The organism is Litchfieldia alkalitelluris, from assembly GCF_002153425.1.
Lineage (GTDB): Bacteria > Bacillota > Bacilli > Bacillales > Salisediminibacteriaceae > Evansella > Evansella alkalicola.
On record NZ_KZ119600.1, the window covers coordinates 1,400,446 to 1,631,131 of the forward strand.

Genomic DNA, 230,686 nt, shown 5'->3' on the forward strand with positions numbered 1-230,686 from the left:
AGTTTTTTTAGGTTGAATTTGATTGCATAATTTTTTCATCAATTAGCAAAATAATAAAAATGTAATGGTTAATCTAACAAGATCGGGGTTAGTTTAATGAAATATAATGAATACTTGGATAAGATCTATCAAACAAATGAGGAATGGAACGAACTCATATCATCCTATTGGCATGATTTTTCTAGTTTTGATGCGTGGCAATTTTGGATGGTTTTTCTCATTTTGATACTGCCGCTTCTACTTCTCATCATGATAGTTGATCGGAAGCGGCTCTTTGAATTATTTTTTTTCGGATACACCGTTCACATACTTTGGACGTACGCAGCAAATTTCCTAGAAAGTCATAATTACTTAGTTCATAATTATTTTTTAACTCCATTTTTGCCGACCTCTCTTAATATGACGGCATCAGCACTACCTGTAGGTTTCCTTCTAGTTTACCAGTACTGTACAAATCGTCAGAAGAACTTTTATATTTATGCTGTCATTTTGTCTGCCGTATTTGGAATTGGATTTGCAACCGTGTCTGATTGGATTGACTTAATTAATTTTAATAAAGGGATGAATCAAATTTATCTCTTTATGATCGATGTAGTTATCGCATTTACTGCCTACTGGTTTACGAGGCTTGTTAAGCGTGTATGGAAAAAGGCAGGGGGCAGGAGTGTTTACTAATTCACTACTTTTTTGCCTAATTTAAAAATGAAGACGAGCGTAGAAAATGAAATAGACTGTATTCTGTATTTGTGCCAACAACTTTATTTTTTAAGAGAGAATTATATAAAAAAGACAATTATGCCTTTATGGGTAATTGTCTTTTTAGTCTAGCTAATAGAAGTTAACTCCGTTTGTTGACCTCTTAGCTTATATTTGGTGTACGGTAGTAATATTGTATTGAGGGGCGAGTGTATTATATAATTCGACGTTGGTGGCGAAGTTCGATTTGATTTCTGTATTCGTTTAAATGTTTTGTCACCTGATACTCTCTTTCTACATTAGGTCTAAACTTTCTTTTTATGATAGCTAAGATCATTTTTAACACCTCACTTGTTTGTTTTTCTTACTTATATTCTAGCTATAATCTAGAAAAGCCAAAACGTACTGGAGGTTGGTTTTCTCTCAATCTAAAGTCTGATATACATCTCAACCTAGGGTGAGATTAGTTAGTCCAATTTACTAGGTAAGGCGAGAATCGATATAGTTGAGAGTAGCTTAAAAGGAGGGGAAGAATTAAAAATCTCATATCGGATCAAAGGCTGATCAGGTATGAAAACATGAAATAAAGAAATCTCATACCAGATCAAGGGCTGATCAGGTATGAAAATAAGAAATTTAGAGATCTCATACCATATCAAAGGCTGATCAGGTATGAAAACAAGAAATAAAGAAATCTCATACCAGATCAAGGGCTGATCAGGTATGAAAATAAGAAATTTAGAGATCTCATACCATATCAAAGGCTGATCAGGTATGAAAACAAGAAATAAAGAAATCTCATACCAGATCAAAGGCCGATCAGGTATGAGAAACGAATAAATGAAAATCTCATACCGGATCAAGGGATGATCAGGTATGAAAACAAGAAATTAAGAAATCTCATACCAGATCAAGGGCCGATCAGGTATGAGAACATGAAATTAAGAAATCTCATACCAGATCAAGGGCTGATTAGGTATGAGAAAGGAGGAAATGAAAATCTCATACCGGATCAAGGGCTGATCAGGTATGAAAATAAGAAATTTAGAGATCTCATACCAGATCAAGGGCTGATCAGGTATGAGAACATGAAATTAAGAAATCTCATACAAGATCATAAGGAAATAAGTACCACCTACTTTACAAAATCACTTATATAATTGGGAACAAGAACTTTACTGTGATATGCCTAAAAAAGGTAGCTTTACAGGTGTAACTTTGCTAAATTTGTATAGTTGATCATTTTATCAATACTCATAACAAAAATTGGTTAATGTATTTATATATGGTGATCACTTTTGATTTATATCGAGGAAATCAGAAATCGCAAGTGATGAGCCGCTAATCGAACGCGAAAAACGCTGAAAGCCAAGAACTCGCGTGAGATAAGAAGCTAATCGAACGTGAAAAACGCGAAAATCTTGCTAAGGAACTCGCGTGGGATATCCCATCTGCATAACATATTACATATTAAAAGCGTGACATTGAAGTAACGTCACATAGAAGGGACACAAGTACAAATTATGACAAGATCACTTCCATTTACGATTGCAAAAACTGAAAAATTCTTTGATCGTCTCGGAGATTTCGTTGGAGATGTCTTTTATGACATCTTGCCTGAACAAGGCTACGAACTTCGTGATGAACAGATTTATATGGCATTTCAATTGGAAAAAGCGTTTCAAAACAAATCTACCATTTTTTCCGAAGCTGGCGTAGGTACTGGTAAGACGTTTGTTTACTTGCTGTATGCGATATGCTATGCGCGCTACAAAGGGAAACCGGCCATTATTTCCTGTGCAGATGAAACCCTCATTGAACAGCTTGTCAAAGAGGTCGGGGACATAAAAAAACTAGAAAAAGCTCTCGGAATAAACATTGATGTTCGACTTGCAAAGGCGAGAGAACAATATGTCTGCATGAAAAAATTGGAGGATATCGTCCACAAAACTGATAATAGGGATATTCACCGCGTTCATGATAGCATTCCAAGTTTTGTGCATCAGAAAGGTGCATCGATGCAAGCCTTCCAGCGCTACGGAGACCGAAAGGAGTATCCTTGGGTATCGGATGAGACATGGGAAAAAATCGCATGGGATCCTCTGCAACAATGTTCCACTTGTGAATGGCTGCACCGAAGCGGTTTGACATTGAATCGAGAGTATTATCGCCACGCAAGTGATTTAATTATTTGTTCACATGATTTTTACATGGAGCATATTTGGACGATGGAATCTCGAAAGAGGGAGGGACAACTCCCACTACTGCCAGAGACAAGCTGCGTTATTTTTGATGAAGGTCATTTATTAGAGTTTGCTGCACAAAAAGCGCTGACGTATCGCTTTCAATCGCAAACGTTAACGACGGTCCTGACAGGATACATGAATCAGGAAGTACGTGAAGAGTCTTTGTACTTAATTGAAGATATTTTGGCACTACATGATGAATGGTTTGACGTATTATTAGAGACCTCGCGCTATGTAGAGGGCTCAAACCGAAAAGAAGTACCACGTTCTAATGTGATGCTGGAACTTGCGGCTAAATTGAGCCAAAAGGTAGAACAATTGTTAGATCAACTTGTTTTTGATTCAGAGCTATTCACCATCGATGAGTATCATGTGAAGATTATTGAAGAATATTTAGAGTTTTTTTCCTATGGACTAGCTATTTTGCTGAAGGATAATCAGGGAATATTTTGGTTAGAAGAAACGGATTCTGAAACAATCTTTGTGATCATGCCACGTTTGGTAGAGGATGTGTTGAAAAAAGAAGTGTTTTCTCAAGAAATACCCTTTATTTTTTCCTCTGCAACGATGTCTCAAGCTGGGGATTTCCGTTACATTGCTGATAGTTTAGGAATTGAACAATATGATTCCTTTGTGGTAGACTCTCCATTTGATTATGACGAGCAAATGACAGTTGCTGGCCATATGGCAGAATCTGAGCTGGAAAAATGGAAGGGGATTGCTGAAAAGTTAGTGGATAATGGTGGACATTCATTAATTTTATTTTCTTCTAAAGAAGAGATGGAGAAGTTTCGAATCTGGTTTGCTAATAATAAACAGGTACCATTTTCTGTCCTTTTTGAAGGTGATAAGGAAATTAGTGAATTGGTCCAGGAGTTTCAGAATGATTCGTCATCGGTGCTGTGTTCATATAATTTGTGGGAAGGTTTAGATGTGCCAGGACAAGCATTATCACAGGTGATTATCTCGTCATTGCCATTTCCGCCGCGAGATCCAGTATTTGAGGCCAAACGTAAATATGCAAAAAATGCAGTGGAGGAAGTGGACAATCCATACATGCTCCTTCGACTGAGGCAAGGAATTGGTCGCTTAATTCGAACGAGTAAAGATAAGGGAAGCGTACACCTTTGGATGGACAGGGAGCAAAGGAAATCGTACGAACCTATTATCAAGAAAGTGTTGCCAGTTGAATTAGAGTGGTAAACGCAGGGACGGTTCTCATGTTTACGAAACATGAGAACCGTTTGGAACCAATGAATAAGTCGTAGCACAACTACAACTATTAAGTATATTTATATTTGAATACAATTCTTGATGAGACTGGCGCAACTCCCTTTCCACGGGCGGAAGGGGTGCCCCCTCTACTCTCGCAGTATACAGCTAGCGACAGTCCTCCTCCCCCCTTTTGAAGAAGTATTTTGTTTTTTTACAAAAGATCTGCACAAAAAACAATATGCGACAAAGAATGCAGTTGACACTAATGTATTACAGGAATAGAATGAAATAAATAATTACAACGTCCAATTTCACACCTTTTTTTTGCACATGATATTCGTTATTAAGAACCTATAGTATGCATTAAAGAGCAATTAGTAATTTGATACACCTATTATATTCTTTATTAAGAACTGGTTGTTCTTAGATAGCTAAGGAAACGGCTCGAGTTTTCACCAACATAAAAGCTGCCATGTAATGCCCAGAATTATATTAATGTAGCAAGGGGTGGGTTTATATGAACAAAAAAGTAATGGTTGTATTTGGGACGAGGCCAGAAGCGATAAAAATGTGCCCACTTGTCAAAGAACTAAAAGCTCGAGCAACATTGGATACATTTGTTTGTGTGACTGGTCAACACAGAGAAATGTTAGACCAGGTCTTACACGCGTTTCAAGTTGAACCTGACTTTGATTTATCCATTATGAAGGCAAAGCAAACCCTATTTGATGTCACAGTTAATATTCTAGAAAAAATGAAAGTTGTTTTAGAAACAGTAAGGCCTGATGTTGTTCTAGTCCATGGTGATACTTCTACAACTTTTGTAACTGCTTTGGCATGTTTTTACCTTCAAATACCTGTTGGTCATGTGGAAGCGGGCTTAAGAACTTATAATATTTTTTCACCATATCCAGAAGAATTTAATCGTCAAGCTGTGGGGGTTGTAGCCGCTTATAACTTTGCTCCAACGGAAATGGCAAAAGCAAATCTACTAAAGGAAGGAAAAGATCCTAACACAATCTATGTTACTGGTAATACTGCGATTGATGCCTTACAAACAACCGTTCGAAATAATTACTGTCATGAACAGCTAGAATGGGCGTCTGATAGTAGATTAATCATGATAACAGCTCACCGAAGGGAAAATCTAGGTATACCAATGAGAAACATGTTTAGGGCTATTAAGAGAATTGTTGATGAAAAGCCAGATATCAAGGTGATATATCCGATTCATCTGAATCCTGTGGTTAGGGAAGCAGCTAATGATATATTGGGAAATTGTACTCGAGTAAGAATCATTGAGCCTTTGGATGTATTAGATTTTCATAACTTTCTTTCAAGATCTTACTTAATTTTAACAGATAGTGGTGGGATACAAGAGGAAGCTCCAAGTTTAGGGAAGCCAGTGTTGGTGATGCGAGACACGACAGAACGACCTGAGGGAATTGCAGCTGGAACATTAAAGTTAGTTGGGACAGAAGAAAATAATATTTACAATACCTTTAAATTACTCCTAGAAGTTGAGAAGGAATATACAAGAATGAGCCAATCTAGTAACCCGTATGGGGATGGTTATGCAAGTAAAAGAATTGCGGGTATTTTGGAAAGTGTGCTAGGAGGACGAGAGGATAGGTCTCCTGCTTTGGATATGATAGACCACCCTTCTAGGCCAGCTGAATTCGTACCATAATACGTAAGTTTTTCCTCAATCACATGGATTGTTGTTCTATGAATAGTCTTCAGCAGAAAAAGGAGAGAATCGAGTGCCTAGAATAATTCTTATCATCGGTATCATGATAGTTATACCTATCATTTTGCTGTTGTTTATAAGGGAAGAGGAAATTTCGCCTAGTAATGAAAGTGCTGAGGAACGTGAGGAAGCAGATGAAGTAACCAATGACTTAAAGGTAGGGACAGGAGAGACTGAAGGGGAGGAAGATAAAAATACTTTGAAATCAAATAATACAATAAATGTGGAGACGGAGGAACTGAATATGGAGAAACATAGGGAAGAGATTGAAGCAGTGAATCAGCCAAAATATAAAGCAAGTGAATTTCAAGCTGGAATGAATTTATTAATATATGGTCATCCTGACAGGGGAGAAGCTCGAAAGATTCTTACTGACCTAAAAAATCTAGGTGTTAATAGTATTGCTATTACGTTTCCTTTTGTCCAAGCGGATCTCCATTCGAATCAAGTGGAAGAAGACCTTGTGATAACCCCTACCATGAAAGAATTAGATGGCATCATACAGGAAGCGCAGGCCTTGAATTTAAGCGTAATGCTCCGACCAATTCTTGATGAAGAAAACTTAATGGCATCAGGATATTGGAGGGGAGACCTCGCCCCATCAGATCCAGAGGCATGGTTTAAAAGTTATCGTTCTCTCTTACTTCCCTATGCCAAGTTAGCGGAATCAAGAAACGTGAAGGTTTTTAATATCGGTACAGAGTTCAATTCTCTTCAAAATCAGTATAGTAAAGAGTGGATAATTTTGATTGAATCATTACGGGAAATCTACAATGGTGATTTGATATATTCATTTAACTGGAACACAGTTAATGAGATACCAACAATTGAATTCGTTCCTTTGCTGGATCATGTTGGAATAGATGCTTACTTCCCGTTGGAAGCAGAGGATGGTGCCAGTATCACTAAGTTAGAAGAAGAATGGCATAAATGGACAAGTGAAGTGAAGGATATAATCAATCATGATTCTGTCATAATCACCGAATCTGGAATGGTTCCAGTTGCAGGAGCATATCGCCATCCGTACGCATGGGATTTACCTGATGGCAAGCTCGACTGGCAGGCGCAAGCAAACTATTATGAAGCAACATATAAGGTTTGGAGACCTCTGATTGATGGCATTTACTGGTGGTGTGTTACTTTAGATCAGGAACCAGGGGTTATTGATTATTCCCCACTCGGTTCCATTACGGAATCAGTAATTGAAAATATATTTCTGAAAACACCTTAGATACTCATGAAAAAAACGGGATCACTATCATAGGAAAATCTACGGCTAACATAAATATAAGATTAATATTCTGAATATTCAAATAAAATGACACGGTCATTGGAGTTTTATAAGGAATGGTTTCAAGAGGGGGACTTATGAATGTACAATTATAGGTTTGGATATAAATATATTCTCATGGTGATGATTTGTATCTTACTAGTGTTGTTCGGTTCAATCGATTTGTTTGGATCATATGGCACTACCAATGTTGTTGCGAATGATGAAATATCAAATGAAGAATGGCCAAATGTACTGGTTATTTTCTCCTCGAGAGATGACGAAATGGATGAACACCAACGAATGTTGGATATGTTACTAGGCCACTTCACAGCAAACGTGACCTTTATCTCTAGTTCGCTAGTAGAGGAACAGGACTTGGATCTAGTAGACTACTTATTCTATTATGGCCATGTTAAGGAGGTTCTTCCTAGACAGGTAATAGACATGGTTAACCAATTTGATGGAACGATTGTTACCATAGGAGAAAATGCTGATCAGTTTGGAGAACGATTTTCCTTTATAGAACGCTCTCCTACGAATGCGGTTATTGATGAGATTGAACTGGTGGAAGATCCCGATAAACAACTATCCTTTGTTCCACAATATATTTTTAACATTAGCGTTGTAGAGGATCACCATTTAGAAACACTATTGTTTGGAAAAAAAGATAATGTACGATATCCACTTTTTGTGAAGAAACAATTCCACTACTATTTTGCCTCAAACATATTAAAACCGCCGTTTTCCATATTATTTGCAGAAGTCCTTTATGATGTTTTTAAAGAGGATTATAGGGAAGTTTCAGAAGTAAATCCAGGTTATATTCGTCTGGAGGACATTCATCCATTAGTCGATCCTGACCATATGATGGATATTGCCCATATTTTAGCGGAGAAAAATATTCCTTATATGATTGCTGTCATTCCAGTTTATACAAATCCTGAAACAAAAAAACAATATCACTTTTCTGATTCACCCAAATTATTAAAGGCACTGAAGTTTATGCAAGACAATGGGGGAAGCATCGTCCTCCATGGATATACGCATCAATTCCGATTAAGTGAGACTGGGGAGGGTTTTGAATTTTGGGATGTAGAAAACAACATGCCTATCTACCACGGTCAGGATGATGAGGTCGTTGTGAAAACGGAAGAAGACTTTAGTAGTATTGGGGAATATGAGGAATATCTTAGTGACCAAAAAGCATATGAACGGGATTATATAGAAGAAAGGATAACAAGGGGGATAGAAGAATTAGCAAACTATGGTTTATACGCTTTAGCATTTGAAGCTCCACATTATACCATGTCCCAACATGGTTATCAGGTAGTCTCAGAATACTTCACAACTTATGTAGGACAGTTACAACTAAGTGATAACGACTGGGAGATAATGACGACCTCACCGTATATTACTGAGCCCAATTTTTTACACGGAATGAAGTTGCTACCAGAAACGATGGGTTATGTTTTACCGGAAGATCCTGATGGGTCAATAGAAACGATGATCAGGAATGCAGAGAATTATCGTTTTGTTAGAGAAGGAATGGTGGCAGGATTTTACCATCCTTACCTTGGTCCCGAGTTGTTTATTGAATTAATTGAGCAGATGGAAAAAATTCCGAATGTATCCTGGATCGATTTGAAAAAGATGGATAATCATGTCCAAACGAAGCATGTTGACATAAGGTCTGGACAGGGAGAAATTAACGCCAACGTCAACTATATGGGACTCTTTTTATCTTCTACAAGCTACATTGATTTTCATGTGAAAAATGTAATTGTAGTACTCCTATGGTGTTTTGGTGCAATAGGTGCAATAGCAGTCGTATCATTTATTTTATATATTCTTTCAAATAGTATCAGCTCGAACCAAGTAGAAAGGAGGAAAGCAGTTGGCTGATTACTTCTTATATATATCTATATTTCTAATTTGGCTGATGTTGTTCTATCATTTGTTCTTAATGCAGGGGGGGTATTTCTTCTCCTTAAAGGTTGAGAGAATAAAAGAATTATGGTGGAGTAATATACCTGAACAGCCGATGGTCAGTATTCTCATTCCTGCTCACAATGAAGAAGTTGTTATCGAAGAGACCATTAAATCAATGATTCGTTTAAATTATCCTAAGAACAAACTGGAAGTCATTGTAATTAATGATAATTCTTCAGATTTAACAGGAAAAGATTGCTGATTCCTACGCAAGGGATCATTCGTTTATAAAAGTCATCCATAATAAACCGCCATTTGCAGGAAAGGGGAAATCAGGTGCTTTGAATACTGGATTCAAGCAGTCCTCAGGAGAGATAATAGTTGTTTATGATGCGGATAATACACCTGAACCTGATGCTGTTCAGAATCTAGTACTCCCTTTACAGAAGGACAAAAAGGCTGGTGCTGCAGTAGGTAAGTTTCGCGTTGTAAATGCACAAAAAAATTTACTTACTCGATTTATTAATATCGAAACGATTACTTTTCAATGGCTTGCACAAGCGGGAAGATGGTTCTGGTTTAAAATGGCAACTATTCCAGGTACCAATTTTTCAATTAGAAGGTCTATATTGGAGGAACTTGGAGGTTGGGATGAAAAAGCTTTGTCGGAAGATACGGAATTAAGCATCAGGGTCTATAACTTAGGTTATTATATTCGTTTTTTCCCAGCAGCAATTACATGGGAACAAGAGCCTGAAACTTGGAGAGTCTGGTGGAAGCAAAGAACGAGATGGGCATGTGGTAATATATATGTCATTGGCAAATATTTAGTTCGATTTAATCAATTGAAGAAAAAGAAGATACTTATTGATTTAGTATATTTTTTATTTACCTACTTTTTGTTTTTTGGCGGCATATTCGTTTCCCACGGTATTTTTGTGACAAACTTATTTGTTGATTTGGATCTTTCTATCGGCATTATTTCATATATTCTATTAATTGTAGGCTTCCTGTTATTTATAACAGAGATAATGCTGGCATTAACGATGGAAAAACATCAATTCAACTTCAAAAACTATTTTACCGTACTTCTGATGTATTTTACGTATTCACAACTGTGGTTGTTTTTAATTCTTTATTCTGGAGGCTTGGAGTTGAAACGGAGCATTTTAAAGCAGGAAATGAAATGGTATAAAACCCAACGATTTAAAGAAGATGAAATAAAACAGAAGGTTTCTTAGATATATTAATTGGCTCCCCTAGAGGAGACAGATTTTCGGATTTCATCTGTCTACCTTTTGGGGAGCAGGAAATTTTTGTTTGGTTTTCTTAATTGTCCTCTAAAAGCTTCGCCCCGAAGTTCGGGTCTCGTTAATTAATCTCTTTAATGACACTCTCTAGGAAATCACCCATTCGTTTAACTGCAGATTCTGAAAAGTCAAAGCTTACTCCAGTTTCTTCATAGATAGCTGCGATAGATTGATTGTAGTCCGCACCTGCACCCTTTTTGAATGATTCAACAGCCAGCTCTGGGTTGCTACGATAATTTTCAAGTAATTGTAGTGCACCAAGCATGGAGATGGAGTATTCAATATTATAGAAAGGCACTTGGAAATAATGAAGAGTGCCAGCCCAACTCATACCAATTTGCTCTTCAAGTCCAGTAGTATCAACAGGATTTAAGCCATAACGTTTAGAAATTTCAAAGAATTTTTCATCGCGCTCTTTAGCAGTATGGTTAGGATTCGTATACATCCAATGTTGGAAGAGGTCCCCTGACAATGGTCCGAATAACATTGTAAATGCCCGTCTTAACTCTTCGCGCTGTGCACTCTTAAAATCTTCTTCATCTGGATAAAATCGATCAAGTTTATCTAATAAAAGCAGTTCCATTCCGTGAGAATAGAGTTCAGCTACTTCCATTCTATGTTGATAGTCTTCTATCGGACCGTGCTCGGCTAACTCGAGGTACCCATTCACTGCATGGCCCATTTCATGTATTAATGCGATCAAAGAGAAAAAGGAAGGACTAAAGTTTGCAAAAACAAAGGTATCACCTGAAACAGGTAAGGAAGTACAGAATCCCCCTGGACTTTTCCCTTTGCGGTCCCCAAGATCTAATAATCCATTCTCTCTCATGTAATCAAAACGCTCTGCAAAATATGGATCGGTTTTTCCTAACATATCAGAAACGCCATCCATAAGGGCAGATACCTCAGTGTAAGGTGGTTTTTTCATTAATTTTGCAGTGTTATCCCAAGGGCGATATGTATCAACACCAAGCTTGGACTTAAAAACTTCTGCGAGACGATTCCAAGCTGGAATAATATGTTTCTCCACATTTTCATGAAAATCATAACAATCTTGTACAGTATACTCACGATTTTTTACAACAAACATATAATCACGGTAATTGTCAAATCCAGCATTTAAAGCGATTTGATGGCGTAATTGAACGAGCTCGTCCATGATAGCATCCATATCGGCCTTAATGTGACTAAAGGCTGACCCCATCGCGTAATAAGCTTTTTCTCGCACAGCCCTATCTAGATGGTCCAGTTGAGATTGGATAAATGGAAAAGGCTTTTCCTCACCGTCCCACTCAACGGTTAATCCTCCCATAATTTCACTATACTTCGTATTTAGCTCTTGTTCTTTTACCATTAATGGAATATTTTCTTCTCTGAACAGTTTCACTTTAGACCCGCGAACACGTCTCATTAATCCGTAACGCTCTTCATCTAATTGATTGAAATATGGAGATTCGCAGCACTTCTCATTCAGTTTTGCTTCATATTTCATTAAGAGTGGTTGGATAACTTGCTGGTCATGAAGATATGTCGCCTTTATATCTTCATCTTCAGTATTTCGGTAAAAATCTACTTGGTGCCCTGTCATTGCCTCTGCAATCTTATTCATTAAACTTTTTTCATCCTCTAACCATTTTTCAAGATCAGAAACGGACTCAATCTGAATATCAAGTAAACTTTTAATTTGAGATTCTACCCCATTTACATCTTGTAAATCGATTAATTCCTTATAATATTTATCTTGTTTTATAGACAACTTTCTTCCCCCTTTTGTAAGTGCCTTACTACTTAATATTATCGAATTCTAGTTCTTAAATCTAGTTTTTTACTATAAGAGCAGGGGTAAATGTTGGGCGGGTTCTCATGTTTTTGATTATTAATAAGTACAAATGGGGAATGCAAACCTTCTCTGGGCTTATCAACCTAATTTTCTATTACACATTAAAGGGACGAACAGCACACATTAATCTATTTTGTGTAGTTTATACTGAGATTTTTTTTGTGGTATTGAAAAGTCATGATGATTGCATATTAACTACGAAGTCATTAGTATTACATATTACATACAGATTCAACTAGGAGGTTCATAATGAATTCAACATATAAATCATTGTTTGAAGAGTTTACATTCAAAAGTGGAGTTCAATTAAAGAATCGCATTTTAATGGCGCCAATGACTAATTTTTCATCAAAAGAGAACGGTGTTGTTAGTGATGAGGAATTGTCATATTATCAAATCCGCGCTGGAGGTGTAGGTGCGGTCATCACGGCTGTTGCTTATGTGACGAGAGACGGTAAAGGTTTCGTAAATGAAATCAGTGCCGACTCTGATGAGATGATTCCTGGACTAAAGCGTCTTGCAGATACGATTAAAGGAGAAGGGGCAAAAGCAATCCTTCAGATTTTCCACGCTGGAAGAATGGCTCCGCCTGAGTTATTGGAGGGCGGTCAATCTGTCAGTGCTAGCGCTGTTGCTGCGTTAAGACCTGGGCTAGTAACTCCAAGAGAATTAACTGAATCAGAAATTGAAACAATCATTCAAGGCTTTGGTGATGCAACGAGGCGTGCAATGGAGGCAGGTTTCGATGGTGTCGAGATTCACGGTGCAAATACGTATTTAATTCAACAGTTTTTCTCACCTCATTCTAATCGTAGAACAGATAAGTGGGGTGGGGCGATTGAAAAAAGAATGACGTTTCCTTTAGCTGTGATTGATATAGTAAAGGCTACAGTGAAGGAGCATTCAAAAACGCCATTTGTTGTGGGTTATCGAATCTCCCCAGAAGAGACGGAAACACCAGGGATTACCATGGAGGATACTTTAACATTCGTGGATACGCTAGCTGAGCAAGATCTTGACTATTTACATATCTCGGTTCAAGATTTCTGGCAAGGCTCCATGAGAGATGAGAATGATAAAAAATCTAGAGTATTAATGATTCATGAACGAGTAGGAGATAAAATACCAGTGATTGGAGTAGGGTCCTTACATACGCCGGATGATGTGAACGAAGCACTTGATACTGGTGTGCCTCTCCTGGCATTAGGACGCGAAATGATTGTAGAACCGAAGTGGGTTGAAAAAGTTGAGGCTGGGGAAGAAGAAACGATTGCCACGACGTTAACAAAAGATGACCAAGAACGTCTCGTTGTCCCAGATGGTTTATGGTCTCCTATTATGAATACACCAGGTTGGTTCCCTGTTGTGGAGAAAGATTAGCTGAGAAGCGGGAGCAGTGCAGACTGCTCCCTTTTGCGGACTATGACTCAGTTTTTCTTATATCGAGCGTTTTACTAGAGCTGAAATTAAAAATGCATTATGATGAACGAAACTAACTTGTACTTAAAAGTGAAGGAAGGAGATATCCATTTTGAAGTTGTGGAAAGGAATCATCTTATTGGGTTGTATGTTGTTATTTCTAGCTGCCTGTTCAGGAAATGATCAAGGTAATGCTGGTGATACAACGCCATATGACCCTGCAACCTTTGAATTTGCCATGCCTAATACGACTGGTGAAGCTGTATCATTAGTACCTAATGGAAAAACATTATATTTATATTTTACAGGAGTTGGCTGAGGAACTTGCATTCAACAGCTGGTTCAGCTGAATAGCCAAATAGAATTGTTTGAAGGAATGGAGGTCGTGGCAGTCAGCCCGTCCACACCTCAGGATCATCAACAATTGCAGGAAGAATATAATATCCAATTTGAAATTTTAACTGATATTGACTATTTATTTGCCATTGAGCACGGATTTGTCGATGAGGAAGAAGGTGCTATCTACCGGGGCTATCTTGGAGTCAACCCAGATACTGGAGCACAGAGTAAAGAAATCGATTATTTGGTCGGTCAAAACACAGAAACCATTGCAGAGTTGATGGAAGATTTGTAAGAGGTGTAAAAAGAGGTGCTTGATCACTAGTGCAGCTATGTTCGCTGTATTGGGGGCAGGTACCTTTTTTAGTTCTTATGGACAGGTTTACGGTTTGGAGCTGGAAAACTGTCGATAAAGCGGGCTCTAATGGACAGATTTGTGTTTTCAAACTGAAAAACTGTCGATAACCCGAGCTCTAATGGACAGATTTAAGTTTTCAAACTGAAAAACTGTCGATAAAGTGGGCTCTAATGGACAGATTTGCGTTTTCAAACTGAAAAACTGTCGATAACCCGAGCTCTAATGGACAGATTTAAGTTTTCAAACTGAAAAACTGTCGATAAAGTGGGCTCTAATGGACAGATTTGCGTTTTCAAACTGAAAAACTGTCGATAATCCAAGCTGTAATGGCCAGATTTGCGTTTTCAAACTGAAAAACTGTCGATAATCCCAGCAGCTCATCTTAACTCCAAGACAACAATACCTCATTAGTACAACTCAACCATGATTTTTATCATCTTCACTTATGCTTTCCTACTAACCTGAATATCTACGCCATTTCCACATCTTCCACATCATTTTCATATAAACTATAATAGAGTATATAAATGAACAGTATTCTAGAAAAATGATAATTTGATGGGAATGGCATACCTCTTTCTAGAAGAGGTGGAGTATCAAAAAACGTTGCTAAAAAGGATGATAACGATGACGATGAGGGAAAAGTTAACTACTACATTTAAAACAGCTTTTCATGATAGGGAAAATAGCGATTTAGGATCCACTAGACTATTTTTTGCACCAGGACGTGTCAATTTAATAGGTGAACACATAGATTACAACGGCGGCTTTGTTTTTCCAGTAGCCTTAAGCTTGGGAACTTATGCTTTAATCCTTCCGAGACAGGATAATCAAGTGAGAGTGTATTCCATGAATTTTCCTGACCAGGGGGTCCAGTCGTTTCTACTAGATGACCTTGTCTATGATGAAAAACATGATTGGGCCAACTATCCAAAGGGCGTCCTATCAGTATTTGCAGATAAAGGTTATGTGTCAGAACGGGGATTTGATGCTGTCTTTTATGGCACGATTCCAAACGGTGCAGGTTTATCATCCTCTGCATCTATCGAAGTACTTACAGCAACGATTTGGAATACTTTAAACGATTTTCAAGTAGACCCGATCAACCTTGTTAAGCTTTGTCAGCAAGCAGAAAATAGTTTTATCGGGATAAACTGTGGTATCATGGATCAATTTTCAATTGGGCTTGGTAAAAAAGACTATGCGATTCTCTTAGACTGTGAATCCTTGAATTATGAATACCACCCGTTAAAGTTAGATGAGTTTGCTATTGTCATTGCCAACACGAATAAGCGCCGTGGTTTAGCTGATTCCAAGTATAATGAACGGCGTGGTGAATGTGAGACGGCTTTAGGAAAGCTTCAAGAAAAACATCAGATTACATCATTATGTGAGCTAGATTCTGCAACCTTTGAAAAGGATCAGGAAATTATTACCGATGAGATTCATCGAAAGCGAGCAAGGCATGCCATTTTTGAAAATGAACGGACGATCCAAGCAGCAAAATCACTAACTGAAGGAGACTTGAAAAAGTTCGGGCAGCTTTTAAATGAGTCTCATCTTTCTCTAAGAGATGATTATGAAGTCACAGGTAAGGAGCTCGATTCCCTTGTAAAAGCTGCGTGGGACGAAGAAACTGTGATTGGTGCACGGATGACGGGAGCAGGATTTGGTGGTTGTACGGTGAACATTATTCACAAGGATCAGCTTGATGAAGTGATGAAGAGGATAGGGGATAAATATCAAAAGGAAACAGGACTTGAAGCTATGTTTTATGTGGCAGAAAGTGGCCAAGGACCACATGAGATTACATGATGACCACATGTAATTAATATTTGTACCCTGTAAGACATTTTAAGATAGATTTTTAATAAGGAGGGGCTGGTGAAATGTCTGTATTGGTTTGTGGTGGAGCAGGTTATATCGGGAGTCATGCTGTTTATGAATTGCTCCAAAGAGGAGAAGATGTCGTGGTTGTTGACAATCTGCAAACAGGTCATATCTCAGCTGTTTCAAAAGGAGCTAAATTTTATCAAGGCAATATAAGAGATAAAAATTTTCTGGATCTAGTTTTCCAAGAAAATAAGATAGATTCCGTTATTCATTTTGCTGCTGAGTCCCTTGTTGGTGTCAGTGTTGAAGAACCTTTACAATATTACAATAACAATGTATACGGAACGTTGTGTCTTTTAGAAACGATGGAAAAATATCGTGTTAAACGAATCGTATTTTCCTCCACTGCAGCAACGTATGGTGAACCAGCAAGGATTCCAATCGTTGAAGCAGCCCCAACTGTTCCGACAAACCCTTATGGGGAGACGAAACTAGCTATCGAAAGAATGCTGAAGTGGTGTGATGAAGCCTACGGTATCCGGTCGATTTCTTTACGCTATTTTAATGTGGCAGGTGCCCATCCAACGGGGCATATAGGGGAAGATCATAAACCTGAAACACATTTGATTCCTCTCGTTTTACAAGTGGCCTTGGGACAGCGGGAAAAAATCATGATTTTTGGTGATGACTACCCTACACAAGATGGCACGTGTATTCGTGATTATATTCATGTAAATGACTTGATTGATGCCCATTTACTGGCGCTGGAAAAACTACGTGAGGGTTCTGGGAGTAACATTTATAATCTTGGGAACGGGAATGGATTTAGTGTAAAAGAAGTGGTAGAGACGGCTAGAATGGTTACTGGACATGACATTCCTGATGACGTAGCACCACGACGTGCTGGAGATCCTGCTGTCCTTGTGGCTTCATCTGAAAAAGCGGTACAAGAACTTGGTTGGAAACCGAATAATCCTGCACTAGAACAAATCATTGAAAGCGCTTGGAGATGGCATGTAAAAAGACCGAATGGATATGAGGATGAATGTTTGAAGTCATGAACGAAAAAATAATTGCAAAGGAAGTGCTAGGACATGTCAATCTATCAATCCATTGAACAGCTATTAAAGTACGGTCTGGAGAAAAATTTTTTTGAAGAGATGGATCGTGGCTATGTAAGAAACAGGGTGTTTGAAGTACTTCAACTAGAAGGTATTGAGCTCGCGTCTAGCGCAGAATATAAGTCTGTTTTGGAAAATAAACCTGAACCTGAACAGATGGTACAAGTGGAAGGAAATCTGGAATCCCCTGTCCCTATTCTAGAAGCAATTCTTGATTGGGCTGTTGCTAACGGACGGCTAAAGGAAAATACAGTTACAGAGCGGGATCTCTTTGATACAGCTGTGATGGGATGTCTTTTGGGACGTCCTTCAGATATATACAAGGAATTTAAGGAGCAAGCAAGGGAATATGGAATGGAAACTGCCACGAAGGAGTTCTATCAATTTAGTCAAGACGCTCACTATATTCGAACTGATCGGATTGCGAAAAATGAAAGCTGGTTTACAGAAACTGCGTACGGGCCACTTGAAGTTACGATTAATCTATCTAAGCCAGAGAAGGATCCAAAAGAGATTGAAGCGGCGAAAAAAGCGAAAGCAACATCATACCCGAAATGTGTTCTTTGTAAAGAAAATGTAGGATACTCTGGACGTGTAAATCATCCTGCACGGCAAAACTTACGTACCATTCCTATACAACTAGGGGACGAACGTTGGCATTTTCAGTTTTCCCCTTATGTTTACTATAACGAGCATGCCATTGTATTCAAGGACGAACATGAGCCGATGAAAATTAGTAAGAGAACATTCGAAAGGCTGCTACAGTTTGTGGAGCAGTTCCCTCACTATTTCCTAGGATCAAATGCTGACCTACCGATAGTTGGGGGCTCTATCTTAAGCCATGACCATTTCCAAGGTGGGAACTATGTTTTTCCGATGGCTACTGCGAAAGTCGAAACGCCATTTTCAATGCAAGGTTTTCCAGAAGTGAAAGCAGGGATTGTAAAATGGCCGATGTCTGTTATCCGTCTTCAAGGTAAAGGGGTGGAGGATATGGTAGAAGCGGCGGAGTATATTCGTTCCGTATGGGCAACTTATTCAGATGAAGAGGTAGATATTCTTGCTTTCACTGAGGATACTCCTCATAATACGGTCACCCCAATTGCACGAATGAATGATGGGATGTTTGAACTGGATCTTGTTTTAAGAAACAACCGCACAAACGAAAAGTACCCTTTTGGCATTTTTCATCCCCATGAGGGGGTTCATCACATCAAGAAGGAGAATATCGGCTTAATTGAGGTGATGGGACTTGCCGTTTTACCAGGGAGGCTGAAAAAAGAGTTAGTTGAGCTGGCTAATGCTATTAGTAGCTCTCGGTCAGAGGTAGAGATTCTAGAAAATCCAACAATTTCAAAACATTATAGTTGGGCAAAGAAAGTACTCCCAAATAAAGAGTGGGAAGCGGATGAGTGTCTTGGGAAATTGAAGGATGAAGTGAGTCTTGTATTTGTGCAGATATTAGAGCACGCAGGAGTTTATAAAAGGGATGAACAAGGAAAACGAACTTTTAGAAGATTAGTGGAAAAGTTATCTAAGGGAAAATAAATGATGCAAAGGTGTTCCGTTGTGGAATGCCTTTAATCTGTTTTGAGTTGGAGGAACTTTTATTGGAACTCGTAAATATTAGGGATATTTCTTCTAATTGGGGAATTGAAGTTAAAGAAGCTAAAAGATTGTCGGATCGGGCAACTCTTATTGTTTCTATGAATGATGAAAAGTATATTCTGAAGAAGAAGGAAAGTTTAGGACAACTTAAAAGGGAAGCGAAACTTCTAGATCATCTTAAAGACAATAGATTGTTAACGCAAAAACTAGTGTACAATAAATTTGATAGTTTATTTGTTTATTATGGTAATGAAATTTATTGTATATACAATTATCTTTATGGTGAAACGGCTAGTGCTAGGGAGGCTCTGCAATATCCCATGATTCCTAAACTTCTCGGAAAAACGATTGCTGAACAAAATAAAGCAATGGCCTCTATTAAATTTGCTGATGATTTTCCACAAAAAGACTTATACCATATGGTTTACGGACATGCAATAAATAATATTGTAAAAGTTGATAATTGTAAAAAGCTCATAAAAATCTTTCACTTGTTGAGAGAAGATATAAATGAGGTAGTTCAATCTCTAAATAAACAACTAATTCATAGGGATAGCCATATGCATAATATAGTCTTTAAAGATGGCTTGTTAGTCGGTGTAATTGATTTCGATATATCAGAGGTAAATGTTAAGTTATTTGATATTTGTTATTGCTCGACCAGTGTGTTGAGTGAAGTGTTCCTAGAGGAGAATTTAAGGTCAAGTTGGGTTAGGTTCGTTGGGGATTTAGTAACGGAATATCACTTACATAACCCATTATCAATTAGTGAAAGGAATTCTATCTGGTATGTGATGTTGTGTATTCAAACTATTTTCATGTCCTATTTCATTAATCATAAGGATTTATATCAAATTAATAAGGAAATGTTTCTCTGGATATATGAAAATAGAAGTAATATAGATAACATGGTTCTCCAAAATTTGAAATAAATTCCCCCCAGGTATAATCAAGTATATTAACAAAAAGCACAGACTTATATTATAGAGTCTGTGCTTTTTATACGTTAGATTATGATATTACTTTTGGACGCCCTCTGTTATTATTAGTAATCTGCTTACTCAAACGCTTTAATTCCTAAACCGTAATGTATAAACAGGAAAGCGATAATCATCAAGCATAATCCTATGAGTAATCCTCTAATTGCTTCATTCTTTTTTAGTTCTTGCAATACTTCTTTCACTATTTCTCCTCCTTTCAGTCAATAATTAATGGGTGAGAGGAGAAATAAGTGTACTTCCGTATTTAATCGTCATTAACAATGCATTGATTTTAACAGTCGCAACGAAAGATTCAATGTAGTCTGTAAAAGTTAGTTCATATTCAGGTGTATAATAGAAAAATTCTGAGTTGAATTTATTCGTTTTATCAGTGTTTGAAAAAGGAAGCAGTCCAGATTCATAGGAATGATTGTCATACTGGGTAATACTTATATCAGCAGCAATCTCGACCTTTGAATGAAATAATTCAAGAACAACAACGTTCAAGAGTAATAGGAGGCATAGGACAATGTTTCTCATGTTCATTCCTTCTTATCGTTAAATTATTTTGGAGTACTGTAAGTGGTTCTATTATATCACTAATTAAAAGTAGAGAAGTAGCACGATTTTTTATGTGTCAGACAGCTTAGACCTATACTACAGAGGTATTTAGGAACGGGGTGAAGTACTTCCAATTATAAAAAGGGCCATTACTAATACAACTATTTATTATATCGCAATTGGTTAAACTTGGATTATAATAAGTATAGTGATGGAACGGCTAAAATGTGAGACAAGGGGGGAGGTCTGTTCCCCGAGACGGCGTTTCCACGTGGAGGGCTATATGGATAAAGAAACTCAAGAAACCTTTGGAAATAAAAACAATAGCTTAAATGGGGTAACTGTAGCAGGGATGCTTTCATTAGGCGTGATTTTATTTATAGTGGGTACCTTTATTTATAGTGTGTATTATAAAGAGAACGCCTTATTAATTAGTGATTCACCAAACAATTCTAATACGATAGAGATTGTTGAGATAGGAAAACCAGCAGATTTTAGAGGGCATCAAATAAGATTAAAACATAAGTGGTCACATTTCGACCTTCGTTTTGACTATAGAGGAAAGCAAATTACTGAAAGAGACATTCAGGTTAGTTGGGAAACTGACGGCAAAGCTAATATTTACATAGATACTAGCGAACTTCTCCCAATTGTTATCCATTTCAACAGCGGAACCTCCCCAATTTTTCAAGTAGGTGAAGTAGAACCTTCCTTCTTTCCCTTTATGAGAGAAGAATCACCGAATCATCAAAATATAATTGAGTTTAGAGAAACAGGATTCAGAAACTTCAGCGTACTAAGGATTTATTACGGTGATATTGGTAGTAACCTCGAAAGTTTTGTGGAACACATTCCAAGTGATTTCTACACTCTGGACAATTTTAAGGTTGAATGGGTACACGATGAACTCGTACTAATAGATGTCATGAGGAAAAGTGATGAGGACGAATGGTATATAGAAGAGACACTAAAGATTGATTTTTCGAAAGAGTAATATATTTAATCAATTTATCGTAAAAAAGAGGTGGGGTTAGTTGAAACAGTTCTATTGGCCACTCATTGCATTTGTTAATTTTGTATTAGGGATACTTTTTTATTTTCCAAGTATAACTGGCTACATGTCGGTACTTTACGCATTAAACTATCTTTTCGGGTGGGGAATAGACCCTCATCTTGAACCTAATTTTTTTATAGGCTCTTTACTGATGACGGTTGCGGCTTGTCTTTTTTATTTTCCCCTTCTTATTTTTCCAAATCTCTTATTTTACAAACAGCTGCAACCAAATAAACTTTTATATATGAGTTTTACTATCGTATTTTTGTTAATAGGGTTTGCCACAAACATGCATTTCAGATTTGATAGACTACTATATTATTAGGGGACGACGTGCAGTGTCCTAAGTCAACATTCTTTCTATTGCTGCGCTTATTTTCTATAATGAACATTACAATAAACTAATTTTTCACAAAAAAAGAAGGTTATAATGATGTCCACATGGTTTTTACTCGCGGTTGCAAGTGCAATTGTATTTGGATTTTCTACATTTTTTTTCAAAATAAATTCATTTAAAGACTGGCCATTGCTCCCATTCTTCGTTGGGGTCTATGGAAGCGGTACATTGGCTTTTGTTGTCACTGCGTATTGGGAGGGTGTCCTCTTTCTCACCACCGCTGTTATCCTCAGTGGGGTCGTTGTGGGAATAGGTTCCACGTTTGGAAATCTATTATTTATGAAAGCACTGGAGCACGGACCAGTAAGTCTCACTTCACCAATTGTTAATACCAACATCCTATTGATCGTGCTCATGTCCGTGTTTCTTTACGGCGAGCGACTTGGTGTATTTGAATATACTGGGATTCTCTTGATTATTGCAGCTATCACGATTCTCCCCCTTGATCCAAAGGAAAAACTGAGTATCCCAAATCGAATTTGGTATGTGTATGCTTTAGCAGCGACCGTTTTATTCTTCTTGCGCAACGGGGGATTGAAGGTTACAGAGGAAATGGCCTTGCCAAACACCACGATTTTGATGGTCGGCTATTTCGTGGGAACAGTGTGGTCTATTTACGCTTATATTTTAGATCGGGGGAAAAAGAAGGTGCCGCAGTCCAAGCAAGTGAAGGCAGTAGTTTTTGGATTGATCACGGGGCTGTTTTCTTATGGAGGTATGCAGTTATATGCCGTGGCACTACAAACAGGACCTGCAAGTATCATTTCGCCCATTTTTGCCACGAACAGTTTAGTGGTGGCATTGTTATCAATTCTTTACTTAAAGGAAAAACTAACGGGCTTGCAAGTAGCAACGTTAGTATGTGTTTTTGTTGGGATTGTTTTACTTCGAGTTGGTTAAGAATGTGGGTCAGGATAATTTCCCGGGCAAGTTCCAGAACTAAATTTTGTTACTAGAACAGGCACCATTTTTTTCGGGAAAAATTAGTTAAATATAATCAAGAAGGGTGAGACGAATGGATAAAAATCAGATTGAAGAAGCGATTGTGGAATTAAAGGATGAATACATACAGCTTCAAAACAACTTGGAAAAGCTAGAATCTATTAATGGAAACTTAGCTCCACTCGAAAAGCGATTAACTGAAATTGAGGGGGAATTGAAGGTCCTTCATGAAAAGCGAAGAAGATAACCTGTTTATATAGTAATAATGTGAAAGCACTACGAACATGTTTTTACAGAACGATTCCAATATCATATTTTCATAGATTGTAGGTGGATTCAATGATTTCAGTAAAGGAACCAGAACTACGTTTGGCAAAAGATTCAGTAAAGGTTTGGATGATTAGTGAGACGATTGGAAACATTATATGGTTTGCAATCTTAGGTATATTGTTTTTATTAAATCATGTTTTCGCGTGGGCCAATTGGATAAATTGGTTTTTATTAAGTGGGTTAATCGTTTCCGTTGTTTTTTCGATTTGGGCATACATCAGTGCTTATTTGAAATATAAACATTGGCGATATTCGGTGGATGACGAATTTTTGCAGCTAAAGTCAGGTGCCCTTGTTGATGAGTATCAACTCATTCCGATGACAAAAATTCAAGCAGTATCAACGAAACAAGGACCAATCTTAAGGAAGTATGGACTCTGTTCTTTATCCGTGCAAACAATGGGTTCTCAACATTCTATTCCAGCTTTGTCGAAGTCGGTAGCACAGGACCTCCGTAACCTAATCGCTCATTATGCGAATGTGGAGGAAGAAGATTAATGGATACAGAGAAGCGATATCATCCAGTAATAATACTCATTGATTTCCTTAGTTTTATTAAGGGGATGTTATTTCCAATCGTATTCTTGTTTTTATTAAATAGGGGCTCTGATTCGGTGCTTCTTATGGTAGGGAAATATGCATTTTGGATTCTGTTAGTACTCTCTATACCGTATATCTTGTTGAAATGGTTTACATATACCTATCGCGTCGATACTAATGCTTTCCACGTATCAAAAGGTATTTTTGTGAAATCTAAACGATCGATTCCTTTTTATAAAATAGAGAACATGAATCGAAAGACTGGTGTAATACACCGTCTGTTTAGGGTGACATCACTCCGTTTTGAAACAGGAATCACAGGAGAAGAATCAACTGTTGAGTTTAAAGCAGTTTCCTTGGAGGAAGCGGCGGAAATGGAGAGACTCGTAGAATCTGAGCGAGAAGTAGATGGTTTTGATTTTTCACGTACCGTAATAGGAGGAGAAGAAAAGGAACAACAAGATCAAGATCATACGTTAGGAAAAAACAAGGAAAGACATATCCACTATACCCCGACGAAGAGGGACACTGTGAAAGCAGCGTTCACGTCACTTAGTTTTCTCATTATTTTCCCTGTTGTAATGACAATATACTCCAATACAAATGACATACTACAATTGGAAGAGAGGACAAAGGGATTGCTAGGGTTTTTCACAGGATCTGTCTTGTTGAGTGTGCTTGGAATCGTAGTTTTACTTATGTTATCGATAGGTATGGGAATGATCTTTACATTTATCAAATATGGAAAGTATGAAATTTCCTCAGACGATGACCGGATATATATTAAAAAAGGTGTTATGAGTGAAACCACCTTTACCATCGTAAAGGAGCGTGTACAGGCTATTGAAATGAAGCAGACGCTATTAAAACGAATATTAGGATTGGCGGAAGTGAAGTTGATAAGCGCTGGGGAAATAAGTTTAGGAACAGAAGATGCAGAAGTTAACTCGCTCTACCCATTTTTGCCTGTGAAAAGGGCGTATCAAATAGTATCTGAGATTCTACCTGAATATGAAGTTTTGGAAAAAATGGATAAATTACCACGTGTTTCCTTGCTGATTCGTTTAGTGAAGCCGTATTGGGTTTGGGCGATTGCGACTGGAATCTTATATTTTGTTCAACCAACTATTTTTGGACTGGAGATAGCATGGTGGTTGTTGTCGTTGAGCCTATTTCTTTATATTGTATTCCTGAGGTTATTGAACTTTTATCATACTCGCTATACTTTGCACGGAAGTTTCGTTCAGTTTCAAAGTGGCAGCTTAACCACCTCACTTTTTGTGTCTAGGCGGGAAAAAATCGTTGAAGTATCTGTTTCTCGAAGAATATTGCAGAAAAAATTTGGGCTGGCTTCGATAGGAACTATGAATCGTGGGAATCCCATCCATATGAATGGGGTTGAAGATGTTCCTGTAGGAATGGCTAAACAGTTTTATTCTTGGTATTACAACAGGAGGAAAAATGAAACCTAATCACTCCTCGCTACGTAAATTGTAAGAACATGTTAAAAGGTAGGAGTTCATATGCAAACACTTAAGAATATCGATTCCGATACGTTATTTCCATATCTCATGACGAGTGGACTTATATTACTCATTTCAGCTTTTTTCATGCCATTTGCGGCGATTATGTTGGTTCAGGACTTGCTTTTCTATTCACCTGATCACTGGTCTTTTATTCGTCCAACAGAAGCATACCTCGCCTTCTTTATAGGGATGATTTGGATAGCTCTTATTGTGTTTTCTTTTTTGTTTACTAAAATGCATATTGAAAAAAAAGGTAGGGAGTATAAACTAACTTGGATACATATTATTAACTTTGTTTTTGCTATCGGGTTGCTGATTCTGTCTATCTATCACTATGCGTATCTTGATGAGGAAGGGGCACATGCGAATTCCTTCTGGACCTTCACGGAGAAGAGCATTGCGTGGAACGATGTTCATGAAGTAACGAGATTGGTGGAGGAAGGCTCTCTTGGGGTCATATCCTATACCTTTTCGAACGATGATACGTCCATTACCATTCCTTTTGATTATCAAGATTACCATACAAATCGGGCAATTAAACGGATAAGAGAGTTATACGATTGGGAAATCGTGGACATTGTAAACTAGGTTAAACTAAGGGGCGGTTCTCACGTTTTGTAAACGTGAGAACCGCCCCTGCGTTTTTGTGTGGCAAACAGTGCTAGAATCAACACTAATTCGGACACGTTTCCTATTGCTTTACTATCGAAAGGAATAGTGAGTCCACCGACAACCCCCATAAGGACGAGCCCAATGAACAACCATTTCCACCCTGTTTTTCGCCAAAGGATGATCGAGGCAATGAGAATAGCTACTGTAACTCCTAAAATCATGAGTCCGCCACCTGAACCACCTACACGAGTGTAACTTAATACGCCTTGCTGCCAAATCGGTTTCAAAGAGAGTCGAAACAAGGGTATTACTTCGATGACAATAATTGCTCCTGTAACGATGAAAACGCCGTATTTTACTAATGGCTTGGTTACCCAGCTCACATCAGCATCTCTTAAGGTTTGCCAAGTAAAGGGAATGAGTAATGGAGTAAAAAGGGCGTGCAACCAAAATCGTGCGGCATTGAGTAACTCCAATAGTTCACTTTCACCAATATAACGGCCAATAGCCAAGATACCATTGTCATAAAACAAAGCTGCAGTGACAATTAACAAGAAAATAGAACAAATAGCCCAGGGATTCCTAGCGGCAGAGATTATTCCATAAATTAGTAAGAGTGCATAAATAATAGTTAATATAAAGTAAATGACTGTATCCAAACGAATCACTCGCTTATCCATCATTTGTAATGTTAATAGGGTAACCTCTAGGGGATCTGTTTATGTGGTGATTGGTGAGTTCTCTATAAATTAAATAGGGTTAAGATCAATGTATTTTCAAGCAATATAATAGAAGTGAGGAGATTTATTTTTTGATAGGGCTCTGTAAATTTTGATGTTGATTTTGGCTACAAACAACTTAGGTATCTAAAATAAACACTAGTCATTAACAGAGCCTTTATTAAAGTGAAATGGAGGTAATCATGTCTACTTTTCATCCTTCCAAGCTATCAGTAACTGTCCAACCGCCAGCTACATTTTTCCAACCGATTGTAGCTAGAAAGTACACCCTCACTCATTCTGATGATACTGGAGAATTGTTTTTAGATATTGGATTACTTTACAACGATAAGGCAATCGATATTACGATGCGTGATGAGGTGCTGGCAGAATGGCGAAGAGATGCAATTGGAACTTATCAATTAGTAGGAAAAGTCCTTGTTGACATTGGGGAAAATGATGAAAAAAAATCTAGATACAGATTTCAAATCTTCCGAAAGGAAATGGAGACGGCCATCAAAGGGATTGTAGTTGGAGACCGAAAATTATACAATTATTTTCCTTTCTTGTTGGACGCCCCGATTTTCATTCACTATGAATCTATATTTCCTCAGTATAATCAAGTGCTATACCATGGCACACCAAGACAGTATTTATAAACAAATAAGATAGGGTTCTCGAAATTATAGACGCGAGAACCCTATCCTGTTAAATTATTCCCTGACGTATTGCCCTTGCGACTGCTTCTGTTCGATTTCTGGCTTCCATCTTTTGCATGACTGTTGAAATATAATCTCTGACTGTATACTCGCTCAAGCTAAGTTCATGTGCAGCTTCAGTCGTAGACGCACCCTCGGCCATTAGTTTAAGCACTTCAATTTCCCGTCGAGAGAGATGGAAGGATTGCTTTTCATAACTATTATTTTGCTCCTTTTTATGAAACTTTGCTAATAATTCACCAGCAGATTTCCCGAATTTTGTTAGGGCAGTAAAGGTTTCCTGAGTTACTTTAAAATACTTATCGGGTCCTTGATCTAGGATGGCTGCCCCTAATAATCTATTATTTACTGATGTGTAAATAGGGGCTACTACTAGGGAACGCAGTTGGAATTGTTCAATATATTGCTTAGGAAAACTTAAATTTGCGTCCTCAATATAGAATGGCTGTATATAATTTAAGCTTTTCTTGAAAAGTCTTAAAATATTTAAGTTGTTAGCGATGATTGGTAAATTACTAATTTCTTCTGAAATACTTTGAACAGCTTGGTTATCAAATCTGTGTCCAAACAGCCCCACTCCCATCTCTTCACTCATGGAGTATGAAAAGAGGGCGCATCTTTCAAAGGGAAGATAATTAACATAACCGGCTGTAATATGTTCCATAGCTTCATGATAATTGTTGGAATGAAGGAGGGTTTCATTAAACATAATGACAGAATCCTTCCAATGCTGTTCATCTTTTGTTTTTGTAAGTGTATCTTTTCCATTCTCAAAAATTTGAAGTGCATATGTAACAAACGGGATTACTCTAGATGCATCATCATCAGTAACACAAATTAAAATGGTTATATCCTGATAAGGTATTGGCAAAACAGTATATATCTTTCTATCTTGATCCTCCATTTGGCGCAGCATTAATTCAGATAAGGCAAAAATTGAATTCGCTTTCAAAACATCGTTTTCTAGTAATAAATCTTGATCTGTATGATTAAACCATTTCTCTACGAAATAATACTTTTCCTTTTCGTGCTTTATGACGATAGCTCCCCATTCTATTTGTAACTGTCTCGAAGTTACAAGGTTCCTTAAGAAGTAATCAATTGAGAAAAAATGATGATACGGTAACTCCGTAATATCCTCACTGAGCTTTGTAAACAAATAGTGTACAGCTTGATGATTTTGATAATAATGAGCTACTCGCTCTTGTAAAACTTTGTGGGCTGCATTCTCCAATAAGGTAATAACAAATCTATTGGTCTGAATAGAAATGTTATGTTGAGGCTTTTGCTGTAAATAGGTTATATTGTTTCCTATATCTTTCTCACTCTTTTCATCTGAAAAAAGAAATGCTGAAAAAAAGTTCATGGTTTCCTCTACATTTCTAGCTGACTTTCGACCTGTTTCCTGAAGATGGGATAGTATATTCTGCCACTCTTTTATTATCGCTTTTTCGTGGCCCTTCATAGTCTTTAATCCCTTCTGAAAGACCGTATACATTTGATTAGTTAATGTTAGAGAAATAACCCGTCACCCCTTCCATTACATGTGAATACATCATTTCTAGTTAATTATATAATATATGTCTTAATATTCAAACAATACTCAATATTCAGCATACACTAATTGCATTTAAGTATAGCTTTTTACATCTAGATTCTCTCTATCAGGTTCAAATAGATTAATGAACACAATTGGTTAATAAGAACCTCCCACTTTAACTGCCACTGTAGATGCAACAACAGTTTGACCCTCAATTAGAAGTTTAATTTCTAACTCGCTTGAAGATTTTACTAGTGATGTTGACATCATCATAGATACGTAGAGGGTACCGTCTTTGGTAGGCCTAAATTCTAAGTCACCAACTCTTTCGCCTACTCGAACATAAACATTTTTTTCTGAGTCAGAATATGCAATAGGAGACCCATTCTGATAGAGCACAACTCTATAAGATTCCTGTGGATTTAGATTTCTGATGATGATTCCTGCGTCAAGAAATGCTTCTTCTTTTAGGATATAGGCTTGTCCGTCTCCTTTTTCAAACGGTATCATTAAAGTTTTCCCAAGGGACAATTCACGCGGTGGTGCTGTCCATGTAAATGGTTCGAGCATTGTACAATCCCCTTGAACTGTTGCTGTGTTATCGTCATTAACTGTCATCGTATCCTCACAATCTAACTCTACAGAAAAGACATCCCTGTACTGTGTACCATATGTAGCGGATAGGGATCGCATCAGCTGATTGAACTGCGCTGGGGAAAAGTCTCGATTCTCTGAGTAATATTGCTCTCTAGACTCCATCATTTCTTCTCTAATATACGTAATGTATTCTTTCACCTCTACAAGGTATGCAAGTTCTTGATCATTTAGGGGCGTACTGTACTCTATTGGCCGGAATTGAAGTGATTCACTATCAACGCCAGCAGTGATAAAGGTGATAGAATCACGAAATGGCGTGGCTGACGGGCCTAGTGCTGGATCAATATCATCCAAATAATATGGAACCCAACTCGTCATTTTATCAATTAGTTGGAGTTCTTGTAGTAACCTAATCAGCTCTCGTTTCTCCTCTTCTTCATTAAGATTTCCCTCAAGCAAACTATCAAGCAAATGGTCAGTTTCTATTATGATTGAGTATAAGTGATTTCGATATAAACTATACTGTCGTTCAGTTTCTTGATTTGCATTCTTGTTTTGAAAAAACCAAGTAGAAACGACTGAGACCAGGACAATGGCAAGAATAATCGTAAACTTTTTATATATGTTGACGTTTGAATTACTTTCCATATTCACTCCTCCTTACTTCTAAACATGATAAGTATTAATGTTGATTAACTTGAATACACAGAAAATTCTATCATAACTTGTGTAGTTTTAATCATGATCTATTATAATTGAGGCCTGTTACATGTAGGTAAAGTTTCTATGTGTTATTAAAATAGGAAAATAATACTAGTGAAAAATGGGTCTAACTCATACTGTAATATTTTGTAATTAGTAATATGATAGTTATATTATGTAAAAATAAATCATTAAAGCTTATCGAGATAAGACAAAGGTATTCTATGATAATAGGAAAGGTGTTTTAAAAATGAATAAAATAAAATGTGGTTTATTATGTATTGTTACAGTTTTAATTTTTTCAGGTTGTAGTTTATTGACATCAATCATTGACTCCGAAAACACATTGGAAATTAATAACCTAATTGATGAAGGGAACTTTACGGAAGCGTTAGTTTTAGTAGATGAATACATAGATAAAAAACCCAATGATTCTTGGGGGTATGGTCAAAAAGGATATATTCTAAATGAACAAGATAATTTTGAAGAGGGCATTATTTTTCTAGACAAAGCCCTTGACTTAGATCCAGAAGATTACATATCTTTAAGTAATAAAAGTTGGGCTTTAAATGAATTAGGTAGATATCCAGAGTCGTTAGAAATTATTAATCAAGCACTTGAAATTGAACCAGACGATTCGATACTACTGGTTAATAAAGGGAATGCGCTTATTGGTTTAGATAGGGATGAAGAGGCAATCGATATTTATAATCAGGCGATTGACTTAAATCCTGAGGAAGAAGTTGCGTACTATGGAAGGGGCATGGCAAATTTTTATTTAGAGCAGTTTTTATATGCGGCACAAGATTTCTCTAAATACAATGAATTCGTTTCTGATGACCCCCTAAGTTATTGGTTTTTAGGTGAATCACACTATTATTTGAACAATTTTCAAGAGGCAATTGATGCATATGAACAAGTGATAGAATTAGATGTGGATTTTGAATTCGAAACAGTATATATAGATAAAGCATATGCACATTTTTATTTAGAAGACTACGAAGGAGCAATTGTTGATTTTGAAAGCATGTTAGATCTATATGCAAATGATGTTTCCTCATATTATGGACTAAGTATGTCATACTCTTCATTAAATAATGTGGATGAAGCGATTGCATATCTAAAAAAAGCAATTGAAGTAGATCCAGTAGTTTTAGAGCATGCTTTTTATGAAGAAGCTTTTACGAATCTACACGAAGTAGATGAATTTATTGAATTATTTCAATAATAAAAACGGGGACGGTTCTAGCGTTTACAGACTGTAAACGCCAGAACCGTCCCTACGTTTTTTTGTATCAAGCATATTGTTTGTACGTACAAGTTGTAGTATTGTAGATAATATATGGTGTTAATAAATATTCGAACAAAAGATACGTAAAAATTTTAGTTAAGATTACCATAAGTGGATACAACAATTACATATTATCGGAGGGGAATTTTGATGAGTCTTGATGTAAATGTAAAAAACATGATTGTAGAAGGTAAAACAGCACTTGGAATTGAATTTGGGTCAACAAGAATTAAAGCGGTACTCATTGGTGAAGATAACACACCAATCGCATCTGGGAGCCATGATTGGGAAAACCGTCTTGAAAATAATATGTGGACCTATCACGTGGAGGACATTTGGAAGGGTTTACAAGACAGCTATCAAAAATTGGCTGCTGATGTAAAACAACAATATGATGTCACTTTAACGACAGTTGGTTCAATCGGATTTAGTGCCATGATGCACGGTTATATGGTTTTTGATAAAAATGATGAACTACTCGTTCCATTCCGTACTTGGCGAAACAATTTGCAAGAGCAATCATCTAAAGCATTAACGGAGCTTTTCAATTACAATATCCCACAAAGGTGGAGCATAGCTCACCTGTATCAAGCTATCTTGAATCAAGAAGAGCATATTGCTAATATCAATTTTCAAACAACACTAGCTGGTTATGTTCATTGGAAGCTCACTGGTGAGAAGGTACTTGGTGTTGGTGAAGCTTCTGGCGTTTTTCCAATTGACTTAAGCACGAAAGATTATAACAAAACAATGATTCAGCAGTTTAATGAATTGGTTGAACCAAAGAACCTCCCTTGGAAGCTAGAAGATATTTTACCTGGCGTTTTAGTAGCAGGAGAAAAAGCTGGTAAGCTAACTGAAGAAGGGGCAAAGCTGTTAGATGTATCTGGAACACTTCAACCAGGCATTCCTTTATGTCCTCCAGAAGGTGATGCAGGTACTGGGATGGTTGCAACAAACAGTGTTGCACAACGTACTGGTAATGTTTCTGCAGGGACTTCGGCATTTGCTATGGTTGTTTTGGAAAAAGATTTGTCGAAAGTACATCCTGAAATTGACCTTGTCACAACACCGACTGGTAATCTCGTAGCGATGGCTCATTCCAACAACTGTTCTTCAGATTTGAACGCATGGGTAGGCTTATTTGAAGAGTTCACGGATGCAATGGGCTTTGAAGTAGATAAAAATAAATTGTTCGAAACACTATTTAAAAAGGCACTAGAAGGGGACGCTGATGGTGGTGGCCTATTATCATACGGCTACTTATCAGGTGAGCACATGACTCATTTCGAAGAAGGGCGTCCATTGTTTGCAAGATCGTCTGGAAGTAATTTCAACCTAGCGAATTTCATGCGTACTCATTTATTTACGGCATTTGGTGCGATGAAAATTGGCATGGATATTCTTTTGAAAGAAGAAAAAGTGAAACTGGATGAAATCCTTGGCCACGGTGGTTTATTTAAAACAGAAGGTGTGGGACAAAGCATTTTAGCCGCAGCCTTCAACGCTCCTGTTTCCGTCATGGAAACGGCTGGAGAAGGTGGTGCTTGGGGAATTGCCCTCCTTGCTTCTTATAGTGTAAATGGGGAAGAAGGGCAAACACTTGAGGATTACTTAAACAGCAAAGTATTTGCAGGGCAACAAGGGAAGAAAGTGGAGCCAGACCCTAAAGATGTGGCAGGGTTCGAGCAGTTTATGGAACGATACAAAAAAGGCTTAGCCATCGAAAGAGCAGCAGTAGAAAACCTGTAAACATAGGGACGGTTCTTGCGTTCACGTACGTGAACACAAGAATCGTCTATTTTTTTTAGCGAAATTATAAAGTATTGTAAGAATATAGCTTGGTATCTCACGCGAGATTCTTAATTTAGTTCATTTTCGCGTTCGATAAGCAGTCTATCTCACGCGAGTTTCTTAATTTAGTTCATTTTCGCGTTCGATTAGCGGCCAATCTCACGTGAGATTCATACTTTAGCTCTTTTTCGCGTTCGATTAGCAGCCTATCTCACGTGAGATTCTAGATTTTGCACATTTTCGCGTTCGATTAGCAGCCTATCTCACGTGAGATTCTAGATTTTGCACATTTTCGCGTTCGATAAGCAGTCTATCTCACGCGAGATTCTTACTTTTACTCATTTTCGCGTTCGATAAGCAGTCTATCTCACGCGAGATTCTTACTTTTACTCATTTTCGCGTTCGATTAGCGGTCTATCTCACGCGAGATTCAAGATTTTGCACATTTTCGCGTTCGATTAGCGGTCTATCTCACGCAAGATTCTTAATTTAGCTCATTTTCGCGTTCGATTAGCAGCCTATCTCACGCGAGATTCTAGATTTTGCACATTTTCGCGTTCGATAAGCAGTCAATCTCACGCGAGATTCTAGATTTTGCACATTTTCGCGTTCGATAAGCGGCCTAACTCACGCGAGATTCTTACTTTTGCTCTATTTCGCGTTCGATAAGCAGCCTATCTCACGCGAGATTCTAGATTTTGCACATTTTCGCGTTCGATAAGCGGCCTAACTCACGCGAGATTCTTACTTTTGCTCTATTTCGCGTTCGATTAGCACCTTATCTCACGCGAGTTTTTCACTTTTGCTCTATTTCGCGTTCGATAAGCAGCCTATCTCACGCGAGATTCTCCCTTTTGCACATTTTCGCGTTCGATTAGCAGTCAATCTCACGCGAGTTTCTCATCTCACTATATAAAACAAGTGGTTATACTCCCTCCCCTTTACGTAAAGAATATTTAGAATATTATAAAAACTAATTGACATGTTTCCAGGGACTGTGGAATAATATGTCTTAACTGGTTCGGACGTCATGATGAGTTGGGAGGTGTTGTATGAAGATACATCATTCCAATCCGCTCCCCCTCCATGTGCAGCTCAAGAATTGCTTGGAGGAACGCATTAAAGTTGGAGAATATAAAGAAAAAATTCCAAGTGAACGGGAGCTGATGGATCATTTTAAAGTGAGTAGAGCTACTGTCAGGGAGGCGGTCTCCAATCTGGTAACGGAAGGGGTTTTAGAAAAAATACGTGGGAAGGGAACCTATATTAGGAATGCTCCACCAATACAGGATTGGATTAATCGGTTGAATAGCTTAACAGATACGGTAAAAGAAACAGGACACATTCCTGGAGCAAAACTATTAGCAAATGAAATCATCATACCTGGGGAGAAACCTGTATCTGTTTTTCAGGAGAATCAATTATGTTTTATCGAAAGACTCCGTTATGCATCAGATCAGCCACTTGCTATTGAAAAGCATTACTATCCAATAGAAATTGGGGAACGACTGCAAGCATTTAATTTAAACGAGGCAGTGATTTATGATTTGTTGGAAAACGAGTTAGGAATTCGACTGTACGAAACGGACGAAGTCATTACGTGTAAGTCTGCTTCCCGAAAGGAATCGTCACTGTTGGAAGTTTCCGAAGGTACTAGTTTACTAGTGATGGAGAGAGTCCTTTACGACCAGTTTGGTAAAAAAATTGAGTTTTTAAGAAGTGTATATCGTCCTGATCTGTTTACCTTTAGAATTCATCGGAATAGATACTAAAAAAGAGAGGATTGTGATGGAAATATGAAACCAGAAGCTCCAATGGGAGAGCGAACATCATCGTCAATTAGAAAGAAGCTGAGAATGACCCCAAGTGAAGCTATCGTAGAAACTTTACTAGCAGAAGGTGTAGATCATGTTACGGGAATTCTTGGATCCGCTTTCATGGATATGCTCGATTTATTTCCAGCAGCAGGCATTCGATTTCTTCCCGTTCGCCACGAACAAAGTGCTGCTCATATGGAAGATGCTTACACACGGATTACAGGAAAAGCAGGCGTTGTCATTGGTCAAAACGGACCTGGGATTACGAATATGGTAACTTCTGTTGCAGCTGCAAATATGGCTCACACTCCGATGGTTGTCATTTCCCCTTCAGCTGGAACGAAAACAATTGGTTGGGATGGGTTCCAAGAATGTGACCAAGTTTCCGTATTTGAAAGTATAACAAAAGAGACTGTAAAGGTGACTCACCCTGAGCGAGTAGCTGATTGTTTGCGGACTGCCTTTAGAATTGCTTATGCAGAGCGTGGTCCTGTTTTGTATGACATTCCTCGAGATTATTTTTATGGAGAACTGGAGGATTACATACTTGAACCACATCAGTATCGTGTAGATCAGCGTGGCTATGGTTCTTCAGAACATATTGATGAAGCAGTGCAACTATTAGAGTCGGCGAAAAATCCAGTGATTCTCTCTGGAAGAGGGGTTGTTGATGCAGAGGCCATTCCAGTTGTAACAGACCTGGCTGAATTTTTAACAGCACCAGTAGCTGTTTCTTATATGCACAACGATGCCTTCCCGGCAGACCATTCGTTAGCTGTTGGGCCAATCGGTTATATGGGAGCGAAATCGGCAATGTATTCCTTAAAGGAAGCGGATGTGATTTTAGCAGTAGGAACGAGGTTGTCCGTATTTGGAACGTTACCAAGTTATGATATCGACTATTTTCCAAAGGATGCAAAGATCATTCAAATTGATATTAACCCTAGACATATTGGTAGAACACACCCTGTGGAAGTAGGAATCATTGGGGATGCGAAAGCCTCCACAATGGAGATTTTCAATAGACTCAAAAGTAAATCAGCAAACACTTTATCTAAGGAAAATCAGGAAAAGCTTAATCAAATCACTGAAAGAAAAGCTGATTGGGCAAGTGAATTAGAAGAGTTGGCAATGACGCCAGGGGATCCTATGAATCCTCGGAGAGCGCTCTATGAGATTGCCAATCTACTTACGCCCGAAACAGTTGTTACTTCAGATATTGGCAATGTGTCTTCCACATCAAATGCTTATTTAAAATTTACAAAATCCCGTAAACATCTTGCCGCTTTAACTTTTGGTAACTGTGGTTTTGCATATCCAGCTGCCTTAGGGGCGAAGATTGCGAATCCAAACAATCCAGTGGTAGCAATAATTGGTGACGGTGCGTGGGGGATGAGCCTTCATGAGGTAAGTACAGCTGTAGAACAGAAGCTTCCAGTAGTAGCATGTGTATTTAATAACGGAGCTTGGTGTGCGGAAAAGAAAAACCAAGTGGATTTCTATAATAATAGATTTGTAGGAGCTGACATTGAAGGACCAAACTTTGCTGAAGTAGCAAAATCAATGGGGGCAAAGGGAGTACGAGTAGATAATCCTGAACAATTGCGTACAGAATTTATGAAAGCGCTTCAATCAGATGAGCCAACCGTATTGGATATTATGGTAGACGGTAGCCAACTGGCACCTCCATTTAGGAAGGACGCCTTGAAGATGCCTACAAGATTACTAGAAAAATATGCACATTTAGACTATCGAAACTGGTGAAGGGGAGGGGTTTAGAATGCCCGAAATGAGTGGAGGAGAAGTAATAGCAAAAATGCTAAGCAAGGAAAACGTAGAAAAAGTGTTTGGAATCATAGATGGAACGTATTTTGGTTTCTATTCCAATCTTGAAAAAAATGGGATTGACCTTGTTACACCGAGGCATGAAACAAGTGCTGCCCACATGGCTGGGGCTTATGCTAGGCTAACAGGGAAGTTAGGTGTTTGTATGGCAAGTAATGGACCTGGTGTTGCCAATATACTTCCTGGTCTGGTTGTTGAAGAGGCGGAAGGAAATAGAGTGTTAGTTATTACAAGTGCCCGAAGAACGGGAATTATGTACCCAGATAGGGGGGGAACCTATCAATGTTTTGACCAGACGGGTGTGATCTCGAAGATGGCCAAATGGAGTGCAGCGGTCCCTTCTTTCGATCGAATTCCTGAAATGATGAGAAAGGCACTTAGGATGTGCTATGAGGGTAGACCTGGAGTGGTACACCTTGATATTCCAGAGAATATCATCAACAGTAAAGTAAAAACGGATGTTACCTTTTGGGAACCTCATCAATATCGTATAGTTGACCCTATTACACCGACAGAAACGCAGCTTAACAAAGTAGTAGATATGCTTCTTGAGGCAGATGCGCCAATGATTCATGCAGGTAGCGGAGTTATTCATGCCCAAGCCTATGAGGAGTTAGAACTAGTAGCTGAGCTCTTGTCCACCCCTGTTACGACAAGTTGGGCGGCCAGGGGTGTCATGAATGAGAATCTTGATTTAGCTATTCCAATGGTTCACATTGAACTAAACAATAAAGTAAGAAATGAAGCTGACATCGTGTTAGTACTAGGATCTCGTCTTGGTGAAACGGATTGGTGGGGGAAGGCACCATACTGGAAACATCCTTCTAAGCAAAAAATGATTCAGGTGGATATCGACCCAGAGATTATGGGTGCCAATAAACCTGCTGATATAACCGTTCAAGGGGACATAAAAGTATTTTTAACACAGCTGTATAAAAAGCTATTTGAACGCAGAGCAGATATTTCAACAGAAACACGGAAAGACAGGGTGAAGAAATATACGGAAGAGAAACGGGAACACCGAGCTAAGCTAGATCAAGAGCTAGGAGATCTTTCTGTTCCAATGAATTCATCCCATGTAGCCAATACGTGTCAAAAGATTTTTCCTGAGGAGTCAGCTGTAGTGGTGGATGGTGGAAATGCAGCAATATGGGCCAACTTCTATTATAAGTTCGTGAAACCAGGTAAAGTACTTTCCACTTATAAATTTGGAATGTTAGGTGCAGGTGTGGCACAAGCGTTAGGTGCCGCTGTTGCAAATCCTGATTATCCAGTCTGCTGCATTATCGGTGATGGTGCCATGGGCTTTCAGCCACAGGAAATAGAGACAGCTGTGAGAAATAATATGAAAATCATTTATTTAGTTGTTTGTGATAAACAGTGGGGAATGGTGAAAATGAATCAGCAATTCTCCTTAAAGCCAATTAAGACGTTAGTTAAAAAATCGTTATCCCGGGAAGAAACAATTAATGCAGACTTAGAAGAAATTCAGTTTGATAAGCTAGCAGAAAGTATGGGGGCACATGGTGAACGAGTAAGTGATCCTGCAGAATTGGAAGAGGCTATTCAACGGTCCATGGAAAGTGGGAAATGTGCAGTGATTCATGTAGATGTGAATCCAGTAAAACATATGTGGGCACCAGGATTAAAATATTTCAAAGATATGCATGCGGAGCCGAAGGGTAAATGATGGATATCGATCAAGTCTTATTGAATTTCAATCCTACTTCCTTAATGATTCTAAACATTTTTATCGGATTTGTCATGTTTGGCGTCGCCTTGGATCTGAAAGTGCAGGATTTTAAAAATGCTTTTTCTACACCGAAGCCCATGCTTATTGGGTTATTCTCACAATTTGTGCTTTTACCAGCATTCACGTTTTTACTCGTGTTGGCAATTCAACCGAGACCAAGCATTGCCCTTGGACTGTTGCTCATTGCAGCTTGTCCTGGGGGCAATCTATCTAACTTCATGACCCATTTGGCGAAAGGAAATACAGCACTATCTATTAATATGTCAGCAGTGGCTACAGTGGCAGCAATTGTTATGACCCCAATGAATGTCATGTTTTGGGGCTCGTTGCTTCCTGAAACGAATGCTATATTAAGGAGCTTTACAATAAATCCGTGGGATATGCTGGAATTAATTGTTCTTATTCTAGCACTGCCATTGGCTATAGGAATGTTCGTGAAATATCGAAAGCCCGACTTTGCTTCGAGGGCATCTAAACCGATGAAATACTTTTCCATCATCGTTTTTATCGGATTTGTCGTTGTGGCATTGATAAATAACTGGCAGTATTTCTTAGAATTCGTGGGTCTCGTTATTTTGGCTGTATTCCTGCACAATTTAGTAGCACTATTAAGCGGTTATTTTGCTGCAAAACTATTTAAGCTAAGGGAGCCATCTAGACGGGCCATCGCCATAGAAGTAGGGATCCAAAACTCTGCCTTAGGGCTCATCTTGATTTTTAACTTTTTTGACGGTCTTGGAGGCATGGCCGTCGTTGCAGCTTGGTGGGGAGTTTGGCACATCGTCTCTGGCTTGACTGTTGCTTTTTTCTGGTCGAAGCGACCTCCAAATAACCAAGACTTTGCAGTGAACGGAGGGCTAAAGATATGACCATTTCTGGGAAAAAAATATTAGTTACTGGTGCAACTGGGTATGTCGGAACCCTGTTTTTAAATCGACTATTGAAGGGAATAGAAGTTCATGGATGTCAAGGTAGCGCCGAAGGGACCGCCTCCCAATTCCAAGACTCTCCCCCAAAATCCACTGGCTCCAAGGTTTCTGAAGAAGAGGTCATTGTTGCCTTAGATATAAAGGAGATTCCGATCGAACGGAGAAATCCTGGAGTTATCTATGAAGTGGGAGATGTGCGATCTGAAGCTATAGGAGAGATGATAAAGAAACATGAAATTGATACAGTTGTCCATTTGGCTTCTATCGTTACGCCAGGGAAAAACAGCAATCGAGAACTGGAATATTCCGTGGACGTGCTCGGAACGAAAAATGTTCTCGAAGCCTGTGTTGAGCACGGTGTCTCGCAAATCGTAGTCACTTCCAGTGGGGCTGCTTATGGTTATTATCCAGATAATCCTCAATGGATAACAGAGAGGGTTCAAATCAGGGGGAACGAAGAGTTTGCCTATTCCTACCACAAGCGTTTAGTAGAGGAAATGCTTGCGACGTATCGAGAGAGTCATCCACAGCTAAAGCAGACAATTTTTCGAGTTGGGACCATTTTAGGTGCATCGGTTAAAAATCAAATTACTGATTTATTTGAAAAGAAAGTGCTACTCGGTATAAAAGGTTCAGACAGCCCTTTCGTATTCATTTGGGATGAAGATGTAGCGGAAGCGTTGTATCAGGCTGTTATGTTTGAGAAGAAAGGAATATACAATCTGGCTGGAAGTGGAAAGTTGACTATCCATGAACTAGGCAACTTGTTGAACAAGCGAGTCATCTTTTTTCCACCGGCTGTTTTGAAGCATTCATTGTCAGTGTTGAAAAAATTAAGGTTGACGCAATATGGACCAGAACAAATCAATTTTTTACGCTACAGACCTGTGCTGGACAACAGGAAGTTAAGAGAGGAATTTGGATTCAACCCTACGTATACATCAGAAGAAGTTTTTCACCTGTTTTTAAAGGGGAGAGGCTATAAAAGTAATGATAGCAGGATAACTCCACAGAAGGATCAGGTGAAGGGTCATGTCCAAACTAAAGGGTAAATATGTCCTTATCACTGGTGCGGCAGGTGGCTTAGGACGGGATCTAAGCCTGTCCTTTGGCAAGAGAGGGGCACACATTTTAGCTGTGGATATTCAGGGGGATCCCCTTCTTTCTTTAAAAGAAGAGTTAGAGACTAATGGCGTGGCAGTTTCCACCTATGTATGTGACATTGGTGATAATGAGAAGGTAAAAGCGATTGTGGAGGAGATCTCCCTAAATCACGCGAGCTTGGACGTGGTAATCCATAATGCCGGCATATCCCACCGTTGTGGCTTTCAAGGAATGTCTCCGAAAGTAATGGGCAGCATTCTTAACGTCAACATCAATGGTTCCCTTTATATGACACATCATACGTTACCAATAATCACCCGAAGCAAAGGTGCGTATGTGGTTATTTCCAGCGTAGCAGGATTTGCGCCTTTATTGGGTAGGAGTATATATGCAGCGAGTAAGCATGCTTTACATGGATTTTTCGAAACACTTCGAGGGGAAGTGGAGGATGAGGGCGTTAATGTGATGATCGTTTGCCCTTCATTTATCAAGACCCCACTAGAGAAAAATGCAATGCAAGGGGATGGAAAGCCAGTTCAGCATGAAAAGCAAATCGTCGGTAACGTATTGCTTCCAGAGTACGTAGCAGAATGTGTTTATAAAGGAGTAGTAGTTGGAAAAAGAAGGCTGAATATCAGTCCAGTGGCAAAGCTTTCGTGGTGGTTGAATAGGATTTCACCAAGATTATATGCTAGGGTGATGAAAAGAAAAATGAGGTTGGAGTTAGAATCGACGAGGGATATCCAGCATTGAAAAGTAAATTCGAATAGAATACGCATTAGTTTATCTATAAACCTACTATAAGAATTTCAATATAGTAGGTTTTTTGTTATATTATCTCAAAGTGCCGTAATTAACTGTAAGAGTACTTGGGGGAAGATGGCTAAGAGCATCCTTTTAAGTAACATAATTAAGGAGTGTGTTAGACACATGACATTGATCAACGAGACGCAAGAGAAAATTGAGGAGATATTTAGTAGAATAGAAATTCTGCCAGAATACGCTCCAACACCGATTAAAATTACTACATTTAATTGGAACCAAGATGTAGCTGATTTTGCAGTAGAGTATTTAATCGGACGAAAAAAATATTTGTTTCATTATAATGCTGAACTGGCTTCAGAATTAGGAACCGAATACTTGAATCTGGATCCTATCGAACAACTTGAGAAGGAATTGCAGTATATAAAGAGAATGTATGAGAGAGGAATTGGCTCAAAGGAATACTATCCGTTTACTCATGAGGAGACGAATGGGCAGTAATGTGAAATGTAGGCAAGGGCATTCTTTGCGTTGGCTATGGTGTTAACAGTGTAAACGCAAGAACCGTCCCTGCGTTTAGGGAGGAGTGAGTTGGTGAAAATAGCAATAGTTGATTTTGATGGAACTTTATATCCGAATGAAACATTTGCCTTAATGATGAGGCATTTAAAAGAACACCCTGTACATAGCAAAAGATATCGTTTTTTTATGGCACGAATGCTTCCTGTCTATACTGCTTATAAATGTAAGCTGTATCCTGAAGCAAAAATGAGGGAATATTCCATGCGAACGTTCATCGCTTCGTTTGGTGATACAGCAGAAGAGGAAGTGAGACTATTTTTTTCTGAACTCGGGAAAACAATGCGTGACCAACTAAACACGAAAATGATAGAACGTATCGTTAAGCATATGCAGGATGGTTATACTATTATGATCGTTTCTGGGGCGTATGACCTGCTACTGCATGCAGTAACAGAAGATCTAGAGATAGATACCATTGTTGGGACTAACATTCCGTTTAAAAATGAGAAGGTAGACAACTCAACACCAGTCATTCATATTAATGGACTAAAAAAGCAAGAAAAAATTTATGAATGTATAGATAAAGATAGTGTAGATTGGGAAAATAGCTATGCATACGGTGATAGCTACTCGGATCTTCCTGTATTAGAGTTAGTGGGAAACCCTGTGGCGGTTAACCCAGATTCTCGATTGCAAGAGGTTGCTCAGGATAAAAAATGGGACATACTGTGAACATAGGGACGGTTCTTGCGTTTATAATTGTCAGATAACTGTGAACGCAAGAACCGTCCCCTAGTTTTTAAATCACGAGGCCCTTTTTCTTTGCATCAGCATCTAAACCTGCACCAATAGCTAATCCAACTGAAAATCCTATTGGTATTCCAAGTGCGATATTATCAAATAATGTTAACCCAAATACAACTCCGAAACTCATTCCAATGGACATGTAGATACTTAAATAATAACCATCAGAAATGACTTTATGTTTCTTCTCCAGGTGAGATAGTAGACTTTTCAACTTTATTGTATATTCCTTTATCTTAGATGGTTCTACTATGTTTCCCCCGCTATTAAGTTGATTTAAATGGTTTTCCAGTACGGTAAATTGCTGGCGGCATTCCTCACACTCTTTACCAAAGAAGTTTAATTTATTTGCTACACGCCTCCATTTTTCTAGCTGAAGCTTCTTAGTTGTTGTTTTATCAAAGCGTCTTTCCATTTGACTAATTATCCCCATTACCACATCCAACCGCTCTTTATTCATTTAAACTCCTCCAAAAAAGACTTCGTTTAGTGTATTACGATTACTACGAGTGATAAGTTTCATTGATGGCAATTAAAAAAAGAGCGAAACAGTAGAAAATGCAAGACTAAAACATAGACATGTTGTTAACTCTGTATTTAAATGAAGGACATCCACTCAATTTGTCGAAAGGAATGTTATATAATTCCAATATGGACGATTGAAATTTAGAACATAGATCCAAAAAGATTATTGTACTTACAGCTATTATTAGAAATATTATATACCAGGCGATTGAGATCATTCCCTATTCTCCAATTCGCCCCCCATTTTTGTAAGAAGGAGAGGATTAGCTTGGCGCAAGTTTCAAAAATAAGTGGAAAGTTGGATGTTGCACGGAAGGAGTTACTTGATTTAGGCCTTCGTAACCCACTTCTTAACTACCGTACTTTAAAAGCACGGGGTCTTGAAGTGGTAGATAAAAACCCAATGGAAGTATATCAAACTCTTGTTAAAGATAAGAAGAAAATGAGTTTCCAAGAGGTTGGGAATCTCCATTTATTTTCTCAAGAGGAACACCGAAAATTAGAAAACCCGACGATGGAATCTACTACAGTAACCAACTCAGACAGTGAATCCACCACCACCATCCTAGACCCAGAAACAAGCCTAGATGTAGATTTAGACAATGCTGAAGAGGGAAATCCAAAGCTCAGTACGAAGCTTCAAACAAACTACACGGAAAAACAGTTGGAAAAGAGACTTCTGAATACATATTATTTCGCCCGCACCTACATTGAAGAACAAGGTGTGAATATCCTATACATGGCACTCGGTATGATTCATTGGTATGAGTCTAGCAGCAGCCAGGAATTGAGGAAAGCTCCACTGATTTTAATTCCAGTTCAACTTGACAGGGTAAGTGCAAAAGAGCGATTCACTATGTCTTTTACGGAAGATGAAATCGGTCATAACATTTCCTTAGTGGCCAAGATGAAAGCTGAATTTGGTATTGATATACCTGCATTGTCAACAGAAGATGAAGTTGAAATTGATATCACCTCTTATTTTTCAGAAGTCTTAAAGGCAATTGAGGGGCAAAAAAACTGGTTGGTTGATACGAAATCGATTGTCGTTGGTTTCTTCTCCTTTGGTAAATTCTTAATGTACCGAGATTTGGATCCAAATATTTGGCCAGATCACCAAAGACCTGAAGAACATGACATCATTACGGCGTTGCTCGAAGAAGGATTCAGGGAAGAACCATCAGAAATAGGTGAAGAAGACCATATTGATCAGTTTGTAGATCTAAAGAACGCAAATCACATCATGGATGCAGATAGTTCGCAAATTCTAGCAATCCTTGATGCGAATAATGGGAGGAACCTCGTTATACAAGGACCTCCTGGAACGGGAAAATCCCAAACCATCACGAATCTAATTGCTGAAGCTATTGGGCATGGAAAAAAAGTGCTTTTCGTTTCTGAAAAGATGGCAGCCTTAGAGGTGGTAAAAAGAAGGTTAGATAATGTTGGATTAGGAGTGGCTTGTTTGGAACTTCATAGCCATAAATCCAACAAAAAGTCCCTATTAAATGAATTGGCTTCCACATTAGATCTGGGTAAACCAACGTACAAAGATGAAGATATAGACATTCTGGAGGATTTGCGAACACGATTAAATGATTACTGCGATGCAGTGAACTTACCTGTTGATGAAACAGGTGTTTCACCATATAACGCGTTAGGAACGTTAGCGCTCTATCAATTAGAGTTTTCAGAGAAAGATTTGAGATTTCCTGAATTAAAGATAGAGGCTATGGAAACCTGGAGTGCAGAAGCGTTTCGCAAGAAAAATGCTGTGGTGGAGGAGCTGGAGCAGGTTGTTCACTCGATTGGGCTTCCTATTGAACACCCTTTTTGGGGCAGCAAAAAGAAAGTCGTTTTACCAACAGATATTGATAAATTAGTAGAAAAAGTGGAAGAGTCGCTGAATCATTTAAGAACAACAGAAGGGAAGCTTCAGCAATATACAAGTGACTTGCAATATGAAGCAGTGAACAGTCTTCCTGAATCTAAAGTATTTATTAATTCCTTTCAAAAAGTGATTGATGCACCAAACCTTCAAGGGATTTCCTTTGAAACGAGTGAGTGGTCAAACAAAGGGAAGCATATCGTTGAGGTTTTAGAAGCAGTAGGTGCTTTAACAAATTTAAAGGAAAAATATAAAGAGGTGCTTCTCCCTGAAGCTTGGAAACAAGATGTACTAGAAACGAGGCAGCATCTCATTCAGTACGAGGATAAGTGGTGGAAATTTTTAGTCAAAGATTATCGTTCAGCTAAAAATAGGGTAAAGGGATTCCTTCATAATCCAAAAGAGAAACAAGTGAATGACGTAGAATTGGTAGATTCCATTATGGAAGTGCGCCGCCTTGAGGACTTCATCAACGAAAAGGGTGCGACACCAAAGGAACTATTCAGTGATAGATGGGATACTGTTCACTCCGATTGGGAGGAATTACTACAAACCACCAAGTGGCTGATGCAGTTTCATGAAGATTTAAGTCATGCCTCCATTTCTAAGTGGACAGTAGATTATATAAAATCAGGTGGGGATAAATCTATTGTTCAAGAGATAAAGACTGATTTAGATAGTGTGGTTAGGGAAACAGAAAAATCTCTTGATGCCTTAGAAGGTTGGTTAGAATTTGACTCTAATCAGCGCTTCCAGACGAATGGGAAACTGGCAGATCAAGCGTTTAAGAGCTTAACTGATTTGTTGCATACATGGGAAACAAAAGCATCTGATTTACATGAAATGAGCTCTTACAATAACTTATTAGAAGTAATCAAGGAGCAAAACCTTACAGCCGTTTCGAAACTAGCAGAGTCCTGGGAATATGCTGGCGAACGATTAGTGGACTGCTTTGAATGGAACTGGAACCAGAGGATCTTGATGAAAGCTTTTAAGGAACGACCATCCCTATCCAATTTTGAAGTTAGTAGGCATGAACATGCAGTGAAAAAGTTTCAGGAATTAGATAAAATTATGGTGGAAATCAATCGCTATAAACTTGCAGAAAAACATTGGAACATGCTCCCACACCATGAAGGTGGAGGTCAATTAGGAGTACTTCGTCGGGAATTTGAAAAAAAGTCGAGACATTTACCTATTAGACAATTGATCATTCGTGCAGGTAATGCCATTCAAGCGATTAAACCGATTTTCATGATGGGACCCTTATCGATATCCACCTATATCGAACCTGGTAGCTTAGAATTTGACCTCGTTATTTTTGATGAGGCGAGTCAAGTAAAGCCAGTGGACGCTTTTGGTGCGATCATTCGGGCAAAACAGGCAGTGGTTGTTGGGGACAGTAAACAAATGCCACCAACGAATTTCTTTGATTCCATAACGAAGGAAGAAGAGGAAAGTGACGGTGAGGAGCACTATGTTGCGGATATGGAAAGTATTTTAGGATTATTCCTTGGTCAGAACGCACCACAACGAATGTTGAAGTGGCATTACAGAAGTCGTCACGAGTCCCTAATAACAGTATCGAATCATGAGTTTTACGAAGACAAATTAGTGACTTTTCCTAGTCCAGACGGAGATAGAAACGCTTCTGGCCTGATCTATAACTATAATCCTGATACGTATTATGATCGTGGGCGAAGTCGTACGAATCGTGATGAAGCGAAAAAAGTAGCCCAAGCGGTGATGGCGCATGCGAAGGATCACCCGAATCTAACCCTAGGTGTTGCGGCTTTTAGTATGGCGCAAATGCAAGCCATTTTAGACGAATTGGAATTGCTGCGTCGCTCGAACCCAAGTTTAGAATCCTTTTTCTCAGCCCATGAACATGAACCTTTCTTTGTGAAAAACTTAGAGAATGTACAAGGAGACGAGAGGGACGTCATTTTTATCAGTATTGGTTATGGAAAAACAATAGATGGATACTTGTCCATGGGCTTTGGGGCTCTCAACCGAGAGGGTGGAGAACGCAGACTCAATGTATTGATTACGAGAGCGCGATTACGATGTGAGGTTTTCACCAATCTTAAGGCAGAAGATATTGATCTAAACCGGTCAAACGCTCGTGGAATTAAAGCGTTGAAAACATTTCTGAAGTACGCTGAAACAGGTCATCTAGATGTCCCGACAGCAACGGGCAAAGACTTTGATTCTCCGTTTGAAGAAGCAGTGTATAGATCATTAGTGAATTTAGGATACGAAGTAGAAGCGCAAGTTGGCTCCGCTGGATTTTTCATCGATCTCGCTGTAGTTGATCCTGAATCTCCGGGACGCTATTTACTTGGTATAGAATGTGACGGTGCAGCCTATCACAGTGCCCGCTCAGCACGCGATCGAGATAGACTTCGTCAAGAAGTACTAGAAGGATTAGGCTGGACGATCCATCGTATTTGGAGTACTGACTGGTTTCGCCATCAAGACAGGGAGTTAAAGCGAGTAGTGGAAGCAATTGAAAAAGCTAAAATATATGCAAAAGCAAATGCTGTCCCTGTAAAGAAAACGAAGCCTACCAATAAAGGGGTTCAAGAAATAAGTAGGGATGAAACAGCAGAAAAAGCAACTAGTTCTGTGGTTCCATATGAAATGGCAGACTTAGATATCAGTTTGAACGGGGAAGAGATTCACAATATCCCAGCGACCATACTTGCTGAATGGGTGTTGGAAGTCGTAAAAGTAGAGAGTCCAATCCATGTAAATGAACTCATGAAACGGATTTGTCATGCTGTTGGTATTAGAAGGGTTGGAACGCGCATTCAGCAACGATTCGAAGACGTTTTAAATGATTGTGAAGAAGTAGTTAGGAAAGACGACTTCATCTGGGCCAGAACCATGAGTGTACCACCAGTTAGAACAAGGACAGGAGCCATTAGAAAACTAGAGTTAATTTGTCGGGAAGAATTTGAGGAAGCTATTGCTGAAGCTGTAAGTCTATCATTTGGAGTACATGGTGATAACGTAGCACCGCTAGTTTATGCAAAGTTAGGTTTTTCAAGAGTAACGGAAGAAATGAGAAAACACTTAGATGAAATTGTGGAGGGTATGGTAGAGAAGGAGATTCTTGTTGATAAAGGCGGGGAATTGATTATAAAATAAAGGACTACATGCGAGACACTGCAGGCCGAAGCATAAAGGGCTTGCAGTTTCTTCATTGAAAATACTTTTAGTTTTGAAAGAAGGTTAAATATGGGGTTTGAAAAATCAGTTATTGAGACGATGAAGAAACGTAAATCAATCAGAACTTACGATACAAAAGAAATAACAGAGACGGATTATAAGCTTATAAATGATTTCCTAAGTGGTAAGGATAATATCTTTCGTCCTTTTGGAAAAACAGGTGATATTCAACTTGTTCCAGTAACTAATAATGTAACAGATAAAGGGATCAAGCTAGGAACCTATGGCTTTATTAAAAACCCAAGGGCGTATTTAGTTGGTAGTACGGAAAACAATAAATACTCACTTGTAGAGTATGGATATGCCTTTCATAAGGTAGTCTTATTTTTAACGGAGTTAGGGATTGGCACTTGTTGGATGGGTGGAACATTCAATCGGAAATCGTTTGAACAGGAGATTCACCTTAAAGATGGGCAATTTATTCCTTGTGCTACACCAATTGGTTATGAGAAAGGCAAGCAGCGCATTTTTGATAAAACACTACGAAAGGTCGTAAAAGCTGATAATAAAAAGACATGGGATAAGCTGTTTTATAATGGAGGCTTTGCTGAAACGTTAACAAAGGATGAAGCTGATCATTTAGAAGTACCCATTGAAATGGTGAGAATCGGACCATCTGCATCAAATAAACAGCCTTGGAGATTAGTTTTATCAGAAGATCAGAACACTTGTCATTTTTACATAGAACATACTCCTAACTACAATAAACTAGGTTATAACATGCAGTTGCTAGACATGGGTATCGCCATGTGTCAGTTTGATCTAGCTTCTAAAGAGATAGGTGTTGAAGGGAAGTGGGAAATAAATGATCCCAAAATCGAGCTTCTTAATGAACATACGGAGTATATTTATAGTTGGAATAAGGTGCATGGATAGGAAAAGACAGCCGATTTTTGCAAAACATTATTTATACTCATTCTAGAAGGGTTTCTCTATTCCCTGCAGAACTATAACTTATATAAGCTAGGTGAAACGGGGGATTGGGGATGTTATCTATTGAAAACTATGATGGGTTGGAGTTAGGAAGGCTTATCAGGACAAAAGAGGTACAACGAAAGGAACTGGTGGAGGCAGTTATTCAAAGAATTGAAGATAAGAACCCGGCCATCAACGCAGTTGTAAATAAAATGTATGAGAAGGCCCTTAAAACTGCGGAAGAACCATTAACTTATGGAGGGAAATTTGCAGGTGTCCCAACGTTAATGAAGGATATTACACAGGAAATCGCAGGAGAACCAATTACATCTGGATCAAAGGCGTTCTCCAGTTATATTTCGGAGCGTGACTCTGAATATGTAAAAAGGGTCAAAGAGACTGGTGCGATTATTGTTGGCCAGACAAATGTTCCGGAGCTGGCACTGATGGGAGTCACAGAGCCACAGCATCATGGGGCAACGAGAAATCCATGGAATGTGAATCATACTCCTGGTGGTTCGAGTGGAGGAGCAGCTGCAGTAGTGGCTGCGGGTATTGTTCCTTTTGCAGGGGCGAATGATGGTGGTGGCTCCATTCGGATTCCAGCAGCATACTGCGGACTCTTTGGTCTAAAGCCCACAAGGGGAAGAACTCCCGTTGGTCCGTTGTATGGGAGACACTGGCAGGGCGCTTCTGTGGATCACTTCATCACTAGATCGGTAAGGGACAGTGCTGCGATGCTGGACGAATTGAATGTTTTTGAAAAAACAGCAGCCTTCCATGCTCCGCCATATGAAGGCAGTTACTTACAATGTGCAGAATCACCTACTGAACAAAAACTGAGAATTGCATTTACCGTGGAATCGCCCCTTGGCACAGAGGTTCATGACGATTGCAAAGAGGCTGTTCTTTCGACTGTGAAGCTGTTGGAAGAGATGGGGCATTCTGTTGAAGAGAAGACGCCTGATGTTAATGGAAAGACAATTGCAAAAAGCTATTTAACGATGTATTTTGGTGAGGTGTCAGCAACCTTATCTAGCGCGGAGTCTGTACTTGGGAGAAAAATTAGTATGTCTGATGTGGAGCCAACGACATGGTTGCTCCGTTCACTGGGGAAAGTAACGTCTGCGGAGGAATTCGTCTTGAGCCTCAGGGAGTGGGATAAGGCCGCCTTCGTAATGGAAAGCTTTCATGAAACATATGATTTGTATATCACGCCTACAACTGCATTTCCACCAGCGAAAATTGGTGAACTAGATCCAAGTGGTTTTGAAAAAGTCATGGTCAAAACCATTGGTAGACTAGGACTTAGTGGTTTATTGAAAAAAACAGGTTTTGTCGATGAGTTGGCAGAAAAAAGCCTCATGAGGACGCCATTCACACAGTTAGCCAACTTCACGGGACAACCAGCTATGTCGTTGCCATTATATTTATCTGAGGAAGGATTACCTTGCGGAGTACAGGTGATGGCAGCGAGGGGCAGAGAGGATCTTTTAATTGAATTTGCAGCTGGTCTGGAAAAAACGGATCGATGGATTGACATCAAGAAAAGTCCACTCATCTGATTTTCATTTAATGGGTTGGTGAATAAATGCAGGAGGAGACTTGGCGAGATCAGGTATGAGAACGAAGAAATGCAGAATCTCGTACCTGATCAAGGCGAGATCAGGTATGAGAACGAAGAAATGCAGAATCTCGTACCTGATCGATCTTATCAAGAAAAGATCAGGTACGAGATTCAAAGATTCTATTTAAGATACCTCTGAAGAAACCAAAACCATTTTTAATTCATCTTCAATCGATCCATGGCTGACTAATCCATAATCAGCATAGATATCGGGTGTCTGATCTAACTCTTTACCTTCTTCATTCACATATTTCTGGGTAACGATATCCCAAAAACCATAATTTAATTCTAATTCCTCATTCGTGATCTCTTGTATACCTACTGACTGAAAATATCCTTTTTCCCACCCCTTATTATCAATGATTTGAGGTGGAATGATTAAGTTATTAGGGTGTAAAAGTTCTGGTATATCAAGAGGATTATTAGTTTGTTGGTAAATATAAACCAAATGTCCCCCATGCATTGTGGGATCATTGATTGGAATTTGTTTTCTAATTACCTTTCCATAGAAATAAGTATTTTTCGTTGGTTCGATGATAAAAATCTCTCCTTCCTGCCTCTTTTTCTTAGAGGGCAGTTTAGGTTCAATAAATAATATGTCTATTAAAATCCAAGCAAGTGCGAGTATGATTATCATGATGAAGTTTTGCAAAATAATCATTGGAATGACCACTATAAATGGACCGAATGTCCTTAGCATTTTTAATCTTTTATACTTTTTCATAACTATTTCTCCTCGTTTGGTAATAGATACAAAGTTTTATGTAAAACTGCTTTACTAATAATCTTTACTAGTCTATAACCTGCTAACATAATTTTTCTCTCAGTATACCATGTTTTCCCAGACTGGTTACATGTATAGGAAAGGCCACTACCTCCCAAGTAACTATTTTAAATTAATATATTATAATTGCCGTTCTAATAGGTTAGAATGAGAGAAAGAAAGCTATTAATGATAGTAGGTGAATGGTATGAGTAAGCATAATCCGGAATTAGAAAGAGCTCTAATGAATGCGATGGCAGGATTAAAGGATATGAAAAGAAAAAAGGAGATTGATAGAGATAAGAAATTGTGGAGTCCAATTTCGCTCCCAATAAGACTTCAAGAAGTTTTAACTCAACAAACTAAATATGAACTAGATGAGACAAGAAAGGCATTAGCCTTAAAAGGCGTAAGCACGCTTAAAAAAGCAGAGTTGATTGAATTATTGTTGGAAAAAATTCCTCAGCATTTAGTACATATGTTTCGTTTATTTGATGAAAGACGTTTTAGCTTATTATCATTAATTGTGAATAAGGGTGGGCATATGAAAGCACCTACCTTAGAAAAAGAGCAAATCGATTACTTACGAAAACTAGGCTTAATTTTTACAGGAACGATAGATGGGAAAAAGATAGTAGGGGTGCCGGAAGATTTGCACGATACTATCCTGAAACTACAAAAAGATGACAAAATAAATGCACTTGTTAAAAGAAATACAGAATGGATTACCTTAAGCTTCGGTTTATTATATTACTATGGAACGTTAAGCACCTCCCAACTATTAGAAATGTTAGAATCTTATACAAAAGCACCTGTTGATTATAACGAATTTATTAAGGTGATCTTAAACGCAAATGAGTTTTACAAAGAGCTTACGATAGATAAGTTTGGACTTTCGAATTGGCGTGTCTTTGATCCTGAGAGGGTAAAGAGGGAGCACGAGATGAGAAAGAAAGTTCCATACTATCCCTTTACGAAAAGCCAACTCCTTAAAGCAGGGGAACCTGGGTATGTGGAGCGCAACGATAGTTATAGGGAATTAGTTAAATTCTTGGTGAAAAACTTTGATGTGAGTAGGGAAAATGCTGACACTTATGCGGAAGAATGTGTCTACGCTACGAGAATTGGGGAAAGCCCAAATTCTGTAATAGAATATCTAGGAGGAAATATAGAATTTCCTAGCTTTGAGAGCGTTCAAGCTCTGTTAGAAAAAGTGATCGAGTTAATGAATAGCACAAGGGAATGGTTCCTTAAGGGGTATACTTCAGCTGAGTTAGTAGTAGAAGAAAAGAAGCATTTACAACAGTTACCAGGTGGAAAAAATAAGATAGATCCTTCTATTAGTAAGAGTAAGTCCATAAAGCAAGAAATAAAAGTTGGAAGAAATGAACCATGTCCTTGTGGTAGCGGGAAAAAGTATAAAAAATGCTGTGGATAATTGTGTTGACGCATTAAATATGAATAGTAAACGCATGTGATTTCTTGTATGAATGAAATCCATGCGTTTTCTTTTACTAATTAGTATGTTGGACCCTGTTATAAACTTTAGTTTTCCCCATTATCTTCTTTTCTTAAGTAGGACAAACACTCCTATAACCACTAAAACTAGTGAGATTAAAATAGCATTCGCAAGCCCAATAGGTGTGAATAAGCCAAAAAGTAATACGATGAAAGCAATGACAAATAGTATGAAGCCAATAATCATTTAGTTTCCCTCCCAGTGCCTGAGTTAAGTTTAGTTGTAAAAAACTACCCTTCGTATATATTGCTTATTTTCCAACCCTCTTCTTCTACTAAAACGAAGTGGGTAGATGTGAATGTTTCTGCATCACTATATTGGATCAAATAATATAGATGGACCCTTTCATTTTCCTCCATATAAAAACCATTTAGCTCTACTGTTTCAGCATTTAAATAGGCTTCAAAATCGACACTATAATCTCCATCAAAAATAACTTCCTTTTTCTCTTCATCAATTAAGGTAGACTCACTAAAAAACATTTGGATATCACTACCAGATGAACTTTCTAGGAATTTATTTGTCGTGTTAATTGCGTGGACAATGGCGTTTTTGTCTCTGTTTATATCTAGCTGAGATTGATTAAGTTCATCCAGTTGTAGTTGCAAATCGTTGTTTTCCTCTTGTAAATGTTTGTTACTAGACGCTAGCTTACTATTTTCATTCTTTAATGTCTCTATTTTATCTTTGTAGATTTCCACCTCGTTTGCCAAGTTTATTTCTTTGTAGGTTGGATCCGAGTCATTAAAGAAGATTAACAATAAAAACACTAGTGAACCAATGACTGCTAATCCAATATATTGTTGAAGTTTCATTGTAAAAACCATCACTCCTAACAACCAGTGATATTTTGATCTATGGCTACGAATTTAATCGTAATTGAATGACTATTCTGTATTCAAGTTTATCATAAATCTACATACAGCAATGACTTTTCCTAGAGCTTAAACTTTGTAGTGATATATGATTTCCTTGATAACCTTTACGACTGATGTTTTCGCGAAAAAATATAGTAATTCCATCTTGAATTGGGAAATGTATGATTTAGGAGAAATAATAGCACTGTGGTAAAGGAGAATTGTTGTAATGATCATAAATGGATTTTGTAAAATGATAGTAATAGTCATCTTTTTCATAGCGCTGCACACGATTTTTCCAGTAGTGGGGGCTGCGGAGGAATCAATGCTTCCAGAGGCGCCTGTTTATGTCGACGGCCAGCCGATTAACACAAAATATATGCTAAAGGACGGGCATTTCATGGTACCTGCCTTATTCTTAAAGCACACAGGGGCAAGGGTTGACTGGAATGAAGAATACAATTCCGTTACCTTCCGCTTAGATGATAAGTACTTTGCCGTTCCAATCGGTACAAGATACACAGATACATTGTTGCCTGGCACTGAGAAGTGGGTGAGAGACACCCTTTCCACTTCTACAGTGGAGGTACACCAAGACATTTTTGTCCCATTAAATGATATCGCTAAAAAGCTTGGGATGGAGGTTGTTTACCGCCAACAAACGAGAAAAACTTACATTAACACGCAAAGAGAATTAGGTAAGGGACCGATCAGGTCGGGAAGGTCAAATGCAGATAGAAAGCTTGTGGCGTTAACCTTTGATGATGGGCCAGAAAATCATTATACATCACAGATACTGGACATATTAAAGGAAAAAAGAGTACCAGCCACCTTTTTTGTGATGGGAAAACAAGTTCGGCAGTATCCTACTATGATGAAAAGAATGGTAGAAGAAGGACACGGGATTGGTAATCATACTTTTAACCACCCTTCATTACCACAGTTAAGTACTTCTGAGGTAATGCGGGAGGTAGAAACTACACAGCAAACATTACAATGGATAACAGGTAGACAACCAGATCTGTTTCGTCCCCCATATGGTGCAATAACTCGTGCAGATCAAGAAGTCCTCAATGAAATGGGATTCAGAACAATAATGTGGACGGTGGACACACTCGATTGGACAGGAATTTCAGGGCAGGAAATATTGGATATTGTGAGGCGTGATATTACCCCTGGTGGAATCATTTTACAGCACAATATTGAAGTGAATCCTGATTTACTTAGGGGGACAGTGGAAGCCCTTCCGATGATTATTGATGAGCTGCGGGATAGGGGCTATCAGTTTGTGACAGTCCAGACAATGTTAGAGGCTCAGTAAAAAGAGGATAACTGCTTTGCTTAACCAGGCCATTTCATTAAGTGAAATGGCCTGGTTTTATAGAGGAAATTATCATAGGTCCATTTTTTTGCATTCTATCTATGTATTTTGCCTTCTGGAAAGAGTATTGAGGATAAATTTGTTATACTTATAGTAAGTAAACGATTTTATTGTAAAGATCTGTTAAAGGATAATGTTGATATTTAACACTTTTGATTTTTTGTGGAAGGTATGAGACTCCGGCGGGATTAAAGGCAGGGGTAAGACCCCGCAGATGCAAAGCATCGAGGAGGCTTACCAGCCGCCCGCGGAAAGCGAGTACCTGTAACAAAAAATCAACATCTAAGTTTAACAGAGCCTATTGTAAAAGAAGTCAATTGGTATACCAAAAAAATAAAGGTTGTGATGGTATGACAATAAAAAAACTAAGAAATTTTATCATAGTTTTGATGTTGATCGCTACTTTATCTGTTGTTGCTGCTTTGAACTATAACGGCTATTCAAGCTCCATTGAAGATTGTATTGAAAACAACGGAAATGTAACCGAAGATCGTTTAGGCTTTCTAGGTTTTTCATGGACTGTAGCTTGTGAAAAGTAGCTTTATAAAAAAATTTAGTGTTCCTCTCCATTTGTGTTCCCGCTCTTCATCCTCTCTTGTGAATATGAAAAAGTTTTAGGGATTTAGACCTTTTTTACTTGTCACTGATTATCCAACAATCCCCTTTAATCAGACTTTAGGCATGTTTTTATAAAAATAGGTAGATGATTTTGAATCTTATGATAAAATCACATAGGTAAGTAACGCGAACGTGGTGTTAAACACCTTAAAAACAAAAAGGAGGTCGTGAACTTTTTTTGAAATTGTAAGGAGCAGTTCTATATATAAAAATAAAATAACATAAGGGGAAAGTTGCTAATGATAAAGATGATTATTAGTTTATTTGCTGTGATTACTTTATTGACGATTACTGGCTGTCAAGCAGGAAATCCAGAAGAGGAAGCTTCAGTAGACGCTGATCAATCGATTGAAAGTGAAGAAGACAACGGAGAAGAAGTAACTGATGATACTTTAGAAGATACAGATACGGAAGTTAATGGTGGAGCTAATGAGGAAGATAACACCGAAGATTCGAGTGGTCGTGAAGATGTGGACGTTACGGTCGTTGATTCAGTAAGTGCGGATGCACCTGAGGACCAAGGAGACCTCCATGTGAGATGGGATATTCACGTTGAGGAGCAAGAGGACACGTTCATTTTTACTGGTGAAACGAACCTCCTACCAGAAACAAGAGTGAGGGCTATGATAAAGTCTGATGATTATACTTTTATTGGATATCATGAATATGCACGTATAGAGAATGATGGGACATTTTATGTTGAAGTTCCTCACCCACAAAAATATGATACGGAGTTAGAGTTATACGTGGAGATGACCACCTTCCAAGATCCTGAAATAAGCGAACATTATGGTGAGTTTCTAGAAAACGTCGAAGGGCCTTTAGTATATATCGACCATAACAGTGCTCGCGAAGATATCCATCATATTGTGAAAACCCACATGTTTTTTGTACCTGTTGAGGGAGAGTATGTGACATTGCAGTCTGAAACACCAGAATGGGATTTTCCAGAAGACCAAGGTAATCTCGAAGTCCGTATTAGTGATGTGAAAGTGGAACGAGATGAAGATCGTTTCTACATATCTGGAAAAACTAATTTGATTGAACCTGCATTGGTAAATATAAAACTAGATCTGCCTGAATATATTTCGTTTGGATATCAGAATTCTTTTGTTGTAAATCCTGATGGATCCTTTGAAACGAGACTTAGATATCCTGATGATATACGTGAAGATGCAGAGATGAATATTCTTATTGAATTTAAACCAGCTAATATAGGACAGATGGATATGATTACTGAGCATTACGGTGAGGAGGGGGAAAATCTCCAAGGAGATTTAGTCGAAAAAGAGTCTAGTGGAGATAGTTACTATGTAAAACTGAAGCTTAATGTTAATTAATAAGTCAATGTTCTTAGAGGGCAGATATCTTAGGTAAGGTTATCTGCCTCGTTTCTTAAATAATGATTTTCATATCATTGCTAAATAAGAAAGAAACTGATAAACTATTATCCGGCTAGGAATGCAATGGCTACAAACTGTGAAGTTTAGTGTAAAAATGGAGCCTAGATTCCAAGTGGATCGATAGAAAAGGGAGTGTAAAGGATGGCTAAATCAAAAGCAAAGAAAAAACGCGATCACGTTGTAAGAAACGGTGGTAGGAATGCAACAAAGTCTCGAGGCATGGCAGTAAGTTTTAGTACACACGAAAGAAGAACAAAGTCAAAGAAGGATACCATTTATAAGTTGCATAACAAACATAAAAAGAGGTCTCTTCATCAAAACACCACTGATGACGGGACCATTTTTTATGGAGAAATAACTTATCTTATGATAAATCGTTTCTTCATGAGAAAAGGGATATTTCCTAAAACTAACCTGATTTCAGCCTGACTCGATCTCCCACTAAAATCACGATTAGATATGCTTATACTTTTCTTATTCTATAGCTAGGTCTGATTTGTTTAATATTTCAAATAAATGTTGTAATGTAGTGATATAAATCACTTAAGTAAGTAGTGAATTGCGTTTATACTATTAGTATGTTTGTAAAGTTATCAATTGGTGTTGTTATGACTGATATATAAAGGTGGGGAAATGAATGGATATTAATTTGACACCATATTTAATCTTAACGGTTATTATCTGTATTTTTGCTTTGGTTGTCACTGTAATGATTGGCTTAAATCCAAAAGGGGAAGAATATAGCAAAAATCAAAGAAGGCATTTTACTAATCTTACTGTAATATACATAGTTGTCTTTGTTCCAGCATTGATTTTAACAGTGCTTTATTTTGTGTATTTCTGATGCTTTTTATTTCTTTATTTCTTATCAAAGAAAACCCTCATGCAATTTTTTGAAGAATGGTTGGATGGCAGAACCACCACAAACTGAGGATAGACGGATATTATCAGATATTTAATTAACGGAGTATGTAGCTACTGAGTTTTTTTCTTCAGTAGCTATTTTTTGTTTAATGTCAAATACACCCACATAAAAAAAGTCATTACTACTGTTGCTTTTTTACACATAGCATAGAGTAAAGTATATTGTTATCGGAGTGGGGCATGTGGACAAAGAAAACGGAGTTAGCAGCTTCAACAACGGAAACAGTAAGTATAGATGGGTGGTTTTTGCTTCAGTTGTAGTGACATACCTTTTTATGGCGAGTCAACGGACGGCACCAGGGTTGATCACAGACCAACTAATGGTAGATTTCCAAGTGTCAGCGGCAACGATTGGACTACTGACAAGCATGCAGTTTTTGATATATACAGCTTTACAAGTTCCGATGGGGATTTTAGTAGATCGTTATGGACCGAACTTATTTTTAATTACTGGCGCACTTTTAACAGGTATCGGTACAATTATTTATAGTCTTGGTACCCATGAATTTGTCTTGTTTGTTGCCCGAATATTGACAGGGACTGGGGATGCGACTATTTGGGTCAGTATGGTGTTAATCTTGGGGTCCTGGTTCAGTAAAAAAGAATTTGTGCGTTTGATTGGTGTGGCAGGAATGACTGGGAGTCTTGGATTCTTGATGGCAACCGTTCCTTTTGCTTCTTTAATTAGTTTACTGGGGTGGCGTGGCTCTTTTTTTGCAGGAGGTCTTCTTTTATGTTTTTGTTCCATTATGTTGTATTTAGTACTTATAAAGAAACCTAATCAAAAATTTGTTAAGATGACACCAGTTGCGGAACAGGAGAAAACCTTTGTAATTGTAAAACGAATTTTTTCAAACCGGCAAGCATGGGCTTTATTCTTCTGTCACTTTGGGCTTGTAGGAGGATATATTGGGTTTATCAGTTCTTGGGCGGTACCTTATGGAATGGATATTTATGAGATGACTAGGGAGCGTGCGAGCCAATTAATGATGATTGGGCTCATTGGGGCATTAATTGGTGCTCCCCTCACTAGCTGGTTGGCAGGGAAGTTAGAGACCATAAAGCGACCTTATGTTGTCGTTCACATGATCATTTTGATCAGTTGGTCCGCCTTCCTTGTATTTCAAGGAAGTCCTCCAGTTTGGTTACTAGTGACATTGTTTTTCATTATTGGCTATGGTTTTGGGGCAAGTGCTTTAACATTTTCTATTGTACGTCATACTTTTCCGATGAAGGACTCAGGTATTGTCTCTGGGGTTGCCAATACAGGTGGATTTCTCAGTGCGGTTCTATTGCCGAGTATTTTTGGGATTGTATTGAATTACTTTCAACAGACAACAGGGAGTTTAAGTGGCGGTTATTACTTCGGTTTTATAACGCCTGTGATATTTTCTCTGATTGGTTTATTTGGAGTCCTATCGATTAAGGAAACGGAGGGACGGTTCGGGCGTTCACGTGATCAGCTGGAAAAGGGAACTGGGGATTAAATGATGAGCGATTTTGGGGCTGTACTCCCGTTTGTGAACGGGAGAACCGTCCCTTATGTTTATTTTTCTTGCAAATGCAAATGCTATAGCTAAACGTCACAAGTTGTTGGGGGTTTATGATGGGGAAAAAGTACAAACTCTTGAATAAGAATTCAACGCCATTTTTAGTCCTAGCAGTAGCTCACATCGTCGCAGTTGTCATACTACTTAGACGCTCCAATCAAGGGGAGGTTTGGACTTTACTATTAACTAACATCGGTCTTACTTATTTGTTTGAACTTCCAACATTAAATTTATTCCATGGCTATAGGTACAAGCCACGGCTTTTTAAACAAAGCATATTTGATACTATATTGGGGGCTATCTATTCACAAGCGGTGTATGTTCCGATTACTGGAACAATATTATCAATTCTTAAGAAAAACTGGATATGGAAGTTAAGTATGGCTATTATTTATTATTTTATTGAAGTGCTATTTAAAAGAATCCATATTTATAAAGTGTTTTGGTATAAGTCTTCATTTACACCTGTGTTAATTTTTCTTTTCTTTCATATCAGTGATTGGGTTGCTAAAGCATTGATACAAAACAAAGCTTGGGCACTGAAACTTGCACATTACTTTTCCATTGAAGTAGTATGGATTACATTCATGTATGTATTTGGTGTATTCCGTAAGATTAGGTTCGGCCGTAAGTATTATCACACTTGGACAGAGCATTTTCAACTAGCTCCATGGTATAGCTTAGTCTTATCCTATACAGCGTTGGTAACCTCAAGGTGGGCGAAGCATCGATGGTTGTATCCATCATTCATGATTATCATTCACATGGTTATTGATAAAGTTCTTATGAGCATGGGGATCTTAAAATCTAGGTTTAAGGCTTTTTATGTGAAGTCCCTGTGGTATTTATGTTTGCCGATTACATCGAGACTGCTTTATAAACTGATCTATCACTATCGGAGAAGGGATTATGCTTCCATGGAAGCATAATTCCTTCTTTATTGTAGGCAATGATCATGGGTTAGTGATTTTTTAGGAAAACTTGGCTCAACACCGAGTCCATGTACTACGTTCAGGAACTTTTTTTGTTTGGTTTCGTATATGTAGTTGAAATGTTCATTCGTTTTGGAGGAGGAGAAAGAGCATGATTGAAGTCATCGTTATTGTGGTATTCCTATCGGCTGCTTTGTACTTATCTACTGGTAAAGGTTCGTGGTTGATTGCTGGATTTAACATGTACCCAAAAGAAGTTAAAGCAAAGTATAATACTGTTGCATTATGTAAATTTATTGGGAAGGTGATGTTTGCCATCACCGCCACTATAGTGATAAGGATGCTTGCCGATGCGAATGGAATCGAGTGGTTATCTGCATTTGGTTTAGTCATGTTTTTTGTAATTATTGTGTTCACACTCATATATGCGAATACGGGGAAACGCTTTTACAAGAAACAAGAATGATTGGAATAAATATGAAAGGAAAAGAATGAATACCCATTCATTTTGTGGTATGATGTTTTTAATTAATGGCTGGGGGGAAGTCACGGTGTTATTTAAGAAAAGTTTTACAAAGAAGACTGTGAATGGGGTTCAAATGGGGAACGGAACAATTGCTTCCCGTTTTTTCAAACTAAATGTATATAGTTTTTTCATAGATGGCGTATTACTTGATACTGGTGCGAAATCATTGGAGAAATTCTTTAAACTCTATTTTAATGCATTGGATATAGAGAAAGTTATGCTAACTCATTTTCATGAAGACCATACTGGTGGGGTTGCTTATTTACAGAAGAAGAGAGGTCTTCCAATTTTTATGAATGAAACAATGATTGAACCATGCAGGAAAATGGCGGATTATCCGTTATATAGGCAAGTATTTTGGGGGAGAAGAAGACCTTTCCAGGCGACACCTATTCGTGACAGCTTTGAATCACAGAATGCTACATGGCTTGTCCTTCATACGCCAGGTCACGCCGTTGATCATCATGCCTATTTGAATCAAGAGACAGGGCAATTATTTACAGGAGATCTGTATTGCCAAGATAGGACGAAAGTTGCTCTTCGGGAGGAAAGCATTCCTGATATAATCGCCTCTTTGGAAAAAGTGTTATCTTATGATTTTGAAGATGTATTCTGTTGTCATGCGGGCTTCGTTAAAAATGGTCGTGTAGCACTAAATAGGAAGCTGAATTATTTACAGGACCTGCAAGGGAAAATCGTCAAGCTTCATGAAGAAGGAAAAAGCCCTAGAGAAATTAACACTATATTGTTTCCGAAAAAGTACCCTGTTACGTTCTTTTCAGGGGGAGATTGGGATTCCTTGAACATTGTTCATTCTATACTAAACGAAACATAACAAACACTGAACTGGAATAGGTTTCCGACAAGGACGGGAGGTTCATTCCCATTAAAGAGGTGATATAAATGATGAATAAAAGTGGCATCTACGGGGGGATTTTATTACCTGTTATCACTGGTGGTTTTGCAATCGCTGTTAATGAGCCATATTATTTTAGTGGTGTTGGGATAATTATTATTATAATTATTTCCTTATTAAGCCTTGTTTCTGCTTACGGTTCATTAACTTTGAAGCATGAAGATCAAAAGTGGAGTGTGCTTTTTGTTGCTATGTATGGTGATGCTACAGCATTATTTCTGCTAATGATCGGCTGGATAGTTACGGGTAAAAGTATGATTGTTGGAATGGTTTATTTATTTATATTTTTAGCTATGCTTATTTGGATTCACATAAACAGTGAAAGAGTGGCGAATGCACTTCATCGGGGGACAGAAAATTTATTCCGAATTTTGAAACCGATAGGTGTATTATTTTTGCTATCATCTATCAGCTTTAGCTCAGGACAATTAGGTTTTGATCTAGCTAGTCAGGAAATATTAACAATTTTATATGCAAGCACGTTTCTAGCTATAGCTTTATTTTTTCTTGCGTGGTTCCATAGCATCACTGTCAAAATAAAGAATCCAGACTGGACTGCAGCTGAAAAGTTGGAGGATATTGATTTGCTAGATTAATAGGCCAACAATTGAACAACTTGTGTGCGCCCCTTTAACAAAGTTAATAGATTAATTGAAAGGAGTGGAATTGTATTGAGCTTTTTAAAAAGACTTTTTGGCAATCCAAAAGTAAAAGAAGAAGTTTGGGAACCTGTAGATTATAAAAAAAAGCTGAACGATACGATGGATGCTGATGAGGATCCTCAATGGATACGTGATATTCTAATGAAGTATATTGAGCATGAAGAGAAGCATCGGACAAATGAAGAGATGGTTATGCTACTAGTGAATTGGTTAGAGGCAGAGAACCTTCCGGAGGCATTCTTAGATGAAGAGTTTTTAATTCGTGTATATAATCAGGATTCTAAGTTCATAACTGATTTTTTTCAACTCCAATGCAGTGTCATATTTAATGGTTCACCTACAAGAGAAATGGTAAAGGAGTATTATGGTGAGCGTGTTGCCTCTATGGCGAATGAGGCAGTCAAAGCGTATCTTGGTTTACTGTGCTACATGCACAATGTATTGGCTCATTCCGAGATAAGAAAGAATACAAAGAGATAATGTAGGTAGGTCTCCTATTTTGTAAAGGAGTACCGCCTTTTTTTGTTTAAGAATATGTGCCTTTTGAACTATCCTCATTAGAAAAAATAAAGGTATTCTCTTAGATTGGGAGAATTTAATAATAATAGAAGTGCCTACTTTTTATAGCGGGGGTGATGCAAGTGCCGTTAACTAAAGAGATTTTAGATCGGATATCAGATGCTTTTTTTGCTGTAGATAATGAATGGAACGTTACATATTTTAATAAAGAAGCTATTAGAGTACTAGGACGACAAAAAGAAGAAGTTTTAGGGGAAAACTTGTGGGAAAAGTTTCCTGAAGCTGTTAATCAAGAAGTATACATACAATACCATAAAGCGGTTCGAGAGCAAGAAGCTGTTTTTTTTGAAATGTACTGGCCTCCTAGAGATATGTGGTATAACGTGAGAGCTTATCCTTCTTCTAACGGTCTTACTGTGTTTTTTCAAGATATCACTTTACAAAAGGAACTAGCAAATAAACAGGAAGACCACTATCTCTCTTTGTTTCAAAATAATCCAGAAGCGGTATTTTCCTTTGATTTAAATGGAAATTATTTAAGTGTAAATCCAGCTATGGAAAAGCTCCTTGGATACACGGAAGAGGAATATATCAAAATGGATTGGATTCCCCTCGTAATCGAAAAAGAGATTGCCACTGTAATTTATCACTTTCAGAAAGCTATAAATGGAGAGACGACTCATTATGAAACGATAGCCTTACACAAAGATGGACATCGAATCAATGTAAAAGTAACGAATATGCCAATTACTGTCGGGGGAAAAATAGTAGGTGTCTACGGCACGGCAAGGGATGTGACGAAAGAGAGGGAAACGGAAAAGCGATTAGTTGATTCGGAAAAACTCACTGCTGTAGGGCAACTTGCAGCATCAATCGCTCATGAAATAAGAAATCCACTCACGTCTATTAAAGGTTTCTTGCAGCTAATGAAACAAATGAAGGGGGAAGCCAAGGAGGAATATTTAAATATTCTATCTGATGAAGTTTCAAGAATTGAACTAATTACAGGCGAATTATTGGTATTGGCAAAACCTCAGGCATACGATTTTCAGTTAATTAATGTAGGTAAGATTATGGAAGATGTCGTAACATTGTTAAGCTCTCAAGCGTTAATGAGCGGAGTTGATATACATAGTAATATTGAAGCTCTCCCAGAAATGAAAGGAATTGAAAGTCAATTGAAACAAGCATTGATTAACGTGGTCAAAAATGCCATTGAAGCCATGCCTAATGGAGGGAACCTTTATATAACTGTTCGGAATAAAGGTGGGGCCATCGTGATCGTTGTGAAGGATGAAGGGGTTGGAATACCAAAGGAAATTCTGAATAAAATTGGCTCCCCGTTTTATACGACAAAGGAGAAGGGAACAGGTCTTGGGATGATGACAACTGCAAAAATCATTCAGACACATCAAGGGGGATTTGAGATTACAAGTATACCGAATCAAGGGACAAAAGTGAAAATTACCTTGTGAGCAAGGGGCGGTTCTATCGTATTCTTCGTTGAGCAAACGAAGAAAACAATAGAAGCGTCCCTACGTTTTTTTGTGGAAGAATTGGTGAGGCTAATAGAAAAGGTATAGGTGGTAGGTATAATGAAGGTATTATCCATGATTCAGCCATGGGCCAGTCTATTTGTTTTACAGGAAGTTAAATATGAGACGCGAAGCTGGAAAACAAACTATCGCGGTTCCCTTGCCATACATACGAGCAAGAAAATAGATAAAGCCGTATGTGCCCATCCTGCTATTAGAGGATTGCTAGGGAAACATGGATATTCTGTAGAAGACCTTCCAACGGGTCAAATCATTGGGACTTGTCAGCTAATAAATTGCTTAAAAGTGGTTGAGAAAAATAGTAAATCGGCACTCTTGGAAGACGGAAGACTAGTATCAGGTAATGATTTTTTTGCTGGAGACTATCAAGAAGGTGGTTATGTCTGGGTGGTTGAGGATATGCAAATGCTAGATACATTTATCCCAGCTAAAGGACAGCTTGGATTGTGGGAGTATGATTTATGAGTGAGCATATTCATTCAATGAAGGAGGTTAAGTAAAATGAAAGAACTTGAAAGTCATTTTATCAAAACAAATGAGATGGTTCTTCATACAAAGGTTGGTGGTCCGGAAAATGGACCGTTACTCATTTTGCTCCATGGTTTTCCTGAGTTTTGGTATGGGTGGAAAAATCAGATTCACATTTTTGCAGAAGCGGGGTATCGAGTTGTTGTCCCTGATCAAAGAGGGTACAATTTAAGCGACAAACCTAAAGGATTGGGTCATTACACAATGAATGTACTTAGAGATGATATCATCGGACTAATAGATCATTTTCAAAGAGAAAAGGCAACGATTGTTGGCCATGACTGGGGAGCGTTAATGGCATGGCATATTGCTGCAACTAGGCCTGACAGAGTAAAGGAAATAATCCCAATCAATGCCCCTCACCCTGCCGTTTTTATGGAAAAAGCAGTGAGGTACCCGATACAGATCGTTAGGAGCTCTTACATACTTTTTTTCCAACTACCGACTCTTCCAGAGAAAACACTTCAGGATAATGGATATGGATTGGTAAAAAAGATGATGCAGTTTACTTCAAATAAAGGGACGTTTTCTCATGGTGTCTTGAGGACATATGAAGTTGCTTGGTCTCAAGAAGGTGCTCTTACTAGCATGCTAAATTGGTATCGGGCGTTGCGTGCAGGGAGCTTGGATCAGTTAAGTAAGGAAAAGATTAAGGTGCCTGTTCACTTAATATGGGGTAAGGGAGATGCATTTCTATCTTTTGCCATGGCTAAGGAAAGCATGAGTAAGTGTATTGAAGGTAGGTTCACCATGGTGGAGGAAGCGACCCATTGGATCCATCACGAACAGCCCTACATTTTGAATCGTTTAATCATGGAGTAAACGGAGGAGCGGTTCTTATATAAATATGAAAGGATCGAAAAATGAATGGATAACAAAAACGAACTAGAGCTAGCCACTTTTGCTGGTGGTTGTTTTTGGTTTATGGTTCCTCCTTTTGCAGAGCTTCCTGGTATTCACAGTGTGGAATCAGGATATTCAGGTGGAAGTGAAGAAGAACCATCACATGAGGAAGTGGTATCTGGTAGGACAGGACATCGACTCGTCTTACAGATTAGCTTTGATCCTCTCATCATTTCTTATGAAAAACTACTTGAGATCTATTGGAAAAACATTGATCCTACTGATGACGGTGGCCAATTTGACGAACGTGGGGAGATGTTTAAAACTGCCATCTATTATCACCATGAAGAACAGAGACAAGTTGCTGAACAGTCTAGAAGTTTGCTAGAAAAAAGTTGTAGATTTAAAAAGAGTGTCGTTACGGAGATCTTGAAGGTTAGTATGTTTTGTCCAGCAGAAGAGAAGCATCAATATTATTATAAAAAAATCCCATATCACTTTCGTTTTAAGTATAAGAAGTCAGGTCGTAAGGAATTTTTAGAAAAGCTTTGGCAAGTGGAAAAAGATCAGATGCAATTAAAGACTGTGTTGACACCTCTACAATATGAAGTAACACAACAAAATGGGACAGAGTTGCCATATGAAAACGAGTTTTTTAACAATAAGGCAGATGGTATATATGTAGACATAGTGTCTGGGGAGCCATTGTTTAGTACTACTGACCAGTATGATGCAGGTTGTGGTTGGCCGAGTTTCACAAAACCTATTAATCATTATCATATTAATGACAAATTGGATAAGAGTCACGGAATGCTTCGGACAGAGGTGCGTAGTAAATATGGAGATTCCCACCTTGGTCATCTTTTTTATGATGGCCCTAAGGAGGAAGGTGGACTCAGGTATTGCATCAATTCAGCTGCACTTCGGTTTATACCGAAGGAACGGTTGATAACAGAGGGATATGGGGAGTTTCTATCATTATTTGAATGATGGATTGTGATTTAAAGGGAATAAATATGAACGTAGCAAATGAAATACGTATATTTAATAGACCGCTATAAAAAACGGAATTTTTCACTGACACCACAACCTCGTCCCTTTTCCTTTGCTTTTAAAACTTTTATGACCAAAACCTATTGTCAATATTAGTAAAATGGGCTATAATCATACCATACTAGTTGGTAAATAGTTGTAGTTTATTAATAATCTGTAAAACTATAATAATTATTTTTGTAGCTTTAGATATAACAATTTCTATTATTTTTGTATTCAAACCTTCGTAATACCCTCTAACCTAACTAATCAATGAATCTACTGTTAAAACAATTTTCCTAATGTTTTATTCTTAATTCTTTGTATTCAACTCTAAGTACTTTTTTATACAGTGATTGCAGAACGTGTTTCTTTGTTCTGACTGGATTTATAGGATATATAACAGCAGATCAGTTATAAACTATCCGTTCTATAGTAGCGACTAATTACACATATTATTAACTGAATATTCTGTCATTGAAAATTATCATAAAACAAATAATAGAGACCAATGTTATTTGTTAGTTTCTAAAATGTAAGCGCTTTTTTAATGTAAGTGCTTATTGAAAGGGGTGATGCCATCGCGTAAGTATGATTTGTAGATTTTCCACCGCTTTGTCGAAGATTTCTTGTAGTTAATAAAGAAAGGGGAAGTCAAATGTTTACAAAAAAGAAATGGTTGTTACTAATAGGGTTATCTCTATTGTTAGTTTTTGCGGCTTGTACTTCCGATGAAGATGCAGGAACTGATGAAGTAGAGGACGAGGATGAACCGCAAACAGAAGAGGTTGACGATGAAGAGGATGCAGAGGAGACAGATGATGAAGTTGCAGCTCCAGAGATTGATACGACTCCAATTACGTATCATTACTTCAACGCTGGACGAGGAGGTAATGATATTGAGTTAAATCAAACTAGAATCGGTGCAGAACTAGAAGAACTTACAGGTGTAAACTTTAGGGTAGAACATCTTGTTGGTGAAATGAATCAAAAGATAGGTGTAATGATTGCTAGTGGTGATTACCCAGATGTCATAGTTCCAGATGATGCAATAGACGATTTGCTTGATGCAGAAGCATTTATACCTCTAGATAATCTCTTAGAAGAATATGGGCCAAATTTACTTGATGTGTATGGAGATTATCTTGAAATGTTCCGAATGGATGATGGAAACATTTATTTCCTTCCATTTGGTCCAACTGTAAACGAATTTGTTCCAAATCCGGAAATTGATCAAGGAGCATGGTGGATTCAGCGAGCAGTACTCAAAGAGGCTGGATATCCTGAAATTCATACAATAGATGAGTTTTTTGAACTTATCCTTGATTATGCAGCAGAAAATCCAGAAATTGATGGAATGACAACTATCCCTTATACAGGTTTAACATATGACTGGAGATTTTTTGCATTCTCTAATATCCCTAACCATCTTGCAGGGTATCCAAACGATGGTGGAGTCATGATAGATTTGGATACACATGAAGCGAGTGTATATGCTGATTCAGAGCACGCCTATAACTTTTTAAAGAAATTAAATGAATTAAATGCAAATGGGCATTTAGATCAGGAAATGTTCGTTATGAATTATGATGAGTATTTAGCGAAGCTCTCATCTGGTCGTGTGTTAGGATTCTTTGATTATGGGTGGCAGATTGGTAATGCAAGAACTGCATTAGAAGATGCTGGTGATCCTGATCGAGAATTCGTTCCAATTCCAGTTGTATTTGACGGTGTCGAGTATGATCAATATTTGGATCCTCCTGCATTTACAATAAACCGTGGAATAGGTATTTCAGTGAATGCAGAAAGTCCTGAGAGAATTATTCAATACTGGGATTATCTTGTTACTGAAGAATTCCAAAAGAAAGTTCACTATGGATATGAAGGAGAAACATACGAAGTAGATGAAAATGGGAGATTCTATCGTACTGATGAACAAATTGCCTCACTGACTACTAGTCTTAGAGAAGAACTTGGAATGTGGTACTTTGATTGGTACTGGCCTGTATTAAATGGTTCCTTTAGTGATGGTAATGCAATTCAGTCTAATAGACAGACAGAAATTTTTGAGAGAGGCCTTACTGATGAAGATAGAGAGTTTTTAGATGCATATGGAGCTGAGACTTTTGCTGACCTCTTTGCTGAGCCAGATGAGCGTATTTGGTTCCCAGCATGGAGTGCTCATATCGAATCAGGTTCAGACCCTGACATTTTTGAGGCGCGTTCAGAGGAAATTTTAAAACGGCACTATCCTCAAATTGTATTAGAAGATCCTGATAACTTCGATGCTGCATGGGAAGCTTTTGTAGATGATTACAGGGAGCTTGACGTTGATGCCTATGAAGCATTCTTTACAGATGTAGTAAGATATCGTGTGGATAATTGGTAAAATGTTAGTAGAGTTAATAGAGTAAATGTTGACTATGGCAATACACTGAGGTTGTGTTGCCATAGTCATCTATACATATAGAATATGTATGTTAGGTGTGATTGATATGCCTAGAAAAGATGGGGGCTGTTAAAGATGAATGCTAGAATAGAACCGAAGGAATCTATCAGGGAGTTTGTTTACCGAAAGATTCGAAATCAAATTATAAATTGGGAACTCAAGCCGGGACAGAAGCTATCAGAAAAGGAAATATCTGATACATTAAGTGTCAGTAGAACACCTGTTAGAGAAGCATTTATTCATTTATCGCAAGAAGAGTTACTGCATATTTATCCCCAAATTGGAACAGTAGTTTCCAAGATTAATATTAGTCAAGTGGAGGAAGCTAGATTTATAAGAGTACATATTGAACGTGCGATTGTAAAAAACTTATGCAAAGGTGTAAGTGAAGACTTTATTTTTAATATGGAGTCCAATCTTATGATGCAATCTTTGTGTGTGGAAAAAAATTCAAATAGACGTATTTTTGAGCTTGATGAAGAGTATCATAAACTGTTCTATCAAGAGGATAAGAAACTCCGTACATGGTTATTTGTTCGAAAAATGAATGGTAACTTTGACCGATTAAGAGCCCTGCGCCTTGCTTCAGATACTAACTGGGAACAAATTGTACAACATCATCAAGAAATATTTAAGCGTATATTAGCAAAAGATCCTATAGGTGCCGATAAGATTATGACGGAACATTTGGAACTAGTCAATTTAGAAAAAGGAGATATTGCTAGTAAGTTTCCTGAGTACTTCATTTAATTAACAAACACTTTACAAGGGGCGGTTCTAATGTTTTACTTCGTTTCTAAGTAAACATCGGAACCGTCCCTTTGTTTACACTTTTCCAATTATTTTGAAACTTTCATGTTTCTTGCCCGTATTACATATTAAGTTTATTAAAGGAGGGTTTTGATGTTAGCTTCACTAGGTATTTTAGCAATTTTAATTCCATTGTTGATTTTGGCAATGATTTTAGGTTTAGCCTACTTCTTCTGGTACAAAATCAGGTACAAAACGGCGAGATCCAACGAGGCACTCATTATTGCAGGTCCCAAGCTTGGTGACCCAGAGAAGGAAACGAATATCTTCACGGATAATGAAGGTCGATCCATAAAAATAATCCGTGGTGGTGGGCATTTATTAAAAATGCATCAAACTGCTACGCCTGTGGATTTAACTTCATTTCAATTAAAGCTTAGGACACCGCGAGTTTTCACACATGGTGGGGTGCCTATCGTTGCAGATGCAGTGGCCATGGTTACTGTTTCTGATACGTTAAAGGGAATTGCAATTTATGCAGAGCAATTCCTTGGGAAAAAACAGAAGGAAATTGAAAGTGAAATTGGAGAAGTTCTAAACGCAAATCTTCGTGCAATTCTATCTAAAATGACAGTGGAAGAAATTAATGCTGACAGGGAAAAGTTTAACGAGGATGTTCGTACTGTCGCTCAGGCCCAATTAGATTCCATGGGCTTTAAGATTACATCATTAGGTTTAACAGACCTCTCAGATGCTGATGAAGAAAATGGATATCTTGAGAATTTAGGAAGACCACAGATTGCGAAGGTTCGTAAAGAAGCGGAGCTTGCAGAATCTGATAGTGAACGGGAAACACGAATCCATAGGGCAACAAATGATAAGGAAGCAAAGGAACAGGAGTATCAACGCCAAATCGAGATTGCAGAAGCCTTGAAAGAAAAGGATTTAAAGGATGCCCAAATTAAAGAAGAAACAGAGCGGGCGCGGGCGAAATCTGAGCAATCTTATGAGTTGGAAAGGGCAAAATTAAATAAAGAAGTCCAGGAAGCAGAGCTTAAGCTTCAAGCACAAAAAACGGAAGAAGAATTACGAATTAAGTTTCTAGAGCGGGAACGTGCTGTTAAATTAGAAGAAGAGGAAGCCAAAGTTCGTAAGCAAAAAGCTGATGTAGCATACTATGAGACTACTAGAAAAGCTGAAGCAGAAGCGGAAAAAGCTCGCATTGATGGGGAAACGCAAGCGAAGATTGAAAGAGACCGTGGTATTGCGGAAGCAGAGGTTATCCGTGAGAAAGGGCAAGCAGAAGCGGAAGCGAAACGACTTCTTGCAGAAGCTATTTCCAAGCATGGAGAAGTTGTTATTGCAGAGAAGTTAATTGAAATGCTACCACAATATGCTAGAGAAATTGCGGCACCATTAGGCAATATTGATTCTATCAAAATTATTGATACAGGAAGTGGAAATGGAGCCGCTTCCTACAGCCAATCTATTACAAATACTATGACGCAAATTCAAGAGCCCCTAAAAGAGTTAACTGGCTTGGATGTATCTCAATTACTTTCGGACTTAGTGAATCGTGGCAACACGCATACAGTAGTTCGTCCAGAAGTACAACAGCAAGCTGCTACAAAGGAAGATACAGCAAGTGAAGACAGTGTGTATGAAACTGAATCAGCGAAGAAAACTGAGTCAGAATAAAAGCCAAGGTAAAACGAAGGGACGGTACTCATGTTCACGACATGGGACCGTCTTTTTTCTGTTATAAAAAAGTTGTCACATTTTATACTATTTTAAGAAAATTCAAGGGTTATTCTAGTACCTAGTTTATTTATCTACTTCCCTTATAGTGATATACTATAATTTAATCCATGTAAGCGCTTTTTTAGGAGTTTCCATTATTTTAACTAGAAATAGCATGGTACTATTTTTGATTTGGCCTATAAAAGCTAACTAAAAGCACTACGAAACAATGAAAGGGGTATACATACAGCATGAATCAAATAGGAATTCCACTAGAAGGATTTGCAGAATTTAGTAGAAAAGTAGCAGCAGAAGGAGCCGTATTACTTAAAAATGAAAAAGAGGTACTACCATTACAAAAAGGAGATCAAATTTCAATATTCGGTAGAACACAAATAAATTATTACCGAAGTGGAACAGGCTCTGGAGGAAGTGTGAATGTCACCTATACAACAAACCTGTTAGACTCTATGCGAAATAAAGATAAAGTTATCATTAATGAAGAATTAGCCAAAGTTTATGAAACGTGGATTGAAAAGAATCCGTTTGACAATGGTGGTGGTGGATGGGCAGCTGAGCCTTGGCACCAAAAGGAGATGCCTTTAACAGAGGAGATCGTTTCTAGTGCTAGTAAAAAGTCCGATAAGGCGATCGTAGTGATTGGACGTACTGCTGGTGAGGATCAAGACAATGCAAATGAACCAGGTAGCTACCAACTGACGGAAGATGAATTATTGATGTTACGATTAGTGACTAATTTTTTCAATAAAGTAGTGGTCGTTCTTAATGTTTCTAACATTATTGATATGAGTTGGATGAATGACTTTCCAATTCAAAGTGTCATATACGCTTGGCACGGTGGTATGGAAGGTGGGAACGCCATATCAGATGTATTGGTTGGAGAAGTGACACCGAGTGGGAAACTAACAGATACCATTGCCTTTTCTATCAATGATTACCCGTCCACTCGTAATTATGGTAATGAGCTGAGAAATTTTTACGAAGAAGATATTTATGTAGGGTACAGATATTTTGAGACCTTTGCTCCAAAGAAGGTTCAATATCCGTTTGGGTTTGGTATGTCGTATACAAACTTCTCCATTGATCCTGAAGGAGCTTCTATTGTTGAAAAAAATGGTGTAAAATACTTTGAAGTTTATGTATTTGTTAAGAATACAGGGTCGAGTTTTTCAGGTAAAGAAGTTGTTCAAGTCTATGTCGAAGCCCCTCAAGGTAAGTTAGGAAAGCCAGCGAAAGAGTTGGTGGCCTTTAAAAAAACGCAAGAGCTACAAGTTGGGGAAACAGAAGATCTAACGATTAGTTTTCCATTAAAATCGTTAGCATCTTATGATGATGCAGGGATAACAGGACAACCTTCAGCATACGTGTTAGAAGCTGGAGAGTATCGATTCTTGGTTGGGAATAGTGTGAGAAATCTAGCCAAAGTAGAAGTTGATGGACGTAGTAGTTACAAACTCGAAGATTTACAAGTGGTGGCTCAGCTAGAAGAGGTGTTGGCACCAACAGAATCATTTAAAAGAATGATGCCTGGTAGTAAAAAAGAAGATGGATCCTATGAACTTACTTATGTGGAAGTACCAAAGCAGCAGGTGTCCTTAGCTGAGAGAATAGAGACGAACCTCCCTCGAACATTGGAACAGACTGGGGATAAAGGGTATAAGCTACGAGACGTCTATGATGGCAAAGTGAGTATGGAGGATTTCATTGCACAGCTAGATGATAATGACTTGGCAACAATCGTGAGAGGGGAAGGAATGAGTAGCCCACTCGTAACCCCAGGTACTGCCTCTGCTTTCGGTGGAGTGAGTGATGGATTGTTGAATTATGGCATACCATTAGGTTGTACTGCTGATGGACCATCAGGAATTCGAATGGATAGTGGTCATAAAGCAACGCAAGTGTCCATTGGAACTTTACTTGCTGCGACGTGGGATCCTGAATTAGTAGAGGAATTGTATGTGATGGAAGGACAGGAGCTCTTGCAAAACAATATTGATGTTCTACTTGGGCCTGGAATGAATATTAGGAGAAGCCCTTTGAACGGACGTAACTTTGAATATTTCTCTGAAGATCCCCTTGTGACTGGTCAGTTTGGTATCGCTTGCACTCGTGGTGTTGTAAGAGGAGGAGCGAATGCAACATTAAAGCACTTTGCATGTAATAGTCAGGAACAATATAGAACAAAGGTAGATGCAGCAGTTTCTGAGCGAGCGCTGCGGGAGATATATTTAAAAGGATTTGAAATGGTTGTAAAAGAAGGTAGTGCAAATTCCATTATGACCTCCTACAATCCAATCAATGGCCATTGGGCTGCTTCAAATTACGACTTAAATACAACCGTTCTTCGTAAAGAGTGGGGATTTAAAGGGATCGTAATGACTGATTGGTGGGCACATATGAATGATACGGTGAACGGAGGACCTGCTGATCGAACATCTACAAACTTTATGGTTCGAGCACAAAATGACTTGTATATGGTAGTGAATAACTATGGAGCAGAGGTCAATTCCTCAAATGATAATACGCTAGCATCACTTGAAGATGGTACCCTAACGAGGGGAGAATTGCAGCGTTCTGCAATAAATATATGTGAATTTTTAATGCAGGCCCCTGTGTTTTTTAGAGATCAGGTCATTGAGGAAAATGTGAACAGCTTTGAAGGGACTAATTCTGTGTCGCCTAAGGAGTTTACATTACTTTTGGAAAAAACAAAGGTTAATCCATCAGAAAATGAGTCTACCTACTTGAAAGTAGATGAAGCAGGGACCTATCGTTTGTTTGTGAAGGTTATGTCGCCTCACTCAAGTTTAGCTCAGAGTGTATGCAATGTACTGTTAAACGGGGAGCCATTAACAACTATTCAAACTAGTGGTACTGAAGGGCACTGGGTCGAACAGAAATTAGTGAAAGCAGTACTTCAAGAAGGCTTTCATGAATTAACTTTAGATTTTATTAAACCTGGCTTAATTATTGATTGGATTCAATTTAAGAAAGTGTGAACAGATGGGAAATTTTAGGGTAGTTACGATTTGGGCAGTATCTGCATATGATTATATTTGATAAATTGTTTCATTAATTATCTAAGAAGGGTGTGTTGTTGATAATGAGCGACGAAAAGGTAACTATTAAAGTAAATGATCATGGTTCTATTAGAATTACTGGTGATGTAGAGTTAATAGATGGTGAGGGAAATGAATTTAAAGTAGGAAAAAGCTTTTCGTTATGCAGGTGTGGAGAGTCTAGTAAGAAGCCATTCTGTGATGGTACACATAAGAAGATAGATTTTGATAGTGCACCAAGGGCCAAATAAGAAAAGCGAAAGCGCCTTGGTCATCAGCCACAATATACACTTCTTTACCTATTAACCAAAAGGACGGTTCGAGCGTTTTGTAAACGCAAGAACCGTCCCTTTGTTTACAATTAGGACTAAAGGTAGTTGAGTTACATTATTAAAGTAGTAATTTAGATATAATTTACTTGAAAACAAAATAAACATATTGTGGAATTATTGTCCGAAAATTATAATAATTTAGAGTTAGTCTGGAATTAATATCCATAAGGTGGTGCTGCTATTATTTACATACTTTCTTAACAGCACCTTGTCATTATTATAAATTAGGAGATGGTGAAAACAAATGGAAACCTACCTTGGACGAAGAATGAAAATATGTTTATACTTAACTACTATATTTTTCGCTGTAGTGGTAGTTGTGGCTTGTTCTAACGAAGAAGATGCTTCAACTGGTGCAGAAGAAGTAGCAGACGAAACGGAAGTGGACGACACAGTTAATGATGAGCCAATTGAGGTGAATGGAGACGAAGATGTGATCGATGAGAATAAAACACAAGTGGCTACGGAATCAGAAGATATAGCTGTCAGTTCAGATGACGCTGAAGAAGATAGTAGTGTTGAGGATTTATCCACTGAAGTTAGTGCAAGTAGTTTACCAGAAACATTGGAGCTTGATGAAACACAATATCATGAAAATGGAACCATTTTAACATTGGAAAGCATTCATTTTAACGAGGAGTATATCACGGTTAATATTACGGTTCTAAATGCATCTGGAAAGGACATCAGCATAACAGCAGCTGGAAGAACTGGTGCTGAACTAGAAGACGATACAGGGGAGACAATGTATTATTATCAACCACCAAAGGAAAATGAGTCTTTAGATATACCAGAAGGGGATAGGATGACAGCATCACTCATCTTTGTTGGTATGCTCCCTGAAGAAGCTACAAGCCTACACCTAACATTAAATAGTATTTTTGGTGGGAGTTCTCGAATTACACATAATCCTATGTTTGAGTTTGAAGATATTAGTTTAGGTCGATAGGGAAGGTGGTTGAAGTGAATGGAAAAGTTACGATAACCAAGATGGATAAGTCGCAATTTGGGATAATTATAGGTTGTATAATTCTTTTGCTCTTCGTAATGACAGCTTGTATTGGACAATCGGATAGGAATAATGATCATGAAGTAGAAGGCGAAACGGTTAGCTCAATAACAGGAGAGGATAGTCTTATAGAGGGTGAAGCGGTGTCAACCGTTGATGCGGAGGATAAAGAGAACACTTCTTTACCATCGTCCACGTATATTATTGAACCTTTTATTAGTGAAGTAGAGAGAATTATTGGTGTTCCTGTTATCACTGGGAAGATTCCGACTAGTCGGGCTGTTGTTTATGAAGGAGTTACTTCTTCGCAAGCAGAGGTTGATATGATGGAGACTTTAAGTGAATATAATGCCGTTGAGATGGATTTAGGTACATTATTAACATTACCAGGAAATATATTATTTGATTATGATGATGATGAGCTGCGCCATGAATCGGAGGCTGTAGTAGATCAAATTGTGCAGATTATCGAAGCGACTGAAGGAACTGTTTATATAGCAGGTCATACAGATAATCACGGAACTCCAGAATACAATCAAGACCTTTCAGAGCGAAGAGCGTATTCTGTATTGGAAACCCTCGTAGAAAGGGGGATTGATGAAGGGCGTTTGATTGCAGAAGGTTTTGGTGAAAGTAAGCCCATTGCCCGGAATAATCATGCAGATGGGACTGACAACCCCGATGGACGGCAAAAAAATAGACGAGTGGAGATAACAATTGAAGGCTTACAATAAAAAATGGAGGCGTATATAATAATGACAAAATATCGAGTTTTAACGAAACCTGCATACCGTGCAGTAGGCATGAAGTGGGAAGGAAGTTGGGCAGAAGTAAGTGGTCTGAAAGAGGTTATTCATCAAATGGAGAAACGAGTAGAGGAATTGGACGGTGCTGTTGAAGCTACTATTCAACTCGGTCTTTCTTATCATACAAGGAAAGATGGTTTTACACATTATTCAGCATTTGAAGTAACAAAGGATCAACATGTTCCGACTGGGATGGAGGAAATTAATATTCCAGAAATGATGTACTTGGTGACGACTCATGAAAAGGGTGAAAACATAGGTCAGACCTATGTTGACATCACTAATTATTTGAAGAATAGTGACTACCTTCCATATAGTGATGAAACAGTGCCTTATGACTTTTTGCCGATAAAACATGAGAGGTATCCTTTGGATAGGAACAAGGAAGACCCTCATTTTGAAATTTTAATTCCTATTGTAAAAAAATAGGTGAAACAAACTATCATGAAAAATAATTTCTCACGATGCTAAATTCCTTTCATACTCTGTTATTTTGCAAGTAATTAATAGTTTTTGTTTCATAAGTCTGACATTAGTCCCTATACAATTTTTGAAATATTATGTATAATGGGCTCGACATAAAAAAATACATATGAATAAGAAGTAAGGTGCTAGCCTTCGTAGAATGCTAGCTTAAAAGGGAAGTTTGGTGTAATGCCAACGCGGTCCCGCCACTGTAATTGGGAGTAACCTGCAACATGCCACTGTCTAAGATGGGAAGGCGCAGGAAACTATGACCATAAGCCAGGAGACCTGCCTACTTCATTTTCACCGTACTACGAGGATAGGAGGGTGTTAAGTGGTAAAGTCTGCGATTTTTACTGTCTTAATTTCACTTCTCCTTCACAGGGGATTTTTTTTATGCCAAAAAACACTATTTATTGGAGGAGAAAAGAAGATGAAGAAGACAACAAGCATTTTTATGAGCATTCTATTAGTTTTTGGAATGTTGTTTGGAAGCATTACAACGGTACTTGCTGAAGCTGCAAGTTACCAAGGGGAATTGACTGTTTATAATGGCAGTGACGTTTTAGTTGAAACAGTAGATTTCACTTTTGACCAAGGAGATACTGCTTATGATGTCCTAACTAGTGAAACACTAGAATCAGTATTAGATGTAGGAATTACCTATCATGCTGACTTTGGAGCATTTATTGATAGTTTTAACGGAGTAGAGCAATATGATGATAAATATTGGTCATTTTATGTAAATGGAATTCAAACACAAACAGGTATTACTGGTTACCCTGTTAGAGATGGTGATCACTTAACTTTCCATTTACTAGATTTCGATTCTACACAGGTAAATACAGCCACTTTATCAGCATTAAAGGATGATGAGAATCTTGTAACTATAGATTATCCTATCTCTTTTATTCCTGAGTTGGAGCCCACTGCTTTTGACTTACTATTAACTACTTTAGGGGAAGAGAATGTTGATTATACTTACTTCGATGGTGTTGGATACTTTGTTGATAGTATTCTAGGAAACACTGCAGAGGGAACTTATTTTTGGGCCTTTTATGTAGGGGAAACGTCACAAGATGTTGGAGCAAGTAGTTACGTTTTACAAAATAATGATGATATTAATTTTAAATATGTATCTTGGGCTAATGAGGATTCTGATGATGACACTTCAACGGATGATGGTGACGGTGAAACAGAATACTCTGATGACACACATTCAACACAATTAGATAAAGCGTTGATAGATAGTTCAATAGAGTCGGCAAAAAATTATGTGATGGCCAATTACATTGGAGATTGGGAAGCTATTGCATTAAGTAAACTAGGATATACAGATCTAGGTGAGTATTTAGAAAGAGTAAAGCAAGAAATTCTTGAAGTAGATGGAGAGTATCGTAATATTACGGATACCGCTCGACGAAGTTTAGGAATTTTAGCTGCTGGTGGTGATCCAACAAATGTTGAAGGATATAATTTGATTGAAAAAATTTATAACGGAACAAACATTACAAGACAAGGACATGTTGGTACAGCATTTAGCTTAATTGCATTGGATAGTGGGGATTTCAACGTGCCGGAAGATGCTGAATGGACGAGAGAGAGGATCCTCCATCATTTATTGGAAAACCAACAAAGTGACGGAGGGTGGACTTGGGCTTCTACACCACCTAGCGATCTTGATTTTACTGCGATGATTTTAACAGCACTTGCTCCATATGAGAGTGATCCAGAAGTTCAGGGGGCAATTGATGCAGCGGTAGATTTTCTTTCTGAAAGTTTTCTTGATGGAAAAATTAATAATAGCTCTACTGCTGCCCAAATGGTAATTGCATTCTCGACATTAGGACTAGATTCTCATACTTTCTATAATCAAAATGGTGATAGTTTAATAGAGTATTTATTAACTTTTCAAGATGAAGATGGAGGATTTGGGTGGCAAGACAATGAAAGTGACGGCTTTTCTACAGACCAAGCATTCCGTGGTGTCGTAGCTTACTATCTCTTTACTGAAGGTAAATCGTCACTTTATGCCTTCAACTTTGAAGAAGACGATGAAGAAACTGAGCAACCAGATGATCCGTCGAATGATGAGGATTCAGAAAATGGAGAAGATCCAACCAATGGAGAGGACCCAATAATTGAGGATGATCCATCAAACGGTGATGACGAAACAGAAGATCCAAAAAATGAAGAAGACCAAAAAAATGAGGTTGAAACGCCAAACAGAGAAGACACAACAGATGAAGATGAGCTAACAAATGGTGAAAAACCAACGACAGGCGGAAACTCTTCAAATGATGATAATGCTTCAAATGAGGAGAAACTATCAAATGAAGAAGCGAAAGATGCTGAAGAATCCGAAGAAGAAGCTGCTGAAAAAACAAATGAAAATGGAGACCTACTTCCAAACACAGCAACAATAAGCTATAACCTTCTTGCTATTGGATTAGTAATCCTACTTATTGGTGCTGCTAGTTTAGTTGTTACGAGAAAGAAAAGGTTTATATAAAAAATATTAGTTTTGAGGCTGGGACATTCGTAATAGCACTTTAAAATCCCAGCCTCATTCAATTAGCTTAGAAGATTGGGGAGGAAAACTGTGATAAAAAAGAAGACTATTAAAATAGTAACGGTTTTGTTTTCCTTTTTATTTATTATGGCGGTGTCCCTATTTGGTTGTGGTACAGCAACGGATCAAGAAGCAACAATAGGACCAGTACATGATGCAGTAAAACTTGAGAAAGGTCCGTTTGAAAGAAGCCAACCTCAAGTAGCTATTGCTTTTAAAAATGAGTTAGGGGAAAAAGATGAAGGAACAGATGAACCTAATGAAGGTACGACAGAGTCAAAAACTGAGGAAGAACAGTTAGGATCTGAGCCGCGTGATGAATCTACGTCAGTGGCTAAATCAGAACAATCGGAAACTAACACTTCTGCTTCCTCCACAGATAAATCGAAGAAAACTGATGAGAAAGGTAGTGGAGAAGAATCTCGTACCGAATCGAAGGATACAGCAAATAACAAAAAGAGCGACTCTGCCACTTCCACTTCTTCTTCCAAATCAAATTCTTCTAAGAACAAAGAGGGGAAGAAGGAGGGGAGTAAGGGGAATGATAATGATTCAGACTCATCAAATGACGGAACTGAGCCAAAGGCTGAAACAGTTAGCATTACCGTTACAGGTCCACCAGATATTGGGTCGATACTAAGTAATACACAAATTCCTTTCGAGGGTGGGGATACGGTATTAGATATTTTATTAAAAACCTCCCTACGTGTAGATTATACAGGTCGTGGAGCAACAGCTTATGTCCAAGGGATCGATCATATATATGAATTCGATTACGGTGTTAATAGTGGATGGGTGGCAAGTGTAAATGGCGTTGACTTAAGTAGAAGTGCAGGCGCAACAAGTGTAAAAGCAGGGGACTCCATAACTTGGTTATACCTTGAAGATTATACGGATGGAAGCTAATGATACAACGATTTGAAGACTTCCATCCAGCATTCACTTTTTTCTACTATATGGGTGTGATCCTTCTACTTATGATGTTTCAGCACCCAACGATACTAGTTATTGCTCTGCTTATTATTTTGATGATTCATTTTGTAGAAGATCGCTTTCAAAACTTGAAACGCTGGAGCCTCCTAATTATTTTAAGTGGCGTTCTAATTATCCTTTTGAATCCTGTTTTTAACCAGAGGGGAAGGATTGTGTTATTTATTATCGGCGATCACTATATCACGCTAGAGGCTGTTTTGAATGGAAGTGTGACCGCACTGTCAATCATGGCGATCATCTCTATATTTGTTTCATATAACGAGGTCATGACGCCGAATAAATTATTATTCCTATTTTCAAAGTTATTACCGCAATTTGCAGTCCTTCTCATGCTTACCCTCCGATTCATTCCACTCATGAGGCGAAGGTTGGAGGAGATTTCAGCTGTCCAGTATAGCAAAGGAATTGCGGTGACAGATGGCAATTGGAGAAAAAAAGTGAAGAACGGACTTCTATATATTCAAGTACTTGTCACCTATTCTTTGGAAGAAGCGATTCAAACAGCTGATTCTATGAATGCTAGGGAATATGGTAAGGGTGAACGAACGACCTATGACCATTTTAGGTTCAAAAAAATAGATGCTGTAGCATTTTTATGGGTAGGATTTCTACTTATCTATTGTGTCATTGGTAGACTATACGGTTTTGGGGTGCTGACCATTTATCCTATGATGGACCCGATTCCATTGACAGGAATGGAATGGTGCCTTGCTATAGGTATGTTCATTTTTATCGCATTTCCACTAGTTGTAAAGGGAGGAGGTCGTTTGAAATGGCGTATATTAATTTCAAAAATGTAACTTTTTCTTATCCAGAAAATCCTGCTATGCCAGCATTACAAGACCTCAGCCTGCAAGTAGAGAAAGGACAGTTTGTTGTATTGTGTGGTCATTCTGGTTGTGGAAAAAGCACACTTCTACGACTGCTAAAGCAAGAAATTAAGCCACATGGGGCGATTTTAGGGGACATTCAGTTAGAAGGCCAGAGTCTTCTTGTGGAAAATTCCTCTTCCAAAGGGATAGGCTATGTTTTTCAAGACCCAGAGAATCAAGTCGTGGCTGACGAAGTTCTTCATGAGCTTGCCTTTGGCCTGGAAAACGTAGGTCTGTCCACAAATGAAATGAGAAACCGCATCGCAGAGATGGTGAATTTTATGGGGGCGGAAAATCTCCTTCACCGGAAAACACACACGTTGTCAGGTGGACAAAAACAGCAGTTGAACTTAGCTTCCGTCCTCCTCATGCAACCTAATGTCCTTTTGCTTGATGAACCAACTGCGCAGCTTGATCCAGTCAGTGCGCGGGAGTTTCTCGATATGATCGTCCGCCTAAATGGAGAGTTCGGACTCACTGTAATCATGGCAGAGCATCGTCTCGAGGAGGTGTTGGCAGTTGCTGATAAGATTGTCATGATGGAAAAGGGGCAAATAAGATTGGAGGGACGCCCGAAGGAAATATTGCCAAAAGTGTGGGATTCATCAGAGAAACCGTATGTACCCACTATCCCGTCATTTTACTTGAAGGTGTTCGATCAGGGACAAGAGGGTTGCGGTGTTGGAGCAAGTTCAGAAGTCCCCCTTACAGTTAAGGAAGGGCGCAGTTGGCTCCGTGAACGGAGGGACGGTTCTCCCGTTTACGGATATGAATCAACTGAATCAACCCAACTTATATCCGAGCATAAACTAGATAAGCCAGAACTTCCCCCCTCGGAACCAATCATTGAAGTGAAGAATCTATTTTTTCAATATGACGCTAGAAAGCCGAGTGAGGCCATCTTAAAGGGTTTGAGTTTAAACCTTCATAAAGGAGAATTTTACACTCTTTTAGGAGGCAATGGATCTGGTAAATCAACATTAATGAAACTGATTTGTGGAGTGTCCAAGCCTCAGCGGGGAAAAGTTATCATTAACAAAAGAGACTTGAAACGTTGGGGCCGTCAAGAGCTTGCAAAAATGATTGGCTATTTGCCACAAAATCCAAAATTATATTTTATTCAAGATACGGTTGGAAAAGAGCTACAGGATACCCTTGAGCAGTGGGGATTGGCAACGGAGTCTGGGGAGAAAAGGACTTCTGATTTGTTAAATTCACTTGGAATACCTCATCTAACAAATAAGCACCCTTATGATTTAAGTGGTGGAGAGATTCAAAAGGTAGCTCTTGCTTGTCTTCTTGTACGTCAGCCTCAAATTCTTTTACTAGATGAACCAACGAAAGGATTAGACCCAGTTTCTAAGGGGCAACTGGCGGATATTCTATTGGAGCTACAGTCTCAAGGATTGACAATTATGATGACGTCCCATGATGTGGAGTTTGCAGCAAAGTATGCAGACCGTTGTGGGATGATGTTCGAAGGGCGGATAACATCAGAATCATCTCCGGCTTCATTTTTTAAAGGAAATTTCTTTTACACAACGATGATACAACGATTGTTCCGTGGTTATACGGAGGATGTAGTCACAATGGAGGAGGCAATCCGAATATGGGGGGCGCGGTAGGGAAGAGTTTGAAAATGAGAGTACTTCAGTTACTGCTGCTCCTCGGTGTTGTGGGGATCCTAGCTAGCACCCTTGTTTGGAGCGAGCATTATTTGTGGTTGAGCTTTGGTATAGTCATCTTAGCAATCATTATATTTTTGTTACACTTCGAACGTAGAAAGATTGTTGCCCGGGAAATCGTACTCCTTGCAGTGATGGCAGCCATTGCATCAGTAAGCCGCATCCCCTTTGCAGCTATTCCAAGCGTTCAGCCCACCACCTTCGTTATTATGATGGCAGGCTTTGTTTTTGGAAAAGAGAGTGGATTTATTATAGGCGTTGTATCTGCCCTCGCCTCCAACATGATTTTAGGTCAAGGTCCATGGACACCGTGGCAGATGATTGCCTGGGGGCTCGTTGGGTTTTCTGCAGGACTCCTGAGAAATTGGAGTGTAATGAAGGGGACTATTGGAAAAGTTGGCTTTGCAATCATTTGGGGATTTCTATTTGGTTGGATCATGAATATTTGGGGGCTATTGGCCCTAACGGGTGGAGGAACAGGTGAGGGAGGATTACTTGATCCGCAAGTCCTCATCCCATACTTTATCAGTAGTGCGTTGTTTGATTCCATGCATGCAGTTTCCAATGTGGTCTTTTTATTATTATTTGGTGGTGTGTGGGTGAAATTATTAGAGCGGTTTAAGATGAAGTACGGCTTGCTTGAATACAAGTAACAACTTTTTAAAGTAGAAGTTATGTAGCCATGAAACTTTCTTCACTTCCTCTTCGAAAAGTCAACATTAGTTCATTATGTTTGTTGTGATTCCTTGACCTAACCATGTATGTAAATGTATATAAATGGAGAATTTAGTAATAGGAATTATAGAAAGGATGGACTAAGATTGAAGAAATTTTCTCTTTCTATCTCTATTACAGCTTTGATTCTCTTTCCTTTGATTGGCTGTGGAGACAATATGGATAATAATGACGAAATGGAAGGTCAAAACTTTGGGGAGCATGGCTTTATGGAAACAGAGGATGGCGACCTTAACGCCGGCACTAATCCAGGTGCTAACCTAAATTCAAAGAATAGGACTAAGACTGAATCCTATCATGGGGCTACATACAATACTAATGACGGAAAGCTAGTTCAGCAGATTGTTGATCAAGTAGAAGGGATAGACGGTGTTAGAGAAGCCCATGTTGTCCTAAACGAAGATGACCTTATTATTGCTGTAGAAGCTACAAGGAACATCACGGAAGTAAGATGGGAAGTGGAACAGTATACGAATAATTTATCAAATGACAAGAATGTGATAGTAGTAACGAATGAGGAAGTGGTTGGACAAGTTCGGGCCCTTGATAATGAATTACGTCAGAGGGAACAACATGATGGTTTCGATGATAATATTGATCGTATGATTGATGATATTGATCGTGCTGTACGAGAATCTCTGGATAGAAATCAATAAAATAATGATTTGGAAATAACTTGATATGTTAAACAAGAAGTGTTCCCCTGAGCTATTGGGAAACACTTCTTTTCTTTTTGCGGTCGTGATCAAGGCGCTTCCGCTTTTTTATATAAATGTAATATATCGTAATGTTTTTGTAAAAAAATGAAGGAAATCGCCAAGTTTATTTAGAATACAGAAAGAAAGTGCTTATAGTTATCCAAGCAATTAAGGAGTGAGGCTAACCAATTATGAATCATAACGACGGAGATAAATTTAATATATTAGATAAAATCACAGATGGTTTTTATATTCTTGATGATAAATGGAACTACATCTATTTAAATAATACTGCTGAAAAAATCTTAAACCGTACTAAAGAAGAATTATTGGGAAAGTGTATATGGAATGTATTTGAAGATGCAGTTTATTTGCCTTTATATAACAAATACATGGTAGCGGTGCAAGAGAATAAGTCAGTTGAATTTGATTTCTATTATCCCTCAATGAAATCTTGGTTTGAAGTTCGGGCATATCCTACGGACGAAGGGCTATCTGTTTTATTTTTAGACATAACAAATAAAAAAAATATTAGTATTACTAAGGAGCAGTATTATCAATCCTTGTTTGCTAACAATCCAGATGCAGTTTATATCATGGATTTAAATGGCCATTTTACTAGTATAAATGACGCTGTAGATACTTTAGCTGGTTATAAAAAACAAGAGCTAATAGGAAAAAATTATGGTTCATTAGTTGTAGATGAGGACTATAAAAAAGTAAGAACTTTTTTTGAACAGGCAAAGGAAGGCAAACCACAACATTTCGAAACTAGAATTATACATAAAACAAGAAGAATTGTATATTGTAGCATAACAAATATCCCAATTATTATCGATGGAAAACTAATTGGGATATACGGAATTGCAAAGGATATTACGCTACAGAAGGTGGCAGAAGATAATTTAGAAAAAGCGGAAAAGTTATCTATCGTTGGACAATTGTCAGCTTCCATCGCCCATGAAATTAGGAATCCTTTGACAACACTGAAAGGGTTTCTTCAACTTCTTGAAGGGGAAGAGGGCAATGTAGGAAATGAAGGAAATTATTTTAAGATTATGTTGGAGGAAATGGACCGAATTGACTTGATAACCAGTGAGTTATTATTTTTGGCAAAGCCCCAAGCAGTGGAATATTACTATGAGGATATTAATGCTATTTTAAAGGATGTGATCCTACTTCTTCAATCTGAGGCGTTAATGAATGACATTGATATTCAATTTGAGTATCAATCTGTTAAACCTATTTATTGTGTCAAAAATCAGATCAAACAAGTTTTTATTAATATTATTAAAAATGCGATGGAATCCATGTCCCATAAAGGCGTAATAAAAGTAAAGCTAATAGATTATGATCATGATACGATTATAATTGAGGTGGATGATCAAGGGTGTGGTATATCAGAAGAATTGGCTCCTCAGATAGGTCTTCCCTTTTATTCTACGAAAGAGAGGGGTACTGGTCTAGGAATGGTAACAACTTATAAAATTATCCAAGAGCATGGTGGAAAAATAAACTTTGAAAGTGAAAAAGGAGTAGGTACTACTTTTCGAATCTATCTTCCAAAAGATTAACTTAAAAGGTTGTCTCCAATTTATCATTGGGACAACCTTTTTGTAATTCTTATTTATTCAGTTTATCTTTAAGGATACCTTCCCCAGTAAAGAATTTTTCTATATTTTTTTCCACATCTTGATCTGGAATTAATGGTGGTGCGTGATGTGGCTTTAGACGCACATCAATAATCACGTTATCGCAACCCCAATGCTTGTTATCATAAAAACTATTCACCCCATAAATATCATGGGAAGGGTTGCTTCTTGTAAAGGTAGCCCATAGGAAGTTGCTCATGTTGGCGCTAAGGAATTCACTATCATCAGCAACGATAATAATTGGACAATTAGTAACTTCTCCCTTCGCTTCGATAGCGTTGGAGAGGGTATTCATTTCCTCTTGTGCCACTTCATAAGACGTAAACTTTGGACCGTTTAATGCAACGACACCAGGCATAACAAGCTTAGCCTGTCCAAAATTATCTAGGGCTTTCAGTTCACCTGGAACATCTGTACATAACTCTCTCTTTTTATCCCCACAAGCTGCAAAGATTACTTTACTTCCTGTATTAAGGCCAGTCCCGGAATAGTCTAGTGTATCAATCGTAGTATTTGTTTGGAAGTGAATATCCCTCCGAAAATCCATCCGTTCAAAAATGTAAGCTAGGAATTCTGCTTCCTTATGTGTATCCAACTCCACGTCTTCTTCTGCTGCAATGAAAAGATATTTGGCCAAACTAAGTTGACCTGTTCCAAGTATTCTATTTGCAATGGTGAGTAGTTCAGCAGGCTGCTTCACTTTTTGAAACGGCGTATATCGCTCACTTCCGATAGCAAAGAGGAGTGGGTGTACCCCAGCAGCATCTACGGCATGTACTTCTTTCACACCAGGAATTTCCTGTTTAATGGCACCACCAGTAAGTTCATGGATAAGGTCCCCAAAGGAAGTGTCCTCTTGAGGAGGACGTCCCACAACAGTAAATGGCCAAATTGCATTTTTTCTAGCATAGACTTTGTGCACTCTCATTAATGGAAAATCATGTACTAAGCTGTAGTATCCTAAATGATCACCGAATGGCCCCTCTGGCTTTGTTTCATTAGGGTGTATTTCTCCAGTAATAACGAAATCGGCATCATGGCTTATACAGTAGCCATCCACATAGCTATATTGAAAACGACGGTTGTTTAACATTCCTGCAACCGTCATCTCCGTTAACCCTTCTGGTAATGGCATAACTGCGGCTAGCGTGTGAGATGGAGGACCTCCAACAAATATACTAACTTTCAATGGCTCCCCTTTCTTCACAGCTTTATGTTGATGAACGCCGATTCCACGGTGAATTTGATAGTGAAGTCCCACTTCTTTATCCACTTCATAATCGTTTCCAGTCAGTTGTACACGGTACATACCAAGATTAGCGTTCATGATTCCAGGCTTATCTGGATCTTCAGAGTAGACTTGGGGTAAAGTGACAAAAGCGCCACCATCATCAGGCCAATGTTTAATGAGAGGAAGGTCTGAGATCTTAATTTCTTCCATGTGTGACGGTAGTTTATCTGATTTTTTTGATGGTAAAGCTTTTAAGCCAGTGAGCCCACTACTGACATGCTTAAAGGGACTTTTTAAAGCCTTCATTGGATCGTTTCTAAGTCCAATTACACTTTGTGTTTTTTCCCACGTATCTTTAAAAATAAATTTACTTCTTTCCATCGTGCCAAATAAGTTAGACACGGCTGGATAGTCGGAGCCTTTTACATTTTCAAATAATATAGCTGGTCCACCTGCTTCGTAAACCTTCAAATGAATGGCAGCCATTTCAAGATGAGGATCCACCTCTTCTTTAATACGTATAAGGTGTCCGTGTTTTTCTAAATCAATAATACATTCTTCTAAATTACGATACATAGTACTATCTCCCATATTTAGTAGTCTTATATAAAATAAATTATACCTGTTTTCTAATCTTGTGTCTTATGATAGCTGTGAGAAAAGTATGATATATTTATTATATAATAATGTTCTAATCTATTAAAAATGGTAATGTTTAGTTAGTATTTAGTATTTAGTATTTTTAGGAGGGCTCTATATGAATATTCTTGTAACAGGTGCGAATCGTGGTCTAGGCTTATCCTTTATAAAACTTGGTGTTGAAAAGGGTTATAAGATGATTGCAGGAATTAGGGGAGATAAAGGTAAGCACGAGGATTTACTTAAAGTACAGGCTGAATACCCAGACCTAGTCGAGATTGTTAACATTGATGTGTCTGATGAGGAGAGTATCCGTCAGGCGAAGCGGGTATTGGAGAAGCTTGACTTGGAGCTTGATGGCCTAATCAACAATGCTGGAGTTCTTGTTGACCGTGGGAAAAAATTTGATGAATTAGATTTGGACGAAGGTCTACTAACTTTTGACATTAACACGTTTGGACCAATTCGTGTCGTAAAGCATATGCATGCTTTATTAAAGGGAGAAGATAGTTTCATCGTTAATATTTCATCTGATGCAGGGAGTATTGCAAATACATACGATGGAGACTATTTTTACGGCATGTCCAAATCGGCATTAAATATGTTTTCTGAAAAGCTGAATCGTGCCTTAAAAGGTGTTCGTGTTTATTCCGTCCATCCTGGTTGGCTTCATACGGATATGGGTGGGGGACAGGCCCCAATGAGTCCTGATGAGTCTGCTACGTGTATCTATCATTTAGTTGAAGGGAAAGTGGAAACTGATCCAAGTCATACTTATATGAATTATAAAGGTGAGAAATTCGATTTTTAAGCTCTGTAATCTGCATATTAGGGAGGTAGCTAGCTCAGAGCAAAGCTAGCTACCTCCTTTTCGCACAAATAGTAAATACTATTATGATTGTTGGTATTGGTCCGACGAGAGATATGATAAATAGTCAAAATAAGAACGGAGTAGTTCATCAGCAATCATTTGATGTCCTTTTCCGTTAGGGTGGATTCCACCAAAGGAGAACAACCCTTTTCCGTTTTGCTGGAACACAGGATAAACATCTATATACACAGTGTTTTTGTAAGAGGTAGCCAGTTGGTAAAGACTCTCATTTGTTTTACCTATCCAATGGTCACTATAAGGAAGTTTAGGATAGGGGTTATATATGCCGATGAGCTGAATGAGATAGTTTTGTGGCTCGTTAGCTTTGATTTCGTGGATCACAGATAAGATTTGCTTTACGTTATTGTACAAATAGTAATGTGACTGCTCGAGTACTTGGGGGTCTCCAATCTCTTTATATCGCTTATTTGCCTGAATCAGATCATTTCCACCAATATTAATTGTAATAATGTGGGCTCTTGCAATATCCCTTCTTACATTTGGATCATACAAGAAGGTTAAAAGCTGGTATGATGTGATGCGGGGTTGTGCATACAAATGTAGATACACAGGGAGGCGCAAATGGTGTTCAAGCTTATGGTGATACGCTTTTACAAAGCCATCACGGAGATATGCACCAACTCCAGCTGATATGGAATCCCCGAGAGCTGTATAATATAACCACCTACTGTACATACTATCCCCCCTTATTACGATCTTTCTAATAAGCTATGAAGGAATGTACATAGTTGTTCTAGGCTGTGGTTGAAGTAGGTGTTTGTTTGTAAGAAATATTTTATCTATATACTCTAGAAACCCCTAGGGCATGGTTTGTCCATAGGATTTCTTCTATTTTTTCGTCAATTTCATCTTCACACTCTACAATCAATACCACTTCGGTGACGTTAATAACAAATTCCCAAGTGAATAAAATGAATCCTTTCACATATGAACCAAGCATGATATGTCCCATTCCTGGAAAAGCGGCTGACCACCATGCAGGAACCCAGGGATTCTTCATTTGAAGAATGTTTGTATTAAATGAGGTAATATTAGCGCGATAATATCTGCTATATTTTGTGGACGAAGTGCTATCCATTACTTGCTTCACCTTTTTGCTTGTGGACAATTGGCTCTATTTTGAAAAACCAACGGTAGTAAAGTCTAGATAAATAATATGTTCCCCAAATTGTTATAAAGCTCCAATACCAGCGCCATTTCGGATAACGAATTAAATCTGTAAACTTCACAGCATAATACTCAAATCCAACAATGATAGATGTGTGGAAAAAGTAATATAAACCTTTTATTAAAGGTTTCCTTTTTTCGGGATAGTGAACATTAAAAATGGAACAGAGTATTGGATACACAAAGTATTCAAAGGTGAAGCTTGCTTTGTTTGACTTTTTAAAAATTCTAACAGGATATTTTATAAGACCATATTCCACTACAATGAGTCCGAATAACCAGGTCATCACTTGTTTAAATAAAAAACTCACATGTGCTTCACGTGTATGGTTCTTTGGGACAAAAATTAAATATAACAAGATACTGAAAATCCAAGAAGCTGCTAATATCTTCTTTTCCTTCTTATTTTTGACCAAATGGTTCCCCTCCTTTATAATGTGGCAACCTTAGTTTGTGCATCTCCTTTTTAAAATATAAAAGAAAAACCTCCGCGTTGTACGGAGGCTTCCTTTAATGTAAAAGTTAAGTATTCAATTAGTTGTTGTTATTGTTGTTGTTGTTGCTGTTATTACGGTTGTTGCGGTTGTTACGGTTATTCGCATTGTTGTCATTAGCGAATTCCGTATTTACATTGTCCACGTTTAATTCTTGATTGTTATTGTTGTTATTGTTGTTATTGTTGTTATTGTTGCTATTGTTACGGTTGTTTCGATTTCTAGCCATCTTTATCACCTCCATACTATTAAGGTGTCCAAGTAGACAAAAAATAATACCTCTTTTTTCGACAAAAAACAACAGATTTCTTCCTTATTTACCCATTTATGATATCTCCGCCATTTACATGAATGACTTGACCGGAGACATAGGAAGAATCATCTGATGCAAGGTATACATAACTTGGAGCAAGTTCAGCAGGCTGTCCTGGTCTGCCCATTGGACTAGTTGTACCGAACTCTGCTACTTGATCAGAAGGGAAAGATGCAGGGATTAATGGTGTCCAAATCGGTCCTGGTGCAACTGCATTCACTCGGATACCTTTGCTCACCAGATTCTCAGATAAGGATCTTGTTAAAGCAATCATAGCACCTTTCGTTGATGCATAATCCATTAATACAGGATTTCCTTTATATGCAACAATGGAAGCTGTATTAATAATGGTGCTTCCTCCTTTTAAATGAGGCATGGCGGCTTTAATTAAATAGAAGCAAGAAAAAATATTAGTTTTAAAAGTGCGCTCTAGCTGCTGAGCACTAATATCTTCTATTTTTTCTTGATAATGCTGTTCTGCAGCATTGTTAATCAAGCAGTCAAGTTGTCCAAATTCTTTCGTAACAGTTGTAACGGCAGTTTGACAGAAGGTTTCATCACCTATATCCCCAGGGATAAGTAAACACTTACTACCGTAGCTTTCCACTTTTGCCTTCGTTTCCTCCGCATCTTTATGTTCATCTAAGTAGACGATTGCGATTTTTGCCCCTTCTTTTGCAAAGGCAATGGAGACCGCTCGCCCAATTCCACTGTCCCCGCCAGTAATAATAGCGACTTTATCCTTTAACTTACCACTACCTTTATAAGCAGGATCATCGAAAACAGGCAGTGGGTTCATTTCCCTTTCCATCCCAGGCTGGCGAGATTGCTCTTGTGCAGGCTGACCATTCTTTTGTTTGCTACTAACTTCTTCAAATTTCATACACAGAACCCCCTATTATTAAAACTTACTTATAGATTGGCTATTAACGTTCAATCTTACTCATAAACAAATACTAAAACAGGGTTTGACATTTATAAAACGAAATAGTAAAATACAGGCTACATAGAAATAGTTAGCATAACTCCTCAGAATAAACTGCGAGTTGTCTCGACGGATAAAGCACCAGAGCATAGCTAGCAGAGGAAGAGACATGTTCAAGGCGAGTGGATGAAAACGGGAATAAAGTAGTAATATAAGAAAAAAAGTTAGGATTAACATGCGGGTGTAGTTTAGTGGTAAAACCTCAGCCACGAGCATAACTCCTCAGAATAAGCTGCGAGTTGTCTCGACGGATCAAACGTCAGAGCACGGCTAGTAGAGGAAGAGACATGTTCAAGGCGAGTGGATGAAAACGGGAATAAAGTAGTAATATAAGAAAAAAAGTTAGGATTAACATGCGGGTGTAGTTTAGTGGTAAAACCTCAGCCACGAGCATAACTCCTCAGAATAAGCTGCGAGTTGTCTCGACGGATCAAACGTCAGAGCACGGCTAGTAGAGGAAGAGACATGTTCAAGGCGAGTGGATGAAAACGGGAATAAAGTAGTAATATAAGAAAAAAAGTTAGGATTAACATGCGGGTGTAGTTTAGTGGTAAAACCTCAGCCTTCCAAGCTGATGATGTGAGTTCGATTCTCATCACCCGCTCCAATTTAATTCATAACAAAGTAGTGTTTCAACATGGGACGCTACTTTTTTCATGCTTATAGATAGTGATAAATGGATTGTGACTTGTATATTTATAAACCTTTAACTACTATTAAAAAAAGAATTCTTTCATTATTTCGTCAATATATAACGAATTTTTGCAGAAAAAAGTAACTATATATAGAAAGTGGGTGAATTCATGTCAAATGCCCAATTGAAACAGGAAATCATTGCATATAGTAAGTGTATAGGTATAGATAAGATAGGCTTTGCCTCAGCTGACCCATTCGTAACACTTAAATCACGGTTAAAAGCACAGGAGGAGTTAGGGTATCAATCTGGTTTTGAAAAAGGAACAATTGAAGAACGTACGGAGCCAGAGTTACTATTACCAGAAGCAAAAACAATCATTGCGATTGCCTTAGCCTATCCATCTAAAATGAAAAACTCACCGAAATCAACACGTGATGAACGAAGGGGGTTGTTCTGTAGAGCCTCTTGGGGGGAGGACTATCATCATATTTTAAGGCGTAAGCTAGAAGCATTAGAAAATTTCATTTTGGAGAAAATGCCAGATTCAAAATGTTTGTCAATGGTGGATACGGGAGAATTGTCTGATAGGGCAGTAGCCGAACGTGCTGGAATTGGGTGGAGTGGAAAAAACTGTTCTATTATTACTCCTGAATTTGGCTCCTATGTTTACTTAGGGGAAATGATTACAACCATTGATATGCCTGAGGATACACCTATTGAGGATCAATGTGGTTCTTGTAATCGTTGTGTGGAAGCATGTCCAACGGAGGCTCTGATTCAGGGGGGGCAGCTGGATTCCAACAAATGTATTGCCTTTTTAACACAGACAAAGGATTTTTTACCTGAAAAATATCGTCAAAAGCTTGGGAATCGGCTTTATGGCTGTGATACATGTCAAGTTGTCTGTCCAGAAAATAAGGGGAAGGATAGCCATATTCACTTGGAAATGGAGCCTGACCCACATGTAGTGAAGCCTCTTCTAAAACCTCTTCTGTCGATCAGTAATCGCGATTTTAAAGAATCCTATGGACATCTGTCTGGTGCATGGAGAGGAAAGAAACCTATTCAAAGGAATGCTATCATTGCATTAGCCCATTTTAAAGATGAAAGTGCATTGCCCACACTGTGGGAGCTCTTAAGAAAAGATCCTCGACCAGTTATTCGTGGGACGGCAGCTTGGGCGATTGGTAAGATTGGAAGTTCTAGCGGGAAGAAAATTTTGCTGGAAGCGAAAGAGCATGAAACAGACCAGGACGTTTTAAATGAGATCGAATTAAGTGTCAAATCAATGGAATTTGAGACTATTTAAGGATGGAAATCCATCTTAATGTCCAGTAAGATAGAGACATTAAATTTTACTAGAAAAGCTTTGGGAGAATGGGCTTGAAAGTGGGGGTATATATGTCACAGAGACCGTTCATTTATTATGATGAAATGGATAGTCCAATAGGTATGTTGACAGTGGGGAAAACGAAGAAGGGAATTTGCTTCATAGAGTTTGGTTCTATGAAGGATACAATCTCTTGTATTGAAACGTGGTTGAAGAAAAAGTTTATGAATGTTTCCCTGGAGAGAAACGAGGAAGAACTCAAGCAGGCTTTTGAGCAACTGAACGAATACTTTAGGGGACAAAGAACTAATTTTGACTTGCCACTTGATTTAATTGGAACACGTTTTCAAACCCTTGTCTGGAATAAAGTGAGAGAAATTCCTTACGGCGTAACCAAGTCTTATAAACAGATTGCGTTAGAAATCGGTGCACCTAAAGCCGTAAGGGCTATTGGTGGTGCTAATAACAGAAACCCAATCCCAGTCATCATACCATGTCATCGTGTGATCGGAAGTAATGGATCGATGGTAGGGTATGGCGGTGGTCTTGATAAAAAAGAGCAATTGCTAAGATTAGAAGGAGCAATTGAGAAAATATCATAAATGATTTTCTGAGTCTCCATCTGGGGGCTCTTTTTTGAGCAGATATCGTACTTGTACTTAGACCTAGAGTGAAATCGAGTTTGCGAAGGACTAATCAAACATGCTTTTTAAAAATTATCATCTCCATTCACTCATTTATTCCTTCTTACATTGAATACATATAGTAAGGATAGGAGGGGAAATGGGATGTTAGAAAAAATTAAAAACCATGTGGAAAACTGTATGGAGTGTTATTTAAATGGGCCTGAGGTGAGAAGTTTATTAAGAAATGATGAAATGGATGCGATTGAACGAAAGCATGAATCATTGGAAAAGCGAAATGCAAAAATTGTAAAAAATATCGTTGATGGCAAGATAATTAACGAAGAACAATATGAAAACAGGGCGTTAGTGGACTATGTTGTAACTATTCAACATGTAATTAAACATAAAGAGCAGTTTTATATAGAAGAAAATATGCAAACTAGACGTATTGTGATGGAAGATGAAGATATCATTGATGACTATTTATTAAACCGTGATGGGCTTGGTAACTTGAAGGCAAAAAATATTACCCAAGAGTTTCAAAGGGACACACGACAAGGCCCCGACTATATATATGATCGAATGGAAGCGGTTAGGTATGCTGAAAGATGGTGGAATGATTTTAATCCTGCTTATCAAAAATTTGAGAATGACTGTACAAATTACATTTCCCAATGTTTACATGCAGGGGGCGCTCCAATGACAGGTCAGCCGAACCGTTCGAACGGGTGGTGGTACCAAAATGATCAGTGGAGTTATAGCTGGACTGTTGCCCATGCATTAAGATGGTACTTTAGTGGTACGAAATCTGGTCTTCTGGCAAGGGAAGTATCTAGTGCCGACCAACTAATGAAGGGTGACATCATTTGTTATGATTTTAATGGTGATGATAATTGGCAGCATACAACCATTGTAACTGGAAGAGATGGGGAAGGGGAGCCCCTAGTAAATGCCCATACGACAAATAGCAGAATGCGATATTGGAAATATGATGATTCAACAGCATGGACACCAAACATTAAGTATAAATTCTTTCATATCATTGATAAAAATTCCTAAGTTTTAACTATTAACACCTTTTTTTATAAGCAACATGTTTTATTCCGGCGAAGGTAGTATAATGGATAGTGACTCATTAGATGAAGTCAAATAAATTCCTTCACGGAAAACAATAGGTGTCTGTTTATGAGAAAAATAATAAAGTACCTTATGCTTAGCTTTGTCATCGTTATTTCCATAGGGTGTAGTAAATCAGATATGACCGTTTATCAGGCGGCGAGGGAGCTCCCATTTCCTGTATTGTTACCTGATCCTCTTCCTGAGGGGTGGGAGATTAACGAAACGGTGTTTGATGATGATCTACTTGTCTTAAGTTACAAGACTGAAAATGATGGCCGGGTTGATTTAGTACAAGATTTAAATATTCAAGGGCTCGATATACTCGCTCTCCAAACGCATGTGATTGTTGAGGGTTTGAATACTACTTCAAGTTTTCCTGATGAGTCGTATACAGAAATAGGGGGCTTCATAGGTGAGTTAAACCGTTTTGTTGAACCTGTGCCAATTGTTCAATACACATTCGTGAACAAGGACGATTTATTTAATGCTAACGATAATATCCCATTGTATCAGGCAATTGGAAAACAAGCATCGGAAGTAGAAGTGCGGAAATTAGTGGAGTCATTGGAACTAATTGAAGAATAGTGTTTTATATCAAGTAAGAGGTGAAATCATGGGACTACACGTAGTACTACACGAACCAGAAATACCAGCAAATACAGGGAATATTGCCAGAACTTGTGCAGGCACGAATACATCTTTACATTTGATCCATCCTTTAGGATTTTCAACTGATGACAGAATGCTGAAACGAGCTGGCTGTGATTATTGGCCAAATGTCAAAGTCAATCATTATGATGCTATTGAAGAACTATTTGAGAAGTATCCTGATGGAGAGTTTTTCTATATTGAAACCATAGGGGAAAAATATTATCACGAATTTGATTATAGTAACCTGGAGAATGATTACTTTTTTGTGTTTGGAAAGGAAACGAAAGGCCTACCCAAAGCATTGACTGAGCATAATGCAGAACGTTGTTTCCGTATTCCGCAGACAGAGCATATCCGCTCCTTAAATCTTTCAAATACTGCAGCTATAGTTGTGTATGAGGCATTAAGACAACAGCAGTTTCCAAATATTAAATAGAAAAGGGCAAGTGCCTCGGTCATCGGTCACAAAAACAACTTATAAAGGGATTCCATTATAGCTCACTTGTATGTGAACTGTGGAATCCCTTTTTAATGCCTATGACTAAGGTATTTGTGCTTTTCAGAATTTATATTTGGACTGAATAGGTTTCTAATGGTATTTGTGCTGGAGGAAAATGATCATGAAGGAACTTGAGTGTACCTTCCCAAGCTTTTTTACCAGAAACAACGTTGTCTAGTGGATCTCCTCCCAATGCTAAGGTGAGTGCCTTACTTGGTGCTGGCATGTAAGGGTGTGGAAGGTGGTGACCTGCCTCCAAATACTCCAGATGCTCCATTTCATATTGGAATTTATTTTGGGATAGACGATACATTATTTTTTCAGCCATCCACCTAGAAGGCCAATAAGCATCTTGTCCCCCACTAAGTAAGAGAATGGGTCCATGAATATTTTCCACTTTAATAATTGCGTCTGTTTTTCCCTTTTTATCATATTTCTCTATGCTTTGTTTGATCGTGTTTGCATTATGGATAGATGACTTGAAAACCTTTTTTACTAGCCTATCCAAACCAGAACTTAATGGGACGTATGGGACTGATTGCCCTTTTTCAGTCCAAGGAGATGCTTGTTTCTGATTGTCTGATCCTTCCAAAACGTGACTAGTAGGTGACATGGCAATAACACCTTTGATATCTTTGTTTTTAGATGCGGTAAGCAATGCGAGCTCTGCTCCTTTTGACATGCCATATAAAATAATATTCTTGTTGCCTTTTACATTTTCTTTTACCCAATCTACTGCCTGATGCACTTGTTCAACGGTTCTTTTTCTTGTAGTTGGGCCGTCCATTTTTCCAGCACAATAGGATAATTGAAGGGCGCCATATCCATTAGATGCCAAGAGCGCAGCTGTATGGTGTGATTGTAAATCATCAAAACCCAACACAATGATTACAGGGAATTGTTCTGTATTATTCGGATAAAAGAAACTTCCTTCAAAATCAGTTTTTATAATATTTTTGCGGTTAACGTGATCTTCTTGAAAAAGCCTTGTGAGAGTTCTGGATTCTGTCCAGCCTGATTCCGTTGCCTCAATGTCAATATGATAAACGAATGGTTCTATCTCAGATGTAGTTGATTTTCCAAAGTCATCATTGTTTTCAGGACGAAGCTTCCAAATTAAATTGGCTAAAACTTCTTTACTTTGTGTCGTAACTTTTCCATTCTCATCAGCGTTCATGCTGAGTGCTGATGTCCATCGACCTGCTGGTGCTTCCCACCTAAGCTTTAGATTAACTTTTTCTTTTGGTTTTAACCCATTCATATGGAGTTGTAGGGGTTCGTCCACTCGACCGATATCAGGATATAGAAAGCATTTCATTTGAATCCCACCTCGTCTATTATTCCATACTATCGTATTCAGACGAGCCAGAAAAAAGAATAGATTTTTTATAGTAAAAAAAATGTCTGCAATGGCTCCCGACCATTGCAGACTGTGTACTAATTTTTATGTGGATTATCGTCATAACCAGCTGTGAAAATTGCTACTAAGAACGCCACACAAACCCCTAAAATTAATAAAGTACCCATAAATAAGCCCCCTTAGACTATATCTATCATTCAATATACCATGTTTATTTTCGAATGAAAAGAGAAGAGCTATCTTTGCTTCTTTTAATTTGGCTACCGAGAAAATATACATGATGTAATTAAACTCGCTTATGCTACTCGCTTTCTGCGGGTGGAAAAGTATATGTTTCCAATCATTGTCTACCAGCGCTTTTCTATTTAATATTCGTATCGTATAATATTAGCATCAACTAAATGAATTCATATATGAACATTTATTTTATCCATATTTTATAGATCTCTAGTAGACATAGGAGCACTATGATGAAAAATACATATTTGACAAGCCACTTTCCGCTCATTTCAATCATCTTATTTAGTTTGTCCTATTCCATTTTTTTTGAAAACATAACGATAAACTACCTTGTGGATATTGGACTCTTTGAAGGGATGATTGAATTCTTCTCTGAAAGGGGTATCCACCTTACATTACTATTTTTACTTTGGTTATTCTTTTTTATGCTGTTTTCAGCTTTAAAGCTTATTGCAAACACAATCAATGAGCTATCCCTCTTGTTTTTTTCAAAGGATGAGGAAGGGACGGACCTGAAGAATGTCCGTGGTGGCGCTTGGATATTTCTAATCACGAGCCTATTATCAATTGCTGCCACGTTCAACCTTTATCTTTTAACAGGTTTAATTATTCTTTCATGCTTTACGTATTTCATTTACTTTATTTATAAGCTTGGAGATTCCCTTACATTCTTGTCGTTAATTGGAATTATCTTTTTCCATATGTTCTTTTGGTTCTCCTTTATATTGGCGATTGTGTATGCTTTATTAAAGCTTTATAACAGTTTAATTGCTAGTCTACCGATCTAATGGTCTAGCTTCATCATTATCTCTCGCCAAGTTTTTGTGTGTAGATGCTGACTGCTGGCAGATGTAATGGAAGCTGGCTGATCCTTTCCTAACCAGAGTCCAGTAGTATATCGATTAGAAGCACCGACGAACCATAGGTCATGGACTTTGTTCGTCGTACCTGTTTTTCCCCCAAGATAACCAGATGTAGAGAATGCTGCGTTTCGCCCTGTACCTTCTGTTATGGCGAGGGACAACATTTGTTGCATGATTTGATTTGTTTCTTCACTCCACATTCTTTTTTCTTTATCAGGCCAACGATACAGTAAATTACCCTCTTTGTCTGTAACTTGTCTAATCCCTCTTGGGAAAGTATATTTCCCTTCATTGGAAAACGTAGTGTAAGCCAACGTCATTTCTAGTACAGTCACACCATGAGTAAGACCGCCTAGTGCTGCTGGGAGATTTAAATCTTGCTCGACCAATCTGTCAAATTCAAATTCATTTAAGTAAGAAAAGCCAGTTGGAGGTGACATCGTATCGAGTAAACGAACTGCTGCTGTATTATAAGAATGTTTAAAGGCTGTTTCCATTGGCACATTTCCGTAAACACCGCCACCTGCATTTCTTGGGTTATACCCATTTCTACTAAACGGTGATGCATCAATGACAGTTCTTGAATTTGTCCCAGTCTCTTCAATGTATGGGGCAAATACAAGTAACGGTTTTATGGCAGACCCTGGCTGTCTATAGGCTTGATATCCTCTATGAAAGTCAAATTTTTGGTAATTTCGACCTCCTGTAATGGCAATGATTTCATTTTTTGCATGGTCTATAACTACTGACGCTCCTTGTAAACCTTGAATGTTCGATCCTTTTATTGCATTTACAGCATCAACTGTAGACTTCTGAGCAGTTGGCTGTAGGGCTGTTTCAATTACGATACCTGACGTTAATAATTCTTCTACTCGCTCCTTCAAATCTCTCTGATGAGTTTTCTTTTCCTCAGCATCACGAGCGTGTTCAATGCGCTTTGTGTAGCCTTCTCTTAACCCTATGAGTTGTTCGAATTCCGTATGGATATAAGTAACATAATCAGGATATATATCAACTCTACTTCCTAGATTTAATTCAATATGCTCTTCTAAAGCGATCGAATAATCATCTTCGTCGATGCTTCCTGTTTCAAGCATTTTATCAAGTATCCATTCTTTTCGTTTATGAGTTAACTCTTCGTTTTTTAATGGATTATATAGCGTTGGGTTATTTGGTATGGCAGCTAAAAATGCTGTTTCTGCAACGTTTAATTCTTTAGCGAATTTATTAAAATAGAATAAACTCGCTGCTTCAAATCCGTAAACGCCGTTTTGAAAGTAGATAATATTAATATATAACTCTAGAATTTCTTCTTTTGTAAGCTCCCTTTCTAACTGGTAAGCATAAAGAATTTCCGATAGCTTTCTTTCATAGGACTGATCATGCGTTAAATAAAGGTTTCGAATCAGCTGCTGTGTGACTGTGCTTCCTCCCTGCTCAATTGATTGGCTCTCTAAGTTAATGAGCAGTGCCCGTGATATTCCCTTTATATCAAATCCTTTATGATCAAAAAACGATTGATCCTCTGCAGACAGAAGGGCGTCAATAACTGTCTGTGGTATCTCTTCATAGGAAAGGTTGATTCTGTTTTCCACAGCATATATTTCAGAAACTACGTTTCCATTTGAATCAGTGATAATGCTTTTTTCAGGGAGCTGAATTGTTGAAACCTCCACAGCTTCATCTAAAACCTCATGGAGTGTTTTTAATTGATAAAACTCCTCTGTTGTTTCCATAAAAATGAATGAAAATAATCCTATTAATATCAAGGTAAATGAAAATCCTAAAAAACCTCGCATACACTCACGTCTCTCCCATCGTAATACTTCTAGTTTACAGAAATTTTCACAAGATAGGGAGATTTTTATTTAAATAAAAACATTTCGTTCATTGTTTTTTATATCGCAGTATAGAAGGGATTGGGAGTTATCTGAATAATATGAAAGCATCATATTCTAGGTAGACGCATAAGATGAACCATGGGATGTCTAATAGTATTACTGGTGTTGAGAGGAGGAGAGCATGGACATATTAAATCAGATTCAACAGCACCGGGAGGAAGAAGGACGCCTGAAGTGGGAAGGGACATTCGCAGAGTATTTGGATATCCTACGGGAGCGGCCTGAGGTGGCCCAGACAGCTCACTCCCGAGTTTATAACATGATTAAAGATGCGGGAGTAGTTGAAAAGGATGGAAAAAAGCACTACAAGTTTTTTGAAAATGAGATTTATGGCCTTGAGGATTCTATTGAACGTCTTGTGGAAGAGTATTTTCACTCAGCAGCTCGAAGGTTAGATGTGAAAAAGCGAATACTATTGTTAATGGGACCTGTAAGTGGTGGTAAATCAACGCTAGTTACCATGCTGAAACGGGGATTGGAGGAATACTCACGTACTGATCGAGGGGCGGTATATGCCATTAAAGGATGCCCAATGCACGAGGATCCTTTGCATTTAATTCCTCATCATCTACGTGATGATTTCTATAAGGAATATGGTATTAGGATTGAAGGGAATTTATCCCCCCTAAACCTCATGCGTTTGGAAAAAGAATACGGGGGTAAAATTGAAGATGTAATAGTGGAGCGGATTTTCTTTGATGAAGATAAACGTGTAGGTGTTGGTACCTTTAGTCCTTCTGATCCAAAATCTCAGGATATAGCTGATTTAACTGGAAGTATTGATTTCTCCACGATTGCAGAGTATGGATCTGAGTCTGATCCAAGGGCATACAGATTTGATGGAGAACTAAACAAAGCAAACCGCGGACTGATGGAGTTTCAGGAAATGTTGAAATGTGATGAAAAGTTTTTATGGCATTTATTATCGTTATCGCAAGAAGGGAACTTTAAGGCTGGTAGATTTGCTTTGATCTCTGCTGATGAAATGATTGTTGCCCATACAAATGAGGCAGAATATAAGTCATTTATCTCCAATAAAAAGAACGAAGCCCTTCATTCGAGAATTATCGTTATGCCAATTCCCTATAACTTAAGGGTGACAGAGGAAGAGCGAATATATAAGAAAATGATTAAAGAAAGTGATATTTCTGATGTTCATATTGCACCGCATGCCCTAAGAATAGCGGCAATCTTTACAATCCTTACGAGATTAAAGGATTCGAAAAAGAATGGTGTAGATATTATGAAGAAACTGAAGCTGTACGATGGGCAAAGTGTGGAAGGCTTCAATTCACAGGACGTAGATGAGTTGATGACAGAGTTTAATGACGAAGGCATGGACGGAATTGATCCAAGGTACGTCATTAACCGAATATCTTCAGCAATTATCAGAAAGGATTTAAAAGCAATTAATGCACTTGATGTTCTCCGTTCTATAAAGGATGGGCTTGATCAACATGCTTCCATCTCTGAAGAGGATAAAGAGCGTTATTTAAATTTCATTTCAATGGCTCGTAAAGAATATGATGATATTGCAAAGAAAGAAGTGCAGAAGGCATTCGTGTATTCCTATGAAGAGTCGGCAAAAACTTTGATGGATAACTATTTAGATAATGTGGAGGCGTACTGCAATAAGAATAAGCTCCGCGATCCACTTACTGGGGAAGAAATGAATCCAGACGAAAAACTTATGAGATCGATTGAGGAGCAAATAGGTATCTCGGAAAATGCAAAAAAAGCATTCCGCGAAGAAATATTAATTAGGATATCTGCCTACGCTCGTAAAGGGAAAAAGTTTGATTATAATTCCCATGAGAGGTTACGAGAAGCGATTCAGAAGAAGTTGTTTGCAGACTTGAAGGATGTTGTTAAGATAACCACATCAACGAAGACACCTGATGAAAATCAGTTAAAGAAAGTGAACGAGGTCATTGCAAGGCTTGTGGACGAATATGGCTATAACTCCACATCAGCTAACGATCTCTTGAGGTATGTTGGAAGTCTCCTTAATCGTTAATAAATGAATACACTTCATATCACTCTGGTAAATAACCAGGGTCTTTTTTTGTTTTTTTTGAAAAATGGACAAGGAGAATGACTAATCTATTAATCACCAATCAAAAAGTTTAAGCATAAATGTTTATTAATACCCATTTTTAGCATATAATAATTTAAAAAGAGTGAAAAGTTTGAATAGTTAGATAAAAGAAGATAGAAAATTTATTAAAAATATTATATTAACTGGTATAACTTCTTGAGAATGTCACCATAGCTTTTGGCCTAAAAAACCGTTGTTATGTGGAGGAGAAGGGTATGGAATTACAAGAGGTTCGTGAGAGGGATCAGAAAACAGCTCACTGGAAAAAGGAAATCATAACATGGATTAGAACGATAGCTGTTATCTTAATATTAGTTGGACTGGTGAGGGGCTTTTTGTTCACAAATTATATTGTACATGGGCAGTCTATGATGCCTACCATTCACGATGGGGAAAGAATTATCGTAAATAAGATAGGTTATGAGATTGGTGTACCAGAGAGGTTTGATTTAATCATATTCCATGCCACGGAGGAATCAGACTATATCAAGAGAATTATTGGTGTTCCAGGAGATCATGTTATGTACAAAGGTGATACGTTATTTGTAAATGGAGAGCCGTATGAAGAAGATTTTTTAAAGCATAACAGAGAAAATTATGAGCACGGATTGTTTACAGAAGACTTCTCACTCGAATCTATTACAGGATATGAACAAGTTCCTGAAGGGTATGTCTTTGTTTTAGGAGATAATCGTCGCAATAGCCTGGATAGTAGACATATTGGTTTTGTAAAGGTAGAGGATATCGTTGGAAAAGCGAACCTTGCCTATTGGCCACCCAAAAATTTTAGGTTTTACTCAACAACGAAACACTGAGAATAGGAACTCAGTGTTTTTCTTTTTGTTGTATTAATAATGACCTCTAAAAATAACATGTTCTATTTATCAGATTTTTTTGTCAACTGAATCTGGTTTCTGCATAGTATAAAGTAAACTCTTTTTTAAAGGGAAAGAGTGGGCATGTTATTCTCAGCAGTGTCGTCAAATTTATTGTATGTGAGATGGTGCAGAGTTGTGTATGTATTTTAATATTTAGAGGAGGGAAAGTGATGAAAGGCAGTGTAGGTAAGAATTTTGTTGTCTCTCAGGATAATTGGTCCCTCCACCGAAAAGGATACCAAGACCAGCAGCGTCACCAAGAAAAGGTCAAGGAAGCAATTAATAAGAACTTACCAGACCTTGTAAGCGAAGAAAACATCATCATGTCTAATGGCCGAGAGGTAGTCAAGATCCCTATAAGATCGTTAGATGAATATAAGATTAGGTATAACTATGATAAAAACAAGCACGTAGGCCAAGGGAATGGTGATAGTGAGGTTGGTGACGTGGTTGCGCAAGACGGTACACCTGATAAGAAAGGTGCAGGGAAAGGAGAAGGAGCGGGAGAACAGCCAGGTGAGGACTATTATGAGGCGGAGGTTTCCATAGCAGAATTAGAGAACCTTCTTTTCCAGGAACTAGAACTGCCTTATTTAAAACAAAAGGAACAGGACAATATCGTTGTAGAAGATATTGAATTTAATGACATTCGTAAAAAAGGGTTAATGGGTAATATTGATAAGCGAAGAACAATTCTTGAAGCAGTAAAACGTAATGCTATGAATGGAAAACCAGGGGTTGCTCCAATTTATAACGATGATCTTCGTTTTAAGACGTGGGAAGAGAAAGTGAAACCAGAATCTAAAGCAGTAGTTCTTGCAATGATGGATACGTCAGGCAGTATGGGACGTTGGGAAAAATTCATGGCAAGAAGCTACTTTTTTTGGATGACGAGGTTTCTAAGGACAAAGTACGAGACAGTAGAAATTGAATTTATTGCTCATCATACAGAAGCGAAAGTGGTATCAGAAGAAGACTTCTTTATGAAAGGGGAAAGTGGTGGAACCATTTGTTCCTCTGCTTATCGTAAGGCATTGGAGCTTATTGAAGAAAAGTATCCCCCAACTCGTTACAATATTTATCCATTTCACTTCTCGGACGGGGATAATTTAACTTCGGATAATAAGCGTTGTTTAGGACTTGTGGAGGAGCTGATGGATCTTTCTAGTATGTTTGGATATGGTGAAGTAAATCAATATAACCGACCGTCCACTTTAATGAGTGCATATAAAAATATTGAGGATGAAAGATTCCGTCATTACGTATTACGAGATAAAGCAGATGTTTATCGGGCACTAAAGTGGTTTTTTAAGAAAGAAGAAGCTACAGTTCAGTAGTTCTGTAATCCAATAATATATGGATAACAAAAGTAAATAAAATATTCTGGCATGAGTGAGGTAGTTAGAACCGAATTCATGCCTTTTCTTATATTAATTGGAGGAAATACTAACTTTTTACAGAATTAATTATAAAATCTCTATTGACTATAGGAATAGGTAGGAAAGGAGTGAGATATGGCAACATTTATTATGTGTCTGGACTACTTCATATACTTTTTTGTTTAATATACGACTTCCGTGGAATTATAAGAGTAGTCTACTTTATAACATTTTAATATTTGAAAAAGAGGTGAGGAATATTGGTTGAAGTGAAGCAAGGTAGATTTGGAAGTGAAATCATTATTGGTGAGAATCCTGTTTCAAGGTTTTTATTTACAAATACGAGGTCTGCATGGATCTGGTTAATTTTAAGATTATACTTAGGTTGGGCCTGGCTAACTGCTGGTTGGGGGAAAGTTGGGGCAGAAGGCTGGACAGGGGCAAATGCAGGTGCTGCAGTGGAAGGTTATATGGGAGGAGCCTTGGCAAGGGCTGGCGAAGGTGATGTTGCTGTCTGGTATGCATGGTTTTTAGAGACTGTGGTTATTCCAAACGCAACCCCGTTTGCCTATATGGTCGCATGGGGTGAAGTGCTAGTTGGACTTGGACTTATCGCTGGGTTATTAACAGGAATTGCTGCGTTTTTTGGAGCTCTAATGAACATGTCCTTCCTACTTGCAGGAACAGTTAGTTCAAATCCAGTGATGTTTATGATAGCAATTTTATTAATCCTCGCTTGGAAAGTAGCCGGGTGGTATGGATTAGACCGTTGGGCATTACCGAAATTCGGAACCCCATGGCAACGGATAAGTAAATAAGATAGAATGGAAGAACCGTGCGGTAAATATTTCCGTACGGTTTTCTAAAATGTAGTGCGAACTAGGGAGGGTGAGGTTGTGTCACAGCATGCTGATCTTGATTGGAGACAAGAAAAACAACGAGTAGAAACAGTCGAACATTTAATCAACAAAAAAATAGAGGAAATCAAAGAAAACACAGGTGGATTGAAAGAAGGGGTCATAGAATTAAGAAAAAGCTTTTGGGAAGATGTGACTGTCAATTTAGATGATGCACATGAAATTGGTGAAACCTTCACGAGTATAAAACAACAAGCAGAATTGCTTTCAGAAAGGGAAAGGACACATAAACAGTTTTATAAAAAGCTGGTAAATCTTATTAAACTAAAGGATAATCCGTATTTTGGACGTGTAGATTTTAAGGAAAAGGGTGAAAGTGATCCCGAGGAAGTGTATATCGGTATTACTTCCCTAATGGATGAAAATGATGAGGATTTTCTGATTTATGATTGGCGTGCCCCTATATCAAGTCTGTACTATAATTTTTCCCCAGGTCCCGCTCACTATGAAGTTCCTGAAGAAAAGGTAGATGGGGAGATTAGCCTGAAGCGTCAATATATTATTAGGAATGGTCAGTTGAAAAGCATGTTTGATACTGGCGTAACCATTGGTGATGAGTTATTACAGGAGGTTCTTAGCAATAGCGCAAATACTCAAATGAAGAGTATTGTAGCTACAATACAAAAGGAGCAGAATCAGATTATTCGTAATGAGACGAGTAAGTACTTAATTGTCCAAGGGGCTGCAGGAAGTGGGAAAACATCTGCAGCGCTTCAACGGGTTGCATACTTACTCTATCGTTACCGAGGAAAAATTACGTCAGATAATATTATGCTCTTTTCACCTAACTATCTTTTTAATAGCTATGTGTCAACAGTACTGCCTGAATTAGGGGAAGAAAACATGAGGCAGTCCACTTTCTTCGAGTATATTCAGCAACGGGTGGGTAAGGCTTACGAGGTGGAGGATCCATTCACTCAAATGGAATTTGTCTATGGAGAGCTGGATAGATCAGATTATGATTTGAGACTTGAAGGGATCAGGTTAAAGTCGAGCAAACAGTTTAAGGATCTATTAGATAAGTATATTACTCATTTATCTCAAGCAAATATGAGCTTTAAAGATATAGTATTTCGGGATAAAACATTAGTTACCCGTGCTGAAATTGAGGAATACTTCTATTCTCTTGATAAAGCACTTCCTATTCCAAATCGAATTAATCTTGTGATGGAATGGTTGATTGTTACGATTAAAAAAGCAGAGCATCGAGAACGGAAGAAAGATTGGGTCCTTGAGGAAATTGAGTTATTACATAAAGAGGACTATTTAGAGGTTTATCGGGAGGTCCAAAGTAATATGAAAGGGGAGGATTCTTTCGATGATTTTGAAAAGGAACAGGAATTACTAAGGAAGAAATATGTGAAGACGAAATTTAACCCTGTTTATGGAATGGTAAAAAAGTTCCGTTTTATCAACATGAAGGATATGTATGAACAATTCATTCAGGAGGGTTTAGTTGAAGAAAGTAGCGATGTGAAACTAGCGTATAATTGGAAGGAAATTGTTGAATATACAACAGAGAATCTCCGTAGTGGTATTCTTCTATATGAGGATGCTACCCCATTTTTATATCTTACTGATAAGATTGAAGGGAGAAAGGGGAATTCTGGAATTCGACATCTCTTTATAGATGAAGGGCAGGATTATTCCATCTTCCAATTTAATTACTTAAAATATATTTTCCCAAATAGCAAAATGACAATTTTAGGGGACTTTAATCAGGGAATTTATGCACACTCCATTGACTCCCCATCATTCTTACCGACTGAAACCTTAGTCGAGGAGAATGAAACAAGTGAACAGATTATTCTGTCGAGAAGTTACCGGTCAACAAAGGAGATAGTGGAGTTTACAAGTGGATTAATTCCTGGAGGAGATAAAATTGAGCCATTCAACAGACCTGGGAAGAAGCCAACATTAACCTTAATAGGTGAGGGAGATAAGGTACAGCATCATCAGGCTATTTTGAAGAGAGTAAAGGAATTACGCTCTCAATTTGATTCGGTTGCAATTATTTGTAAAACTGGGGATCAAAGTGAAAAAGTATATGAAGAGTTGAGAGATGACTTGGAAGGTTTACGTCTCATCAAAAAGGATACCACCTCCTTTGAAAAAGGAACGCTAGTTTTACCAAGTTATCTAGCAAAAGGAATTGAGTTTGATGCAGTGGTTGTGTACGATGCTTCAGGAAATGATTATGGTAGGGAAATGGAAAGGAAGTTATTTTACACTGTCTGTACACGGGCGATGCATGAGCTACATTTATTTTCAAATGGGGAGAAATCACCATTTATTAATGATGCCACAATGGGAACTTACGAGACGAATACTGTATAAAGGATGTTCACAAAAAATTGCGGGACCAGGTCCCGCAATTTTTTGTGTCTTTCATTAGACAACCATACCTTTCAATAAGTAAAGGAGATACATATTATAAATTGCATAATACTCTATAATTTGCTCTACAAAATTCCTGCTGTCTGTGGGGTGATTTATATTAAATGAAAAAAAGTACCGCATCTTAATCAAATTCGAGGAGGAGATGTGTTAATGGAATTTCAAAATCTAGCTAATCTTGAGGATGTAAAAGATCAATTGACGACCCATCCAAATAGGACTTACAGTTCTCATCGCATAGAGGAAATTTCATATATAACTATTCATCATAGTGCAACACCGAGTGGCAATGCAGAGTCGTTTGCGAACTATCATGTAAATAATAATAACTGGCCTGGAATTGGGTATCATTTTGTCATTCTGAGGAATGGTGATGTCCAATGGACAAACCGATTAGAAGTAACAAGTTTTCATACAGGTGGGCATAATACTGGAAATATTGGTATTTGTCTTGTAGGTGATGGTGAGTTTACGGATATTCAGATTGACCGTGTAGTTGAATTAGTTGCAGCATTAAGGGAAGATTTGTATGTTCCAGTTCGAAGAGTTCTTGGACATAATGAACATCCAGAACAATCAACTGCTTGTCCGAGCTTGGATATGGATATGCTTAGGGGGCGTATTGATTCAATAGATGGTAGGGAGGAAGAACCAGGAGGAAATGGGGGAGAAGATATGAATTTACCAACCCAAACATTAAGACGTGGAGACCGTGGAGAACAAGTTAGACGATTACAAGAGTCTTTAATGGAGGCAGGCCAATCTTTACCAAGATATGGTGCCGATGGGATTTTTGGAAGTGAAACTGAGAATGGCGTATTGGAGTTTCAGAGAAAACATGGCTTAGCAGTGGACGGTATTGCTGGACCAGAAACATTACAGAAACTTCGTGAAGTATTAACTAAGGCGTCAGATGTTATCCATCGAGTCCAGGTTGGCGCATTCACTGATCGTGATAACGCAGAAGAACTTGCCAGAGAACTTCGTGAGCAAGGCTATGACGTTTACATTAGAACAAGTTAAACTTTGTTAATTGAAGGAATAAATGATATTACGAAGCAGTGTGTATGGTAGGAGCGTTCTTTTAGATTCGCCCTATCTTAGAAAATCTTTTTTTAAGGCCTTTTTTTTCATAGTAAAAAATGAGGCTTTTCTCTTTTTATACATTAACTTCCCATTTATAGAGAAAAATAAATTTCATAGGGTACGTTACATTTGATTAATTTGTGATATAATAGTACAGTTGCAAAAAAAGACCGTGTAAGGAGAGAAAATTATAGAATGAAAATTCGTGAAGATATAAGGAATATCGCAATCATCGCACACGTTGACCATGGTAAAACGACTTTAGTTGATAAGTTGCTGCATCAATCTGGAACATTTCGTTCCAACGAGCAGGTTGAGGAACGTGCAATGGATTCAAATGCTATTGAAAAAGAACGCGGAATTACAATCTTAGCAAAAAATACTGCAATAAACTATGATGATAAGCGTATTAATATTATGGATACACCAGGACACGCAGATTTTGGTGGAGAAGTAGAGCGAATCATGAAGATGGTAGACGGTGTACTTCTTGTTGTAGATGCTTATGAAGGCTGTATGCCCCAGACAAGATTCGTGTTAAAAAAAGCGTTAGAACAGAAACTAACTCCAATTGTTGTTGTAAATAAAATTGACCGTGACTTTGCCCGTCCAGTAGAAGTAGTGGATGAGGTTGTTGATTTATTTATTGATTTAGGTGCTGATGAAGATCAATTGGATTTCCCTGTCGTATATGCATCTGCTATTAATGGAACTGCAAGTACGGATCCTGAAAAACAAGATGATGATATGAAAGCATTATTTGATATGATCATTGAGTCCATTCCAGCCCCTGTAGATAATAGTGATGAACCACTTCAATTCCAGGTTGCACTTCTTGACTACAATGATTATGTAGGAAGAATTGGTGTTGGTAGGGTATTTCGTGGAAAGATTAAAGTGGGTGATTCAATTGCACTCATGAAATTGGACGGTAGCGTCAAACAATACCGTGTAACTAAGCTTTTCGGCTTTTTAGGCCTAAAACGAATTGAGATTGAAGAAGCGAAAGCTGGTGACCTAGTAGCTGTTTCTGGAATGGAAGAGATTAATGTTGGTGAGACTGTTTGTCCAGTGGACCATCAAGATCCACTGCCAATTTTACGAATTGATGAGCCAACACTACAAATGACATTTTTAGTTAATAACAGTCCTTTTGCAGGGCGTGAAGGAAAATATTTAACGAGTCGTAAGATTGAAGAGCGTCTTCGTGCTCAGTTAGAAACAGATGTAAGTCTAAGAGTTGAAAATACAGAATCCCCAGATGTATGGATCGTATCTGGACGTGGTGAACTTCACTTGTCTATCTTGATTGAAAACATGAGACGAGAAGGTTATGAACTTCAAGTTTCTAAACCAGAAGTTATTGTTCGTGAAATAGATGGTGTACGATGTGAACCAGTTGAACGTGTCCAAATAGATGTTCCTGAAGAATACACTGGTGCAGTCATGGAGTCCCTTGGTGCACGTAAAGGTGACATGCAAAATATGACTAATAACGGTAGTGGCCAAGTTCGTCTTGAATTCATGGTACCAGCCCGCGGATTAATCGGTTACTCAACTGAATTTTTAACACAGACAAGGGGTTATGGGATTATTAACCATACTTTTGATAGTTATCAACCAATGGTAGAAGGACAAGTTGGAGGAAGACGTCAAGGGGTTATGGTTTCTATGGAAAATGGAAAAGTTTCTCAGTACGGAATTATGCAAGTAGAAGACAGGGGAACTATTTTTGTTGAACCAGGTACTGATATTTACGGTGGTATGATTGTTGGTGAGCACACACGTGAAAATGATATTACAGTAAATATTACGAAGATGAAACAAATGACGAATATGAGATCGGCTAACAAAGATCAAACAGTGACGATGAAAAAACCACGTATTATGAGCTTAGAAGAAGCGTTAGAATATTTAAATGATGACGAGTTTTGTGAAGTTACACCTGAATCTATCCGCTTGCGGAAAAAGATTCTTGATAAAAATGAAAGAGAGCGTATTGCAAAGAAAAAGAAATACGCGAACCAAGTATAATAAAATAAAAAACAAGCACCGGTTCTACCGAGTGCTTGTTTTTTATTAATTCGATTCATTGCTTGCTTCGTTAGTACCTGTACGCCTTTCACGGAAGTAACTAACCGTCTGATAAATAGAGAATAATAAAAGACAAGACATGAGGGATCCAGCCATATACCCAGCATTTGAAAATGCAGGCCTAAACCATTCTGTATTTGCGCCCACAAGTATACCGATGATGATAGAAATAATGAAAATACTGTAAACAATATATGTTTCTTTTGAGAGGTTTTTGAAGTAATTCATAACATCCCCCTTCCTCTAGGCATTTAAGTACTTTTATTATACTTTTTTTATTGTAACCATGCAATTGAACTTATAATTATAGTATTTTTATGAAAACTAAGTATATTGGTTGCTCTCGTTTTGAAACTAATTTGACTTTCTAACCGTAAATAAAATGGAGTAAATAAAATCTATTATAATGAGAGAGGGCGATTTTTAATGATCATGGTAAATACAGAAACAATCCCTGGTGTTGAGATTGAAAAGGCCTTAGGAATTGTATCAGGAAACACAGTACAGGCAAAACATGTTGGGAAAGACATTGTTGGCGGTTTAAGAAACCTTGTTGGGGGTAAAATGACTGAGTATGAGGAAATGTTCCGAGAGTCAAGGGATATTGCTGAAAAGGAAATGGTAGAAGAGGCAAAGAAGCTAGGTGCTGATGCAATTGTTAATATTCGATACTCTTCATCTTCAATTATGCAAGGTTCATCTGAAGTATTAGTATATGGTACAGCAGTGAAGATTAAGTAGATCATAGCCTTCTAAGCGTCCTTTGCCTTTGGCCTTCCACTCAAATCGAGAGGTGCTTGTATATGAGACAGTTTCTGTATAGCTTTATTGTAATCATAATAATGATGGTTGGTTGTAGTTCGGAAGAGGAACACCTATATTCTTCAGAGGGAAGGGATCCAATCATATCAGAAACAGAAGCTGGAGATTTTATTATAAGATTACAGTCTTCTAAAGGGATTTATAAGGAAGACGAGTCTGTAAAAATTGTTGCGAAGTTAAAGTATGTAGGTGAAGAAGATAGCATAACGATTTTTTATGGAGAATCGCCTTTTTTATATGATATAACTGAAACAGAACTTGGTATTCATGCAACTAATATACATCAAAGGCTAGAAAATCCTACAAACGAGCAATTGTTAGATAGGGGAGAGTGGCTTGAGAAAGAGTTTAATAAAACCTTTTTAAGTGCGAGCGATGAAGAGTATCTAGAGTCATTTGAATGGTTTTTAGATGGGGAAGGATTTCCAGCTGGCAATTATGAAATAGAATTACGTACTGATTTTTTAACATTGAACGTCGATGATGATGAGTTTCAACAACATAACTATTCTACGAATATCATGTTAAAAAGTGAATAAAAAGGCGGCTAGTTTTATGAAGAAAGATCATAAGAAGGAGAGATTTATTAGCTTTCCTCCGAATTTACTTCCTGCTATTTTTGTTGAGCGACCAAACCGTTTTATTGTAAAATGCAGACTAGAAAAAACAGGAGAAATGGTGGAGGCACATTTAGCTGACTCAGGACGGCTACTGGAATTACTAATACCAGGAAAGCTAATATATTTGAGGAAGGTAGAGGACCCAAAGAGGAAAACGAAATACTCTTCTGTCATTGTGGAGCGTGAAGACGGAAATGGGTGGGTCTCCCTAAATGCGCAGCTTCCAAATAAGTTAGCTGTCATGGCAGTTCAAGGGAAGCTAATTGATAGTTTGAAGGAATGGGAGTACGTCCGTTCAGAATATACGAAAGGGCACTCGCGTTGGGATCTACTCTTGGCTCATAAAGATGGGCGGAACATGTTAGTAGAGGTCAAAGGCGCTACGTTAGTAAAAGAAGGTCTAGGTACCTTTCCTGATGCTGTTACAGCAAGGGGGACAAAGCATGTCCTTGAGCTTGCACAGATACAAAAAGAAGATGGTTGGGAAACTGCAATTCTCTTCATTGCCCAACGTAATGATATCATGTCATTAAAGCCGGCTTATCATATTGATCCAGCTTTTGGTGAAGCAATGCAGAAAGCAGAAAAAGCTGGGGTAAAATTATTAGGATGCCGAGCTGACGTAACTTTAGAAGGAATTGAAGTAACAGATGAAATTGAGGTTGGCACATAAGGACCTGGTCCCCGAATTAACGTTCGGGGACCAGGTCCTTGACATTTTTGTGTCCATATAATAAAGGGAAAAAACATAGTTATGTAGAAGAATGGTCGAAAGGAACATAATTTTGAAAGTAGGATGAGAGAGTATGAGGCGGGAATTGGGCTATGTACATATTGCAGTCTTGTTATTTGGGTTATCAGGATTATTTGCTAAGTGGTTAACTATCTCGGCTTACGTCATTGTTTTAGGACGAGTTTTTTTTGCTGCAATTTTTTTATGGTTAGTTTTAATTATCATAAGTAAGCCTGTGTTACTACCAAATTATAAAAATTATCTCCCTTTCATTTTTATTGGGGGGGTATTGGCAATACATTGGGGGAGTTTTTTTCATTCTATCCAAATATCTACTGTAGCCATAGGACTTGTTACCTTCGCTACATTCCCTGTTTTTGCAAGTCTTCTAGAACCAATTATTTTTAATGAGAAATATGATAAAAGGACTTTTGTGTTAGCAACAATGACAGTAGTCGGTGTCATTTTTATCGTTCCAGTAGATCTTTCTAGCGAAGTAACACAAGGGGTAATATGGGGTCTTGTCTCCGCAGTAACCTTTACTATACTTTCAATACTCAATCGCAAGTATGTACGCAATTATTCAAGTATTACTGTCGGGTTTTACCAAAACTTATTTGCATTTTTCTGGCTAATTCCTTTCACCCTTTTCATACCATTCACCATAACTAGCTCAGATTTTTCATTATTATTATTGCTAGGCGTATTATTTACAGGTGTTGCCCATGTCGTTTATATCCAAGGTTTGTCAAAGGTGAATGTAAGATCTGCCAGTATCATTGCTTCTTTAGAGCCAGTTTATGGTATTTTAGCTGCTATTATTCTGTTAAGGGAAATGCCTATATGGAATGAATGGGTGGGAATGGGAGTTATCCTGTTTTCAGCCATGTACATCTCTTTAAAAAAACAAACTTAAACGAAAGTGATTGGACTGTAACGAACACTAACACAAGATTAGTATTTCACTTTAGCCTAAAGATAAATCTTCCTGTTTTAAGACAAACGTTCTGAATCATATGAATAAAAAGGAATGCCTTCTTCTGATATAGCATGTTTTTCACATTGGTATTAGGAATGTGCACTTTGAAACTCGGGAAGAAGAGTACTCTATCATATGAAACGGAGGGGCGCAGATTGTTTACTAGGATTGATAAGCTTCAAATCGAGTTGCCAAAACCAAAGAGTCCAGATGCCAATGCAGCTGCAGCGGTTCAAGAATTATTAGGTGGAAAATATGGCGAAATGTCCACATTAAATAATTATATGTTTCAGTCTTTTAACTTTAGAAATAAGAAAAAGCATAAACCTTTCTATGATCTTATTGCAAGTATCACAGCAGAAGAATTTGGTCATGTGGAACTAGTATCGAATACGATTAATTTAATGCTTGAAGGAACGACTTTCCCAGGTGATCCCGACATTGCTCCAATGCAAAATGCAAAGGATAAAAGAAATTCTCACCATTTTATTGCGTCAGCACAAACGGCCTTACCTGCTGATTCCATGGGAAATCCGTGGACTGGGGACAATGTTTTTACTAGTGGTAATTTAGTATTGGATCTATTGCATAATTTTTTCCTTGAGTGTGGAGCAAGAACACATAAAATGAGAGTGTATGAGATGACAGACAACCCTGTTGCAAGAGAAATGATAGGTTACCTGTTAGTTCGAGGTGGGGTTCATGTTGTGGCTTACGCAAAAGCTCTGGAAGTAATGACAGGTGCAGATGTGACAAAAATGCTACCGATTCCAGACTTAGATAATAAGCGTTTTGAAACTGCACGGAAGTTTGAAGCAGAGGGAAAACATAGAAAGCTATATACATTCAGTGCAAGAGATTACCAGGATGTAAATAAGATTTGGAAAGGAGAGCATCCAACTGAAGGAGGAGAACTTGAAGTAATCCAAGGTACACCTCAAGGTGGTCCAATCCCAGATTTAGAGGAGATACCTGAGGAGTTTGCCCCTGGAGTATCCTATGAAGATTTTCAGGAAATAGGAAAGAAACTACAGCGGAAAGCTGGTCTATAACGATAAAGCGACATAATATAACACCGGTAGACATAATTATCGGTGTTTCTCTTTACTTTTAAAAATAATATCGATAAATTATGATGGGAAAAATGTGCAGAAAGCACGAATTGTTTATCATTTTTTGTTAGTATTATATTAATTGGGTTAATTGTATAAGGATGAGGTGTATAATGGTGACGAATAAGGCTGAGATGTCATGGATGAAGAATGCGGATTCCATTGTAAATAATCAACAAGAACAACAAGATAACTTTGAATTAATGTCTCAAACTTTTGATTTTATTAGCGATGCAATCCTAATCGTTGATAAGGCCTGGAAACTCATATATACAAACGAAGCAGCAGCTAAACTATTAAGAAGTTCGAAGAGGGATCTACTGGGAGTCCATTTGTGGGACAAGTTTTCGGACAATGTTCGTACGACATTTTTTGATTCCTATCAAAAGTCTCTTTTAGAAGACAAGCCTGTGGAATTTAATGAGTATTATACTCCTTTAAAGATGTGGCTTCACTTTAAAGTTATTCCATCTAAAGGTAGGGTGACCATTCTACTAAATAAACTAAATGATAACCTCACGATGGAAGTAACTGAGGAAGTATACCGAACCATGTTTCGGGACTACCCAGATGCTGTCTGCTCTACTGATTTAAGAGGTTATTTCTTAACGGTTAATAAGTCGTTTAAAGAAATGTTTAGTGTAGATGATGAAAATATTAAAGGGAAACATTTCTTAGATTATTTAGTAGGAAATCGGAATGGCAGAATAAAAGATATATTTGAAACAGCAATTAATGGTAATCCACAAACTGTGGAAATTAACTTATCTAATGAAGTTGGAAGACCTTTTGTAGTCATGCTAAGTCTTATCCCAATTATCGTAAACTCTGAAATCATTGGTGCTTATGCCATTTTTAAGAACATAACGAAGTATTATTTAAATGTCGATGAAATAAGGCGATTATATGATATGAACCAATCTATCATGGAAGCAGTAGAGGACGGTATTCTTGGACTTGATAAAGACTTTAATGTTGTTATGTGGAATGAAGCGGCAGAAAAAATCACTGGTTATGACCGTGAAGAACTAACACCAGAAACAATACATAAATTATTACATCATATCCAACCATCTATTGATCATTTTTTCAATAAAGATTTTAATAGTTTAAATTTATTCGAGGAAATTGTAATAGAGAAGTCAGGGATTACCTTTTATAAAAAGGACGGAACACCGTTTATTACAGAATTTACTGTGACACCCATGATTTCAGGTGAAACCGTTATCGGCAGCGTACTAACTTTTAGGGATATTACTCAGAAGAAGAAGTCAGAAGAATTGATTCATCAGTCAGAAAAATTGTCAGCTGTAGGGCAATTGGCAGCTGGAATCGCTCATGAGATTCGGAATCCTCTAACTTCCTTAAAAGGTTTTTTACAGCTAATTGAATTTAATCAAGGGGGTAAACAGGAGTATTATGACATCATGAAGTCAGAGTTCAGTAGAATTGAACAGATATTAAATGAACTCTTAATTTTATCTAAACCGCAAAAAATGGATAAGGTACCAACCTCTATTGTGAACCTTATGGATCATACAGTTACTTTGTTACAAACACAAGCGATTATTAAAAATATCCAAATTAAAAAGGATATTCAAGCGGAAGATGCAATGGTAGAGTGCGCAGAGCATCAAATAAAACAAGTTTTTGTAAACCTCATTAAGAATGCCATTGAAGCGACAGATGATGGTGGTGAAATTAATGTTCTCATCCGTGCAATAAATCAGGAAGTAACTGTTGAAGTGGTTGATACTGGTTGTGGAATACCTAAAGAAAAGTTAAAGAGAATTGGTGAACCATTCTTTACTACGAAAAATAAAGGTACTGGCCTTGGGCTTATGGTGACTTTCCAGATAATTGAAGAGCACGGTGGAACAGTAGAAGTAGATAGTATTGAGGGAGAAGGGACGACCTTTAAAATTAAATTGCCTCTTTACGAAAGCTAAAACAATGGTTGCACTCTAAAAAGGTGGTTAAACGTACTTCATGTGGATGAATGAACTCATAATTTGGATTTTGGTCTTATTTATGTGTATTGGCGGAATAGATCGTATCCTAGGAAACCGTTACGGATATGGAAAAGCTTTTGAGGAAGGTTTCTTGGCAATGGGGCCCATAGCGTTAGCGATGGTTGGCATTATTTCCATCTCTCCAATTCTAGCTGAGGTCATGCGCCCTATCATTACGCCATTGTTTCTAGCGATAGGTGCAGATCCAGCTATTTTTCCAGGTATGATATTGGCCATTGATATGGGAGGTTACCCCCTCGCAATGGAACTGGCTGAAACTGAAATGGCTGGGATGTTTTCTGGTATTATTTTGGCCACGTTACTCGGTCCAACCTTTGTTTTTACCATTCCAGTGGCCCTTGGTATCTTAAAAAAAGAGGATCACCCAATTTTTGCGAAAGGTATTTTGATTGGTCTCATTCCTATACCAGTTGGGGCTTTGGTAGGTGGAGCTGTGGCAGGCATACCTGTTTTATTTCTAATCCATCAGCTAATGCCAGTTATCCTATTTTCACTTGGAATTGCAGCAGGCCTTTTATGGAAACAACAATTGATGATAAGAGGCTTTTTTGTGTTTGGAAAAATCGTTACAGTGGTCATTACTATTGGATTAGTTCTAGCTATTGTTGAAGCCTTAACTGGATCAGTGATCGTTCCGGGGCTTTTACCGCTGTCCGAGGGGGTACAAATCGTTGGGATTATAGCTATTACCCTAGCTGGTGCATTCCCTTTAGTCCATTTCTTGAAGACGGCTTTAAAGCCAGTCTTGATACCTTTAAAAAAAAAAGTGAATACGTCTGAGATGACATTTATAGGACTTGTATCTAGCCTTGCCCACAGTATTCCAATGTTTAAATACTTACATCAAATGGACGATAAAGGGAAGCTAATGAATGTGGCATTTGCAGTTAGTGGCGCATTTGTCTTAGGAGGACATTTAGGCTTCACAGCTTCTGTAGAGGCAGACTATATCTTTCCGATGATGATAGGAAAAATCATTGCAGGCTCTTTATCAGTTTTGATTGCATACATTTATTATTCAAAAACTACTGACTAAACATCAGTTTGATTCACCCATCTTAAGATGACGTAAATCCATTTTTTCATGATCATGTTCATTTGAATTCTCAACTATAGGATCTCCTTCTACATTTGCTTCTTGTGGAGGAGATTCTATTTGTTTTTCATTCAATTTATCGAGTTTCTTGAAATGCTTATTCATTGCTTTTTCATGTCGATAGCTTCCGTAATAATACATTTTAACTAAATGCCAATTGTGCCAAAATTCATGCCATTTTCTGTACAATTTATCTTTTTTAGACATATCTTTCCCTCCAGTTTTTGCGACCGATGACCAAGACGCTTACGCTTTTCTAATATTTCATTTATATTATCCCTCTTTGATTCGTATTCAATAAAAGTATTAATTTCCTTAAATATTTCACGAAAAGTAAGTTGAAAAACGTGAATACCAACAAGTTTTCATTTAAAGAGTATAAAAAAAGTACTGTTCCATTATTGGAATCAGTACTTTTTTATACTCTAGAAGGATAATCGGCTCCATTTAATAACTTTTTAATAATCTCCTTTAAAATACTCTCTTCAATTGGTTTTTGAATAAAACCATAAGCACCAAGATGAATGGAGTTCTTTAAGTGTGCCTGTCCGCTCGTGGATGATGCCATGATAATTTTTATTTCTGGGTATGCTTGATGGATTTCCTTTAGGGCAGCAATTCCATCTTTCTTAGGCATAATAATATCCATAAAAACAAGGTTTGGTCGGACGGCATGACATATATCCACTGCTTCAACACCATCTTTAGCTTCCGATATATCTGTAATACCAATCTTTTTTAAACAATCAACCATTTGATTCCTTACAGTTTCTGAATCGTCACAAACCAAAATTGATAATTTGTCCATTATTTAGCCTCCCAGATATCAGCTTTCTGATTGACCACAAGTTTCATTTATTTCTAAATTTTTTTACTCTTAACCCTATTCTACCATATGCACATTCGTATCTAAGTGTCATATTTCATTTGTCATCTTTTTTTAATAATGTCGGTATGTCGTGTTTCTTAGAGTATCGTGTGAATTGAATCGATGAGTTGTGTCGAAAAAAAGAGAATTCAAGCGAAATGGGGAGTGTCGAAAAAAAGAATGAGAATCTTAAACTTATCTATTTATTCCTCTATCATTTAGTGGTATTATAAATGCGATTCAAGAAACCGAAATATGGGTAGATAGTAAAATATATGATGATTGTTTGGTTTGAGTTGTCAGACATCTTACTTATAAAAAATTACCCAAAAAGAAAAAAGGTTGTATGAAAGGTGATAATTTATATTACCTTTAGCCATAATAAAGGCACAGAAGTCATGTACCGGTAACGTGAACAAGGGCATTATTCTTGTTCTTTTTGGTGAGTACGATGACAAAAAAACGAGATCTTAAGGGGGATCAGTAAGATGAAAAAAGGTTTATTAATGTTTCTTTTTAGTATCTTTGCATTAGGTACAATTTTAGCAGCATGTGGACAAGCAGATGACAATGAGGTAGAAACACCAGCAGACACTGGTGATACTGGTGAAGAAGTGGAAGACGGCGAAGGTACTGCAGAAGACACTGGTGATTTTGTAGCTAAAATGGTAACGGACGAAGGCGGTGTGGATGATTTATCATTCAACCAGTCAGCATGGGAAGGTTTAAAACAATTCGGAGAAGATTTTGGTGTAGAGGTTGATTATCAACAATCTAGTGATGCATCAGACTATGCTCCAAACTTAAATCGTTTAGCACGTGACCCTGAAACGTCTATTGCTTTTGCAATTGGCTTCTTAATGGAAGATGATATTCGTTCTGTGGCACAACAACATACAGATAAACAATTTGCGATCGTAGATACTGTTGTAACAGATGATGATGACAATACAATCCCTAATATTGCTAACATTACTTTTGCTGAGCATCAAGGTTCTTTCTTAGTGGGAGTTGTCGCTGGATTACAAACTGAAACTGACCACGTTGGATTCATTGGTGGTGTAGAAAGTGGTTTAATTAAGAAATTTGAAAATGGATTTAAAGCTGGGGTTAAAGCAGTAAATCCTGATGCAACTGTGTCAGTTCAATATGCACAATCTTTTAACGATGCTGCAACAGGTCAGAGCATTGCAAATACTTTCTATTCAAATGGAGCAGATATCATTTATCATGCTTCAGGTGGTACTGGTAATGGTGTTTTCTCTGAAGCCATTAACAGAGCAAGAAATGGAGAAAACGTTTGGGTTATTGGTGTAGATAGGGACCAACATGAAGAAGGAGAATGGGCAGACGGTAACGTAACCCTTACTTCTATGGTAAAACGTGTTGACCAAGCTGTTTATCAAGTGTCTCAAATGACAATGGAAGGTAACTTCCCTGGTGGAGAAATCCTTGAGTTTGAACTTGCTGATCATGGTGTTGGGATTGCTGAATCAACGGAAAATGTATCAGAAGAAATATTAAGTGCCGTTGATGAGTGGACACAACGTATTTTAGATGGTGAGTTTGAAGTACCACAAACGGATGAAGAATTTGAGGAGTTTGAAATTTAAATAAAGATTTAACAAAGGCTAGTGCTCCACTAGCCTTTGTTTATAGAATTAGACACAAGGCTTTTATGCTTTACTGTCAGGAGTGATGATATTGGATTATGTGATAGAGATGAATAATATTCGAAAAGAGTTTCCTGGCATTGTTGCAAATGACAATATTACTTTGCAAGTCAAACAAGGGGAAATTCATGCTCTTTTAGGGGAAAATGGTGCTGGGAAATCTACATTAATGAACGTACTTTTTGGTCTTTACCAACCTGAAAAGGGTGAGATTAAGGTGCGTGGTGAAAAAGTGGAAATCACTGATCCTAATGTGGCAAATGACCTTGGTATTGGGATGGTTCACCAGCATTTTATGTTAATTGATAAATTTACAGTAACTGAAAACATAATTTTAGGTAATGAACCCACTAAATTTGGTAACATCGATTTGAGAAAAGCAGAAAAGGACGTTGCAGAGATTTCAGAAATGTATGGACTACAAGTTGATCCGAGAGCAAAAATTGAAGATATTTCTGTAGGAATGCAACAAAGGGTTGAAATACTGAAAACGCTTTATCGTGGTGCTGAAATTCTTATTTTTGATGAACCAACTGCTGTATTGACCCCTCAAGAAATAAATGAATTAATGGAAATTATGAAAAAGCTTATTAATGAAGGAAAATCCATCATTTTAATTACACATAAATTAAAAGAGATTTTAGCTGTTTGTGATCAATGTACAGTCATTCGCAGAGGAAAAGGAATCGGTACTGTAAATGTAAAAGAAACGAATCAAAATGAATTAGCAGCCATGATGGTTGGTCGTGAAATTAGTTTTGCAGTGGAGAAAACAGTGGCGAAGCCAAAAGATCCTGTCCTTAAAATAGAAAATTTAGTCGTGAGAGACGCACGAGACGTGAAGGCTGTAAATGACTTAAATCTTGAAATAAGGGCTGGAGAAATTCTAGGGATTGCTGGTGTTGATGGAAATGGGCAGACAGAACTTATTGAATCTATAGTTGGTCTTCAAAAATCCGAAAGTGGCAAAATCACCATTGATGGAAAAGACATTACGAATCTTTCACCTCGAAAGGTAACGGAGTCAGGGTTAGGACATATCCCTCAAGACCGTCATAAGCATGGACTAGTGTTAGATTTTTCTGTAGGAGAAAATATTTTACTACAAACGTATTATCGTCAACCGTATTCTAAAAATGGTGTTTTGTTTTACCCAAAGATGTACGAGAAAGCAAAAGAGTTAATTGAAGAATATGATGTTCGCACTCCTAGTGAACGAACGTTAGCAAGGGCTTTATCAGGAGGGAATCAGCAAAAAGCTATTATTGCAAGAGAGGTAGATAGATCACCTAACTTATTAATAGCCGCTCAGCCTACCCGTGGTCTTGATGTAGGTGCAATTGAATTTATACACAAAAAGCTCGTGGAAGAGCGGGATAAAGGTCGAGCTGTCCTATTAATTTCCTTCGAATTAGATGAAATACGAAATGTTAGTGACCGTATAGCAGTAATCTATGAAGGGAAGATAGTGGCCATTGTTGATCCGAAAGATACAACTGAGCAGGAGCTTGGCTTATTGATGGCTGGCGGAAAGCAAGAGAAAGCAGGTGAATCCAATTGAAACTAATTAAAGATACAGCTGTTAAATTGGCAATTCCCCTGATAGCAATATTCTTCGGCTTCTTTGCAGGAGCAATTATCATGCTTGCAAGTGGTAACAATCCTATTGCAGGCTATGCTGCCCTTATAGATGGTGTAATCGGTGACGCGTATGTATTCGGTGAGACACTTCGTATGATGACGCCACTTATTTTTTCAGGTATAGCAGTGGCCTTTGCCTTTCGAACGGGTCTATTAAATATAGGGGTAGAGGGACAGTTAATCGTTGGTTGGCTTGCATCTGTAGTGGTTGGTATCGTATTTGACCTTCCGATGGTTATACACCTTCCATTGGCTATCTTAGCAGGTGCTATAGCTGGTGGAATATGGGGATTTCTTCCTGGGATTTTAAAGGCGAGATTCCAAGTTCACGAGGTTATTGTCACGATTATGTTAAATTACGTTGCACTTCATGTAAGCAACCATGTAATACGTAATTATATGCTAGCATCAGGGCAACGTACTGATTTTATCTCTCCAACTGCATCGTTAACATCAGATTTTTTAGCTGGATTAACTGATTTTTCAAGAATGCACTGGGGATTTTTCCTGGCTATAGCTGCATGTGTCATTATGTGGTTTATCCTTTGGAAAACAACGAAAGGATATGAATTACGGGCTGCTGGGTTTAATCCAAATGCCTCATCATATGCAGGTATGAATGTAAAAACAAATATCGTACTATCTATGGTTATCTCTGGCGCATTTGCAGGTATCGGTGGGGCAATGGAAGGTCTAGGAACATATGGCTTTATTCAAATTCTATCAAGCTTTACAAACTTAGGATTCGACGGAATAGCTGTGGCTTTACTCGGTGGAAGTACATCTATTGGGATCTTTCTTGCAGCATTTTTATTCGGTGGTTTAAAAATTGGAGCTGCAAATATGCAAGCAGGTGCAAATGTCGCACCAGAGCTTGTTGAAATCGTAATAGCCCTGATCATTTTCTTTGTGGCATCTAGTTACTTAATTCGTTTAATTTTAAACCGTCTCCAAAGTAAGAAGGAGGGGAAATAAAATGGATATTATCTCAATATTAAATTTAATTATCCCAACTGCAATTTTTGCAGCAACTCCTTTAATATTTACTGCTTTGGGCGGCCTGTTTAGTGAACGTGCAGGGGTTGTTAACATTGGTCTTGAAGGTCTCATGGTAATGGGAGCTTTTAGTGGGATTGTATTTACACTACTGTTTGAAAGTCTAGGATTTGGAGCCGCATCTCCTTGGGTCGCATTAGTAATGGCAATGCTTATAGGTGCAATTTTTTCTCTTTTCCACGCGGTTGCTTCTATAACTTTTCGCGCTGATCAAATCGTCAGTGGTGTTGCCTTAAACTTTCTAGCTGTTGGACTTACAGTCTTTTTAACGAGAGAAATTTTCGGAAGAGGTCAAACAGATTATATTAGTGAAAGAATTTTCCGTGAGAATATCCTATTTCTAAGTGATATACCAGTGGTAGGTAACTGGTTTTTCAGCAATATTTACCCTACCTCGATCGTTTCGTTAGTTTTTGTATTGGTCGTTTGGTACGTTGTATTTAAAACGCCTTTCGGACTCCGACTTCGTTCTGTTGGAGAACACCCAATGGCAGCCGATACAATGGGAATCAAAGTGAATAGAATGAAGTATATTGCTGTTATGTTAAGTGGGGCTCTAGGTGGAATTGGTGGAGCTGTCTATGCAATAACTACCTCTGCAAACTTTAGTGGTGGCACAATTGCAGGGCAAGGATTTATGGCATTAGCTGCATTAATTTTTGGTAAATGGAATCCACTTGGTGTATTAGGAGCAGCATTGTTCTTTGGCTTTGCGCAATCACTGAGTCTTTCTGCTCAGCAGATTCCTGCATTAGCAAATGTCCCTCAAGTATATTTGCTCATTGCACCATACGTCCTGACGATTCTAGCTCTTGCTGGTTTTGTTGGAAAAGCAGAAGGTCCTAAAGCGATTGGTAAGGCTTACGAGAAGGGTAGCCGATAAAATAATTAAAAAATATATGTATTAGAAGACCACTTTGCAAAGCGAAGTGGTCCTTCTTCTTCGTAGATTATTATTAAGTGAAAGAGATATGTGAAAAAATCTAGTAAATAATATATTTTTGCAAAGGTAAAGCTATCCTTATAAGCGAGAATCGTTGCAAATATTAACCTTTCATATTAGATTAGAGTTTGACTGATATAATTGAAAGAGAGAGGATGGAAAGTCCCATGAATCCGTTAGATATGTCCAAGTTCGAAAAGAAAGTAATTATTAGAAACATACGACATGATGATATAGATAAAATCATTCAGCTTTCAAAAATTTGTTTTCCAAAGATGGAGCCTTGGAAAAGGGAGCATCTAGAAAGTCATCTTCAAGTGTTTCCTGAAGGACAGTTTTGTGTGGAACTAGAAGGAGAAATTATAGGTTCCTGTGCTAGTCTCATAATAAATTTTGATGAATATGATGATCAGCATACGTGGGATGAAATAACAGACGAAGGTTATATTACAAACCATGATTCAGAAGGTTACAACTTATATGGGATTGAAGTTGCCGTCCACCCTGAATATCGTAGAATGAAAATCGGACGCCGATTGTATGAGGCACGCAAAGATTTGGCTCGTAGAATGAATCTAAAAAGTATCATCATTGGTGGAAGAATTCCAAATTATAATAAATATGCGAAGGAAATGTCACCAAGGGAATATGTAGAAGAAGTCATGCATCATAATTTATTTGATCCAGTTCTAACATTTCAGGTAATGAACGGTTTTACATTAAAGCGTGTTAATAAAGATTATTTGGATGACGATAATGCTTCCATGAAATATGCAACGTTAATGGAATGGAACAATGTAGAATATCAACCAACTACAAAACGGCACTTTAAAACATCTTTTCCTGTTCGAATTTGTGCGATTCAATATATGATGAAAAAGATTGATTCATTTGAAGAATTTGCTCAGCAATGTGAATACTACGCAGATGTTGGTGCTAGCTACCACTCCGATTTTGTTGTTTTCCCTGAGATTTTCACCACTCAGCTTTTATCTTTTATAGAAGAAAAAAGACCAGCTCAAGCCATACGTCGCTTAACCGAATTTACAGAAGTGTATATAAATTTATTTACGGAGCTTGCTATTAAATATAACGTTAATATTATTGGCGGCTCACACTTCGTTGAAGAGGACGGAAAGATTTTTAACATAGCTTATTTGTTCCGTAGAGACGGGACGATAGAAAAGCAATATAAAATCCACATTACTCCAAATGAGCGAAAGTTCTGGGGGATTCACGGTGGAGATAAGGTGGAAGTATTCGATACAGACTGTGGTAAAATCGCGATTCAGATTTGTTATGATATCCAGTTCCCTGAACTTTCAAGAATAGCAACTGAAAAGGGAGCAAACATTATTTTCTCCCCATTCTGTACGGATGAGCGACAAGGTTACCTGCGAGTAAGGTATTGTGCACAAGCAAGGGCAATCGAAAATCAAGTATATACGATGATAACAGGTACAGTAGGGAACTTGACTCATGTAGAAAATATGGATATTCAATATGCTCAGTCAGGAATATTTACTCCGTCAGACTTTCCATTTCCACGGGATGGTATTGTAGGGGAGTGTAATCCTAATATTGAAGCTGTTGTTGTTGGAGATGTTGATCTAGAGTTATTAAGAAGGAATCGTAAGTCAGGAACTGTAACTCAGTGGAAGGATCGACGAAAGGACCTGTTTGAACTTAAATATGATTGCTAAATACAACAACCGATCACTGTCATTTATTGGCAGTGATTATTTTGGCTGTCTTCTTTGCCTCGGGAGCTTGGGGAGTTTTTTGAAAACGTCTCTTTATGAAGTTTACTCTTCCTTAATCATGACTAACATGTGAATGGAAGGGTGATTAGGAATGAAAACAGAATCAAGTGCAAAAACAGTTAATTATAAAAAACATTTGCGGATTGTGATAACATTATTTTGTTTAAGTATTGTAGCTATGCTTTATATGCTACCAATGGATACTGTAGTGGAGGAGGAAGGGGATTTATCTTGGACAATTCAATGGGCCGCAAAGGATTATCCTATCCGTACTGAGAATCAAACTACCATACAAGTAATTGTAATGGAGGACCCATACACTTGGTTAGAGGGGGCAGACGTAAAAGGGGAATTCCATGCAGGCACAGCTAAAGCTGAAGTGGAGCTTGTTCATGTTGATGGTGGACTGTATGAGGGGCGAACTACATTTTCACAGCCAGGTAACTGGACAGGAGTAGTAACGGTTAAGGAGGGGGATCGCAAGAATTCACAAGAAGTGAATATAATGGTACACGGATAATGAAACATGCCTTTAGTTTTTACGAATTTGTTGGTAAAATTAAGCATAAAGTATATAACTAAACGCCCTAAGTCAAACGCCGTGGAAACGAACGGTACTTAGTGAACAAGCCAGTTAGATAATATGTTGGTGGGGGGAGTACTGGTGGAAAAAAAGTATGTTTTATCACTCGATCAAGGTACAACAAGTTCTCGAGCAATCATTTTTAACAAAGAAGGGGAAATCGTACAAGTTGCGCAAAAGGAGTTCACACAGGTTTTTCCTAAGCCAGGTTGGGTAGAGCATAATGCAAACGAGATATGGTCATCCATCCTTGCAGTGATGGCGGAGGTATTGAATAAAGCTGAAATATCAGCCAAGGAAATTGCTTCAATTGGTATTACGAATCAGCGTGAAACAACGGTGATTTGGGATAAGGAAACGGGGAAACCAATCTATAATGCAGTTGTCTGGCAATCTCGTCAGACAGAGGACATTTGTGAATCCTTGAGAAAACAAGGATATAATGACTTGTTCCGTGAAAAAACAGGGTTATTAATTGATGCCTATTTTTCTGGGACAAAAGTAAAGTGGTTGTTGGATAACGTGGAAGGAGCTAGGGAAAAGGCGGAAGAAGGAAAACTCCTATTTGGGACAATCGATACTTGGCTTATTTGGAAGTTGTCAGGTGGAAAGGTTCATGTAACGGATTATTCCAACGCTTCTAGAACGTTAATGTTTAATATATATCATTTAAGTTGGGATGAGGAATTGCTACAAATTCTGGGGGTTCCGAAAAGTATGCTCCCGGAAGTTCGTCCATCTTCGGAGGTATATAGTAAGACAATAGATTATCATTTCTTCGGGGAAGAAATACCAATAGCTGGCGTGGCAGGGGATCAACAAGCTGCTTTATTTGGTCAAGCATGCTTTGAGAGTGGAATGGCTAAAAATACATATGGTACAGGGTGCTTTATGCTGATGCAAACAGGAGAAAAACCCGTTAGTTCAAAGCACGGTCTATTAACGACAATTGCCTGGGGAATAGACGGTAAGGTCAACTATGCCCTAGAGGGAAGTATCTTCGTGGCAGGTTCAGCTATTCAATGGCTTCGCGATAGTATGAGAATGCTTAAAACAGCATCAGCTAGTGAAGAATATGCCCAACGAGTAGAGTCAACGGACGGGGTGTACGTTGTGCCAGCATTTGTGGGACTCGGAACTCCATATTGGGATAGTGATGTACGTGGTGCTGTTTTTGGGATCACACGGGGAACGGAAAAGGAACACTTTATTAGGGCTACTTTAGAATCGTTGGCTTACCAATCGAAGGATGTTCTTCATGCGATGGAAGCAGATGCTGGTGTACCTTTAAAACGATTACGTGTAGATGGTGGAGCGGTTTCGAATAATTTCTTGATGCAGTTTCAAAGTGATATATTAGGTGTCCCTGTACAACGTCCAGTGATCCAGGAAACTACAGCCCTTGGTGCAGCTTATTTAGCCGGTTTGGCAGTAGGATTTTGGAGAAACAAAGAAGAGATTGGAAACCAGTGGAGGATAGATTACAATTTTAGACCAGTCATGGATCAGGAAGAAAGAAGTCGTTTATATGATGGATGGAAAAAAGCAGTAAAAGCAGCGACAGCATATAAATAAATCTTGATTATTGTTCAAATAAATGAAAGTTAGTACTTTATTCTCTCCACAAAAATAGATGATAATAGGTCTTTTATTGTTATTTGACAAAAGTATTGCGATAATTGTCGTAATAAAACTAAAATATTCCTTTCACTTTTTGAAAGTTTTATATTAAAATATATTTAAGTACTATATTGATAAACAATTATATGATAGATATAATAATAGAAAGATTTTTTAATTTAGGAAAGCGAGTACCTGTAACAAAAAAACGTAAAAGTTTAACATCGCTTTAATTTAATGAGGAAAGTGAAAGTAATCTTTGGGGAAACGAGTGAAACAAATGGGGATTCAATATTATCTAAAACGACAAATGGAAGAAAAAAGATCACAAATGATCCAGTCCGCTCAAGAAAACGGATTTACGTCCAATCAGACGGTCCGTTATAGTCAAGAATTGGATCATTTAATGAACATGTATCTTCGTTTGTGTGTAAAAAAAAGTGATGATGAGGATTCTTTGCGACAAGCTTTTGGTTAATACAAAAAACACCAAATCGTATTCACGAGTGGTGTTTTTTTGTTTATTACGCTTCTTTTTTGAACTGTATTTGTTTCTGTCTCTGTCTGCTTTTCATTCCTGTTGATAAGTACACACCTATTAGTACAATGATTCCACCGAATAAATGATGGTAGGTAAAGACTTCTCCTAAAAAAGTAATAGCCAACACAGTAGTAAACACAGGCACTAAGTTGAAAAAAACGGAAGCTTTTGCTGGTCCAATTTCTGCTACTCCTTTATACCATGCTAACAAGGCGATGGCAGAAGGAAAGAGACCGATATACATGATCCCAAGTATTGTATTCCAATCAAATAAAGAAGGAAAACCATATGTAATCCATTCATAGAGTGCTAATGGAAAAAGAATGATAGCTCCAATTATCATTGTCATTACAAGACCTGCAATATTAGGAAATTTATAGCTATGTTTTTTTATGATAATCGAATAGATGGCCCAACAGACTATACCAAAAAGCATAATGATATCTCCAATATTAAAGGAAAGACTCCTAATAACAGCAAATGAGCCTTCTGTAATAATCCACAGTATCCCTCCAAAGGATAAAATGATTCCCCCTAGTTGAATTTTATTTAAGGTTTCCCTTAACAAAATAAAGCCTAAAATAGCAGCTACAGCTGGCGTTAAAGCGTCTACAATTGCAGCATTTATAGAACTTGTATAGTTTACAGCAGAATAAAGGGCAACGTTAAACAGGACAACCCCTGTTAAAGAAATCCCTAATAAAGGCTTCCATTCCTTTTTCCATAACGAATGATTTAACCGTAAAGTTTTGTAACAAAGGGGCAACAGAAAAATACTTGCTGCCACTACCCTAAATAGAGCCAAAGTAAATGGTGGGATAACCCCTTCAAATGCTTTACCTACAATAAAGTTTCCAGAGAAAAATAACATGGCTGAAGTTAGTATAATGTATGGATGAATTCGCATAGCCTAGCCCTCCTAAGTGACTAGTATAACATGGAGGCAACTTCTACTGGGGATAAATGCACCTTCATTAAATATAATGTGCGTCACATTAGAAAGAAAATTCAGATTTTTAGTTGTGGACATGTTACAAACAAGGGAAAGTGAGTTATAATGAAGAAAAGACTAAGGAGCGGGTGAACTTTCATGTCCATTGTGTACATTTGTAACCAATGTAAAGGGTCTGGTTCTATTGAGAAGAGAGTTTGGATTTTGACGAAAAAAGCTTCATGCCGCTTGTGCAACGGTACAGGAAAACGAAAGTATAAGAAGGAAAGATTAGTTAAGTGATCATTAATGTGCAGTGTTATAAAAAGAAGACGAGGCTGTGACATTGGTTCATAGCCTCGTCTTTTGATATTATTCGAGAATTTCCCACCCTGTAGATAAACCAAGGTCTGGAAACTTATCTTGGAAATAACGTAGGGCAAATTCATTTTCAAATAATAGGACAGGACGACCTTGTTGATCATTAACAAGCATTTTTCTGCTGTCTGTCATCTTATCAGTAATTTCACCTTTTGTTACCCAACGTGCCAGTTCATGAGTCATATGCTGGAAATCGACATCTACGTTGTATTCATTTTTCATTCTATATTCGAAAACTTGGAACTGGAGTTCTCCAACAGCACCGATAATATAATCTTCAAAATACGGTGTTTTGTACAATTGGATCGTACCTTCCTGCACCAATTGTTCAATCCCCTTATGGTACTGCTTATGCTTTAAGGCATTCTTTGCAGTTACTTTAGCAAATTTCTCTGGTGGGAATTGCGGCATTTCCTCATACATTAGCCTTTCATTGCCAGTAACGAGTGTATCCCCAACTTGGAAGTTGCCAGAGTCATACAGCCCGATAATATCACCAGGCATGGCACTATCAACCGTCTCCCTATCTGAAGCAAAAAAGGAGTGGGATTGGTTTAACTTCATTTTCTTGCCCGTACGTGAAAGCATGACTTCCATCCCACGATCAAATTGTCCAGAACATACTCGTAAAAAGGCAATTCTGTCTCTATGATTCGGGTTCATGTTCGCTTGAATTTTAAAGATAAATCCTGAAAAAGTGTTGCTTTCAGGGTCAACAAGTTCTCCAGAAGCCTTTCTTGGTTGTGGTTCTGCAGCAAGCTTAACAAATTGATCTAAGAAAGACTGCACTCCAAAGCTTGAAAGGGCGCTACCAAAGAATACAGGTGTTAACTGACCGTTTTGTACTTTCTCCATCGTAAAGTCATTTCCTGCCTCTTCTAGAAGCATAATATCTTCTTCGAGCTTTTCCACCTCGTAATCTTGCAGAACTGATTGATCCTTGAACGGGACAATCTCTCTTTCATGGGAGTCATTATAAACTTCAATTTTCTCATCAGGTATGCTGTAAATACCTCGCAATGTTTTTCCCATTCCAATAGGCCAGTTCATAGGATAGGTTTCCATCTCTAGAACTTCTTCAATCTCTGAAAGAAGATCAAGTGGCTCTTTTCCTTCTCGATCGAGCTTATTAATAAACGTAAGAATAGGAATTCCACGCATTTTACATACTTTAAATAACTTGAGTGTCTGTGCTTCAATCCCTTTTACACTATCTATTACCATTACAGCCGTATCCACAGCAGTTAAAGTACGATAAGTGTCCTCACTGAAGTCTTGGTGACCAGGTGTATCCAATATGTTAATCTGAACATCGTTGTAAATTAGCTGCATCACACTAGATGTAACGGAGATACCCCGTTGCTTTTCAATTTCCATCCAGTCAGATGTAGCGAATTTACCTGATTTTTTCCCCTTCACAGTACCAGCACTGCGAATTCCACCCCCAAGTAGTAGGAGCTTTTCCGTTAAAGTAGTTTTCCCGGCGTCAGGGTGAGATATAATCGCAAACGTGCGACGTGGTGTTGTTGTCATAAACATTACCCTTTCTATATAAAAATAGTGCATTACTCTTTATCATGTAGGAGCTTAGCTACATTGCTTATGTGTTCCAATATGTGTTCCAATTCTTCATTATAAACAATCTGAAGACATAAAGCACATTTTTTTTGAAAAATAAAGTAGTTTCCAGTATTTCATGTGAGACCGGAAGTGGGAGCAAGGGAATCTTTACCTCCCTTTCTTTGGGAAACACATTTATTGGTTATCTGCATAGTATAGGAGTGAACCCAAGATAAGGAGGCGTTAAATGATGTCTCATACACACGGAAAACACAATCTAGCTTCTGGCTTTGCGTTTATATTGGTGATCTTCATTCTGTTGGTCATTATTGGTGCAGCCATCGTCTAAGCTTCTCTTAAATAGGTCAGAAAAAAATACTCGTAGGGAATCGGTTCCCTACGAGTATTTAATGTTTTTAAACATTATTAAGTGAGGGGCTATGTTGCTGTTTCTACATCACCAGGTAAAAATTTTGTGAAATATGCCCCTAAAATTGTTAAAACGGTGGCTCCAGTCCAAAATACAACGCCGTACAATGATAGGCCAATTAATCCAATCATTACATAAAAAACAGGGATCATTAAAAAGCAAATAGGTGTTAGCCAAGCCTTCAAATCAAATCCTCCTTTCACTATTGTACTCGTATGTTGCTTTAGTTATTGAGTTGTCGAATTTAGCTATTCAAAGAATGTTATTATTTATGGGGAGTTTGTAATATCATTTGAATTCTAGGTTTTTATTATTTGTATGGTGCAAATGTTGTTTTGATGTTTATCTATTCTACATAAAAATGAGGAAGTCCTTCTAATACGCAAAAAAAACTGTCTTCTATTCTGTAAAGGGTTTACTGCAGAGGTGGAAAACTAGCTATTCATAAACGCTTCCTTAATTGGGTGGATGAAGATACATCAAATTAGGGGAGTTTTTCCCTCTAAACTCAAGAATATAGCTAGGTAAGGCATAAATAAGGGTAGGTTTTCCCGTTAAACATACACAGATCTCAAATTTTCATGGTTATCAAGTAAATAGCGGTATTTTCTCCGCTTATTTTAACTATTTTCGGTGCTAATTCTTAATTAAGGGTAGTTTCTCCTCATATTATATAAAGTCATGTGGTTCTGATACTCTCATTGCTCTGAGTCGAGTGGGTTCCCCTTTTAAGTAAACCTAAAAAAGGCACGAAGATCACACCATTTGGGTTCTTCGTGCCTTTTCAATATGAGAATGGTTTTATCTGCTTGTAGCAGCTTCAAACTCACTTATTTTGTCTTCGTGAGTTAAAGTGACGGAAATCTCGTCCCAACCATTAAGAAGCATTTCTCGTTGATAAGCTGAAAGGGAAAAGGAGGCATTAAAGCCTTCAGAATCATACACTTTTTCTTGTTCCAGATCAACAGTCAACTTGTACTCTTTTGCTTCTGCATTTGCTATTAATACTTCCGTTTCTTTTGTTGTTAATTGTACTGGCAGGATCCCAGTTTTTACACAGTTGTTAAAGAAAATGTCTGCAAAGCTAGGGGCAACAATTACTTTAAAACCATAATCTTGAAGGGACCAAGGGGCGTGCTCACGGGAGGAGCCGCAACCAAAGTTTTCTCCTGCAACTAAAATGGACGCATCCTTATATTTAGGATCATTTAAACTAAAGTTACTTCGGACATTACCATCATCATCATAGCGCCAATTATAAAACAAGAATTGTCCGAATCCTTGACGTTCGATGCGCTTCAAAAACTGCTTTGGGATGATTTGGTCAGTGTCAATGTTTGCACGATTGATTGGGTAAACGAGTCCTTGATGTTGTCGAATTGGTTCCATATGATCTCACTCCTTTAATAAAAACTGTCATGCATTTATGATGAAAAGCTTGGAACTGTATATTTTCTTACATCGATAAAGTGTCCTTCGATTGCAGCAGCTGCTGCCATTTCTGGGCTGACTAAGTGAGTACGTGCTCCGTTCCCTTGTCGTCCTTCAAAATTTCGGTTAGAGGTGGAAGCGCAGCGCTCCCCATATGGGATCACGTCATCATTCATTGCAAGGCACATACTGCACCCAGCTTCACGCCATTCAAAGCCTGCATCAAGGAAAACTTTATCTAAGCCCTCTGCTTCAGCCAGTAGCTTAATAGTTTGAGAGCCTGGTACAACGATGGCGGTTACATGGTCACTTACTTTTTTACCAATCACAATATCTGCTGCCCTACGTAAATCACTAAGTCGAGAGTTTGTGCAAGAACCGATGAAGACATGGTCTACATTAACAGATGTAATTGGCTGGCCTGCTTCAAGTCCCATGTACTCAAGGGCACGTTCAATTTCTTCTTTTTCACTTGCCGAATTTGCATCTTCAGGTGAAGGGATCGTTTCATTTACAGGGATACACATGCCCGGATTTGTTCCCCATGATACTTGAGGTTCGATTTCATCACCATTGATTTCAACAGTGGCATCATAGGTTGCATCTGGATCAGTTGCAAGAGCTTTCCATTCTTGCACAGCTTTATCAAAAGCCTCCCCATCAGGTACGTGGCGCTTACCTTGTAGGAACTCAAAGGTCGTTTCATCTGGACTGATTAAGCCTGCACGGGCTCCAGCTTCGATGGACATGTTACAAACTGTCATACGTTCTTCCATCGTAAGGGATTTTACTGCATCACCAGTGTATTCAATGACATATCCAGTACCAAAACGGACACCGAACTTAGCGATGATAGCAAGAATTAAATCTTTTGCAGTAACCCCTTTTCCTAGCTCTCCATTAACTTTTACATTTAATGTTTTTGGAGGAGCTTGCCACAAAGTTTGTGTAGCTAATACATGCTCTACTTCACTTGTACCGATACCAAAGGCAAGGGCACCGAAGGCACCGTGAGTCGATGTATGGCTATCTCCACAAACAATTGTTTTTCCTGGTTGCGTAAGTCCTAGCTCAGGACCAATAACGTGAACAATCCCTTGATCTGGGTGATCAATGTCAGCTAAAGTAATGCCAAATTCCTCACAGTTATCTTTCAATGTATCCATTTGTTTTTTAGAGACAGGATCTTTAATAAAATATCTGTCTAGAGTAGGCACATTGTGATCCATTGTTGCATATGTTAAGTCTGGTCTACGTACTTTCCGTCCTTTCATGCGTAACCCTTCGAATGCTTGGGGAGAGGTTACTTCATGAACGAGGTGGAGGTCAATATATAGAAGATCCGGTTTGTCTTTTTCTTGATGGACAACATGCTTATCCCATATTTTTTCTACTATTGTTTTTGGTTGCATCCTCATTCTCCTTTCAATACATAGATAGAGTCTCGTTTAAGATGGAGAAGTGACTTCTACTTGCCACTCCTCCAGTTTTTGTGGCCGATGACCAAGGCGCTTGCGCTTTTCTTAGGAATAACAGCTTTGGATGCTGTTTGTTGCATTTTTGCATTTTATAAATTCAATGATTTTATTAGTCAGTTCTTCTGTTCCGACTTTATGGCCGTCGATAATGTGAAGGTCACCCGTATGATAGCCGTCTTCTAGTACGGAATGAACAGCTTCTTCTAGCACAGCAGCTTCTTTTTCCATATGGAAGGAGTACTTCAGCATAAGAGAAGCTGATAAGATCATTGCTAATGGATTGGCGATTCCTTGACCAGCAATGTCAGGTGCGGAGCCGTGGACTGGTTCATAGAGCCCGAATCCATCTTCCCTTAGACTAGCAGATGGCAACATACCAAGTGATCCAGTTAATACAGAAGCTTCGTCGCTTAAAATGTCTCCAAACATGTTTTCTGTCACAATGACATCAAAGGAGGCAGGATTTGTAATGAGCTTCATGGCTGCTGAGTCTACTAATTGATGAACAACTGTTACATCAGGGTATTCGGCTTTCTTCTCTTCTACGACCTCACGCCATAGCTTACTAGATTCTAAGACATTTGCCTTATCTACGGATGTTAAGTGCTTCCGGCGAATTTGAGCATACTTAAATGCATTATCTACGATTCTTTCAATCTCATGGCGAGTATAAGCAAGCGTATCAACGACGGCATCTCCGTTATCACGACGCTCGCTAGGAGTACCGAAATATAGACCACCAGTTAATTCCCTGACAATAAGAAGGTCACTGTCTTTTACAACCTCCTCTTTTAGGGGAGAAGCGTGAAGGAGTTTTTTAAATCCCTTCACTGGACGTAAGTTTGCAAATAAGCCTAATTCTTTTCTAATGGCAAGTAATCCTTTTTCAGGGCGAAGGTGGGAAGGATAATTATCCCATTTTGGTCCCCCGACAGCCCCAAGGAGGACTGCATCTGCATTTTTACAAGCTTCCAAAGTGGAAGGGGGGAGAGGCGTTTCGTGCAGGTCAACTGCCGTACCCCCAATATCATGTGTTTCAAATGTGAATGTGTGGTTATATTCTTCCGCAAGTGCGGTTAATGCGCCTTGGGCTGAATGGATGACTTCTTGACCAATGCCATCCCCAGGAAGCAATACAATATGCTTCTTCATATGCTGAGACCTCCTTGTAATTTAAAAAACTATTAGATTGGAGCAGACTCCATCTCAAGACTTCTATTATTATAAAAAACACGATTAACCGCATTTAAAAATGCTTTTGCCGACGCTTCAAGCACGTCTTGTGCCGAACCACGACCACTAACTTCGACATCATTGACTGTCATTTTTACATGAACTTGTGCCAATGCGTCTCTTCCTTGGCCTACAGAATTTAGTTTGAAATCTGTTAAATGAATTTTTTCCTCTACTAATGCTTCTAATGTGTTATAGATGGCCTCTACACTTCCTTTTCCAGTACATGCTGTTTCGGCACGATTCCCTTCAGGAGTTGTTAAGGCAACGGTTGCTGTTGGGAGGTTGGAAGTTCCATATTGTACTTGAAAAGCGATTAGTTCATATTTCTTAATATCAGACATATCCGTTTGGATGTCCGTTAAGATTGTAAATAGGTCCTCATCAGTCACTTCTTTTTTACTATCTGTTAATAGCTTAAAAGCTTTAAAAGCTTCTAATATTTTTTCATCAGATAAGTGATAGCCAAGGTGTTCAACCTTTTCTTTAAATGCGTGACGACCAGAGTGCTTACCAAGGACGAGGTTATTAGAGTTTACACCAACTAGTTCTGGGGTAATGATTTCGTAAGTAGAAGCATTTTTTAGGACACCATCTTGATGGATACCAGATTCATGGGCGAAGGCGTTGCGGCCGACGACTGCTTTGTTTCCTGGTACAACCATTCCTGAAAGCTTGCTCACTAGGTCACTTGTCCGCTTAATCTCATTTAATACGAGATTCGTAGTGTACGGGTATTTATCATGTCTAATATTTAATGCCACTGCGATCTCTTCAAGTGCAGCGTTACCTGCACGTTCACCAATGCCGTTAATGGTTCCTTCTACTTGAGTAGCACCATTTTCAATAGCTGCAATGGAGTTGGCAACCGCCATTCCTAAGTCGTCGTGACAGTGTGCAGATAGTAATACTTTATCAATATTTCGAACATTTTCTTTTACATATCGGAAGAGAGCACCGTATTCCTCTGGTGTCGTATAGCCAACTGTATCTGGAAGGTTAATTACTGTTGCACCAGCATCAATGACTTTCTCAATTATTTTTACTAGAAATTCTTTATCAGAACGGGAAGCATCCTCTGCTGACCATTCCACCTGAGGAAATTTCTCACGGGCATAACTAACCATGTTTACAGCTGTTTGTAGGACTTCTTCAGGAGTTTTCTTCAGCTTATAAGTCATATGAATAGGTGAAGTTGCTAGGAAAATATGCAATCTAGGCTCCGCAGCATCTTTCAGGGCATCCCAAGCTATATCAATATCAGATTTCGTAGCTCTTGCCAAACCAGTTACAGATGAATTCTTTATCGTTCGGGCGATATTTCTTACACCTTCAAAATCTCCTTGGGAGGAGGCAGGGAATCCCGCCTCCATCACATCTACACCGAATCGCTCTAGTTGTTTGGCAATTTCAAGCTTTTCCAACTGATTAAGGTTGACCCCTGGAGACTGCTCACCATCTCTGAGTGTTGTATCAAAGATGTTAATTTGAGGCATTAGATACCACTTCCTTTTTAGGCTTTGCCTGTTTTTTTACGAACGGCATTAATTCACGAAGCTCTCGACCTACCTTTTCAATTTGATGATTGTTTTCATTTTGGTTAATTGCATTAAATTGTGGACGGTTCGCTTGGTTTTCAAGAATCCATTCTTTCGCAAACTTACCTGTTTGGATGTCCGTAAGAACATCTTTCATGCGAGCTTTTGTATCTTCATTTACAACACGTGGACCTGATACGAAGTCACCCCATTGAGCTGTGTCAGAGATGGAGTAACGCATTCCTTCTAATCCACCTTCATACATTAAGTCGACGATTAGTTTCAACTCGTGTAAACATTCGAAGTAGGCAACTTCTGGTTGATAACCAGCTTCCGTTAATGTTTCGAAACCTGCTTTTACAAGACTAGTTAATCCACCACAAAGGACTGCCTGCTCTCCGAATAGATCTGTTTCAGTTTCTTCTTGGAATGATGTTTCAAGAATTCCTGCACGACCTGCTCCAACACCTTTTGCATAAGCTAAGGCTAAAGCTGTTGCTTCACCAGTGTAGTCTTGATAAATACCGTATAGTGCAGGAACACCAGCGCCTTCTTCAAATGTACGGCGAACAAGATGTCCTGGGCCTTTTGGTGCTACTAGGAATACGTCTACTTCTTCTGGTGGAACGATTTGGCTAAAGTGAATGTTAAACCCATGGGCAAATGCTAGTGCATTTCCAGGCTGTAAATTAGGTTTAATGCTTTCTTCATAAACTGTTGGTTGAAGCTCATCTGGAAGAAGTACCATAACTACATCTGCTTGAGCCGTTGCTTCTGCAACTGTAACTACATTCACGCCATCTTCCACTGCTTTATCCCAAGACTTCCCTGGTCTTAAACCAACTACAACATCAAAACCACTTTCTTTTAAGTTAAGTGCGTGGGCGTGACCTTGAGAACCATATCCGATAATTGCGATTTTTTTAGCTTTTAAAACCTCTTCGTTAACGTTGTTATTGTAAAGTACTTTTGTCATTTGGAAACTTCCTCTCTTTTTTTAAATTATTTTAGTAATGAATAAGAATTTATTTCAGTAACAGAAGGCTGATGGCCTCTTAAGAAGGCTGTTACCCCTGTTCTAGAAAGCTCTTTAATTCCATAAGGGCGCAGTAGATCAATTAAAGCCTCGATTTTTTCTGGCTTACCAGTCACTTGAACTGTGAGGCTGTCTTTACTTATATCGATGATGGTTGCGCGAAATGGTTCTATAATTCCTTGAATCTCTTGTCTTAGTTGACCGCTGCTAACTACTTTAATTAGGGCGAGTTCTCTAGCTACGATTGCTTTATCTGTAATATCAGAAACTTTGATAACATCAATTTGTTTATTTAACTGCTTCGTCAGCTGTTCAAGTTTGGCGTTATCTTCAACCTCTACAACGAGGGTCATTTTTGATATGCCTTCAGATTCTGTGTGTCCTACGGAAATACTTTCAATATTAAATTGACGCTTTTGAAGCAAGCCTGTAACGCGATTCAACACACCACTTCGATTTTGAACAACTGCAGTAATTATTCGCTTCATGGTTTCACCCCTATCATTTCATGAATCCCTTTTCCTGGGGCAATCATTGGATATACGTTTTCTTGTTGTAGTACGCGACAATCCATTACTACGGGACCGTCGTACTCAAAAACTTCTGGTAATACCTTTAAAAGATCTTCTTGATTATCAACTTTATAGCCTCGAATACTATAACTTTCAGCTAGTTTTACAAAATCAGGCTGAACATCTAATAATGACTCTGAGTAGCGACCTTCATAAAAGGTTTCTTGCCATTGTCTAACCATTCCTAGTGCACCGTTATTTACGATGATGACCTTTACTGGCAGTCTTCTTTCTTGTAAAACTGACAGCTCTTGAAGCGTCATTTGAAAACCACCATCTCCAACGACTGCTACAACAGTTTCGTCAGGTGCAGCAAGCTGTGCCCCAATGGCTGCTGGGAAACCAAATCCCATCGTTCCAAGTCCTCCAGAAGTGATCCAACGATTTGGCTTTGCAAACGTGTAGTATTGTGCGGCCCACATTTGGTGTTGCCCAACATCGGTAGAAATAATTGCTTCTCCATTCGTCACTTGATGAAGCTCCTTCATTAGCCATTGTGGCAGAAGGGCTGATTTTGAATCATTGTGCCAAAGAGGGTAGTTAGCTTTACTATCTTGTAAGTGTTCCAACCATTCGTCATGATCACCTGCATCTGTAACAGCAACAATGAGCTGATCGATGGCGGCGTATGAATCAGACACGATTGGAATTTGTGTTGGTACATTTTTTCCAATTTCAGCAGGGTCAATGTCTATATGTGATACAACTGCATTTGGTGCAAAGTGTGCCAAGTTACCAGTTAATCGATCATCGAATCTAGCACCAATATTAATTAATAGGTCACAATCATACATGGCCATATTTGCTGTAAATGTTCCATGCATGCCAGCCATTCCAAGGGAAAGGGGATTTGATGCAGGGAAAGTGCCAAGACCAAGTAACGTTGTGGTAACTGGGATTTGTGTTTTTTCAGCGAATTCAGTTAATTTATCAGACGCCTTTCCATGTAGTACACCAGCACCGGATAAAATTAATGGTCTCTTTGCCTTAGAGATTGCATCTGCTAATTTCCTTATTTGTAGTGGATTTGGCTTCATTGTTGGGTGATATCCAGGCAGATGGAAATCACTGTCATATGAACCTTTACAAGGAGATGCTGAAATATCCTTTGGTATATCCACCACTACTGGTCCTGGTCTTCCAGTTGAAGCGATATGGAATGCTTCCCTTACTATACGTGGTAAATCGCTAATATCTTGAACTTGATAATTTTGTTTTGTGATTGGCGTTGTAATACCAATAACATCAGCTTCCTGAAAAGCGTCTGTTCCAATGACACCACGTGCTACTTGACCTGTAAAAACGACGAGTGGTAAGGAGTCCATCATGGCGTCTGCTATACCTGTAATTAAGTTAGTTGCTCCTGGACCAGATGTGGCAATGACTACACCTGGCTTTCCTAAAACTCTTGCGTATCCTTCTGCAGCGTGAATAGCTCCTTGCTCATGTCTTGTTAAAATATGTTGGAATGAGTCCCTAGCCTTAAACAATGCATCGTAAATAGGTAAAACGGCCCCTCCTGGGTAACCAAAAATAGTATCTACGTCTTCTGCAATCAGTGATTCCACAAGCAGGTCAGCACCTGTTTTTTGCTCTTCCTTACTGTTCGGTTCTTTCCCAGTCTGCACCTTACTGTCAAATACCGGCTTTGCTTCAACTTTCACTTTTTAATCCCTCCTGTTCATTAAAAAAAGGCCAACTTCTTCCCAAATAAACTGCACTTTTGCAGAATAAACGGGGAGAAAAGACCTTAGCTTTTCACGGTACCACCCGGATTCACAGCATCCTCACGAATACTGCCTCTCGGAGCTCCCCATTGGTGGGGTGTTGCTCCTTTTTGGTAACAGGTATAAGATACCTGGCTAAGCCTACTGGGATATCCGTTCAGCTTAACACTCAGGGATGATGTCAGAATAAGATGTATTTCCGGGCTTCCAGCAACCCCGGCTCTCTGTGAATACATGGACTTATTCCTTTTTTCCCGTCATCGATTTATATATTTATTGTTATTGTTAAAACTTCATTACGCCGCCTGTATTTGCGGATGTTACTAATTTTGCATACTTTGCTAAATAACCAGTTTTAATTTTAGGTTCAGGTTTCTTCCATTCAGATTTCCTAGCTTCTAATTCTTCATGACTAACTTCAAGTTCAATTGATCTGTTTTCCAAATCAATTGCTATCTTATCACCATTCTTAACATAGGCGATTGGGCCACCTTCAGCAGCCTCTGGCGAAATGTGTCCAATGGATATACCACGACTTGCACCTGAGAATCGACCATCTGTAATTAAGGCAACATCTTTATCTAAGCCGCGTCCGGCAATGGCAGAGGTAGGGGCCAACATTTCTGGCATTCCTGGACCACCTTTAGGACCTTCGTATCGAATGACAACGACGTGACCTGCTTTTACAGTTCCATTATTGATTCCTGCCTGTGCATCATCTTGAGATTCAAAGACGATAGCTTCTCCGTGGAACGTCTTGATAGAAGAATCAACAGCACCTACTTTGATTACACCACCATCTGGAGCAAGGTTTCCGTGGAGGATAGAAAGACCTCCGACAGGGCTGTATGGATTCTCTTTTGTACGAATAACTTTGTCATCAATTATTTCAGCATCTTTCACATTTTCATAAATTGTTTTTCCCGTGACGGTGATGCGTTCTTTATGAATAAGGCCTTCCACCTGACACAACTCATTTATGATGGCACTCACGCCGCCAGCTTTATGAACATCATGCATCGAAAAATCAGATGCTGGACTAATCTTCGATAAATAAGGGACTTTCTCTGCAATTCGGTTAATATCATGTAAGTCGTAGTCAATTCCTGCTTCATGGGCTAAAGCTAAGGTATGAAGAACTGTATTGGTTGAACCACCCATTGCCATATCTAAAGCAAAAGCATTGTCAAAGGTTTCCTTTGTCAAAATGTCACGAGGCTTAACATCGTTTTTAACTAAATCCATTAGATGATTTGCTGCTTCTTTAATTAATCTGTGTCGCTCATCAGATGTCGCTACAATTGTTCCGTTTCCTGGAACTGTCAATCCGAGCATTTCCATTAATGAATTCATGGAGTTTGCTGTGAACATCCCTGAACATGAACCACATGTAGGACATGCGAGAGATTCTAATTCGATTAATTCTTCCTCTGTCATACCACCTTGATGATAAGATCCAACACCTTCGAATACTGAAACGAGGGAGAGGTTTTTACCTTCCTTTGAAAGGCCAGCTTCCATCGGACCCCCTGATACAAAGACAGAAGGGACGTTCGTTCTAGCTGCTGCCATTAACATTCCAGGAGTGATTTTGTCACAGTTTGGAATGTAAAACACACCGTCAAACCAATGGGCGTTTATAACTGTTTCTGCACTATCTGCGATGATTTCCCGACTAGGAAGGGAGTATCTCATCCCGATGTGGCCCATTGCAATCCCGTCGTCTACACCGATCGTGTTGAATTCAAATGGAATTCCACCTGCTTCACGAATAGCTTCTTTCACTACTTCAGCGAATTTGTTTAAATGCATGTGACCTGGAATAATATCGATATAGGAGTTACAGACTCCTATGAATGGTTTATTTATATCGTCTCCTTTTACTCCTGTTGCGTGTAATAGACTCCGATGTGGTGCACGGTCTATTCCTTTTTTGATCATATTGCTGCGCATATTGGTGCCTCCTTATTAATTACCTTAAACCACTGCACTGTTGGATTCTGGATAGCAGGGAACGCCGTCTGTAGTGACGACTCTCCTAAATTCCTTTAATAGATGATTCGTAATTTCTCCAGGCTTTCCATCTGCTATTTTCCTACCATCTACATCAATAACAGCTATAACTTCGACGGCAGTTCCAGTTAGGAAAACTTCATCTGCTACGTAAACATCGTGTCTAGTAAAAGGTGTTTCTTTCAATCCGTAACCAACTTCATTTGCTAGTTCAATAATTGTATTACGCGTTATTCCTTCTAAAGCTCCTAAGTATACAGGAGGAGTATAGATGACTTTATTTTTTACAATGAAAATGTTGTCTGCTGAACCTTCTGTCACATAGCCTTGGTCGTTAAGCATAAGGGCTTCATCAACACCAGATAAGTTCGCTTCCATTTTCACTAGAATATTGTTTAAATAATTGAGTGATTTTACTTGTGGACTTAATACATCAGGTCGATTCCTTCTACTAGCAACGGAGGCAACCCTTAAGCCTTGTTCATAGAGTTCCTTAGGAAAAAGCGCAAGTTGTTCCGCAATAATAATTACCTGCGGATTTGAGCAACTTCTTGGATCTAAACCTAAATTTCCAGTTCCTCTGGAAACTACGACTCGAATATAGGCACTTTCTAAGCTGTTTTTTCGGACAGTATCCACAATAATCTGTTGCATTTCCTCCTTTTCATATGGAATTGTCAACATGATCGATTGTGCTGAATCATAAAGTCTATTAAGATGTTCATCAAGCTTAAAGATATTGCCACTGTATACACGAATACCTTCGAACACCCCGTCACCATATAACAAGCCATGATCATAAACGGAAACGACGGCATCTTCTTTCTTAACAAATTTGTCGCCTAAGAAAATCCATTGACTGCTCATACTTACACTCCTTTCTCCAATTATTAAACGCTGTAAAGTAATAAAGTTAAATGTTATAAGAATAACCTTTTCCAAACGACGATTTTCCCTCGACTGATAAGGTTATTTTTTACTGATAAATATTACTTTGCGAATGTGTTGGAATTGTTTGAAAAATTATTATATTGTCGCCAATAATACCGCCATTTTTGAATTAGGTCAACAGTTATATGGCAAATTTTCTGACATTTTATGATTAGAAAGTCACAAGCAAACGCTTACACCGTTGATAGTAAAGGGAATTGGGTTTTTGAGCATTTTAATTGTAAATTTTTTTAAAGCGTTTTCACGATAGATGTCTTTTCTGTGTGGAAAGATGTTTTTATATTTAGTATTTGGGTTATGATTTTCGCCTTGAATTTATAGCAGTGTTTTAGCTGGGTTGTCTTATAAATCCAACTTTTTACAAAGGTGGGAACATCTTTTTATTATTTATTAATCGTTTTATACGTTTTTTACCTATTAGATGCTTATAAAGGTATATATTTTTAATAGGTAGAAACTAGCCATATAACATTAACAAAAAAGGGGAGCAAAAAGAATCTTAAGAAGGATAGAATGTGGAGTGAGGTAGTAAATGTTAGGGAAATGGAGTATTTACTAGTTATAGTTATATGATTATCGCTTACATGAGATTTTAAATTATATGAAGAAAGTGTTAAACTCATAAAGTTCTTGCCGCCGAGTTGTCTATGGGACAACTCAAAAATTATATATAAAAAATAAAGAAAGAGGTGCAACAGTGAGTTTAACACAAAAATGGAAAACAGAATGGTTTGGTAATATCCGAGGGGATATATTAGCAGGGGTCGTAGTTGCATTAGCATTAATTCCTGAAGCAATTGCATTTTCAATTATTGCGGGAGTAGACCCAATGGTAGGCTTATATGCTTCCTTTTGTATTTGTGTTGTCATCGCATTTATTGGGGGAAGGCCTGGAATGATCTCAGCTGCAACTGGGGCTATGGCATTGCTTATGATCACTTTAGTTGCTGATCATGGTCTAGAATATCTACTTGCTGCTACTATTTTAACAGGGGTCATACAATTATTATTTGGTATTTTTAAGTTGGCAAGCTTTATGAAATTTATTCCTCGCTCTGTAATGATCGGATTTGTAAATGCTTTGGCAATACTAATTTTTACCGCTCAATTACAGCATTTTGTAGGGGAAACATGGATAATGTATTCTTTAGTAGCATTAACGTTGGCAATTATTTATATTTTACCTCGATTTACAAAGGCTGTGCCTTCCACGCTTGTGGCAATCATTGTGGTAACAGCAATAGCGGTCATCATGAATGCAGGTGTTCGTACAGTGGGAGATATGGGGAATTTGACGCAAACATTACCAATTTTTGCACTTCCAAACATCCCGTTAACTTTTGAAACGTTGATGATTATTTTGCCATATTCTTTAGCTTTAGCAATCGTTGGATTATTGGAGTCCCTCTTAACTGCTTCGATTGTAGATGATATGACGGATACAGAAAGTGACAAGAATAAAGAAAGTCGTGGTCAAGGAATTGCGAATATGATTACTGGATGTTTTGGTGGTATGGCAGGGTGCGCCATGATTGGACAATCTGTTATTAATGTTAAATCAGGTGGTAGAGGACGCCTTTCCACTTTAGTGGCTGGGATGTTCCTTATGGTCCTGATTGTATTACTAGGGAATGTAGTTGTTCAAATTCCGATGGCTGCTTTAGCAGGTGTGATGATTATGGTTTCTATAGGCACATTTGACTGGAGTTCATTAAGGAACATTCACAAAGTACCAAGATCAGATGCTACTGTAATGGTAGTAACGGTAGGTACGGTTGTCTATACTCATGATTTGTCTAAAGGTGTATTAGCGGGTGTTGTCTTAAGTGCAATCTTCTTTGCTATTAAAATATCAAAAGTAAAAGTAGAATCAGTGCTAGAATCCAAGTCTTCAAAAATATATTATGTAAAGGGTCAGTTGTTCTTTGCCTCTGTAACAGATTTTGTTGCCTCATTTGACTTCAATGATAACGTAGAACAGGTTATAATTGATGTATCTGGAGCACATTTGTGGGATGATTCTGCTGTTGGAGCGATGGATAAAGTCCAATGGAAGTTCGAACAAAAGGGAATCATTGTGAAAGTTCGCGGCTTAGATAAAGAAAGTTCACATCTTATGGATAAAATAGGTGGATTATCAAAAGCCTCAGGACATTAAGATGTGTAAAAAAATGGGGGAACTCTATGTTTAAAAATTTATTGTTGGCAACGGATGGTTCTGAGCACTCTCTTCGGGCTGCTGAAAGAGCGATTGATCTAGCAAATCTTACTGAAGGGGCTAGTATTGAGCTTGTATATGTTGTAGATGGTAGTATGTCTAAATCTGATGTATTGCAATATGGCGATTCAGACTCAGCCTCAAAGAAACGAGAGGAGATCCTTTCTGTTTTTAAGGATAAAATAGAAGGAGCAGGTATACCGGTAAAGGTTAGCATACTTCACGGGAATCCTGCAGAAACTATTATTAACTACACTAATAGAAATGATTTTGACTGTCTTGTTGTAGGAAGTAGAGGCCGAAGCAAAGTGCAAACAATGATTTTGGGAAGTGTAAGTCATAAAGTGATGAAGCATGTAAATATCCCCGTATTAATGGTGAAATAAGTGAATAGTTTATAATATGAAGAGTCTGTCCTGTACTTAGTAAAAAGGGCGGTCTCTTCTTTTTTGTGGCCGATGACCAAGGCGCTTTCGCTTTTCAGTGTAGAGATTAGAATATAAGTAGTTTCTTCGAAACTATGTCTAGCTCCAGCGCCTATCGGCCCAAGAAACTTCCCTCACCTCGTCTACGATAAGTCAACATCAACTCACTCCGTTCGTTGTGTTTCCTTTATCTCACTCGGCTCAGTCCAGTTTTTGCGACCGATGACCAAGGCGCTTACGCTTTTCTTATCATCATCTACCAACATGTTTCATAAACTGATTCTAACTAAAGATATGGAGGGGGATGGGATGACAGCTGAATCAAAAGAGCTTGTGAAGGCCATTGAAGAGATAACAGAGATAGGGGAAAGCTTTGGATTAGATTTTTATCCCATGAGATATGAGATTTGTCCTGCTGATATTATTTATACGTTTGGTGCATACGGAATGCCAACTCGGTTTTCCCACTGGAGTTTTGGAAAACAATTTCATAAGATGAAGCTTCAATATGATTTAGGTTTGAGTAAAATATATGAGCTTGTCATCAATTCTAACCCATGTTATGCATTTCTATTAGACTCCAATTCTCTCATACAAAATAAGCTGATTATAGCCCATGTATTAGCCCACTGTGATTTTTTCAAAAATAATGCCCGTTTTTCGAATACGAGGCGTGATATGGTTGAGAGCATGACAGCTACTGCTGAACGTATTTCCCATTATGAAATGGTTCACGGTAGACAAGAGGTTGAAGAGTTTCTAGACGCGGTCCTTGCTATTCAGGAGCACATTGATCCAAGTCTAGTTCGTCCGAAGCTGAGTTGGACGATTGAAGATGCTTGGGAAGAGATAGATGAAGAGGAGACAAAGGAAACGCCATACGACGATTTATGGTCATTAGACGAAGACCAAGGCGAAGATAAAAAGAATAAAAATCATAAAAGAAAGAAGAAAAAGCTCCCACCACATCCAGAGAAGGATATATTATTGTTCATTGAAGAATATAGCAGAGAATTGGAGGACTGGCAGCGAGATATTTTAACAATGATGCGAGAGGAAATGCTTTATTTTTGGCCACAGCTAGAAACAAAAATAATGAATGAGGGGTGGGCATCTTACTGGCACCAAAGAATCCTAAGGGAGATGGATTTAACTTCTGAGGAGACTGTTGAATTTGCTAAGCTAAATGCAGGTGTCGTACAGCCTTCCCAAACACAGATTAACCCGTATTACGTCGGTTTGAAAATATTTGAGGATATTGAGAAGCGATATAACAATCCAACGAAAGAAATGCGTGAGTTACAAGGAGTGAAGCCTAACAGTGGAAGAGAGAAGATTTTCGAGGTTCGTGAAATAGAGTCTGATATCTCTTTTATTAGGAATTATTTAACGAAGGATCTTGTCATGAGTGAGGATATGTACTTGTTCCAGAAAAAAGGTCGGGAATATAAAGTGGTGGATAAGGAATGGGAGAATGTCCGAGATCAATTGATTAGTAGCCGTGTGAATGGTGGGTTCCCTTATCTTGTTGTGACTGATGGAGACCATTTAAAGAATGGAGAATTATATATTACCCATGAATATGAAGGTATAGAGCTTGATACAACTTATTTGGAAAAAACGCTACCGTATCTTTTTAAGCTGTGGGGGAGACCTGTCCACTTGGAAACGGTTTTAACTGAGCGGAAAATGGTTTTCACGTATGATGGAAGAAAGACTCACAAAAAGTATATATAAATTCATATTGGCGAAAAATACGAAATCTAAAAAATAGAAAGTAGGTCACTGATAAAGGACCTACTTTCTATTTTTATTTAACAAACAATGAAAGTTCATCGATTAGTAAGCTCTAACTACTACAGCTCCAATAATTACTAACAGCACGAAGATTACAATAATGAAAGGGAATCCTGCTGCTGCTGTTGTTGTAGCTGGTGCTGTTTGTGCTTGAGTTTCTGGCTTTACGTGACTCATGAAATATCAGCTCCTTTATTTGTAGCTTCGATGTTATCTTATGCAAGGGCTATTGGTTGGTATGGATATTCGTTTATTTTTTTGAATAAATACAGAATTAGTCTAATGCCTAGTCATGTATAAATGGTTGGAAAAAATAAGTAATGAATCTTAGAATCTGGTTTTATCCTTCTGTAATGGGGGTATGGTTTAAATAGCAAGTTAATTAAGTAATATGTATATTGACAACAGTATAGTAGTCTAGTAATCTTTAAAACGGAAATATAATACTAGACATAACTTCGTTAGGTGAGGCTCCTGTGCTGGAGATACGCTGCTGCCCAAAAATGTCCAAAGACGCCAATGGGTCAACAGAAACTATCGACATAAGGTAGTTTTTAATGTAGCTGGATAATCCTATGCCGCACAGTGCTAAAGCTCAACGAATGGAGGAAAATGTTATGGATAAAAATAGTTTATCTGTATATTATTTGCTGTGTACAGATAGCGTGTTTATGCATATTACCATCCACCTTCATTCTTGAGGGTGGATTTTTTTGTTCATTGTGTCTCTCTTAAGAACGACAAGGATTGAAAGGTCATAGCCTAATAGGGGTGAATCAATGTGAAATTGGGGGTGGTGTGTAATGGATAGTTGTCCGGATCCAGATTCGAGAAACAAAGGTACAAACAATTGTAGAAGAGGATCTGTACGCACCCTCCATTTAAGGATTGGTTGGACAGATTCCTCATAAAGGAGGAAAACACCATGGTTAGACTTAATAACAAAAATCGCGAGCAATATGCTGCACACATTGTTACAGTATTAAGGAATGAAGAACTAGAAAGCTTTCGTGAAGCATTTCTTGATTTGCATCCAGTAGATCGTGTGGAGATTTTTGAAACATTAGATAAGGAGTTAAGAAATAGCGTTTATCATTTTTTAGACCCTGTAGAATTTGCAGAAATATTCCAGGCGATGGAAGTGGAAGAACAAAAGAAGATTATTTTAGAATTGAATGAAGCTTACTCATCTGAAATGTTTAATAGTATGTATGCAGATGATGTTGCTGACTTTTTGACGGAAGTTAAAGGTGCAAACGCAGCTAATATCTTAACTTCCATGAATAAAGTGGAAGCTGCAGAGGTAAAAGAGCTCCTCTCTTATGACCCTGAGACTGCAGGGGCAATCATGACGAAAGAGTTTATTAGCATAGGGTCGACAGATTACGCTTCTAGTGTCATAGAACTCTTAAGGAATGAAGGACCAGATGCGGAAACGATTTATTATTTATATGTAGTCGATGAAGAGGATAAATTGGCAGGTGTTGTGTCCTTAAGAGACTTAATTATTGCTCCTCCAACTGAGTTGGTTAGAAATATTATGAGTACGAGAGTGGTGTCTGTTTTAGCCTCAACTGACCAAGAAGAAGTAGCTAAATTAATAAAAAAATACGACTTTTTAGCAGCGCCAGTTGTGACGGAAGAAGGTAAATTAGTAGGAATCGTTACGGTTGACGACGTCATAGACGTTTTTGAAGAAGAAGCGACGGAGGATTTCGGGGAGTTTACAGCTGCTAAGGGAGCAACTGATGTGAATATTAGTTCTTTTGGAGCGGCAAAGAAGCGTTCTCCATGGATTATATTGCTCATGTTTTTCGGTCTTATTACTGCAGGAGTTATAGGGAATTTTGAAGATACTTTGGAAGAGATTGTTCTCCTCGCCGTATTTATCCCTTTAATAATGGATTCAGCTGGTAACACAGGGACTCAATCCCTTGCTGTCATGGTACGCTCTCTCGCTACTGGCTCCTTTGAGCGAAAAGGGCTCCTTCATACGGTGAAGCGGGAGTTCGGTACAGGTATTATGCTTGGACTGTTTTGTGCAGTTACATTAATGGCTATTATTCCTATTATTTATGGAAGCTATGTTATTGCTATGGTTGTTGGAGCCTCCTTATTTATAACATTGAGTTTAGCGACCATCGTAGGAGCTGTCGTTCCTGTTATCATCAATAAGCTTAAGCTAGATCCAGCAATTGCATCTGGACCATTTATAACAACAGTAAATGATATTATGGGACTATTAATTTACTTTTCTATTGCAACTGCATTTCTTGATGTTATTTAAAAATGACTACCATGAAAATACAAACCATGTGTTGGTGATCGTATTGAAAAGAAGTGACGTCAGAGGGCGCCACTTCTTTTTATAAATAAATTATAGTAGTTGCAATACAGCGAAGAAGTGAGTTACTGTGCCACCTAATACAAACAGATGCCAAAGGGCGTGATGGAATTTAAATCCTCGCCAAACATAAAAAATAGCGCCAAGTGTATAGAGGAGTCCGCCAACAATAAGTAGGGTAATACCTGTTGAGGATAGGTTCGCTCTAATTGCTCCCCAGGCAAAAACGATCATCCAGCCCATAACAACGTATAACACAGTTGATGTAAATAAGAATTTTTTCACAAAAAAGCACTTAAAAATGGTGCCTGCAATTGCTAATCCCCAAACGATGCCAAACAATGTCCAGCCAAGTGCACCAGGCACTGCGAGGAATAGAAATGGTGTGTACGTTCCTGCAATGAAAAAGTAAATAGACGAGTGGTCTAATATTTCAAACACGTCCTTTGCTTTTCCCTCAGGGAGAGCATGAACAAACGTAGAGGAAGTATATAATATTACCATTGTAGCTCCGAAAATAGTGAAGCTGACCACATGCCAGGCTGTACCGTATAAAGCAGAGAGAACAATAAGAATTACTAAAGCCGCTATACTTAGTAATGCACCAATTCCATGGGTAATAGAATTTGCTATTTCTTCTCCCTTTGAAAAAATATGTGTGTTGGCCAAAATGGATCATTCCTTTTTCAATAAGTGGTAATTCTTATATTACCATATTTTTGCGAATGAATGCAGAAGATTGCTGTCGGTGTACTTATCGATCAAACTGGCGTAATCAATGTTTAATGCCGCGCAATTACTGCAAAATTGATAACGAGAGAGCGATATGAAACGTCAATATAGTAAATTATTTCACAAAGATGTGTAAAAAAAGTTGAATTGCCTCGTCTGAAATGATAGAACATAATGGAAGGGGTGAAATTAATGGGAAAGATACTTATATTCGGACATAAAAATCCAGACACAGATTCCATTTGCTCTGCCATTGCATATGCAGAGTTAAAAACAAAGCTTGGTGTTAATGTAGAACCAGTAAGACTAGGTGAAATTAACGGTGAAACGCAATATGCCTTAGATTACTTTAAGGTGGATGCTCCAAGACAAGTAAGTACTGTTGCAAACGAAACATCTAAAGTCATTTTAGTAGACCACAATGAAAGACAACAAAGTGTGGATGACATTAGTGATGTTCGCATCATGGAAGTGATTGATCATCACCGCATCTCCAACTTTGAAACGAATGATCCTTTATATTACCGTGCGGAGCCAGTTGGTTGTACGGCAACAATACTTAACAAGCTTTATAAAGAAAATGGTGTGAGTATATCGAAACCTACTGCTGGACTCATGTTGTCTGCAATTATTTCAGACTCTCTGTTATTTAAGTCTCCAACATTCACTGATGAAGATTTAGCAGCAGCGAAGGAATTAGCAGAAATTGCTGGAGTAAACAGTGAAGAGTACGGGCTTGAAATGTTAAAAGCAGGTGCAGATATTAGTGATAAAACAGTAGAAGAACTCCTTTCCCTTGATGCTAAAGAGTTTGATATGGAAGGGAAAAAAGTAGAAGTAGCTCAAGTTAATGCAGTTGATGTAGAGGAAGTTTTCGCTAGGAAAAGTGATCTTGAGTCTGCTATCACAAAAGTAGTTAACGAGAAGGGTCTAGATTTATTCCTGTTCGTTGCAACGGATATTTTAAACAACGATTCTAAGGTCATAGCAATTGGTGATGCAACCACAGCAGTGGAGAAAGCATTCAATGTAACCCTACAAGACAATACTGCACTTCTTAGTGGAGTTGTTTCTCGTAAAAAGCAAATTGTACCTCCATTAACAGAAAGCTTTAAATAATTTAAAGGAATCAGACATTTAATTGTCTGATTCCTTTTTTATTTCACTTGTTTCTGTTGAATTGGCTCTTTCTACGTACTGTTCATACTCTTTCGTTTCTTCCTCGGCTTTTTGATTCGCTTTTTTAAGTCGGTTAACTACAATAAAGGCACCGAGAAATACAAATATCATCATAATATATCCATAGGCCATATTGGTTCCTGACTCTGGGAACGTAAATATATCCACAATAAAACACGCCTTTCGTTGGTCCAGTGCTTAATTAACTAACACTATTATATCAATCCATAGATGTTTTTCAATTAAACAGGTTTGAGTGATGTAGGAAATAAAAGAACTGTCAAAGGTAGAATATTTAGAGAAAAAGAAAAGGAGTTGTCTCAAAAGCTTTTGTTAACTTTTGAGACAGCTCCTTCTGTTAGTAAATTTAATGCTACTGCTAAATTTGAAGTCGCTCTTTCTTTAATAAGGATCAGATGGGTGACTCACATCTTCGGCTTGATGAACTGCCCTTTCTGTATCTGTTGCACCTATTGGTCCACGGTGTGTCGTATTTTCGTCTACCTGTGCATTTTTTAAGCCTTCTTCTACTCTTTTACCATATTCAGGATCAGCCTTTGTGAAGTTTTCAATCATTTGATCTTGTATTTCTTTACGACATGATTTCAAGGTATCAACTAAATTCGAAATGAGTTCGTCACGTTCAAAGTCTGAGAATCTTCGATACGTTTCACCAGCTTGCTTAAAATTGTTAGTGCGATCGATTTGTTCACGCTTTAATTCGCCCTCAACGTATGGAGTGTGGTCTTTTCCTTCCTGTATGGCTTCCTTCAGGCCACCGATAATGGACGGCTCGTAGTTTACGTGTGGATTTTGCCCTTTTCCATGATCTACCTGATATTCCATCTGCCCAGCTTGTTGATTTGTCGCCACATTTTTTTTAGGTGAGTTGATCGGAAGCTTCAAATAATTTGAACCTACGCGGTAACGCTGTGTATCAGAATAAGAGAATGTACGGCCTTGCAATAATTTGTCATCGGAAAAATCAAGTCCATCTACAAGCACACCAGTTCCAAAAGCAGCTTGCTCTACTTCTGCAAAATAGTTCTCCGGGTTCTTATTCAGTACCATCTTTCCAACAGGATGCCATGGAATGTCGTCCTTATACCATAGCTTCGTTGGATCTAAAGGATCATAATCCAATTCGGGATGGTCCCCGTCGCTAATGATCTGTACAAATAACTCCCACTCAGGGTAGTTTCCATCTTCAATAGCTTCATATAAATCTTGTGTAGCATGATTGAAGTTCTTAGCTTGAATTTCCTCTGCTTCCTGCTGTGTTAAGTTACGAATTCCTTGCTTTGGTTCCCAATGATATTTTACAAGAAAGCCTTCTCCGTCCTTATTCACCCACTTGTATGTATTTACTCCAGATCCTTGCATCATACGGTAATTAGCAGGAATCCCCCAAGGTGAGAACAGAAATGTAACCATATGTGTTGTTTCTGGTGATTGGGAGCAAAAATCAAAAATTCTTTCCCCATCTTGTAAATTCGTTACTGGATCTGGTTTAAATGCATGAACTAGGTCAGGGAATTTTAATGGATCACGGATAAAAAAGATTTTTAAATTGTTACCGACTAGATCCCAGTTTCCATCTTCTGTATAAAACTTAACAGCAAAGCCCCTAGGGTCCCGTAAAGTTTCTGGTGAGTGTCCACCATGTACAACCGATGAGAAGCGAACGAATACAGGGGTCTGTTTCCCTTTTTCCTGGAATAACTTCGCCCTTGTATATTTAGAAATTGGTTCATTCCCTAACGTCCCATAAGCCTCAAAATAACCGTGTGCACCAGCACCACGAGCATGCACGACTCGTTCTGGTATTCTCTCGCGGTCAAAATGACTAATCTTCTCTAAAAAATCATAGTTTTCTAATGTCGTGGGACCTCGATTACCAACAGTTCTGACATTTTGGTTGTCCGTTACAGGGTGTCCTTGTCTGTTCGTCAGCGTATCCTCTGACTGATTTTGATTTTTGTTTTCATCTTTCATATTCATGCCACATCCTTCTTTCAAAATATCTCACTGGAAATATTTTGTGTAAAAAGGAATTTATTATGTAATTATTTTTCGATAGAAACAATTTCACAGATCCTCGAATAGGAAGTTCAATTACATTTGTGTTTATTCACGGTAGCCAATAAAAAAGTTTTATAATATGAGTAAATGATATTAAATAAAATAATGCTTGAACTATTCTATTATTTTTTGATATTGTTTAGAGATGAACATACATACAAATCGATATCTTTGAAAAAAATGAAAGTAGAGTAAAACTTTGTATTTGGGGATATCATTATAATTCTCCAACGATCTAAAAAGATCAAATTGAATAGATATTGATTTAAATATCATATAGGAATGGGGTAACATAATGAAAAAAATAGGTGTATTAACAAGTGGAGGAGACGCTCCAGGAATGAATCCAGCCGTTAGGGCAGTGGTTAAGAAAGCAATTTATGAAGGACTTGAAGTATACGGTATTTATCGAGGATATGAAGGATTAATGGAAGGAGCTGTTAAAAAGCTCGAGTTAAAGGATGTTGGTGATATTATTCATCGTGGTGGTACTATCCTTCAATCTGCAAGAAGTGATAAGTTTAAAACAGAAGAAGGTCAGTTACAAGGAATCGACGTTCTTATACAGCATGGAATCGAAGGTGTGGTAGTAATAGGTGGAGATGGTTCTTACCGTGGAGCACAGAAGCTTCATCAAAAAGGAATTGCCACAATTGGACTTCCTGGAACGATTGATAACGATATTAATGGTACTGATTATACAATTGGATTTAGTACTGCAGTAAACACAGTTACGGAAGCAGTAGACCGCATACGTGATACAGCGACCTCCCATGAATATACATTTGTAATTGAAGTGATGGGTCGAGATGCAGGAGATATTGCTGCATGGGCTGGACTTGCTACAGGAGCAGAGAGTATTTTTATCCCTGAAAGGGGTTCATCAAAGGAAGAAATGTTAGAACGTCTAACGAAAGGCTTTCAGCGAGGCAAAAAACATAGTATCGTTATCGTGGCAGAGGGTGTAGGTACTGGGAATGAGTTTGCAGACTACATTAGGGAAAACAGCCACTATCAACCAAGGGTAACAGTGTTAGGGTATGTTCAGCGTGGAGGTACTCCAGTTCCTTTTGACAGAATACTAGGAACACGCCTTGGAACGCATGCAGTAGAGCTTTTGATGAAGGGTGAATCAGGGAAAGCTTTAGGAATGCAAAAAAATGAAATTTCTGTACATGATTTTGATTATGTATTTAGTGATGATTCAAAAGACTCAAATATCGTAACGAAGTTAGCAGACATTTCAACTGAGTTGTCATTATAAAACATTGTATTAATCTAATATCATCAAAAAGAGGGAGTTACCAAGACTGGTAGCTCCCTTTTTGTGCTATTGTTGAAATGAAATCAAGTATTAATCATTTAAGTTAATACTGTGGTTAATACCGATGGTTTCTTCTACTGGTAAAACAAAGGCAATTCCTTTGCCAGGTTTATTCAGCTGTGCATCTTCTTCGATCTGCTTTATAACCGCAGTAACCTTTTTTGTAGGAACAAGGGTTAAGACAACATCCTTTTCAGGTTCTATCATCATGGAAAATAGCTTTGCTTTTTCATGAATCCCTGTACCACGTCCCGTAAGAATTGTACCTCCTTCTGCACCAGCTTTCTTTGATGCATCTACTATTTTTCCAGCATCACCTTTATTTACAATGCTTACGATTAATTCAAAGCTAATATGACTGTCTGTCATTTTATCTAATGCCTCCTCGTCTAAAGACATGTTCTGTTTATTGTGTACGATTCCTGTGACACCCTTTACATCTATAACAAACCCAATACCTTGCCCAGGCTTTTTTAAATTACCAGCCTCTATTATTCGTTCTAAAACCGTATCCAAGCTATCCTCAGGAAGCAGGGTCATGATGATTTCCTTTTCATGAATCATATCAATACCAAAGAAGGTTTCCTTCTCATGTATACCAATGCCAGAACCGAGTAATACAGTACCCCCTTCAGCACCAGCTTCCTTAGAAGCCATCACAACTTTATTTGCTTTTCCTTTTTTAACAACAGTAAAGATTAATTTATGATTCAGATTTAGACTTCTCATATCCCTCTTGCTCCTTTTTCTGATAGAGTAATCCCAGTACGAGTACTGATAAAATTGGGGTTAAGGCTACTAAGGATATCATTCCGAATCCATCGATTAATGGATCTCGCCCTTCAGTCACGTTTGCCACACCAACGGCAATTGCCATAATAAAGGTAACCGTCATAGGCCCAGTTGCCACACCACCTGAGTCGAAGGCAATGGACACAAATCTTCTTTCTGAAAAACGGATAAGGATAAGAGCTAATATATATCCTGGTACAATAATAGTCCATAATGGGATACCTAAAAGTATCCGTAGCATGGAAAGGGCAATAGAAATAGCTACCCCGATGGATAATGTTAAAAGCAGTACTTTTCCTTGAATGGAACCTGCAGTTACTTTTTCCACTTCATGATTCATAATTCGTATTGCAGGTTCAGCAAAGGTTGCAACAAAACCAAATACAAATCCCAATAACGGGAGAAGTATCCACGCATTATTATCTGCTCCTAATGTTTCACCAATAGCTTGTCCTGCTGGGAAAAATCCAATTTCGACTCCTTGTAAAAACAAGGACAGTCCAATAAATGTAAGGAATATCCCAATTATGACCTTCTTAATTTTTTTCCATTCAAGCTTGAGAAAGAAAAACTGGAAAACAAAGAAAAAGATGATTAAAGGAATTACTGCCATGGCCACTTCCATTAGTACATGGTCAAAGTTTTCAAATAAAATTGATATCATCCATAAATCACCCCTAAAATCATCACCGCAAGGATAGGTCCGATAGAGGCTAAGGCAACGAGACCAAACCCATCATTGGCAGATGAAGAGTTTTTACGTAGTACAGAAGCAACGCCTACCCCTAGAGCTAAAATAAATGGTACTGTCATTGGTCCTGTCGTTACACCACCAGCATCAAAGGAGATAGGGATAAACTGGGAGGGTGTAAATATAGCTAATGTAAACACGAGAGCATAACCACCAACTAATAAATAGGTAAGTGGGATATTGAAGATCGTACGAGCCATGGCAAGGGCAACAAAAATTGCTACGCCAATGGCAACGGTGAATATCAGAATATTATTGGAGATAATTCCTCCAGATACCTCGTCCACTTGAAAGGCTAAAACCCTTACGTCTGGTTCTGCTAAAGTAACAACGAGCCCTAAAATAAATCCAACTGCAATAATAAGCCATGGCTTTCTTGTTTTTGGAAGGGTGGATCCGATCATTTCCCCAATTGGAAGTAACCCAATATGTACACCTACAAGGAAGAGGAACAGCCCAATGCCAACAAACAGCACTCCAGCTAAAAATCGTAGGAATATTTCTGTAGGCAAACCAATTAAGGTGAATTGCAAGATGATGATGACAATGGTCATGGGAAGTATTGCCATTGTTACTTCTTTGAATTGATCAACGATGTTTCGCAATTTAACTCTCCCTCCTTATCATTTTTTCTATCATATCATTTTGATAAAGAATATTCCTAATAGTTTGTACAAATGATGAGATGGAAAGAAAAAAGATGGGCCATGTTTATTTGACCTCATCTTTTAATAAGTCTATTAATCTAGTTCACTCAGTTTGTCTTCAATAAACGCCATTAATTCTTTTATCGTTTTCTCAGAAAAATCAAATTTAATCCCTGCAGCTTCGAATACTTCAGGAAGGGATTTTGAACTTCCTAGTTTAAGAGCTTTCTTATAGTTTTCCAATGCTTTATCTGGATTTTCACAGTATTGTTTGTACATTTGAACGGCACCTAATTGAGCAATCACGTATTCAATGTAATAGAATGGTACCTCAAAAATATGCAAGATTGGTAACCACTGAAGTTTTGCTAGATCTTCTATGTCGTTGTAATCAACGATGCCTTGATTTAACGTTTGTAGTAGTTCAAAATATTTGTTATTTCTTTCTTCTGGAGTGTGGTTTGGATTCTCATATAGCCAATGCTGAAATTGGTCTACAACCATTCCTGAAGGGAGGAAGCTTATGATCCCTTTCAATTGATCTCTTTTAGCACGGAGAAGGTCCTCTTCATTGTCATAGAAGAGATCCCATTGGTCCATTGTGAATAGCTCCATTGTCATACTAGCTAACTCCGACGACTCCATTGGCGTTTCTTTGTAGCTTCCTAAAGGTTGTTCTTTCTTAAAGTCATTGTGGATACAGTGTCCCATCTCATGTAATAGTGTAACTAGATCGCTATGGCTATTTGCGGAATTCATAAAAATAAATGATAGCTCCGAAACTGGCAGAGGACTGCAAAACCCACCAGGTGCTTTTCCTTTTCGCGTATCAAGGTCTAACATTCCATTTTCATTCATTTTGGTAATTAATTCTGCAAAACGAGGATCTAGATTATTAAATATCTTTGTTGATCCATCTATTAATTCTTTTGATGATAGAAATGGTTTGAGTCTCTCTTGGCCTTTTGGAACACCACTAATATCCCATGGTTTGAAGCTATCCACATTAAGCTCACTCTTGTGTTTCTCTTGAAGTTTCTTTTTAATTGGAGTGACATGTTTTTGTATAGCCTCGGCTAATTGTTTACAGTCGTCTGGTGTATAGTCAAAACGTTCATATTTTTTAAACATGTAGTCTCTGTAATTTGGTAAATCTGCATTATCAGCTTTCTTCTGTCTTAAGTTTATTAACTGAGACATTATTTTTTGAAGTTCATCCTCTTTAGATTTAAAGGCTTCAGAAAAAAGTAAATATGCCTTTTTTCTCGTTTCACGATCTGGATCTTCAAAGTAAGTTCTAAGTTGGCTTAAAGTTGTTTCTTCCCCATTCCAGTCAACAGTTAAACTCCCGGTTATCTCAAAGTACTCCGTTGCTAGACGGTCTTCTTCGATTTCGAGTTGAACATTTTTTTCACGGAATAAATCTTTTGCATTTTCCTTCATCTTTAAAAACTGTGCATAGTAATCTTTATCTAACTCATCTTTAATAGGAGTGTCGAGGATCTTATCATCTAGAAGGGCATCATATTTTTTGAATAGTGGTTCAATAATCATTTGGTCGTGTTCCATTAACTTTTTGGCCTCTTCAGAATCACTATGACATTGGAAATCTATATAATGTCCTGATAATCCTTCTTCAATAGCGTCATAGAGCAAGGATTGCCTTTTTAGCCAGTCCTCCATTTTTTCAACGGTATCAATTGGCTCCTCCAATAGTTTAATAAATTCATTTTCAAGAACTTTTGGTTGTGTAAAATCGAATTTTTCGATATAAAAATTTTTCATATAAACCCCCAGGAAGTTTTTTTATGAAGCTATGATAACTAAAAAACCTCTTTAATTATCTTAAAACAGTAGGAAAAGGTCAACTATTCAGACAAATAATGTTGTATTTAAGAAAAAACTATATTAGTATTGTTAAAAGTATTCGAAACTTTTTGAATTCTGAAACGTAATTATCTTATAGGGTAGAAAATAAGTGAATGCTACAAAAGGAGTGAACGGGAATTTGAAATTGCCATCAATTAAGCATGCAGACACGGAGAAACTTACTACAATAACAATCGTAACAGCTATCATCATTATCATTTCCTGTGTATTTTTACCTGTTGTCATGATATACATTATGCAGGATGTATTGTTTTTCTCGAGATCAAATTGGTTTCTATCAGCCCCAACTTCTGCTTACTTTATGTTTGGATTTGGAATGTTGTGGATACCAATTATACTCACAGCACTCGTAATTACTAAAATGGTTTTAGAGAAATCAGGAAAACAATTTAAACTCACATGGTTGTTTAGTTTATTAATGCTTGTCTTTATACCGATTATGGGACTTGGGATTTATAATTACTACTATTTTGATGATGATGGAATCCACTATAACCATTTGAGCACTTACTCGGAAACGTCTTATTATTGGAATGAGATACAGGAGATTCAACCGATTGAGGTGGAGAATAATAACGGGACAACTTCCATTCATGAATATATTTTTATAACTGAAAATGGTGATGAGATTACCATTCCATACCATAATGACATTATTACTAATAGAGTTAGACTGAATGCAGTCATAGACGAATATGACATCGTCATGCAGGATAGAATCTTAAAAGAGGATTAAAAATTGAAAAAGGGAATGTTGCTATTTAAGCAGCATTCCCTTTCTTTGTGGCCGATGGTCAAGGCACTTGCGCTTTTCTAATTAAAATGGGAATTTTACGGTAACGATTGTTCCTTTACCGTATTCACTATCTATGACAATATCCCCTTCGAAGTGTTGGACTAATTTGTCAACCATGTAAAGACCGATACCTTGGCCTGATTCCTCATGATTTATTTTTTGATATTTATGGAAGAGTTTCTGTAATTGTTCTTGAGACATGCCAATACCATGATCTTCAATTTCAATGAAGAAGAATCTACCGTCTACATAGCTTTTAAAAGTAACCTCTTCGCCTTCCTCACTATACTTTATAGCATTACTTAACAGATTCGAAATAATTAACTTAAATCCCATTAGATTTCCGTTGATAATTAGTTTTTCTGGTATATCAATAGATGGTATTAGTGTTATATTTTGTGTTCTTGCTTTTGCAGACATGACAGAAACAACATCATCTATTACAGGATTTATGTTGATGATTGTTTTTCTCCAGAACGTGTCGATGGAAAACATCTGCTCTGTTTGTATAATATGATTAATTTCATGATCAATAGCAATCGAATAATCTTCAATTAAGCTAAGTTTATTCTTCACTTTATCATCTGTTAAGGTTGATTTTAATAATGTGGCGTACGATTGGATTACTGTGAGAGGATTCCTAACCTCATGTGCCACAACATGAATAAAATCTAGTTTCTGCTGATAAAAGTCCATTTCAGTTTCAATGTTTCTTTGTGTTGATAGGGAGGGGAAGATTGTTTCTTCAGAGTATTTATATAAAGATGATTGTACTAAATCGTCATCAGTCATAAAGTATTCGTGAGTTTTTAACATCTCAGCAAGAATATAAGAAGGTACTTTTTTTCCGTTATACGTACAAACAGTCATGTAACCAATATCACTAACAGTAAGATCGCACTGAGATTCATATGTATTGAGTTTTTCTTTAATATCGTGTTGTTCTGACCAATCTACATATCCCCAAATCCTTACAGGTACCCCTTTATCATAAAATGGCTGTACCGTGTTTTTAAACCTTGTTAACACATTATTAAATCTAAAGTCACCGTACATTTCATAGAAGTCGTAATTACTAATGTAAAATAAGTTTTCTCTAAGTTCGGCTGGAGACATTTCTAGGTGAAGCCTCTCTAGGATTGCTTTATAGTTTTCTGCGCTTTCTATTAAAATAACCTTCTGCCCTAAGGTTTTTGCTGTAAGAATAAATGAAACAGCATTATCAATATACTTTTCTTGTTTTTCAAAGAAATATAATATATGTGAGCCTTCCTTAACATTTACTTTTTTTGTAAGTGGAATGGTATTCATTTTTATTTTCATGATTGTCCTCCGTAAACAGATTTAAAATCTTTTAATTGATGTTTTCAAAAAAAGATAAGTTTGGCTCTAACCTAAGTAATTCTAGGTGCGACTAAATAATCCTGCCATTTCTTCATGAATGTTTTTCAATAAAAGTTTTCGACAAGTGAAAGGGTTTTATTTCTAATTGTCGAAATAGCTTTGAGGGAAAGAGTTTTCAGGAGAGGGGTATTGTAATGAAGATTCTCATACTTGGAGCTGGAGCCGTTGGAGCTTATTTTGGTGGGAGACTGTTGGAAAAAGGGGAAGATGTTACTTTTTTAGTAAGGGAGAAACGGCAGGAACAACTCAAAAAAAATGGTTTGTTAATAAAAAGTAAGCACGGAGATGTTCATGTACAACCTAAAACAATTCTTGCTGATGCAGAAGATGAACCGTATGATGTCGTTATTTTGGCTACAAAGGCATACCACCTTGATAATGCTTTGAAATCGATTGAACCTTTTGTGAGAGAGTATACATCTATTATTCCATTGTTAAACGGAATAGAACACATGGAAGAGTTAAGAGCCTTTTTTTCACCTGAGCAAGTTTTAGGTGGTATGTGCTTTGTTGAATCCACACTAGATAGTGATGGAGCAGTAATCCAGACAAGTGATATGCATGAAGCCGTATTTGGAGAATGGAATAGGGCGGAAACAGAGCGGGTTTTAGCAATAGAAGAAGTGTTTTCTGGAACAAAAACAACTTTTCGTAGAAGTGATAATATACAACAAGAAATGTGGCATAAGTATCTTTTTATAACTACTGTATCGGGAATTACCTCATTGATGCGGTCACCCATTGGCCCCATAAGGGATACAATGGAAGGTAGAACATATATACAGCAATTATTTGAGGAAATCCGTCTTACGATGGAAGCGCATAGGGCACCAATTGCTGAAGGGATTATTGAAAAGCAGATGGTTACAATAGAAAAACAAGCTCCCTCTATGAAATCATCTATGTTACGAGATATTGAAAAAGGTGCACCAATCGAAGGGGATCATCTTCAGGGCTATTTACTTCTTTTAGCAGAACGGTATGGGGTAGAAACACCACTACTTCGATTAGTCTATCAGCATTTGAAGGTATATGAAAAAAACTTAGTCGAGTGACAGATTAGGGAAATGCGTGAAAAAGAAAGGGGAAGACTTTGTTGATTCAACGAAAATCAGATAGGGAAATTGAATTGATGAAAGAGGCAGGGAAGCTCGTTGCAAAAATTCACAAGGAGCTCCGAAGCAAAATAAAGCCTGGAATTAGTACATTGGAAATTGATGCTTTTGTGGAGAATTACATGAGGAAACATGGGGCAACCCCTGCCCAGAAGGGATATAAAGGTTATGAATTTGCCACATGTGCTTCTATTAATGATGAAATATGCCACGGATTTCCAAGAAGAACTCCTTTAAAAAACGGGGATGTAGTAACAATTGATTTTGTGGTGGATTTAAATGGAGGATTAGCTGATTCAGCCTGGACATATCCCGTAGGGGAAATTTCTGAAGACATTCAAAAACTATGTGAAGTGACTGAGAAATCCCTTTATGTTGGTATTGAAGAAGCTATTGATGGGAATAGGGTAGGCGATGTTGGGGCTGCCATTCAAGAATTTATTGAACCTTATAATTATGGAATTGTTAGGGATTTCGCAGGACATGGAATTGGACCTACGATACATGAGGAACCTAACATTCCCCATTTTGGTAATAGAGGGCGAGGAGTGCGTTTAAAGAATGGAATGGTTATTACGATTGAACCTATGATCAATGCTGGATTTTGGGCTGCTCAAATGGATAGCAACGGGTGGACTGCACGGACTGTAGATGGAAGTGTTTCTGTTCAGTATGAACATACGGTAGTCATATCAAAAGACGGCCCGTTAGTTCTTACTGAACAGAATATAGGTGATTGATTAGGATGATGGACTTGGTTCATCATCTAACAGGGGCTCTTCTCCCCTTAATGGTTGTTCACTATCTGTATTATTGGAAGTACTAGTCCAACCAATGATTGCTATGGCAATGAGGACTGTCCAAAAAATACCTTTCCATAATACAGACTCTGGAAATTGTTCATTAATAAAATGTATATCAGGATGGGCGAGGGTGTAAACGGCAAGTTTTACGCCTACCCATCCAACAATTAGGAAACCAGCTGTTTCGAGGTTGGGACGTGATTGTAATATATTTCCTAAATGTGTCGCTGCAAAGCGCATGATAATAACCCCCACTAAACCTCCTGTTAAGACAATGGAAAATTGCCCTACATCTAATTCTCCAATTTGAAAAAGACCAGTTGGTGTTAAGGTTACTGCAAGTGCAGCGGCTGCAAGAATGGAATCAACTGCAAATGCAATATCTGCAATTTCTACTCTTAAGACTGTTGTCCAAAACTTAGGTTTTTTATCCTTTTTATTTAAAGATAAAGTATGTGAATTGTCTTTTTTATATAAAAATTTCTTTACTACATGATGCATTGCTATAAATAGTAAATAGATGGCACCTACTGCTTGTACTTGCCAAATATTCACTAGATATGAAATTAAAAAGAGGGATCCAAATCGAAAAACGAATGCACCAGCGAGTCCGTAAAACAGGGCTTTTTTTCTTTGCTCTTCGGGCAAATGCTTTACCATAATTGCAAGCACCAGTGCATTATCAGCAGCTAGAATTCCTTCTAAACCAATTAGTATCAGTAAAATCCAGCTGTATTCTAATATTATCCCGGCCTCCATATATCAGCCTCCTCTCATATAATTTGTCCAAAAAATCAACTGTTACCACAATAAATTCGGGGACCTGGTCCCCGAATATTTTGTGAACATTGAAATAGAGGAATTAAATTGAAAAGTGCAGAAATATAATTAAAGAAAGACATTTTAACAGCGATAAAAAGCACCTACAATTGAAAATTGACTAAGTAAAGGAGAGGGGAACATGGAATTTCATACTTACACATCACCAGAAGAGGTTTTAAGGAAAGTTGAAACGTGTTTGATGAAAAAGGAAGCAGAGAACAATTTACCTCTTTCAATTCTAAGTAACCTTAGTCAAAACCCCTGTACAACCAATGAACTACTTTTTGCAATCGGAATGGAATCAGACGGTTTTGTGCTGATCATCGAGAGTTCATCTGGAAATTTGGTGTTATGTGGAAGTGAAGCCTATGTAAAGAATGCAGCTTCATGGCTGTACCAGAGTAAGAAAAAAGTAAAAATAATAAGGGGTTGCCAGCCATTTGTGAACTTGTTTATCCAAGCATATAAGGAAACAGCTTGTATAGAGTCAAATCTCACAATAAACCAAACCATTTTTCGACTAGACCAACTCGAGGATATATTAAGAAGTAATGGCCGTTTATGCTTTGCTACTGAAGATGATATAGCACTTATTACGATGTGGAGTCAATACTTCCATAGGGAATCAGGCATAGTTTTTTCGAAAAAAGAATTGGAGCATTTTGTAACGGATGAAATTAAAAGAAACCGATTTTTTATTTGGAGAAATTCTAGAGGGACTCCTGTAACTATGGCAAAAAGAGCAAACGAAACAAAAAATGGGGTAGCTATCAATTATGTTTATACACCTGATGAGTGTAGAAGCCAAGGATATGCCATAACTTGCGTAGCGGCTCTGACTGAGAGACTGCTACTAGAAGGATATAAATTTTGTACTTTATATACAAATGATGATGTCCCAAAAGGTAACTTGTTTGAAAAGGTAGGATATAAACCGATTGCTGTTTATTCTCAATACAGCATAAGGTAGCTTAACACTACAAATAGGATGGGGTTGTGAAATATGGGCGACAAACAAATGCGAAAAATTGGTCTTATCGGTGGTATGAGTTATGAATCAACACTTGTTTATTATCAGAAAATAAACGAAGGAGTGCGAGACATAAAGGGAGGTCTGCATTCCGCAGAGTGCATTTTATATAGTGTTGATTTCGGCCATGTCGAGGTATGGATGCGGGAAGGGAAGTGGGAAAAAGCTGGTCAATACTTAGCTCAGGTTGCTCAAAAGCTTGAAGCTGCAGGAGCAGAGGGAATCCTTTTGTGCACAAATACGATGCACAAAGTTGCAGATTATATTGATGCAGCGATCAATGTTCCGTTTCTCCATATTGGTGAAATCATAGGAAACGTGATCCGTAGAAGTGGAAAAAAGAATGTGCTCCTTCTAGGCACGAAGTATACGATGGAACAAAGCTTTCTTGTTGAACGAATAAAGCAATATGGTATTAACGTGACCGTACCTGAGAGTGGGGAAAGGGAGACGATCAATAGGGTAATCTTTCAAGAGCTTTGTCTCGGATCAGTTAATGAAAAATCAAGAAAAGGACTTTATGAAATAATTAATAAATACGAAGGGATAGACGGTGTAATTCTCGGTTGTACAGAATTAGCTCTATTGATTAAAAAAGAGGATCTATCTATTCAATTATTTGATAGTACTAGTTTGCATATTCAGTCTGCCATTTCTTTTATGTTAAATAATAACTAAATCCGTGATTGAGGTGTTGATATCGAACCAATAGCGCCCTTTCAGCAAGGGATAAGGGCAACATCTGCTTCTGCTCATTTTACACAGTGTTCTCTTTGCCGCTGACGGCTCCTGAGCCTCCTAGTACATCCAGTTATTTCATTTCCAAACAAAAGTAAATAGAAAAGGCCTAGGAATAATAGCATGTTATATATTGTCTATGGGTGTCGGATAACATAAAATGAGAAAAGATAGAATATTCTGGGAGGGACATCTATGGAACAGGACAAGCTAGTATTTCAAAAAAGAAACTGGTTTATGATTAGGTTATTTTTTATTTCTGGATTAATTAGTGCTGCTGTTGTTTATTTTGGAGGATCACCATTAGAAGCAGTATTCACCATTTTCTTAATAGCAGTTTTATTTGCAATCATTAGTTTTATACTGTACAAAACTGAAAAACAAATTAATGTAATCCCTTACTTATTAATAGCAGGATTAAGTGTCATGACTCTTACTCTTCTTACATTAACACCTTCAATTTCATCATATTTGATTGTTTATTACAGCTTAGTGTTCTCGACACTTTATCTACATTTTAAGTATGTTATCTTCTCAGGTGTTGTAGGACTAGTGGCAACCAATTATTTTCTGTTTGCAAACGGTGAACAAAACTTTGTGAATTTCGATTCCACTGTTATTGTAGCACTTAATTTACTTTTTGTATTAATTACTGTCATGCTTATCGCTCAAAGTAGAATAAGTAGTCGGCTTCAGTCTGATTCTTTAGCATTGGCAGATGAAGCAGTTCAATCAAAACAGGGCATGGAAAGGATGATTGAGCAAATTAGGCTTACAGTCAATAAGCTCGATGTCCTAAATGATGATTTACAGGATCATTCTAATGCTACAAATCAATTCTCAAATGAATTAACAAGCACTTTTAATGAAATTGCTGGTGGGGTGGAGAGCCAGGCGAACAGTTCGAGTGAGATGACAAACTCTATCTATGCCATTGACAATGAGGTAAAAGATCTGTCTAATAGTTCAGAAATTATGAATCAACGCGCAGAGAATACAGCAAATCTTGTTCATTCTGGTTCTGAAAAAATCAGTAAACTCAATGAACAAATGGCTGAAATTAATAGTATTATGCGTTCTACAGCTGGAGAAATGAATGAGTTGAATGAATTTACGTCAAAGGTTGGCGATATTCTTAATACAATATCTGATATAGCAGATCAGACAAACCTATTAGCATTAAATGCTGCTATTGAAGCTGCTAGAGCTGGAGAGAGTGGCCGTGGGTTTGCAGTGGTAGCAACAGAAGTTCGTAAATTAGCAGAGCACTCTTTAAAATCTACGGAAGAGATTAGTCAAATCTTACACAATATTCAAGTTAAAGCAAGCTCAGCATCTAAAAGAGTGGCCGAAGGAGAAGAAACATTCAGTCTCGGTGGAAAACTAGTTGAAGAAACAGATGTTGTGTTCAATGATATTGAGGAACAAGTTAAAGATGTAAGAGAAAGAACTGTTGATATGAAAGAAAAAGTAGCTAAACTACATCAATCATCTGGGGAAGTCGTTGATGAAATAAACTCTGTATCAAGTGTATCACAAGAGTTGAGTGCTTCTGTTGAACAAGTATTAGCTAGTGTCGAAGAGCAAAGCTCGAAGATTAGTCATATGACAGGTAAAATTGATGAGATTGATGAACTGTCAGAAAAATTAAAAGATATGTTAAAATAAAATAATATCAACAAGCTGGACAAATATTGTTCAGCTTTTATTTTTTACCCGTTCACATCCATTTGGGCATTAATTTCCATGCTTCCTTGTACGTAAATATGGTGATTTGCAGTCTATCTCACGTGAGATTCTTAATTTTGCTCAATTTCGCGTTCGATAAGCAGTCAATCTCACGTGAGATTCTTGATTTTGTTCATTTTCGCGTTAGATTGGCCCCCTATCTCTCGCCTTATAATGCATGGGATCACGATAGACCTTATAAAAGAAAAAATGAGGTGATTATATTGAAACGGATTTGTTATTTATTTGGTGCTATACCTTCCATAGAGGACGCAGGAGAAGCGTTTGCAAAAGGTGCAGGTGGTAAGGAGGCTCACATTGCGCTCCTTATTTTACACCGAGACGGCTGGGAGGAATATTTACCGAAATATACAGATGCATGGAGAAAAGCCGGTGTAAAAAAGTGGACTGTAATTAAACCTGATGAATCAGGGAACCTAGAAACAGAATATGTACTAGATGTATTAAGAGTGGCGACTGGTATCTTTATCGGTGGTGGGGATACGGAGATGTATCATTTCTACTATACAACAGATTCAATTCGTCACGTGATTAAGGAAAGGTACAATCAAGGTATACCAGTAGCTGGGTGCTCTGCCGGAGCCATCTTGATGTGTGAAGACAGTATCATATCTCCAATGGATTCAAACGATGGTCATGGAAAAGTAATGAAAGGCTTGGGATTGTTACAAAACATCGCTGTCAGTGTCCACTTTTCGGAATGGAATGACAGACAGAATATTGAATGTACAATGATAGAATTGGGTATTACAAAAGGTTATGGTATTGATGAACAAGCATGTATCTCTTTACATAATGAACAGTACTATACTTCTTATGGAAAAAAGGAAGGAGTCCACTTTCTTCAAGTTCCTCAACCTACTAAAGGCGATGGAAATATTTCATTTACTGAAATTACTGATAAGAAGGAAAAACAACGGACCTGCGATTATATCCTTCGACTACTTCCAGAATGGTTTGGTATCGAGGAAGCAATTAAGAATTATGTGAGCGAAGTTGCAACATTACCGATGATTAGAGCTGAAGTGAATGGGGAGGTAGTTGGCTTTATTTCCATTTTGGAGCATACAAAAGATGCAGATGAAATTCATTTAATTGCAGTGAAGCCTGACTATCATAGGTCAGGTATTGGACGTATGTTAGGGGTAGAATTTGAACAACGAGCAATATTAAATGGGAAGAACTACGTATCTGTAAAGACTTTGAGTGATAAACATCCTGACCCGCATTATAGAAATACACGGCTGTTTTATGAAGGGCTAGGATATGTAGGAGTACAAGTGATTCATGAATTGTGGGGAAAGGAAAATCCCTGCTTATTGATGGTCAAAAAACTATAAAAATGATTCCTCTATACTAGCAATTGACTCGTAAAGAAGAACTTTTTACGAGTTTTTTTTTCATGAATTAATATTGCAACGACAATATTTTTCCAACTAGAGTATTGGAATTATGTAACATTTTCTGTTTCTAATCGTAGACGTAATAACAACTTGTTTAGGAGTGGAGAATATGAACGCTTTAGAAGTGGACATTAAATACGCTGGGTATCCAGGTGAAGCTAGTATAATTAACAATATTCAATTTGAAGTAAAAAAAGGGGAACTGGTTGGTCTAATAGGTTCAAATGGCTCTGGGAAAAGTACAACCATTAAAGGAATATTAGATATGTTAGTAGATTTTGAAGGCACGATCAACTTTGGACAAGGGGAAGGAAAGAAATACGCTTACATACCTGAGCACCCATCTTTCTATGACGAGCTCACACTTTGGGAACACCTAGAGCTCGCAGCTTCACTAAGTGAAATGTCTCCTGGTAAATGGGAAACTCGTGCTATGAAAATAATAGACGATTTCAATATGAAAGATGCCATACATCAACTCCCTGCTACGTTTTCAAAGGGGATGCAACAAAAGATAATGATCATTCTGGCAATGCTAATTGAACCACATGTTTATATAGTAGATGAACCGTTCATAGGACTAGATCCTAGATCAACAAAGCAGTTTCTTAATTATGTACGTCGAGAGAAGGAGCGGGGAGCAGGGATATTGATGAGCACACATGTCCTTGATACAGCAGAAAGGCATTGTGACCGACTCGTATTAATTAATCAAGGAGAAGTGGTCATAAATGGAACAATGGCAGAAATTCGGGAAAAAGCTGACATGCAGGACGGGTCCTTGATGGACTGTTTCGACCGTTTAATGGGGTGGTAAAATGATAGATACAAAAACAAACATGATTTTTAAAAATAGAGTGGGCTCGTATTATCAGTCATTATGTTCATTATATAAGTCATCTATTGATTGGGTTATCTGGCTTTACATTATTATCCCTTGTTTGGCTATCTTTATAGGTCAGTATGTTCAATGGTGGAATAGGTCGTGGAATATTAACTTGAGCATTGTGAACATTGAAATTTTCCTTTACTTAGGGTTATTTATCATGATGGTAAAAGGAAATTTACGTTTTTTTATGGAACGTGCTGATGAACTGTTCTTCAGACAATATGTTGATAAATATCAACATTTAAAAAGATTAGGAGTCTATTATTCTCTTACTGTTAGTTTTCTATTGTGGGGATTTGTTTTCATCATCATTGCACCTATTCTACTAGTGCAATTTGAAAAAACATTCTTATACTTTATTTCCCTCTTTATAGTTAGTTGGTGTGGCTCCAACTTAATGGGGGCTGTTCGGCAAGTAGTTAGCTTTAATTATCGTGGATGGGTTTATTATGTAGTAATAATCTTGGTTAATGCTTTCTTACTTTTGGTTTATGGAGGCATCATTTATGTGTTGAATTGGAATGATCCACTTCTTACCCTATTAACAGTCACTATGTTGACCCTATTTACTTATCTAGGATTATACTATCGACTCAAATTGAAGGGGACTTTCCTTGAAGAGTTGGCTAACGAAATAACCCTTAAATATAGGTTCCTGTCTGCTACACTACAAGGTGCATCTTTAATTGGTGCACCACAATTCCAACGCTTGAAGCGTCCGAAATATAATAAGCGCCCCTGGTTGTTCAGAAAGTCTGGTAGAATTTTTTCAAAAAGAACCCCTGAAAAGGGATTTATTGAACTCCATATTAAATATATATTACGCAATAAAAATAAGTGGATGCTATTCCTGCAAATGAGCGGTGCCCTTCTTTTTGCAATAACTATAACCCCTGACCCTTTGAAATGGATTATATGGGCAGTTGGAATTTTTATGTTCGTACACTTAAATAGCGCTTTAGTTGGAGAATTGAAACAATCGAATTATCTCAAAACATTTGAGTGGGATCGAGAGAAAATTTTAAACTTCTCCATGAAAAGCATCTTTTGGACAAATGCTCCTTTTCTAGTACTTATAAGTGGTTGGGCAGGCTTTTTATTAATTTCTTGGTTAGGCTCTCTTATCCTCATTTTTCTGGCGCTTGGTATCAGTACATTTATACAACCTTTCATGGAAGGGAAGTAACGTGACTTTTTTCTAGTATGTTGACGGCTATCCTCCCTTTCGATTGACAATCTTTTCACAGTAATTATATTGTTTTCCCCTTGACATTGACGTTAACGTCAATGTTAACTTATAGAAAAGTTAGAAAATTCATACCCCCTTCTACACAAGAACTTATAAAACTGATTAATAGGTGATAGGAATGGAAGCAATGACCATTAGACAGCTTGCTGAAAAATACAAAATCAGTACTCGTACTCTGAGATATTACGAGGAACTAGGAATCATCCAGCCTGAGAGACCACTTAACCATCAGCGGTTATATAGGAAAAAAGATGAAACACGCCTTCGTCTCATTTTAAGAGGAAAAAAGTTTGGTTTTTCTCTAGATCAAATCAAGGAAATGATTACATTGTTTGATGAGGATAGGTCTGGCGTGAAACAGCTAGAAAAAACCGTAGAGTATGGTAAAAGACGAGTATTAGAGGTGGAGGAAAGGATTCAGGAGCTGGAAGAATTACGAGAGGACATGCAAAATTACTTAAGTGTGTTTGAAGGGGAGTTAAAAAAGTTGAAAGGGGAAAAGTGATCATGAATATTTCCGAACTGTTAGCAAGGAATAGCCGAAAATTTACTAATAACACAGCGGTTGTGGAGGAGCATCAGCAATTAACTTATGGAGAAATTGATCTAAAGGTGACTAAACTTGCAAACGCTTTCTTGGAGCGTGGAATTGGTAAAGGAGATAAGGTCATTCTGTTCATGCCTAATACGTCAAATTTTTTAATCACCTATTTCGCAGTTTTACGAGTAGGTGGTGTCATTACTCCTGTGAGTGCCAGACTTACATCACCTGAACTGGAATATATTATTGAACACAGTGAAGCAAAAGCGGTCGTCATCGAGCATATATTATATAATACGTGCGCTTCATTGGTAGAAAAACATAATCTACTGTGGGTTAAAACTGGTGCAGACGTCGATGGGTGGATTGGATTTGAGGATCTTCTTGATGGAGGAAAAGAGGATGAGATTGTATGCACATTAAAGGAAGATGATCTTGCGACTATGCTCTATACTTCTGGTACGACTGGAAAACCAAAAGGAGTACTATTTTCCAATAGAAGTATTTTGACTGTTGCAACGATGATGTGTATTGAAATGGAAATGAAAAATGAAAGTAGAATGCTTCATATGATGCCACTCAGCCATTCCGCTCCATTACACTTGTTTTTAGTGGCCGGAACATATGTGGGAGCAGCACATCTATTAACTCCAACATTTACTCCAGATTTATTGTTAGACGTCGTAGACAAGTGGAAGCCAACGCATTTCTTTGGGGCGCCAGTAGCATACTTATTATCTGCCAAGAATCCAGCTATTGAAGAAAAAGATCTTTCATCTATGACGCACTGGGTGTATGGAGGAGCACCGTTGGGACAGAAGGAAGTCCAGTTTTTACAAAAAGCATTCAAAACCGATCGTTTCTATTGTGTTTATGGACTAACGGAGGCAGGGCCGAATGGTACATTGCTTAGACCTGAAGAGCATGAGTCTAAATCTGGGAGTATTGGCCAGCGAGCTGCATTGAATTGCGAGATAAAGCTTGTTGATGACAATGGGGAAGAAGTTGGTGTTAATGAGCCAGGAGAAATCATCCTTAAAGGTGAAGGAAATATGGTGGGTTATTACAATGATCCTGAAAAAACACGGGAGACTTTAAAAGATGGCTGGCTGTATACAGGGGATATGGCTAAAAAGGATGAAGATGGATTTATTTGGGTTATTGACCGTAAGAAAGACATGATTATATCAGGAGGAATCAATGTTTTTCCAAAAGAGGTGGAAGAAGTCCTTACTGGGCATCCAAACATTGTAGAGTGTGCCGTAGTTGGTGTACCACATGAAGAGTGGGGAGAGACGGTAACGGCTTATGTTGTATTAAAAGAAGAGAGTGCAACGGTTGAAGAAAACTGTAAAGAGTTTCTCAGGGGTAAGTTAGCAGATTACAAGATTCCTAGAAGGGTAGAGGTGATTGATCAATTGCCTAGAAATCCAACTGGGAAAATCCTGAAGCATCAACTGAAGTCATTAACGAAACAATAGGAGTAGGTGAATGATTTGAATTTTTATGAAAAAGATGAGCTTTTACAGGACATATTGAAGGAATCTTTAGATGATGAGCTCTTTTCATGGGCAGATAAACAGTTGCGTGAATTTGGGGCGTTGTGTGCAACGGAAATAGATGAGCGGGCAGCGCATACAGATCGTGAAGGCCAACCTAGATTAATTAAATACAATAGATTTGGGGAGGATCAATCTTATGTTTGGTTAAACGAAGGCTATAAAAAAACAGTGGAGGAAACTTATGGACGTGGCATAGTAGGTTATGTCCATAAGGAAATTCCAGATCTAGGTAAAAAGGGGAATTATTTATATTCCTTTGCCCAAGGATATTTATTATCTCAAACGGAGCCTGGTTTTTACTGCCCAGTTACTTTAACGATGGCGACTGCCTATTTACTAGATCGATACGCAGATTCCTCCCTAAAAGAGAAATATTTACCACATGTAGCTTCAACGGGGGAAGAAGAGCTTTATGAGGGAGCTACCTTTTTAACGGAGCGACAAGGTGGCTCGGACGTAGGTGCAAATGAAACGAAGGCAATTTTAGACAACGGAGTCTACAGATTATATGGGGAAAAATATTTTGCCAGCAATGCTGGTGCTTGTGGAGTGGCCACAGTTTTAGCAAGGAAAGAGGGGGCTTCAAAGGGCACTAAAGGGTTATCCCTTTTCCTTGTACCTTGGCGGAAGGAAGATGGGGGTATACGAGAAGGGATTTCCATTAGGAGACTAAAGGATAAGTTAGGTGTACGCGCCGTACCTTCAGCTGAAGTTGTGTTTGAAGGTGCAGAAGCGTTTCAAATAGGAGAAGGAGAACGTGGTTTTTACTATATGATGGAGGCATTAAACCTCTCGAGAATATGTAATGCAGTCGCCTCTATCGGAATTATGAGGCGAGCATATTCAGAAGCCTTCCAATATGCAACGGAAAGGAATGCCTTTGGTAATATCCTTATTCAATATCCAATGGTTCAAGATACATTAGTGGAGTTATGTGTGAAGCTAGAGGCAGAAGTGATAAGTGTATTTGAACTTGTGAAACTTTACGATGATTGGTGTACAGGGGGAAGCACGAAGGAGAAAGATGGGTTATTGCGTCTCTTAATTGCTTTACTTAAAGCGGAAACGGCAGAAGAGGCGATTCATTTTTCTCATGAAGCAATAGAAATGCATGGGGGAAATGGCTATATTGAAGACTTTGTTACTCCAAGGCTGTTGCGAGATGCTCAAGTCCTAACTGTGTGGGAAGGGACGGCAAATATCCTTGGGTTAGAGGTATTACGTTTGTTTTCTAAGTATGAGATGGATAAGATTTTCTTGGGAAAAATGAGTGTAGACCTTGGATACTTAGGTCGGAATTCTAAAACAAGGGACCTCGTAGTGAAATTGGAAGAAATAATAGGGGAGCTAGAAGAGGAATTAGACGCTTTCAGAAAATTAGATAGTAATGAAAAAACAAGAAGAGTGAAGGGTCTACAAAAAAAGATGGTTGTCGTGTATGAAGCTGTGAAGTTACTAGAGAGAGCATCTAAGGGGGAAGAACGGGACATCGTCGTTGCTACAATCTATGTGAACCATCATTTAGGGCCAGTGTTTTCAAAGCCAGGAGAGCGTTGGACATTATCAGAAGGTAAGCTACTATTAGGGTTAGAAAGTGAATAGGAAAATGATTTTTTCATGTAAACTACTTCCATTCTTCAACAAGTTGTTGTTTCGACATATTACGATTGTGTGATAAAGTTAAAGTAGAAAATAGATTTGAGGAGCAAAGAAATATGTCGACGTTGAAGCGTAAAGAACGGTTGAAAAAAGAGCATGAAAAAGGTTTACTCCACTTTATATTCAAAGAAGGAATCGTTAATATAGGTTTGAAGCTAGGTGGTTTATATTTAGTTATTACCTTTCTTGTAGCTTATCGAGCTAATTATGCTGCTTTTTTGGAGCCCAATGAGTTAAATAGAACCTTTATTTTTCTAATTATAATTGTTGTATTGGGACTTTATTGGGCTGTGATGTGGTATATAATCCTCTCCGTTGAAAAGAAGCGAGAAGCGGACGGGAAATAAAGAATCAGAAAGCCGGCAGAATTTCAATTCTGACCGGCTTTTCTATAAAAAATAATCCATAACACATCAATGGAAGGGGTGATGAGCAAGACACTTCACTGGGTGCATTTATTATCGGATCATGTGAAGTACTCGACTTTTGAATCTGGAAAGTAACGATCGATATACGTATGAAGGGCTTCTTTTATTGCATCCTGTTCATCCGTTTGATAAACATACTTTCCAATCCCGTATTTTCCCCATTTATATTTACGTTTTTCCTCATCTAATTCAAGTTTTGTCATTGGATAGTTTTTTTGTATTACTTTTTTTGCAGGCTTAGTGAAACGGTGTTGGATAAGCTCAAAAGTAATATTGTCCTTTGCATCATTTGGTAATGTTTCCTCTAGCGTTCTAAACATGGTTTCGTAACCTTCCTTCCAGTTTTCATGAAGGTAGATAGGGGCTACGATAAATCCAAGTGGATAACCTGCTCTAGCAACTTTGGCAGCTGCTTCAATTCTGTCTAAAAGTGGAGAAGTACCATGTTCAAAATTACGGATGACGTAGTCTGCGTTAATGCTAAAACGGAAACGAGTTTTTCCGCGATGGTCTGCATCAAGCAAGTGGTCTACATGGTGGTACTTTGTTACAAATCTCAGCTTTCCGTGCTTTGTGTGGCCAAAATACTCAATCGCCCTTTTTAACGAATGTGTTAAGTGATCTATTCCAACAATATCCGAAGTACATGCTGCTTCAAACCGCGTTTCCTCTGGTGCCCGTTCGTCCATATAATTCTGGGCCGCATCTAAAATCTCATCTACATTGACGTATGTTCGAATATAAGGTTTACTCCCCATCGTTGTCTGTAAATAGCAATATTGGCAGTGGCCCATGCATCCCGTTGCAAGTGGAATAGCATATTCTGCAGATGGCTTTGATGTATCAAATTTTAATGTTTTACGCACTCCAACTACGAGGGTTGATTTTGCATTACGATATTTTTGTAAATCATTATCTCCAGGTATATTGCGGACTTGGTTATGAGATGTTGTCTCACGTATTTCCAAGCCCATTTTTTCAAACTTTTTTTTCAGTTCTCTTCCAAGTGGATAATCTAGTGCCCTCGGTTCGATATAGACGAGTTGGGGTACGAATGGTTTGATAGTGCGTGTTCTCGTTAATGTTTTTGTCATGATGTACACCTTCTAGGCTGTTGTTTGAAATTAGGTTATTGGCTAGGGATCCTGAAACGAAACGTTAATATAGTTTTTCGGCAGTGGAGTTATGAATTGCCGTCTCCTCCTACCATATGCTCATGCCGCCAATAGAACCTTGTGTGTTTCTTATGACATTGGATTGTAGTCACTAGCTGATTCATTAAAGTACATGTTAAATAGTTCTTCTGCTTCTTCGTAACTTGGTGCCATAACGTAATCATCAGTAAGAGGAAAATAATCCTCAAATAAAAATAGGACGGTTCTCCCAGGATGATCCGGATGGTCCACAACAGCTGCTTCCTGAATTTGAGCTACTGTTTGTGTGTGGGGGTTTCGGCAGATGACAAAAACTGTATCACCTGGTTGAAGTTGCGTGATGTCCATAAAAAATTTCCTCCTAATAAGCTAGGCTCCTTGTTAATGTCCCGATAAAAAGAAGACAATATACTGAAACGAAGCTGGTTAAATATTGTATTACTTCTCTTCTTGTTTTTCAGAAAGATCATTCAGTTTTTTCTCCAGGATTTCCACACGGTCCTGCAATTCTTTATGTTCACTTTTAGATACCATTTCCAAATCTGTTAAAAGGTTATGAATTCTTTCCTTGGAGCGCCTATTCCACCTATCTCCAGTTTCTTCTCCCTTTTTTAGGAGGGAATCATAGAGATCATCAGCTTCCTTTGGTGTTAGTTTCCCTTTTGAAACAAGTTCCTGAAAATACTTTTCCACCTTTTCTTTACTAGTAACTGCAGCGCCTAATCCTAACAAAAAGCCTTTTTTAAGTAAATCACTCATTCCTTTCTCCTCCTCTTTTAATTTAAATTCGTTGACATTGGTAGCACATTGACCCTTAAATGTGTCTGTACTTGTGCGTCTATAAATTGAATGAAAGTTGATTCCCTTTTTATGAGCCATGTTGGTTTGGATACTCGAATATTAACGGTAATATTATTTACTACTATGGATAGTGGATAATTAACGGTTTCATGCTTTTAATTTTTTCCAAGGAGTATGCTGGAGAATTAACCAAAGGTGTTAGGTGTTAAATGACGAAAGATTTCGAATCCGTTAATGTAGTTTAATCATAATATAAATTAGCGTGATACTTAAGTACCTATTCCCTAAAAAAAAGGACAATATGTCAAGAATTTGTGACAGATATGGTGTGATTGTCGGGGACCTGGGGTGTGAATAGAAGTTCAGGGACCTGGTCCCCGACAATTTTGTGACGTTATTGTGATTCAGATCAATGACAGTATTTAGCAGCAGATGTAATATGGGGTAAATATTATGTAATAACCAACATTATTAACAATGTTGGTTATGCCTGGGGGGAGAAGTGGCTATGATTACGAAGAATTGGTCGGCAGCATTAGAACATGGAGAATATGCAGAAGATCGGGATTTAGTGGTTAAGGATGGGATCGAGGCAGTGGGTGAAACAGGTAAGGGTGTTTATGTCAATCTCGTAACACCAAATGAATTCGGAAATCCCGATACTTATTTAACAGATATTTTGTTAGGACACTTTGGAGAAGAGATTCGAGAAATTAAATATATTGATGAATGTGGCTGTGGTGGGCATGTGTTAAGGGTTTATAAATAAGAAATCGTACAATTTTGTGAACTTTTAGAAATCAATTATAATAGAACATGGAGAATGATTTTCAAATTGAGTTGAGCATTATACATGAAAGATGGGGGATGCAGTATGGGAATCAGGAAAATTAAAGTGCAAGACGCGGAGGCGTTTCTTTCTCTCAACAAGCAATTGGATAACGAGACTTCTTTTATGCTGTTTGAACCTGGGGAACGGCAAACAACGGTTAAGCAACAGGAGACGATGATTAAGAAGATTAGGGGAAAAGAGAATAGTGAAATCTTTGTTGTAGAACTAGACAAAACTGATCTTGAGAATACTCAGCCAAATCTCATTGGTTTCTTAGCTTTTTTTGGTGGTCAGTTAAATCGAAATAGACACTCTGGATATCTTGTGATAGGTGTGTTGGAGGAGTTCCGAGGTCGTGGCTATGGAAAAAGACTTTTTCAAACATTAGAGCACTGGGCTCTAGAAAAGGAGATACACCGCGTGGAGCTAACTGTGATGAAGCATAATGTTAATGCCTTGAATTTGTATTTAAATATGGGCTTTGAGATAGAAGGGGTCAAGCGCAATTCCTTAAAAGTCAATGGAGTATATGTGGACGAATATTATTTATCTAAGTTGTTATCATCTTAACTAAATTGTTCATGTGGACGTTTATGTATGAGAAAACTTGAAAAAAGGGAAAAGGTTTTCGAAGAACATTAAGTAGTTCCGTTTGTGAGGATTTGAGCCCACCCATCCAAAAAGTGTGAACCGACTTGGACGGACGAGCGATCGGGTATGAGAATTTGATTTTCCTCTTTTTCATACCTGATCAAGCTTAGATTAGGTATGAGAATTTGATATTTCTCATTTTCATACCTGATCAAGCTTAGATTAGGTATGAGAATATGATATTTCTCATTTTCGTACCAGATCAGGCTTAGATCGGGTATGAGAATTTGATATTTCTCATTTTCATACCTGATCAAGCTTAGATTAGGTATGAGAATATGATATTTCTCATTTTCGTACCAGATCAGGCTTAGATCGGGTATGAGAATTTGATATTTCTCATTTTCATACCTGATCAAGCTTAGATTAGGTATGAGAATATGATATTTCTCATTTTCGTACCAGATCAGGCTTTGATGGTAAAAAAACGAGACAAACTCACTATGTGAATATGTCTCGTTTTGCTTTAAAATTTTAGTTTTCACCATCTAACCAGAATTACTTAGGAAGCATCGTGGACCCGGACCTTTACCTTTAGTAGTTGCCATATATCATATATTATTGGTGGAACTCTAATTCCTTGATGAAAGTCTCTACTGCGTATGGGAATCTGCCTTCTAGCATCTCAATCGTAAATTCAGCTTCCAAGAAGTACATTGTGTCATTCCCTTGAATGAATATTGCGTGTCTAAACTGATCAGTATAGCCATTACTTTCAGCAGTCCATAAAGTATGCTCCTCAACTGGTAAACCTTCTAATATATCGTTCTCAAGAGAAGCTTTACTAAAGCCTTCACTTTGATAAGTCTCATTAATTTTAGCTTCCCATTCGGTTATAGCATCACTACCAGTGCCGATCTCTGTCATACTAAAATGGAACAATTCCGTATGAATATATTTTTCAATCCTTTGGTCCGAAGAGTCTATCTGCACGTCAACACCTTCTAGTAGATAGCTTGAAATACCAAATTCCTCACTGACGTATAGATCATAAGTTGTTTGTTCTTCCATTCCCTCAAGAGTAATTGTTTTTGTTAACGTTTCAGGGCGATCAACTACTAGTGGTTGGTTCGTGTCATTGTCATTACTTTCAGCGTTAGAGTCAGCATCCTCAACGGTAGTAGCGTCTTCATGATCACCAGTAGTTTCACCTTGATCATCACCAGTGTCAACACCAGAACCGTCCCCATGTTCATTATCGCTTCCTGTTGTTAGTGGTAGTTCATCAGAGCCTGGGCTCTGTCCCATCTCAGTTCCACCACCACTGATGATGGAGCCTAATAGAATACCTCCTATTACAAATATCCCAAGTGTAGCTGCTAGCATAGGCCAATAGCGTTGTATTGAACTGCGCCCCTTTTGCTGCTGTATTGATTGAAAAATTTCTTTCGAAGATGTTGCTGGCCTTGCACTATTATAGAATTGCTTCAGATCTTCCATTCCGTTGTCAAAGCGCTCTTGGCTCATAAATGTATCCCCCTTCCTCTAAACTCTTTTTAAGCAAGCTCTTTCCCCTTTTTAAGCGTGTTTTAACAGAGGATTCACGCATGGACATAATCGCTGCAATGTCTTTGATTGATGAATCATGAAAGTAAAATAGGACGATTGGGATTCGGTATTTTTCATCCATTTGACTAATTGTTTCATGAAGTATTTTGGCATCTTCCGTAAGATCTAAATTTTCTTGATAAAACTGTTCTGGATTCTCTTGAATTGTTTTCTCCAATTTCCTTTTTTCCCGCTTCTGTTTTCTAAAGAAGTCCTTAGCAACATTTAAGGTGACACTGTAGAGCCAGGTCGTAAATTTGCCACGGGAGTACTTATCAAGAAAACGATATACCTTTATAAATACTTCTTGTGTTACATCTGGTAAATCTTCTTCACGAATACCAATCTGGCGTGCAAATCGTTCCACAGTTAAGTGATATTCATCGATGAGTTCTTGAAAAGCTTCATCATTGCCCCTCAGCGTCTCTTGGATCAACACACGGTCATTTAACTCAGGCATGCTTCTTGCCCCCTTTCACATATGGAACACCACTTTATATAAAAAAGTTTCATCAAAATGAAAAAAAATTTTAAAAGTCATTGACTATAACTTGGATACAGTGCTAAGATAATTTAGAAATTATAGAAAATTTATTAAATTAAATCTGAAAGGAGGAGAACAACATGATTAAGAGAAAACAAAGAATTGTTGCAATTGGATTTGAAAAGGTATCTAAATTTAATAATAATCGTGCTGTGACTCCACCTGAGGAACTGAGGAAGGCATTTCTTTAAACTAGGGAACGTTATACTAGTCTCAATGCCTCTTTTTTCAGAATCTATTATCAAAGGGTGTATGTTACGCATGGTAAGCGTGGCGTACGCCTTTTTATATTGTAATGTTAATTGTCAAGAAAAAACATAGTAAAGTGAGATTATGTTCCTTCTTTGTCGACTTAACTTATACAAGACACATGGGTAGACGCGCCTGTGTGTCTTTTTTGTATGGAAAAACTTGTTAAGTGATATAAAACCGGTCAGAAGAGAACGGCCGTTAATATAGATAAATTATTTACAAACTGGAGGGTGTGTTTTATGATTATTTTATTTTTAATTAGGCAACGTAGGAAAACAGAAAAGGGATCTTCAGGTGGAGGATAGCTGATTTACACTATTATTTCGTCCGTTCGGTTTTTAGGAGAAGGATAGGGAATTGTTTTGAAATCGGAAATAGACGAAAGTAACTGCAAATACCGAAGGGCGAAAACAATTGAATAGGGGATGTTATAGATGTTTTCAGTATTAAAGAAATTAGCATGGTTTTTTAAAGAACATTGGAAGCGATATACGGTAGCGATCGTATTTTTGATTATCGTCAGCTTCTTAGAAATATTACCACCAAGACTTTTAGGAATGGTGATAGATGAAATACATCAAGGGTTACTTACATGGGAAAGATTACAGTTTTTCATTTTGTTTTTCCTTGGCTTAATGGTTGTTGTATATTTAATGACCTTTGTATGGATGCGTCAGCTATTTGGTGGAGCAATCGTGATAGAGCGAACGCTCCGTTCGAAATATATGCGTCATTTAATGAAAATGACTCCTACTTTTTATGAGGAAAATAAAACAGGAGATCTCATGGCGAGAGCAACAAATGACTTGAAGGCCATTTCTATTACAACAGGTTTTGGTGTTCTTACCTTGGTCGACTCTACCATATTTCTTGTTGTAATTCTCTTGATGATGTCAATTACAATTAGTTGGAAGCTCACGTTGGCGGCATTTTTACCACTTCCAATCATGGCTTGGCTCATAAAAAGATATGGCAAGATGATTCATGAGCGTTTTATAAAAGCGCAAGATGCATTTGGTGACATGAACGATCAAGTGTTGGAATCTATTGCAGGCGTCAGGGTAATAAGGGCTTTTGTGAAGGAGAAGGACGATCAGGAAAGATTTAATCGGTTAACAGACGACGTTTTGCAAAAAAATATAGCTGTTGCAAAAATTGATGCTCTGTTTGAACCAACTATTAAAATTCTTGTTGGAATTAGCTATATGATTGGACTTGGATACGGGACATTTCTTGTTTTTCAAAATGAATTAACATTAGGTATGCTCGTCTCATTTAATATATATCTCGGAATGCTCATTTGGCCGATGTTCGCTTTCGGAGAGCTAATGAATGTGATGCAAAGAGGAAATGCATCGATGGATCGCCTCAATCAAACATTATCTTATGATGCAGATGTTATAAATAAAAAGGGTGCCAAATGGGTCAAATCTCCAGGAGTGATAGAATATAAGGGTCTTGACTTCCAATATCCTAGTTCTTCTACGCCAGTATTAAAGGATATTTCTGTATCAGTTCCACGAGGGGCGACGGTAGGAGTTGTTGGGAAAACAGGCAGTGGGAAAACGACCTTCTTTAAACAATTAATCAGGGAATATCCTATAAACGAAAACAAAGTATTTATTTCTGGTGAACCGATTGAAAATATTCAATTAACCTGTTTAAAAAGCTGGATCGGTTATGTGCCGCAGGATCAATTTTTGTTTTCAAAGACTATCAGGGAGAATATTATGTTTGGTAAACCGGACGCGACAGATTACGAGTTTTACCGTGTCATGGACCTAGCATCAATCACTGCAGATATTGATACTTTCCAAAATGGAATAGAAACGCTTGTAGGAGAAAAAGGTGTATCCCTATCAGGAGGACAAAAGCAACGAATTTCAATAGCCCGTGCATTAATCAAGAATCCAGAAATCCTTTTACTTGATGATGCATTGTCGGCTGTAGATGCAAAAACAGAATCTAAAATTGTGAAAAATATCCGAAGTGAACGTAAGGGAAAAACTACGTTTATTACAGCACATCGCATGTCTGCGGTTAGGCATGCGGACATTATTCTCGTACTTGAAAACGGGGAGATCAAAGAGCGGGGGACGCATGAGGAATTGATGACGACTCATGGGTGGTACGCTGAGCAATATTTAAAACAACAAATGGAAGAACAGAAGCTTCCAAATACAAAGGCAGGTGTATAGCCATGAAAGATGTAGGAAAACGATTGTTTCGCTATGCACTCCAGTTTAAAAGAACGATTATTATCGCCTTGATTTTCTTATCCATCGCAGTTGCAGCTGAGCTAACTGGACCTTTCATTGCAAAAACGATGATTGACAATCATATTCTTGGAATTGAAAGGGCATGGGTGGAAACGGAAGAGGCGGGAGAAGCGAGCTATCAAGGTAGGGAATTCATTAGAAGTGACCGCTTTGAAGGAGATTCTTCTAATCTTAATCAAGTGCAAATCTTTCAAGTAGGATTAATGTATTATTTAATGGAGGACACGGTTAGCTTCGATGGACAGCGTGTAGTTGAAAATGGTGTCCTAACGATTCGACAAGGGGATGATATTGCAACATATCCAGTTGCAGCCCTCTCGCCTGGAGAAGTATATCAATTTTTTCAACCAGAAGTTCGTTACTTGATTCTATTAATGGGGGGTTACTTTTTACTAGTATTAATTTCAGCCTTATTCCATTATTACCAAACGTATATGCTACAAACTTCAGCAAACAAGATTATTAAGCAAATGCGTGAGGATGTTTTCTCCAAGGTTCATCATTTGCCAATTAATTATTTTGACCATTTACCTGCGGGGAAAATAGTTTCAAGGATTACGAATGACACGGAGGCAATCCGTGAGTTATATGTAAGGGTATTAGCTACATTTTTTACAAGTGTTATCTATATGACTGGGATATTTATTGCACTATTTTTACTAGATGCCACTTTAGCAGCATACACGTTACTACTAATCCCAATTTTAATTGTATGGATGATTTTTTATCGTAAATATGCAGGGAAATTTAATCGGGTGATTCGGGAACGTTTAAGTGACATTAACGGAAAAATCAATGAAAATATTCAAGGGATGTCTTTAGTGAAGGCATTCGGCCGTGAAAAAGAGGTAGAAGGTGAGTTTGAGAAACTAAACAAAGAACATTACAAATATAACAATAAACTGTTAACTCTCAATGCCTCTACATCATTTAATTTAGTAAACTTACTTCGAAATATTACTTTCGTAGGGATGATTTGGTACTTTGGTGGGGGCGCACTAGGTGTTGGATCTATTGTCTCCATGGGTGTTCTGTATGCTTTTGTGGATTATATTAACCGTCTCTTTGAACCAGTTCAAGGTATCGTGAATCAACTAGCTCAGTTAGAGGAAGCTCGAATTGCTGGTGAAAGAGTATTCAAATTGATGGTTGAGCCTGGTATTGCCTTATCTGATGAAAAAGTGGATAGATTCCGTGGCGATGTAACTTTTGAAAATGTATCCTTTGCCTATGAAAAGGAAGATTATGTTTTAAAGGACATTTCCTTTTCAGCTAAGCAAGGGGAAACGGTGGCGTTTGTAGGTCATACAGGTTCTGGAAAAAGTTCGATGATGAATATATTATTCCGGTTTTATGACCATCAAAAAGGGAAAATCACAATAGATGGAGTTGATATCCATTCCATGTCAAAACAAGCTTTACGTGAACACATGGCCATTGTTTTACAGGATCCGTTTTTATTTACAGGGACGATTGCTTCTAATGTAAGTATGGAGGATCCAACGATTTCCCGGGAAGAGATTATGGACGCTCTAGAAAAAGTAGGAGCAAGTGATATGATCAAGTCATTACCTAAAGGAATAGATGAAGAAGTAAAGGAAAAGGGAAGCACGTTGTCAGCGGGGCAGCGTCAACTCATATCCTTTGCAAGAGCCTTGGTATTCAATCCACCTATATTAATTTTGGATGAAGCTACAGCTAATATAGATACGGAAACAGAAGAGGTTATTCAAAAAGCACTGGATGTTGTGAAGGAAGGCCGAACAACCTTTGTCATTGCACACCGTTTATCTACGATTCGTCAAGCGGATCAAATATTAGTATTGGATCATGGAGAAATTGTAGAGCGGGGGAATCATGGGGAGTTAATGGTTGAAAAAGGTAGGTATTATCACATGTACCAACTTCAAGCTGGAGCAAGTCAGCAGTCTGCAAGTTAAATTATCAATAAACCTAGTGGTATTAGCCACTAGGTTTATTTACTTCAAAAAAATCATTCCCTTTAATCTAGTGAATAGCTTCGTTCAGATACTTTGAAGCTCGTTGTTTCTCCAAGTAGGTGAATTTTCCATTCTCCTTCTTTTTCAAAATGAACATCTGCTTCATACATTGATTCACCAACAAAATCTACGTTATGTTCGAAGGTAATGTGTTTTTCTTCCCTTGTATTATTCTCTATCAAGACTGCTTCAAGGGAGGGTTCTCCTATTACTTTATTAATATTGGCTTTAAATGATAAAGTTTCTCCCACTATTATATCTTCTTCTGAAATTAAGTAGGTAATGCTTTCAGATTGAGGATAAGGTGACTTAACATATATAGTAATTTGTCCGTATTCTAAGGTGCCGATTTCTATATCGATCTTCCATATCCCTTCGTAAGGGAATGGGGCAAAGCTGGTTAATGCATGTGCATCTGCTTCATAAATACCTAAACTAAGTTCAACTTCATTTAAGAGGAAGGATTCTTCTGTTCCCACATGTGTAGCAGTAGCAACTAATTTTTCTCCCCTTAATTCATTTGGGTCTCCCCAAACATACCAAAACATTTTCCCTCCAGTACGCTCATCTTCTGCCACAAAGTTATCTCCAATATCCCTGTAGCCGATCTTTCCTTCAATTCCCCTAACACCATCTTCAAAGAGGAGGCTTCCATCTTCATCGTATAAATGGAAAGTTGGTGTTAATTTGCCGTCAAAGTGTTCTAATGGGTGGAGTTCACTTAAACTAGAGTCAAACGACGGTTCAGTTAAGATGGGGTAGATAAAGAAAAATAGTATTGCTGCAGCACCAACTATTGTGGTGATATGAAGGGTTGTGTTTTTCCATCTTTTCCATCGTTCAACTTTCATCATCTTAGTATTCAATTGTTTTAACACATCCCTTTCTCTATGTTGGTTTAACTTATGTTTTGGCATCTTTTCTAAAGTCTTTAAAACATCAAAATCATTTTTGTTGGACATAACCATCTCCGTCCTTTCTTAATTGCCGTTTTAATTTTTCAATACCACGGTGAAAAGTGACGTTGACTCTATTCTCACTACAATTTAATATGGTTGCAGTCTCTTTTGAAGAAAAGTCCATAATCCCCTTAAGAATAAGTACATCTCGATATGTTCGACTTAACGATTTAATAGCCTTTTCAACGATTAATATTTCATCCTTATGTATAACAGTTTCCTCCGTATTAGGCAGTGGAGATGGATGATCTGTCATTATAGGCAAAAAGGATATTATTTTTCTCTTTCTGGACAGATCGATTGCTAAATTCCTTGCAATGGATATAAGCCATGTTTTTGGATCTGAATCCCAATGAAATAAATGAAGTTTTTGATAAGCTTTTAAAAAACATTCTTGAACTAAATCTTCCACATCTTTTTTTCCTGTGTAGTAGACTAAATATGTTGTGATGTACTTTTGGTATTTTAAGAACCAATCTTCAATTAATTGTTTATCATCCATCTTCTTCCCTCCTATTTCATTAGACGTATAAATTCAAAAAATCTTACAAATGTTTGAAAAAATTTTTACAAAGGCTACCGTGAAATTCAATCAACCTTTTCGTCGATAATTTGAGTTTAAGGTTTCTTATCTATTATAATAAAAGCATCACGAATACGGAGGTAAATCATGGCAAAAGATAATTCATTTGATATTGTATCAGAGGTTAATATGGAAGAAGTAAAGAACGCTGTGACCCAGGCGACGAAGGAAATAACGACGCGTTATGATTTTAAAGGAAGTAAGAGTGCGATTTCATTGGATAATGAAGAACTCGTTCTTGTATCAGACGATGAATACAAGATGGACCAACTAAAAGACGTACTACTAAGTAAGTTGATCAAACGTGGGGTCTCAGTGAAAAGTTTAGATTATGGGAAACTAGAGCCAGCATCTGGTGGTACTGTTCGTCAGCGTGCGAAGCTGATTCAAGGTATTGATAAGGAGCAGGCGAAAAAAATCAATACGGTCATCAAAAATTCTGGTCTTAAAGTGAAGAGTCAAATTCAAGATGATCAAATCCGTGTTACAGGAAAAAATCGCGATGATTTACAGGCAATCATTGCAGCAGTAAAGGAAGCAGATTTATCTATTGATGTTCAGTTCATTAATTTCCGTTAATATATGTACCTGAGTATAGAGTCTTGGAAGTTTTTCAACTTTCAGGCTCTTTTTTAATATACTTTTCCCATTTGTGTCTCCACCTTTTTACTACTCCTCGTAAACTTATTTATGGTAGCCGTAGTTTATAAATTTTCATCTTAAACTATAAATTCCTGCAATATATATGTCAGAAAATATGACAAATTTACTCTTATTTCTGTTCACTGTGATAATGTTTGAAAATATAACACGACTCATGGGAGGAATTTTACAATGGTAAAACTACTAAACCAGTTTTTTCAAAAAAATAAACAACATGAGGATTTGGACGGGAAAAATAATCAGGAATTCATTCAATTTGTTAATGAATCGCAGGTGGTTTCAGATCGGTTAATTGCAGCGGTTGAGGAAGTTAACGACGCCATGTCGCACCTAAAAGATATAGCTGATCAGTCTACTAGAGAGGGACAGGTTCTCAAGGAAAATAGCTATTATTCTATGGCACAGATTCAAGAAGCATTTTCCTTTCTCCAGGAGGTTTCTGCTACGGCAGACCAAATTAAAGATTTTGCTTCAAATATGAGTAAAGAAAGTATACAGACGAAGGAACTCGTTTCTGATGTACGACACTCTTTAGGCACTACTGATAAAGTGATGGGGGAGCTTAGTACCTATAATCAAATGATGGATCAAAGAATTAGGGATTTGGCTGACCAGACTTCTAAAATTGATGAGATTAACCAACTGATAAAAAAGGTAGTCTCGCAAACTTCATTACTAGCATTGAATGCATCCATAGAAGCTGCGAGAGCTGGAGAGCATGGTAGGGGATTTGCTGTTGTTGCAAAAGAAATAAAGAAACTTGCAGACGAGAGTAATGAAGCTGTTGAAAGATCTTCTGATATTTTGTCAGCGATAGAGCAAGGGGTTGATGATGTAGTTGCTTCCGTTGAAGTGGAAAAGGAGGCAGTATTTAAGGGGATTAATGAAGTGGAGAGGATCAATGAAAGGATTGATATGATATATAAGAAGATTCTCACAGTAAATGACTATGTGCTACATACGGAAAATGACAGTAATAAACAATCTGAAATTACAACAGAAACTATTAGTAAAATAGAAAAAGTCGTTCAAAGTGTGGAAGAAACTCTAACTTACGTTGAACGGACTGTAACAGATATGGATAAACAGCATCTACAAATTCAACATCTCCAAACTGTAAGTGGAGGTCTGCATGAGAGTTCAGCTACCTTAGCGGAATCCATTAACAAACTTGATGTTAAGCAGAAGGTAGAGATGAGTCATTTAGATTTTGAAGATATGAAAGAATTACTATTAGAAGTTTGCGTTAAGGAAGAATTAAAAACACTGGATAAAGAAATTCACGAAGATATTTTAACTGATTACTTGAGTAAAACTTTTGAAATGGAAGCAATTTGGTCTAATCGGACAGATGGTACATTCATTTTTTCAAAGCCAGAAGCAGGTTTGTTTAATGCAAGACAAAGGGACTGGTGGAAGAAAGCAATGGAAGGTGATCAATTTTTGTCAAAGCCCTATGTATCTGCTATTACGAAACAACCTTGTGTAACTTTATCCCGTGCTTTAAGGAATGAAAAAGGTGAAATAATAGGTATGGTAGGGATGGATATTAGAGTATAGAGTTAGAGAGGGTTTCCCCAAAAAGGGAAACCCTCAAATCTTTTAGAAGACTAATCAGTAAAAATATATACTAGGGTTTGCAATGGAAGTGTATCATACAGCCAGTTCACATCATCGTTATACATTCTAATACACCCAAGACTTATATACTTGCCAATTGAAGAGGAGTCATTTGTGCCGTGAATTCCATAGATGGAACCATTCGTCCCTGGCACATTCAAGCCGAGCCAATGACTTCCTAACGGATTACTAGGGTCACCACCTGGTATTTGACTAGGGTTATACCAAGGATCCACAACTTTATTAATAATTTGGAAAAAACCTTCTGGTGTACGTGACTGGTCTTTTCCAGTTGCTACAGGAAAAGAACGAACGAGTTGGTTATTATGATAAACTGACAATCGGTTCGTAGACTTGTTAATTTGCACCATGTATCCGTTAAACATGGAACGATTAGGAATTTTCAGAGTCATTCCCACTTTAAAATCAGTTGCTGGATTAATAATTTTGTTATAGTTTGCAAGACTAGCAACATAATTACCTGATCCATAATATTGCTGTGAAAGGCTATATAGCGTATCCTTTGCCTTTACTTGATGGTGGTCAATAATAGGAGGATCAGGCAGTTGAAGAGTCATTCCTGCCTTCAATTCGGAGGAGGCATTTGTTATGCCATTATACTCCGCAACGGTTTTTTGATGATGGCTACTTAAATAGTATTTCATCGTAATGCTATATAATGTTTCGTTTGCTTGTACTTCATGTTCAACAACATTTTCAGGAGTAGCCTCACTTTTTGACTCGTCAGCAGCAATGTTGTTACCCATTAATTTGCTTTCCGTGCCTGTGGTAGACTTGTCCTGATTACTATCTCTATTCTCATCGTTTTCCTGTACCTTTTCATCATATGTATCATTATTACTTGACAAGTTAGTTGAAAGATTTTCTTCGTTATTTCGTTCATTTTCAACTGGCGTCTGAGAATTAGTCTGCTTTTCCCCCTCAGCTATCAATGTATCATCAGTTACCTCTAGATTACTGTTATCAGTAGGCTCTTCCTTCTTATCATTGAAATCCCTTTTTACTATGATTGTAGTCTTTTCTTTTGACTCAGACCGTTCTACATGTTCAGAAAATGGGAGGGTAGGATCTTGTTTTTCAACGATATCGTCTTCATTTGTTTCCACATTTGCCATGACATTAGGTTGGAAAAAATAAGAGCCAGTAGCTATAAGAGAAATAAAACAAATGATTATGAGTCCTGAAAGTAGATAAATAGACAGCTTCCCTTTTTTCCTGTGTCGATGTTTTTGAGCTCGAGGCGTCATGTTGAGATAATCTTGATCTGGTGCCATAGTTCACGCAACTTTCTTAGAGATATTTATTTTTTTGTGATGGAACAACAATGAATTCCATTTCATTCGAGGAAATCCTGCATAAAAAGGCAAAATGAGACTTACAGCATGGGGGAAACAAGCCAATCGTATGAGGGAGAGATAAAATGCTTTACACATATTTAGACAGAAAGACCTATGTTTCTTCGCCGAAAAATGTCCTTGGCTAGTACTATATTTTTCAACAATTAAAGTGAACTCTTTGTTAAAATAATATAAGAAACAAATATATTTATTTAGGGGATAGTAAAGATGTATCACTATTTCGATCAGTTTAGTGTCTTTTTGAGGGAACCGATCATGAATATCGCTAATAGTGTGGAATCATTTCCACTTTTATTTGCACTCATGCTCGGGGTGGTAGGGGCATTGGCGCCATGTCAGTTTTCCAGTAATGTCAGTGCCATCACATTATACGGTACAAATTCAATCAATCGGGGTATATCTTGGTCTGATACCATTTTCTTTGTGTTAGGAAAAATCGTAGCATTTTCTGGACTCGGGTTAATTGTATTCATTTTGGGACAGGAGTTTCAGCAACAGCTCCCACTATTTTTTGAAAGCTTTAGAAAGCTGTTGGGCCCGATTCTCATATTAATTGGTATATATATGCTTGGGTTGTTTACCATTCGATGGTCAGTAAACCTTTGGAAAAAGTCGTCGATGGAAAAGGAGCGGAAAGGGAAATGGGGAGCTTTCATGCTTGGGTTTAGCTTTTCACTTGGTTTCTGTCCGACGATGTTCCTCCTTTTTTTCATGCTGCTTATGCCCATTACTTTATCAACAGCATACGGAGCAGTACTCCCAAGTCTTTTTGCTCTCGGAACATCTCTACCGTTTCTTCTCGTTATTTTCTTGATATGGTATTTAGGACTTAGCGGAAAAATTATGAAAAAGGGTCGGAAGATAGGTTTGGTCGTTCAGAGAATAGCTGGAAGCTTGATGATCTTAATTGGAATAATAGATATTTTAACGTTTTGGTAAAAAAACATGTTACTAAGATATAAAGAATGGGGTCAATCATAATATAGAAGCTGAACTCTAATCTGCATTTACCGAGAATAGGGAATAGAGTTCAGCTTTTGTGGCCGATGACCAAGGCGCTTGCGCATTTCTTAGTATTTAGTTTTCCTCCAACAAAATCCCTGCTTCATTCAATGCGGCTAGAGCTTCATCTAAGTCTTCCTCTGACTTTGCTTCAAGGGTATGGAAATGGATACCTTCTGTTAGTTCTAATAGAAAAGAGGCACCTGTTTCCTTGATTCGAGTAAGGAATTGTTTCACTTCTTTACGATTGCTCACCATAATTGGTGAAGAAATATCTCCATAAACAGGATGCTTAATCTTCACATCCTTAACCATGATCCCATGATCTACTAACAAGTGTAATTCTTCCTCCGTCCGCTCAGGGGAATGTTTACAAGGGACTAGTCGTGAGTATGGAAGGGTATTCCCTTTTTCTTCTGTTAGAACATACCCTTGGCTTGTCGCAGTGATGGGAATGTTTCTTGCTTTTAAGAGGGAAATATCTTGAACGACTACTTGTCTGCTCACATTTAATTTGTCGGCTAAAGCCCCTCCAGTTAAGGGTGACGATGTTTCTTGTAACAAAGACAATATTTTACTTCTCCGTTCTTCCCCAAGCCATTTTCGTTTGTCTGTCATGTTTGATCCCCTCCTTCTCATACACACATGCTTTCATTTGTTTTGCCGTTTCAATTATCTCTTCTTGAGTCGTATGTCGCCCTAATGAAATACGAAAAAAGCGCTTTGCTTCTTGAGTCGATTTACCAAGTGCTTTCATGGCAATCGATGGATCTTGTTTACCTGCTTGACAGGCACTTCCAGTAGAGATACAGACTCCGTGACGATCTAATGTGAGGAGCATATATTGTCCTTCTATGCCTTTAATCCCCAACCCAATAATGTGTGGTAATTGTTTTTCGGAATCAGTGCCACCTTCTATTGTAATGAGATGAGATATGTCACTTAATTCGTTGATTAATAGAGCTCTAAGCTCCCACATATATTTTATCGAATTATCGAGCTGATGAACAGCATCAACTGCGGCAGTTGTGAATGCTGCAATTCCAGGTGTATTAACTGTCCCAGGCCGAAATCCACCCTCATGACTTGTGAATGCATCAACAGCTTTCCAAGGTGTATTCCTTGAGAGATAGACTGCTCCTACTCCCTTTGGTCCATAAACTTTATGGCTTGAGATAGAGATAGCATCAATGGAGAAAGTATCCACCTCAATTGGAATCTTGCCGAAAGATTGGACACAATCGCTGTGAAAAAGCACACCATGTTTTTTTAGCAGATTACCTATTTCTCTGATTGGCTGGATTACCCCAATTTCTGAATTTATGTGCTGTATTGATGCGAGTATGGTGTCACTACGGAGTGATTTTTCTAATTCCTCAATGGAAATCACACCATTCGTATCCACTCCTAAATAAGTAACTTCAACTCCGTTTTTTTCTAAATCAACAAAGAAGGATTGAACGGAAGGGTGTTCTAATACGGTTGTGATAACATGGTTTCCTTTATCCTTACACCCTAAGTACAAGGATTGAAGTGCCCTTATATTAGATTCTGTTCCACCGCTAGTAAAATATATTTCATCTGAATGTGCATGTATTAATTGGCTCAATTCACTGCGGCATTTATCTAACAACTGTTTCGTTTTATCCCCTTGCTCATGTAAGCTACTCGGATTAGCGAAAAATTCTTCTGCTGCTTTTACATATACGTCCAGGGCAGTCCTGGACATTGGCGTAGTTGCGGCATGATCTAAATAAATCATATTTATCCCTCATTCATTTTGGCTTGTAATCTTTGAAAAAGGAAAATGTCATTCATGAACAAATGAAAATATCCTCTTGTCATTAGTTTAAAAGTATGTAAATATAGGTGTCAAGACAGTTGTAAAGAAAGGTGTATAAAATGCGAGAAGTGATCATCGTAGGAGCAGGCATGTCTGCACTTGTAGCAGCTATCATATTATCAAAGGAAAATAATGTGAAGGTTTTTACAAAGGGTAAAAAAACAGATGGTAATTCCTGGCGTGCGCAAGGTGGTATTGCTGCAGCCATTCATAAGGCTGATTCCCCCTCCCTTCACTTAACGGATACGTTGACAGCTGGTTGCTTTCATAATGATTCACAGATGGTTTCAACCCTTGTTACTGAGGGGCCAAAACGAGTGATGCAGTGGATTTTACATGGTATGACATTTGATCAAAAATCAAACGGAGAGCTGGCACTTGGAATGGAGGGAGCCCATTCAAAAAGGCGTATTCTTCATGCTGGGGGAGATCGGACAGGTACCCAGTGGATGTCTTTTTTAAATAGTCAACTACGCCATCAACCAAACATACACGTTTTCGAGAACGAAAGTGTCATAGATTTAGTGATTGATAATGGAATATGTAAAGGTGTATACACCAAACGAAAAGATGGTGGGACAACGAAATATAGTGCACATGTCACAGTACTGGCTACGGGAGGCTGTGGAGGTTTGTTTGAAGCTACAACAAATGATCCATCAATAATTGGAGATGGAATTGCCATGGCATATCGCGCTGGTGCACTGTTATCAGATCTCGAATTTATTCAATTTCACCCGACTCTTATTAAGCATAAAGAGAAAGTATTGGGACTTGCCTCAGAAGCTCTTCGGGGAGAGGGTGCGAGATTAATAGATTCAAACGGAAATGAAATTATGGACGGCGTTCACCCGAGTAAAGATTTGGCTCCAAGAGATGTAGTAGCTCGTGTTATTGAGCGAAGGACTATGGAAGGGAATCAGATCTATTTAGACATTTCATCTATAGCTAACTTTGAAACACGTTTTCCTGCGATTTTTGACATGTGTGTAAACGGAGGGATTTCCATTAGTGAAGGGAGAATACCCGTAACGATTGGTGCCCATTTTTTGATGGGAGGGATTGTGACTGATGCTTTTGGAAAAACAACTGTGCCCGGTCTTTTCGCAATTGGGGAGGTTGCTCGAACAGGAGTGCATGGGGCTAATCGGCTCGCTAGTAATTCTCTCCTTGAAGCGTTGGTGTTTGGAGAACGGACAGCAGAAAAAATCCAGCGTGAGTTGGAAAAAACAGCGAATTGGAAAAGCATGAATCCGTTGAAGCTTAATCAGAATGGCATTGGAAAACCAGAGCCGGTTCTACCTGAAAGATCTGAAATTCAGCAAAGGGTGTCCCAAGCTCTAGGAGTGGAGCGAAACGAGCATTCCATGAAGAGACTCTTAAAGTGGTTAATGGATTATGATGTAGAAAAATTAGAGAGCAATAAACGCATATCTTGGACTCATGAAACGATCGAGCGTTCCAATATGTTAATTACAGCGTGGTTGATTACAAAGTCTGCTTTAGAGAGGAAAGAAAGTAGGGGAGCCCATTATCGTACAGATTATCCAGCAAGCAAGAATGCTTATGCATGTGGAAAACAGATTTTTATACAAAGGTCCAAAGAGAATAAGAGGGAGAGTATGAAACTATGAATAAATTATTGCTTAGGGAACAGCTCATGCAATTTATGAAAGAGGACTTAGGTTTTGGAGACAGAACATCTGAATGGATCTTCTCTAATGAAATCACAAAGGCAATATTTTTAGCTAAAAGTAAAGGTGTGTTTGCAGGAGAAGAGGTATTAATCGAGGGTTATAAGCTTTTGCAATCAGACATTGATTTAACATTACTGAAAAGAGACGGTGACAATCTTGAGCCTGGTGATGTTATTGCAGAGGTGACAGGCCCTACAGTTGATATTTTGTCTTCCGAACGGGTGCTACTTAACCTTGTTCAACGCATGAGTGGGATAGCAACCTTAACGCAAGAAGCAGTAACTCGTTTAGGAGAAACGCAAACAAGAATTTGTGATACAAGAAAGACTACACCAGGATTAAGGATGCTTGAAAAACATGCCGTTGTTAGTGGCGGAGGCTTTAATCACAGATTGCGCTTAGATGATGCCGTAATGATTAAGGATAATCATATTGCTAGATGCGGTTCCATTACAGCAGCCGTCACAAAAGTCCGTGAAAAGGCAGGCCATATGATAAAAATCGAGGTAGAAGCAGAGTCCGTAGCAGATGTGAAGGAAGCGGTGGAAGCTGGCGCAGATGTCATTATGTTCGATAATTCCACAGTTGAACAAGCGATCCAATGGCGAAATGAAGTACCACCGTCTATTATTACGGAAGTTTCAGGAGGAATAACACTTGAGACGTTACCGGAGTTCGGAAAAACTGGGGTTGACTATATTTCCATTGGAGCGTTAACACATTCTGCGAAAGCGTTAGATATTAGTCTAGATATTCAAATTAACAGGGAGGGGTAACATGCTAGGCACGGATTTATTCAAGGGCTTAAATGAAACTTTACCTGAGGAGTATAAGAAAATGGCTCCTCAGGATTTAAAAAAGAGAGCGTGGGAGATAAAAAAGGAGTTAGGGAACAGACTTTTTATACCTGGACATCATTATCAAAAGGATGAAGTCATTGAATTTGCTGATGCAACAGGGGACTCTTTACAACTTGCACAAGTTTCTGCAGAAAACCAAGATGCAGAATATATCGTATTTTGTGGTGTTCATTTTATGGCTGAGACAGCTGATATATTAACTGGGGATCATCAAACAGTGGTTTTACCTGATATGCGCGCCGGCTGTTCCATGGCAGATATGGCTAATATGGAGCAAACGGAACGGGCGTGGCAGAAGCTTCAAGAGACGTTTGGTGACACGATTATTCCGTTAACATATGTTAATTCAACTGCCGAAATTAAAGCATTTGTTGGAAAACACGGTGGTGCAACTGTTACATCATCCAATGCTCACAAAATGTTAAAATGGGCCCTAAGCCAGAAAAAAAGGGTATTGTTTTTACCAGACCAGCATTTAGGGAGAAATACAGCATTTGATTTAGGAATCCCTCTTGAAGAAATGATTGTTTGGAATCCTATATCAGATGAGTTCGAAGGTCCTACTGAAAACTTGGACGACATGCAGATGATTTTGTGGAAAGGTCATTGCTCTGTTCATGAGAACTTCCGAATGCAGCATATCCATGACCTTAGGGAAAAGGAACCAGATCGACATATTTTAGTTCATCCAGAATGTACCCATGAGGTAGTGACAGCTTCTGATTATAATGGATCTACGAAATATATTATAAATAAAATAAAAGAAGCTCCTCCAGGAAGTAAGTGGGCAATCGGCACGGAAATGAATCTTGTGAATCGCTTGATTCAAGTGCATACGGATAAGGATATAGTTTCCTTAAATCCAGAAATGTGCCCATGTTTAACAATGAATCGTATCGACCTGCCACACTTTGTATGGTCACTGGATCAAATTGTAAGTGGGAAGCCTGTAAACAAAATTAAAGTAGATGCTGAAAAATCAGCACTTGCAAAAACTGCGATTGAGCGAATGTTCCAGTTTGTTTAGTTTACTTAGGTTGCTTAATTTGTGTAGCAATACAGCCCCCTTTTGAAAAATAAAAGAAGGAAAGTGAAGGGAATAGGGAGAATGTAAATAAACAGGAAAAATAAGTTAATAAGAGGGGATTCGATGAAATTAGCTGAAGCTTTAATATTACGTGCAGATTATCAAAAAAGAGTAGAACAATTAAAAAATCGCTTGGTTCAAAATGCTAGAGTCCAAGAGGGAGATCAGCCTACTGAGGAGCCTAAAGTTTTGATGGAAGAGTTAACTAGTCTCTTAGGTAAGGTAAAACAACTCATTCAAAAAATTAATCGTACAAATATAGAGACGTCATTTGATAATAATGAAACTTTGGCTGACGCACTCATCAATCGTGACATAATAGGTCAGGAAAGAAAGTTCTATAGTAACATGTTAGAAGAAGCCACTATGAGACATGATCGTTACTCTAGGTCAGAAATAAAGTATGTTACTACAATAAATGTAAAAGAAACGCAAAAGTATGTAGACGAACTGTCGCAGAAATATAGACTGTTAGACGTGAAAATACAGGAGTTAAATTGGAGAACAGATCTAATGGAGTAGTAGTTATTTAATAGGTAGTGTAGTTGGTAGCGAATAAGAAAAGGCGAATACCAAACCTAACAACAGGTCAAAGTTGTATGATTGGTACGGATTTCGGGGGATCCAAAGAGGTTCAAGTCCTCACTTTAACAATTTATACCCAGGAATACTTACAAATTTACTTTTTACACACCAAAACAGTTTACTACCAGGTATTGATTTTCTATTCGTGAGGGTGGATAGGGGAGTCGTATATAAAAAGAAATGTGCTAAATCGAAAACAAGCCAGATTCCATGAAAACCATGGTATCTGGCTTATTATTTATGTTGAATCAATCGATAAAAGACAAAATTACAACTTATTCAGTCTCTGCTTTAAACTCATGCACCCATACCTTCATTTGTGGTTTCCAAGGCATTCCTGGGTGAATGGATAGTATAGAATTTTTATATTCTTCTAAGTTATTGTATCCCTCTTGTACTGCTATTTCGTCCGTTAGATCACCTAACGTCTGTCGGTATACACGCTCTACTTTAAAACGTTTACCTTCCAGCACCATTATTTCTCCAGGATCAGCGTATCTGCCATTCCTTCGTGTTGCAGTTTTCTTTCCAGCAAGTGCTTTTTCAATATCTTCTGGCTTTGTAATTAGTCTATCAATTTCACATGTTTTTGGTGGTAAAGTTTCTTCAATACTCATGTTATATCCCCCTTATCTCTATTACACATTTTACACCAAATTGAGCATGAAAGTCACTACTGGTAGTAAATACTAATAAAGATTATTAGTAAAAGCTAGAGAATTATTTTTATGAGAAAAAAATAAGTGAGTGGCAAGTGCCAAACTACTGTATAATGCATAGGTATGCCAAAGAATTATAAATTTAAATAAAAATGAGGTTTCAGAATGAATAGAACAGACTTTAACGATTATCAACTTAGCGAAGAAATAACACGAGCCTTAAAGGAATTGAAATATCAACAACCTACAGAAGTACAACAGAGGGTTATACCCCTTGCATTGGATAAGAAAGATTTAGTGGTGAAATCCCAGACCGGTAGTGGAAAAACTGCAGCGTTTGGAATCCCCCTATGCGAATTGGTTGAATGGGAGGAAAACAAACCACAAGCATTGATCCTCACGCCAACGCGGGAGCTTGCAGCACAAATAAAAGAAGATCTAACTAATATTGGGCGATTTAAAAGAGTGAAAGCAACTGCGATATACGGAAAACAGCCTTTTAAAAGACAGCAACAAGAATTGAAACAAAAAACACATATTGTTGTAGGGACACCAGGTCGGGTGTACGATCATATTCAAAAAGAAACCTTATCCTTAGAAAAGATCAGCTACCTTATCATCGATGAGGCAGATGAAATGTTTAACATGGGATTCCTGGAACAAGTGGAAGGAATAATTGAAGTGCTTCCTACGAACAGAGTCACATCAATTTTTTCCGCAACGATTCGTGGTGATGTAGAACGCATTAGTCAGACATATATGAATGAGCCTGTCCTCGTGGAGGTTGCTGGAACAGGTGTAACCACTGCTAAAATTGAGCATTCCTTGTTTGAAGTGAAGGAAGCGGACAAACTTGGACTTCTTATGGATATAACTACTGTGGAGAACCCTGACAGTTGTATTATCTTTTGTGGAACGCAAGAAAAGGTCAATGACCTATTCGTTGAATTGAAACAAGCTAACTATTCTTGTGAAAAAATTCATGGTGGTCTCGAACAAGGAGAACGATTTTCCGTTATGAGTGATTTTAAGCGTGGAAAGTTCCGCTATCTTGTAGCTACAGATGTGGCAGCAAGGGGAATTGATATTGAGGATATTTCTTTAGTGATCAATTACGATCTCCCTTCGGAAAAAGAAAGCTATGTCCATCGAACTGGCCGAACCGGGCGTGCAGGGAAGGAAGGGAAAGCAATATCATTTGTTACTCCTTTTGAAAAGAAGTATATTCCTCCTATCGAAAAGTATTTAGGCTTTTCCATACCGGTTGGTGAGGCACCAACTAGGGTTGACGTTTCAGCAAACAAAGCTACTTTTGAGGAAAAAATGCACAAGCTATCTGTTTTGAAAAAAGATAAAAGTGCTGTTCTAAGTAAAGATATCATGAAGCTTTACTTTAATGGTGGGAAGAGGAAAAAGCTCCGTGCCGTTGATTTCGTTGGAACAATCACAAGTATACCAGGGATCACAGCAGAGGATATCGGGATTATATCTGTGGAACAAATAGCGACGTACGTGGATATCTTAAACGGAAAAGGCTCTATTGTATTACAGGAAATGAAAACAAGGACCGTAAAAGGAAAACAATTAAAAGTACATGAAGCTAGATGATTAGGGTGGGGGGGGGATTGTCCTCCACCTTTTTTTGAAGATAATTTATATAATTCGTCGTTTTTGATGTAGTTAATTATTTGTTGCGAATTTTGATTTCAGAATGGGGACTGAAATGAGGAAGCGGAGCCTTTTGAGTCTTCATTTTTTCGAAATGGAGACTGAAACAGAGCGGTGACAGGATTTGAGTCTTCATTTTTACGAAATGGAGACTGAAACAGAGCGGTGACAGGATTTGAGTCTTCATTTTTACGAAATGGGGACTGAAATGACTGAACGACACGATTTGAGTCTTCATTTTCTTAATTTGAAGGAGTGCGGTAAAGGTTTGAAGTGACCCTACCCTTTATCGAATTCTAAATAATACGACCAGAAGCCAGAACAACAAAGACTGGGCGTTTTTTACCAGTTTCTAGAACAAAGTATATATAAGATCCTCTAAATTTAGTACTTTCTCCAATACGTTCACTATTACCACGAAATAGTACCCGAAGCCCTTGCCAGACGATAGCTTCGGGCACTAACATCACGAAATAGTACCCGAAGCAAGTGTCAGACGATAGCTTCGGGCACTAACACCACGAAATAGTACCCGAAGCCCGAGTCACACCATAGCTTCGGGCACTATCATCACTAAATAGTACCCGAAGTCCGAGTCACACCATAGCTTCGGGCACTATCACCAAGAAACAGTTCCCGAAGTCCGAGTCACACTATAGCTCCGGGCACTATCATCACTAAATAGTTCCCGAAGTCTGTGTCTCACGGTTGCTTCGGGCACTAACAATAAGAAATAGATCCCGAAGTCCGAGCCAGACTATAGCTTCGGGCACTAACACCACGAAATAGTACCCGAAGCCCGAGTCACACCATAGCTTCGGGCACTATCACCAAGAAATAGTCTGAACAACAATTCCAGCATTGCCCTAAGTCTCAAAACTTCCATTCCTTTAAAATTAAGAAATCCCTTCAAATTCAGAATGTAGTCTGAAATGAGGGTGCGTAATTTCCGATTCTACTCATTAAAATCATTGTTGTTCAACATCTCACATATTTTTAATATTATAAAAATATTGTAAATTCAGAATATATTCCCTATAATAGAAATAATTATTAAGGAGAATCTGAACGATTGCTCAGTCAGATTTTTCACAGAACAAAATGTAAGCCTTTACATTAAGCGATTGGGGGAATGTGACGGATGGATTTTTCCTTTACGAAGGAACAGCAGATGATACGTGACATGGTGAAGGAGTTTGCAGAAAAGGAAGTAGCACCAAAAGCAGAGGAAGTGGACCGCACAGGGAGATTTCCTATTGAAAGTTTTGAAAAAATGGGGGAATTGGGATTGTTGGGTATTCCGTTTCCTGAAAAATATGGCGGGTCTGGGGGAGACACGTTATCTTACATTTTAGCAGTTGAGGAAATAGGTAAAGCATGTGGCAGTACAGGTTTAAGCTATGCTGCGGCAGTTTCATTAGGTGCTTCACCATTATATTATTTTGGAACAGAAGAGCAAAAACAAGAACATTTAATACCCTTAGCAAAGGGAGAAAGTCTTGGAGCATTTGGGTTAACAGAGCCAAATGCAGGTTCAGATGCTGGAGGTACGAGAACGAAGGCGGTGTTGGATGAAGATGGCTCTCATTATGTGATAAATGGAGAAAAATGTTGGATTACTAATACGAGTTTTGCAAGAACGGTCATCGTTACTGCCTTAAATGGTGTAGATGAGCGGGGGAAAAAGAAGATCTCAGCCTTCATCGTTCCTACAGATACTAAGGGCTTAACGATTAGAAGTGAGTACGAAAAAATGGGTGTGAGAGGATCAAATACGACTGAACTGGTACTGGAGGACGTTCGAGTTCCAAAGGAGAACATACTAGGTGATCCAGAGAAAGGGTTTGGGCAATTCCTTTATACATTGGATGGAGGAAGGATTTCCATCGCTGCATTGGCTGTGGGAGTGGGGAGAGCCGCTTATGAAGCAGCACTTGCTTACAGTAAGGAGCGCAAGCAATTTGGTAAACATATTGGAAGCTTTCAGGCAATCCAGTTTAAACTTGCAGATATGGCAATGGAGCTGGAACTTGCACAAAATATGGTTTATAAAGCAGCTTGGTTAAAAGATGAAGGGAAAGCCTTTAAAAAAGAAGCAGCGTTTGCAAAATTATTTGCATCAGAAGCAGCAATGCGTGCTTGTAACCAGGCGATTCAAATTCATGGTGGTTATGGCTATATGCGTGAATATCATGTAGAGAGATACTTAAGGGACGCTAAGCTACTAGAAATAGGAGAGGGAACGTCTGAAATACAACGTATGGTCATTGCTCGTGAAATTGGATGCCCGAGGTAAGGAGGATACAATATTGATTTCAAAACTATTGATAGCAAATCGCGGTGAAATAGCATTAAGAATAATCAAAACTTGTGAAAAAATGGGTATTACTTCTGTTGCTGTATACTCAGAAGCTGATAAAGAAAGTCCCTATGTAGAAATGGCGAATGAAGCTTTTTTTATCGGAGGTCCTAGGGTTAATGACAGTTATTTAAACATGGAAAAAATCATGGACGTGGCAAGTAAAGCTGGAGTTGATGCGATTCATCCAGGGTATGGTTTTCTATCTGAAAATCCTCAATTTGCTAGAAGAGTGGAGGAGGAAGGTTATATCTTCATTGGACCAAGTCCCCATGTCATTGAGGAAATGGGAAATAAGGTAGCAGCCCGTAAATCTATGGCATTAGCAGATGTTCCTGTTATACCAGGATTGACCCTTAAAGATACAAGTGAAACTACAGTAAAGAAAGCTGCCCGTGAGATAGGGTATCCAATTATGGTTAAGGCTGCTGCAGGTGGCGGTGGCATTGGTATGCAGAAGGTAGACCATGAAAAAGACCTCATGAATGTAGTATCTAGTGTCGTGAAAAAGTCAGAGACATTTTTTGGTTCAGGAGAAATATACCTAGAAAAATTCATTGTAAATCCTAGACATATAGAGGCACAGCTTGCTGCTGATAAATCAGGAAATATCATTTGTCTTGGAGAAAGGGATTGTTCGATTCAACGTAGGCATCAGAAAATTGTTGAAGAAGCGCCATCTACATTTTTAAGTGATGATGGTAGAAAAAAATTATATGAAACAGCAGTGAAAGCAGGCGAAACCATTGGGTACACGAATGTTGGAACAGTAGAGTTTCTCGTCGATGAATATGAAGGTATTTATTTTCTTGAGATGAACACAAGGCTGCAGGTGGAGCATCCTGTTACAGAGGAAACAACGGGAGTGGATCTCGTTAAGTGGCAGATAGATTTGGCCACTGGCAAAGACATACCTTCGTTACAAAGGGAGAATGCTGTTTTTAACCATGCCATTGAGGTTCGAATTTATGCAGAGGACCCTAAAACATTTTTCCCATCACCAGGAAAACTAAAAGAATGGGAGTTTCCTAAGTTGGAAGGGATTCGCTATGACATGGGTGTAAAGAAAGGAAATACAGTGTCACCATTCTACGATCCGATGATTAGCAAGGTCATAGCCGGGGGGAATTCACGTAAAGAAGCGGTAGAGCGGTTAATAGAATGCTTGGAAAAAGCAAAAGTGGAAGGTATTAAAACAAATATACCTATGCTGATAACGACACTGAAACACCCAGTGTTCCAAAAGGGAAAAGCAACAACAAATTTTGTTAACGAATCTCTAAATTAAAAATTTTATTTAAAACAGACCTTCATGCACTTAAAATTGCACCATAAAGAATATATATTAGCTGAGTACACTACTTCAATATACAAAAATGTAATAGGGGGGACCTAAAATGAAAGAAATTAAAACAAATATGGCGGGGAATGTCTGGAAAATACAAGTTGCGCAAGGAGATCAAGTAGAAGTGGGCCAAGAAGTTGTCATCTTAGAATCTATGAAAATGGAAATACCAATTACTGCTGAAGTAGGGGGAACGGTTAAGGAATTAAAAGTAGAAGAAGGCAGCTTTGTTAATGAAGATGATGTTTTACTTATTGTAGATTAAGTCGTTTTCAAAAGATAAACATACTATGAAACAAATGAACGGCAGATTGGATATAACAAGTTTTTTTGAAGGAGGACCACGAGTGTGAATTTACCTTCAAAAGTGAAAATAAAAGAGGTTGGACCTAGGGATGGGCTTCAGAACGAAAAAGCTTTTATCCCTACAGACACAAAGGTTGAATGGATTAACAAACTAAGTGAAACAGGTATGGATTATATAGAGGTAACGTCGTTTGTCCATCCAAAATGGATTCCAGCTTTAGCAGATGCTATGGAAGTTGCTAAGAGAATTGAACGGAAAAGCTCTGTAACATATGCAGCCCTCGTTCCAAATCGTAGAGGTTTAGAAGGTGCCCTAGAAGCAGACCTAGATGAAGTATCTATCTTTATGTCTGCTAGTGAAACCCATAATCAGCAAAACATAAATAAATCTATTCAGAATACCTTTCCAGTTTTAAAAGAAGTGGTATCCGAGGCTCTTTCTTCTGGAAAAAAAGTCAGGGGTTATCTATCAACGGTTTTTGGCTGTCCATACGATGGCAGAGTTCCTCTATCTAATGTTCAAAAGGTAATAGATGAGTTATTTGACATGGGCGTGTATGAAGTTTCATTAGGAGATACCATTGGAGTTGCCAATCCGAAGCAAATGGATATGGTTCTCTCACAATTACTCCAGGAGTTTCCAGCTGAAAAGCTTGCGTTACATCTCCATGATACAAGGGGGATGGCTCTAGCAAATACAGTCGTTGGTTTAATGAAGGGCATCACTGTTTTTGATAGTGCAGTTGGTGGTTTAGGTGGTTGTCCATATGCTAAAGGTGCTGCAGGGAACGTAGCCACCGAAGACCTTATCCATATGCTTAAAGAAATGGGGATCGAAACTGGGATTGATTTGTCTAAGGTATTGACTAGTGCGAAATACATTGAAAGGGAATTAGGTAAAGGACTCCCAAGTAAGCAACTCCAAATATGGAACAGTGCCATATAATATGTGTTAATTATCAATATATTCCATAAACAGAGACCTATCTTCACGGTATTCTTCCATGCAATGGAAATGTTGCACCTTGTACGATGAAAAATTAATTACTATACTTTGTTGGAACAAACGGAGGTTTTCGAATCAACTGTCTCTTCCTCTACGAGCATATGCTACGAAGCGTATCCGTCGAGACAACTCGAAGCATACTCGTGATGTAAACGCTCGTTCCTGTGGGAACAGCGGGCCAGGCAAGACCCCGCAGGAACGAGGAGGACAAGCGGCTTGCCCACGGAAAGGGAGTAAACCGTAGGTTGTTCCAACAAACCTTATTTCAGGTAGCCTATTAAAAAGATAACATGATCAGTTTTTATAGGATGTGAAACAATGAAATGTATTGAAGCAAAAGTTGAAGGGCACATTGCCCAGCTCACTTTGAAGAGGCCAGAGTCAGCAAACGCATTATCCCAAGCTATGCTTGATGAAATTCTAATGCAATTAGAGGAATGGAAATATGATTCACAAGTTAGGGCGATGATTATAACTGGCGATGGGGAAAAGGTTTTTTGTGCAGGGGCAGACTTAAAGGAAAGAAAGGGGATGGATGCTCCTGCAGTAAAAAAGGCAGTTACAAAGATTGGGAAGATGGTGACTGCTGTTGAAGAAATGCCGATTCCTGTTATTGCAGCCATCAACGGAGCAGCTTTTGGTGGAGGTCTTGAGTTAGCGCTTGCATGTGATTTAAGGATAGCATCAAACAATGCGACGTTTGCCTTAACAGAAACAAGTCTAGGAATTATTCCAGGAGCAGGAGGAACGCAGCGACTACCTAGGGCAATTGGAGAACAGCGAGCGAAGGAGATGATCTTTACTGGAAAACGTATTGATGCCTCTTTAGCACATGACTGGGGGTTAATCATTCAAGTAACTACTCCAAAACAACTATTGGATAAAGCAACGGAGTTGGCAAAAGAGATTACAAAAAATGGACCAATAGCTGTAAAGCAAGCGAAGTTGGCAATAAATGCAGGAAGAAATGTGGATTTGAGAACTGGTTTAGTTATAGAAAAGAATGCTTATGAAATAACAATTCCAACAGAGGATCGCTTAGAGGGCTTACAAGCTTTTAAGGAAAAACGAAAACCAAATTTTAAAGGTGAATGATGTTTTAACAGATCAAGAAAATGGGGTGTCTTGATGGATAGGGAGAATCAATGGGAAGAGATTGTATCAAACATTGAAGCTGGAGGTTCAGAAAAATATCACGAAGCAAATGAAAAAAAGGGAAAAATGTTCGTTCGGGATCGATTGACAAAGCTATTTGACAATGGAGAATGGAAGGAAGATGGAAAGTTTGCTAATAATCAGGCAGAGGGTCTTCCTGCCGATGGAGTAGTAACTGCAATCGGTAAAGTAAACGGCAGGACCGTCTGTGTAATGGCTAATGATTCTACGGTAAAGGCTGGCTCCTGGGGTGCGAAAACAGTTGAAAAAATCATTCGTATTCAAGAAACTGCTGAGAAATTAGAAGTACCACTTTTATATTTAGTGGATTCAGCAGGGGCTAGAATTACAGACCAAATTGAAATGTTCCCAGGAAGACGAGGGGCAGGCCGAATTTTTTACAATCAAGTGAAATTATCTGGGAAAATCCCACAGGTTTGCTTACTTTTTGGACCATCAGCAGCAGGAGGTGCGTATATTCCTGCATTTTGTGACGTAGTCATGATGGTAGATGGGAATGCATCCATGTATTTGGGATCCCCAAGAATGGCGGAGATGGTCATTGGTGAAAAGGTGTCACTGGAGGAAATGGGTGGGGCAACCATGCATTGCTCTGTGTCAGGTTGTGGTGACGTTCTTGTAAAAACGGAAGAGGGGGCTATTGAAAAAGCAAAAGCCTATTTAAGCTATTTTCCGTCAAATTATTTGAGCAAGCCAGAGGCAAGTCCTTCTTCAGATCCAAAAGAGATTGATAAAAACTTAGAGGAATTGATACCAAAAAATCAAAATGCTCCCTTTGATATGTATGAACTTATTGATGGTTTAGTGGATGATAATAGCTTTTTTGAAATGAAGGCAATGTTTGCTAAAGAGCTTATTACTGGCTTTGCTAGAATAAATGGGAAATCTGTAGGCATTATTGCAAATCAGCCAAGGCAGAAGGGGGGCGTATTGTTCCACGATTCAGCTGATAAAGCCGCTCGATTCATTACATTATGTGACGCCTATCATATCCCACTATTATTCCTAGCAGATGTCCCTGGCTTTATGATAGGAACAAAGGTGGAACGAGCTGGAATCATTAGACACGGAGCAAAGATGATATCGGCTATGTCAGAGGCTACTGTACCGAAGATTTCTGTCATTGTTCGTAAAGCTTATGGAGCAGGGTTGTATGCAATGGCTGGACCTGCATTTGAACCAGATTGTTGTCTTGCTCTCCCAACGGCACAGATTGCGGTAATGGGCCCTGAAGCTGCAGTTAATGCGGTTTATGCAAACAAGATTGAGTCTTTGGAGCCAGAGGAACGGCCAAAGTTTATCCAAGAAAAACGTAAAGAGTATCAAGAGAATATTGATATTTATCGTTTGGCATCGGAACTAATAATTGATGATATTGTACCAGCAAATCAACTGCGTGAAGAATTAATTAGCCGTTATGATTTATATTCTTCAAAGTATCAAGTATTTTCACATCGTAAACACGCTGTCTACCCGGTTTAAGAAATGAATAGGAGGGGAGATTGATGAAGGAAATATTGACCTCATTTACAGATGCTGTTGCTGATATTAAGGACGGATCAACCTTACTTGTTGGCGGATTTGGTCTTTGTGGTATTCCAGAAAACTTGATAAAAGCACTTCGTGAAACTGGTGTGAAGGATTTGACGATCGTTTCCAATAACTGTGGTGTAGATGACTGGGGATTAGGACTATTACTGGAAAATAAACAAATTAAAAAGATCATTGCATCATATGTAGGAGAAAACAAGGAATTTGAGCGGCAAGTTTTGGCAGGTGAACTTGAAGTCGAGTTGACGCCACAGGGGACACTTGCGGAAAAGCTACGTGCTGGTGGAGCAGGTATACCTGCTTTTTATACTCCTGCAGGGGTTGGAACAAAGATAGCAGAAGGGAAAGAAGTGCGCACTTTTAATGGGAAAGAGTACCTCCTAGAAGAAGCTATTACAGGAGATTTCAGTCTTGTGAGAGCAAATGTGGCAGATCGATTCGGTAATCTTATTTATCGTAAAACAGCTCAAAACTTCAATCCTGAAATAGCAACTGCAGGGAAGGTGACGATCGCAGAGGTGGAAAACTTAGTGGATCCTGGAGTTCTTGATGCACAACACATACACACACCTAGTATATATGTAGATAAAATCATTGTTGGTGAACAGGAAAATAGAATTGAACGGAAAACAGTGGCTGAACAGAACTAATTCCTAGATGAATACAAGGGCTGCGACGAGCCAACAGCTGCTTAGAGACATTACACAATTTTTTTCAAGGGAGGGAAAAAAATGAGTGTGGATCGGAAAGCATTGAGGGAAAAAATTGCAAGAAGGGCTGAAAAAGAAATTTACGGTGGGGCTTATGTAAATTTAGGAATTGGGATGCCAACCATGGTGGCAAACTACATTTCAGAAAATAAACAGGTGATTTTGCAATCTGAAAATGGTTTGTTGGGAATAGGACCATATCCTACGGAAGAAGAATTAGATGCAGATTTGATCAACGCTGGAAAAGAAACAGTAACTACAATTCAAGGTGCAGCGTATTTTAGCAGTGCGGATTCATTTGCTATGATTCGAGGAGGACATATTGATGTTGCCATCCTAGGTGGCATGGAAGTTGCTGCAAATGGAGATCTTGCAAATTGGATGATTCCAGGAAAGATGATAAAAGGCATGGGCGGTGCTATGGACCTTGTTCATGGGGCAAAAAAGGTTGTTATCATAATGGAACATGTTAATCGGAACGGAGATCCCAAAATATTAAATGAATGCAGTTTACCCTTAACTGGGAAAAAAGTAGTGGACCGAATTATAACTGACCGAGCCGTTATTGATGTTACAGATAAAGGTCTCGTATTAAAAGAAATTCTTGGCGATTACAGCTTTGATGAGATTCAAGCAGTGACGGAGCCAAAGCTGATAAAAGGGTATTAATTATAAGCATCAGATGTTTAATCTAAAACGAAAATGAAGACTCAAATCTAATTATAATTGGGTTTGAGTCTTTATTTTTGGTTACATGAAGACCGAAGTTTATGTCTGGTGCAGTTCAACCTACTTCCTAAAATTTGCTAACGCTTTTTTTACATACATCATTAAGAATGATACAAACTATGGTTACGTCAGGAGGCAGGAGGTGAGAAACATGGCAAGCAACAATAACTCTAACCAATTACTTGTACCTGGTGTACAACAAGCTTTAGATCAAATGAAGTATGAGATTGCACAAGAGTTTGGTGTTCAGTTAGGTGCAGATGCTACTTCTCGTGCTAACGGTTCTGTTGGTGGTGAGATCACAAAGCGTCTTGTACAAATGGCTGAGCAACAATTCGGTGGTCAGCAACAATAATGATATAGAAAATAACATGGCTGAAGGGATGGAGGATACCTCCATCCCCTTTTTAATGAAAAGTCGAAGGTCAAGGAGGATTTTTATTATGAGTTTATGTCCCCTATGTAATGGAATGAATGATTTGAATATACAATGTCAATCTTGCAATAATCAAATGTCTGATAAGGGTAGGTACTTTGATTACTTTGGAGATTATTCCCCTTATGAGTCCATTGAATTGATGAAGGAGTCTGATGGTATTGCGACAGATAAACAAGATGAAACATGTCCACATTTGTTTACTTGCGAGAGTTGTCAACAAGATAAAGTGATATTAGTGCAAGAGGTATAATAAAGTCCCCTTCCAAGTTTGGAAAGGGACTAAGGAATACATTATTAATTAGCGAATACGAAGTTCAGTTTCAATATCGAAGAAGTGACATTTGTTCATGTCCATAGCCATCTTAAGCTTGTCGCCACCGTTGATGTCTGTACGAGAATCAACACGTGCAATAAAGTCTTGGTTATCGATCTTAGAGTATAGGTATGTTTCAGAACCCATTAACTCAGCAACATCAATTTCAGCTTCAAATGAAGAGTGTTCAGATGCTTCGATAAATACAGGCTCGTCATGAATGTCCTCTGGACGAATTCCAAGAATAATATCTTTATTGTTGTAGTTACCAAGAAGCTTTAACTTACCTTCTGGTACTTTAATTTTGTGATCACCAAGGTGGAAGAATCCATCTTTTAATTTACCTGCTAAGAAGTTCATCGCTGGTGATCCAATGAATCCACCTACGAATACGTTATCTGGATAATCATAGATATCTTTTGGACGACCAACTTGTTGGATAAGTCCATCTTTCATAACAACGATACGAGTCGCCATTGTCATCGCTTCAGTTTGGTCATGTGTAACGTAAATAGTAGTTGTTTGTAAACGTTGGTGAAGCTTAGTAATTTCAGCACGCATTTGTACACGTAGCTTTGCATCAAGGTTTGATAAAGGCTCATCCATCAAGAATACTTTTGGATTACGTACGATCGCACGACCTAGTGCCACACGCTGACGCTGACCACCAGACATTGCTTTAGGCTTACGGTCAAGCATTTCAGTTAAACCAAGAATTTTTGCTGCATTACGTACGCGATCATCAATTTCAGCTTTTTTAAACTTACGAAGTTTAAGACCGAAAGCCATGTTATCGTATACATTCATATGTGGGTAAAGTGCATAGTTTTGGAATACCATCGCGATGTCACGATCTTTAGGAGCAACGTCGTTTACCATTTCGTCACCGATGTAAAGTTCACCTTTAGTGATTTCTTCAAGACCTGCTACCATTCGAAGTGTTGTAGACTTACCACAACCAGATGGACCAACGAATACGATAAATTCTTTGTCTTCAATATCAAGACTGAAGTCAGAAACTGCTGTTACGTCTCCATCAAAGATTTTGTAAAGACCTTTAAAAGTAATATCTGCCATATTAGTTCCACTCCTCTTTATTTAGAACGGCTGATTGCTCCGTTCGGTTTGTGTAATCAATTTCTATTAATAGTGTAACTTGCAAAGGCTTTCATAACTACTGTAAGCGTGCACAAAAATAATGGGCGATTTTTGTGCAATGTGCAAAAGTAACTAAAACCTCTCTATTCTATGACTCTTTTTATAAAGTCTAGTCCGTTTTCATGATCAGTGGAGCGGGAGTGAAGAGCTAGTACGATTCCGTCTCCCATGTGTATATTTCCTTCTTGTAAGATGTCATGTTCCGTAATATCTATTCCATAAATTTCATCTGTCTCATTATGCTCAAGCTTTTCATAAAGGAGTTGCTCAGGGGGAACATGCTCTTCAAGGAAATCTTCAATAGGTGTCATTGGTGAAAAAACTGATTGAGGAAATAAATCATAGAAGTGAAACAGATCAACAATAAATAAATCAGCATCATCATTCATCAGTTCAAGAATACTTCTCTGTCTTTCCCCCATGTCATACTGACTAGAGACTTCAGCAGGAGTAGTATAATTATTGATTTCTACTCGCTCCCATTCTGGGAAAACTAATAGTATGTTTTCTTCAATTCTATCTGTATCTATATTATAGAATTCCCCAAAAAAAGTAATGGCTAGGTCTGCAGGAGGGAGACTGTCTAAATATGCCTGATTTCTCCATGATTGAATGGAAGAATGTAAAATAACACCTGTTAGAAACAAAATAACTACCCCGAATATAAGGTGGTATTTATAATGATACATCAAATTATCAAGCTTTTCCCTTATTGGGCTGACAGGTTCGTTTTGCTCCACTTGTTTAGATCTTTCCCTTTCGGTTAAATGTTTTTTTATTACTTGATATGCTTCATTTATTATATTTAAATCAACAATGGTTTCTTCATTCTTATTTCGATCCACTTCGTTTTTATGTCTTAGTATCCAAGTATAATATTTATCTTCTATTTCTTCTTCGGAAGCATCAAGGGCTACACCTAATACCTCATAAGCCTCATTTAAATTCAATAATGACACCCCTTTGCTCAAGAACTAAAGTTCCCGTTTTTGCTGGAGAAGCACGAACATAAGATAAACTGCCACTGCATTAGGAAACCGTTTAATATCAATGGAGGTTTTCTCAATAAATTTATCCACACGGTATTGCAGTGAGTTACGGTGCATATACAATTTTTTTGCAGCAAGGGTCGTATTCATATTACATTCAAGATAAACTTTAACGGATTCTATTAAAGTTTGATCTTCCATAACTGGTTCTAATTTTTCTAATGTTATTTTGATCGTCTCATCAGGTATGTCCTTTAATAAGAAATAAGGGACTATTTCATGCTCATGAAATATCCTTTTTGTAGGTGAAAAGCCTCGGACAATGTGGAAAACAGATGTTTCCCAGTTGAAATGTGTTTGAATGTTATTCATTGATGTAATTGGCGAGCCAATATATAGAATGATTTGGACAAAAAAGTCAGATGTGATGGTATCAATGATGGATTCTTCGTCATTTTCCTCTTCAAAGTGTTCATCGATCACTTGCACGAGAAAACCTTCAGATTTATTTCTCCATAAACATACAGGCGATGTTGGAAAAAGGCTTTTCATAGCTTCTTCAAATTGCTCATTATTTCCTAATGTACCCTTCACCGTAAAGTAAATAAATCTAAATGGTGTGGTTAAATGGTTCTCTAGTTCTGATGTATTCAGCTCTTGTTTATTAAGAAGCGTATCGTATAATAACTGTTCTAGCTTTGTTTTTCCATGAAAGAGATCTGTTTCTTTTTCATTAAACAAGGTGTCCAATAATGTTGCTTCATCTTCTGTAAGCTTTCTTTTATCAAACGTCAAGCGTGTTCCCTCAATGTCTGTGACTGTTAAACGGGAGGAGGGGGGAATGTCTTGAGAATTACTAGGTATTGCAAAGGAATAATTTTTCTTCAAACGATTTAACATAGAATGTACCTCCATTTATACTCGTATACAAGTATATAGAAAAAAACGGATTTTCGCCAAATAAATCTAGTGAATTAAAATGAGGCTGTCCGTCTTGGACAACCTCATTTCTTATGTTTCATCTTGATCTACACGGTAAGGAGGGTCCTCCTCCTTAAAGTCTTGCGCTTCATCAATTTGTCGTTTGTCATAGGTAATATGGTCTCTACCACCAGCGAGGCCTTCGTTCGTGTAACGGTCAACATCGACCATGACTTTGTCTCTGCCTTCATGTTGTGAGTCTTTGTGTGGCATTTGACTACGCCCCCTTTAGTGAATTGGCTGCGGTGAAAATAAGTGCTTCTTCATTAGTTTCTGCAGGAAGGGGGGATTTATTCCGTTAGTGTTCTTCATATACATGATAAAGCATAAGGTCATGTACACATGATTCTAGGAACGACTTCTCTTTATCGTCTGTTATAGCTGACTTCCATGTAATTGAACCATCTTTAAAGTATGTACCGTTGTACTCTTTCTGCTTATAAAAAAATGAGAAATTCCACTCTTGATTGATAAGGTTATTTTTTATTTCTTTATATTGAAAATGGGTTAACAAAGTAAAGCCCCTCCCGTTTTATGAAATAACATATCAGGTTCTTTATTATTTTACCATATATATGAGAAGGGACTAAGGAAAGGGCTTTATCTGATCTAGCTTTCATGTAAAAATATTTTTGTTAAGTTATCTATTCTTTTCTTTTGAATGTGTCTTTCATCAAAAGACATCGGTTTACTATTAATATCAAGAACCCATACATTTTTATTCATGTCTATCCCTACATCAAAGGAAAATTCCTTGACAGTATAATGACTCTCTAGTAGGTTTCCTATTTGTTGACCTAAGTGACTAACTAGATCTTCTTCAGGTTTTACAGGGACTTCATCCATATCTAATACCTTACCACCTTGAGGAACATGAGTGGTGTAACCATCTTCATTTGCTCCCCTTGCACCAATTCCAATGAAAATCCATTTTCCATTAATATGATGCATTAAGACTCTAAAATCATATGGTGTATCGTTGATCTTTGTAATAGAGATACATCTTTGATTTAACAAATCTCTAGATTTGTATACATCCTTTAGTAAATAGTGTAATTGGGGAAATGATAAGTCTTGAAAAATCTTTCGTTGTGAAAATAATTGATATTTATTTCCATTCTTCTCGATTTTCCAAATACCTTTCCCTTGTGATCCGTGAGTGTCTTTTATATAGATAACTGGATACTTGGAAAGAAAAGACCATAAAACCCCTTCGTTTGTTAAAGGGACTGTAGTAGGGTAATAATGCTTTAAAATATCATCTCTACCCATCAATTCTGAAATATCTTTTTTATTGAAAAAAGAATCGTTAAAAAATTTAATGCCTTGAGATTTAAGTTTCTTGAAGTATGCCCTTACTTCTTTAGAATTCTCTAAATGTCGATATGGATATCGGTTATAAATGATATGGGGTCTAGGGTGCGGCTTTTCAATCCAATCACCTTTTGAATTGTCCCAATAATATACAGATAAGGAACGGTTGCGTGTAGAAAGGGGGAAGACGCATCCTGTTCCCCCGTGTTCTTCTATACTATTTATTAAATCTTTATAAAAATCCATTTCACCTGTAAACAGTTCACCTTTCTTTGCAGAAACAATCACAACATTTTTCTTTAGGCCCTTTCTTATCAATCCAAAAGCCTCCTTATAAAAACTAGATTGGGAAGAGTAGTAGATGACGGATCAGATGACGGATTCCTGACCATCCAACACCCCTTCTAGTGTTGTGCGATATAAATAAAAGGCGTAATCCATAGGCAATCTTCGTGTTAATAAATCATCATGCTTTAACTTTGGATTAGAAAATATTGTCCTGCCTGGTTTAGAGTTGGCCTCAAACATCCATATTTTTGATTCAGAATCTACTCCCAAGTCAAAGCCGATTTCGCCAACGTCTCCACCTGTTGTAGCATCAATTGCTCTACTCAGTGTAATAGCAGACTCTTTAAGTTGGTGAAGTAATGTTTTTTCTAATGAAAGGTCTGCCCAAATCTCCGAAGCTGATTTCACATGACCGCCACTTTTTACATGAGTCGTCACACTCCCGGAACCTGCTACCTTTGCGGCTATTGCACTTACTTTCCAGAAACCATTTATATCTTTATTCGTGTGAACGCGGAAATCGATAGGGTTATTTTGATATTTAATTAATGATATCCCTTCTTGGACGACCAGGGCATCAAAACCACTAGGGAATTGTGTCCTTAAAAGTCTTGATAATGAGCCATAACGCCTTAATCGATTTCTCCATTGATCCCTAAATCTGCAATAATAAAAACCCTCCTCTTCATGATAAATAACTTGGTGTATCCCTAAACCTAGACTGCCATTTTTGGGTTTGATATAGACATGACCATATTGATGGACAAAATCCTTAATCTCACCTTCAGTTGGTGATGCAATCGTTTTAGGGAGGTATTTATTTGCTATAGGGATATCAATTAGTTGCTGGTAAATGTGCCATTTATCAAAAAAACCAGGATTAAACCAAGGGATTTCATACTCTTCCTGCAGTCTCTCCCTTACTTTTGAATAGTCAGGGTGTGATTCTGTCCTTCTGTTTGGAAGCCTATCATATATAACATTTGGAATTGGAATTTTTAACTCTACCCAACCGTTATCTGTGAAAGTGTAGCCCTCAATGAGCCCTTCTTCCCAATGAATATGATGAGATCCAAAGATGAATGCAAGGCCCCCTCGAGTTTTTGCAGCATGAATGTATTTCGCAAATAAAAAGGATCTTTCTCCTACAGGTCTTAGGGGACTTCCTGTAAATCCTGCTGTGAAGATCCCAATAATGGGTCCTAGATGAATCTTCCCATCTTGCCCACGAATACTAGTAATCTTCATAGCAAATGGAATAGCTAAAGTATCCCAAGCAAGCTTTGAAAATACCCATTCACCACTCTTTCTTGACGAACTTATTGTGCAGATAACTTCTTTCGTTCCGAAAATAAAGGTTGCAGTTCCTCCTATTTTTAATCCTAAGAAGTCAAGATCATCATTAGGGATATCGATCGTATGATTATTTATGTCTTTATCATTACTTATATAAACGGTTCGAGCTTCCGTCATGTAAGTCACTCCTATCAAGATTCTTCTCGAGCTTTTCTATCCTATTCTTTGGACCTGAAAAGATTCTGCGCCAAACTGTTTTCCCCGTAGTACGCAAAACAGTTTGATAGCCTGGCTTTGAATTAATTTCTAAGATCCAAAGTTTGTTTCTTTCATCTATTCCAAGATCCACTCCGAGTTCAAATAATGGCGAATGGTGTTTTTCCAGTTGTTCAGGTATACGAGGGAGAATGTCACCAATTTGTTTGTTAATGTGATTTTTTTCTCTTTTGGAAAATGGCATGGTTTTTTGAACGGATCCACCTGAGTGAATATTTGAAACGTTCGTATTTTCCTTTCCTACCCGAAACCCTTTTCCAACGATGTACCAATTCGTTTCTCCCTTTTGTAAGACAATCCGATAGTCAAATGGACGGTTTTCTCTTTTTAGGTTCTTATAAGGCTGGATAATATAGTTATCCTTTAAAAGGATGGATTGTACCTGAGTATAAGGCTCTTTATCTGAGAGTATAGTTACAAGCTTATTAGACGCATCTGTGAGGCAATGGGATCCATCTTCTTTTTTAAAAATAAAATATATTCCTTTCCCACCTGAACTAGAGATCGGCTTAAGCACTAAATCTTGAAAAAAATTTAAATAACTTTGAAAGGTCGACCTATTCAACAATTGAGTCGGCATTAAGTAGGGGGAAAGATGCTCATTCCTTTTTAGCCATTGATGAACAGCCCATTTATTAGGTAAGCCAATTCCAAGGAAGGTTGACATTTGTTTTATTTCATTCACGATACTTATTGCATGATAGCTACTTTTATCCTTACTGGAATAAAAACAACGGTCGTAAATGTATTTAGGAATAGGGAAAGTTGCATCAAGCCATTTGTTTGTGTAACTGTTGTACTGAAGTCCTCGTTGTACTAATCCATGTTCCCTATCCACATCGAGTGGACTGAAACGAAATATATCATACCCGTTTTCAGCGCATAAAGAGGCTACTCCATTTAAATAAGGATTGTATTCACTTGTATCTAACTGGAGAATACCAAGGGTAGTCATTTCTTTCAGCCTTTCTCTTTTGAGTCGCTGTAATAGACCATAAATATAAGGATAGACTGTCTGCATTCAACACCTGATATCATTAATGATGGCTGAATCCGGTTAAATATTCAGCGTAATCAAGCAAAAGTCGTATAGATGGGAAGCTGTTATTCGAGTGTTGCAGAGAGTCTCCTTTAGAAGGTTTAATATTTACTTCTAAGATCCAGACATGACCGGTCTTGTCGATCATAAAATCAAAACCTAATTCACCATATAGACCATCTGTTTCCCTATCGATGATCTGGGCACCATGAATTCCAAGTTCATTCATGAAGCGTATTGTATGTTTTGCTTTTTCTTCAGTCATGAATTCTTTCAAAAGTGTGGATGCTTTTCTCTGCGATCCACCTTGTGCCAAGTTTGAAACAATTTTTCCACCGTCCCCAACTCTTGAAACAGTAGAACATGCTTTCCATTCACCAGATATATTTTTTACACATAAAACTCTAAAATCAATTGGCGCATTTGAGTATTCAAGTGTATCAATTTGTGGTTGGACGATATATCGCCGTTTCCGAACCCTATCCTGTAATATTTCAAAAAGTTGGTAATCTGTTTTTACTTTTTTTGTTTGCCAGCCTTGATCAGTAGGGTAAGTAATTTTATAGACTCCCTTTTCTTGTTGGACTTTTATAATGCCAGAGCCTTCTTTACCCCAAAAAGGTTTTATAAATATATTTGAGTATCTCGAAAGTAACTCATACAGATCATTCTTCCCCTGGAGGTGCTTTGTTTCAGGGAGGTAAGGCTCAATTGTTGGTTCTTTCATAAATAAGGCGTGTGTATCCCATTTATGCAAAAATCTATCATTGAAATATGGGATATTCATGTCCTTAAGACGTTGGAAAAAATCCTGCCCTTGGGGAGATCTTTCTTGATCCCTACGCCCGATACGATTATAGACAACATGGGGTAATGGGAAATTGCCTTTTTTCCATGTGTTGTCATGAAAAGTATAGCCTTCTACGAATGTTCCTTTTACGTCCTTATATGAAAAAACGAAAAAAGGACAGTATAAGTCAGTGGCTGATTTCCCCATCTCTTCAATATATGGTGTAATGGTACCAAACTGTGGTAGTGAGTCTGTTTGTTGGATATCACCTATTACTACTCCAATGGACGGTCCAAGATGAAACATTTTTTCTTGGTAATCGTAAAAACATTGAAGTCTTTTAACAGATAATAACGATAAGTGTTCTGCTATCGGAGGTGCCAGTTGAATGGTCGTGTCAGGCAGTGTATCATCAATAAATACTTCCACGTCCTTCGTTAAAAACTGGTACCCTATTTTGCCAAGCATTTTATGTTCTATATTCCAAATGGAAGAGATTTTTCTTGGCAATACAATTTGATTAGGGTGTAACTGTTCATTCACTTCAAGATGTGAAATATAAAGCTTGAAGGAAAGCATGGGCATCCCTCTTTATTTTATAGTTGATACTGGTTACATTATAGAAGTAAGACGTTTCATAGGTATTTGTGGATATCGTATCTTATGAAGAGACAGTGATAGATGTGCAAACCAACGGAGAAAAGGTGGTTAACATGGAGTTTCATATTGGCTGGCTTATATTACTTACAATAATCGGAGCAATACTAGGTGGGGGGACTAATATTATTGCAATACATATGCTCTTTAGACCTCATCGGGCAATGTATATTGGCTCCTATCAAATTCCTTTCACTCCGGGATTGATTCCGAAGCGTAGGAATGAGCTTGCTGTACAATTAGGGAAATTGGTGGAGGAACATCTTGTTACACCAGAAGGAATTCAAAAGCGAATTAATCAAGGCCCTTTTATGAATGACCTTGAAACAAAGATACAGCAACTCTTACATGATTTTTTGCATCAGGAACTGAGTTTTGATGAATGGTTGAAGACAAACACAAATCGTTCATGGTCAGTAACAACCATAAAAGATGCTATTCGCAATGGACTTTACAATAAACTAAATGGGATAGCCTTACGCTATCAATCGAAACCTTTGGAAGAGATTATACCACCTGAATGGAATAGTCGTTTAGAAGAGTATATCCCACGAATGACGACTACCATCTTAGATAAGGTAGAAGTATACGTGATATCAGATGAGGGTAGAGGTAAAATTGATGAAATGATCTCTCGATTTTTTGAAACAAGAGGGAGTGTTGGGGGCTTTTTAGGTAGAATGGTCAATCGATCATCTTTAACATCGATAATGATTAAAGAATTGACGAAACTTCTACATGAGGACAAAACGAAAGAACTTCTTAATGACTGGTTAAAAAGAGAGTATCATCAATATTTAAAGAAAAGTCCAGACGAAATATTAGAAAATATAGAAGTTAGTAATAAGGTTGAGAAGATGGTCGACTTGATCTTATCAGAAACCCCAATTATTAGGGATTTAGAACGTCCAATGAAAGAGTGGGCATATCAATACGAGGACATAATAATTACTAGCATTGTACCGTCCTTTATGAGTGAAGTAACAAAGTTATTAGAAAAACACTTGAAAAATACAATAAAAAGAATAGGGATCAGAAACATCGTAGAAGAGCAAGTCAATACATTCCCTCTTCAACGACTAGAGACGATACTGATCTTGGTAGCTAAACGGGAATTAAAGATGATTGCAATCTTAGGTGCCCTTATCGGTGGACTGGTTGGACTTTTTCAAGGTCTATTGATCATGATTGTTTTATAGCAAAATATTTCATCTAATATTGTGAATATTAGCCTATAAGATGAATTCTGTCGTTTTTTATGTTAAAGTCGTTAGAGAATGTTAACCGTACGTATGTATCGTAATAGTTACTTGTTTTTACGTTCACCATATTCATGCGTGCAAAAAACTAAGGAGGATTTATAAAATGGCCAACCCTTATGATAAGGCACAAGATTTAGCGAAAGCTGTTAAAGAAAGTGATGAGTTTACAGCTTTGAAAAACCTTCACGATCAAGTAAATAATGATGAGGTTGCAAAGCGTATGCTAGATAACTTCCGTAATGTTCAATTGGAGCTTCAGCAAAAACAAATGCAAGGTGAACAAATTACGGAAGAAGAGATTCAACAAGCACAAAAGCAATTTGAATTAGTTCAGCAGCATGAAGCAATCTCCAAACTAATGGAAGCTGAACAACGTATGAGCCAGTTAATTACTGACTTAAACAAAGCGATTACTGAGCCCCTTGAAGAACTATACGGCGCACAAGAAGCGTAAAATAACATAAACTGAACGGTCTTGAGGATGTCACTTTCGTGGCATCCTTTTATGTTCCCCTGAAATTAGTCTGTTTACCACTCTTTTGTACCTTCTAGGTTCTATTCAAGAAAAAAAGGACATATATGTGTATTACCAATGAACCAAGGATTAATGAAGGGGGATGGCAGCAATGGTATATCGCTTATTAGCGTTGGACATCGATGGTACCCTATTAAAGTCGAATCATCGGTTAGGAAAGGAAACAAAGGAAGCAATTGATTTTGCTGTGGAAAAAGGAGCATACGTTACTCTCGCAACGGGAAGATCATTTCCTTCTGCGAAAAAAATAGCGAAGGCACTTAAACTAGACGACGCTTACTTAATTACTCATGATGGTGGGTTTGTTGCTTCAGAGGGAGATGAACCTATATATGAAAGGCGAATTGACTCTGATCGTGCTTACCAGTTAGTAGACATTTTAGAAAACTATCATTGTCATATTCGGTTATTGCATGAAAAATATGCAATTGGAAATAAAACACGTCAACGTAATTTAATAGCAAGAATGAATATAAGCATGGGAGATCCACTTTTTTATCCTATTAATTTTGTTGATTCACTTAGTCATCATTTGATTGATCAACCACTTACGGTTCCAAAAATAAAGGCGCAATTTTGGAATGAAAAAGAACGGCAAGATGCGATGGAAGAAGTTCAAGAGCTCGTTCCACACATAAGACTTACCTCTTCAGGGGAAGGTAGCCTCGACATAACGGATGCATCTGCATCAAAAGCGAAAGGTCTTCAAGTATTGGGACATAAATTAGGAATTGAACTTAAGGAAATGGTCGCCATAGGGTGCTATGAGAATGATGAAGAAATGCTAGTTCAATCTGGAATTGGTGTTGCTATGGGACAGTCACCAGAAAGAGTAAAAAGAGTGGCCGATTGGGTAACGCGGTCAAATAATCAAAACGGTGTTGGTTACGCTGTAAGGGAAGTATTCCGTAAGCAGTTACATCCTGAAGTGTATAAATTAAAATAATATTGGGCTCTGAGATGCTTCAACCCACTAACTAACCTATAATAAGGACATCAGCAAATAATCATTGCTGATGTCTTTTTTTCATGGCTATATTTATTGACCTTCAAGATGGTGAAAGCTAAACTGAATAGGTGATTAATCATAGAAAGGAATGGCTATTAATGAATGCTATTCATTTAGTAGGAATTGAAGAAAAATTTCAAAGGGCTTGCGTAAGGTTAGTTCAATTGTTTAATGATGAAGCTAACGTAACCTTCAATGAACGTAAACCAACTAGAAAAAAAGAAGTCCTAGAACTTTCAGTAATATTTGATATAGAAGAAACAGATGATAAGACCATTTTTGTTAAGGCTGGTTTATTTCAAGATAATAGCCCGTTAATTGAAAAAAGTATTACCCTAAGTGCCTTAGAATTTCCAGTGAAAAAAGTAAAAAAACAAGCAGTCCTCTATACGTTATTAACACTCTTAGAAGATCATACTGGCATAGAGCAACCTTGGGGGGTATTAACTGGAATTAGGCCTACAAAGCTATATCACTCCATGAGACGATCGGGAAAAACGAAAGATGAGATTCACGAGGAATTAGAAAAGTTATATCTCCTTCGTCCAGAGAAAATCGAATTATTATCAAAAATAGTAGACCGCCAATTAACAGTAGTACCAGACCTTGATGAAGTGAGTAAAGAAGTGAGTGTATATATTGGCATCCCATTCTGTCCAACAATGTGTGCATATTGTACTTTCCCAGCTTATGCGATTAACGGGAAAAATGGTTCCGTTCCAGAATTTCTAGAAGGACTTCATTATGAATTGGAGAAAACTGGTGAGTGGTTAAGGGAGAATAAAATCAAAGTATCAACCATTTATTATGGTGGAGGAACACCTACGAGTATTACTGCTGAGGAAATGGATGCTTTATATGAACATATGTATGAAGTTTTTCCAGGAATGGATCAAATTCGAGAGCTAACCGTAGAAGCAGGAAGACCGGACACTATTACACCGGAAAAAATAGATGTGTTAAAAAAGTGGAAAGTAGACCGTATCAGTGTGAATCCGCAATCATTTACAAATGAAACGCTGAAAGCTATTGGAAGGCATCACTCTGTGGAAGAAACAGTTCATAAATATCATATGGCATATGAACAGGGACTTACTAATATAAACATGGATCTTATCATTGGGTTGCCAGGAGAAGGACTAGAAGAATTTCAGCATACATTGGATGTTACTGGAGAGTTACTACCAACCTCCTTAACTGTTCATACTCTCTCTTACAAGCGCGCTTCTCAAATGACAAAATATAAAGAGAAATACAAAGTAGCTAGCCGTGAAGAAGTACATGAGATGATGAAGCTTGGTGATACATGGATGGCTGAACATGGCTATGCGCCATATTATTTATACAGGCAAAAAAATATTCTAGGAAATCTTGAAAATGTAGGATATGCTCTTCCTGGTCACGAAAGTATTTATAATATAATGATCATGGAAGAAGCGCAGACGATCATTGGACTAGGTTGTGGGGCGGCTAGTAAATGGGTCGATCCAGAGACAGGGAAAATTGATCGTTTCGCAAATCCGAAAGAGCCACAAGCATATATCGAAAACTTCAAGGATTATACCCATAAAAAACTAGAGGCTTTATCGTTACTATTTAAGCTCAATTAAAGGGAGATGTTGAGTTGATTCTCAACACCGATGACTTTTATTAAAGTGTTGAATATGAAGGGGGTATGGGTGTTGGATGAAAAAATGATTCGAGACAATTTTGAACGAGCACTGAGTAAACATGAAGAGGGAACAGGACAACTGTTCATGTATTCCTTATTAGACCTTGACATTACCTATGATGAGGAAGGGGAAAAGGTGAATATCAGTGCCCCTGTATCGGACATCATGTTTAATCCCATTGGTTTTCTTCATGGTGGAATCTTAATGTATATAGCAGATACAGCAATGGGGCACTTATGTGCAGCCTTTTCAGAAAGGCCGGGGGTTACTCTTGAAGTGAAGACACAGTTCTTTAGAACAACTAGAAAAGGCACTATCCATGCTACAGCTTACTTTGTGAAAAAAGGGAAGAGCATTCAGTTTGTTGAGTGTCTCCTTGTTGATGACAGAGGCAGGGACCTTGGGAAAGTAACGGCTACTTTCTATTCACTGACTGAGTAAGCTATAAAAACATAAAAGGGTGGACGCGACAAATTTGTTGCGTCCACCTTTCCAACTTTATTAATATGTTACTCCCATATTAAAGTAAGGAAGCTGCTATCGTGATCAAGGCTCTTTATTATTCCTTGTTTTTGTTCATTGATGAAAATGTACTAATCCTCCTGAGGAGCGAACAACTCTACTAGGATTTTCCAGTGAATTCTCTTCTTCTAATCTCTGAATACCGAGTTCTTTTGCCTGCTTATCATTAGAAGCTTCAAATGTTTCATCTAATAAATGCTTACCTGTTTTATCATATGCAGTAATAAAATATTTCGCCATTTTAAATGCCCCCTTTAAGATTATCCAATATACATTTATTCTAAATATTCTATCAACTTTTTTCAAATATTTTATGTAGTATGCTTGCCCGATTCTCCAGAAAAAGGGAGTTAAGCCAAAATGAAAATTTATAAACATTAGAGCGAACATTCATTCCCTTTTTGTGGTATAATCACCTCAACAGCTAATGAAAGGATGATCACTATGATCCGATTTATTCATTGTGCAGATATCCATTTAGGAAGGTCCATTCGTTCTCATATGGATATGCCAGATGACTTTGTTGAAGCAGTTCAGCAGGCAACATACCTTTCCTTTCAGAGGATCATTGATAAGGCCATTGAATTAAATGTGGACTTTGTTTTAGTATGTGGAGATTTATTTGATAATGAACACCGTTCCCTAAGGGCGCAGTGGTTTGTAAAAAAACAGGCCGTTAGACTGGCAGAGAGAAATATACCATTATATTTAATACATGGTAACCATGATCCCCTGATAAAAATGAAGCTTCCAATATCAATGCCAGAGAATGTGCATGTTTTTCCAGAAAGTGTACAGGCCATTAAAAGAAAGTTTCGAGAAGAAGAAGTTTACATATACGGTTTTAGTTATCCAGAGAGAGCTTATAAAGATAATCCAATCCCTCCCTATAAAAAAGAAGGGGATGACAAAGCCTATCACATTGGAATGTTGCATGGACAAGAACGTATGCAGCAAGATCACGATCCATATGCCCCATTTAGCCTTGGTGAATTAAAAGAGAAAGGTTTTGACTATTGGGCTTTAGGCCATATCCATAAAAGACAGATCCTCTCTGAAAAACCTCCTATAGTCTATCCAGGTAATGTTCAAGGGGGGCACAGGAAGGAAACAGGTTCAAAAGGTGCTTATTATGTTGAGTTAACAAAAACAGATACGAACATGATGTTTATTGGGACTGCTCCTGTTGAGTGGTTAAAAATCCAGGCGAAAATTGATGGACTCGACTCAATGGAAATGTTCATGGAGCATATTGAAGAGGAAATAAAGAATGAAATAAGTGGAAATCAATATTTTATAGACTTAGAAGTAATCGGAAAAGGAGTTCTTCATGACCAATTAATAGACTATAAGGATCAACAGGAGTTTATCAGTTTGTTACGAGATGAGCTATCCATTTCCGTGAGAAATGTTTGGATTGAGAAAATTCATTTCAAAACAATGCCATTCATTGATAGGAAGGAATTAAGTAACCAGGAGCATTTAATGGGTGATGTGGTTCGTATTGTAGATAGTTTAAAGATGGAGAAAACTGATGAAGCTGCATTAAGACCAGTTTTTTCTCATCCAATACTCAAACAATTCCTTGATCAATTAAGTGAAGTGGATAGACAAGAGATATTGGATCAGGCTGAAAATCTGCTTCTAACATCATTAATGGACAATGAGGTGAGAAGATGAAAATACTTGAGGTCCATATATATGGGTATGGAAAATGGGAAGATAAAAAGTGGAGATTCACAGATAACAGTGATCTGATACTGTTCATCGGCGATAATGAGGCGGGCAAGTCAACCTTAATGTCGTTTGTTTGTTCCGTCTTATTTGGGTTTCCAAAGAAAGGGGAGAACCAATATATCCCAATAATGACTGATAAGTATGGTGGTTCGGTGACATTGTGGACAGAAGATCATGGGACAGTTACTATTCGAAGGGTTAAGGGGCGGAAGGTCAAGGGAGATGTAACTGTATTTTTCCCAAATGGCCGTGAAGGTGGAGAAGAAGCTTTATCAATGTTGTTAAATGGAGTAGATATTCATACATTCCAAGGGATTTTTCACTTTGACCTAGATGGTTTAAACGGTTTAGGAAACCTTAGTCCTGAGGATATGAATCAGTTCTTATATGATACAGGCGTCGGTGGTGCTCAACAACTTACAGAATTAGAAAAACGTTTATCTGGAGAGATGGAGACTCTTTTTAAGCCTCGAGGTAAAAAGACCGAAATGAATCAGCTATCAAAAAGGTTAGAAGAAAAAAATAAAGAGATTAAAGGCTGGGAAAATAGAATTGCACAGTTCGATGAAATAAAAAAGGAAATTGCAGAGAAAGAATCACAACACATTCAATGGAAAGATAAGCAAAAAGAAGTAACTGAGCAGATTCATCAAGTTGAAAAACAAGAATTAATTGTCCCATTAGTTAGGGAATGGAAGGAAAATCATCTGTGGCTTTCAGAAAGAGACTTGATTACGGTTTTTCCTGAAAATGGCTTGCAACGTTTAGAGGTGTTAGAAGAAAAACTTAGGGATAAACGAGCTTCCCTTAAAGATGAAGAGTTGAAACATCAGTTACTAGAACAAGAACTAAGTAGGATTAATCCTATTTCAGAAGAATGGAAGGGGGAAGTAGAGCAAAAGCTTAGGCAATATGATATTTATGAAAATAGTAGACTTGACTGGAAGCACTATTACGTAGATAAAGAAGAATGTAAAAGAAAAATGTCAAAGCTTGAAAATCAATGGAAGCAGTTTGAGGACTTGCATTTTTCCCAAATTCCTTTTCATTCTTTTATGATTAATCGATTTCAGGAATTAAGAGATCTGATACATACATACAAGCATCGTGAACAAAGGGTCATGGAGGATTTGGAAAAGGTGCAGAGGGAAGTGCACAATAACAAGGATTCTCAAGGTCGTGTAAAGGAAGCCCTATTGCCTCAGGACGACTTTGAACGTATAAAGGCTGGAGTTGCAACTGATTCAAACCATGAGGTCAAAACAAAACAAGCAATTCTAGGAGAAAGATTAGCTAATTTGAAAGCTCAAAATATAGATCGTTTAAAGTCTACGAAACAACAGCAATTGATATTTAGTATTTGTATCATTTTATTCTTAGGTCTTGCTGTCATTGGACTTATCCTTTCTAATTATTTTTTAGGAGGGATTAGCACATTCATTGGAGCCTTTTTCATATTTTTATTTGTACAAAAATGGAACGGGAAGAAGCGGCAAGAAAGGGATTTTGCAGAAAAGATTTCAGCACTTGAAAAGCAGTTAGAAGATTTGTTTAGGGTTGGGAATAGTACTTCAGATCAAGAGCGCGAGCGGTTGAAACAGATTGTGGCCATGGAAGAGGAAAAGTATGATGAGCTCCAAACCTTAGTACGTGATTATCAAAGATTAATTCAAAGACAGGAGCAATTTGAACAAGAAA

Annotated in this window: 208 protein-coding genes, 1 tRNA gene, 1 pseudogene and 2 riboswitches (1 of these 212 cut by a window edge); of the genes and pseudogenes, 145 read left to right on the forward strand and 65 right to left on the reverse strand. The window is 38.0% G+C overall.

The annotated features are described in order from the left end of the window. The first annotated feature begins 96 nt into the window (after positions 1 to 96). The 7 genes and pseudogenes from BW724_RS06565 (at position 97) to BW724_RS06595 (ending at position 10,350) form a co-directional block, all read left to right on the forward strand. The gene (locus BW724_RS06565; RefSeq protein WP_088074469.1) at positions 97 to 675 is read left to right on the forward strand and encodes a hypothetical protein; all 579 of its coding nucleotides are present in this window, start codon (positions 97 to 99) and stop codon (positions 673 to 675) included. 887 nt (positions 676 to 1,562) lie between these two features. Then, entirely contained in the window at positions 1,563 to 1,856 is a 294-nt protein-coding gene (locus BW724_RS06570) for a hypothetical protein (RefSeq protein ID WP_140354924.1), read from the forward strand. A 363-nt stretch (positions 1,857 to 2,219) separates the two neighbouring features. Beyond that, positions 2,220 to 4,145, forward strand: coding sequence for an ATP-dependent DNA helicase (locus tag BW724_RS06575; RefSeq protein ID WP_088074471.1), 1,926 nt, complete (start codon positions 2,220 to 2,222; stop codon positions 4,143 to 4,145). 529 nt (positions 4,146 to 4,674) lie between these two features. Then, a complete protein-coding gene (gene wecB, locus BW724_RS06580; RefSeq protein ID WP_088074472.1) occupies positions 4,675 to 5,847 on the forward strand; it encodes a non-hydrolyzing UDP-N-acetylglucosamine 2-epimerase in 1,173 nt (390 codons plus the stop codon). A 73-nt stretch (positions 5,848 to 5,920) separates the two neighbouring features. Continuing rightward, a complete protein-coding gene (locus BW724_RS06585; RefSeq protein ID WP_088074473.1) occupies positions 5,921 to 7,138 on the forward strand; it encodes a glycoside hydrolase family 113 in 1,218 nt (405 codons plus the stop codon). A gap of 141 nt (positions 7,139 to 7,279) precedes the next feature. After that, positions 7,280 to 9,082 carry a polysaccharide deacetylase family protein gene (locus BW724_RS06590; protein ID WP_088074474.1) on the forward strand — a complete coding sequence of 601 codons (1,803 nt, stop codon included), beginning with the start codon at positions 7,280 to 7,282 and terminating at the stop codon, positions 9,080 to 9,082. Further along, a pseudogene (locus BW724_RS06595) lies at positions 9,075 to 10,350 on the forward strand (glycosyltransferase family 2 protein). The gene BW724_RS06590 and the pseudogene BW724_RS06595 overlap by 8 nt, the downstream one beginning before the upstream one ends. Positions 10,351 to 10,480: 130 nt before the next feature. Here the strand turns inward: BW724_RS06595 and BW724_RS06600 are convergent. After that, positions 10,481 to 12,175, reverse strand: coding sequence for a M3 family oligoendopeptidase (locus BW724_RS06600; protein ID WP_088074475.1), 1,695 nt, complete (start codon positions 12,173 to 12,175; stop codon positions 10,481 to 10,483). Positions 12,176 to 12,508: 333 nt separating this feature from the next. Here BW724_RS06600 and BW724_RS06605 point away from each other — a divergent pair, with 333 nt between their 5' ends. From BW724_RS06605 to BW724_RS06635, 7 genes are all read left to right on the forward strand, one after another. Then, the gene (locus tag BW724_RS06605; protein ID WP_088074476.1) at positions 12,509 to 13,639 is read left to right on the forward strand and encodes an NADH-dependent flavin oxidoreductase; all 1,131 of its coding nucleotides are present in this window, start codon (positions 12,509 to 12,511) and stop codon (positions 13,637 to 13,639) included. 151 nt (positions 13,640 to 13,790) lie between these two features. Beyond that, positions 13,791 to 13,997, forward strand: coding sequence for a hypothetical protein (locus BW724_RS06610; protein ID WP_088074477.1), 207 nt, complete (start codon positions 13,791 to 13,793; stop codon positions 13,995 to 13,997). Between the two features lie 18 nt (positions 13,998 to 14,015). Beyond that, positions 14,016 to 14,312 (forward strand): redoxin domain-containing protein, encoded by a 297-nt coding sequence (locus BW724_RS06615; RefSeq protein WP_268876175.1) that lies wholly within the window; start codon positions 14,016 to 14,018, stop codon positions 14,310 to 14,312. A gap of 696 nt (positions 14,313 to 15,008) precedes the next feature. Beyond that, positions 15,009 to 16,190, forward strand: a complete 1,182-nt coding sequence (locus tag BW724_RS06620; RefSeq protein WP_088077732.1) for a galactokinase — start codon at positions 15,009 to 15,011, stop codon at positions 16,188 to 16,190. Between the two features lie 74 nt (positions 16,191 to 16,264). Continuing rightward, on the forward strand, positions 16,265 to 17,269 hold the full coding sequence (gene galE / locus BW724_RS06625; RefSeq protein WP_088074479.1) for a UDP-glucose 4-epimerase GalE: 1,005 nt from the start codon (positions 16,265 to 16,267) through the stop codon (positions 17,267 to 17,269). 33 nt (positions 17,270 to 17,302) lie between these two features. Beyond that, positions 17,303 to 18,877: a UDP-glucose--hexose-1-phosphate uridylyltransferase gene (galT, locus tag BW724_RS06630; RefSeq protein ID WP_088074480.1), complete on the forward strand. Its 1,575-nt coding sequence runs from the start codon at positions 17,303 to 17,305 to the stop codon at positions 18,875 to 18,877. 62 nt (positions 18,878 to 18,939) lie between these two features. Beyond that, positions 18,940 to 19,869, forward strand: a complete 930-nt coding sequence (locus BW724_RS06635; protein ID WP_176371324.1) for a phosphotransferase enzyme family protein — start codon at positions 18,940 to 18,942, stop codon at positions 19,867 to 19,869. A 125-nt stretch (positions 19,870 to 19,994) separates the two neighbouring features. On the opposite strand, the gene BW724_RS24255 is transcribed toward BW724_RS06635, so the two are convergent. Both BW724_RS24255 and BW724_RS06640 read right to left on the reverse strand, forming a co-directional pair. Then, positions 19,995 to 20,120 (reverse strand): hypothetical protein, encoded by a 126-nt coding sequence (locus tag BW724_RS24255; RefSeq protein ID WP_268876143.1) that lies wholly within the window; start codon positions 20,118 to 20,120, stop codon positions 19,995 to 19,997. Between the two features lie 25 nt (positions 20,121 to 20,145). Beyond that, on the reverse strand, positions 20,146 to 20,457 hold the full coding sequence (locus BW724_RS06640) for a hypothetical protein (RefSeq protein WP_088074482.1): 312 nt from the start codon (positions 20,455 to 20,457) through the stop codon (positions 20,146 to 20,148). Positions 20,458 to 20,761: 304 nt separating this feature from the next. Here BW724_RS06640 and BW724_RS06645 point away from each other — a divergent pair, with 304 nt between their 5' ends. From BW724_RS06645 to BW724_RS06670, 6 genes are all read left to right on the forward strand, one after another. Continuing rightward, on the forward strand, positions 20,762 to 21,472 hold the full coding sequence (locus BW724_RS06645; RefSeq protein ID WP_088074483.1) for a hypothetical protein: 711 nt from the start codon (positions 20,762 to 20,764) through the stop codon (positions 21,470 to 21,472). Positions 21,473 to 21,965: 493 nt separating this feature from the next. Then, complete coding sequence (locus BW724_RS06655) at positions 21,966 to 22,829, forward strand: DMT family transporter (RefSeq protein ID WP_176371325.1); 864 nt, start codon at positions 21,966 to 21,968, stop codon at positions 22,827 to 22,829. A gap of 115 nt (positions 22,830 to 22,944) precedes the next feature. Beyond that, a complete protein-coding gene (locus tag BW724_RS23535) occupies positions 22,945 to 23,118 on the forward strand; it encodes an SE1832 family protein (protein ID WP_176371326.1) in 174 nt (57 codons plus the stop codon). A gap of 92 nt (positions 23,119 to 23,210) precedes the next feature. Then, positions 23,211 to 23,699 (forward strand): PH domain-containing protein, encoded by a 489-nt coding sequence (locus BW724_RS06660; protein WP_088074486.1) that lies wholly within the window; start codon positions 23,211 to 23,213, stop codon positions 23,697 to 23,699. After that, positions 23,699 to 25,213, forward strand: a complete 1,515-nt coding sequence (locus BW724_RS06665; protein WP_088074487.1) for a PH domain-containing protein — start codon at positions 23,699 to 23,701, stop codon at positions 25,211 to 25,213. The genes BW724_RS06660 and BW724_RS06665 overlap by 1 nt, the downstream gene beginning before the upstream one ends. A 51-nt stretch (positions 25,214 to 25,264) precedes the next feature. Beyond that, positions 25,265 to 25,855, forward strand: a complete 591-nt coding sequence (locus BW724_RS06670; protein ID WP_088074488.1) for a hypothetical protein — start codon at positions 25,265 to 25,267, stop codon at positions 25,853 to 25,855. Between the two features lie 20 nt (positions 25,856 to 25,875). On the opposite strand, the gene BW724_RS06675 is transcribed toward BW724_RS06670, so the two are convergent. Further along, positions 25,876 to 26,538: a hypothetical protein gene (locus BW724_RS06675; protein WP_176371327.1), complete on the reverse strand. Its 663-nt coding sequence runs from the start codon at positions 26,536 to 26,538 to the stop codon at positions 25,876 to 25,878. Between the two features lie 263 nt (positions 26,539 to 26,801). Between BW724_RS06675 and BW724_RS06680 the strand changes: the two genes are divergently transcribed. Continuing rightward, positions 26,802 to 27,257, forward strand: a complete 456-nt coding sequence (locus BW724_RS06680) for a staygreen family protein (RefSeq protein ID WP_088074490.1) — start codon at positions 26,802 to 26,804, stop codon at positions 27,255 to 27,257. A 49-nt stretch (positions 27,258 to 27,306) separates the two neighbouring features. Here the strand turns inward: BW724_RS06680 and BW724_RS06685 are convergent, their stop codons facing one another. Both BW724_RS06685 and BW724_RS06690 read right to left on the reverse strand, forming a co-directional pair. Next, positions 27,307 to 28,782, reverse strand: a complete 1,476-nt coding sequence (locus BW724_RS06685; protein WP_176371328.1) for a response regulator transcription factor — start codon at positions 28,780 to 28,782, stop codon at positions 27,307 to 27,309. 231 nt (positions 28,783 to 29,013) lie between these two features. Beyond that, positions 29,014 to 30,102: a hypothetical protein gene (locus BW724_RS06690; RefSeq protein ID WP_088074492.1), complete on the reverse strand. Its 1,089-nt coding sequence runs from the start codon at positions 30,100 to 30,102 to the stop codon at positions 29,014 to 29,016. Between the two features lie 304 nt (positions 30,103 to 30,406). On the opposite strand from BW724_RS06690, the gene BW724_RS06695 reads away from it, so the two are divergent. The 10 genes from BW724_RS06695 to BW724_RS06740 all read left to right on the forward strand — a co-directional run bounded on the left by BW724_RS06695 (position 30,407) and on the right by BW724_RS06740 (position 42,705). Beyond that, on the forward strand, positions 30,407 to 31,384 hold the full coding sequence (locus BW724_RS06695) for a tetratricopeptide repeat protein (RefSeq protein ID WP_088074493.1): 978 nt from the start codon (positions 30,407 to 30,409) through the stop codon (positions 31,382 to 31,384). A 213-nt stretch (positions 31,385 to 31,597) separates the two neighbouring features. Then, the gene (locus BW724_RS06700) at positions 31,598 to 33,199 is read left to right on the forward strand and encodes a xylulokinase (RefSeq protein WP_088074494.1); all 1,602 of its coding nucleotides are present in this window, start codon (positions 31,598 to 31,600) and stop codon (positions 33,197 to 33,199) included. Positions 33,200 to 34,293: 1,094 nt separating this feature from the next. Further along, the gene (locus tag BW724_RS06705) at positions 34,294 to 35,013 is read left to right on the forward strand and encodes a GntR family transcriptional regulator (RefSeq protein ID WP_088074495.1); all 720 of its coding nucleotides are present in this window, start codon (positions 34,294 to 34,296) and stop codon (positions 35,011 to 35,013) included. Between the two features lie 24 nt (positions 35,014 to 35,037). Beyond that, entirely contained in the window at positions 35,038 to 36,822 is a 1,785-nt protein-coding gene (gene xsc / locus BW724_RS06710) for a sulfoacetaldehyde acetyltransferase (RefSeq protein ID WP_235848916.1), read from the forward strand. Between the two features lie 16 nt (positions 36,823 to 36,838). After that, on the forward strand, positions 36,839 to 38,593 hold the full coding sequence (locus BW724_RS06715) for a thiamine pyrophosphate-binding protein (RefSeq protein ID WP_088074496.1): 1,755 nt from the start codon (positions 36,839 to 36,841) through the stop codon (positions 38,591 to 38,593). Then, entirely contained in the window at positions 38,593 to 39,525 is a 933-nt protein-coding gene (locus BW724_RS06720) for a bile acid:sodium symporter family protein (RefSeq protein ID WP_088074497.1), read from the forward strand. Before BW724_RS06715 ends, BW724_RS06720 begins: the two co-directional genes overlap by 1 nt. Beyond that, positions 39,522 to 40,637: an SDR family oxidoreductase gene (locus tag BW724_RS06725; protein ID WP_088074498.1), complete on the forward strand. Its 1,116-nt coding sequence runs from the start codon at positions 39,522 to 39,524 to the stop codon at positions 40,635 to 40,637. The genes BW724_RS06720 and BW724_RS06725 overlap by 4 nt, the downstream gene beginning before the upstream one ends. After that, a complete protein-coding gene (locus BW724_RS06730) occupies positions 40,618 to 41,442 on the forward strand; it encodes an SDR family oxidoreductase (RefSeq protein ID WP_088074499.1) in 825 nt (274 codons plus the stop codon). Before BW724_RS06725 ends, BW724_RS06730 begins: the two co-directional genes overlap by 20 nt. Positions 41,443 to 41,619: 177 nt before the next feature. After that, complete coding sequence (locus tag BW724_RS06735; RefSeq protein ID WP_140354926.1) at positions 41,620 to 41,952, forward strand: hypothetical protein; 333 nt, start codon at positions 41,620 to 41,622, stop codon at positions 41,950 to 41,952. 93 nt (positions 41,953 to 42,045) lie between these two features. Then, positions 42,046 to 42,705 (forward strand): HAD family hydrolase, encoded by a 660-nt coding sequence (locus BW724_RS06740; RefSeq protein ID WP_088074501.1) that lies wholly within the window; start codon positions 42,046 to 42,048, stop codon positions 42,703 to 42,705. 67 nt (positions 42,706 to 42,772) lie between these two features. Here BW724_RS06740 and BW724_RS24040 read toward each other — a convergent pair whose 3' ends face one another. Then, positions 42,773 to 43,237, reverse strand: coding sequence for a glycine zipper domain-containing protein (locus tag BW724_RS24040; RefSeq protein ID WP_235848917.1), 465 nt, complete (start codon positions 43,235 to 43,237; stop codon positions 42,773 to 42,775). 333 nt (positions 43,238 to 43,570) lie between these two features. On the opposite strand from BW724_RS24040, the gene BW724_RS06750 reads away from it, so the two are divergent. The 4 genes from BW724_RS06750 (at position 43,571) to BW724_RS24260 (ending at position 51,105) form a co-directional block, all read left to right on the forward strand. Next, entirely contained in the window at positions 43,571 to 48,343 is a 4,773-nt protein-coding gene (locus tag BW724_RS06750; RefSeq protein WP_140354927.1) for a DUF3320 domain-containing protein, read from the forward strand. Between the two features lie 90 nt (positions 48,344 to 48,433). Continuing rightward, positions 48,434 to 49,300: a nitroreductase family protein gene (locus BW724_RS06755; RefSeq protein WP_088074503.1), complete on the forward strand. Its 867-nt coding sequence runs from the start codon at positions 48,434 to 48,436 to the stop codon at positions 49,298 to 49,300. Between the two features lie 110 nt (positions 49,301 to 49,410). Continuing rightward, positions 49,411 to 50,904, forward strand: coding sequence for an amidase family protein (locus BW724_RS06760; protein WP_088074504.1), 1,494 nt, complete (start codon positions 49,411 to 49,413; stop codon positions 50,902 to 50,904). Positions 50,905 to 50,973: 69 nt separating this feature from the next. Further along, positions 50,974 to 51,105 carry a hypothetical protein gene (locus BW724_RS24260; protein WP_268876144.1) on the forward strand — a complete coding sequence of 44 codons (132 nt, stop codon included), beginning with the start codon at positions 50,974 to 50,976 and terminating at the stop codon, positions 51,103 to 51,105. On the opposite strand, the gene BW724_RS06765 is transcribed toward BW724_RS24260, so the two are convergent. Next, on the reverse strand, positions 51,091 to 51,690 hold the full coding sequence (locus BW724_RS06765) for an immunity 26/phosphotriesterase HocA family protein (protein ID WP_088074505.1): 600 nt from the start codon (positions 51,688 to 51,690) through the stop codon (positions 51,091 to 51,093). The two genes, BW724_RS24260 and BW724_RS06765, sit on opposite strands and share 15 nt — an antisense overlap. Positions 51,691 to 51,937: 247 nt before the next feature. On the opposite strand from BW724_RS06765, the gene BW724_RS06770 reads away from it, so the two are divergent. Further along, positions 51,938 to 53,167 carry a YecA family protein gene (locus tag BW724_RS06770; RefSeq protein WP_088074506.1) on the forward strand — a complete coding sequence of 410 codons (1,230 nt, stop codon included), beginning with the start codon at positions 51,938 to 51,940 and terminating at the stop codon, positions 53,165 to 53,167. Between the two features lie 120 nt (positions 53,168 to 53,287). Here BW724_RS06770 and BW724_RS23195 read toward each other — a convergent pair whose 3' ends face one another. Further along, positions 53,288 to 53,434 carry a DUF2207 domain-containing protein gene (locus tag BW724_RS23195; RefSeq protein WP_140354929.1) on the reverse strand — a complete coding sequence of 49 codons (147 nt, stop codon included), beginning with the start codon at positions 53,432 to 53,434 and terminating at the stop codon, positions 53,288 to 53,290. 44 nt (positions 53,435 to 53,478) lie between these two features. After that, positions 53,479 to 54,063, reverse strand: coding sequence for a hypothetical protein (locus tag BW724_RS06775; protein WP_088074507.1), 585 nt, complete (start codon positions 54,061 to 54,063; stop codon positions 53,479 to 53,481). A gap of 271 nt (positions 54,064 to 54,334) precedes the next feature. Here BW724_RS06775 and BW724_RS06780 point away from each other — a divergent pair, with 271 nt between their 5' ends. The 30 genes from BW724_RS06780 to BW724_RS06925 all read left to right on the forward strand — a co-directional run bounded on the left by BW724_RS06780 (position 54,335) and on the right by BW724_RS06925 (position 87,255). Continuing rightward, complete coding sequence (locus BW724_RS06780; protein WP_088074508.1) at positions 54,335 to 55,426, forward strand: polysaccharide deacetylase family protein; 1,092 nt, start codon at positions 54,335 to 54,337, stop codon at positions 55,424 to 55,426. A 410-nt stretch (positions 55,427 to 55,836) separates the two neighbouring features. Then, a complete protein-coding gene (locus BW724_RS23540; RefSeq protein WP_088074509.1) occupies positions 55,837 to 56,025 on the forward strand; it encodes a hypothetical protein in 189 nt (62 codons plus the stop codon). A 318-nt stretch (positions 56,026 to 56,343) separates the two neighbouring features. Next, positions 56,344 to 57,444: a hypothetical protein gene (locus BW724_RS06790; protein WP_088074510.1), complete on the forward strand. Its 1,101-nt coding sequence runs from the start codon at positions 56,344 to 56,346 to the stop codon at positions 57,442 to 57,444. A gap of 204 nt (positions 57,445 to 57,648) precedes the next feature. Beyond that, positions 57,649 to 57,936 carry a hypothetical protein gene (locus BW724_RS23200; RefSeq protein WP_140354930.1) on the forward strand — a complete coding sequence of 96 codons (288 nt, stop codon included), beginning with the start codon at positions 57,649 to 57,651 and terminating at the stop codon, positions 57,934 to 57,936. 208 nt (positions 57,937 to 58,144) lie between these two features. Beyond that, on the forward strand, positions 58,145 to 58,351 hold the full coding sequence (locus tag BW724_RS06800; RefSeq protein ID WP_088074511.1) for a hypothetical protein: 207 nt from the start codon (positions 58,145 to 58,147) through the stop codon (positions 58,349 to 58,351). Positions 58,352 to 58,706: 355 nt separating this feature from the next. Then, on the forward strand, positions 58,707 to 59,918 hold the full coding sequence (locus BW724_RS06805) for an MFS transporter (protein ID WP_088077737.1): 1,212 nt from the start codon (positions 58,707 to 58,709) through the stop codon (positions 59,916 to 59,918). A gap of 119 nt (positions 59,919 to 60,037) precedes the next feature. Beyond that, entirely contained in the window at positions 60,038 to 60,910 is an 873-nt protein-coding gene (locus BW724_RS06810) for a hypothetical protein (protein WP_088074512.1), read from the forward strand. A gap of 154 nt (positions 60,911 to 61,064) precedes the next feature. After that, entirely contained in the window at positions 61,065 to 61,379 is a 315-nt protein-coding gene (locus tag BW724_RS06815; RefSeq protein ID WP_088074513.1) for a DUF3784 domain-containing protein, read from the forward strand. A gap of 85 nt (positions 61,380 to 61,464) precedes the next feature. Further along, positions 61,465 to 62,274 carry an MBL fold metallo-hydrolase gene (locus BW724_RS06820; protein WP_176371329.1) on the forward strand — a complete coding sequence of 270 codons (810 nt, stop codon included), beginning with the start codon at positions 61,465 to 61,467 and terminating at the stop codon, positions 62,272 to 62,274. 68 nt (positions 62,275 to 62,342) lie between these two features. After that, positions 62,343 to 62,951: a hypothetical protein gene (locus tag BW724_RS06825; RefSeq protein WP_088074514.1), complete on the forward strand. Its 609-nt coding sequence runs from the start codon at positions 62,343 to 62,345 to the stop codon at positions 62,949 to 62,951. Between the two features lie 75 nt (positions 62,952 to 63,026). Beyond that, positions 63,027 to 63,497 carry a hypothetical protein gene (locus BW724_RS06830; RefSeq protein WP_088074515.1) on the forward strand — a complete coding sequence of 157 codons (471 nt, stop codon included), beginning with the start codon at positions 63,027 to 63,029 and terminating at the stop codon, positions 63,495 to 63,497. 161 nt (positions 63,498 to 63,658) lie between these two features. Further along, positions 63,659 to 65,011 carry a PAS domain-containing sensor histidine kinase gene (locus BW724_RS06835; RefSeq protein ID WP_235848918.1) on the forward strand — a complete coding sequence of 451 codons (1,353 nt, stop codon included), beginning with the start codon at positions 63,659 to 63,661 and terminating at the stop codon, positions 65,009 to 65,011. A 120-nt stretch (positions 65,012 to 65,131) separates the two neighbouring features. Beyond that, positions 65,132 to 65,557: an ASCH domain-containing protein gene (locus BW724_RS06840; protein ID WP_088074517.1), complete on the forward strand. Its 426-nt coding sequence runs from the start codon at positions 65,132 to 65,134 to the stop codon at positions 65,555 to 65,557. Positions 65,558 to 65,593: 36 nt separating this feature from the next. Next, entirely contained in the window at positions 65,594 to 66,442 is an 849-nt protein-coding gene (locus BW724_RS06845; protein WP_088074518.1) for an alpha/beta fold hydrolase, read from the forward strand. A gap of 45 nt (positions 66,443 to 66,487) precedes the next feature. Further along, positions 66,488 to 67,453 carry a peptide-methionine (R)-S-oxide reductase MsrB gene (gene msrB / locus BW724_RS06850; protein WP_088074519.1) on the forward strand — a complete coding sequence of 322 codons (966 nt, stop codon included), beginning with the start codon at positions 66,488 to 66,490 and terminating at the stop codon, positions 67,451 to 67,453. Positions 67,454 to 68,153: 700 nt separating this feature from the next. Further along, on the forward strand, positions 68,154 to 69,884 hold the full coding sequence (locus BW724_RS06855; RefSeq protein ID WP_088074520.1) for an extracellular solute-binding protein: 1,731 nt from the start codon (positions 68,154 to 68,156) through the stop codon (positions 69,882 to 69,884). Between the two features lie 135 nt (positions 69,885 to 70,019). Continuing rightward, positions 70,020 to 70,694, forward strand: coding sequence for a GntR family transcriptional regulator (locus BW724_RS06860; protein WP_088074521.1), 675 nt, complete (start codon positions 70,020 to 70,022; stop codon positions 70,692 to 70,694). A gap of 153 nt (positions 70,695 to 70,847) precedes the next feature. After that, positions 70,848 to 72,392, forward strand: coding sequence for a flotillin family protein (locus tag BW724_RS06865; RefSeq protein ID WP_088074522.1), 1,545 nt, complete (start codon positions 70,848 to 70,850; stop codon positions 72,390 to 72,392). Between the two features lie 293 nt (positions 72,393 to 72,685). Further along, a complete protein-coding gene (locus BW724_RS06870) occupies positions 72,686 to 75,454 on the forward strand; it encodes a glycoside hydrolase family 3 C-terminal domain-containing protein (protein WP_088074523.1) in 2,769 nt (922 codons plus the stop codon). Positions 75,455 to 75,558: 104 nt separating this feature from the next. Continuing rightward, positions 75,559 to 75,765, forward strand: coding sequence for a CDGSH iron-sulfur domain-containing protein (locus BW724_RS06875; protein ID WP_088074524.1), 207 nt, complete (start codon positions 75,559 to 75,561; stop codon positions 75,763 to 75,765). 325 nt (positions 75,766 to 76,090) lie between these two features. Further along, the gene (locus tag BW724_RS06880; RefSeq protein ID WP_088074525.1) at positions 76,091 to 76,795 is read left to right on the forward strand and encodes a hypothetical protein; all 705 of its coding nucleotides are present in this window, start codon (positions 76,091 to 76,093) and stop codon (positions 76,793 to 76,795) included. Positions 76,796 to 76,809: 14 nt separating this feature from the next. Continuing rightward, on the forward strand, positions 76,810 to 77,589 hold the full coding sequence (locus BW724_RS06885; protein ID WP_088074526.1) for an OmpA family protein: 780 nt from the start codon (positions 76,810 to 76,812) through the stop codon (positions 77,587 to 77,589). 21 nt (positions 77,590 to 77,610) lie between these two features. Further along, complete coding sequence (locus BW724_RS06890) at positions 77,611 to 78,090, forward strand: GyrI-like domain-containing protein (protein ID WP_088074527.1); 480 nt, start codon at positions 77,611 to 77,613, stop codon at positions 78,088 to 78,090. Between the two features lie 160 nt (positions 78,091 to 78,250). After that, positions 78,251 to 78,437, forward strand: a riboswitch (cobalamin riboswitch). Between the two features lie 122 nt (positions 78,438 to 78,559). After that, positions 78,560 to 80,638, forward strand: coding sequence for a DUF4430 domain-containing protein (locus BW724_RS06895; RefSeq protein ID WP_140354932.1), 2,079 nt, complete (start codon positions 78,560 to 78,562; stop codon positions 80,636 to 80,638). Positions 80,639 to 80,728: 90 nt separating this feature from the next. Further along, a complete protein-coding gene (locus BW724_RS06900) occupies positions 80,729 to 81,604 on the forward strand; it encodes a DUF4430 domain-containing protein (RefSeq protein WP_088074529.1) in 876 nt (291 codons plus the stop codon). After that, positions 81,604 to 82,491 carry an energy-coupling factor transporter transmembrane component T gene (locus BW724_RS06905; protein WP_088074530.1) on the forward strand — a complete coding sequence of 296 codons (888 nt, stop codon included), beginning with the start codon at positions 81,604 to 81,606 and terminating at the stop codon, positions 82,489 to 82,491. Before BW724_RS06900 ends, BW724_RS06905 begins: the two co-directional genes overlap by 1 nt. After that, positions 82,464 to 84,188, forward strand: a complete 1,725-nt coding sequence (locus BW724_RS06910; protein ID WP_088074531.1) for an ABC transporter ATP-binding protein — start codon at positions 82,464 to 82,466, stop codon at positions 84,186 to 84,188. Before BW724_RS06905 ends, BW724_RS06910 begins: the two co-directional genes overlap by 28 nt. Then, positions 84,173 to 84,901 carry an ECF transporter S component gene (locus BW724_RS06915; protein WP_417891461.1) on the forward strand — a complete coding sequence of 243 codons (729 nt, stop codon included), beginning with the start codon at positions 84,173 to 84,175 and terminating at the stop codon, positions 84,899 to 84,901. Before BW724_RS06910 ends, BW724_RS06915 begins: the two co-directional genes overlap by 16 nt. A gap of 168 nt (positions 84,902 to 85,069) precedes the next feature. After that, positions 85,070 to 85,639 (forward strand): YhcN/YlaJ family sporulation lipoprotein, encoded by a 570-nt coding sequence (locus BW724_RS06920; protein ID WP_176371330.1) that lies wholly within the window; start codon positions 85,070 to 85,072, stop codon positions 85,637 to 85,639. Positions 85,640 to 85,872: 233 nt separating this feature from the next. After that, complete coding sequence (locus BW724_RS06925) at positions 85,873 to 87,255, forward strand: PAS domain S-box protein (RefSeq protein WP_088074533.1); 1,383 nt, start codon at positions 85,873 to 85,875, stop codon at positions 87,253 to 87,255. A gap of 49 nt (positions 87,256 to 87,304) precedes the next feature. On the opposite strand, the gene BW724_RS06930 is transcribed toward BW724_RS06925, so the two are convergent. Further along, positions 87,305 to 89,140: a UbiD family decarboxylase gene (locus tag BW724_RS06930; RefSeq protein WP_088074534.1), complete on the reverse strand. Its 1,836-nt coding sequence runs from the start codon at positions 89,138 to 89,140 to the stop codon at positions 87,305 to 87,307. A gap of 181 nt (positions 89,141 to 89,321) precedes the next feature. Between BW724_RS06930 and BW724_RS06935 the strand changes: the two genes are divergently transcribed. Further along, complete coding sequence (locus tag BW724_RS06935; protein WP_088074535.1) at positions 89,322 to 90,014, forward strand: SDR family NAD(P)-dependent oxidoreductase; 693 nt, start codon at positions 89,322 to 89,324, stop codon at positions 90,012 to 90,014. Positions 90,015 to 90,095: 81 nt separating this feature from the next. Here the strand turns inward: BW724_RS06935 and BW724_RS06940 are convergent, their stop codons facing one another. The 5 genes from BW724_RS06940 to BW724_RS06960 all read right to left on the reverse strand — a co-directional run bounded on the left by BW724_RS06940 (position 90,096) and on the right by BW724_RS06960 (position 92,952). Beyond that, complete coding sequence (locus BW724_RS06940; RefSeq protein ID WP_088074536.1) at positions 90,096 to 90,770, reverse strand: GDSL-type esterase/lipase family protein; 675 nt, start codon at positions 90,768 to 90,770, stop codon at positions 90,096 to 90,098. A gap of 100 nt (positions 90,771 to 90,870) precedes the next feature. Next, positions 90,871 to 91,173, reverse strand: a complete 303-nt coding sequence (locus tag BW724_RS06945; RefSeq protein WP_088074537.1) for a hypothetical protein — start codon at positions 91,171 to 91,173, stop codon at positions 90,871 to 90,873. After that, positions 91,166 to 91,678: a CBO0543 family protein gene (locus BW724_RS06950; RefSeq protein ID WP_235848919.1), complete on the reverse strand. Its 513-nt coding sequence runs from the start codon at positions 91,676 to 91,678 to the stop codon at positions 91,166 to 91,168. The genes BW724_RS06945 and BW724_RS06950 overlap by 8 nt, the downstream gene beginning before the upstream one ends. A 118-nt stretch (positions 91,679 to 91,796) precedes the next feature. Further along, positions 91,797 to 91,985, reverse strand: coding sequence for a hypothetical protein (locus BW724_RS06955; protein WP_088077744.1), 189 nt, complete (start codon positions 91,983 to 91,985; stop codon positions 91,797 to 91,799). An 88-nt stretch (positions 91,986 to 92,073) separates the two neighbouring features. Then, on the reverse strand, positions 92,074 to 92,952 hold the full coding sequence (locus tag BW724_RS06960; protein WP_088074538.1) for an SDR family oxidoreductase: 879 nt from the start codon (positions 92,950 to 92,952) through the stop codon (positions 92,074 to 92,076). 635 nt (positions 92,953 to 93,587) lie between these two features. Between BW724_RS06960 and BW724_RS06965 the strand changes: the two genes are divergently transcribed. The 6 genes from BW724_RS06965 (at position 93,588) to trmL (ending at position 97,853) form a co-directional block, all read left to right on the forward strand. Continuing rightward, positions 93,588 to 93,661: transfer RNA gene (locus BW724_RS06965), tRNA-Gly, on the forward strand. A gap of 196 nt (positions 93,662 to 93,857) precedes the next feature. Continuing rightward, positions 93,858 to 95,000 carry a tRNA epoxyqueuosine(34) reductase QueG gene (gene queG / locus BW724_RS06970; RefSeq protein WP_088074539.1) on the forward strand — a complete coding sequence of 381 codons (1,143 nt, stop codon included), beginning with the start codon at positions 93,858 to 93,860 and terminating at the stop codon, positions 94,998 to 95,000. Between the two features lie 92 nt (positions 95,001 to 95,092). Further along, a complete protein-coding gene (locus BW724_RS06975; RefSeq protein WP_088074540.1) occupies positions 95,093 to 95,623 on the forward strand; it encodes a methylated-DNA--[protein]-cysteine S-methyltransferase in 531 nt (176 codons plus the stop codon). 186 nt (positions 95,624 to 95,809) lie between these two features. Beyond that, positions 95,810 to 96,706 carry an amidase domain-containing protein gene (locus BW724_RS06980; protein ID WP_088074541.1) on the forward strand — a complete coding sequence of 299 codons (897 nt, stop codon included), beginning with the start codon at positions 95,810 to 95,812 and terminating at the stop codon, positions 96,704 to 96,706. Between the two features lie 126 nt (positions 96,707 to 96,832). Then, positions 96,833 to 97,351, forward strand: a complete 519-nt coding sequence (locus BW724_RS06985; protein ID WP_088074542.1) for a hypothetical protein — start codon at positions 96,833 to 96,835, stop codon at positions 97,349 to 97,351. Between the two features lie 28 nt (positions 97,352 to 97,379). Further along, a complete protein-coding gene (trmL, locus tag BW724_RS06990) occupies positions 97,380 to 97,853 on the forward strand; it encodes a tRNA (uridine(34)/cytosine(34)/5-carboxymethylaminomethyluridine(34)-2'-O)-methyltransferase TrmL (RefSeq protein WP_088074543.1) in 474 nt (157 codons plus the stop codon). 130 nt (positions 97,854 to 97,983) lie between these two features. Here trmL and BW724_RS06995 read toward each other — a convergent pair whose 3' ends face one another. Then, complete coding sequence (locus tag BW724_RS06995; RefSeq protein ID WP_088074544.1) at positions 97,984 to 99,234, reverse strand: acyl-CoA thioester hydrolase/BAAT C-terminal domain-containing protein; 1,251 nt, start codon at positions 99,232 to 99,234, stop codon at positions 97,984 to 97,986. Between the two features lie 512 nt (positions 99,235 to 99,746). On the opposite strand from BW724_RS06995, the gene BW724_RS07000 reads away from it, so the two are divergent. Beyond that, positions 99,747 to 100,304, forward strand: a complete 558-nt coding sequence (locus BW724_RS07000; RefSeq protein WP_088074545.1) for a DUF5366 family protein — start codon at positions 99,747 to 99,749, stop codon at positions 100,302 to 100,304. On the opposite strand, the gene BW724_RS07005 is transcribed toward BW724_RS07000, so the two are convergent. Then, positions 100,301 to 102,178 carry a transglycosylase domain-containing protein gene (locus BW724_RS07005; protein WP_088074546.1) on the reverse strand — a complete coding sequence of 626 codons (1,878 nt, stop codon included), beginning with the start codon at positions 102,176 to 102,178 and terminating at the stop codon, positions 100,301 to 100,303. The two genes, BW724_RS07000 and BW724_RS07005, sit on opposite strands and share 4 nt — an antisense overlap. A 223-nt stretch (positions 102,179 to 102,401) precedes the next feature. Between BW724_RS07005 and BW724_RS07010 the strand changes: the two genes are divergently transcribed. From BW724_RS07010 to typA, 7 genes are all read left to right on the forward strand, one after another. After that, positions 102,402 to 104,297 (forward strand): PrkA family serine protein kinase, encoded by a 1,896-nt coding sequence (locus BW724_RS07010; protein WP_088074547.1) that lies wholly within the window; start codon positions 102,402 to 102,404, stop codon positions 104,295 to 104,297. 296 nt (positions 104,298 to 104,593) lie between these two features. Next, positions 104,594 to 105,193, forward strand: coding sequence for a signal peptidase I (gene lepB, locus BW724_RS07015; RefSeq protein WP_088074548.1), 600 nt, complete (start codon positions 104,594 to 104,596; stop codon positions 105,191 to 105,193). A 233-nt stretch (positions 105,194 to 105,426) separates the two neighbouring features. Further along, on the forward strand, positions 105,427 to 106,593 hold the full coding sequence (gene yhbH, locus BW724_RS07020) for a sporulation protein YhbH (protein WP_088074549.1): 1,167 nt from the start codon (positions 105,427 to 105,429) through the stop codon (positions 106,591 to 106,593). Positions 106,594 to 106,895: 302 nt separating this feature from the next. Beyond that, complete coding sequence (locus tag BW724_RS07025) at positions 106,896 to 107,453, forward strand: DoxX family protein (RefSeq protein WP_235848920.1); 558 nt, start codon at positions 106,896 to 106,898, stop codon at positions 107,451 to 107,453. A gap of 78 nt (positions 107,454 to 107,531) precedes the next feature. After that, entirely contained in the window at positions 107,532 to 109,889 is a 2,358-nt protein-coding gene (helD, locus tag BW724_RS07030; RefSeq protein ID WP_088074550.1) for an RNA polymerase recycling motor HelD, read from the forward strand. 213 nt (positions 109,890 to 110,102) lie between these two features. After that, entirely contained in the window at positions 110,103 to 110,972 is an 870-nt protein-coding gene (locus BW724_RS07035) for an N-acetylmuramoyl-L-alanine amidase (protein ID WP_088074551.1), read from the forward strand. Positions 110,973 to 111,230: 258 nt separating this feature from the next. Then, positions 111,231 to 113,069, forward strand: coding sequence for a translational GTPase TypA (gene typA, locus BW724_RS07040; RefSeq protein ID WP_088074552.1), 1,839 nt, complete (start codon positions 111,231 to 111,233; stop codon positions 113,067 to 113,069). A 45-nt stretch (positions 113,070 to 113,114) separates the two neighbouring features. Here typA and BW724_RS07045 read toward each other — a convergent pair whose 3' ends face one another. After that, positions 113,115 to 113,357: a hypothetical protein gene (locus BW724_RS07045; RefSeq protein ID WP_088074553.1), complete on the reverse strand. Its 243-nt coding sequence runs from the start codon at positions 113,355 to 113,357 to the stop codon at positions 113,115 to 113,117. Between the two features lie 198 nt (positions 113,358 to 113,555). Between BW724_RS07045 and BW724_RS07050 the strand changes: the two genes are divergently transcribed. The 7 genes from BW724_RS07050 to eutH all read left to right on the forward strand — a co-directional run bounded on the left by BW724_RS07050 (position 113,556) and on the right by eutH (position 120,464). Next, the gene (locus BW724_RS07050) at positions 113,556 to 113,870 is read left to right on the forward strand and encodes a YbjQ family protein (protein ID WP_088074554.1); all 315 of its coding nucleotides are present in this window, start codon (positions 113,556 to 113,558) and stop codon (positions 113,868 to 113,870) included. Positions 113,871 to 113,932: 62 nt separating this feature from the next. After that, entirely contained in the window at positions 113,933 to 114,490 is a 558-nt protein-coding gene (locus BW724_RS07055) for a hypothetical protein (protein ID WP_088074555.1), read from the forward strand. 16 nt (positions 114,491 to 114,506) lie between these two features. Further along, on the forward strand, positions 114,507 to 115,244 hold the full coding sequence (sfsA, locus tag BW724_RS07060) for a DNA/RNA nuclease SfsA (RefSeq protein WP_088074556.1): 738 nt from the start codon (positions 114,507 to 114,509) through the stop codon (positions 115,242 to 115,244). A 133-nt stretch (positions 115,245 to 115,377) separates the two neighbouring features. Beyond that, complete coding sequence (locus BW724_RS07065; protein WP_088074557.1) at positions 115,378 to 116,220, forward strand: DMT family transporter; 843 nt, start codon at positions 115,378 to 115,380, stop codon at positions 116,218 to 116,220. A 218-nt stretch (positions 116,221 to 116,438) separates the two neighbouring features. Then, entirely contained in the window at positions 116,439 to 117,335 is an 897-nt protein-coding gene (locus BW724_RS07070) for a manganese catalase family protein (protein ID WP_088074558.1), read from the forward strand. A gap of 173 nt (positions 117,336 to 117,508) precedes the next feature. Continuing rightward, positions 117,509 to 119,344 carry a PAS domain-containing protein gene (locus tag BW724_RS07075; protein WP_176371331.1) on the forward strand — a complete coding sequence of 612 codons (1,836 nt, stop codon included), beginning with the start codon at positions 117,509 to 117,511 and terminating at the stop codon, positions 119,342 to 119,344. A gap of 40 nt (positions 119,345 to 119,384) precedes the next feature. Further along, positions 119,385 to 120,464, forward strand: coding sequence for an ethanolamine utilization protein EutH (gene eutH, locus BW724_RS07080; RefSeq protein ID WP_088074560.1), 1,080 nt, complete (start codon positions 119,385 to 119,387; stop codon positions 120,462 to 120,464). Positions 120,465 to 120,467: 3 nt separating this feature from the next. Here the strand turns inward: eutH and BW724_RS07085 are convergent, their stop codons facing one another. Both BW724_RS07085 and BW724_RS07090 read right to left on the reverse strand, forming a co-directional pair. Continuing rightward, a complete protein-coding gene (locus BW724_RS07085) occupies positions 120,468 to 120,731 on the reverse strand; it encodes a hypothetical protein (RefSeq protein ID WP_088074561.1) in 264 nt (87 codons plus the stop codon). Positions 120,732 to 120,942: 211 nt separating this feature from the next. Beyond that, on the reverse strand, positions 120,943 to 121,332 hold the full coding sequence (locus BW724_RS07090; RefSeq protein WP_088074562.1) for a response regulator: 390 nt from the start codon (positions 121,330 to 121,332) through the stop codon (positions 120,943 to 120,945). Between the two features lie 548 nt (positions 121,333 to 121,880). On the opposite strand from BW724_RS07090, the gene BW724_RS07095 reads away from it, so the two are divergent. From BW724_RS07095 to BW724_RS07130, 8 genes are all read left to right on the forward strand, one after another. Further along, the gene (locus BW724_RS07095) at positions 121,881 to 123,005 is read left to right on the forward strand and encodes a BMP family lipoprotein (protein ID WP_088074563.1); all 1,125 of its coding nucleotides are present in this window, start codon (positions 121,881 to 121,883) and stop codon (positions 123,003 to 123,005) included. Positions 123,006 to 123,096: 91 nt separating this feature from the next. Continuing rightward, entirely contained in the window at positions 123,097 to 124,626 is a 1,530-nt protein-coding gene (locus BW724_RS07100; RefSeq protein ID WP_088074564.1) for an ABC transporter ATP-binding protein, read from the forward strand. A 5-nt stretch (positions 124,627 to 124,631) separates the two neighbouring features. Next, the gene (locus tag BW724_RS07105; protein WP_417891417.1) at positions 124,632 to 125,681 is read left to right on the forward strand and encodes an ABC transporter permease; all 1,050 of its coding nucleotides are present in this window, start codon (positions 124,632 to 124,634) and stop codon (positions 125,679 to 125,681) included. 1 nt (position 125,682) lies between these two features. Continuing rightward, positions 125,683 to 126,645, forward strand: coding sequence for an ABC transporter permease (locus BW724_RS07110; RefSeq protein ID WP_088074565.1), 963 nt, complete (start codon positions 125,683 to 125,685; stop codon positions 126,643 to 126,645). A 227-nt stretch (positions 126,646 to 126,872) separates the two neighbouring features. Further along, a complete protein-coding gene (locus BW724_RS07115; protein ID WP_088074566.1) occupies positions 126,873 to 128,408 on the forward strand; it encodes a GNAT family N-acetyltransferase in 1,536 nt (511 codons plus the stop codon). Between the two features lie 151 nt (positions 128,409 to 128,559). Next, positions 128,560 to 128,988, forward strand: a complete 429-nt coding sequence (locus tag BW724_RS07120) for a hypothetical protein (protein WP_088074567.1) — start codon at positions 128,560 to 128,562, stop codon at positions 128,986 to 128,988. A 144-nt stretch (positions 128,989 to 129,132) separates the two neighbouring features. Further along, entirely contained in the window at positions 129,133 to 130,626 is a 1,494-nt protein-coding gene (gene glpK, locus BW724_RS07125; RefSeq protein WP_235848922.1) for a glycerol kinase GlpK, read from the forward strand. A gap of 325 nt (positions 130,627 to 130,951) precedes the next feature. Beyond that, the gene (locus BW724_RS07130; protein ID WP_088077749.1) at positions 130,952 to 131,149 is read left to right on the forward strand and encodes an aspartyl-phosphate phosphatase Spo0E family protein; all 198 of its coding nucleotides are present in this window, start codon (positions 130,952 to 130,954) and stop codon (positions 131,147 to 131,149) included. 46 nt (positions 131,150 to 131,195) lie between these two features. On the opposite strand, the gene BW724_RS07135 is transcribed toward BW724_RS07130, so the two are convergent. Both BW724_RS07135 and BW724_RS07140 read right to left on the reverse strand, forming a co-directional pair. Further along, positions 131,196 to 132,119, reverse strand: coding sequence for a DMT family transporter (locus BW724_RS07135; RefSeq protein WP_088074569.1), 924 nt, complete (start codon positions 132,117 to 132,119; stop codon positions 131,196 to 131,198). A 396-nt stretch (positions 132,120 to 132,515) separates the two neighbouring features. Beyond that, entirely contained in the window at positions 132,516 to 134,057 is a 1,542-nt protein-coding gene (locus tag BW724_RS07140; RefSeq protein WP_235848923.1) for a peptide chain release factor 3, read from the reverse strand. Positions 134,058 to 134,331: 274 nt separating this feature from the next. On the opposite strand from BW724_RS07140, the gene BW724_RS07145 reads away from it, so the two are divergent. After that, positions 134,332 to 134,433: a YjcZ family sporulation protein gene (locus BW724_RS07145; protein ID WP_088074571.1), complete on the forward strand. Its 102-nt coding sequence runs from the start codon at positions 134,332 to 134,334 to the stop codon at positions 134,431 to 134,433. An 89-nt stretch (positions 134,434 to 134,522) separates the two neighbouring features. On the opposite strand, the gene BW724_RS23545 is transcribed toward BW724_RS07145, so the two are convergent. The 10 genes from BW724_RS23545 to ilvE form a co-directional block, all read right to left on the reverse strand. Then, on the reverse strand, positions 134,523 to 134,699 hold the full coding sequence (locus tag BW724_RS23545) for a hypothetical protein (RefSeq protein WP_176371332.1): 177 nt from the start codon (positions 134,697 to 134,699) through the stop codon (positions 134,523 to 134,525). Positions 134,700 to 135,315: 616 nt separating this feature from the next. Next, positions 135,316 to 135,903, reverse strand: coding sequence for a 3-isopropylmalate dehydratase small subunit (leuD, locus tag BW724_RS07150; RefSeq protein ID WP_088074572.1), 588 nt, complete (start codon positions 135,901 to 135,903; stop codon positions 135,316 to 135,318). Positions 135,904 to 135,938: 35 nt separating this feature from the next. Further along, on the reverse strand, positions 135,939 to 137,357 hold the full coding sequence (leuC, locus tag BW724_RS07155) for a 3-isopropylmalate dehydratase large subunit (RefSeq protein ID WP_417891415.1): 1,419 nt from the start codon (positions 137,355 to 137,357) through the stop codon (positions 135,939 to 135,941). Positions 137,358 to 137,468: 111 nt separating this feature from the next. Beyond that, positions 137,469 to 138,575 (reverse strand): 3-isopropylmalate dehydrogenase, encoded by a 1,107-nt coding sequence (gene leuB / locus BW724_RS07160; RefSeq protein ID WP_088074574.1) that lies wholly within the window; start codon positions 138,573 to 138,575, stop codon positions 137,469 to 137,471. Between the two features lie 32 nt (positions 138,576 to 138,607). After that, on the reverse strand, positions 138,608 to 140,152 hold the full coding sequence (locus BW724_RS07165; RefSeq protein WP_088074575.1) for a 2-isopropylmalate synthase: 1,545 nt from the start codon (positions 140,150 to 140,152) through the stop codon (positions 138,608 to 138,610). Next, positions 140,139 to 141,170, reverse strand: coding sequence for a ketol-acid reductoisomerase (ilvC, locus tag BW724_RS07170; RefSeq protein ID WP_088074576.1), 1,032 nt, complete (start codon positions 141,168 to 141,170; stop codon positions 140,139 to 140,141). The genes BW724_RS07165 and ilvC overlap by 14 nt, the downstream gene beginning before the upstream one ends. A gap of 26 nt (positions 141,171 to 141,196) precedes the next feature. Then, positions 141,197 to 141,718, reverse strand: a complete 522-nt coding sequence (ilvN, locus tag BW724_RS07175; protein WP_088074577.1) for an acetolactate synthase small subunit — start codon at positions 141,716 to 141,718, stop codon at positions 141,197 to 141,199. Continuing rightward, on the reverse strand, positions 141,715 to 143,466 hold the full coding sequence (gene ilvB, locus BW724_RS07180; protein ID WP_417891414.1) for an acetolactate synthase large subunit: 1,752 nt from the start codon (positions 143,464 to 143,466) through the stop codon (positions 141,715 to 141,717). Before ilvB ends, ilvN begins: the two co-directional genes overlap by 4 nt. 348 nt (positions 143,467 to 143,814) lie before the next feature. After that, positions 143,815 to 145,482, reverse strand: a complete 1,668-nt coding sequence (gene ilvD / locus BW724_RS07190; RefSeq protein WP_088074579.1) for a dihydroxy-acid dehydratase — start codon at positions 145,480 to 145,482, stop codon at positions 143,815 to 143,817. A 24-nt stretch (positions 145,483 to 145,506) separates the two neighbouring features. After that, positions 145,507 to 146,409, reverse strand: a complete 903-nt coding sequence (ilvE, locus tag BW724_RS07195) for a branched-chain-amino-acid transaminase (RefSeq protein ID WP_088074580.1) — start codon at positions 146,407 to 146,409, stop codon at positions 145,507 to 145,509. Between the two features lie 781 nt (positions 146,410 to 147,190). Between ilvE and BW724_RS07200 the strand changes: the two genes are divergently transcribed. The 3 genes from BW724_RS07200 (at position 147,191) to BW724_RS07210 (ending at position 150,873) form a co-directional block, all read left to right on the forward strand. Further along, positions 147,191 to 148,651: a SulP family inorganic anion transporter gene (locus BW724_RS07200; RefSeq protein WP_088074581.1), complete on the forward strand. Its 1,461-nt coding sequence runs from the start codon at positions 147,191 to 147,193 to the stop codon at positions 148,649 to 148,651. Between the two features lie 26 nt (positions 148,652 to 148,677). After that, on the forward strand, positions 148,678 to 149,097 hold the full coding sequence (locus BW724_RS07205) for a universal stress protein (protein ID WP_088074582.1): 420 nt from the start codon (positions 148,678 to 148,680) through the stop codon (positions 149,095 to 149,097). Positions 149,098 to 149,445: 348 nt separating this feature from the next. Continuing rightward, entirely contained in the window at positions 149,446 to 150,873 is a 1,428-nt protein-coding gene (locus BW724_RS07210) for a SpoVR family protein (protein ID WP_088074583.1), read from the forward strand. Between the two features lie 102 nt (positions 150,874 to 150,975). On the opposite strand, the gene BW724_RS23205 is transcribed toward BW724_RS07210, so the two are convergent. Then, positions 150,976 to 151,110 carry a sporulation protein YjcZ gene (locus tag BW724_RS23205; protein WP_140354934.1) on the reverse strand — a complete coding sequence of 45 codons (135 nt, stop codon included), beginning with the start codon at positions 151,108 to 151,110 and terminating at the stop codon, positions 150,976 to 150,978. A gap of 273 nt (positions 151,111 to 151,383) precedes the next feature. Then, positions 151,384 to 151,547: riboswitch (M-box (ykoK) riboswitch) on the forward strand. Positions 151,548 to 151,858: 311 nt separating this feature from the next. Between BW724_RS23205 and mgtE the strand changes: the two genes are divergently transcribed. Then, positions 151,859 to 153,220: a magnesium transporter gene (gene mgtE, locus BW724_RS07215; protein WP_088074584.1), complete on the forward strand. Its 1,362-nt coding sequence runs from the start codon at positions 151,859 to 151,861 to the stop codon at positions 153,218 to 153,220. A gap of 90 nt (positions 153,221 to 153,310) precedes the next feature. On the opposite strand, the gene trhA is transcribed toward mgtE, so the two are convergent. After that, entirely contained in the window at positions 153,311 to 153,946 is a 636-nt protein-coding gene (gene trhA, locus BW724_RS07220) for a PAQR family membrane homeostasis protein TrhA (protein ID WP_088074585.1), read from the reverse strand. Between the two features lie 255 nt (positions 153,947 to 154,201). On the opposite strand from trhA, the gene BW724_RS07225 reads away from it, so the two are divergent. Beyond that, positions 154,202 to 155,128 (forward strand): manganese-dependent inorganic pyrophosphatase, encoded by a 927-nt coding sequence (locus tag BW724_RS07225; protein ID WP_088074586.1) that lies wholly within the window; start codon positions 154,202 to 154,204, stop codon positions 155,126 to 155,128. An 18-nt stretch (positions 155,129 to 155,146) separates the two neighbouring features. On the opposite strand, the gene BW724_RS07230 is transcribed toward BW724_RS07225, so the two are convergent. Further along, positions 155,147 to 155,356, reverse strand: coding sequence for a hypothetical protein (locus BW724_RS07230; protein ID WP_088074587.1), 210 nt, complete (start codon positions 155,354 to 155,356; stop codon positions 155,147 to 155,149). A gap of 234 nt (positions 155,357 to 155,590) precedes the next feature. Beyond that, the gene (katX, locus tag BW724_RS07235) at positions 155,591 to 157,189 is read right to left on the reverse strand and encodes a catalase KatX (protein WP_088074588.1); all 1,599 of its coding nucleotides are present in this window, start codon (positions 157,187 to 157,189) and stop codon (positions 155,591 to 155,593) included. Between the two features lie 376 nt (positions 157,190 to 157,565). Between katX and pfkA the strand changes: the two genes are divergently transcribed. Further along, entirely contained in the window at positions 157,566 to 158,534 is a 969-nt protein-coding gene (pfkA, locus tag BW724_RS07240) for a 6-phosphofructokinase (protein ID WP_088074589.1), read from the forward strand. Between the two features lie 90 nt (positions 158,535 to 158,624). On the opposite strand, the gene BW724_RS07245 is transcribed toward pfkA, so the two are convergent. The 4 genes from BW724_RS07245 to BW724_RS07260 form a co-directional block, all read right to left on the reverse strand. After that, positions 158,625 to 159,323 (reverse strand): P-II family nitrogen regulator, encoded by a 699-nt coding sequence (locus tag BW724_RS07245; protein WP_088074590.1) that lies wholly within the window; start codon positions 159,321 to 159,323, stop codon positions 158,625 to 158,627. Further along, complete coding sequence (locus BW724_RS07250) at positions 159,298 to 160,050, reverse strand: DUF1538 domain-containing protein (protein WP_088074591.1); 753 nt, start codon at positions 160,048 to 160,050, stop codon at positions 159,298 to 159,300. The genes BW724_RS07245 and BW724_RS07250 overlap by 26 nt, the downstream gene beginning before the upstream one ends. Then, a complete protein-coding gene (locus BW724_RS07255) occupies positions 160,047 to 160,742 on the reverse strand; it encodes a DUF1538 domain-containing protein (RefSeq protein WP_088074592.1) in 696 nt (231 codons plus the stop codon). Before BW724_RS07255 ends, BW724_RS07250 begins: the two co-directional genes overlap by 4 nt. A gap of 135 nt (positions 160,743 to 160,877) precedes the next feature. Then, positions 160,878 to 162,569: a M3 family oligoendopeptidase gene (locus tag BW724_RS07260; RefSeq protein ID WP_088074593.1), complete on the reverse strand. Its 1,692-nt coding sequence runs from the start codon at positions 162,567 to 162,569 to the stop codon at positions 160,878 to 160,880. Positions 162,570 to 162,762: 193 nt separating this feature from the next. Here BW724_RS07260 and BW724_RS07265 point away from each other — a divergent pair, with 193 nt between their 5' ends. Beyond that, positions 162,763 to 163,410 (forward strand): hypothetical protein, encoded by a 648-nt coding sequence (locus tag BW724_RS07265; protein ID WP_088074594.1) that lies wholly within the window; start codon positions 162,763 to 162,765, stop codon positions 163,408 to 163,410. An 81-nt stretch (positions 163,411 to 163,491) separates the two neighbouring features. Here BW724_RS07265 and BW724_RS07270 read toward each other — a convergent pair whose 3' ends face one another. After that, the gene (locus tag BW724_RS07270) at positions 163,492 to 164,793 is read right to left on the reverse strand and encodes an MEDS domain-containing protein (protein ID WP_088074595.1); all 1,302 of its coding nucleotides are present in this window, start codon (positions 164,791 to 164,793) and stop codon (positions 163,492 to 163,494) included. A 215-nt stretch (positions 164,794 to 165,008) separates the two neighbouring features. Between BW724_RS07270 and BW724_RS07275 the strand changes: the two genes are divergently transcribed. Together BW724_RS07275 and map are read left to right on the forward strand one after the other, a co-directional pair. After that, positions 165,009 to 165,929 carry a ketopantoate reductase family protein gene (locus BW724_RS07275; protein WP_088074596.1) on the forward strand — a complete coding sequence of 307 codons (921 nt, stop codon included), beginning with the start codon at positions 165,009 to 165,011 and terminating at the stop codon, positions 165,927 to 165,929. Between the two features lie 41 nt (positions 165,930 to 165,970). After that, positions 165,971 to 166,729, forward strand: coding sequence for a type I methionyl aminopeptidase (gene map / locus BW724_RS07280; protein WP_088074597.1), 759 nt, complete (start codon positions 165,971 to 165,973; stop codon positions 166,727 to 166,729). Here the strand turns inward: map and BW724_RS07285 are convergent, their stop codons facing one another. Further along, positions 166,730 to 167,551 carry a TerC family protein gene (locus BW724_RS07285; RefSeq protein WP_088074598.1) on the reverse strand — a complete coding sequence of 274 codons (822 nt, stop codon included), beginning with the start codon at positions 167,549 to 167,551 and terminating at the stop codon, positions 166,730 to 166,732. It lies immediately after the preceding gene. A gap of 202 nt (positions 167,552 to 167,753) precedes the next feature. Between BW724_RS07285 and BW724_RS07290 the strand changes: the two genes are divergently transcribed. From BW724_RS07290 to BW724_RS07335, 10 genes are all read left to right on the forward strand, one after another. Continuing rightward, positions 167,754 to 168,584 carry a GNAT family N-acetyltransferase gene (locus BW724_RS07290; RefSeq protein WP_088074599.1) on the forward strand — a complete coding sequence of 277 codons (831 nt, stop codon included), beginning with the start codon at positions 167,754 to 167,756 and terminating at the stop codon, positions 168,582 to 168,584. 33 nt (positions 168,585 to 168,617) lie between these two features. Next, complete coding sequence (locus BW724_RS07295; RefSeq protein WP_281419461.1) at positions 168,618 to 169,322, forward strand: aspartate/glutamate racemase family protein; 705 nt, start codon at positions 168,618 to 168,620, stop codon at positions 169,320 to 169,322. 255 nt (positions 169,323 to 169,577) lie between these two features. Then, positions 169,578 to 171,050, forward strand: a complete 1,473-nt coding sequence (locus tag BW724_RS07300) for a methyl-accepting chemotaxis protein (RefSeq protein WP_088074600.1) — start codon at positions 169,578 to 169,580, stop codon at positions 171,048 to 171,050. Positions 171,051 to 171,334: 284 nt separating this feature from the next. After that, on the forward strand, positions 171,335 to 172,471 hold the full coding sequence (locus tag BW724_RS07305) for a GNAT family N-acetyltransferase (RefSeq protein WP_176371333.1): 1,137 nt from the start codon (positions 171,335 to 171,337) through the stop codon (positions 172,469 to 172,471). Between the two features lie 172 nt (positions 172,472 to 172,643). Next, the gene (locus tag BW724_RS07310; protein WP_088074602.1) at positions 172,644 to 173,351 is read left to right on the forward strand and encodes an ABC transporter ATP-binding protein; all 708 of its coding nucleotides are present in this window, start codon (positions 172,644 to 172,646) and stop codon (positions 173,349 to 173,351) included. Between the two features lies 1 nt (position 173,352). Next, positions 173,353 to 174,609: an ABC transporter permease gene (locus BW724_RS07315; RefSeq protein WP_088074603.1), complete on the forward strand. Its 1,257-nt coding sequence runs from the start codon at positions 173,353 to 173,355 to the stop codon at positions 174,607 to 174,609. A 181-nt stretch (positions 174,610 to 174,790) separates the two neighbouring features. Beyond that, positions 174,791 to 175,177, forward strand: coding sequence for a MerR family transcriptional regulator (locus BW724_RS07320; protein WP_088074604.1), 387 nt, complete (start codon positions 174,791 to 174,793; stop codon positions 175,175 to 175,177). A 2-nt stretch (positions 175,178 to 175,179) separates the two neighbouring features. After that, positions 175,180 to 176,694 carry a class I adenylate-forming enzyme family protein gene (locus BW724_RS07325; RefSeq protein ID WP_088074605.1) on the forward strand — a complete coding sequence of 505 codons (1,515 nt, stop codon included), beginning with the start codon at positions 175,180 to 175,182 and terminating at the stop codon, positions 176,692 to 176,694. 15 nt (positions 176,695 to 176,709) lie between these two features. Further along, a complete protein-coding gene (locus BW724_RS07330) occupies positions 176,710 to 178,377 on the forward strand; it encodes an acyl-CoA dehydrogenase family protein (RefSeq protein WP_088074606.1) in 1,668 nt (555 codons plus the stop codon). 113 nt (positions 178,378 to 178,490) lie between these two features. After that, positions 178,491 to 178,781 carry a hypothetical protein gene (locus BW724_RS07335; protein WP_088074607.1) on the forward strand — a complete coding sequence of 97 codons (291 nt, stop codon included), beginning with the start codon at positions 178,491 to 178,493 and terminating at the stop codon, positions 178,779 to 178,781. Between the two features lie 119 nt (positions 178,782 to 178,900). On the opposite strand, the gene splB is transcribed toward BW724_RS07335, so the two are convergent. From splB to BW724_RS07350, 3 genes are all read right to left on the reverse strand, one after another. Continuing rightward, entirely contained in the window at positions 178,901 to 179,956 is a 1,056-nt protein-coding gene (splB, locus tag BW724_RS07340; protein WP_088074608.1) for a spore photoproduct lyase, read from the reverse strand. Between the two features lie 150 nt (positions 179,957 to 180,106). Beyond that, complete coding sequence (locus tag BW724_RS07345) at positions 180,107 to 180,364, reverse strand: transcriptional regulator SplA domain-containing protein (RefSeq protein WP_088074609.1); 258 nt, start codon at positions 180,362 to 180,364, stop codon at positions 180,107 to 180,109. A 90-nt stretch (positions 180,365 to 180,454) separates the two neighbouring features. Further along, complete coding sequence (locus BW724_RS07350; RefSeq protein WP_088074610.1) at positions 180,455 to 180,775, reverse strand: phasin family protein; 321 nt, start codon at positions 180,773 to 180,775, stop codon at positions 180,455 to 180,457. 550 nt (positions 180,776 to 181,325) lie between these two features. Between BW724_RS07350 and BW724_RS07355 the strand changes: the two genes are divergently transcribed. After that, on the forward strand, positions 181,326 to 181,586 hold the full coding sequence (locus tag BW724_RS07355) for a CGCGG family putative rSAM-modified RiPP protein (protein ID WP_176371334.1): 261 nt from the start codon (positions 181,326 to 181,328) through the stop codon (positions 181,584 to 181,586). A gap of 105 nt (positions 181,587 to 181,691) precedes the next feature. Beyond that, entirely contained in the window at positions 181,692 to 182,219 is a 528-nt protein-coding gene (locus tag BW724_RS07360; protein WP_088074611.1) for a GNAT family N-acetyltransferase, read from the forward strand. Between the two features lie 68 nt (positions 182,220 to 182,287). Here BW724_RS07360 and BW724_RS07365 read toward each other — a convergent pair whose 3' ends face one another. The 3 genes from BW724_RS07365 to BW724_RS07375 form a co-directional block, all read right to left on the reverse strand. After that, positions 182,288 to 182,788 carry a hypothetical protein gene (locus BW724_RS07365; protein WP_088074612.1) on the reverse strand — a complete coding sequence of 167 codons (501 nt, stop codon included), beginning with the start codon at positions 182,786 to 182,788 and terminating at the stop codon, positions 182,288 to 182,290. A 70-nt stretch (positions 182,789 to 182,858) separates the two neighbouring features. Further along, positions 182,859 to 183,767, reverse strand: a complete 909-nt coding sequence (locus BW724_RS07370) for a hypothetical protein (protein WP_088074613.1) — start codon at positions 183,765 to 183,767, stop codon at positions 182,859 to 182,861. Further along, positions 183,748 to 184,308, reverse strand: coding sequence for an RNA polymerase sigma factor (locus BW724_RS07375; RefSeq protein WP_088074614.1), 561 nt, complete (start codon positions 184,306 to 184,308; stop codon positions 183,748 to 183,750). Before BW724_RS07375 ends, BW724_RS07370 begins: the two co-directional genes overlap by 20 nt. 770 nt (positions 184,309 to 185,078) lie before the next feature. Between BW724_RS07375 and BW724_RS07380 the strand changes: the two genes are divergently transcribed. Beyond that, positions 185,079 to 186,842: an ABC transporter ATP-binding protein gene (locus BW724_RS07380; RefSeq protein WP_088074615.1), complete on the forward strand. Its 1,764-nt coding sequence runs from the start codon at positions 185,079 to 185,081 to the stop codon at positions 186,840 to 186,842. Between the two features lie 2 nt (positions 186,843 to 186,844). Further along, entirely contained in the window at positions 186,845 to 188,863 is a 2,019-nt protein-coding gene (locus tag BW724_RS07385) for an ABC transporter ATP-binding protein (protein ID WP_088074616.1), read from the forward strand. A 62-nt stretch (positions 188,864 to 188,925) separates the two neighbouring features. Here the strand turns inward: BW724_RS07385 and BW724_RS07390 are convergent, their stop codons facing one another. Both BW724_RS07390 and BW724_RS07395 read right to left on the reverse strand, forming a co-directional pair. Next, positions 188,926 to 189,885, reverse strand: a complete 960-nt coding sequence (locus BW724_RS07390; RefSeq protein ID WP_088074617.1) for a hypothetical protein — start codon at positions 189,883 to 189,885, stop codon at positions 188,926 to 188,928. After that, positions 189,869 to 190,384, reverse strand: a complete 516-nt coding sequence (locus tag BW724_RS07395) for an RNA polymerase sigma factor (protein WP_088074618.1) — start codon at positions 190,382 to 190,384, stop codon at positions 189,869 to 189,871. Before BW724_RS07395 ends, BW724_RS07390 begins: the two co-directional genes overlap by 17 nt. A 168-nt stretch (positions 190,385 to 190,552) precedes the next feature. Here BW724_RS07395 and BW724_RS07400 point away from each other — a divergent pair, with 168 nt between their 5' ends. Both BW724_RS07400 and BW724_RS07405 read left to right on the forward strand, forming a co-directional pair. Next, entirely contained in the window at positions 190,553 to 191,044 is a 492-nt protein-coding gene (locus BW724_RS07400; protein ID WP_088074619.1) for a YajQ family cyclic di-GMP-binding protein, read from the forward strand. 255 nt (positions 191,045 to 191,299) lie between these two features. Beyond that, a complete protein-coding gene (locus tag BW724_RS07405) occupies positions 191,300 to 192,688 on the forward strand; it encodes a methyl-accepting chemotaxis protein (RefSeq protein ID WP_088074620.1) in 1,389 nt (462 codons plus the stop codon). 50 nt (positions 192,689 to 192,738) lie between these two features. On the opposite strand, the gene BW724_RS07410 is transcribed toward BW724_RS07405, so the two are convergent. Further along, entirely contained in the window at positions 192,739 to 194,043 is a 1,305-nt protein-coding gene (locus BW724_RS07410) for a L,D-transpeptidase family protein (RefSeq protein WP_088074621.1), read from the reverse strand. 291 nt (positions 194,044 to 194,334) lie between these two features. Here BW724_RS07410 and BW724_RS07415 point away from each other — a divergent pair, with 291 nt between their 5' ends. Next, positions 194,335 to 195,066: an urease accessory protein UreH domain-containing protein gene (locus tag BW724_RS07415; RefSeq protein ID WP_088074622.1), complete on the forward strand. Its 732-nt coding sequence runs from the start codon at positions 194,335 to 194,337 to the stop codon at positions 195,064 to 195,066. Positions 195,067 to 195,204: 138 nt separating this feature from the next. Here BW724_RS07415 and BW724_RS07420 read toward each other — a convergent pair whose 3' ends face one another. Both BW724_RS07420 and BW724_RS07425 read right to left on the reverse strand, forming a co-directional pair. Next, positions 195,205 to 195,747, reverse strand: a complete 543-nt coding sequence (locus BW724_RS07420) for a transcription repressor NadR (protein WP_088074623.1) — start codon at positions 195,745 to 195,747, stop codon at positions 195,205 to 195,207. Then, on the reverse strand, positions 195,704 to 196,891 hold the full coding sequence (locus BW724_RS07425) for an IscS subfamily cysteine desulfurase (protein WP_088074624.1): 1,188 nt from the start codon (positions 196,889 to 196,891) through the stop codon (positions 195,704 to 195,706). The genes BW724_RS07420 and BW724_RS07425 overlap by 44 nt, the downstream gene beginning before the upstream one ends. 140 nt (positions 196,892 to 197,031) lie before the next feature. Here BW724_RS07425 and nadB point away from each other — a divergent pair, with 140 nt between their 5' ends. The 4 genes from nadB (at position 197,032) to BW724_RS07445 (ending at position 201,138) form a co-directional block, all read left to right on the forward strand. Further along, a complete protein-coding gene (nadB, locus tag BW724_RS07430) occupies positions 197,032 to 198,606 on the forward strand; it encodes an L-aspartate oxidase (protein ID WP_088074625.1) in 1,575 nt (524 codons plus the stop codon). Then, the gene (nadC, locus tag BW724_RS07435; protein ID WP_088074626.1) at positions 198,603 to 199,445 is read left to right on the forward strand and encodes a carboxylating nicotinate-nucleotide diphosphorylase; all 843 of its coding nucleotides are present in this window, start codon (positions 198,603 to 198,605) and stop codon (positions 199,443 to 199,445) included. Before nadB ends, nadC begins: the two co-directional genes overlap by 4 nt. A 1-nt stretch (position 199,446) precedes the next feature. Beyond that, positions 199,447 to 200,556, forward strand: a complete 1,110-nt coding sequence (gene nadA / locus BW724_RS07440) for a quinolinate synthase NadA (RefSeq protein WP_088074627.1) — start codon at positions 199,447 to 199,449, stop codon at positions 200,554 to 200,556. A gap of 123 nt (positions 200,557 to 200,679) precedes the next feature. Further along, the gene (locus BW724_RS07445; protein WP_088074628.1) at positions 200,680 to 201,138 is read left to right on the forward strand and encodes a DIP1984 family protein; all 459 of its coding nucleotides are present in this window, start codon (positions 200,680 to 200,682) and stop codon (positions 201,136 to 201,138) included. 338 nt (positions 201,139 to 201,476) lie between these two features. On the opposite strand, the gene BW724_RS07450 is transcribed toward BW724_RS07445, so the two are convergent. After that, a complete protein-coding gene (locus BW724_RS07450; RefSeq protein WP_088074629.1) occupies positions 201,477 to 201,818 on the reverse strand; it encodes an ASCH domain-containing protein in 342 nt (113 codons plus the stop codon). Between the two features lie 207 nt (positions 201,819 to 202,025). On the opposite strand from BW724_RS07450, the gene BW724_RS07455 reads away from it, so the two are divergent. From BW724_RS07455 to BW724_RS07505, 11 genes are all read left to right on the forward strand, one after another. After that, entirely contained in the window at positions 202,026 to 203,468 is a 1,443-nt protein-coding gene (locus BW724_RS07455) for a DEAD/DEAH box helicase (protein ID WP_088074630.1), read from the forward strand. A gap of 1,201 nt (positions 203,469 to 204,669) precedes the next feature. Then, complete coding sequence (locus tag BW724_RS07460; protein ID WP_088074631.1) at positions 204,670 to 205,824, forward strand: acyl-CoA dehydrogenase family protein; 1,155 nt, start codon at positions 204,670 to 204,672, stop codon at positions 205,822 to 205,824. A gap of 13 nt (positions 205,825 to 205,837) precedes the next feature. Next, positions 205,838 to 207,175 (forward strand): acetyl-CoA carboxylase biotin carboxylase subunit, encoded by a 1,338-nt coding sequence (locus BW724_RS07465; RefSeq protein WP_088074632.1) that lies wholly within the window; start codon positions 205,838 to 205,840, stop codon positions 207,173 to 207,175. Positions 207,176 to 207,284: 109 nt separating this feature from the next. Next, positions 207,285 to 207,497 (forward strand): acetyl-CoA carboxylase biotin carboxyl carrier protein subunit, encoded by a 213-nt coding sequence (locus BW724_RS07470; RefSeq protein WP_088074633.1) that lies wholly within the window; start codon positions 207,285 to 207,287, stop codon positions 207,495 to 207,497. An 84-nt stretch (positions 207,498 to 207,581) separates the two neighbouring features. Then, positions 207,582 to 208,484, forward strand: coding sequence for a hydroxymethylglutaryl-CoA lyase (locus BW724_RS07475; RefSeq protein ID WP_088074634.1), 903 nt, complete (start codon positions 207,582 to 207,584; stop codon positions 208,482 to 208,484). 378 nt (positions 208,485 to 208,862) lie between these two features. Then, on the forward strand, positions 208,863 to 209,639 hold the full coding sequence (locus BW724_RS07480) for an enoyl-CoA hydratase (RefSeq protein ID WP_088074635.1): 777 nt from the start codon (positions 208,863 to 208,865) through the stop codon (positions 209,637 to 209,639). Between the two features lie 33 nt (positions 209,640 to 209,672). Then, positions 209,673 to 211,202 carry an acyl-CoA carboxylase subunit beta gene (locus BW724_RS07485; RefSeq protein ID WP_417891413.1) on the forward strand — a complete coding sequence of 510 codons (1,530 nt, stop codon included), beginning with the start codon at positions 209,673 to 209,675 and terminating at the stop codon, positions 211,200 to 211,202. A gap of 23 nt (positions 211,203 to 211,225) precedes the next feature. After that, entirely contained in the window at positions 211,226 to 211,921 is a 696-nt protein-coding gene (locus BW724_RS07490) for a CoA transferase subunit A (RefSeq protein ID WP_088074637.1), read from the forward strand. A gap of 81 nt (positions 211,922 to 212,002) precedes the next feature. Beyond that, complete coding sequence (locus tag BW724_RS07495) at positions 212,003 to 212,650, forward strand: CoA transferase subunit B (protein ID WP_088074638.1); 648 nt, start codon at positions 212,003 to 212,005, stop codon at positions 212,648 to 212,650. 211 nt (positions 212,651 to 212,861) lie between these two features. Continuing rightward, positions 212,862 to 213,065, forward strand: coding sequence for an alpha/beta-type small acid-soluble spore protein (locus BW724_RS07500; RefSeq protein ID WP_088074639.1), 204 nt, complete (start codon positions 212,862 to 212,864; stop codon positions 213,063 to 213,065). An 88-nt stretch (positions 213,066 to 213,153) separates the two neighbouring features. Next, the gene (locus BW724_RS07505) at positions 213,154 to 213,399 is read left to right on the forward strand and encodes a hypothetical protein (protein ID WP_088074640.1); all 246 of its coding nucleotides are present in this window, start codon (positions 213,154 to 213,156) and stop codon (positions 213,397 to 213,399) included. A 48-nt stretch (positions 213,400 to 213,447) separates the two neighbouring features. Here BW724_RS07505 and BW724_RS07510 read toward each other — a convergent pair whose 3' ends face one another. The 9 genes from BW724_RS07510 to BW724_RS07550 form a co-directional block, all read right to left on the reverse strand. After that, positions 213,448 to 214,539, reverse strand: coding sequence for an ABC transporter ATP-binding protein (locus tag BW724_RS07510; RefSeq protein ID WP_088074641.1), 1,092 nt, complete (start codon positions 214,537 to 214,539; stop codon positions 213,448 to 213,450). A 164-nt stretch (positions 214,540 to 214,703) separates the two neighbouring features. Continuing rightward, positions 214,704 to 215,570 (reverse strand): J domain-containing protein, encoded by an 867-nt coding sequence (locus BW724_RS07515; protein ID WP_088074642.1) that lies wholly within the window; start codon positions 215,568 to 215,570, stop codon positions 214,704 to 214,706. A gap of 24 nt (positions 215,571 to 215,594) precedes the next feature. Beyond that, on the reverse strand, positions 215,595 to 216,509 hold the full coding sequence (locus BW724_RS23215) for a PucR family transcriptional regulator (RefSeq protein WP_176371335.1): 915 nt from the start codon (positions 216,507 to 216,509) through the stop codon (positions 215,595 to 215,597). A gap of 111 nt (positions 216,510 to 216,620) precedes the next feature. Further along, positions 216,621 to 216,803: a hypothetical protein gene (locus tag BW724_RS07525; protein ID WP_088074643.1), complete on the reverse strand. Its 183-nt coding sequence runs from the start codon at positions 216,801 to 216,803 to the stop codon at positions 216,621 to 216,623. Between the two features lie 85 nt (positions 216,804 to 216,888). Next, complete coding sequence (locus tag BW724_RS07530; RefSeq protein ID WP_088074644.1) at positions 216,889 to 217,104, reverse strand: DUF5342 family protein; 216 nt, start codon at positions 217,102 to 217,104, stop codon at positions 216,889 to 216,891. A 95-nt stretch (positions 217,105 to 217,199) separates the two neighbouring features. Then, the gene (locus tag BW724_RS07535) at positions 217,200 to 218,222 is read right to left on the reverse strand and encodes a YheC/YheD family protein (RefSeq protein WP_088074645.1); all 1,023 of its coding nucleotides are present in this window, start codon (positions 218,220 to 218,222) and stop codon (positions 217,200 to 217,202) included. 51 nt (positions 218,223 to 218,273) lie between these two features. Further along, positions 218,274 to 219,665, reverse strand: coding sequence for a YheC/YheD family endospore coat-associated protein (locus tag BW724_RS07540; protein ID WP_088074646.1), 1,392 nt, complete (start codon positions 219,663 to 219,665; stop codon positions 218,274 to 218,276). Beyond that, a complete protein-coding gene (locus BW724_RS07545) occupies positions 219,634 to 220,785 on the reverse strand; it encodes a YheC/YheD family endospore coat-associated protein (RefSeq protein ID WP_088074647.1) in 1,152 nt (383 codons plus the stop codon). The genes BW724_RS07540 and BW724_RS07545 overlap by 32 nt, the downstream gene beginning before the upstream one ends. Before the next feature lie 16 nt (positions 220,786 to 220,801). Next, positions 220,802 to 222,172 (reverse strand): YheC/YheD family endospore coat-associated protein, encoded by a 1,371-nt coding sequence (locus tag BW724_RS07550; protein ID WP_176371336.1) that lies wholly within the window; start codon positions 222,170 to 222,172, stop codon positions 220,802 to 220,804. A gap of 134 nt (positions 222,173 to 222,306) precedes the next feature. Between BW724_RS07550 and BW724_RS07555 the strand changes: the two genes are divergently transcribed. The 5 genes from BW724_RS07555 to BW724_RS07575 all read left to right on the forward strand — a co-directional run bounded on the left by BW724_RS07555 (position 222,307) and on the right by BW724_RS07575 (position 227,170). After that, positions 222,307 to 223,449, forward strand: coding sequence for a DUF445 domain-containing protein (locus tag BW724_RS07555; RefSeq protein ID WP_088074649.1), 1,143 nt, complete (start codon positions 222,307 to 222,309; stop codon positions 223,447 to 223,449). 166 nt (positions 223,450 to 223,615) lie between these two features. After that, the gene (locus tag BW724_RS07560) at positions 223,616 to 223,966 is read left to right on the forward strand and encodes a YlbF/YmcA family competence regulator (protein WP_088074650.1); all 351 of its coding nucleotides are present in this window, start codon (positions 223,616 to 223,618) and stop codon (positions 223,964 to 223,966) included. A gap of 172 nt (positions 223,967 to 224,138) precedes the next feature. Beyond that, positions 224,139 to 224,993, forward strand: coding sequence for a Cof-type HAD-IIB family hydrolase (locus BW724_RS07565; RefSeq protein WP_088074651.1), 855 nt, complete (start codon positions 224,139 to 224,141; stop codon positions 224,991 to 224,993). A gap of 161 nt (positions 224,994 to 225,154) precedes the next feature. Beyond that, positions 225,155 to 226,666 carry a coproporphyrinogen III oxidase gene (locus BW724_RS07570; RefSeq protein WP_088074652.1) on the forward strand — a complete coding sequence of 504 codons (1,512 nt, stop codon included), beginning with the start codon at positions 225,155 to 225,157 and terminating at the stop codon, positions 226,664 to 226,666. 72 nt (positions 226,667 to 226,738) lie between these two features. Beyond that, positions 226,739 to 227,170, forward strand: a complete 432-nt coding sequence (locus tag BW724_RS07575) for a PaaI family thioesterase (RefSeq protein ID WP_088074653.1) — start codon at positions 226,739 to 226,741, stop codon at positions 227,168 to 227,170. A 135-nt stretch (positions 227,171 to 227,305) separates the two neighbouring features. Here the strand turns inward: BW724_RS07575 and BW724_RS07580 are convergent, their stop codons facing one another. Continuing rightward, complete coding sequence (locus BW724_RS07580) at positions 227,306 to 227,491, reverse strand: YhzD family protein (RefSeq protein WP_088074654.1); 186 nt, start codon at positions 227,489 to 227,491, stop codon at positions 227,306 to 227,308. A gap of 204 nt (positions 227,492 to 227,695) precedes the next feature. On the opposite strand from BW724_RS07580, the gene BW724_RS07585 reads away from it, so the two are divergent. Further along, entirely contained in the window at positions 227,696 to 228,931 is a 1,236-nt protein-coding gene (locus tag BW724_RS07585) for a metallophosphoesterase family protein (RefSeq protein ID WP_176371337.1), read from the forward strand. Further along, positions 228,928 to 230,686, forward strand: partial view of an AAA family ATPase gene (locus BW724_RS07590; protein WP_088074656.1) — the 5' portion only. Its footprint extends 1,232 nt past the window's final position; only the first 1,759 of its 2,991 coding nucleotides appear in the window; its start codon is at positions 228,928 to 228,930; its stop codon lies beyond the right edge, outside the window. The genes BW724_RS07585 and BW724_RS07590 overlap by 4 nt, the downstream gene beginning before the upstream one ends.

Coding starts and splice junctions, on each gene's coding strand:
- BW724_RS06565 (WP_088074469.1), top strand. CDS start 97: ATGAAATATAATGAATACTTGGATAAGATCTATCAAACAAATGAGGAA.
- BW724_RS06570 (WP_140354924.1), top strand. CDS start 1,563: ATGATCAGGTATGAAAACAAGAAATTAAGAAATCTCATACCAGATCAA.
- BW724_RS06575 (WP_088074471.1), top strand. CDS start 2,220: ATGACAAGATCACTTCCATTTACGATTGCAAAAACTGAAAAATTCTTT.
- wecB (WP_088074472.1), top strand. CDS start 4,675: ATGAACAAAAAAGTAATGGTTGTATTTGGGACGAGGCCAGAAGCGATA.
- BW724_RS06590 (WP_088074474.1), top strand. CDS start 7,280: ATGTACAATTATAGGTTTGGATATAAATATATTCTCATGGTGATGATT.
- BW724_RS06605 (WP_088074476.1), top strand. CDS start 12,509: ATGAATTCAACATATAAATCATTGTTTGAAGAGTTTACATTCAAAAGT.
- BW724_RS06620 (WP_088077732.1), top strand. CDS start 15,009: ATGAGGGAAAAGTTAACTACTACATTTAAAACAGCTTTTCATGATAGG.
- galE (WP_088074479.1), top strand. CDS start 16,265: ATGTCTGTATTGGTTTGTGGTGGAGCAGGTTATATCGGGAGTCATGCT.
- galT (WP_088074480.1), top strand. CDS start 17,303: ATGTCAATCTATCAATCCATTGAACAGCTATTAAAGTACGGTCTGGAG.
- BW724_RS06640 (WP_088074482.1), bottom strand. CDS start 20,457: ATGAGAAACATTGTCCTATGCCTCCTATTACTCTTGAACGTTGTTGTT.
- BW724_RS06645 (WP_088074483.1), top strand. CDS start 20,762: ATGGATAAAGAAACTCAAGAAACCTTTGGAAATAAAAACAATAGCTTA.
- BW724_RS06655 (WP_176371325.1), top strand. CDS start 21,966: ATGTCCACATGGTTTTTACTCGCGGTTGCAAGTGCAATTGTATTTGGA.
- BW724_RS23535 (WP_176371326.1), top strand. CDS start 22,945: ATGGATAAAAATCAGATTGAAGAAGCGATTGTGGAATTAAAGGATGAA.
- BW724_RS06660 (WP_088074486.1), top strand. CDS start 23,211: ATGATTTCAGTAAAGGAACCAGAACTACGTTTGGCAAAAGATTCAGTA.
- BW724_RS06665 (WP_088074487.1), top strand. CDS start 23,699: ATGGATACAGAGAAGCGATATCATCCAGTAATAATACTCATTGATTTC.
- BW724_RS06670 (WP_088074488.1), top strand. CDS start 25,265: ATGCAAACACTTAAGAATATCGATTCCGATACGTTATTTCCATATCTC.
- BW724_RS06680 (WP_088074490.1), top strand. CDS start 26,802: ATGTCTACTTTTCATCCTTCCAAGCTATCAGTAACTGTCCAACCGCCA.
- BW724_RS06685 (WP_176371328.1), bottom strand. CDS start 28,782: ATGAAGGGCCACGAAAAAGCGATAATAAAAGAGTGGCAGAATATACTA.
- BW724_RS06690 (WP_088074492.1), bottom strand. CDS start 30,102: ATGGAAAGTAATTCAAACGTCAACATATATAAAAAGTTTACGATTATT.
- BW724_RS06695 (WP_088074493.1), top strand. CDS start 30,407: ATGAATAAAATAAAATGTGGTTTATTATGTATTGTTACAGTTTTAATT.
- BW724_RS06700 (WP_088074494.1), top strand. CDS start 31,598: ATGAGTCTTGATGTAAATGTAAAAAACATGATTGTAGAAGGTAAAACA.
- BW724_RS06705 (WP_088074495.1), top strand. CDS start 34,294: ATGAAGATACATCATTCCAATCCGCTCCCCCTCCATGTGCAGCTCAAG.
- xsc (WP_235848916.1), top strand. CDS start 35,038: ATGAAACCAGAAGCTCCAATGGGAGAGCGAACATCATCGTCAATTAGA.
- BW724_RS06715 (WP_088074496.1), top strand. CDS start 36,839: ATGCCCGAAATGAGTGGAGGAGAAGTAATAGCAAAAATGCTAAGCAAG.
- BW724_RS06720 (WP_088074497.1), top strand. CDS start 38,593: ATGGATATCGATCAAGTCTTATTGAATTTCAATCCTACTTCCTTAATG.
- BW724_RS06725 (WP_088074498.1), top strand. CDS start 39,522: ATGACCATTTCTGGGAAAAAAATATTAGTTACTGGTGCAACTGGGTAT.
- BW724_RS06730 (WP_088074499.1), top strand. CDS start 40,618: ATGTCCAAACTAAAGGGTAAATATGTCCTTATCACTGGTGCGGCAGGT.
- BW724_RS06735 (WP_140354926.1), top strand. CDS start 41,620: ATGACATTGATCAACGAGACGCAAGAGAAAATTGAGGAGATATTTAGT.
- BW724_RS24040 (WP_235848917.1), bottom strand. CDS start 43,237: ATGAATAAAGAGCGGTTGGATGTGGTAATGGGGATAATTAGTCAAATG.
- BW724_RS06755 (WP_088074503.1), top strand. CDS start 48,434: ATGGGGTTTGAAAAATCAGTTATTGAGACGATGAAGAAACGTAAATCA.
- BW724_RS06760 (WP_088074504.1), top strand. CDS start 49,411: ATGTTATCTATTGAAAACTATGATGGGTTGGAGTTAGGAAGGCTTATC.
- BW724_RS24260 (WP_268876144.1), top strand. CDS start 50,974: ATGCAGAATCTCGTACCTGATCAAGGCGAGATCAGGTATGAGAACGAA.
- BW724_RS06765 (WP_088074505.1), bottom strand. CDS start 51,690: ATGAAAAAGTATAAAAGATTAAAAATGCTAAGGACATTCGGTCCATTT.
- BW724_RS06770 (WP_088074506.1), top strand. CDS start 51,938: ATGAGTAAGCATAATCCGGAATTAGAAAGAGCTCTAATGAATGCGATG.
- BW724_RS23195 (WP_140354929.1), bottom strand. CDS start 53,434: ATGATTATTGGCTTCATACTATTTGTCATTGCTTTCATCGTATTACTT.
- BW724_RS06775 (WP_088074507.1), bottom strand. CDS start 54,063: ATGAAACTTCAACAATATATTGGATTAGCAGTCATTGGTTCACTAGTG.
- BW724_RS06780 (WP_088074508.1), top strand. CDS start 54,335: ATGATCATAAATGGATTTTGTAAAATGATAGTAATAGTCATCTTTTTC.
- BW724_RS23540 (WP_088074509.1), top strand. CDS start 55,837: ATGACAATAAAAAAACTAAGAAATTTTATCATAGTTTTGATGTTGATC.
- BW724_RS06790 (WP_088074510.1), top strand. CDS start 56,344: ATGATAAAGATGATTATTAGTTTATTTGCTGTGATTACTTTATTGACG.
- BW724_RS23200 (WP_140354930.1), top strand. CDS start 57,649: ATGGCTAAATCAAAAGCAAAGAAAAAACGCGATCACGTTGTAAGAAAC.
- BW724_RS06800 (WP_088074511.1), top strand. CDS start 58,145: ATGGATATTAATTTGACACCATATTTAATCTTAACGGTTATTATCTGT.
- BW724_RS06805 (WP_088077737.1), top strand. CDS start 58,707: ATGGCGAGTCAACGGACGGCACCAGGGTTGATCACAGACCAACTAATG.
- BW724_RS06810 (WP_088074512.1), top strand. CDS start 60,038: ATGGGGAAAAAGTACAAACTCTTGAATAAGAATTCAACGCCATTTTTA.
- BW724_RS06815 (WP_088074513.1), top strand. CDS start 61,065: ATGATTGAAGTCATCGTTATTGTGGTATTCCTATCGGCTGCTTTGTAC.
- BW724_RS06825 (WP_088074514.1), top strand. CDS start 62,343: ATGATGAATAAAAGTGGCATCTACGGGGGGATTTTATTACCTGTTATC.
- BW724_RS06840 (WP_088074517.1), top strand. CDS start 65,132: ATGAAGGTATTATCCATGATTCAGCCATGGGCCAGTCTATTTGTTTTA.
- BW724_RS06845 (WP_088074518.1), top strand. CDS start 65,594: ATGAAAGAACTTGAAAGTCATTTTATCAAAACAAATGAGATGGTTCTT.
- msrB (WP_088074519.1), top strand. CDS start 66,488: ATGGATAACAAAAACGAACTAGAGCTAGCCACTTTTGCTGGTGGTTGT.
- BW724_RS06855 (WP_088074520.1), top strand. CDS start 68,154: ATGTTTACAAAAAAGAAATGGTTGTTACTAATAGGGTTATCTCTATTG.
- BW724_RS06860 (WP_088074521.1), top strand. CDS start 70,020: ATGAATGCTAGAATAGAACCGAAGGAATCTATCAGGGAGTTTGTTTAC.
- BW724_RS06865 (WP_088074522.1), top strand. CDS start 70,848: ATGTTAGCTTCACTAGGTATTTTAGCAATTTTAATTCCATTGTTGATT.
- BW724_RS06870 (WP_088074523.1), top strand. CDS start 72,686: ATGAATCAAATAGGAATTCCACTAGAAGGATTTGCAGAATTTAGTAGA.
- BW724_RS06875 (WP_088074524.1), top strand. CDS start 75,559: ATGAGCGACGAAAAGGTAACTATTAAAGTAAATGATCATGGTTCTATT.
- BW724_RS06880 (WP_088074525.1), top strand. CDS start 76,091: ATGGAAACCTACCTTGGACGAAGAATGAAAATATGTTTATACTTAACT.
- BW724_RS06890 (WP_088074527.1), top strand. CDS start 77,611: ATGACAAAATATCGAGTTTTAACGAAACCTGCATACCGTGCAGTAGGC.
- BW724_RS06895 (WP_140354932.1), top strand. CDS start 78,560: ATGAAGAAGACAACAAGCATTTTTATGAGCATTCTATTAGTTTTTGGA.
- BW724_RS06905 (WP_088074530.1), top strand. CDS start 81,604: ATGATACAACGATTTGAAGACTTCCATCCAGCATTCACTTTTTTCTAC.
- BW724_RS06910 (WP_088074531.1), top strand. CDS start 82,464: ATGGCGTATATTAATTTCAAAAATGTAACTTTTTCTTATCCAGAAAAT.
- BW724_RS06915 (WP_417891461.1), top strand. CDS start 84,173: ATGGGGGGCGCGGTAGGGAAGAGTTTGAAAATGAGAGTACTTCAGTTA.
- BW724_RS06925 (WP_088074533.1), top strand. CDS start 85,873: ATGAATCATAACGACGGAGATAAATTTAATATATTAGATAAAATCACA.
- BW724_RS06930 (WP_088074534.1), bottom strand. CDS start 89,140: ATGTATCGTAATTTAGAAGAATGTATTATTGATTTAGAAAAACACGGA.
- BW724_RS06935 (WP_088074535.1), top strand. CDS start 89,322: ATGAATATTCTTGTAACAGGTGCGAATCGTGGTCTAGGCTTATCCTTT.
- BW724_RS06940 (WP_088074536.1), bottom strand. CDS start 90,770: ATGTACAGTAGGTGGTTATATTATACAGCTCTCGGGGATTCCATATCA.
- BW724_RS06945 (WP_088074537.1), bottom strand. CDS start 91,173: ATGGATAGCACTTCGTCCACAAAATATAGCAGATATTATCGCGCTAAT.
- BW724_RS06955 (WP_088077744.1), bottom strand. CDS start 91,985: ATGGCTAGAAATCGAAACAACCGTAACAATAGCAACAATAACAACAAT.
- BW724_RS06960 (WP_088074538.1), bottom strand. CDS start 92,952: ATGAAATTTGAAGAAGTTAGTAGCAAACAAAAGAATGGTCAGCCTGCA.
- queG (WP_088074539.1), top strand. CDS start 93,858: ATGTCAAATGCCCAATTGAAACAGGAAATCATTGCATATAGTAAGTGT.
- BW724_RS06975 (WP_088074540.1), top strand. CDS start 95,093: ATGTCACAGAGACCGTTCATTTATTATGATGAAATGGATAGTCCAATA.
- BW724_RS06980 (WP_088074541.1), top strand. CDS start 95,810: ATGTTAGAAAAAATTAAAAACCATGTGGAAAACTGTATGGAGTGTTAT.
- BW724_RS06985 (WP_088074542.1), top strand. CDS start 96,833: ATGAGAAAAATAATAAAGTACCTTATGCTTAGCTTTGTCATCGTTATT.
- trmL (WP_088074543.1), top strand. CDS start 97,380: ATGGGACTACACGTAGTACTACACGAACCAGAAATACCAGCAAATACA.
- BW724_RS06995 (WP_088074544.1), bottom strand. CDS start 99,234: ATGAAATGCTTTCTATATCCTGATATCGGTCGAGTGGACGAACCCCTA.
- BW724_RS07000 (WP_088074545.1), top strand. CDS start 99,747: ATGAAAAATACATATTTGACAAGCCACTTTCCGCTCATTTCAATCATC.
- BW724_RS07005 (WP_088074546.1), bottom strand. CDS start 102,178: ATGCGAGGTTTTTTAGGATTTTCATTTACCTTGATATTAATAGGATTA.
- BW724_RS07010 (WP_088074547.1), top strand. CDS start 102,402: ATGGACATATTAAATCAGATTCAACAGCACCGGGAGGAAGAAGGACGC.
- lepB (WP_088074548.1), top strand. CDS start 104,594: ATGGAATTACAAGAGGTTCGTGAGAGGGATCAGAAAACAGCTCACTGG.
- yhbH (WP_088074549.1), top strand. CDS start 105,427: ATGAAAGGCAGTGTAGGTAAGAATTTTGTTGTCTCTCAGGATAATTGG.
- BW724_RS07035 (WP_088074551.1), top strand. CDS start 110,103: ATGGAATTTCAAAATCTAGCTAATCTTGAGGATGTAAAAGATCAATTG.
- typA (WP_088074552.1), top strand. CDS start 111,231: ATGAAAATTCGTGAAGATATAAGGAATATCGCAATCATCGCACACGTT.
- BW724_RS07045 (WP_088074553.1), bottom strand. CDS start 113,357: ATGAATTACTTCAAAAACCTCTCAAAAGAAACATATATTGTTTACAGT.
- BW724_RS07050 (WP_088074554.1), top strand. CDS start 113,556: ATGATCATGGTAAATACAGAAACAATCCCTGGTGTTGAGATTGAAAAG.
- BW724_RS07055 (WP_088074555.1), top strand. CDS start 113,933: ATGAGACAGTTTCTGTATAGCTTTATTGTAATCATAATAATGATGGTT.
- sfsA (WP_088074556.1), top strand. CDS start 114,507: ATGAAGAAAGATCATAAGAAGGAGAGATTTATTAGCTTTCCTCCGAAT.
- BW724_RS07065 (WP_088074557.1), top strand. CDS start 115,378: ATGAGGCGGGAATTGGGCTATGTACATATTGCAGTCTTGTTATTTGGG.
- BW724_RS07075 (WP_176371331.1), top strand. CDS start 117,509: ATGGTGACGAATAAGGCTGAGATGTCATGGATGAAGAATGCGGATTCC.
- eutH (WP_088074560.1), top strand. CDS start 119,385: ATGTGGATGAATGAACTCATAATTTGGATTTTGGTCTTATTTATGTGT.
- BW724_RS07085 (WP_088074561.1), bottom strand. CDS start 120,731: ATGTCTAAAAAAGATAAATTGTACAGAAAATGGCATGAATTTTGGCAC.
- BW724_RS07090 (WP_088074562.1), bottom strand. CDS start 121,332: ATGGACAAATTATCAATTTTGGTTTGTGACGATTCAGAAACTGTAAGG.
- BW724_RS07095 (WP_088074563.1), top strand. CDS start 121,881: ATGAAAAAAGGTTTATTAATGTTTCTTTTTAGTATCTTTGCATTAGGT.
- BW724_RS07110 (WP_088074565.1), top strand. CDS start 125,683: ATGGATATTATCTCAATATTAAATTTAATTATCCCAACTGCAATTTTT.
- BW724_RS07115 (WP_088074566.1), top strand. CDS start 126,873: ATGAATCCGTTAGATATGTCCAAGTTCGAAAAGAAAGTAATTATTAGA.
- BW724_RS07120 (WP_088074567.1), top strand. CDS start 128,560: ATGAAAACAGAATCAAGTGCAAAAACAGTTAATTATAAAAAACATTTG.
- BW724_RS07130 (WP_088077749.1), top strand. CDS start 130,952: ATGGGGATTCAATATTATCTAAAACGACAAATGGAAGAAAAAAGATCA.
- BW724_RS07135 (WP_088074569.1), bottom strand. CDS start 132,119: ATGCGAATTCATCCATACATTATACTAACTTCAGCCATGTTATTTTTC.
- BW724_RS07140 (WP_235848923.1), bottom strand. CDS start 134,057: ATGACAACAACACCACGTCGCACGTTTGCGATTATATCTCACCCTGAC.
- BW724_RS07145 (WP_088074571.1), top strand. CDS start 134,332: ATGATGTCTCATACACACGGAAAACACAATCTAGCTTCTGGCTTTGCG.
- leuD (WP_088074572.1), bottom strand. CDS start 135,903: ATGGAACCAATTCGACAACATCAAGGACTCGTTTACCCAATCAATCGT.
- leuC (WP_417891415.1), bottom strand. CDS start 137,357: ATGCAACCAAAAACAATAGTAGAAAAAATATGGGATAAGCATGTTGTC.
- leuB (WP_088074574.1), bottom strand. CDS start 138,575: ATGAAGAAGCATATTGTATTGCTTCCTGGGGATGGCATTGGTCAAGAA.
- BW724_RS07165 (WP_088074575.1), bottom strand. CDS start 140,152: ATGCCTCAAATTAACATCTTTGATACAACACTCAGAGATGGTGAGCAG.
- ilvC (WP_088074576.1), bottom strand. CDS start 141,170: ATGACAAAAGTACTTTACAATAACAACGTTAACGAAGAGGTTTTAAAA.
- ilvN (WP_088074577.1), bottom strand. CDS start 141,718: ATGAAGCGAATAATTACTGCAGTTGTTCAAAATCGAAGTGGTGTGTTG.
- ilvD (WP_088074579.1), bottom strand. CDS start 145,482: ATGCGCAGCAATATGATCAAAAAAGGAATAGACCGTGCACCACATCGG.
- ilvE (WP_088074580.1), bottom strand. CDS start 146,409: ATGAGCAGTCAATGGATTTTCTTAGGCGACAAATTTGTTAAGAAAGAA.
- BW724_RS07205 (WP_088074582.1), top strand. CDS start 148,678: ATGTTTAAAAATTTATTGTTGGCAACGGATGGTTCTGAGCACTCTCTT.
- BW724_RS07210 (WP_088074583.1), top strand. CDS start 149,446: ATGACAGCTGAATCAAAAGAGCTTGTGAAGGCCATTGAAGAGATAACA.
- BW724_RS23205 (WP_140354934.1), bottom strand. CDS start 151,110: ATGAGTCACGTAAAGCCAGAAACTCAAGCACAAACAGCACCAGCTACA.
- mgtE (WP_088074584.1), top strand. CDS start 151,859: ATGGTTAGACTTAATAACAAAAATCGCGAGCAATATGCTGCACACATT.
- BW724_RS07225 (WP_088074586.1), top strand. CDS start 154,202: ATGGGAAAGATACTTATATTCGGACATAAAAATCCAGACACAGATTCC.
- katX (WP_088074588.1), bottom strand. CDS start 157,189: ATGAATATGAAAGATGAAAACAAAAATCAAAATCAGTCAGAGGATACG.
- pfkA (WP_088074589.1), top strand. CDS start 157,566: ATGAAAAAAATAGGTGTATTAACAAGTGGAGGAGACGCTCCAGGAATG.
- BW724_RS07245 (WP_088074590.1), bottom strand. CDS start 159,323: ATGAGAAGTCTAAATCTGAATCATAAATTAATCTTTACTGTTGTTAAA.
- BW724_RS07250 (WP_088074591.1), bottom strand. CDS start 160,050: ATGATATCAATTTTATTTGAAAACTTTGACCATGTACTAATGGAAGTG.
- BW724_RS07260 (WP_088074593.1), bottom strand. CDS start 162,569: ATGAAAAATTTTTATATCGAAAAATTCGATTTTACACAACCAAAAGTT.
- BW724_RS07270 (WP_088074595.1), bottom strand. CDS start 164,793: ATGAAAATAAAAATGAATACCATTCCACTTACAAAAAAAGTAAATGTT.
- BW724_RS07275 (WP_088074596.1), top strand. CDS start 165,009: ATGAAGATTCTCATACTTGGAGCTGGAGCCGTTGGAGCTTATTTTGGT.
- BW724_RS07285 (WP_088074598.1), bottom strand. CDS start 167,551: ATGGAGGCCGGGATAATATTAGAATACAGCTGGATTTTACTGATACTA.
- BW724_RS07290 (WP_088074599.1), top strand. CDS start 167,754: ATGGAATTTCATACTTACACATCACCAGAAGAGGTTTTAAGGAAAGTT.
- BW724_RS07295 (WP_281419461.1), top strand. CDS start 168,618: ATGGGCGACAAACAAATGCGAAAAATTGGTCTTATCGGTGGTATGAGT.
- BW724_RS07300 (WP_088074600.1), top strand. CDS start 169,578: ATGGAACAGGACAAGCTAGTATTTCAAAAAAGAAACTGGTTTATGATT.
- BW724_RS07310 (WP_088074602.1), top strand. CDS start 172,644: ATGAACGCTTTAGAAGTGGACATTAAATACGCTGGGTATCCAGGTGAA.
- BW724_RS07315 (WP_088074603.1), top strand. CDS start 173,353: ATGATAGATACAAAAACAAACATGATTTTTAAAAATAGAGTGGGCTCG.
- BW724_RS07320 (WP_088074604.1), top strand. CDS start 174,791: ATGGAAGCAATGACCATTAGACAGCTTGCTGAAAAATACAAAATCAGT.
- BW724_RS07325 (WP_088074605.1), top strand. CDS start 175,180: ATGAATATTTCCGAACTGTTAGCAAGGAATAGCCGAAAATTTACTAAT.
- BW724_RS07335 (WP_088074607.1), top strand. CDS start 178,491: ATGTCGACGTTGAAGCGTAAAGAACGGTTGAAAAAAGAGCATGAAAAA.
- splB (WP_088074608.1), bottom strand. CDS start 179,956: ATGACAAAAACATTAACGAGAACACGCACTATCAAACCATTCGTACCC.
- BW724_RS07345 (WP_088074609.1), bottom strand. CDS start 180,364: ATGGACATCACGCAACTTCAACCAGGTGATACAGTTTTTGTCATCTGC.
- BW724_RS07350 (WP_088074610.1), bottom strand. CDS start 180,775: ATGAGTGATTTACTTAAAAAAGGCTTTTTGTTAGGATTAGGCGCTGCA.
- BW724_RS07355 (WP_176371334.1), top strand. CDS start 181,326: ATGATTACGAAGAATTGGTCGGCAGCATTAGAACATGGAGAATATGCA.
- BW724_RS07360 (WP_088074611.1), top strand. CDS start 181,692: ATGGGAATCAGGAAAATTAAAGTGCAAGACGCGGAGGCGTTTCTTTCT.
- BW724_RS07365 (WP_088074612.1), bottom strand. CDS start 182,788: ATGGTGAAAACTAAAATTTTAAAGCAAAACGAGACATATTCACATAGT.
- BW724_RS07370 (WP_088074613.1), bottom strand. CDS start 183,767: ATGAGCCAAGAGCGCTTTGACAACGGAATGGAAGATCTGAAGCAATTC.
- BW724_RS07375 (WP_088074614.1), bottom strand. CDS start 184,308: ATGCCTGAGTTAAATGACCGTGTGTTGATCCAAGAGACGCTGAGGGGC.
- BW724_RS07380 (WP_088074615.1), top strand. CDS start 185,079: ATGTTTTCAGTATTAAAGAAATTAGCATGGTTTTTTAAAGAACATTGG.
- BW724_RS07385 (WP_088074616.1), top strand. CDS start 186,845: ATGAAAGATGTAGGAAAACGATTGTTTCGCTATGCACTCCAGTTTAAA.
- BW724_RS07390 (WP_088074617.1), bottom strand. CDS start 189,885: ATGTCCAACAAAAATGATTTTGATGTTTTAAAGACTTTAGAAAAGATG.
- BW724_RS07395 (WP_088074618.1), bottom strand. CDS start 190,384: ATGGATGATAAACAATTAATTGAAGATTGGTTCTTAAAATACCAAAAG.
- BW724_RS07400 (WP_088074619.1), top strand. CDS start 190,553: ATGGCAAAAGATAATTCATTTGATATTGTATCAGAGGTTAATATGGAA.
- BW724_RS07405 (WP_088074620.1), top strand. CDS start 191,300: ATGGTAAAACTACTAAACCAGTTTTTTCAAAAAAATAAACAACATGAG.
- BW724_RS07410 (WP_088074621.1), bottom strand. CDS start 194,043: ATGGCACCAGATCAAGATTATCTCAACATGACGCCTCGAGCTCAAAAA.
- BW724_RS07415 (WP_088074622.1), top strand. CDS start 194,335: ATGTATCACTATTTCGATCAGTTTAGTGTCTTTTTGAGGGAACCGATC.
- BW724_RS07420 (WP_088074623.1), bottom strand. CDS start 195,747: ATGACAGACAAACGAAAATGGCTTGGGGAAGAACGGAGAAGTAAAATA.
- BW724_RS07425 (WP_088074624.1), bottom strand. CDS start 196,891: ATGATTTATTTAGATCATGCCGCAACTACGCCAATGTCCAGGACTGCC.
- nadB (WP_088074625.1), top strand. CDS start 197,032: ATGCGAGAAGTGATCATCGTAGGAGCAGGCATGTCTGCACTTGTAGCA.
- nadC (WP_088074626.1), top strand. CDS start 198,603: ATGAATAAATTATTGCTTAGGGAACAGCTCATGCAATTTATGAAAGAG.
- nadA (WP_088074627.1), top strand. CDS start 199,447: ATGCTAGGCACGGATTTATTCAAGGGCTTAAATGAAACTTTACCTGAG.
- BW724_RS07445 (WP_088074628.1), top strand. CDS start 200,680: ATGAAATTAGCTGAAGCTTTAATATTACGTGCAGATTATCAAAAAAGA.
- BW724_RS07450 (WP_088074629.1), bottom strand. CDS start 201,818: ATGAGTATTGAAGAAACTTTACCACCAAAAACATGTGAAATTGATAGA.
- BW724_RS07455 (WP_088074630.1), top strand. CDS start 202,026: ATGAATAGAACAGACTTTAACGATTATCAACTTAGCGAAGAAATAACA.
- BW724_RS07460 (WP_088074631.1), top strand. CDS start 204,670: ATGGATTTTTCCTTTACGAAGGAACAGCAGATGATACGTGACATGGTG.
- BW724_RS07470 (WP_088074633.1), top strand. CDS start 207,285: ATGAAAGAAATTAAAACAAATATGGCGGGGAATGTCTGGAAAATACAA.
- BW724_RS07480 (WP_088074635.1), top strand. CDS start 208,863: ATGAAATGTATTGAAGCAAAAGTTGAAGGGCACATTGCCCAGCTCACT.
- BW724_RS07485 (WP_417891413.1), top strand. CDS start 209,673: ATGGATAGGGAGAATCAATGGGAAGAGATTGTATCAAACATTGAAGCT.
- BW724_RS07490 (WP_088074637.1), top strand. CDS start 211,226: ATGAAGGAAATATTGACCTCATTTACAGATGCTGTTGCTGATATTAAG.
- BW724_RS07495 (WP_088074638.1), top strand. CDS start 212,003: ATGAGTGTGGATCGGAAAGCATTGAGGGAAAAAATTGCAAGAAGGGCT.
- BW724_RS07500 (WP_088074639.1), top strand. CDS start 212,862: ATGGCAAGCAACAATAACTCTAACCAATTACTTGTACCTGGTGTACAA.
- BW724_RS07505 (WP_088074640.1), top strand. CDS start 213,154: ATGAGTTTATGTCCCCTATGTAATGGAATGAATGATTTGAATATACAA.
- BW724_RS07510 (WP_088074641.1), bottom strand. CDS start 214,539: ATGGCAGATATTACTTTTAAAGGTCTTTACAAAATCTTTGATGGAGAC.
- BW724_RS23215 (WP_176371335.1), bottom strand. CDS start 216,509: ATGTTAAATCGTTTGAAGAAAAATTATTCCTTTGCAATACCTAGTAAT.
- BW724_RS07525 (WP_088074643.1), bottom strand. CDS start 216,803: ATGCCACACAAAGACTCACAACATGAAGGCAGAGACAAAGTCATGGTC.
- BW724_RS07540 (WP_088074646.1), bottom strand. CDS start 219,665: ATGACGGAAGCTCGAACCGTTTATATAAGTAATGATAAAGACATAAAT.
- BW724_RS07545 (WP_088074647.1), bottom strand. CDS start 220,785: ATGCAGACAGTCTATCCTTATATTTATGGTCTATTACAGCGACTCAAA.
- BW724_RS07550 (WP_176371336.1), bottom strand. CDS start 222,172: ATGCTTTCCTTCAAGCTTTATATTTCACATCTTGAAGTGAATGAACAG.
- BW724_RS07555 (WP_088074649.1), top strand. CDS start 222,307: ATGGAGTTTCATATTGGCTGGCTTATATTACTTACAATAATCGGAGCA.
- BW724_RS07560 (WP_088074650.1), top strand. CDS start 223,616: ATGGCCAACCCTTATGATAAGGCACAAGATTTAGCGAAAGCTGTTAAA.
- BW724_RS07565 (WP_088074651.1), top strand. CDS start 224,139: ATGGTATATCGCTTATTAGCGTTGGACATCGATGGTACCCTATTAAAG.
- BW724_RS07570 (WP_088074652.1), top strand. CDS start 225,155: ATGAATGCTATTCATTTAGTAGGAATTGAAGAAAAATTTCAAAGGGCT.
- BW724_RS07580 (WP_088074654.1), bottom strand. CDS start 227,491: ATGGCGAAATATTTTATTACTGCATATGATAAAACAGGTAAGCATTTA.
- BW724_RS07585 (WP_176371337.1), top strand. CDS start 227,696: ATGATCCGATTTATTCATTGTGCAGATATCCATTTAGGAAGGTCCATT.